This is a genomic window from Nocardioides sp. GY 10127 (assembly GCF_004919085.1).
Taxonomy (GTDB): Bacteria; Actinomycetota; Actinomycetes; order Propionibacteriales; family Nocardioidaceae; genus Nocardioides.
Genome location: NZ_STGL01000003.1, coordinates 171,963 through 402,648, shown reverse-complemented (window position 1 = coordinate 402,648; position 230,686 = coordinate 171,963). Strand labels below are relative to the sequence as shown.

Annotated in this window: 207 protein-coding genes, 2 tRNA genes, 1 pseudogene and 1 riboswitch (2 of these 211 only partly in view); of the genes and pseudogenes, 137 read left to right on the top strand and 73 right to left on the bottom strand. The window is 73.8% G+C overall.

The window, feature by feature from the left end; genetic code table 11:
• Window positions 1–1,326, top strand: partial view of an LCP family protein gene (locus E8D37_RS05515; RefSeq protein ID WP_136568753.1) — the 3' portion only. 120 nt of this gene lie to the left of the window's left edge; the window shows 1,326 of its 1,446 coding nt (coding positions 121–1,446); its start codon lies beyond the left edge, outside the window; the stop codon is at window positions 1,324–1,326.
• Here the strand turns inward: E8D37_RS05515 and E8D37_RS05510 are convergent.
• Window positions 1,312–2,766 (bottom strand): HNH endonuclease signature motif containing protein, encoded by a 1,455-nt coding sequence (locus E8D37_RS05510; RefSeq protein ID WP_136568752.1) that lies wholly within the window; start codon window positions 2,764–2,766, stop codon window positions 1,312–1,314. The genes E8D37_RS05515 and E8D37_RS05510 overlap by 15 nt on opposite strands.
• A 205-nt stretch (window positions 2,767–2,971) precedes the next feature.
• Here E8D37_RS05510 and E8D37_RS05505 point away from each other — a divergent pair, with 205 nt between their 5' ends.
• Together E8D37_RS05505 and E8D37_RS05500 are read left to right on the top strand one after the other, a co-directional pair.
• Window positions 2,972–3,805, top strand: coding sequence for an SDR family oxidoreductase (locus E8D37_RS05505; protein ID WP_136568751.1), 834 nt, complete (start codon window positions 2,972–2,974; stop codon window positions 3,803–3,805).
• 27 nt (window positions 3,806–3,832) lie between these two features.
• Complete coding sequence (locus tag E8D37_RS05500; RefSeq protein ID WP_136568750.1) at window positions 3,833–4,672, top strand: helix-turn-helix transcriptional regulator; 840 nt, start codon at window positions 3,833–3,835, stop codon at window positions 4,670–4,672.
• A gap of 33 nt (window positions 4,673–4,705) precedes the next feature.
• Here E8D37_RS05500 and E8D37_RS05495 read toward each other — a convergent pair whose 3' ends face one another.
• Window positions 4,706–5,005, bottom strand: a complete 300-nt coding sequence (locus E8D37_RS05495; RefSeq protein ID WP_136568749.1) for a hypothetical protein — start codon at window positions 5,003–5,005, stop codon at window positions 4,706–4,708.
• Between the two features lie 149 nt (window positions 5,006–5,154).
• Between E8D37_RS05495 and E8D37_RS05490 the strand changes: the two genes are divergently transcribed.
• The 10 genes from E8D37_RS05490 (at window position 5,155) to E8D37_RS05445 (ending at window position 17,592) form a co-directional block, all read left to right on the top strand.
• Window positions 5,155–5,643, top strand: a complete 489-nt coding sequence (locus E8D37_RS05490; protein ID WP_136568748.1) for a hypothetical protein — start codon at window positions 5,155–5,157, stop codon at window positions 5,641–5,643.
• The gene (locus E8D37_RS05485) at window positions 5,622–6,074 is read left to right on the top strand and encodes a hypothetical protein (RefSeq protein WP_168929630.1); all 453 of its coding nucleotides are present in this window, start codon (window positions 5,622–5,624) and stop codon (window positions 6,072–6,074) included. Before E8D37_RS05490 ends, E8D37_RS05485 begins: the two co-directional genes overlap by 22 nt.
• 70 nt (window positions 6,075–6,144) lie before the next feature.
• Window positions 6,145–7,128: a glycosyltransferase gene (locus tag E8D37_RS05480; protein WP_240770206.1), complete on the top strand. Its 984-nt coding sequence runs from the start codon at window positions 6,145–6,147 to the stop codon at window positions 7,126–7,128.
• Window positions 7,125–8,051, top strand: coding sequence for a glycosyltransferase family 2 protein (locus E8D37_RS05475; protein WP_136568746.1), 927 nt, complete (start codon window positions 7,125–7,127; stop codon window positions 8,049–8,051). The genes E8D37_RS05480 and E8D37_RS05475 overlap by 4 nt, the downstream gene beginning before the upstream one ends.
• 6 nt (window positions 8,052–8,057) lie before the next feature.
• Window positions 8,058–9,242, top strand: coding sequence for a UDP-galactopyranose mutase (gene glf, locus E8D37_RS05470; protein ID WP_136568745.1), 1,185 nt, complete (start codon window positions 8,058–8,060; stop codon window positions 9,240–9,242).
• Window positions 9,239–11,272, top strand: a complete 2,034-nt coding sequence (locus tag E8D37_RS05465; RefSeq protein ID WP_136568744.1) for a glycosyltransferase — start codon at window positions 9,239–9,241, stop codon at window positions 11,270–11,272. Before glf ends, E8D37_RS05465 begins: the two co-directional genes overlap by 4 nt.
• Complete coding sequence (locus E8D37_RS05460; protein WP_136568743.1) at window positions 11,265–12,272, top strand: ABC transporter permease; 1,008 nt, start codon at window positions 11,265–11,267, stop codon at window positions 12,270–12,272. Before E8D37_RS05465 ends, E8D37_RS05460 begins: the two co-directional genes overlap by 8 nt.
• On the top strand, window positions 12,269–13,060 hold the full coding sequence (locus E8D37_RS05455) for an ABC transporter ATP-binding protein (protein WP_206055580.1): 792 nt from the start codon (window positions 12,269–12,271) through the stop codon (window positions 13,058–13,060). Before E8D37_RS05460 ends, E8D37_RS05455 begins: the two co-directional genes overlap by 4 nt.
• Before the next feature lie 308 nt (window positions 13,061–13,368).
• Window positions 13,369–14,250, top strand: a complete 882-nt coding sequence (locus E8D37_RS05450; protein ID WP_136568742.1) for a hypothetical protein — start codon at window positions 13,369–13,371, stop codon at window positions 14,248–14,250.
• 252 nt (window positions 14,251–14,502) lie between these two features.
• Entirely contained in the window at window positions 14,503–17,592 is a 3,090-nt protein-coding gene (locus E8D37_RS05445; protein WP_136568741.1) for an FG-GAP-like repeat-containing protein, read from the top strand.
• Between the two features lie 39 nt (window positions 17,593–17,631).
• On the opposite strand, the gene E8D37_RS05440 is transcribed toward E8D37_RS05445, so the two are convergent.
• Window positions 17,632–18,393 (bottom strand): TIGR03089 family protein, encoded by a 762-nt coding sequence (locus E8D37_RS05440; RefSeq protein ID WP_136568740.1) that lies wholly within the window; start codon window positions 18,391–18,393, stop codon window positions 17,632–17,634.
• A gap of 52 nt (window positions 18,394–18,445) precedes the next feature.
• On the opposite strand from E8D37_RS05440, the gene E8D37_RS05435 reads away from it, so the two are divergent.
• Window positions 18,446–19,549 (top strand): mannose-1-phosphate guanylyltransferase, encoded by a 1,104-nt coding sequence (locus E8D37_RS05435; RefSeq protein WP_136568739.1) that lies wholly within the window; start codon window positions 18,446–18,448, stop codon window positions 19,547–19,549.
• A gap of 95 nt (window positions 19,550–19,644) precedes the next feature.
• Here the strand turns inward: E8D37_RS05435 and cofE are convergent, their stop codons facing one another.
• Window positions 19,645–20,688, bottom strand: coding sequence for a coenzyme F420-0:L-glutamate ligase (cofE, locus tag E8D37_RS05430; RefSeq protein ID WP_240770205.1), 1,044 nt, complete (start codon window positions 20,686–20,688; stop codon window positions 19,645–19,647).
• Window positions 20,685–21,695, bottom strand: coding sequence for a 2-phospho-L-lactate transferase (cofD, locus tag E8D37_RS05425; protein WP_136568738.1), 1,011 nt, complete (start codon window positions 21,693–21,695; stop codon window positions 20,685–20,687). Before cofD ends, cofE begins: the two co-directional genes overlap by 4 nt.
• A gap of 342 nt (window positions 21,696–22,037) precedes the next feature.
• On the opposite strand from cofD, the gene E8D37_RS05420 reads away from it, so the two are divergent.
• The 3 genes from E8D37_RS05420 to E8D37_RS05410 all read left to right on the top strand — a co-directional run bounded on the left by E8D37_RS05420 (window position 22,038) and on the right by E8D37_RS05410 (window position 27,100).
• Window positions 22,038–22,292, top strand: coding sequence for a WhiB family transcriptional regulator (locus E8D37_RS05420; protein ID WP_136568737.1), 255 nt, complete (start codon window positions 22,038–22,040; stop codon window positions 22,290–22,292).
• 108 nt (window positions 22,293–22,400) lie between these two features.
• Complete coding sequence (locus tag E8D37_RS05415) at window positions 22,401–25,463, top strand: glycosyltransferase family 2 protein (RefSeq protein WP_136568736.1); 3,063 nt, start codon at window positions 22,401–22,403, stop codon at window positions 25,461–25,463.
• Entirely contained in the window at window positions 25,460–27,100 is a 1,641-nt protein-coding gene (locus E8D37_RS05410) for a DUF5719 family protein (protein WP_136568735.1), read from the top strand. The genes E8D37_RS05415 and E8D37_RS05410 overlap by 4 nt, the downstream gene beginning before the upstream one ends.
• Before the next feature lie 65 nt (window positions 27,101–27,165).
• On the opposite strand, the gene E8D37_RS05405 is transcribed toward E8D37_RS05410, so the two are convergent.
• Window positions 27,166–27,618: a metallopeptidase family protein gene (locus tag E8D37_RS05405; protein WP_136568734.1), complete on the bottom strand. Its 453-nt coding sequence runs from the start codon at window positions 27,616–27,618 to the stop codon at window positions 27,166–27,168.
• A gap of 85 nt (window positions 27,619–27,703) precedes the next feature.
• Between E8D37_RS05405 and E8D37_RS05400 the strand changes: the two genes are divergently transcribed.
• The 15 genes from E8D37_RS05400 to secA all read left to right on the top strand — a co-directional run bounded on the left by E8D37_RS05400 (window position 27,704) and on the right by secA (window position 46,432).
• Window positions 27,704–28,063, top strand: coding sequence for a DUF3499 domain-containing protein (locus E8D37_RS05400; protein ID WP_136568733.1), 360 nt, complete (start codon window positions 27,704–27,706; stop codon window positions 28,061–28,063).
• A 10-nt stretch (window positions 28,064–28,073) separates the two neighbouring features.
• Window positions 28,074–29,477 carry a phosphomannomutase/phosphoglucomutase gene (locus tag E8D37_RS05395; protein ID WP_136568732.1) on the top strand — a complete coding sequence of 468 codons (1,404 nt, stop codon included), beginning with the start codon at window positions 28,074–28,076 and terminating at the stop codon, window positions 29,475–29,477.
• Window positions 29,474–29,671 (top strand): Trm112 family protein, encoded by a 198-nt coding sequence (locus E8D37_RS05390; protein ID WP_136568731.1) that lies wholly within the window; start codon window positions 29,474–29,476, stop codon window positions 29,669–29,671. The genes E8D37_RS05395 and E8D37_RS05390 overlap by 4 nt, the downstream gene beginning before the upstream one ends.
• Window positions 29,672–29,771: 100 nt before the next feature.
• Complete coding sequence (locus tag E8D37_RS05385; protein WP_136568730.1) at window positions 29,772–30,803, top strand: SIS domain-containing protein; 1,032 nt, start codon at window positions 29,772–29,774, stop codon at window positions 30,801–30,803.
• Between the two features lie 63 nt (window positions 30,804–30,866).
• A complete protein-coding gene (locus E8D37_RS05380) occupies window positions 30,867–31,973 on the top strand; it encodes an acyltransferase family protein (protein WP_136568729.1) in 1,107 nt (368 codons plus the stop codon).
• Window positions 31,974–31,983: 10 nt separating this feature from the next.
• Entirely contained in the window at window positions 31,984–32,979 is a 996-nt protein-coding gene (locus E8D37_RS05375) for a DUF808 domain-containing protein (RefSeq protein WP_136568728.1), read from the top strand.
• Between the two features lie 178 nt (window positions 32,980–33,157).
• Complete coding sequence (ahcY, locus tag E8D37_RS05370; protein WP_136568727.1) at window positions 33,158–34,618, top strand: adenosylhomocysteinase; 1,461 nt, start codon at window positions 33,158–33,160, stop codon at window positions 34,616–34,618.
• Window positions 34,619–34,769: 151 nt separating this feature from the next.
• Complete coding sequence (mtrA, locus tag E8D37_RS05365; RefSeq protein ID WP_136568726.1) at window positions 34,770–35,486, top strand: MtrAB system response regulator MtrA; 717 nt, start codon at window positions 34,770–34,772, stop codon at window positions 35,484–35,486.
• Between the two features lie 3 nt (window positions 35,487–35,489).
• The gene (gene mtrB / locus E8D37_RS05360; protein WP_136568725.1) at window positions 35,490–37,115 is read left to right on the top strand and encodes an MtrAB system histidine kinase MtrB; all 1,626 of its coding nucleotides are present in this window, start codon (window positions 35,490–35,492) and stop codon (window positions 37,113–37,115) included.
• Complete coding sequence (locus E8D37_RS05355; protein WP_136568724.1) at window positions 37,112–38,872, top strand: LpqB family beta-propeller domain-containing protein; 1,761 nt, start codon at window positions 37,112–37,114, stop codon at window positions 38,870–38,872. Before mtrB ends, E8D37_RS05355 begins: the two co-directional genes overlap by 4 nt.
• A gap of 138 nt (window positions 38,873–39,010) precedes the next feature.
• On the top strand, window positions 39,011–39,790 hold the full coding sequence (locus E8D37_RS05350; protein ID WP_240770204.1) for a phosphoribosyltransferase family protein: 780 nt from the start codon (window positions 39,011–39,013) through the stop codon (window positions 39,788–39,790).
• 519 nt (window positions 39,791–40,309) lie between these two features.
• Entirely contained in the window at window positions 40,310–40,948 is a 639-nt protein-coding gene (raiA, locus tag E8D37_RS05345; RefSeq protein ID WP_136568722.1) for a ribosome-associated translation inhibitor RaiA, read from the top strand.
• Between the two features lie 217 nt (window positions 40,949–41,165).
• Window positions 41,166–41,849, top strand: coding sequence for a response regulator transcription factor (locus tag E8D37_RS05340; RefSeq protein WP_168929629.1), 684 nt, complete (start codon window positions 41,166–41,168; stop codon window positions 41,847–41,849).
• 319 nt (window positions 41,850–42,168) lie between these two features.
• Complete coding sequence (locus E8D37_RS05335; RefSeq protein ID WP_240770203.1) at window positions 42,169–43,437, top strand: crosslink repair DNA glycosylase YcaQ family protein; 1,269 nt, start codon at window positions 42,169–42,171, stop codon at window positions 43,435–43,437.
• A gap of 202 nt (window positions 43,438–43,639) precedes the next feature.
• Window positions 43,640–46,432, top strand: coding sequence for a preprotein translocase subunit SecA (gene secA, locus E8D37_RS05330; RefSeq protein WP_136568720.1), 2,793 nt, complete (start codon window positions 43,640–43,642; stop codon window positions 46,430–46,432).
• Here the strand turns inward: secA and E8D37_RS05325 are convergent.
• From E8D37_RS05325 to E8D37_RS05310, 4 genes are all read right to left on the bottom strand, one after another.
• Complete coding sequence (locus tag E8D37_RS05325; protein WP_136568719.1) at window positions 46,410–47,339, bottom strand: lysylphosphatidylglycerol synthase domain-containing protein; 930 nt, start codon at window positions 47,337–47,339, stop codon at window positions 46,410–46,412. The two genes, secA and E8D37_RS05325, sit on opposite strands and share 23 nt — an antisense overlap.
• A complete protein-coding gene (locus E8D37_RS05320; protein WP_168929628.1) occupies window positions 47,336–48,364 on the bottom strand; it encodes a glycosyltransferase family 2 protein in 1,029 nt (342 codons plus the stop codon). The genes E8D37_RS05325 and E8D37_RS05320 overlap by 4 nt, the downstream gene beginning before the upstream one ends.
• A gap of 121 nt (window positions 48,365–48,485) precedes the next feature.
• Entirely contained in the window at window positions 48,486–49,319 is an 834-nt protein-coding gene (locus E8D37_RS05315) for an Rv3235 family protein (RefSeq protein WP_136568717.1), read from the bottom strand.
• A gap of 106 nt (window positions 49,320–49,425) precedes the next feature.
• Window positions 49,426–50,199 carry a LysM domain-containing protein gene (locus E8D37_RS05310; protein WP_136568716.1) on the bottom strand — a complete coding sequence of 258 codons (774 nt, stop codon included), beginning with the start codon at window positions 50,197–50,199 and terminating at the stop codon, window positions 49,426–49,428.
• Window positions 50,200–50,420: 221 nt separating this feature from the next.
• Here E8D37_RS05310 and E8D37_RS05305 point away from each other — a divergent pair, with 221 nt between their 5' ends.
• Entirely contained in the window at window positions 50,421–50,960 is a 540-nt protein-coding gene (locus E8D37_RS05305) for a hypothetical protein (RefSeq protein WP_136568715.1), read from the top strand.
• Between the two features lie 70 nt (window positions 50,961–51,030).
• Here E8D37_RS05305 and E8D37_RS05300 read toward each other — a convergent pair whose 3' ends face one another.
• From E8D37_RS05300 to E8D37_RS05285, 4 genes are all read right to left on the bottom strand, one after another.
• Window positions 51,031–51,387 (bottom strand): sec-independent translocase, encoded by a 357-nt coding sequence (locus E8D37_RS05300; protein ID WP_240770202.1) that lies wholly within the window; start codon window positions 51,385–51,387, stop codon window positions 51,031–51,033.
• A gap of 23 nt (window positions 51,388–51,410) precedes the next feature.
• Window positions 51,411–52,610: a P-loop NTPase gene (locus E8D37_RS05295; protein WP_168929627.1), complete on the bottom strand. Its 1,200-nt coding sequence runs from the start codon at window positions 52,608–52,610 to the stop codon at window positions 51,411–51,413.
• A gap of 44 nt (window positions 52,611–52,654) precedes the next feature.
• Window positions 52,655–53,254, bottom strand: a complete 600-nt coding sequence (locus E8D37_RS05290) for a DUF1003 domain-containing protein (protein ID WP_240770245.1) — start codon at window positions 53,252–53,254, stop codon at window positions 52,655–52,657.
• 85 nt (window positions 53,255–53,339) lie between these two features.
• Window positions 53,340–54,632: a CBS domain-containing protein gene (locus tag E8D37_RS05285; RefSeq protein ID WP_136568713.1), complete on the bottom strand. Its 1,293-nt coding sequence runs from the start codon at window positions 54,630–54,632 to the stop codon at window positions 53,340–53,342.
• A gap of 270 nt (window positions 54,633–54,902) precedes the next feature.
• Here E8D37_RS05285 and E8D37_RS05280 point away from each other — a divergent pair, with 270 nt between their 5' ends.
• Entirely contained in the window at window positions 54,903–56,099 is a 1,197-nt protein-coding gene (locus E8D37_RS05280) for an acyl-CoA dehydrogenase family protein (protein WP_136568712.1), read from the top strand.
• A gap of 103 nt (window positions 56,100–56,202) precedes the next feature.
• On the opposite strand, the gene E8D37_RS05275 is transcribed toward E8D37_RS05280, so the two are convergent.
• From E8D37_RS05275 to E8D37_RS05260, 4 genes are all read right to left on the bottom strand, one after another.
• A complete protein-coding gene (locus E8D37_RS05275; protein ID WP_136568711.1) occupies window positions 56,203–57,381 on the bottom strand; it encodes a hypothetical protein in 1,179 nt (392 codons plus the stop codon).
• Between the two features lie 69 nt (window positions 57,382–57,450).
• Window positions 57,451–58,524: a hypothetical protein gene (locus E8D37_RS05270; RefSeq protein WP_136568710.1), complete on the bottom strand. Its 1,074-nt coding sequence runs from the start codon at window positions 58,522–58,524 to the stop codon at window positions 57,451–57,453.
• A gap of 28 nt (window positions 58,525–58,552) precedes the next feature.
• Entirely contained in the window at window positions 58,553–59,725 is a 1,173-nt protein-coding gene (locus tag E8D37_RS05265) for a hypothetical protein (protein ID WP_136568709.1), read from the bottom strand.
• A 166-nt stretch (window positions 59,726–59,891) separates the two neighbouring features.
• On the bottom strand, window positions 59,892–60,497 hold the full coding sequence (locus tag E8D37_RS05260; protein WP_136568708.1) for a DUF6174 domain-containing protein: 606 nt from the start codon (window positions 60,495–60,497) through the stop codon (window positions 59,892–59,894).
• Between the two features lie 124 nt (window positions 60,498–60,621).
• Here E8D37_RS05260 and E8D37_RS05255 point away from each other — a divergent pair, with 124 nt between their 5' ends.
• From E8D37_RS05255 to E8D37_RS05235, 5 genes are all read left to right on the top strand, one after another.
• A complete protein-coding gene (locus E8D37_RS05255; RefSeq protein ID WP_346763583.1) occupies window positions 60,622–61,281 on the top strand; it encodes a MaoC family dehydratase in 660 nt (219 codons plus the stop codon).
• A 127-nt stretch (window positions 61,282–61,408) separates the two neighbouring features.
• Window positions 61,409–62,368, top strand: a complete 960-nt coding sequence (locus tag E8D37_RS20520) for an ion channel (protein ID WP_206055579.1) — start codon at window positions 61,409–61,411, stop codon at window positions 62,366–62,368.
• The gene (locus tag E8D37_RS05245) at window positions 62,365–62,985 is read left to right on the top strand and encodes a histidine phosphatase family protein (protein WP_346763582.1); all 621 of its coding nucleotides are present in this window, start codon (window positions 62,365–62,367) and stop codon (window positions 62,983–62,985) included. The genes E8D37_RS20520 and E8D37_RS05245 overlap by 4 nt, the downstream gene beginning before the upstream one ends.
• 61 nt (window positions 62,986–63,046) lie before the next feature.
• Window positions 63,047–63,724, top strand: coding sequence for a DUF6758 family protein (locus E8D37_RS05240; RefSeq protein WP_136568706.1), 678 nt, complete (start codon window positions 63,047–63,049; stop codon window positions 63,722–63,724).
• A 51-nt stretch (window positions 63,725–63,775) separates the two neighbouring features.
• Window positions 63,776–64,651, top strand: coding sequence for a PHP domain-containing protein (locus E8D37_RS05235; RefSeq protein ID WP_136568705.1), 876 nt, complete (start codon window positions 63,776–63,778; stop codon window positions 64,649–64,651).
• Window positions 64,652–64,704: 53 nt separating this feature from the next.
• On the opposite strand, the gene E8D37_RS05230 is transcribed toward E8D37_RS05235, so the two are convergent.
• Both E8D37_RS05230 and E8D37_RS05225 read right to left on the bottom strand, forming a co-directional pair.
• Complete coding sequence (locus E8D37_RS05230; RefSeq protein ID WP_136568704.1) at window positions 64,705–65,520, bottom strand: alpha/beta hydrolase; 816 nt, start codon at window positions 65,518–65,520, stop codon at window positions 64,705–64,707.
• A gap of 20 nt (window positions 65,521–65,540) precedes the next feature.
• A complete protein-coding gene (locus E8D37_RS05225) occupies window positions 65,541–66,338 on the bottom strand; it encodes an SDR family oxidoreductase (protein WP_240770201.1) in 798 nt (265 codons plus the stop codon).
• A gap of 97 nt (window positions 66,339–66,435) precedes the next feature.
• On the opposite strand from E8D37_RS05225, the gene E8D37_RS05220 reads away from it, so the two are divergent.
• Together E8D37_RS05220 and E8D37_RS05215 are read left to right on the top strand one after the other, a co-directional pair.
• On the top strand, window positions 66,436–67,230 hold the full coding sequence (locus tag E8D37_RS05220) for a ParA family protein (protein ID WP_136568703.1): 795 nt from the start codon (window positions 66,436–66,438) through the stop codon (window positions 67,228–67,230).
• 5 nt (window positions 67,231–67,235) lie between these two features.
• Entirely contained in the window at window positions 67,236–67,976 is a 741-nt protein-coding gene (locus tag E8D37_RS05215) for a L,D-transpeptidase (RefSeq protein WP_136568702.1), read from the top strand.
• A 114-nt stretch (window positions 67,977–68,090) separates the two neighbouring features.
• Here E8D37_RS05215 and E8D37_RS05210 read toward each other — a convergent pair whose 3' ends face one another.
• Window positions 68,091–69,590 carry a DEAD/DEAH box helicase gene (locus E8D37_RS05210; protein WP_136569045.1) on the bottom strand — a complete coding sequence of 500 codons (1,500 nt, stop codon included), beginning with the start codon at window positions 69,588–69,590 and terminating at the stop codon, window positions 68,091–68,093.
• Between the two features lie 316 nt (window positions 69,591–69,906).
• Here E8D37_RS05210 and E8D37_RS05205 point away from each other — a divergent pair, with 316 nt between their 5' ends.
• Window positions 69,907–70,653: a ferritin-like fold-containing protein gene (locus E8D37_RS05205; protein WP_136568701.1), complete on the top strand. Its 747-nt coding sequence runs from the start codon at window positions 69,907–69,909 to the stop codon at window positions 70,651–70,653.
• Between the two features lie 106 nt (window positions 70,654–70,759).
• Here E8D37_RS05205 and E8D37_RS05200 read toward each other — a convergent pair whose 3' ends face one another.
• The 3 genes from E8D37_RS05200 to E8D37_RS05190 all read right to left on the bottom strand — a co-directional run bounded on the left by E8D37_RS05200 (window position 70,760) and on the right by E8D37_RS05190 (window position 74,183).
• On the bottom strand, window positions 70,760–70,981 hold the full coding sequence (locus E8D37_RS05200; protein WP_136568700.1) for a DUF3107 domain-containing protein: 222 nt from the start codon (window positions 70,979–70,981) through the stop codon (window positions 70,760–70,762).
• 108 nt (window positions 70,982–71,089) lie between these two features.
• Window positions 71,090–71,686, bottom strand: coding sequence for a TetR/AcrR family transcriptional regulator (locus tag E8D37_RS05195; RefSeq protein ID WP_136569044.1), 597 nt, complete (start codon window positions 71,684–71,686; stop codon window positions 71,090–71,092).
• 208 nt (window positions 71,687–71,894) lie between these two features.
• A complete protein-coding gene (locus tag E8D37_RS05190) occupies window positions 71,895–74,183 on the bottom strand; it encodes an immune inhibitor A domain-containing protein (RefSeq protein WP_240770200.1) in 2,289 nt (762 codons plus the stop codon).
• Between the two features lie 364 nt (window positions 74,184–74,547).
• Here E8D37_RS05190 and moeZ point away from each other — a divergent pair, with 364 nt between their 5' ends.
• From moeZ to E8D37_RS05160, 6 genes are all read left to right on the top strand, one after another.
• Complete coding sequence (moeZ, locus tag E8D37_RS05185; RefSeq protein WP_136568698.1) at window positions 74,548–75,756, top strand: adenylyltransferase/sulfurtransferase MoeZ; 1,209 nt, start codon at window positions 74,548–74,550, stop codon at window positions 75,754–75,756.
• Between the two features lie 220 nt (window positions 75,757–75,976).
• Window positions 75,977–76,936, top strand: coding sequence for a hypothetical protein (locus tag E8D37_RS05180; protein ID WP_206055578.1), 960 nt, complete (start codon window positions 75,977–75,979; stop codon window positions 76,934–76,936).
• A 113-nt stretch (window positions 76,937–77,049) separates the two neighbouring features.
• Window positions 77,050–77,964: a hypothetical protein gene (locus tag E8D37_RS05175; protein WP_168929626.1), complete on the top strand. Its 915-nt coding sequence runs from the start codon at window positions 77,050–77,052 to the stop codon at window positions 77,962–77,964.
• A 37-nt stretch (window positions 77,965–78,001) separates the two neighbouring features.
• Window positions 78,002–78,388 carry an MGMT family protein gene (locus tag E8D37_RS05170; RefSeq protein WP_136568696.1) on the top strand — a complete coding sequence of 129 codons (387 nt, stop codon included), beginning with the start codon at window positions 78,002–78,004 and terminating at the stop codon, window positions 78,386–78,388.
• A gap of 50 nt (window positions 78,389–78,438) precedes the next feature.
• Window positions 78,439–80,016 carry a PP2C family protein-serine/threonine phosphatase gene (locus E8D37_RS05165; RefSeq protein ID WP_136568695.1) on the top strand — a complete coding sequence of 526 codons (1,578 nt, stop codon included), beginning with the start codon at window positions 78,439–78,441 and terminating at the stop codon, window positions 80,014–80,016.
• A gap of 140 nt (window positions 80,017–80,156) precedes the next feature.
• Window positions 80,157–80,861: a lysophospholipid acyltransferase family protein gene (locus E8D37_RS05160; RefSeq protein WP_240770199.1), complete on the top strand. Its 705-nt coding sequence runs from the start codon at window positions 80,157–80,159 to the stop codon at window positions 80,859–80,861.
• Window positions 80,862–80,879: 18 nt separating this feature from the next.
• Here E8D37_RS05160 and E8D37_RS05155 read toward each other — a convergent pair whose 3' ends face one another.
• Window positions 80,880–81,557, bottom strand: a complete 678-nt coding sequence (locus E8D37_RS05155; RefSeq protein ID WP_136568694.1) for a TIGR00266 family protein — start codon at window positions 81,555–81,557, stop codon at window positions 80,880–80,882.
• Window positions 81,558–81,574: 17 nt separating this feature from the next.
• On the opposite strand from E8D37_RS05155, the gene E8D37_RS05150 reads away from it, so the two are divergent.
• Window positions 81,575–82,003: a cupin domain-containing protein gene (locus tag E8D37_RS05150; RefSeq protein WP_240770198.1), complete on the top strand. Its 429-nt coding sequence runs from the start codon at window positions 81,575–81,577 to the stop codon at window positions 82,001–82,003.
• Window positions 82,004–82,270: 267 nt separating this feature from the next.
• Here the strand turns inward: E8D37_RS05150 and E8D37_RS05145 are convergent, their stop codons facing one another.
• Window positions 82,271–82,906 (bottom strand): DJ-1/PfpI family protein, encoded by a 636-nt coding sequence (locus E8D37_RS05145; protein WP_136568693.1) that lies wholly within the window; start codon window positions 82,904–82,906, stop codon window positions 82,271–82,273.
• Window positions 82,907–83,053: 147 nt separating this feature from the next.
• Between E8D37_RS05145 and E8D37_RS05140 the strand changes: the two genes are divergently transcribed.
• Together E8D37_RS05140 and E8D37_RS05135 are read left to right on the top strand one after the other, a co-directional pair.
• The gene (locus tag E8D37_RS05140) at window positions 83,054–86,371 is read left to right on the top strand and encodes an ATP-dependent DNA helicase (RefSeq protein WP_136568692.1); all 3,318 of its coding nucleotides are present in this window, start codon (window positions 83,054–83,056) and stop codon (window positions 86,369–86,371) included.
• The gene (locus E8D37_RS05135; RefSeq protein ID WP_240770197.1) at window positions 86,368–89,625 is read left to right on the top strand and encodes an ATP-dependent DNA helicase; all 3,258 of its coding nucleotides are present in this window, start codon (window positions 86,368–86,370) and stop codon (window positions 89,623–89,625) included. The genes E8D37_RS05140 and E8D37_RS05135 overlap by 4 nt, the downstream gene beginning before the upstream one ends.
• Here E8D37_RS05135 and E8D37_RS05130 read toward each other — a convergent pair.
• Window positions 89,547–90,764 (bottom strand): NAD(P)-binding domain-containing protein, encoded by a 1,218-nt coding sequence (locus E8D37_RS05130; RefSeq protein WP_346763581.1) that lies wholly within the window; start codon window positions 90,762–90,764, stop codon window positions 89,547–89,549. The genes E8D37_RS05135 and E8D37_RS05130 overlap by 79 nt on opposite strands.
• Window positions 90,765–90,832: 68 nt before the next feature.
• Here E8D37_RS05130 and nudC point away from each other — a divergent pair, with 68 nt between their 5' ends.
• Window positions 90,833–91,810: an NAD(+) diphosphatase gene (nudC, locus tag E8D37_RS05125; RefSeq protein ID WP_136568691.1), complete on the top strand. Its 978-nt coding sequence runs from the start codon at window positions 90,833–90,835 to the stop codon at window positions 91,808–91,810.
• 96 nt (window positions 91,811–91,906) lie between these two features.
• Here the strand turns inward: nudC and E8D37_RS05120 are convergent, their stop codons facing one another.
• Window positions 91,907–92,155 carry a mycoredoxin gene (locus E8D37_RS05120; protein WP_136568690.1) on the bottom strand — a complete coding sequence of 83 codons (249 nt, stop codon included), beginning with the start codon at window positions 92,153–92,155 and terminating at the stop codon, window positions 91,907–91,909.
• 74 nt (window positions 92,156–92,229) lie between these two features.
• Between E8D37_RS05120 and E8D37_RS05115 the strand changes: the two genes are divergently transcribed.
• The 6 genes from E8D37_RS05115 to E8D37_RS19720 all read left to right on the top strand — a co-directional run bounded on the left by E8D37_RS05115 (window position 92,230) and on the right by E8D37_RS19720 (window position 96,561).
• A complete protein-coding gene (locus E8D37_RS05115; protein ID WP_136568689.1) occupies window positions 92,230–94,320 on the top strand; it encodes an ATP-dependent DNA helicase UvrD2 in 2,091 nt (696 codons plus the stop codon).
• Between the two features lie 420 nt (window positions 94,321–94,740).
• A complete protein-coding gene (locus tag E8D37_RS05110; RefSeq protein WP_136568688.1) occupies window positions 94,741–95,058 on the top strand; it encodes a hypothetical protein in 318 nt (105 codons plus the stop codon).
• 239 nt (window positions 95,059–95,297) lie between these two features.
• Window positions 95,298–95,528, top strand: coding sequence for a WhiB family transcriptional regulator (locus E8D37_RS05105; protein WP_240770243.1), 231 nt, complete (start codon window positions 95,298–95,300; stop codon window positions 95,526–95,528).
• An 89-nt stretch (window positions 95,529–95,617) separates the two neighbouring features.
• Entirely contained in the window at window positions 95,618–95,776 is a 159-nt protein-coding gene (locus tag E8D37_RS19725) for a hypothetical protein (protein WP_168929604.1), read from the top strand.
• Between the two features lie 73 nt (window positions 95,777–95,849).
• Window positions 95,850–96,167: a hypothetical protein gene (locus E8D37_RS05100; RefSeq protein ID WP_136568686.1), complete on the top strand. Its 318-nt coding sequence runs from the start codon at window positions 95,850–95,852 to the stop codon at window positions 96,165–96,167.
• Window positions 96,168–96,399: 232 nt separating this feature from the next.
• A complete protein-coding gene (locus E8D37_RS19720; protein ID WP_168929625.1) occupies window positions 96,400–96,561 on the top strand; it encodes a hypothetical protein in 162 nt (53 codons plus the stop codon).
• Window positions 96,562–96,574: 13 nt separating this feature from the next.
• Here the strand turns inward: E8D37_RS19720 and E8D37_RS05095 are convergent, their stop codons facing one another.
• Entirely contained in the window at window positions 96,575–97,528 is a 954-nt protein-coding gene (locus E8D37_RS05095; protein WP_136568685.1) for a hypothetical protein, read from the bottom strand.
• Between the two features lie 143 nt (window positions 97,529–97,671).
• The gene (locus E8D37_RS19715; protein WP_168929624.1) at window positions 97,672–97,830 is read right to left on the bottom strand and encodes a DUF5679 domain-containing protein; all 159 of its coding nucleotides are present in this window, start codon (window positions 97,828–97,830) and stop codon (window positions 97,672–97,674) included.
• A 373-nt stretch (window positions 97,831–98,203) separates the two neighbouring features.
• On the opposite strand from E8D37_RS19715, the gene E8D37_RS05090 reads away from it, so the two are divergent.
• On the top strand, window positions 98,204–99,280 hold the full coding sequence (locus E8D37_RS05090; protein ID WP_136568684.1) for a PHP domain-containing protein: 1,077 nt from the start codon (window positions 98,204–98,206) through the stop codon (window positions 99,278–99,280).
• A gap of 10 nt (window positions 99,281–99,290) precedes the next feature.
• Window positions 99,291–99,950 (top strand): M48 family metallopeptidase, encoded by a 660-nt coding sequence (locus E8D37_RS05085; protein ID WP_136568683.1) that lies wholly within the window; start codon window positions 99,291–99,293, stop codon window positions 99,948–99,950.
• 37 nt (window positions 99,951–99,987) lie between these two features.
• On the opposite strand, the gene E8D37_RS05080 is transcribed toward E8D37_RS05085, so the two are convergent.
• A complete protein-coding gene (locus E8D37_RS05080) occupies window positions 99,988–100,548 on the bottom strand; it encodes an NUDIX hydrolase (RefSeq protein ID WP_136568682.1) in 561 nt (186 codons plus the stop codon).
• A gap of 35 nt (window positions 100,549–100,583) precedes the next feature.
• Window positions 100,584–102,005 (bottom strand): zinc-dependent metalloprotease, encoded by a 1,422-nt coding sequence (locus tag E8D37_RS05075; protein WP_136568681.1) that lies wholly within the window; start codon window positions 102,003–102,005, stop codon window positions 100,584–100,586.
• Between the two features lie 155 nt (window positions 102,006–102,160).
• Here E8D37_RS05075 and E8D37_RS05070 point away from each other — a divergent pair, with 155 nt between their 5' ends.
• The 6 genes from E8D37_RS05070 to E8D37_RS05045 all read left to right on the top strand — a co-directional run bounded on the left by E8D37_RS05070 (window position 102,161) and on the right by E8D37_RS05045 (window position 108,441).
• On the top strand, window positions 102,161–102,649 hold the full coding sequence (locus E8D37_RS05070; protein ID WP_346763580.1) for a molybdenum cofactor biosynthesis protein MoaE: 489 nt from the start codon (window positions 102,161–102,163) through the stop codon (window positions 102,647–102,649).
• Between the two features lie 80 nt (window positions 102,650–102,729).
• A complete protein-coding gene (locus tag E8D37_RS05065; protein WP_136568680.1) occupies window positions 102,730–102,957 on the top strand; it encodes a hypothetical protein in 228 nt (75 codons plus the stop codon).
• Window positions 102,958–103,017: 60 nt separating this feature from the next.
• On the top strand, window positions 103,018–104,100 hold the full coding sequence (locus E8D37_RS05060; protein WP_136568679.1) for a PDZ domain-containing protein: 1,083 nt from the start codon (window positions 103,018–103,020) through the stop codon (window positions 104,098–104,100).
• Between the two features lie 103 nt (window positions 104,101–104,203).
• Complete coding sequence (locus tag E8D37_RS05055; protein WP_240770196.1) at window positions 104,204–104,830, top strand: PPA1309 family protein; 627 nt, start codon at window positions 104,204–104,206, stop codon at window positions 104,828–104,830.
• A gap of 106 nt (window positions 104,831–104,936) precedes the next feature.
• Window positions 104,937–108,104, top strand: a complete 3,168-nt coding sequence (locus tag E8D37_RS05050; RefSeq protein WP_136568678.1) for a UPF0182 family protein — start codon at window positions 104,937–104,939, stop codon at window positions 108,102–108,104.
• A 263-nt stretch (window positions 108,105–108,367) separates the two neighbouring features.
• Window positions 108,368–108,441, top strand: a tRNA-Met gene (locus tag E8D37_RS05045).
• Window positions 108,442–108,504: 63 nt separating this feature from the next.
• Here E8D37_RS05045 and E8D37_RS05040 read toward each other — a convergent pair.
• The 6 genes from E8D37_RS05040 to E8D37_RS05015 form a co-directional block, all read right to left on the bottom strand.
• On the bottom strand, window positions 108,505–108,747 hold the full coding sequence (locus E8D37_RS05040; RefSeq protein ID WP_136568677.1) for a thioredoxin family protein: 243 nt from the start codon (window positions 108,745–108,747) through the stop codon (window positions 108,505–108,507).
• A gap of 38 nt (window positions 108,748–108,785) precedes the next feature.
• Window positions 108,786–109,841, bottom strand: coding sequence for a permease (locus E8D37_RS05035; protein WP_136568676.1), 1,056 nt, complete (start codon window positions 109,839–109,841; stop codon window positions 108,786–108,788).
• A 67-nt stretch (window positions 109,842–109,908) separates the two neighbouring features.
• Complete coding sequence (locus E8D37_RS05030; RefSeq protein ID WP_136568675.1) at window positions 109,909–111,027, bottom strand: CaiB/BaiF CoA-transferase family protein; 1,119 nt, start codon at window positions 111,025–111,027, stop codon at window positions 109,909–109,911.
• Window positions 111,024–111,602 (bottom strand): TetR/AcrR family transcriptional regulator, encoded by a 579-nt coding sequence (locus E8D37_RS05025; RefSeq protein ID WP_206055577.1) that lies wholly within the window; start codon window positions 111,600–111,602, stop codon window positions 111,024–111,026. The genes E8D37_RS05030 and E8D37_RS05025 overlap by 4 nt, the downstream gene beginning before the upstream one ends.
• A gap of 113 nt (window positions 111,603–111,715) precedes the next feature.
• Window positions 111,716–113,359: a class I adenylate-forming enzyme family protein gene (locus E8D37_RS05020; RefSeq protein WP_136568673.1), complete on the bottom strand. Its 1,644-nt coding sequence runs from the start codon at window positions 113,357–113,359 to the stop codon at window positions 111,716–111,718.
• A gap of 11 nt (window positions 113,360–113,370) precedes the next feature.
• A complete protein-coding gene (locus E8D37_RS05015; RefSeq protein WP_136568672.1) occupies window positions 113,371–114,009 on the bottom strand; it encodes a nitroreductase family protein in 639 nt (212 codons plus the stop codon).
• A gap of 160 nt (window positions 114,010–114,169) precedes the next feature.
• On the opposite strand from E8D37_RS05015, the gene E8D37_RS05010 reads away from it, so the two are divergent.
• The 3 genes from E8D37_RS05010 to E8D37_RS20515 all read left to right on the top strand — a co-directional run bounded on the left by E8D37_RS05010 (window position 114,170) and on the right by E8D37_RS20515 (window position 118,243).
• Window positions 114,170–116,122 (top strand): NAD(P)/FAD-dependent oxidoreductase, encoded by a 1,953-nt coding sequence (locus E8D37_RS05010; RefSeq protein WP_136568671.1) that lies wholly within the window; start codon window positions 114,170–114,172, stop codon window positions 116,120–116,122.
• Window positions 116,123–116,265: 143 nt separating this feature from the next.
• Window positions 116,266–116,838 carry a DUF308 domain-containing protein gene (locus E8D37_RS05005; RefSeq protein WP_136568670.1) on the top strand — a complete coding sequence of 191 codons (573 nt, stop codon included), beginning with the start codon at window positions 116,266–116,268 and terminating at the stop codon, window positions 116,836–116,838.
• A gap of 37 nt (window positions 116,839–116,875) precedes the next feature.
• The gene (locus E8D37_RS20515; RefSeq protein WP_206055576.1) at window positions 116,876–118,243 is read left to right on the top strand and encodes an ATP-binding protein; all 1,368 of its coding nucleotides are present in this window, start codon (window positions 116,876–116,878) and stop codon (window positions 118,241–118,243) included.
• Between the two features lie 166 nt (window positions 118,244–118,409).
• Here E8D37_RS20515 and E8D37_RS04995 read toward each other — a convergent pair whose 3' ends face one another.
• Window positions 118,410–120,044, bottom strand: a complete 1,635-nt coding sequence (locus tag E8D37_RS04995) for a hypothetical protein (protein WP_136568669.1) — start codon at window positions 120,042–120,044, stop codon at window positions 118,410–118,412.
• A gap of 163 nt (window positions 120,045–120,207) precedes the next feature.
• On the opposite strand from E8D37_RS04995, the gene E8D37_RS04990 reads away from it, so the two are divergent.
• The 4 genes from E8D37_RS04990 to E8D37_RS04975 all read left to right on the top strand — a co-directional run bounded on the left by E8D37_RS04990 (window position 120,208) and on the right by E8D37_RS04975 (window position 127,947).
• A complete protein-coding gene (locus tag E8D37_RS04990) occupies window positions 120,208–124,203 on the top strand; it encodes a Pls/PosA family non-ribosomal peptide synthetase (protein WP_240770195.1) in 3,996 nt (1,331 codons plus the stop codon).
• Between the two features lie 16 nt (window positions 124,204–124,219).
• The gene (locus E8D37_RS04985; protein WP_136568667.1) at window positions 124,220–125,620 is read left to right on the top strand and encodes a M1 family metallopeptidase; all 1,401 of its coding nucleotides are present in this window, start codon (window positions 124,220–124,222) and stop codon (window positions 125,618–125,620) included.
• Entirely contained in the window at window positions 125,572–126,186 is a 615-nt protein-coding gene (locus E8D37_RS04980) for a hypothetical protein (protein WP_136568666.1), read from the top strand. The genes E8D37_RS04985 and E8D37_RS04980 overlap by 49 nt, the downstream gene beginning before the upstream one ends.
• A 444-nt stretch (window positions 126,187–126,630) precedes the next feature.
• Complete coding sequence (locus E8D37_RS04975; protein ID WP_206055575.1) at window positions 126,631–127,947, top strand: MFS transporter; 1,317 nt, start codon at window positions 126,631–126,633, stop codon at window positions 127,945–127,947.
• Here the strand turns inward: E8D37_RS04975 and E8D37_RS04970 are convergent.
• Together E8D37_RS04970 and E8D37_RS04965 are read right to left on the bottom strand one after the other, a co-directional pair.
• Window positions 127,928–129,073, bottom strand: coding sequence for a P1 family peptidase (locus E8D37_RS04970; protein ID WP_136568664.1), 1,146 nt, complete (start codon window positions 129,071–129,073; stop codon window positions 127,928–127,930). The two genes, E8D37_RS04975 and E8D37_RS04970, sit on opposite strands and share 20 nt — an antisense overlap.
• 113 nt (window positions 129,074–129,186) lie before the next feature.
• Window positions 129,187–130,335 (bottom strand): NAD(P)-binding domain-containing protein, encoded by a 1,149-nt coding sequence (locus E8D37_RS04965; protein ID WP_240770194.1) that lies wholly within the window; start codon window positions 130,333–130,335, stop codon window positions 129,187–129,189.
• A 61-nt stretch (window positions 130,336–130,396) separates the two neighbouring features.
• On the opposite strand from E8D37_RS04965, the gene E8D37_RS04960 reads away from it, so the two are divergent.
• The 6 genes from E8D37_RS04960 (at window position 130,397) to E8D37_RS04930 (ending at window position 139,515) form a co-directional block, all read left to right on the top strand.
• Window positions 130,397–131,017 carry a hypothetical protein gene (locus E8D37_RS04960; RefSeq protein WP_136568662.1) on the top strand — a complete coding sequence of 207 codons (621 nt, stop codon included), beginning with the start codon at window positions 130,397–130,399 and terminating at the stop codon, window positions 131,015–131,017.
• An 89-nt stretch (window positions 131,018–131,106) separates the two neighbouring features.
• Entirely contained in the window at window positions 131,107–132,675 is a 1,569-nt protein-coding gene (locus E8D37_RS04955) for a multicopper oxidase family protein (protein ID WP_136568661.1), read from the top strand.
• Window positions 132,676–132,730: 55 nt separating this feature from the next.
• A complete protein-coding gene (locus E8D37_RS04950; protein WP_136568660.1) occupies window positions 132,731–133,246 on the top strand; it encodes an ACT domain-containing protein in 516 nt (171 codons plus the stop codon).
• A 59-nt stretch (window positions 133,247–133,305) separates the two neighbouring features.
• Window positions 133,306–133,511: riboswitch (cobalamin riboswitch) on the top strand.
• A gap of 153 nt (window positions 133,512–133,664) precedes the next feature.
• Complete coding sequence (locus tag E8D37_RS04945) at window positions 133,665–136,316, top strand: ribonucleoside-diphosphate reductase subunit alpha (RefSeq protein ID WP_136568659.1); 2,652 nt, start codon at window positions 133,665–133,667, stop codon at window positions 136,314–136,316.
• Between the two features lie 104 nt (window positions 136,317–136,420).
• Complete coding sequence (locus E8D37_RS04935) at window positions 136,421–137,467, top strand: ribonucleotide-diphosphate reductase subunit beta (protein ID WP_240770193.1); 1,047 nt, start codon at window positions 136,421–136,423, stop codon at window positions 137,465–137,467.
• 923 nt (window positions 137,468–138,390) lie between these two features.
• Window positions 138,391–139,515, top strand: coding sequence for a YihY/virulence factor BrkB family protein (locus E8D37_RS04930; RefSeq protein WP_240770192.1), 1,125 nt, complete (start codon window positions 138,391–138,393; stop codon window positions 139,513–139,515).
• A gap of 17 nt (window positions 139,516–139,532) precedes the next feature.
• Here E8D37_RS04930 and E8D37_RS04925 read toward each other — a convergent pair whose 3' ends face one another.
• Window positions 139,533–141,791 carry an MMPL family transporter gene (locus E8D37_RS04925; protein ID WP_136568658.1) on the bottom strand — a complete coding sequence of 753 codons (2,259 nt, stop codon included), beginning with the start codon at window positions 141,789–141,791 and terminating at the stop codon, window positions 139,533–139,535.
• A 144-nt stretch (window positions 141,792–141,935) separates the two neighbouring features.
• Here E8D37_RS04925 and E8D37_RS04920 point away from each other — a divergent pair, with 144 nt between their 5' ends.
• The 5 genes from E8D37_RS04920 (at window position 141,936) to E8D37_RS04900 (ending at window position 145,977) form a co-directional block, all read left to right on the top strand.
• Window positions 141,936–142,559 (top strand): TetR/AcrR family transcriptional regulator, encoded by a 624-nt coding sequence (locus E8D37_RS04920; protein ID WP_136568657.1) that lies wholly within the window; start codon window positions 141,936–141,938, stop codon window positions 142,557–142,559.
• Between the two features lie 151 nt (window positions 142,560–142,710).
• The gene (locus E8D37_RS04915; RefSeq protein ID WP_136568656.1) at window positions 142,711–143,106 is read left to right on the top strand and encodes a DUF302 domain-containing protein; all 396 of its coding nucleotides are present in this window, start codon (window positions 142,711–142,713) and stop codon (window positions 143,104–143,106) included.
• 32 nt (window positions 143,107–143,138) lie between these two features.
• Complete coding sequence (locus E8D37_RS04910; protein WP_206055574.1) at window positions 143,139–143,594, top strand: MerR family transcriptional regulator; 456 nt, start codon at window positions 143,139–143,141, stop codon at window positions 143,592–143,594.
• Between the two features lie 90 nt (window positions 143,595–143,684).
• On the top strand, window positions 143,685–145,202 hold the full coding sequence (locus E8D37_RS04905; RefSeq protein WP_136568655.1) for a SulP family inorganic anion transporter: 1,518 nt from the start codon (window positions 143,685–143,687) through the stop codon (window positions 145,200–145,202).
• 70 nt (window positions 145,203–145,272) lie between these two features.
• Entirely contained in the window at window positions 145,273–145,977 is a 705-nt protein-coding gene (locus E8D37_RS04900; RefSeq protein ID WP_240770191.1) for a YitT family protein, read from the top strand.
• A gap of 30 nt (window positions 145,978–146,007) precedes the next feature.
• On the opposite strand, the gene E8D37_RS04895 is transcribed toward E8D37_RS04900, so the two are convergent.
• From E8D37_RS04895 to E8D37_RS19710, 3 genes are all read right to left on the bottom strand, one after another.
• Window positions 146,008–147,261, bottom strand: a complete 1,254-nt coding sequence (locus E8D37_RS04895; protein WP_136568654.1) for an FAD-dependent oxidoreductase — start codon at window positions 147,259–147,261, stop codon at window positions 146,008–146,010.
• A 13-nt stretch (window positions 147,262–147,274) separates the two neighbouring features.
• Window positions 147,275–148,081 carry an SDR family oxidoreductase gene (locus E8D37_RS04890; protein WP_136568653.1) on the bottom strand — a complete coding sequence of 269 codons (807 nt, stop codon included), beginning with the start codon at window positions 148,079–148,081 and terminating at the stop codon, window positions 147,275–147,277.
• Window positions 148,082–148,232: 151 nt separating this feature from the next.
• Window positions 148,233–149,870 carry an MXAN_6640 family putative metalloprotease gene (locus E8D37_RS19710; RefSeq protein WP_168929622.1) on the bottom strand — a complete coding sequence of 546 codons (1,638 nt, stop codon included), beginning with the start codon at window positions 149,868–149,870 and terminating at the stop codon, window positions 148,233–148,235.
• Window positions 149,871–150,092: 222 nt separating this feature from the next.
• Between E8D37_RS19710 and E8D37_RS04885 the strand changes: the two genes are divergently transcribed.
• Window positions 150,093–151,379 (top strand): DUF445 domain-containing protein, encoded by a 1,287-nt coding sequence (locus E8D37_RS04885; RefSeq protein WP_206055573.1) that lies wholly within the window; start codon window positions 150,093–150,095, stop codon window positions 151,377–151,379.
• A 48-nt stretch (window positions 151,380–151,427) separates the two neighbouring features.
• On the top strand, window positions 151,428–151,673 hold the full coding sequence (locus E8D37_RS04880) for an RNA-binding S4 domain-containing protein (protein WP_136568651.1): 246 nt from the start codon (window positions 151,428–151,430) through the stop codon (window positions 151,671–151,673).
• Window positions 151,674–151,787: 114 nt separating this feature from the next.
• On the opposite strand, the gene E8D37_RS04875 is transcribed toward E8D37_RS04880, so the two are convergent.
• Complete coding sequence (locus E8D37_RS04875) at window positions 151,788–152,156, bottom strand: FKBP-type peptidyl-prolyl cis-trans isomerase (RefSeq protein ID WP_136568650.1); 369 nt, start codon at window positions 152,154–152,156, stop codon at window positions 151,788–151,790.
• Window positions 152,157–152,229: 73 nt separating this feature from the next.
• Window positions 152,230–152,664, bottom strand: a complete 435-nt coding sequence (locus tag E8D37_RS04870; RefSeq protein ID WP_136568649.1) for a CBS domain-containing protein — start codon at window positions 152,662–152,664, stop codon at window positions 152,230–152,232.
• Window positions 152,665–152,864: 200 nt separating this feature from the next.
• On the opposite strand from E8D37_RS04870, the gene lepB reads away from it, so the two are divergent.
• A complete protein-coding gene (gene lepB / locus E8D37_RS04865; protein ID WP_240770190.1) occupies window positions 152,865–153,674 on the top strand; it encodes a signal peptidase I in 810 nt (269 codons plus the stop codon).
• Window positions 153,675–153,692: 18 nt separating this feature from the next.
• Here the strand turns inward: lepB and E8D37_RS04860 are convergent, their stop codons facing one another.
• The 4 genes from E8D37_RS04860 to E8D37_RS04845 form a co-directional block, all read right to left on the bottom strand.
• Window positions 153,693–154,562 (bottom strand): inositol monophosphatase family protein, encoded by an 870-nt coding sequence (locus E8D37_RS04860; protein WP_136568648.1) that lies wholly within the window; start codon window positions 154,560–154,562, stop codon window positions 153,693–153,695.
• A gap of 113 nt (window positions 154,563–154,675) precedes the next feature.
• Window positions 154,676–155,692 (bottom strand): ribosome small subunit-dependent GTPase A, encoded by a 1,017-nt coding sequence (gene rsgA / locus E8D37_RS04855; protein WP_136568647.1) that lies wholly within the window; start codon window positions 155,690–155,692, stop codon window positions 154,676–154,678.
• A gap of 18 nt (window positions 155,693–155,710) precedes the next feature.
• Window positions 155,711–157,036, bottom strand: a complete 1,326-nt coding sequence (aroA, locus tag E8D37_RS04850) for a 3-phosphoshikimate 1-carboxyvinyltransferase (RefSeq protein ID WP_136568646.1) — start codon at window positions 157,034–157,036, stop codon at window positions 155,711–155,713.
• A gap of 165 nt (window positions 157,037–157,201) precedes the next feature.
• The gene (locus E8D37_RS04845) at window positions 157,202–157,810 is read right to left on the bottom strand and encodes a DoxX family protein (RefSeq protein WP_136568645.1); all 609 of its coding nucleotides are present in this window, start codon (window positions 157,808–157,810) and stop codon (window positions 157,202–157,204) included.
• A 217-nt stretch (window positions 157,811–158,027) separates the two neighbouring features.
• Between E8D37_RS04845 and E8D37_RS04840 the strand changes: the two genes are divergently transcribed.
• From E8D37_RS04840 to E8D37_RS04775, 14 genes are all read left to right on the top strand, one after another.
• Complete coding sequence (locus E8D37_RS04840) at window positions 158,028–158,855, top strand: SOS response-associated peptidase (protein ID WP_136568644.1); 828 nt, start codon at window positions 158,028–158,030, stop codon at window positions 158,853–158,855.
• On the top strand, window positions 158,852–159,538 hold the full coding sequence (locus E8D37_RS04835) for an alpha/beta family hydrolase (protein WP_136568643.1): 687 nt from the start codon (window positions 158,852–158,854) through the stop codon (window positions 159,536–159,538). Before E8D37_RS04840 ends, E8D37_RS04835 begins: the two co-directional genes overlap by 4 nt.
• 116 nt (window positions 159,539–159,654) lie before the next feature.
• On the top strand, window positions 159,655–160,371 hold the full coding sequence (locus E8D37_RS04830) for a sigma-70 family RNA polymerase sigma factor (RefSeq protein ID WP_240770189.1): 717 nt from the start codon (window positions 159,655–159,657) through the stop codon (window positions 160,369–160,371).
• A complete protein-coding gene (gene rsrA / locus E8D37_RS04825) occupies window positions 160,371–160,664 on the top strand; it encodes a mycothiol system anti-sigma-R factor (protein WP_136568642.1) in 294 nt (97 codons plus the stop codon). Before E8D37_RS04830 ends, rsrA begins: the two co-directional genes overlap by 1 nt.
• A 365-nt stretch (window positions 160,665–161,029) precedes the next feature.
• On the top strand, window positions 161,030–161,446 hold the full coding sequence (locus tag E8D37_RS04820; RefSeq protein ID WP_168929621.1) for a TadE family protein: 417 nt from the start codon (window positions 161,030–161,032) through the stop codon (window positions 161,444–161,446).
• Between the two features lies 1 nt (window position 161,447).
• The gene (locus E8D37_RS20040) at window positions 161,448–163,112 is read left to right on the top strand and encodes a pilus assembly protein TadG-related protein (protein WP_206055572.1); all 1,665 of its coding nucleotides are present in this window, start codon (window positions 161,448–161,450) and stop codon (window positions 163,110–163,112) included.
• An 84-nt stretch (window positions 163,113–163,196) separates the two neighbouring features.
• Window positions 163,197–163,973 (top strand): Flp pilus assembly protein CpaB, encoded by a 777-nt coding sequence (gene cpaB, locus E8D37_RS04810; RefSeq protein WP_136568640.1) that lies wholly within the window; start codon window positions 163,197–163,199, stop codon window positions 163,971–163,973.
• Complete coding sequence (locus E8D37_RS04805) at window positions 163,970–165,142, top strand: P-loop NTPase (protein ID WP_136568639.1); 1,173 nt, start codon at window positions 163,970–163,972, stop codon at window positions 165,140–165,142. Before cpaB ends, E8D37_RS04805 begins: the two co-directional genes overlap by 4 nt.
• A 1-nt stretch (window position 165,143) precedes the next feature.
• Entirely contained in the window at window positions 165,144–166,679 is a 1,536-nt protein-coding gene (locus E8D37_RS04800; protein ID WP_136568638.1) for a CpaF family protein, read from the top strand.
• Complete coding sequence (locus E8D37_RS04795) at window positions 166,676–168,622, top strand: type II secretion system F family protein (protein ID WP_136568637.1); 1,947 nt, start codon at window positions 166,676–166,678, stop codon at window positions 168,620–168,622. The genes E8D37_RS04800 and E8D37_RS04795 overlap by 4 nt, the downstream gene beginning before the upstream one ends.
• A gap of 1 nt (window position 168,623) precedes the next feature.
• The gene (locus E8D37_RS04790; RefSeq protein WP_136568636.1) at window positions 168,624–169,556 is read left to right on the top strand and encodes a type II secretion system F family protein; all 933 of its coding nucleotides are present in this window, start codon (window positions 168,624–168,626) and stop codon (window positions 169,554–169,556) included.
• Window positions 169,553–171,115, top strand: a complete 1,563-nt coding sequence (locus tag E8D37_RS04785) for an ATP-binding protein (RefSeq protein WP_136568635.1) — start codon at window positions 169,553–169,555, stop codon at window positions 171,113–171,115. Before E8D37_RS04790 ends, E8D37_RS04785 begins: the two co-directional genes overlap by 4 nt.
• Window positions 171,112–171,750: a response regulator transcription factor gene (locus E8D37_RS04780; protein ID WP_136568634.1), complete on the top strand. Its 639-nt coding sequence runs from the start codon at window positions 171,112–171,114 to the stop codon at window positions 171,748–171,750. The genes E8D37_RS04785 and E8D37_RS04780 overlap by 4 nt, the downstream gene beginning before the upstream one ends.
• Before the next feature lie 265 nt (window positions 171,751–172,015).
• Window positions 172,016–172,225 (top strand): Flp family type IVb pilin, encoded by a 210-nt coding sequence (locus E8D37_RS04775; RefSeq protein WP_206055571.1) that lies wholly within the window; start codon window positions 172,016–172,018, stop codon window positions 172,223–172,225.
• 298 nt (window positions 172,226–172,523) lie between these two features.
• Here the strand turns inward: E8D37_RS04775 and E8D37_RS04770 are convergent, their stop codons facing one another.
• The 4 genes from E8D37_RS04770 to E8D37_RS04755 all read right to left on the bottom strand — a co-directional run bounded on the left by E8D37_RS04770 (window position 172,524) and on the right by E8D37_RS04755 (window position 176,276).
• A complete protein-coding gene (locus tag E8D37_RS04770; protein WP_136568633.1) occupies window positions 172,524–172,943 on the bottom strand; it encodes a hotdog domain-containing protein in 420 nt (139 codons plus the stop codon).
• Window positions 172,940–173,452 carry a GNAT family N-acetyltransferase gene (locus E8D37_RS04765; RefSeq protein WP_136568632.1) on the bottom strand — a complete coding sequence of 171 codons (513 nt, stop codon included), beginning with the start codon at window positions 173,450–173,452 and terminating at the stop codon, window positions 172,940–172,942. The genes E8D37_RS04770 and E8D37_RS04765 overlap by 4 nt, the downstream gene beginning before the upstream one ends.
• A 132-nt stretch (window positions 173,453–173,584) precedes the next feature.
• Window positions 173,585–175,288, bottom strand: a complete 1,704-nt coding sequence (locus E8D37_RS04760) for an acetolactate synthase (RefSeq protein WP_136568631.1) — start codon at window positions 175,286–175,288, stop codon at window positions 173,585–173,587.
• Between the two features lie 139 nt (window positions 175,289–175,427).
• Entirely contained in the window at window positions 175,428–176,276 is an 849-nt protein-coding gene (locus tag E8D37_RS04755) for a DUF2785 domain-containing protein (protein ID WP_136568630.1), read from the bottom strand.
• A 238-nt stretch (window positions 176,277–176,514) separates the two neighbouring features.
• On the opposite strand from E8D37_RS04755, the gene E8D37_RS04750 reads away from it, so the two are divergent.
• Window positions 176,515–178,029, top strand: coding sequence for a PAS domain-containing sensor histidine kinase (locus E8D37_RS04750; RefSeq protein WP_206055570.1), 1,515 nt, complete (start codon window positions 176,515–176,517; stop codon window positions 178,027–178,029).
• 15 nt (window positions 178,030–178,044) lie between these two features.
• Here E8D37_RS04750 and E8D37_RS04745 read toward each other — a convergent pair whose 3' ends face one another.
• Window positions 178,045–178,293, bottom strand: a complete 249-nt coding sequence (locus tag E8D37_RS04745) for a WhiB family transcriptional regulator (protein ID WP_136568628.1) — start codon at window positions 178,291–178,293, stop codon at window positions 178,045–178,047.
• 371 nt (window positions 178,294–178,664) lie between these two features.
• On the opposite strand from E8D37_RS04745, the gene E8D37_RS04740 reads away from it, so the two are divergent.
• Window positions 178,665–179,093 carry a hypothetical protein gene (locus E8D37_RS04740; protein WP_136568627.1) on the top strand — a complete coding sequence of 143 codons (429 nt, stop codon included), beginning with the start codon at window positions 178,665–178,667 and terminating at the stop codon, window positions 179,091–179,093.
• Between the two features lie 20 nt (window positions 179,094–179,113).
• Here E8D37_RS04740 and E8D37_RS04735 read toward each other — a convergent pair whose 3' ends face one another.
• Window positions 179,114–179,956, bottom strand: coding sequence for an RNA polymerase sigma factor SigF (locus E8D37_RS04735; protein WP_136568626.1), 843 nt, complete (start codon window positions 179,954–179,956; stop codon window positions 179,114–179,116).
• A 3-nt stretch (window positions 179,957–179,959) separates the two neighbouring features.
• Window positions 179,960–180,370, bottom strand: a complete 411-nt coding sequence (locus tag E8D37_RS04730; protein ID WP_136568625.1) for an anti-sigma factor — start codon at window positions 180,368–180,370, stop codon at window positions 179,960–179,962.
• A 707-nt stretch (window positions 180,371–181,077) separates the two neighbouring features.
• On the opposite strand from E8D37_RS04730, the gene E8D37_RS04725 reads away from it, so the two are divergent.
• From E8D37_RS04725 to E8D37_RS04715, 3 genes are read left to right on the top strand one after another with little or no spacing between them, the layout of a single operon-like run.
• Window positions 181,078–181,407: a hypothetical protein gene (locus tag E8D37_RS04725; protein ID WP_136568624.1), complete on the top strand. Its 330-nt coding sequence runs from the start codon at window positions 181,078–181,080 to the stop codon at window positions 181,405–181,407.
• Complete coding sequence (locus tag E8D37_RS04720; RefSeq protein WP_136568623.1) at window positions 181,404–182,768, top strand: hypothetical protein; 1,365 nt, start codon at window positions 181,404–181,406, stop codon at window positions 182,766–182,768. Before E8D37_RS04725 ends, E8D37_RS04720 begins: the two co-directional genes overlap by 4 nt.
• 26 nt (window positions 182,769–182,794) lie before the next feature.
• Window positions 182,795–183,286: a hypothetical protein gene (locus E8D37_RS04715; protein ID WP_136568622.1), complete on the top strand. Its 492-nt coding sequence runs from the start codon at window positions 182,795–182,797 to the stop codon at window positions 183,284–183,286.
• Window positions 183,287–184,669: 1,383 nt separating this feature from the next.
• Here E8D37_RS04715 and E8D37_RS04710 read toward each other — a convergent pair.
• Window positions 184,670–184,996 carry a DUF2283 domain-containing protein gene (locus tag E8D37_RS04710; RefSeq protein ID WP_136568621.1) on the bottom strand — a complete coding sequence of 109 codons (327 nt, stop codon included), beginning with the start codon at window positions 184,994–184,996 and terminating at the stop codon, window positions 184,670–184,672.
• Between the two features lie 240 nt (window positions 184,997–185,236).
• Window positions 185,237–185,644, bottom strand: coding sequence for a hypothetical protein (locus E8D37_RS04700; protein WP_136568619.1), 408 nt, complete (start codon window positions 185,642–185,644; stop codon window positions 185,237–185,239).
• Between the two features lie 117 nt (window positions 185,645–185,761).
• Between E8D37_RS04700 and E8D37_RS04695 the strand changes: the two genes are divergently transcribed.
• Window positions 185,762–186,238, top strand: a complete 477-nt coding sequence (locus E8D37_RS04695) for a hypothetical protein (protein ID WP_136568618.1) — start codon at window positions 185,762–185,764, stop codon at window positions 186,236–186,238.
• 1,009 nt (window positions 186,239–187,247) lie between these two features.
• Here E8D37_RS04695 and E8D37_RS04690 read toward each other — a convergent pair.
• The 6 genes from E8D37_RS04690 to E8D37_RS04665 all read right to left on the bottom strand — a co-directional run bounded on the left by E8D37_RS04690 (window position 187,248) and on the right by E8D37_RS04665 (window position 191,256).
• The gene (locus tag E8D37_RS04690; RefSeq protein ID WP_136568617.1) at window positions 187,248–187,463 is read right to left on the bottom strand and encodes a hypothetical protein; all 216 of its coding nucleotides are present in this window, start codon (window positions 187,461–187,463) and stop codon (window positions 187,248–187,250) included.
• Entirely contained in the window at window positions 187,460–187,918 is a 459-nt protein-coding gene (locus tag E8D37_RS04685; protein WP_136568616.1) for a hypothetical protein, read from the bottom strand. The genes E8D37_RS04690 and E8D37_RS04685 overlap by 4 nt, the downstream gene beginning before the upstream one ends.
• Before the next feature lie 151 nt (window positions 187,919–188,069).
• Entirely contained in the window at window positions 188,070–189,113 is a 1,044-nt protein-coding gene (locus E8D37_RS04680) for a major capsid protein (RefSeq protein WP_168929619.1), read from the bottom strand.
• 601 nt (window positions 189,114–189,714) lie between these two features.
• A complete protein-coding gene (locus E8D37_RS04675) occupies window positions 189,715–189,939 on the bottom strand; it encodes a hypothetical protein (protein ID WP_136568614.1) in 225 nt (74 codons plus the stop codon).
• A 745-nt stretch (window positions 189,940–190,684) separates the two neighbouring features.
• A complete protein-coding gene (locus E8D37_RS04670; RefSeq protein WP_136568613.1) occupies window positions 190,685–190,897 on the bottom strand; it encodes a hypothetical protein in 213 nt (70 codons plus the stop codon).
• A gap of 137 nt (window positions 190,898–191,034) precedes the next feature.
• Window positions 191,035–191,256, bottom strand: coding sequence for a helix-turn-helix domain-containing protein (locus tag E8D37_RS04665; RefSeq protein ID WP_136568612.1), 222 nt, complete (start codon window positions 191,254–191,256; stop codon window positions 191,035–191,037).
• 74 nt (window positions 191,257–191,330) lie between these two features.
• On the opposite strand from E8D37_RS04665, the gene E8D37_RS04660 reads away from it, so the two are divergent.
• Together E8D37_RS04660 and E8D37_RS04655 are read left to right on the top strand one after the other, a co-directional pair.
• Window positions 191,331–191,720: a helix-turn-helix transcriptional regulator gene (locus E8D37_RS04660; RefSeq protein WP_136568611.1), complete on the top strand. Its 390-nt coding sequence runs from the start codon at window positions 191,331–191,333 to the stop codon at window positions 191,718–191,720.
• Window positions 191,720–192,850 (top strand): site-specific integrase, encoded by a 1,131-nt coding sequence (locus tag E8D37_RS04655; protein WP_136568610.1) that lies wholly within the window; start codon window positions 191,720–191,722, stop codon window positions 192,848–192,850. The genes E8D37_RS04660 and E8D37_RS04655 overlap by 1 nt, the downstream gene beginning before the upstream one ends.
• Before the next feature lie 29 nt (window positions 192,851–192,879).
• On the opposite strand, the gene sodN is transcribed toward E8D37_RS04655, so the two are convergent.
• A complete protein-coding gene (sodN, locus tag E8D37_RS04650) occupies window positions 192,880–193,281 on the bottom strand; it encodes a superoxide dismutase, Ni (RefSeq protein WP_206055606.1) in 402 nt (133 codons plus the stop codon).
• Between the two features lie 186 nt (window positions 193,282–193,467).
• Here sodN and E8D37_RS04645 point away from each other — a divergent pair, with 186 nt between their 5' ends.
• The 4 genes from E8D37_RS04645 to E8D37_RS04630 all read left to right on the top strand — a co-directional run bounded on the left by E8D37_RS04645 (window position 193,468) and on the right by E8D37_RS04630 (window position 197,055).
• Window positions 193,468–193,821 carry a S24/S26 family peptidase gene (locus E8D37_RS04645; protein ID WP_136568608.1) on the top strand — a complete coding sequence of 118 codons (354 nt, stop codon included), beginning with the start codon at window positions 193,468–193,470 and terminating at the stop codon, window positions 193,819–193,821.
• Window positions 193,822–194,198: 377 nt separating this feature from the next.
• Window positions 194,199–195,314, top strand: a complete 1,116-nt coding sequence (locus tag E8D37_RS04640; protein WP_240770241.1) for an NADP-dependent malic enzyme — start codon at window positions 194,199–194,201, stop codon at window positions 195,312–195,314.
• An 89-nt stretch (window positions 195,315–195,403) separates the two neighbouring features.
• The gene (locus E8D37_RS04635; protein WP_136568606.1) at window positions 195,404–196,372 is read left to right on the top strand and encodes a zinc-binding dehydrogenase; all 969 of its coding nucleotides are present in this window, start codon (window positions 195,404–195,406) and stop codon (window positions 196,370–196,372) included.
• On the top strand, window positions 196,369–197,055 hold the full coding sequence (locus E8D37_RS04630) for an SDR family oxidoreductase (protein ID WP_136568605.1): 687 nt from the start codon (window positions 196,369–196,371) through the stop codon (window positions 197,053–197,055). Before E8D37_RS04635 ends, E8D37_RS04630 begins: the two co-directional genes overlap by 4 nt.
• 46 nt (window positions 197,056–197,101) lie before the next feature.
• Here the strand turns inward: E8D37_RS04630 and E8D37_RS04625 are convergent, their stop codons facing one another.
• The 4 genes from E8D37_RS04625 to E8D37_RS04615 form a co-directional block, all read right to left on the bottom strand.
• Window positions 197,102–197,692 (bottom strand): hypothetical protein, encoded by a 591-nt coding sequence (locus E8D37_RS04625; RefSeq protein ID WP_136568604.1) that lies wholly within the window; start codon window positions 197,690–197,692, stop codon window positions 197,102–197,104.
• Between the two features lie 229 nt (window positions 197,693–197,921).
• The gene (locus E8D37_RS04620) at window positions 197,922–198,572 is read right to left on the bottom strand and encodes a TetR family transcriptional regulator (RefSeq protein WP_136568603.1); all 651 of its coding nucleotides are present in this window, start codon (window positions 198,570–198,572) and stop codon (window positions 197,922–197,924) included.
• A gap of 213 nt (window positions 198,573–198,785) precedes the next feature.
• Complete coding sequence (locus E8D37_RS19705) at window positions 198,786–198,962, bottom strand: DUF6104 family protein (RefSeq protein ID WP_168929618.1); 177 nt, start codon at window positions 198,960–198,962, stop codon at window positions 198,786–198,788.
• 158 nt (window positions 198,963–199,120) lie between these two features.
• The gene (locus E8D37_RS04615; RefSeq protein WP_136568602.1) at window positions 199,121–202,903 is read right to left on the bottom strand and encodes a multifunctional oxoglutarate decarboxylase/oxoglutarate dehydrogenase thiamine pyrophosphate-binding subunit/dihydrolipoyllysine-residue succinyltransferase subunit; all 3,783 of its coding nucleotides are present in this window, start codon (window positions 202,901–202,903) and stop codon (window positions 199,121–199,123) included.
• Window positions 202,904–203,366: 463 nt separating this feature from the next.
• Here E8D37_RS04615 and E8D37_RS04610 point away from each other — a divergent pair, with 463 nt between their 5' ends.
• Together E8D37_RS04610 and E8D37_RS04605 are read left to right on the top strand one after the other, a co-directional pair.
• The gene (locus E8D37_RS04610; RefSeq protein WP_136568601.1) at window positions 203,367–204,029 is read left to right on the top strand and encodes a hypothetical protein; all 663 of its coding nucleotides are present in this window, start codon (window positions 203,367–203,369) and stop codon (window positions 204,027–204,029) included.
• A 2-nt stretch (window positions 204,030–204,031) separates the two neighbouring features.
• Window positions 204,032–204,967, top strand: a complete 936-nt coding sequence (locus E8D37_RS04605) for an LCP family protein (protein WP_136568600.1) — start codon at window positions 204,032–204,034, stop codon at window positions 204,965–204,967.
• A 34-nt stretch (window positions 204,968–205,001) separates the two neighbouring features.
• Here the strand turns inward: E8D37_RS04605 and E8D37_RS04600 are convergent, their stop codons facing one another.
• Window positions 205,002–206,861 carry a patatin-like phospholipase family protein gene (locus tag E8D37_RS04600; RefSeq protein ID WP_168929617.1) on the bottom strand — a complete coding sequence of 620 codons (1,860 nt, stop codon included), beginning with the start codon at window positions 206,859–206,861 and terminating at the stop codon, window positions 205,002–205,004.
• Window positions 206,862–207,468: 607 nt separating this feature from the next.
• Window positions 207,469–207,541, bottom strand: a tRNA-Arg gene (locus E8D37_RS04595).
• Window positions 207,542–207,716: 175 nt separating this feature from the next.
• Between E8D37_RS04595 and argS the strand changes: the two genes are divergently transcribed.
• From argS to atpD, 22 genes and pseudogenes are all read left to right on the top strand, one after another.
• The gene (argS, locus tag E8D37_RS04590) at window positions 207,717–209,393 is read left to right on the top strand and encodes an arginine--tRNA ligase (protein ID WP_136568598.1); all 1,677 of its coding nucleotides are present in this window, start codon (window positions 207,717–207,719) and stop codon (window positions 209,391–209,393) included.
• Window positions 209,394–209,403: 10 nt separating this feature from the next.
• On the top strand, window positions 209,404–210,810 hold the full coding sequence (lysA, locus tag E8D37_RS04585; protein WP_136568597.1) for a diaminopimelate decarboxylase: 1,407 nt from the start codon (window positions 209,404–209,406) through the stop codon (window positions 210,808–210,810).
• Window positions 210,810–212,120: a homoserine dehydrogenase gene (locus E8D37_RS04580; RefSeq protein WP_136568596.1), complete on the top strand. Its 1,311-nt coding sequence runs from the start codon at window positions 210,810–210,812 to the stop codon at window positions 212,118–212,120. Before lysA ends, E8D37_RS04580 begins: the two co-directional genes overlap by 1 nt.
• Complete coding sequence (thrC, locus tag E8D37_RS04575) at window positions 212,117–213,220, top strand: threonine synthase (RefSeq protein WP_136568595.1); 1,104 nt, start codon at window positions 212,117–212,119, stop codon at window positions 213,218–213,220. Before E8D37_RS04580 ends, thrC begins: the two co-directional genes overlap by 4 nt.
• An 8-nt stretch (window positions 213,221–213,228) precedes the next feature.
• Window positions 213,229–214,140 (top strand): homoserine kinase, encoded by a 912-nt coding sequence (gene thrB, locus E8D37_RS04570; RefSeq protein ID WP_240770188.1) that lies wholly within the window; start codon window positions 213,229–213,231, stop codon window positions 214,138–214,140.
• Window positions 214,141–214,429: 289 nt separating this feature from the next.
• Window positions 214,430–216,403, top strand: a complete 1,974-nt coding sequence (gene rho / locus E8D37_RS04565) for a transcription termination factor Rho (protein WP_136568593.1) — start codon at window positions 214,430–214,432, stop codon at window positions 216,401–216,403.
• 132 nt (window positions 216,404–216,535) lie between these two features.
• Window positions 216,536–216,907: a response regulator gene (locus tag E8D37_RS04560; protein ID WP_136568592.1), complete on the top strand. Its 372-nt coding sequence runs from the start codon at window positions 216,536–216,538 to the stop codon at window positions 216,905–216,907.
• 126 nt (window positions 216,908–217,033) lie between these two features.
• A complete protein-coding gene (locus E8D37_RS04555; protein ID WP_136568591.1) occupies window positions 217,034–218,821 on the top strand; it encodes a HAMP domain-containing sensor histidine kinase in 1,788 nt (595 codons plus the stop codon).
• 156 nt (window positions 218,822–218,977) lie between these two features.
• Window positions 218,978–219,187, top strand: a complete 210-nt coding sequence (gene rpmE / locus E8D37_RS04550; RefSeq protein ID WP_136568590.1) for a 50S ribosomal protein L31 — start codon at window positions 218,978–218,980, stop codon at window positions 219,185–219,187.
• A 111-nt stretch (window positions 219,188–219,298) separates the two neighbouring features.
• Window positions 219,299–220,372 carry a peptide chain release factor 1 gene (prfA, locus tag E8D37_RS04545; protein WP_136568589.1) on the top strand — a complete coding sequence of 358 codons (1,074 nt, stop codon included), beginning with the start codon at window positions 219,299–219,301 and terminating at the stop codon, window positions 220,370–220,372.
• Window positions 220,373–220,382: 10 nt separating this feature from the next.
• Window positions 220,383–221,231 carry a peptide chain release factor N(5)-glutamine methyltransferase gene (gene prmC / locus E8D37_RS04540; protein WP_168929616.1) on the top strand — a complete coding sequence of 283 codons (849 nt, stop codon included), beginning with the start codon at window positions 220,383–220,385 and terminating at the stop codon, window positions 221,229–221,231.
• A complete protein-coding gene (locus E8D37_RS04535) occupies window positions 221,228–221,899 on the top strand; it encodes an L-threonylcarbamoyladenylate synthase (protein WP_136568587.1) in 672 nt (223 codons plus the stop codon). Before prmC ends, E8D37_RS04535 begins: the two co-directional genes overlap by 4 nt.
• A 3-nt stretch (window positions 221,900–221,902) precedes the next feature.
• Window positions 221,903–223,060: an MraY family glycosyltransferase gene (locus tag E8D37_RS04530; protein WP_136568586.1), complete on the top strand. Its 1,158-nt coding sequence runs from the start codon at window positions 221,903–221,905 to the stop codon at window positions 223,058–223,060.
• 178 nt (window positions 223,061–223,238) lie between these two features.
• Window positions 223,239–223,772 carry a hypothetical protein gene (locus E8D37_RS04525; RefSeq protein ID WP_136568585.1) on the top strand — a complete coding sequence of 178 codons (534 nt, stop codon included), beginning with the start codon at window positions 223,239–223,241 and terminating at the stop codon, window positions 223,770–223,772.
• 120 nt (window positions 223,773–223,892) lie between these two features.
• Entirely contained in the window at window positions 223,893–224,138 is a 246-nt protein-coding gene (locus E8D37_RS04520) for an AtpZ/AtpI family protein (RefSeq protein ID WP_240770187.1), read from the top strand.
• A 16-nt stretch (window positions 224,139–224,154) separates the two neighbouring features.
• Window positions 224,155–224,931 (top strand): F0F1 ATP synthase subunit A, encoded by a 777-nt coding sequence (gene atpB, locus E8D37_RS04515; protein WP_136568583.1) that lies wholly within the window; start codon window positions 224,155–224,157, stop codon window positions 224,929–224,931.
• Window positions 224,932–225,011: 80 nt separating this feature from the next.
• The gene (gene atpE, locus E8D37_RS04510) at window positions 225,012–225,215 is read left to right on the top strand and encodes an ATP synthase F0 subunit C (RefSeq protein WP_276606464.1); all 204 of its coding nucleotides are present in this window, start codon (window positions 225,012–225,014) and stop codon (window positions 225,213–225,215) included.
• Window positions 225,216–225,262: 47 nt separating this feature from the next.
• Complete coding sequence (locus E8D37_RS04505; protein ID WP_136568581.1) at window positions 225,263–225,820, top strand: F0F1 ATP synthase subunit B; 558 nt, start codon at window positions 225,263–225,265, stop codon at window positions 225,818–225,820.
• 1 nt (window position 225,821) lies between these two features.
• Window positions 225,822–226,640, top strand: coding sequence for a F0F1 ATP synthase subunit delta (locus tag E8D37_RS04500; protein ID WP_136568580.1), 819 nt, complete (start codon window positions 225,822–225,824; stop codon window positions 226,638–226,640).
• A gap of 50 nt (window positions 226,641–226,690) precedes the next feature.
• Window positions 226,691–228,232: pseudogene (gene atpA / locus E8D37_RS04495) on the top strand (F0F1 ATP synthase subunit alpha); the annotation flags it as partial.
• Between the two features lie 67 nt (window positions 228,233–228,299).
• A complete protein-coding gene (locus E8D37_RS04490; protein WP_136568578.1) occupies window positions 228,300–229,235 on the top strand; it encodes a F0F1 ATP synthase subunit gamma in 936 nt (311 codons plus the stop codon).
• Between the two features lie 20 nt (window positions 229,236–229,255).
• On the top strand, window positions 229,256–230,686 hold the 5' portion of the coding sequence (gene atpD, locus E8D37_RS04485; RefSeq protein WP_136568577.1) for a F0F1 ATP synthase subunit beta. The gene runs 24 nt beyond the window's last position; 1,431 of the gene's 1,455 nt are visible here — the first part of the coding sequence; the start codon lies at window positions 229,256–229,258; its stop codon lies beyond the right edge, outside the window.

Genomic DNA, 230,686 nt, shown 5'->3' with positions numbered 1-230,686 from the left:
GGCTCCGCCCAGCTGGTCGCGGGCGACCGACGCGTCGGCCGGGTCGCGATCGGCGCCTGGGCAGCCCTGTGGTCGCTGGTGCTGGTGGCGGGGGTCGCGGCGCTCGTCCACCCCGCGTTCGTCCTCGACTGGGTGACCAGCCCGACGGTGCTGCTCCTCGCCCGGGTCGTGCTCCTCGCCGGGGCCATCGGGTGGTTCGGCCTCATGGTCGACGCCTGGCGCCTCGGCCAGCCGCTGACGCTGGGGCTCGCCCACCGCCGCGCGGTGATCGGCGTGAACGGCGTCCTCTGCTTCTCCCTGGCCGGGGCCCTGCTGTTCGGTGCGCACCTCGCGGGGGTCCAGCGGAACCTGATGATCACGATGTTCGGTTCCTCGGACGTCTCGGGGGCCCACGACGGGCGCTTCAACGTCCTGCTGCTGGGTGGCGACTCCGGTGCCGGGCGCTGGGGCATGCGCCCCGACTCCATGACGGTGGCGTCCATCGACGCCGTCACCGGGCGCACCGTGCTCATCTCGCTGCCCCGGAACATGGAGAACTTCCCGTTCGTGGCCGGCTCGGTGATGGCCGAGCAGTTCCCCGACGGCTTCGACGCCGACTACCTCAACGGCGTCTCCACCTGGGCGGAGGACCACGCCGACCTGTTCGGCGACAGCGACACCCCCGGCCTCGACGCCACGATCATGGCCGTCGAGGGGATCACGGGCCTGCAGATCAACTACTGGGCGATGGTGAACCTGCACGGGTTCACCTCGCTCGTGGACGCCGTGGGCGGGATCGACATCGACGTCCGCCAGGCCATCCCGATCGGCGGCCTCGGCTCGGACGTCTACGACTACATCGAGCCCGGCGAGCAGCACCTCGACGGCTTCCAGACGCTCTGGTACGCCCGGGCCCGCGACGACTCCGACGACTACTCGCGGATGGCGCGGCAGAAGTGCGTGATGAACGCGCTGCTCCAGCAGGTCAGCCCGGAGACGATGCTCACCAACTTCACCGAGATCGCCTCGGCTTCCTCGCAGCTGGTCTCCACCGACGTCCCGGCCTCCGAGCTGAGCACCTTCGTGCAGCTCGCGGTGGAGGCGCGCACGCAGAAGGTCTCCACGCTCTCCCTGGTGCCGCCGATGATCAACACCGCCGACCCGGACATCGACCTGGTGCACGAGAAGGTGGCCGCCGCCATCGACAAGGCCGAGGGCACCGCCTCCGCCCCGCGCGGCAGCGCCTCGCGCAAGAACTCCTCGGGCACCGTCACCGGCGGCTCCCTCGGCTCGCTCTCCACCGGCTACGCCGCCAACTCCGCCGGGGACCTGTCAGCCGCCTGCTGACCTCGTGCCCTGCGGGGTGCGCAGGTACGTCCGCCCGTGCGGGCTGGTCCACAGCCAGTCGGGCCGGCCCTGCTCGGCCGGCCCCTCGGGGGCGCGGTGGTAGGCCCAGCCGAGGTGGGTCTTGGCGCGGTGGTGGGTGCGGCACAGCGGCGCTGCGTTGTCCGTCGACGTCGGGCCCCCGCGGGCGTGCGGGACGACGTGGTCGGTGTCGCAGCGCCGGGCCGCGCGCCGGCAGTGGGGGAAGACGCAGGTGGCCTCGCGGAGGCGGACCTGCTCGGCCAGCCGGTCAGGGAACTCGTACGCCTCGGTGTGGCGCTCGACCCGCTGGTCGATCACGGGTCTGACCGTGATCCGGGTGTCGGCCACCGACTCGGTGACCCAGCGGGCCAGCACCTCCAGCGTCGTGAACCCGCCGCCGAGGCTGGTCAGCGTGCCCGGGGTGGACTCCACGCGGACGAGCGGGTTCTCCGTCGGCTCGCCGACGGGGTGGTCCGACACGTCGGTGGTCGGGTCGGTGGTCGGGTCGGCGGCCGCCCGGACGGCGTCCTCGGAGACGTGGACGTACACCGTGAGGTCGCGGCGGGTCCTGGGCTCGCCGGCGCCCTGGAGCTGGCGGCGGGCGATCTCGCCCAGGGCGGCGGCACGCCGGGCGGGCAGGGACTCCCGGGAGCCGAGCGCGGCGAGCTCGGCGGCCACGGTGCTGACCGCCGCCTCGAGGTCGGCCGCGTCGGTCGCGTCGAGCACGGCCTCGACCACGGCGGTGCCGGTGTGGTCGACCATCCGGAGCCCGGCCCCGCTCTGGGCGCCGATGGTGACGTGCCTGTCCTCGGCGGCGGCCAGCGCCTGCTCCTCCGCGGTCTCCGGGTCGAAGCGGACCAGTGCCTCGGCCACGAGCCGGTCCAGCTGCGCGGGGCCGACGCGGCCCCCGACGGCGGCGACCTGCGCGTCCACGAACGCCGCGCCCGCCAGCGGGAGGTGCTTGGTGGCCTGCGCCAGCCGCCGGACCTTCCACCACGGCACCGCGGTGTCACCCTGCTCGGGGTCAGCGGCCTGGGTGAGGGCGGCCCAGGCGCGGGGGAGCCGGTGGTGGGTCTCGAGGACGTCACCGACGAACCGGCGGCCGGCCTCGGTGGTCGTGCCCAGCGCGGCGGCCCACTCGACGACGGCGGCCTCGGTGACGGCGGGGCAGCCCGGCCCACCGAGCTCGAGGGCCCGGTCGCCGTGGAGGTACGCGGGCGAGTCCGCGGCGTAGCCGGCCGAGGGCCCCGACGTGCCGGAGACCGCCGCGTGGCGGGGGTCGCCCAGCGACTCCTCGGGGTGGGCGTGGGCCCACTCGAGCGTGGCGAGGACGATCTCGACCTCGGCCACCGCGGCCGCTCGCCGGGCGTCGTCGAGGCGCGCCAGCAGCCCGGTGGTGGGGTGCCGGCGCGTCGTCTGCATGGGTCGAGGGTATCCGTACGTAGAAGCGAAAAACATCATTCTGACTGGGTAGATGATGCGGCGGATTCCGCTATGCGGAGTGTGGGTGGCGGTGTGTTCGGGGGCCGCTGGCCGACGAGCGGCGGCCCGTCCCCGAACCAGGGACTGCGGGTCCCTGGATGACTGCTGCCTTCCTCGACCCGGCCCGGCCCGCGACGGTGGAGCCATGACCGAGAACACCTCCCCGACCACCACCCCCCAGACCACCACCCCCCAGACCGTCACCACCCAGGCCGTCGGAGCCGCCCGCGTCGCCCTCGTCACCGGCGGCAACCGCGGACTGGGCTGCAGCGAGGCGCTGCACCTGGCGCGCGGCGGGGCGGACGTCGTCCTGACCTACCGCGCCAACGAGGCGGAGGCGCTCGACGTGGTGCGCAGCATCGAGAAGGAGGGGCGCCGCGCGGCGGCGCTGCGGCTCGACGTGACGGCGCCGGAGACCTTCGAGGCCTTCGCCGCCACCCTCCGCGCGACGCTGGCCGACACCTTCGACGCCGACGGGCTGGACGTGCTCGTCAACAACGCCGGCAACGCGGGGTGGACGCCGCTGGGCGAGACCGACGTGGCCGAGGTCCGCCGTCTGCTGGACACGCACGTCACCGGCCCGGTGATGCTGACGCAGGCCCTGGCCCCGTTGCTGCGCGACGGCGGGAGGATCGTGAACACCTCGACCGGCCTGGCCCGCTTCACGGGGGCGGACGGGTACTCCGTCTACGCGGCGGCCAAGGGCGCCGTCGAGGTCTGGACCCGGTACCTCGCCAAGACCCTTGCGCCGCGCGGGATCACGGTGAACACCGTGGCGCCCGGCGCCACCGGCACCGACTTCGGCGGGGGCTCCATGCGCGACGACGAGGACGTCCGCGGTCACCTGTCGTCGGTGATCGCCATGGGACGCGTGGGGGAGCCCGACGACATCGGTGCCACGGTGGCCGCGATCGCCTCGCCGGCCTTTGCATGGGTCACCGGCCAGCGGATCGAGGCGTCCGGCGGGATGAACCTGTGAGCGAGGGCTCCGGGAGAGGATGACGTGGTGGACCGCGCCCAGCTCGCCGACTTCCTCCGCACGCGCCGCGAGGCGCTCCAGCCGGAGGACGTGGGCCTGCCCCGCGGTCCGCGTCGGCGCACGAGCGGGCTGCGTCGCGAGGAGGTCGCCGCGCTCTGTGGCATGTCGACCGACTACTACAGCCGGCTGGAGCAGCAGCGTGGCCCGCAGCCCAGCGAGCCGATGCTCGGGGCGATCGCGCGCGGCCTGCGGCTCTCGCTGGCCGAGCGCGACCACCTCTTCCGGCTCGCCGGGCACGGCACCCCGACGCGCGTGCGCCGCAGCGACCACGTGGACGCGGGCGTCATGCGCGTCCTCGACCGGCTGGTCGACACCCCGGCCCTCGTCCTCGGGCCCACCGGCGAGACCCTCGTGCAGAACGACCTGGCGCTGGCGCTCCTCGGCGACGAGACGTCCCTGCCCGGCGACGCCCGCTTCATGGCGTACCGGTGGTTCACCGACCCCACGAGCCGGGCGGTCTACCCGCCCGAGGACCACGACCTGCGCGGCCGGCAGTTCGCCGCCGATCTCCGGGAGGCCTACGCCCGGGACGGTCGCGGCTCCGTGGCCGAGCGGCTCGTCGAGGCGCTGCTCGGCGCGAGCGCGGAGTTCGCGGCGGTCTGGGCCGAGCACGAGGTCGGTCACGTCCGGACGCAGGTCAAGCGGTTCGCCCACCCCGAGGTGGGCCCCCTGGAGCTGTACTGCCAGAGCCTCCTCGACACCGAGCAGCACCACGTCCTGCTCGTCTTCACCGCCGAGCCAGGAAGTGCCTCGGCCGAGAAGCTCGAGCTGCTCCGCGTCCTCGGGCCGGAGGCCCGCCGGGGCTGAGCGGCCCCGCCCACGGTTCCCTCCTGCGTGCCCTCAGCGGGGGTCGGTGCGCCGCAGCAGCACCCGCGCGAGGCCGAGGAGCGCACCGACCAGGCCGACGACGCTGAGGCCGAGGGCGACGGCGAGGATGCCGAAGACGCCCGGGTTCGGCCAGTCCAGCGCGTAGTAGCAGAACCACAGGAGCAGCAGGACGACGAGCGCGCCCGGCGCCACGAACGCGACCCGGCTCCCGCGGCGCAACGCCGGCACGGCCAGCAGCGTCGGCAGCACGAGCAGCAGCACCAGCACGGGGGCGTGCTGGGCGTCGTAGACCATCGCGTCGATCGGGCTCACGTGCCCACCCTGGCAGAGTCGGCAGCAGCGGGGGCCATCCCTGAAATCGGGTACCCCGCGCCGTCGCCCGGGCGCCGGGGGTCCCGGGGTGTCAACGTTCTCCTGGCGACCGCAGAGGGCGCCTGCGCCGCCGCGTCCCAGGAGGAGCCGTGCCCCGCACCGCGCCCGACGTCCCGCCCACCCGGCGTGGTACGGCCGCCCTGCTCGCCCTGCTCCTCGCCGTGCTCCTGGCGGCGTGGGCGCCCGGGCTCCTCGCCGGTACGGCCGGGGCGGCGTCCACCCCGGCGGCCGCGGCCGCGGGGGGCGCGGCCGCCCCGCTGCGCATCACCTCGGTGGAGCCCGACTGCGACTGCGTGGGCTTCGAGTACCACCAGCTCAGGGGCGCTGTCACCGTGAGCGTCACGGGGCTGCGCCCGGGCCGCCGCTACTGGGCGAGGACGATCGGGGTGCGCGGGGCGGCCGCCAAGGTCGACCGTGCCTCCGGGGAGGCGACCCTCTCCGTCTGGAACAACTTCAGCCCCACGGCACCTTCCAGGTCGTGGTCAAGGAGGTCGACAAGCGGACCGGGAGCGTCGTGCGGCGGTCTCCCGCCGTGGACGTCACGTACGCCCGGGCCGTGCGGCACCCGTCGACCATGACGGTGGACGTCGACACGATCGACGGCGAGCGCGTGCTCGTGGCCGGTCACACCTACCCGGTGACCTTCTCGGGGGCGTGGGGCGGCCACGTCGTGTTCGCGAGCGGCATCGACTGGTACGTCGGCGCGGACGGCTACTACGACGGGATCGGCGTGCACGACGACGACCCGGAGACCTACCCGATGCCGTGGTCGACCGGGACCGCGAGCTGGATGGCCGAGCTCGCGCCCGACCAGGAGCAGGTCGGCCAGACGTGGCACTTCCAGGTCGTCGGGTACCGGCCCGACGAGGACGGCGCGCCGGTCTTCGGCAGCCGGATCGGCTTCGTTCTCCAGCGCCTCCTGCCCGTGGTCTCCGAGGACGAGCTGGCCGCGGCGCAGGACGCCGGCACCGCGGGCACGGAGACCGTGGAGAGCTACCGGTACCGCTGAGGTCAGTGCACCGGAGGCGCGGGCCTCGGCGGTGCCGGGCTGGGCGGCGCGCTCACCTAGGGTGGTCGTCGTGGAGCAGGACGGGCAGCCTCAGGACGTGGAGCACCGTGACGGGGGCGACGCGCCGGCGCGCACGGTCACGGCCGTCGTCGTCACGTTCAACCGGATCGGCCTCCTGACGACCCTGCTGACCCGGCTGGGCGAGGTGGTGGCCTCCGAGCCGGCGCTGCGCGAGGTCGTGGTCGTCGACAACGCCTCCACCGACGGCACGCCCGCGCTGCTGGCCGAGCAGGCCGCCGCCCACCCCTGGCTGCGCGCCGTCACCCTGCCCGACAACCGCGGGGGAGCGGGCGGCTTCCACGAGGGCATGCGGGTCGCCGTGGAGGAGACCGACGCCGACCTGGTCTGGCTCATGGACGACGACGGCCTGCCCGACGCGTCCTGCCTGACCCGCCTGCTCGCCGAGGACGACCTCGACTTCTGGGGCCCGCTCACCGTCGACGAGGCGGACGGCGGCCGCCTCGTCTTCCCGATCCGCCTGCCCGGTGGCACCCGCGTGGTGCACGCGCTGGCCGACGTCGAGCGGGCAGCGGGGGAGCGGCACCGCCTCGCCGACATCGTCATCCCGTTCAACGGGGTGCTCGTCACCCGGGCGCTGGCCGAGGAGATCGGCTACCCGCGCGCGGAGTTCTTCATCTGGGGCGACGACCACGAGTACCGGCTGCGCGCCGAGCGGGCCGGGGCCCGCATCGCCACGGTCACGGACGCGGTGGTCCGCCACCCGTCCGTCGGGCAGCTCGGCACGCCGATGATGGGCGGCCGCACCACGTACAACCACAGCCCCAGCGACCTCAAGGGCTACTGCATGGCCCGCAACAACACCGTCAACCTGCGCACCTACCGGGGGTGGGCCCACGTCGGCGCCTTCTGGGCCAAGACGCTGTGGTTCTACACGCTCACCCACCGCGACCTGGGCCGGCTCGTGCTGAGCGCGCGCGGCGCGCTCGCCGGCCTGCGCGGCGACTTCACCGGCCACGAGAGGTTCCTGCGATGACCAGCCCCGTCGACACGCCCCCCACGCCCGAGACCGTCGGGATCGTGGTCGTCACCTACAACCGCGCCGACCTGCTCGCCCGGATGCTCGAGGGGCTGGAGGGCCTGGAGCACGCTCCCGACCTCGTCCTCGTCGTCGACAACGCCTCCACCGACCACACCGCCGAGGTGCTCGCCCGGCCCTGGCGGCTCGCGCTCGAGGTCGTGACCAGCGAGGAGAACGTCGGCGGCGCCGGCGGCTTCCACTGCGGCGTCCGGGAGGCGCTGGCGCGGGGGGTGGACCGCGTGTGGCTCATGGACGACGACGTCGTCCCGGCCCCCGACTGCCTCTCCGTGCTCATGGGGTTCGACGAGGACGCCCTCTTCTCGGTGCGCGAGGACCTGACCGGCGCGCTGTGCGAGAAGGCGGCGGTCCGCTTCGACCTGACCCACCCCTGGGTGCTCAAGCCCAAGACCGCCTCGGTGGAGACCGCCTACGGCACCCGGCACGCGATGCCCGCCACGGTGGAGCTGGAGAACGTGGCCTTCGAGGGGCTCATGCTCCGCCGCCGCGTCCTGGAGACGATCGGGCTGCCCGACCCGTCCTTCTTCATCTTCTACGACGACGTGGACCTGGCGATCCGCGCCCGGCGCGCGGGCTTCCGCATCCTCGCCGTGCGTGACGCGGTGCTGGTGCGCCAGCTCGTCTTCGACCAGCAGCACGACCTGGCGGGCTGGAAGGGCTTCTACATGTACCGCAACCTCTTCGCGGTGCACTTCCGCTACGGGGAGAATGCCGCCGTGCGGGCCAAGCCCTACCTCCTCGCCCTGCTCGTGGTGCTGCTGAGCCCCCTGCGCGGCGGTCGGGGTGAGGCGCGCAACGTGATCTCCGCGCTCCGCTCCGCGCGCGGGATGCGGGCTCTGCCCGCCGCATCCGTAGACTGACCGACCGTGCAGCAGAACTCGCTTCCTGACCTCGTCGTCGTCGGCTCCGGCTTCTTCGGCCTGACCATCGCCGAGCGGTGCGCCTCGCAGCTGGGCCTCAAGGTCCTCGTGCTCGAGCGGCGCCCGCACCTCGGCGGCAACGCCTACTCCGAGTTCGACGAGGAGACGGGCATCGAGGTGCACAAGTACGGCACCCACCTGTTCCACACCTCGAACGAGCGCGTGTGGGAGTACGTCAACCAGTTCACGGACTTCACGAACTACCAGCACCGGGTGTTCGCGAAGTACCAGGGGCAGGTCTACTCCTTCCCGATGAACCTGGGCCTGATCAACCAGTTCTTCGGCAAGTCCCACACCCCGGACGAGGCCCGCGCGCTCATCGCCGAGCAGGCCAGCGAGATCGCCACCGAGGACGCCACGAACCTCGAGGAGAAGGCGATCTCCCTCATCGGCCGCCCGCTGTACGAGGCGTTCGTCAAGGGCTACACCGCCAAGCAGTGGCAGACCGACCCGAAGGAGCTGCCGGCGGCGACCATCACCCGCCTGCCCGTGCGCTACACCTTCGACAACCGCTACTTCAACGACACCTACGAGGGCCTGCCGGTCGACGGCTACACCGCGTGGCTGGAGCGGATGGCGGAGCACGAGAACATCGAGGTCCGCCTCGAGACCGACTTCTTCTCCGTCGCGGAGGACTTCAAGGGCAAGGTCCCGATCGTCTACACCGGGCCCGTCGACGAGTACTTCGACTACTCCGCCGGCCGCCTGACCTGGCGCACCATCGACCTCGAGCGCGAGACCGTCGACGTCGACGACTACCAGGGCACCGGCGTGGTCAACGCCAACGACCCCGAGCTGCCCTACACCCGCACGCTCGAGTTCAAGCACCTGCACCCCGAGCGCACCTACCTGCCGGGCAAGTCGATCGTCGTGCACGAGTACAGCCGCTTCGCCGAGGAGGGCGACGAGCCGTACTACCCGATCAACACGGCCGAGAACCGCGAGAAGCTGCTCGCGTACCGCGACCTCGCCAAGGCCGAGCCGAACGTCCTGTTCGGCGGTCGCCTGGGTACCTACAAGTACCTCGACATGCACATGGCCATCGGCTCCGCCCTGACCATGTTCGAGAACAAGCTGCGCCCCCACTTCGCCGAGGGCGCCGACCTCACCAGCGGAGGAGTCGACGCATGAGCGCCCCGACCACCACCAGCCCCGAGCAGGCCGCCGCCGAGGAGCCCGTCACCGCCACGCGGCTCCTCCAGCGCCAGGTCCTGCCCAGCGCCGACGACTTCGACGTCATCGCGCTCTACGTCGACAACACGGCGCACTCGCTCGACCTCGGCTCCCAGAGCAGCAAGGACGGCGGCCCGGGCGTCTCGCTCGCCTTCGGCGGCCGCGAGCTCCACCCCGACCAGCTGCTCTCGCGCACCGGCTTCCGGGTCCGCTCGGGCGAGCGGATGAGCTTCGGCACCTACTTCAACGCGTTCCCCGCCAGCTACTGGCGCCGGTGGACCATCGTGAAGGAGGTCGAGCTGACCGTCCGCGTCACCGGCGTGGGCGCGAGCGTCGTGGTCTACAAGTCCATGGCCCGCGGCTCCAGCCAGCGCGTGGCGTCCGCCTCCACGGGCACCGAGGAGCGCGGCTCCTTCTCCTTCGACCTCACCCTCAAGCCGTTCGCGGACGGCGGTTGGTACTGGTACGACGTCATCGCCGGCGAGGCGGACGTCGTGGTCGAGTCGGCCGAGTGGACCACCCAGGTCCCCGAGGACAAGGCCCAGCACGGGACGCTCGACCTGGCCATCACCACGATGAACCGCCCGGAGTTCTGCTCCGAGCTCCTCGCCCAGCTCGGCAACGACGAGGCGCTCCAGCCGTACCTCGACACCGTCTTCGTGATGGAGCAGGGCAAGCAGAAGGTCGTGGACGCCGAGGCGTACCCGGCGGCGAAGGAGGCGCTCGGCGACACGCTGCGCGTCCTCGAGCAGGGCAATCTCGGCGGGTCGGGCGGCTACGCCCGCGGCCAGATGGAGTCCCTCGCCAAGGGCACCGCCGACTACGCGATGATGATGGACGACGACGTCGTCTGCGAGCCCGAGGGCATCATCCGCGCGGTCACGTTCGCCGACCTCGCCCGCCGCCCCACGATCGTGGGCGGCCACATGTTCAACCTCTACGCCCGGGCCCGGATGCACAGCTTCGGCGAGGTCGTCCAGCCGTGGCGCTTCTGGTGGCAGTCCGCCCCCGGCGTCCAGTCCGACTGGGACTTCGCCGCGCACAACCTGCGCGCCTCGAAGTGGCTCCACCAGCGCGTGGACGTCGACTTCAACGGCTGGTTCATGTGCCTGATCCCGCGCGTGGTGATGGAGGACGTGGGCCTCTCGCTGCCCGTCTTCATCAAGTGGGACGACTCCGAGTACGGCCTGCGGGCCAAGGAGGCCGGCTACCCGACCGTCACGTTCCCGGGTGCGGCCGTCTGGCACGTGCCGTGGACGGACAAGAACGACGCCCTCGACTGGCAGGCCTACTTCCACGTGCGCAACCGGTTCATCGCCGCGCTGCTGCACTCGAAGTACGACAAGGGCGGCCGGCTCATCGCCGAGTCCCGCAACCACCAGATCGCGCACCTGGTCTCGATGCAGTACTCGACGGCGGAGCTGCGCCACCAGGCGCTCCTCGACGTCCTCGAGGGGCCGGAGGCGCTGCACGCGCAGCTGGCGACGAAGCTCCCCGAGATCAACGCGATGCGCAAGAAGCACAGCGACGCGCAGCTCGAGTCCGACCCCGACGCCTTCCCGTCGGTCAAGCGGACCAAGATGCCGCGCAAGGGGCGCGAGGACTTCGGCCCGCCGTCGCCCCGGACGGCCTTCGTCGTCGCGGCCACCCAGCCGCTGCGCCAGCTCAAGCCCGTCCGTGAGCTGTCCCGGACGCACCCCGAGACCGAGGTGCGCGCGCAGGACGCGAAGTGGTGGCGCCTGGGCAAGTTCGACTCCGCCGTGGTGTCGATGAACGACGGCTCGTCCGCGGCGCTCTACCGCCGCGACCCGGCCCAGTTCCGCGACATGATGAGCAAGACCATGGCGATCCACGCCCGGCTGCGCCGCGAGTGGCCGCGCCTGGCGCAGCAGTACCAGGACGCGCTCGGCGACATCACCTCGCCCGAGACCTGGGCGGAGACGTTCAAGCCGTGGACCGAGCCCGCAGCCGACGGTGCCGATGACTGAGACCGGTGAGAGCACGGCGGCGGGCACCGAGCCCGCCGCCGGCTCCGGCGGCGGCCGCCGGCGCGGCGGCCGCGGCAACAAGGTGCCGCTGGGACCCGAGGGCACCGCCGGCGCCGGGCGTGAGGCCGCCTACGAGGTGGACGCGCCGCTGGCCCCGCCGTCCCCGGCGCCCGGGATCTTCGAGGTCTTCCGGCACCGCTACCTGCTCAAGCTGCTGGTGCGCCGGGAGATCCAGTCCCGGTACTCGGGCTCGGCCCTGGGCCTGCTGTGGTCCTACATCAACCCGCTGAGCCAGTTCGCGATCTACTACGTCGTCTTCGGCCTCCTCATGGGCCGCGACAGCGTGGAGAACTACGCCGTGCACGTGTTCTGCGGCCTGATCGTCGTCCACTTCTTCATCGAGACCTTCAACGCCGGCACGCGCTCGATCGTCAAGAACAAGTCCCTGGTGCGGAAGATGGCCGTGCCACGGGAGATGTTCCCGGTCTCGAGCATGCTCGTCTCGCTCTACCACGTGGGCCCGCAGGTCGTGATCCTCGTGGTGGTCTGCGGGATCTACGGGTGGACGCCCGACCCGCTGGTGCCCGTCGCGGTGCTGCTGGCGCTGGCCATCATCATGTGCCTGGCCACCGCCCTGGCCATCGTGTTCAGCGCGGCCAACGTGTTCTTCCGGGACTTCTCCTCGGTGGTCAGCATCCTCACCAACCTGGTGCGGTTCAGCGTGCCGATGATCTACCCGTTCCGGCTCGTGGCCGACAAGCTCGGCGACACCATCGCGCACTACTACCTGCTCAACCCGATCGCGGACGCGGTGCTGCTCGTGCAGCGGGCGTTCTGGGTGGGCACCACCAGCGACCCGGCGGCCACCGCGCGCACGGAGCTCCCCTCGGACCTGTGGACCTACGGCGTGGCGATGCTCCTCGTCTCGGTCGTCTGCCTCGTCCTGGCCCAGGTGATCTTCCGCAAGCTGGAGAACAAGATCCCGGAGCGTCTGACGTGAGCTACCCGAAGTCGACGTCCATCGTGGTCGAGAACGTGTCGAAGGAGTTCACGCTCCGCTACCAGCGCACCTTCAAGCAGGTCAGCGTCGCCAAGATGCGCGGCGAGGCCACGAAGAGCACCTTCAAGGCCCTCGACGACGTGTCCTTCACCGTCGAGCAGGGCGAGTCGATCGGCCTCATGGGCCTCAACGGCTCGGGCAAGTCGACCCTGCTCACGCTCATCAACGGCGTCATGCGGCCGGACGAGGGTCGCGTGCTGACCCGCGGCCGGATCGCCGGCCTCATCGCCACCGGCGCGGGCTTCCACCCGCAGCTGACCGGCCGCGAGAACATCTACCTCAACGCGGCCGTCTGCGGCATGACCGAGAAGGAGACCGACGCGAAGTTCGACGAGATCGTCGAGTTCGCCTCGATCGGCAAGCACCTGGACTCGCAGGTGGGCAACTACTCCTCGGGCATGTACGCGCGGCTCGGCTTCGCCGTCGCCGTCAACGTCGACTGCGACATCTTCCTGGCCGACGAGGCCCTCGCGGTCGGCGACAAGCCCTTCAAGCGCAAGTGCCTCGACAAGATGCAGGAGATCCGCGACTCCGGTCGCACGATCTTCTACGTCTCGCACGCGGCCGGCTCGGTGCGCAAGATGTGCGACCGGGTCCTGGTGCTGGAGAACGGTCGCCTGGGCTTCGACGGTCCCGTCGACGAGGGCATCCGTTACGTCAAGTACGACAGCGACGAGGACGGGTTCGACGAGAACGCGGACGACGAGGAGCTCGGCGCCGACATCTGAGTCGGCCTGGCCGTCGCCGGCTCGGCCCGCCGCCGCCCGGGTGCCGCTGCCCCCGGCCGGCGACGGGCCGCCTGTCCCTCGGCGCGCGCCGCCGACCGGGGCGGGGGAGGGCGCGGTGCGCCCTCCCTGTCCGTCATCCTCGGTAGGCGGACCCGCGCGGACCACGGACTCCTTGGTCGCGACAGCGTTGTCGCGACAGGCCTGTCGGGGCCGGTTGCGGCGAGGCGTCGGCCAGGGCTGTCCGGAACCGCGCGTCGGGGCTACCCTGACCCGGCCGGGACCGGGGGGTGCCCGAGCGAGGGGGCACCATGTCGGTCGACCAGCGCGTCCCGGGGCAGGGCCCCGAGGACGAGGACCTCACCGAGGTGGTCCGGCACCTGGGCCAGACGTTCGGCCGCGACGGTCGGCCGCGGCCCCGCTCCGCGAACGAGCCCGAGGTGCGATGGTGCCTCGAGGCCGGGGTGCGCGCGCTGCACGAGGAGTTCTGCCGCTTCGAGCAGGGTGAGCACCAGGCGGTCCTGCCTGCCAACGAGCTCGTGGGGGCGGTCTCGCTGAGGCGGGTGATGGACGCCTACGCCGAGCTCCTGGTCGAGCACGGTCGCGACCCCGGCCATGCCAGCAGGGACCGGGTGCTGCGCCGCTGGGGGAGCACGACGGCCTTCCAGCGGGACGTCCTGCGCTACGTCTTCCGCCCCGGCCGCGAGGAGGCGCGGCTCGCGGCGCGCGCGGCGCAGCTGCCGGCGCTGATGGAGCTGACGCTGGGGGAGCTCGTCGAGCTCCTGGCGGCCGAGGAGTCGGCCATCCAGTCCGCGGACCCGGTCATCCAGCTCCAGGACGCGCTCCAGTCCGCGTTCCCCGCCGACGCGCGCCTCCAGGAGCTGGCGCGACTGAACCTCGAGCGGCGCACCGCGGCGTGGGCGGACCTGTACCGGGTGCTGGGCGAGGCGTACGCGATCCGTCTCCTGCGGCCGGGCTGGGAGTGGACGGACCTGGCGGCCGTGCTCGGCACGCTGGTCGAGGGGGCCCACCGGCGGTCGGTGGCCTTCCGTGAGGTCCCGGTCCTCACCACCGGGGCACCGCTGGCCCGCGAGATGGTCGTGCTCGTCCTGGAGGCGCTGGACGGGCGGCCGTGGGCCGAGCTGGCGGGGTTGCGGGCGGACCCTGCACGGCGTCCTCACGTCACGTCGTGACGGCCCTGGCGCCGCGGTGGCCTGGTCACGGCGTCTTCACGCCCATGGGCCCTTGGACTGCTGCGTTCAACCCCGATATGGGGGAGGTTCGGCGCAGAATATGTCTAGATCGGTCGAAGTTTTTGACCGATGGACGGCGTGGCGACTGGAAATTACAGCCGTGTAGTTGGTGACCCCGACTTCCGTGACTGTTGTGACTCATGTGAAAGTTGCGCCACGTGTGAACCGCCCCCCGCGCACTGAAGGACTCGCATGCCGCTCAGCAGGACCCGTCTCGTCGCCGCCTGTCAGGCGGTGCTCGCCCTGGGAGTCGTCTCCGCCGCGTTGATCCCCGCGACCGGCGTGATCTCCCTGGACCTGGTGCCCACCCCCACCGACGCCGGCACGACGTCCAGCACCTCCACCGGCACCTCCAGCGCCTACACGGGCGCCCTGGCCGCCTACGTCAAGGAGTCCACCCAGACCTCGACGCTCCCCGCCTCGACCACGGACGCGGTGGTCGACGAGGTCCAGCTGACGCCCGCCGGCGGCACCGGCGTCTCCGCCCGCACGACGCTCCGGTCGACCGCGCAGTCGACCACCAGCACGGACACCTCGGACGGCACGGCCACGGTGGTGAGCGACCCGCAGGACGTCGACAGCAGCGGCGGCCTGGTCGGCGTGACGTGGGCCCAGGGGACCGGCGCCACCGACGAGGACCTCTCCTTCGAGATCCGCACCCGCACCGACGGGGAGTGGACGGACTGGACCGAGCTGGCCTACGACGACGACCACGCCCCCGACCCGGGCACGGCGGAGGCGAAGGCGGCCCGGCCCGGCACGGACGCCGTGTGGGTCGGGGAGTCCGACGACGTCCAGGTGCGCGCCACCGACACGGACGGGGCACTGCCCGCCGACATGCAGCTGGCCGTGATCGCGCCGGGCACGCCCGAGGCCACGGTCCAGGAGCGGGCCGCCATCGACACCGCCACCATGGACGGCGGGGACGGCACGGACTCGCTCTACGTCGAGACCGGCACGGAGTCCGCGGCCGAGAGCGCCGCCACCACGGCGGCAGCGACGTCCGCGGCCGAGGCCACCGCCGAGGCGGCCGGCGCGGCGGAGCCCGCCGCGACCAGCACGGCCACCAGCACCGCGACCAGCACGGCGACCAGCACGGCGACCAGCACGGCGACCAGCACCGCCACGGCGACGAGCACCGCGACCGACAGCACCGACACGGACACCGACACCGACGGTGACGCGACGCTCCAGGCCGCCACGCTGAGCACGCCGAAGCCGGTGATCTACTCCCGTGCGCAGTGGGGCGCCGACGAGTCCATGCGCACGAAGAGCTCGCTGAGCTACTACGAGGTGCACGCGGCGTTCGTCCACCACACCGTGAACGCGAACAACTACACGCGGGCCCAGGTGCCGGGCATCATCCGGTCGATCTACGCCTACCACACGCAGTCCCTGGGCTGGTCCGACATCGGCTACAACTTCCTGGTCGACCGCTTCGGCCGCGTGTGGGAGGGCCGCTACGGCGGCGTCGACCGCCCGGTGGTGGGCGCGCACACCTACGGCTACAACGACTACTCCTTCGCGATGTCCGCGATCGGCAACTACGAGACCGGGCAGCCGTCCAAGGCGATGATCCAGGCCTACGGCGCCCTGTTCGCCTGGAAGCTCTCGCTGCACGGCGTGAACGCGGCGTCCACGAAGCAGGTGGTGGGGTCCGGCACCTTCGAGGCCATCAACGGCCACCGCGACGCCGGCCAGACCGCGTGTCCGGGCCAGTACCTCTACAACAAGATCCCACGCATCCGGAAGCTCGCCGCCGCGGCGCAGGCCGGGTGGTCCGGGCGCAACCTGGTCAGCGACCTGGTCGGCTCGTCCTACCCCGACCTCGTGGTCAGGCGCGCCTCCGACGGCCGGGTGTTCATCGTGCCGACCGAGGGCACGAGCCGCATCCGCAAGGAGGTGACGCTCTCCACGGACGTCTCCGCCTACGGACGGCTCGTCCTCACGGCCGACATCACCGGCGACGGCATCGCCGACCTGCTCGGCACCAACGACGACGGCAGCCTGGACGTGATGCCGGGGCTCGCGTCGGGTGGGTTCGGCGCGGTGACGCGGACGATCGGCGCCACGGCGGGCTACGACCTCGTCACCGCCCTGGGCGACTTCAACGGGGACGGGAAGAACGACCTCGTCGCCCGCGACCCGGCCACGGGCAACCTCGTCCTGCTGCTGCGGACCAAGCCCGCGCGGTTCAAGACGCGGGCGCTGCCCGTCGACTACTCGCGGTTCAAGCAGCTCGTCGGTGTCGGGGACGTCGACGAGGACGGTCACGTCGACCTGGTCGCGCGGACCAAGACCAACGCGCTGCTGCTGCTCACCGGCCGCGCCCGCAGCTTCGACGAGCCGGTGACCCTCGGCGAGGACGTGTCCTGGTCCGGGATCGTGGCCGCGGGCGACTGGAACGACGACGGTCACCTCGACCTCCTGGCCCGGCGCTCCTCGGGCGTCGGCACCGTCCTCCTCGGCCATGGCGACGGCACCTTCGGCAGCGGCGTCGGCTCGATCTCCGGTCTCTCCGGCGGCACCGTCGTCGCGGGCGGTCTCGACCTCGGCGGCAGCGCCGCGCCCGACCTGCTGCTGCGGCAGAGCGGCAGCCTCGTCCTCGCGGTGAACAACGGCACCTACGAGACCGGCGCGCGGGTGCGGACCAACCTCAAGCTGGCGAACGCGGACGCGGTCCTCAACGCGGGGGACTGGGACGGCGACGGCTACGGCGACCTCATCGTGCGCTCGGACGGCGTGCTGCGACTGCGGCGGGGCGACGGCACCGGCCAGTTCGGGGCCGGCATCGTCCTGGCCCGGAACATGGGCTCGGTCAAGGAGCTCGCGGTCGTCGGGGACCTGACCGGCGACGGCTGGCCGGATCTCCTGGGCCAGCCGAAGGGCGGCTCCATGCGGATCTACCCGGGCCGGGGGGCGCGGACGCTGCGCAAGAGCTACGTCGCCCACAGCGCCATCACCGGGACCCGGCAGATCGGCATCGGCCGCTGGAACGCCGACGGCTCGCCCGACACCCTCGTGCGGCGCGGCGCCTCCCTCGTGCTCTACCCGGGCAACGGTCCGGGCGGGCTCGAGGACGGTCGGACGCTCGGCATCTCGGTCAAGCGCTACGACCGGCTGGCGGGCATCGCGTCCGCCACCGGGTCGGGGCGCTACGCGGACCTCGTCGCCCGGGCGTCGGCCAGCGGGACCCTCTACCTGGTGCCGGTGACCTCGTCGGGCTTCGGCTCGCGCACGCCGCTGCTCGAGGGAGCGGGGGTGTACGACCTGGTCGGCTAGGGACGGAGCCGACCGTCCTGGTCGGCGCCGCGGGGACCCTCAGGCCCCGCGGACCGACGCGGGGTGCCAGGCGTCGACGCGCTCCTCGCCCGCGAGGGCGGCGAGACGCTCCGCCGTGGCACCGCTGACCAGGACCACCGAGCCGCCGCGTGCGAGCGGCTCGGTGAACGAGCCGAGACCCGGTGGGGAAGCCGGGCTCAGCTCCGCGAGGAGGCGGCCGCCGTCGGTGAGGAGACTCCCGCCGGCGGCCGCCCCCCACAGCTCGCCCTGGGTGAGCGGCGGGTCCACGACGGCGTCGTCCGCGTCCGTCGGCGGCTGCCAGGGCGTGAAGGCGTCGGGCTGGGACCACACCGCCACGCCCAGGTCCACGACGCCGGCCGGCACCTGCTCGCGGAAGCGCACCCCCAGCGGCAGCAGCGCCGAGGCCAGGACGGGGACCCGGTCGGCCAGCGGTGACCACGCCCCGAGGGTGGGCGCCCCGCACACGACGGCGTCCGGCTCCACGTCGGCCGCGGCGTCCGGCCCCTCGCCGCCCGCGAGGACGACGCGCAGGCCGATCGTCCAGGCGGCGCCGAGCACGACCGGGGCCAGCCAGTGCGTCGGCAGGTCGACCACCAGGGTGTCGCCGGCCTCGAGGTCGTGCTCCTCGGCCAGCAGCGAGGCGGTCTTCGCGACCCAGTTGGCGTAAGTCGTCACGGAGAGCTCGGTCCGCTCGCCGCTGTCCTCGTCGTAGAACGTCACCAGCGGGCGGCCCGGGCCACGGCCCAGCTCGCGGGCCAGCAGGTCTGAGAAAGTGGTCACGAGTCCGACCATAGGACCAGCACGGTCCGGCGCCGGACCCTACGCTCGGCGCATGACCCTCGACGACAAGGGCGCCTCCAGCCCCCTCGACAGCTTCTACGCCGTGGTCCCCGCCGGTGGCGCGGGCACCCGGCTGTGGCCGCTCTCGCGTGCACGCTCGCCGAAGTTCCTCCGCGACCTGCGTGGCAGCGGACGATCCCTCCTCCAGGAGACCTTCGACCGGCTCTCGCCCCTGTGCGAGGACCGCTTCCTGGTCGTGACCGGCACGGCGCACGCCGAGGCGGTCGCCGGCCAGCTCGACAAGGTGCCCGCCGACGCCATCCTCACCGAGCCCGCCGCGCGCGACTCGATGGCCGCGATCGGCTTCGCCGCCGCCGTCCTCGAGCGCAAGGACCCGGACGCCGTGATGGGCTCCTTCGCCGCCGACCACGTCATCACCGACGAGGCCGCGTTCGCGCAGGCCGTCTCGACCGCGGTGGCCGTGGCCCGCGAGGGCTGGCTGGTGACGCTCGGCATCGAGCCGACCTTCCCCTCCTCCGCCTTCGGGTACATCCACGCCGGCGCGGCCCTCGAGGGCCACCCGGGCGTGAACGTGGTCGCCGAGTTCGTCGAGAAGCCCTCGACCGAGACGGCCACCGAGTACCTCGCCACCGGTGAGTTCCGCTGGAACGCCGGCATGTTCGTCGCCCGCCCCTCGACCATCCTGGACCTGCTCCACACCTGGCACCCCGAGTTCGCCGACCGCCTGCGCGAGCTCGCCGCTGACCCCTCGCTCGTCGAGGCCGCCTGGGCCGACCTGCCCAAGATCGCCCTCGACCACGCGATCGCGGAGCCCGCCGCCGCGGCGGGCAAGGTCGCCACCGTCCCGGCCGCCTTCGGCTGGGACGACATCGGCGACTTCGACTCCCTGGCCACCCTCCTGGGCGGCGAGGAGTCGACCAGCACGGTCGTGCTCGGCGAGCCCGAGCTCGTCCAGGCGATCGACACCACGGGCCTCGTGGTGCCGCACGAGAAGCTCATCGCGGTCGTCGGCCTCGACGACGTGGTCGTCGTCGACACCCCCGACGCCCTGCTCGTCACCACGCGCGCCCGCGCGCAGGACGTGAAGAAGCTCGTCAACGCCCTCAAGGACGGCGGTCTCGGCGACCTGACCTGACGCCCCTCCCACCACGCACGACGGCCCGTCCCCTGCTGGGGGCGGGCCGTCGCGCCGTGCCGGGGTCAGGCGGGGTCAGGCGGGGTCAGGCGGGGTCAGACGAGGGGGACGAGGTGGCGCAGGCCGTCCCCGTCCGGCGCCAGGGCGCGCCACCCGTGGGCCAGCAGCAGGACGTCGAGCAGCGGCCCGGCCGCCGGGTCGACCGGCGCCACGGCCGGCGGCTCCGCGACCAGGCGCGCCGCCGGGCCCAGCGCCCGTGCGAGGACGTCGAGCAGCTCCTCGACCGGCAGGGGCGAGCCGAACGCGGCCTGGTCGCCCGGGAGGGCGGCGGGGGAGCCGAGCACGCCCGCGACCGCGCGCACGACCGCCTCGCGGGCGCCCCAGCCGAACAGGTCGGCGCCCTCGGCGCGCACCAGCGAGCGGGCGCCGGCGCCCGGCTCGTCGAGGACGAGGTCGGGCCGACCCCGCAGCACGGCGAACGGTCGGGCGCCGAGCTTGCCCTGTGCCAGCTCGGCGGCGCCGGCGAGCTCGTCGGCGACCGCGGGCAGGGTGACGACGAGCGGGTTGCCGTGGCCGTCCACGCGGCCGGCGAAGCTCTCGGCCACCCGCAGCCCGGCGGCGCCGATCGCGACGTCGGTCTGCCCGTCGCGCCAGGCCCGGCCCATCGTGTCGGTGACGAGCACCGCGACCCGCACGCCGGTCCGCTCGCGCAGCGCCCTCCGCAGCCGCTCGGCGGAGGCGTCCGGGTCGACGGGGAGCAGGAGCGCCGTGCCGGGCGCGGTGTTGGAGGCGTCCACGCCGGCGGCGGCCATGGTGAGGCCCAGGCGGTTGCGGACGATGCGGGTGACGCCGCGGCGGGCCACGAGCCGCGCCCCGGGCGCGCGGAGCTCCTCGTCGACGGCCGCGTCGCGGCCCTCGTGCCGCACCTGGCCCTCGGCCTTGCTCACGACCTTGCTCGTGACCGCGACGACGTCGCCGTCGGCGAGCGCCGGGCCCTCCACGGCCAGGGCGTCGAGCAGCAGCGCGGCGAGGTCGTCGCCCTCGGCCACCTCGCCGACGCCGTCCGGGGCCCACACCCGCAGCCCGGGCAGCGGCGTCCACCGGTCGTCGACGCCGTCGGCGTCGTCGGCGCCGGTCACGAGACCAGGTCGATCGCCGCGGCGGCCATGGCGGCGGTGGCCGCGTCGTCGGTCATCATCAGCGGCACGGCGGCGGCCCGCAGCCCGGCGGCGGTGAGCCCGGGCAGCGCGGCGGCGTCCCGGCTGTCCACCAGCCAGCCGTCCAGCACCCCGCCCTCGCTGCGGGCGCCGTAGTGGCGGCCCACGGCCTCGGCGCTCGCCTCGACGCCGATCGCCGCGAGCACCTGCTCGGCCATCCCGCGGACGTGCCGGCCGCCGACGATGGGGGAGAGCCCCACGACCGGGGCCGAGGTCGCCCGGACGGCCTCGCGCAGGCCCGGGACGCCCAGGATGGTGCCGACGGAGACGACCGGGTTCGACGGCGGCACGATCACGAGGTCCGCCTCGGCGAGGGCCTCGAGCACGCCGGGGCCCGGCGTCGCGTCGCCCTGGCCGACCACCACGACCTGCTCCGCGGGGACGGAGGCGTGCAGCCGCACCCAGTACTCCTGGAAGTGCACGGCCCGGCGTCCGCTGGGCTCGGCGTCGTCCGCGATCACCACGTGCGTCTCGACGCGGTCGTCGGTCATGGGCAGGAGCCGGACGGAGGTCCCGTGCCGCGGGGCGAGCCAGCGCTCGCACAGCGCGTCGGTCACGGCCGAGAGCGGGTAGCCGGCCTCGAGCATCTGGGTCCGGACCAGGTGGGTGGCCACGTCCCGGTCCCCGAGCCCGAACCACGTGGGCTCCACGCCGTACGCCTCGAGCTCCGCCTTGACGCTCCAGGTCTCGTCGCGCAGGCCCCAGCCCCGCTCGCGGTCGTTGCCGTCGCCCAGGGTGTACATGACGGTGTCGAGGTCGGGGCAGATCTTGAGGCCGTGCATCCACACGTCGTCGGCGGTGTTCGCCACGACCGTGACGACCGCGTCGGGCTCGACGCCGGGCAGGGTGCCCCCGCGGATGCCGGCCAGCAGGCCCTCGAGGAACCTCGCGCCGCCGGTGCCGCCGGAGAGGACGGTGATCGCCTTCATGGGGGGTACTGTGCCGCAGCCGCGGTGATCGCGAGCCACCCGGCCCCTGGCGCCACCCCTGGCCTTCCCCTGGCCTCCCCCTGGCCCGTCCGCTGGTACGGATGACCCGTACGGGTGGTGGCGCGCAGTGTACGAAATGTGACCGTCACCGCACGGCAACGCGCCGGACGCCACATCCGTCACAGATTCTCGCCCGGTTGGGCGTATACCACCGGACGGCTTGACTCCTGCGGCACGACAGGCTTGTAATTCCATCAGTGTCAGCAGCGGGGGTGGGCGCAGGCCACCAGATGTGGCCCGGCGTTGCGAAGCACGAGACGGACGGGTCGAAAGGGCGGATTCGTGAGAGAACTGTTTCTCCTCGAGACGGACGCCGACGAGGGCGGTTGGCAGGAGCGCGCACTGTGCGCTCAGACCGACCCCGAGGCGTTCTTCCCCGAGAAGGGCGGATCCACCAGGGAGGCCAAGAAGGTCTGCCTCACGTGTGAGGTCCGCTCCGAGTGCCTGGAGTCGGCACTCGAGAACGACGAGCGCTTCGGGATCTGGGGCGGTCTCTCCGAGAGAGAACGTCGCAAGCTGAAGAAGCGAGCAGTCTGAGCCACGCGCCCCGGTCCACCCCTAGCGGACCGGGGCGCGCTGCTTCTCCCCGGCGGGTGCCCGCCGGCGGATGGGTCATGACGGCCCGGACGGTTACTGTTGCCGATCGTGTCAGCAGAGGGGGAGAACACGGACGTGGGCGCGGTCGCAGCCCTGGTGGTCAGCCACGACGGGATGCGGTGGCTGCCCGTGGTGGTCGACGGGCTGCAGGGCCAGTCCCGGCCGCCCGAGCACGTCCTGTGCGTCGACACCGGGAGCCGTGACGGCTCCGCGGAGCTCCTCGAGGAGACGTTCGGGCCCGTGGCCCGGATGCCGCGGGAGACCAGCTACCCCGAGGCCGTGCGCCGTGGGCTGTCGATGCTCGCCGACGACGTGGAGTGGGTCTGGCTCCTCCACGACGACTCCGCACCGGCCCCCGACGCGCTGCTCGCCCTCACGCTGGGCACCCAGGAGTTCCCCGACGCCGACCTGCTCGGCTGCAAGCACCGCGAGTTCCCCTCGCTGCGCCGCCTGCTCGAGGTGGGCGTCACGCTCTCCGGCACCGGCCGGCGCGAGACCGGCCTCGAGCGCGGCGAGTACGACCAGGGCCAGCACGACGACCCCCGCCGCGTCCTCGCCGTCAACACCGCGGGTCTGCTCGTGCGCCGCTCGGCCCTGGAGGAGCTCGGCGGGCTGGACGCGCGGCTGCCCGTCTTCGGCTCCGACCTCGACCTGGGCTGGCGCGCCGCCGCCAACGGGCGCACCACGGTCGTCGTGCCGCAGGCGGTCGTCTTCCACGCCGAGGCCGCCCACCGCGGCCTGCGCCGCACCCCGCTCACCGGCCGGCACACCCACTTCGCCGAGCGCCGGGCCGCGCTGTTCGTCCTGCTCGCCAACTCGCCGGGCGGGTGGCGGCTCCCGCTCCAGCTCGTCCGCCTCACGCTGGGCACCCTGCTGCGGGTCCTCGGGTTCCTCCTCGTGCGCTCGCCCGGCGAGGCCCTGGACGAGCTCGCCGCGCTGCTCGCGACCGTCGCCCAGCCCCGCTCGATGCGGGCCGCGCGCCGCGAGCGCAAGCCGCTGGCCACCGCGCCCGTCGCGGAGGTCCGCGCGCTGCTGCCACCGCCCTGGCTGCCCTACCGCCACGGCCTCGACGTCGTGGGCGACCTGGTCGCCGCGCTGTTCCGCAGCGCCGCGGACGTCGCCGAGCGCCGCCGCGAGGCCGCCGCGCTGGCCGACCCGTCGTCCTTCGCCGCCCGTCGGCTGGCCGCCGAGCGCGCCGAGGAGGACGAGGACGTCGTGGGCGCCGACTCCGGACTCGTCGCCCGGTTCCTCGCCAACCCCGTGGCGGTCCTGCTGGGCCTGCTCGTCCTCGCGCTCGTCGCCGCGGCCCACCAGGCCTTCGGCACGCTCACCGGTGGCGGGCTCGCGCCGGCCCCCGAGACCTGGCACGAGTGGTGGGTGCTGTGGACCCGGGCCGAGCACGACCTCGGCACCGGCACGTCCGTCCCCGCGCCCGCCCTCGTCGGGCCCCTGCTGTGGTTCGCGGCCGTGCTCGGCGGCTCCCCGGCCGTGGCCGTCTCCGTCGTCCTCGTCCTGGCCGCTCCCGTGGGCCTGTGGGGGGCGTGGCGGTTCCTCCGCGTCACCGGCCGCCTCGTGCGGCCCCAGGGCCTGCCCCGGTGGATGCTCCTCGTCGGCTCCTCGGCCTGGGCGCTCGTGCCCGCGGCCTCGGGGGCCTGGTCGGACGGGCGGCTCGGCGCCGTCCTCGCCGGCGCACTCCTGCCGTGGCTCGCCCACGCCGCCCTCGGCTTCGCCGACCCCGAGGCCGACCGCCGCCGCCGGGCCGCCTGGCGCACCGGTCTGCTGCTCGCGGCGGTCACCGCCGCGGCGCCGCTCATCTGGGCCGTCGCCGCCGTCCTGGTCCTCGCGCTGACGCTGGCCGGGCTGCGGCTCGCGCCGAGCCTCGTGCGCACCCGTTCGGTGTGGGGCCCGGTCGCGACCGCGCTCGGCGTGCCGCTCCTCGTCCTGCTGCCCTGGTGGCTGCCGACGCTGGTCTCCCTCGGACCGGCCGCCCTGCTGATGGACCCGGGCGTGCAGCCGTCGCCCGCTCCGACGGGGCTCGACCTGCTGCTGGGGCGCCTCACCGACACGGCGTGGCCGGTCGCGGCCGGCGTCGTGCTGCCCGTGCTCGCGGTCGTGGCCCTGCTGCCCTCGCGCACCCGCGCCGCCGTCGCGGCCTGCTGGGCCGTGGCCGCCGCGGCCGTGCTGGTGGCCCTCGCCGCCTCGCCCGTGAGCATCGCGCTCGCGGGCGGCTCGACCCCGGCCGGACTCTCCGGCCCGCTGCTGGTCGTGCAGGCCTCGCTCGTGGTGGCCGCCTGCCTGGGCGGCCTGGGCGCGCTCCTGCACCAGGAGGACGAGCACGACCACGGCCTGGTCGGCTCCGGCCGGGTCGGCACGATCGGCATCGCGGTGGTCGGCGTCCTCGCCGCCCTCGTGCCCGTCACGGGCCTCGCGTGGTTCCTCACCGGCTCCGACGAGCTCGGCGACGAGAGCTCCTCCGTGGTCCCCGCCTACATGGTGGTGCCGGACGCCGACGGCGAGGTGCCGGCGGTGCTGCTGCTCCAGGGCAGCGTCGCCGAGGGGCTCTCCTACGAGGTGCGACGCGGTGGCACGGCCACCATCGGCACCTCCGAGGTCCTGGCGCTGACCCCCAGCGACCCGGCGACCACCCGGCTCGTGCGCGACCTCGTCTCCCGCCCCACCGAGGCCGACGTCGCCGAGCTGGGCGACCTGGGCATCACCTACGTCGTGCTCTCCGCCGCCGACGAGACCGGCACCCGGGCCGACCGCCGGGTCGCCTCCGTCCTCGACGCCGCGGCCGGGCTCAGCCAGGCCAGCAGCGACGGCCGCACCACCCGCGCGTGGAAGGTGGACGACGTGAGCGGCGACGACGCGGCCGTCGACGCCACCTCCGCCGGACGCTGGACGCTGGTCGTCCTCGGCGTCCTCGGCGTCCTGGCGGCGCTGCTCGGGGCGCTGCCCAGCAGGCCCGGCGGTCCGCGCGGCCGGCGTGGGCCGGTCGACGGCGAGGACCTCGACGGTGCCGCCGGGCGTGCCGCACCGCGACGCAGCCTCAGCAGACGGAGCAGACGACGGGCCCAGGCCACCGACGGCACGCGAGGGAGCGCGGCATGACCTCCGACGACCAGACCCCCGAGCAGACCCCCGACCAGGCCCCCGAGCCGACTCCCGAGCCCACTCCCGAGCAGGTCTCTGACTCGACGCCCGAGCCGGCGCCGGGCGAGACGCCGGACGAGACGGGCAGCGGGCGACGCCGCGCGGCGCCGGTGGCCCACGGCCCCTCCCTGACCGGTCTCGTCGTGGCGGCGGTCCTCGTCGTCGTGACCGTCGTGCTGGCGCTGCTCGTCCACCCCGCCGACGGCGGCGCCGACGCCGGGGCGGCGCCCGACCAGGCCGCCGTCACGAGCACCGACCTCACCTGCCCCGAGGCGACCGACGACGGGGGAGTCACGATCGTCTCCGCGCCGTCCCTCGCGCTCGCCGGAACCTCCGGCACGACGGACGACGCGCAGGACGGCTCCAGTGACGGCTCCGTGACGGCCGGCGGGCGCGACGTCGACCTGGCCACCTCGGCCAAGGCCTCCGCCTCGGTCGGCTCCTCGTCCGGCTCGGCCGAGACCGAGGTCGCCGGGGTCGACGGCCTCGCGCCGGGTCTCTCGGCCACCCGGACCTCGACCGGGAGCGAGGGGCTGGCGGCGACCGTCTGCCCCTCGCCGACCACCGACCAGTGGTTCACCGGCCTGGGCGCGAGCCCGGCCCACTCCTCGGTCATCGTGCTGCACAACCCCGACGCCGGCACGGCCACCGCCGACCTGGTGGTGCACAGCGCCGACGGCGACATCACCGACGACAGCCTCCGCGGCGTCTCCGTGCCCGCGGGCGGCACGGTGCGCCTGCGCCTGGCCAAGCTGGTCGCCGTCACCGGCGACCTGGCCGTCGAGGTCAGCGTCGACCGGGGTCGGCTGGCCGTCAGCGCCGTCGACACCGTGGACCGGCTCGCGGAGCCGACCACCAGCGAGTACCTGTCAGGCCAGTCCTCCTCGTCGACCCGGCTCGTGCTGGCCGGCGTCGCGGGGCTCGGGTCCGACCTGGACTCGGCCACCCTCGTCGTCCACGACGCGGGCACGGACTCCACCCAGGTCAGCGTGCAGCTCGTCTCCGACGACGCGACGTTCGACGCCTCCGGCACGCCGACGCTCCGGCTCTCCCCGGACGAGGTGGGCACCATCGACCTCACCAAGGTCCTCTCGTCGGCCGCCGCGAAGGACGCCGTGGCGGTCGTCGTGACCGCGGACCAGCCGCTGACCGGCACCCTGCGCCTCGTGGAGAGCAACGACCTCGTGGAGGTCACGCCCGCGACCACCTTGAGCTCGAACGGGGGCTCCACCACCACCGGGGCCGCGACGGCCGTCGCGCTGTCGGGGACGTCCTCGACGCTCGTCCTCACCGCGGACGGCTCCGGCGACGACTCGGACGAGGTGTCGGCGCGGGTGACGCTGCTGGCCGACGACGGCTCGGTGCTGTCGCGCCGCACCGTGAAGCTGGCCGCGAGCACGGGGACGTCCGTGGCCGTGCCGGCGAAGGCGGCCGCTGCCCTCGTCGAGCCGCTCGCGGGGACGCTGCGCGGGGCCGTCGTGGTGGGCGGCTCCCAGGGCGACGGGGCCGCGGTGCTGGGCCTCTCGACACTGCCGTCGACCTCGGCGGTGCCCCACGTCCAGCCGGGCGACGTCACGGCGGGCGAGGGCGACTGACCCGCAGCACGGCCACCCGAGGCGGTGGTGCGGGTCAGGCCGTGGGGTCGCAGCCGGGGGACGGCTCAGTCGTCCCCGGGGTCGTAGTCGGGGTCGACGTCCTCGGGCGGGAGCTCGAGGTAGCGCGCGACCTCCTCGACCACCGCGGTGTGCACGAGCGAGGCGAGCTCCTCGCGGTGGGTGGCCCGCAGCTCCAGCGGCCGCCGGAACACGACGAGCCGCGGGGCGGACGCCGGCGCCCGCAGCAGCCGGGCCAGCGGCACCGGGTCGTCCCAGGCGGCCTCGGGCGGCACGACCGGCACGTCCTCGACCGCCCACTCCAGCTCCGCGAGCTTGTCGCCCCACCGCGCCTCGAGCAGGTCCGCCACGTCCAGGACGAGGTCGTCGAACCGCTCCGCCGACGTCCGGTGGGGGCCCCGGCCCAGCGGCAGCGGGGCCGGCAGCGGGCCGGGGGAGACGACGGGGCCGCGGCGGCCACGCCCGTGGCGGTCGCGGCGTCGGGGGGACTGGCTGGGCACGGGGCGAGCCTACGAGCCGCCGGTCGGCGGCTGCCACCGCGCGCCTGACCGCGACCGTCGGCGGGCGCGGGTACCGTCTGTTCCCGTGAGTCCCACCCGCCGCTGCTCCCGCACCGCCTGCGGTCGGGCGGCGGTCATGACGCTCACCTACGTCTACGCCGACCAGATCGCCGTGCTGGGCCCCCTGGCCACCTACGCGGAGCCCCACGCCTACGACCTGTGCGAGGCCCACAGCGAGCGACTCTCCGCCCCGCGGGGCTGGGAGGTGCTGCGTCTCGCGGCGCCCCAGCCCTCCGGGCCGTCGGACGACGACCTCCTGGCACTGGCCGACGCCGTGCGCGAGGCGGGCCGCCCGCGTCCTGTGACGAGAACCACGCCGCCCGACGGGCCGGAGGTGCCGGGCGTTCGTCGAGGTCACCTGCGGGTCCTCGGGCCGGACGCCTAGGCTGACGCCCATGACCGAGAGCGTCCCCGCCACCTTGTCCGCCGAGAACGTCAACGCGATCTTCAAGGCCTACGACGTGCGCGGCACCGTCCCCGACCAGCTCGACGAGACCCTCGCCCACGCCACCGGCCGCGCCTTCGTGCGCGTCGTGGGTGCGAGCACGGTCGTCGTCGGCCACGACATGCGCCCCAGCTCGCCCGGCATGGCCGCGGCGTTCGCCAAGGGTGCCAGCGAGGCGGGGGCCGACGTGGTCCTCATCGGCCTCTGCTCGACCGACGGCCTCTACTTCGCCTCCGGCCACCTGGGCCAGCCGGGCGCCATGTTCACGGCCAGCCACAACCCCGCCCAGTACAACGGCATCAAGATGTGCAGGGCCTTCGCCCAGCCGGTCGGCATGGAGACCGGGCTGCGGGAGATCCGCGACCTGGTGACCTCCGGTGACGTCGCCGACGGCGCCTTCGTGCCGGCCGCGACGCCGGGCACGATCACCGAGCAGGACCTCCTCGAGGCCTACGTCGACCACCTGCTCGGCCTCGCGCCGGTCAGCGGTCGTCGCCTCAAGGTCGTCGCGGACGCCGGCAACGGCATGGCCGGCTTCACCGCCCCCGCGGTCTTCGCCAAGCTCGCCGAGGTCGTCGACCTGGTGCCGATGTACTTCGAGCTCGACGGCACGTTCCCGAACCACGAGGCGAACCCGCTGGACGAGTCCACGCTGACCGACCTCAAGAAGCGCGTCCTCGAGGAGGGCGCCGACGTCGGTCTCGCCTTCGACGGCGACGCCGACCGCTGCTTCCTCGTCGACGAGCTCGGCAACGCCGTGGACCCCTCGGCGATCACCGCCCTCATCGCCTCCCGCGAGCTCGCCAAGGAGCCGGGCTCCTCGATCATCTACAACCTGATCAGCTCGCGCGCCGTCCCCGAGATCGTCACCGAGCTGGGGGGCACCCCGGTCCGCACCCGCGTGGGTCACTCGTTCATCAAGGCCAAGATGGCCGAGACCGAGGCGATCTTCGGCGGCGAGCACTCGGGCCACTTCTACTTCCGGGACTTCTGGCGTGCCGACTCCGGCATGCTGGCCGCCCTGCACGCCCTCGGTGCCCTCGCCGGCACCGAGCAGCCGCTCTCCGAGCTGCTGGGCGCCTTCTCCCGCTACCCGCGCTCCGGCGAGATCAACTCCGAGGTGGCCGACCAGGCCGCCGTCATGGACGCGATCGAGGCCGAGTACGGCGCCCGCGAGGGCGTCACCACCGACCGTCTGGACGGCCTCACGGTCGCCCACGCGGACTGGACGTTCAACGTCCGTCCGTCCAACACCGAGCCGCTGCTGCGCCTCAACGCCGAGGGCAAGGACGAGGCCACCATGGCCACCCTCCGCGACGAGGTGCTCAGCACGATCCGTGGAGGTACCGCGTGACCGCGCTGGACCCCGGCCTGCTGGCCATCGTCGTCTGCCCCGCGTGCCACGGCACGCTCGACCTGGTCGAGGGCGCCCCGGGCGCTCCCGACGGGGTCGAGGTGGAGCTGACCTGCACGGGGGAGTGCGGCCGGGCCTACCCGGTCCGCGACGACATCCCCGTGCTCCTGGTCGACGAGGCCCGACAGCCCTGAGGCGACCCCCGCCGAGCACCACCTGGAGCACCTGCACCACCCCTGCACCACCCGCGGCGCAGCGAGGCGCCCGCGGCGCGAGGAACGAAGGACGAAACGCGTGAGCTGGTTCGACGAGTCGCGACTGGACGACGAGACGGCGCTGGGCGCCGCGGACGCGAGGCTCCGGTTCCTCGCCGAGTCGGGCGCCCGGGTGCGCCGCGAGGTCGGGGAGGCCGCCGAGGCCCTGGCCGAGGCCGTCTCCCGGGCCAAGGACAACGACCGGCCGCGCGCCGTCGTGGCCGCCGGCCCCGACAGCCGCCTGCTGCGCGCGGTGCTCGAGCCGTGGTGCCCCGTCCCGTTCGTCGCCTGGCCCGGGCCCCAGCTGCCCGGCTGGGCCGGCAGCCTCGACCTCGTCGTGGTGCTCGCCCCCGACGGTGCCGACCACGGCACCGCCTCCGCCGTCGCCGAGGCCTGCCGTCGTGGCTGCCAGGTCGTGGTCTCGGCCCCCGCCGGGTCCCTCGTCGCCGACCACGCGACCGGGCGCGACGCCACGGTCCTGCCCTCGGTGACCCGCGACCAGCTCGCCACCGCCGTCACCATGCTGTCGTTCCTGCACGACGTGCAGCTCGGGCCCGACTGCGACCCCGAGGCCGTGGCCACCGCCCTGGACCAGGTGGCCATCGACGCCGGCCCGCGCAAGGACATCGCCGTCAACCCGGCCAAGATGCTGGCGATGGCGCTCGCCGAGGAGACCCCCGTCGTCTGGGGTGGCACCGTGCTGGCCGCCCGCGCGGCGCGCCGTGTCGCCGAGGGCCTGCGCCGCTCCAGCGGCCGCACGGCCCTGGCCGGGGACGTCGAGCAGGTGCTCCCGGTCATCGAGCGCGCCCGTCCCCGCGACGTCTTCGACGACCCGTTCGCCGACGGTGACGAGCGCACCCCGCGCCCGGTCCTCGTCGTCCTGGACGACGGGTCGGAGGAGCCGATCGTCCGCGAGCAGCGCAGCCGCCTGCTCGCCGCGGCCGCCGAGCGCGGCGTCCGCGTGGAGACGGTGACGGCCGAGTCTGGCTCCGAGGTCGCCCGCTACGCCGAGCTCATGCTCTCGGGCACGTACGCGGCGACCTACCTGGGCCTCGCGCTGACCGAGGACTGACCGGGGGACCGCCACCCGGTCGTCAGGTTTGACCGGCCGGGGCCCCGGGGTAGGCACCGGGTCATGGGAGCGCGCGATCCGTGGTTCGACAACGCCAAGATGGTCCTGGTGACGCTGGTGGTCATCGGGCACTCGTGGGTGATGCTGCCCGACTCGGCCCTGCGTGACCACGCGTACGCCTGGCTCTACGCCTGGCACATGCCCGCCTTCGTGCTGGTGACGGGCTACCTGTCGCGGTCCTTCGAGTGGACGCGGCCCCGCACGTGGGCGCTGGTGCGCACGGTCGCCGTGCCGTACGTCCTCTTCGAGGCGGCGCTCGCCCTGTTCCGCACCCGCGTGGGCGGCGAGCAGCTCGACGAGCTGTGGGCGGACCCGCACTGGCCGCTCTGGTTCCTCGTGGCTCTCTTCTGCTGGCGCCTGGCCACGCCGGTGTTCAAGCGCCTGCCGGCACCGGTCGCCGTCGCGGTGGCGGTCGTCGTCTCGCTCAGCGGTGGGCTGTGGGCGGGCTCGCTGCTCGACCTCGCGCGGGTCTGCGGCTTCCTACCCTTCTTCGTGCTGGGGCTGCACCTGCGCTCCGGGGCCTGGGACCGCCTGCGGGTGCCCGGCTCCCGCGCGCTCGGCGTCGTGGCGCTGCTCGCCGTCGGCGCCGTCACCACGCTCACCCACCTGGTCCCGGTCTCCGACTGGTTCTACTACAACGACACCTACTCCTCCCTCGGCGTGAGCCCGCTGCACGGCGTCGCGCTGCGGTCGGCCTGCCTCGTCCTCGGTCTGGTGGGGGCGGCGGGGGTCTTCGCGCTGCTGCCCCGCGGCGCGGGCTGGTGGACCGCGATGGGCTCGGCCTCGCTCGTCGTCTACCTCTTCCACGGCTTCTTCGTGAAGGGCGCCGAGTACGCCGGCTGGGCCGGGGTCGGGTCCCTCGGTGCGGTGCCGGCGTTCGCGCTCACCACCGTCGCCGCGGCCTCGGTCGCGATGCTGCTGGCGTGGCCGCCGGTGGCACGGGTCCTCGGGCGGGTCGCCGACCCGCTGGGCTGGGCCTCGCACGAGGTCGGTGCCGCGCACCAGGTCGCCGTGGCGCACGAGGCGTTCGAGGTCTCCGAGGTGAACCTGGACGGCGGGGTCGGCTCGGGCCAGGGCGTCCTGGTGGGGGCGGAGCAGGTCCGCCGCTAGGCTCACCCGCGTGAGCGCCGGTCTCTTCGCCCTCCTCGACGACGTCGCGACCCTGGCGCGCATGGCTGCCGCGTCCCTGGACGACGTCGGTGCGGCCGCCGGCCGCGCGAGCGCCAAGGCTGCCGGGGTGGTCATCGACGACACCGCGGTGACCCCGCAGTACGTGCACGGCGTGGCTGCCGAGCGCGAGGTCCCGATCATCAAGAAGATCGCGATCGGCTCGCTGCGCAACAAGCTGCTCATCATCCTGCCGGTCGCCCTGGTCCTGGCCCAGTGGCTGCCGTGGCTGCTCACCCCGATCCTCATGGTGGGCGGCACCTACCTCGCCTTCGAGGGGGCGGAGAAGGTCTGGGAGAAGATCGGCCCGGGTCACGGGGCGGGTCACGGGGCGGGCCACGGGGCGGGCCACGGCGAGGCGGACGCCGGGACGGCCGCACCGGCCGAGCCGGTCGACCCCGCGCAGACCGAGGACAAGCTGGTCGCGGGCGCCATCCGTACGGACCTCATCCTCTCGGCCGAGATCATGGTCATCGCGCTCGACACCGTCACCGCGGAGACGTTCCTGACCCGCCTGGTCACGATGGTGATCGTTGCGTTCCTCATCACCGCCCTCGTCTACGGCGTGGTCGCCGCCATCGTGAAGATGGACGACGCGGGGCTCGCCCTCGCGGAGCGGGACTCGCCCCGGGTGCAGGCGTTCGGGCGCGGGCTCGTGCGCGCGATGCCGCGCCTGCTCACCGGCATCGGGGTCGTCGGCACCGTGGCCATGCTGTGGGTCGGTGGCCACATCCTGCTCGTCGGCACCGACGAGCTGGGCTGGCACGGCCCCTACTCGCTCGTCCACCACCTCGAGGAGGGCGTCCACCACGCGCTGGAGGGCGCGGGCGTGCTCGCCCCGGTCGCCGCGTGGCTCGTGGCCACCGCCGGCTCGGCCGTGTTCGGCGCGATCATCGGCGCCGTCGTGGTGGTGGTCGTGACCGTCGTGGGTCGGCTGCGCGCCCGCTGAGACGCCTGCGTTCGTCGCCGGCCCTGCCGATGGGTGAGGGGAAAGAGCCACCGAACGGGGATTGAGGAACCACCCCCTCGTCCGCCTACGCTGGTCAGCGTTCTGCGGGGGAGATCCCCAGGACGCGCAGATGCGCGGCGCAGATCTGGCTCCATCCGTACACGAGGAGACACACCCCATGGACTTCAAGGTCGCCGACCTGTCCCTGGCCGACTTCGGCCGCACCGAGATCCGCCTGGCCGAGCACGAGATGCCGGGCCTCATGGCGATGCGCGAGCGCTTCGGCGACTCCAAGCCCCTCGCCGGAGCTCGGATCGCGGGCTCGCTGCACATGACGATCCAGACCGCCGTCCTCATCGAGACGCTGGTCGCGCTCGGCGCCGAGGTGCGCTGGGCCTCCTGCAACATCTTCTCCACCCAGGACCACGCGGCCGCCGCCATCGCGGTCGGCCCGACCGGCACCCCCGAGGCGCCCGCCGGCGTCCCGGTCTTCGCCTGGAAGGGCGAGACCCTGGAGGAGTACTGGTGGTGCACCCAGCAGATCCTCGACTGGGGCACCGACGCGGAGGGCAACCGCGTCCACGCCAACATGATCCTCGACGACGGCGGCGACGCGACCCTGCTCGTCCACCTCGGCGTCGAGGCGGAGAAGAAGGGCGAGGCGCCGGACCCGGCCACCGCCACCAGCGCCGAGCAGAAGATCATCTTCGGCGTCCTGGTCGACTCGCTCGCCGAGTCCTCCGACCGCTGGACCCAGGTCGCCGCCGAGATCAAGGGCGTCACCGAGGAGACCACCACCGGCGTGCACCGTCTCTACGAGATGATGCGCGACGGCGCGCTGCTCTTCCCGGGCATCAACGTCAACGACTCGGTCACCAAGTCGAAGTTCGACAACAAGTACGGCTGCCGGCACAGCCTCGTCGACGGCATCAACCGCGCCACCGACGTCCTCATCGGCGGCAAGGTCGCCGTGGTCTGCGGCTACGGCGACGTCGGCAAGGGCTGCGCCGAGTCGCTGCGCGGCCAGGGCGCCCGCGTCATCGTCACCGAGATCGACCCCATCTGCGCCCTTCAGGCCGCGATGGACGGCTACCAGGTGACCACGCTGGACGAGGCCCTGCCGATCGCCGACCTGATCATCACCGCCACCGGCAACCGGGACGTCGTCACGGTCGAGCAGATGTCGCGGATGAAGCACCAGGCGATCGTGGGCAACATCGGCCACTTCGACAACGAGATCGACATGGCCGGGCTCGAGTCCTTCCCGGGCGTGGAGCGCACCACCGTCAAGCCGCAGGTCGACGTGTGGACGTTCCCGGCCGACGGCGAGCGGTCCGCACACTCCATCATCGTGCTCTCCGAGGGCCGCCTGATGAACCTGGGCAACGCCACCGGCCACCCCTCGTTCGTCATGAGCAACTCGTTCACCAACCAGGTCCTGGCGCAGATCGAGCTGTTCACCAAGACCGAGCAGTACCCGGTCGGCGTCTACGTGCTGCCCAAGCACCTCGACGAGGAGGTCGCCCGGCTCCACCTGGAGTCCCTGGGCGTCAAGCTCACCACCCTCTCCGCCACCCAGGCGTCCTACCTGGGCGTGCCGGTCGAGGGCCCGTACAAGAGCGAGCAGTACCGCTACTGACGCACCTGGTCCGGTCGGGAGGGGCGACCCTTCCCGACCGGACCAGTCTGTTGTTCGCCCCCGGTGTGGTCCGCACCCACGGGGAGCGGGGGTACGCTGTGGCGCTGTACCCGGGGGTAGGAGTGGGCCTGCCGGGCGGACGAGGGAGATCATGACCGAGGCATTCACCGGCTCGAACGACCTGGCCACCAAGGGCCGGGTCCTCGTCGTCGACGACGACGCCTCGCTGGCGGAGATGCTCACCATCGTCCTGCGCCAGGAGGGCTTCGAGAGCCACATGTGCACGCGCGGGGACGAGGCCCTCGAGGCCTTCCGCGAGCACCGGCCCGACGTCGTCCTGCTCGACCTCATGCTCCCCGGCAAGGACGGCATCGACGTCTGCAAGGAGATCCGGGCCGAGTCCGGCGTCCCCATCGTCATGCTCACCGCCAAGGGCGACACCGTCGACGTGGTGGTCGGCCTGGAGTCCGGTGCCGACGACTACGTCGTCAAGCCCTTCAAGCCCAAGGAGCTCGTGGCCCGCATCCGGGCGCGCGTGCGCCGCTTCGACGCCACCACCCAGGCCGAGAACCTCGTCGTGGGCGACCTCGTCATCGACGTCGCCGGTCACCGGGTCAGCCGGGCGGGGGAGCAGATCAGCCTCACCCCGCTCGAGTTCGACCTGCTCGTCTGCCTCGCGCGCAAGCCGTGGCAGGTCTTCAGCCGCGAGGTCCTGCTCGAGCAGGTCTGGGGCTACCGGCACTCCGCCGACACGCGGCTGGTCAACGTGCACGTCCAGCGACTGCGCTCCAAGGTCGAGCACGACCCGGAGAACCCGGAGATCATCGTGACCGTGCGCGGGGTCGGCTACAAGGCCGGCAACCTCTAGCCCGTGGAGGCCGCCGCCCCCGTCCCGCTCAGGCACCGGCTGCGGCGGGTGCTCACGTTCTGGCGCCGGTCCATCTCGGCGCGCGTGGTCGGCGGGACGGTGGTGCTCACCGTCGTGGTCGTGGGCGTCGTCGGCTGGTTCCTGCTCCAGCAGACGCGCGAGGGCCTGCTCGAGCACCGGATCGACGCGGTGGTCGTCGAGGCCGCCGACGAGGCCGACGACGCCCGCAACCGGCTCGACTCGGCCTCGCTGTCCGAGATCGACGCGGCCCAGCAGCAGCGGGAGCTGGTGGAGCCGATCATCCAGCGGGGCCTCGCCCGCGACTTCTACGTCGTGCTCGCCGCCTCCGACGACGCCAGCGGCTCGGACCCCTCCGGCGGCGCGGCCTACACGCTCGGGCTCGACCGCGACTCCGTCCCCTCCTCGCTCGTGGCGCACTTCGCCCAGTCCGCCGAGCCCGCGTGGACCTACACCACGATCCGCACCGAGGCCGCCGACGGCACCGTGACCAGCGAGCCGGGCATCGTCGTCGGCAACCAGCTCACGCTCCCGGCGGACGGCCGCAGCTACACGCTCTACCTGCTCTTCCCGACCAGCGAGGACGCCGAGACGCTGGCGCTGGTCTCCCGCGCGCTGCTCACGGCCTCGATCCTCCTCGTCGTCCTCGTCGCGGGCGTGACCTGGCTGGTGACGCGGCAGGTGGTGACCCCGGTCCGCCTGGCCCGCCAGGTCGCCGAGCGGCTGGCCGCCGGCCGGCTCCAGGAGCGGCTCGTGGTCTCCGGCGAGGACGACCTGGCCCGCCTGGCGGGGTCGTTCAACCAGATGGCCGCGAGCCTCCAGCGGCAGATCCGCCAGCTGGAGGAGCTGAGCCGGGTGCAGCGCCGGTTCGTCTCGGACGTCTCCCACGAGCTGCGCACCCCGCTCACCACCGTCCGCATGGCCGGCGACGTCCTCCACGACGCCCGGGACTCCTTCGACCCGGTCACCGCCCGCTCCGCGGAGCTGCTGCAGACCGAGCTCGACCGCTTCGAGTCCCTGCTCGCCGACCTGCTGGAGATCAGCCGCTTCGACGCCGGGGCCGCGGTCCTGGACCTCGACGAGGTCGACCTGGCCGACGTGTGCCACCGGGTCGTCGGGTCGACGCGGGCGCTGGCCGAGCAGCGCAGCGTGCAGGTCGTCGTCCGGCCGATGGGCGGATCCGGGCTGGTGGAGGCGGACGTGCGGCGCGTCGAGCGGGTCGTGCGCAACCTCGTCAGCAACGCCATCGACCACGCCGGGCCGCGCTCGGCCGGCGGGCCGGTGGTCGTCGAGCTCCGGGTCGCCGGGGACGAGCACGCCGGCGCCATCGCCGTCCGCGACTACGGCGTCGGGCTGGCCCCGGGGGAGTCCGCCCGGGTCTTCGACCGCTTCTGGCGGGCCGACCCCGCCCGGGCGCGCACGTCCGGCGGCACCGGCCTCGGCCTGGCCATCTCGCTGGAGGACGCCCACCTGCACGGCGGGTGGCTCCAGGCGTGGGGCCGCCCCGGCCAGGGGGCGCAGTTCCGCCTGACGCTGCCCCGACGCACCGGCGAGCCGCTGCGGCGCAGCCCGCTCCCGCTCGTGCCCGACGACGCCCTGGAGCGCGCATGAGTGGCCCGGGGGGAGTCCCGCTGCACCGCCGCACCGCCCTCGCGGCCGTGCTGGGCGGGCTGGGCCTGGCCGCCAGCGGTTGCCTGAGCATGCCCGAGTCGGGTCCGGTGGTGGAGGCGGACGGGGGCTCGACGAGCGAGGCCGACCCCGGCACGGTGGCCGCCATCGACGCCCGCGGCCCGGAGGACGGGCAGAGCCCGTCGGAGGTCGTCCAGGGCTTCCTCGACGCCATGCAGGCCTTCCCGAGCGAGCTGGCGACCGCCAAGCTCTTCCTCGACCCCGACGTCCGCTCCACCTGGAACCCGGAGCGGACGATCGTCTACGCCGAGGCCTCGCCCCCGGCCGGCGGCACCTACCACCAGCGGGTCGTGCTCACCGGGGCCGAGGAGCTCGACGCCCGCGGGGCGTGGCAGGGCCGGCTCACCGGGACGGACGCCGTCCTGGACCTCGACCTGCGGGAGGTCGACGGGCAGTACCGCATCGTCGACCCGCCCGACGCGCTCGTGGTGCCGGAGGAGTGGTTCTCCCAGCGGTACGAGCAGGTCTCGCTGTACTTCCTCGACAGCACCGGCACGGACCTGGTGCCGGAGCCGGTCTACGTGAGCACGGACGAGAAGCTGGCGACCGCGCTCGTCTCCGGCCTCCTGGCGGGGCCCGGCAAGGCCCTGACCGGGGTGGTCCAGTCGATGTTCCCGGAGGGCCTGCGGGTCGACCTGTCGGTGCCGGTCAGCGACGGCGTCGCCGCCGTCTCGCTCGTCGGTGACCCGTTGGCCCTCGGGGACGAGGACGTGCAGCGGCTGCTCTCGCAGCTGTCCTGGACGCTCGGGCAGGGCAGCAGCATCCAGGCGTTCACGCTCACCGTGGGCGGGGTCGCGGTGCGCAGCGTCGGTGGGGCGGAGCAGATCCCGGTCAGCTCCCCGCAGGCCGACGACCCGGGCTACGAGCGCACCGGGAGCACCCTGTTCGGGCTGCGCGACGGCCTCGTGGTGGCCGGCTCGCCCGGTGACCTGGGGGCGGTCGACGGACCTTGGGGGGCGACCCCCGCCGACGTCCGCGAGATCGCGGTCAGCCTGGACGGGCTGACGGTCGCCGGGGTCTCCTCGGGCGGCACGGCGCTGCGCAGCGCCCCGCTCCAGCAGGCCGGCGTCACGCGGACGCTGCTCACGGGCACCGACCTGCACGACCCGCACTGGGACCGGCTGGGTCGCCTGTGGGTCGTCGACTCCACCACCGCGGGCGCCGTCGTGCGGTGGCACCGTTCCGGCGTCACCGGCACCCTCGAGGTGCCAGGCGTGAGCGGGCAGGACGTCGGTGGGCTGCTGGTCTCGCGCGACGGGACGCGGCTGCTGGCCGTCGTCCACGGTTCCCGCCGGGACCGGCTGGTGCTCGCGCGGGTCCGCAGCAGCGCCGGCGGGCGGCCGCGCGCGGCGGTCGCGGTGAGCGACCTCCAGGGCGACCCGGGGGACCTGCCCTCGCGCCTGCGGGACGTGGCCTGGACCTCCGAGACGTCCCTGACCGTCCTCGGGCGTCCCGTCGCCGGCTCGTCGTCCCTGGTCTCGCTCGGGGTGGACGGCTCGCCGGTCTCGGTGTCGGGGGTGACGACCGCGATCTCGGGCTCCCGCTCGTTGCTCGGCTCGTCCGTCGACGGTGCCGGGGTCTACGCGGTGACCCGGACCGGCCTCGCCGACCTGTCGGTGCCGGCCCGCTCGCCGCGCACCAGCCTCGACGGCGCGACCGCCCTCACCTACGCCGGCTGAGCCGGCTGGCGTCCACAGGGGGTTCCTGCGGCGCGGGTCTCCCCAGGCCCGCGTCTCCCGCGCCGGGGCGTCGTCGACCGCGGCCAGGGTGGGCGCATGAGCGTGGGTGCAGGCGTGGGTGCAGGCGTGGGTGCAGGCGTGGGTGCAGGCGGGTGGTTCGCCGAGGCGGGGGCGGACCTGCTGCGCGGGGGGCGCTGCCTCGGCTGCGAGCGGCCGGGGCTCGTGTGGTGCCGGGGTTGCGACGCAGCGCTGCTGGCCTCCGGGCACGGCCCCCCGCTCCTGCCCGGGTGCCGGGTGCCGGCCACGGCCCATCCCGTGGCCGGCCTGCGCGCCGGGGCCGCCTACGCCGCCCCGGTCTCCGCGCTCGTCGTGGGCCACAAGGAGCGGGGCCTCGCGGGCGCGCTGCCGCCGTTGGCGACGCTGCTGGCCGCGGCGGTGCTCGCGGTGCCCGGTGTGGGACACGCCGGCCGGCCGGGGGAGAGGCGGCTGCCGCTGCTGCTGGTGCCGGTGCCCTCGCGTCCGGACGCCGTCCGGGCGCGGGGCCGGGACGCGGGGCGGGCGCTGGCCCGCGCGGCGGCCGCCCTGCTGCGCGCGGCCGGCACCCCGGCGTCCGTGGTGCCCCTGCTGGCGACCCGGCCGGGCCTGCGGGACCAGGGCGGCCTGGACGCGGCGGCGCGGGCCGTGAACCTCGCCGGCGGGCTGCGGTGCCCCAGCCACCGGCTGCGGGCGGCCGCGGTACGCCGTCCCCGGGTGGCGGGCGTGGTGGTGGTCGACGACGTGGTGACGACGGGTGCCACCCTCGTGGAGGCGACGCGCGTGCTCGCGGCGTCCGGACTCCCCGGCCTGGGCTGCGCGACTGCGGCGGCCACGCTCAGGACGGCCGTCCTCCGGGCCTCCACGGACGAGCCTGCCCGGTGAGCCCCGGGCGTTCCTCGGGTCCCGGGCCGTCTCGCCGCTCGGACCAGGGACCTTGTGTCCCTTCCGTGGGCAGGGCTGGGGACCTATCGTCTTGTCATGGAGTCCGCCCGGGTCCGTGGTTGCGCCACCGAGGTGCGCCGGCAAGCCCGGGCACCACGGCAGCAAGCCGATGCCAGTCGCAGGCGAAACGGCCCACGTAACCGCCGAGAGGCGGGATCACGGTGCGGCTTAGACGTAAGCCCTGCCCCGGTCCGGGCGTCAGATGCGCCCTCCGCCGGGAGAAGGTCAGTAGTGGCAGAGAAGCTGCGAGAGCCTCAGCAGGCGACTGTGGGGACGAAGACCAGGTCGGCCGGGCGGACTCCCCTGAGCCCCCGTACCTCCGAGCCGGGGCCCGGTGCCTCGTGCCGGGCGGACGGGTCCGTGGCACAGGGCGCACCACGCGCCCAGGAGGTGCCGCGGGACACCTGAGGAAACCAACGGCGCACCCATCCCCGCGGGTGCGCGCTGAGGAGGTTCACCATGGAAATCGTCGTCACCGGTCGACACTGCGAGGTCAAGGAGGCGTTCCGCACGCACGTGGCCGAGAAGCTGGCCAAGCTCGAGAAGCACGACCATCGCATCATCCGCGTGCACGTCGAGGTCGACTGCGAGCCCAACCCGCGCCAGATCGACCGCGCCGTCCACGTCGAGCTCACCGCGTTCTCCAAGGGGCCGGTCATCCGGGCCGAGGCCGCGGCCGACGACAAGATGGGAGCCCTGGACCTCGCCATCGACAAGATGGCCGCCCAGATGCGCCGCGCCTCCGACCGTCGCCGCGTCCACCGCGGCCGCCGCGCCCCCGTCTCCGTGGGTCAGGCCACCGCCGGCCTGCCGACCGGCCTGCCCGAGGGCCTGCTCGACGGCTCGCTCGCCGTCGACGAGACCGAGGAGACCCGGAACGTGGGTCCGATCGAGGTCACCGGCGACGGTCCGCTCGTCGTCCGCGAGAAGTCGCACCCGGCCAGCCCGATGACGCTGGACCAGGCGCTGTACGAGATGGAGCTCGTCGGGCACGACTTCTTCCTCTTCGTGGACAAGGAGTCCGAGCGGCCCAGCGTGGTCTACCGCCGTAAGGGCTACGACTACGGCGTGATCTCCCTCGACCTCGGCGAGGAGTGAGAGCAGGGCGACCCCGTCGACGAGCCGGGGTCGCCCGTCCCCCCAGGCGCTCTGAGACAGACACCATCAGCACCACCCGTCCCGCCCGTCGCGGGACGCCAGGAGGGGGCTGGCCCGACCGGGCCAGCCCCCTCCGCACGTTCGGACCAGCCATTTCGGGGCGCCACCTCCCCCGGAAGAGGGCCGTGGGAGGGCCCGTTCGTGCCATGATGCGCCCGTGAGCCAGGCACTCGACGCCCCCGAGACCGAACCGGTGCGCGTGCTGGTCGTGGACGACCAGGAGCTGTTCCGGCGCGGCCTCACGATGCTGCTCGGCGTCGAGGACGGCATCGAGGTCGTCGGCGAGGCAGGCGACGGTGTGGAGGGCACCACCCTCGCCGCGTCCACCGCCCCCGACGTCGTGCTGCTCGACATCCGGATGCCGCGACGCACCGGCATCGAGGCCTGCGTCGCCATCAAGGAGGCGGTCCCCACCGCCCGGATCGTCATGCTCACCGTCTCCGACGAGGAGGCCGACCTCTACGAGGCGGTCAAGAGCGGCGCCTCCGGCTACCTGCTCAAGGACTCCTCCATCGAGGAGGTCGCCCAGGCCGTCCGCGTCGTCGCCGACGGCCAGTCCCTCATCAGCCCCTCCATGGCCGTCAAGCTCATCGACGAGTTCAAGCAGATGAGCAAGCCCGAGCGCGAGCACGTGCCCGGCCTCCGGCTCACCGAGCGCGAGCTCGAGGTCCTCCGGCTCGTCGCCACCGGCAAGAACAACCGCGAGATCGCCAAGGACCTGTTCATCTCCGAGAACACCGTCAAGAACCACGTCCGCAACATCCTCGAGAAGCTCCAGCTGCACTCGCGGATGGAGGCCGTGATGTACGCGGTGCGGGAGAAGCTGCTCGACCTGCCGTGACACCGGCGCCCTCCCCTTGATGGCGCCCTCCGGGCGCGTGTTCTCGGGCTCGTACCCCCTGCTCTTCGCTCCTCGGCTCGGCACCGACGCTCGCAGGCTCGCGGTCGGCACCTCGCCTCCTTCGCTGCAGAGCAGGGGCGCCCTCGAACGAGGGACGTGGCCTCAAGACACGCGCTTCCTGGCCGGCACGAGCGTCCGCAGGCTCGCGGTCGGCACCTCGCCTCGTTCGCTGCAGAGCAGGGGCGCGCGCGGACGTCTCGGACCGACTGCCCTGGTGGGCGGGGTGGTGGCTGTCGGCGGGGGTGGGCATGATCCGTCCGTGCCCACCACCCAGTCACTGAGCCGAGCCCAGGCGCGGCGGGTCGCGCTCGCGGCGCAGGGGTTCTGCGACGCCCCGCACGCCACGCCGACGATGAGGACGCTCGTGCGGACCGTCGAGCACACCGGGGTCCTGCAGGTGGACTCGGTCAACGTCCTCCAGCGGGCGCACTACCTGCCGCTCTACTCCCGGATGGGCTCCTACGACCCGGCGCTGCTGGTGCGGGCGTCCTCGCAACGCCCGCGGCGGCTGGTGGAGTACTGGGCGCACGTCCAGGCGCTCATGCCGGTCGAGCTGTGGCCCGTGATGGCCCACCGGATGGCGCAGTACCGCGCCTCCCGGGGCAAGTGGTGGCGCGACGTCCCGGACGAGCTGGTCGACCGGGTGCGGGCCGAGGTCGCGGCGTCCGGCCGACCGGTGACGGCGCGGGCGCTCGAGCCGCGGATGGGCGGGGGAGCCCGCAACCGCGACCACTGGGGCTGGAACTGGTCCGAGGCGCGCAAGGCGCTCGACTACCTCTACATGGGCGGCGAGCTGGCCATCGCCGGCCGCACCGCCCAGTTCGAGGTCCTCTACGACCTGCCCGAGCGCGTCCTGCCCGCCCACGTCCTGGCCCTGCCGGTGCCGACGCCCGCGGAGGCGGCGCGCGAGCTCGTGCTGCGCGCGGCCCGCTCCCACGGGGTCGCGACGGTCTCCGACCTGGCCGACTACTACCGGATGCGCTCCACCCGCGGGGGAGTGGAGGCCGCCGAGGGGCCCGGGGCGATGCCGCCCGCGACGGACGTCGTGGCCGGCCTGGTCGCCGAGGGCGAGCTGGAGGAGGTGACGGTCGAGGGCTGGACGCGCCCCGGCTACCGCTGGGCCGGCGCCCGCCTGCCCCGGCGGGTGCGGGCCGCGACCCTGCTCAGCCCGTTCGACCCGGTCGTGTGGGAGCGGGACCGGGCCCTGCGGCTCTTCGACTTCCACTACCGCATCGAGATCTACACGCCGGCCGACAAGCGCGTGCACGGCTACTACGTGTTGCCGTTCCTCCTCGACGACGAGCTGGTCGCGCGCGTCGACCTCAAGGCCGACCGTCGCGCGGAGGGCGGGCTGCTGCTCGTCCGCTCCGCGTGGGCCGAGGACGGCGCCCCCGCGGCCACCGCCCCGGCACTGGCCGCCGAGCTGCGACGCGTGGCCGACTGGCTCGGCCTCGCCGACGTCCTCGTCGAGCCGCGCGGCGACCTCGCCCCGGCCCTCTCCGCCGTGCTGTCCGCCGGTGCCTGCTGAGGCGGCGGACGCGAGGACCTGAGCGGCCTCCTGAGGCCCCGTCAGGAACTCGTGACGTCGGATCGGGCCCGCCGTCTGGGGCGGGCTCACCCGGCTGGGTAGCATGGCCGACGCCGTCCTGCGCCCCCGCCCGGGGGAGGCGGGTCGCGCCGCCGCCGGGGTGCCCGCCCCGGTCGACACCAGCTGAGGAGTTACGACCGCCGTGCCGATTCTCGACAAGATCCTGCGGATGGGCGAGGGCAAGATCCTGCGCCGCCTCGAGGCCGTGGCGAAGGGCGTCAACGCCATCGAGGACGACTTCGTCGCGATGAGCGACGAGGAGCTCCAGGGCATGACCGAGGAGTTCAAGAAGCGGCTCGCGGACGGCGAGACGCTCGACTCCCTCATGCCCGAGGCCTTCGCGGTGGTCCGCGAGGCGGCCAAGCGCGTCCTGGGCATGCGCCCCTTCGACGTCCAGCTCATGGGCGGCGCCGCCCTGCACCTCGGCAACATCGCCGAGATGAAGACCGGTGAGGGCAAGACGCTCGTCGCGACGCTGCCGGCCTACCTCAACGCGCTCACGGGCAAGGGCGTCCACGTCGTCACGGTCAACGACTACCTGGCCAAGTACCAGTCCGAGCAGATGGGCCGTGTGCACACGTTCCTCGGCCTCACCGTCGGCGTGATCCTCCCGTCGATGACGCCGGCCCAGCGCCGCGAGGCCTACGCCTGCGACATCACCTACGCCACCAACAACGAGCTCGGCTTCGACTACCTGCGCGACAACATGGCCACCACGCTGGCCGACTGCGTCCAGCGCGGCCACTACTTCGCCGTCGTCGACGAGGTCGACTCGATCCTCATCGACGAGGCCCGCACGCCGCTCATCATCTCCGGCCCCACCCAGGACGAGGTGAAGTGGTACGGGGAGTTCGCCAAGATCGTGCGCCGCCTCGTCATCGACGAGGACTACGAGGTCGACGAGAAGAAGCGCACCATCTCCGTCCTCGAGCCGGGCATCACGAAGGTCGAGGACCACCTCGGCATCGAGAACCTCTACGAGGCCGCGAACACCCCCTTGATCTCGTTCCTCAACAACGCGATCAAGGCCAAGGAGCTGTTCCGCAACGACAAGGAGTACGTCGTCATGGACGGCGAGGTGCTCATCGTCGACGAGCACACCGGCCGCATCCTCGCCGGCCGCCGCTACAACGAGGGCCTGCACCAGGCCATCGAGGCCAAGGAGGGCGTGACCGTCCGCGAGGAGTACCAGACCCTCGCGACGGTGACGCTGCAGAACTTCTTCCGCCTCTACGAGAAGCTCTCCGGCATGACCGGCACGGCCATGACCGAGGCCTCCGAGTTCGACAAGATCTACGGCCTCGGCGTCGTCCCGATCCCGACGAACCGGCCCATGCAGCGCATCGACCAGCCCGACCTCGTCTACCGCACGGAGGAGGCGAAGTACGAGGCGGTCGCCGAGGACATCGCCGAGCGCCACGAGCACGGCCAGCCCGTGCTCGTCGGCACCGTGAGCGTCGAGAAGTCGGTGCTCCTGTCCGACCTGCTCAAGCGCAAGGGCGTGAAGCACAACGTCCTCAACGCCAAGATGCACGCCGACGAGGCGAAGATCGTCGCGCTCGCCGGCCACCGGGGCGCCGTCACCGTGGCCACCAACATGGCCGGTCGCGGCACCGACATCATGCTCGGTGGCTCCGTGGACTTCCTCGCGGACGCCGACCTGCGCAAGCGTGGCCTCGAGCCGCTCGGCGAGACCGCGGAGGAGTACCAGGCCGCCTGGCCGGACACGGTCGAGAAGATCAAGAAGCAGGTCGCCGAGGAGCACGACGAGGTCAAGGAGCTCGGCGGCCTCTACGTCGTCGGCACCGAGCGTCACGAGTCGCGCCGCATCGACAACCAGCTGCGCGGTCGTTCCGGCCGCCAGGGCGACCCGGGCGAGTCCCGCTTCTACCTGTCGCTGCAGGACGAGTTGATGCGCCTGTTCAAGTCCGACTGGGTCGACCGCGTCCTGACCGCGCTCAAGATCCCGGACGACGTCCCGATCGAGAACAAGCGCGTCACCAGCGCCATCGCCAACGCGCAGGGACAGGTCGAGGGCCAGAACTTCGAGTCCCGCAAGAACGTCCTCAAGTACGACGACGTGATGGACCGCCAGCGCAAGGTCATCTACGCCGAGCGTCGCGAGGTGCTCGAGGGCGCCGACCTGCGCGAGCAGGTGCGCAACTTCATCGACGACGTCGTCGCCGGCTACGTGAAGGGTCACGGCGGCGAGTTCGCCGAGGAGTGGGACCTGCCGCGGCTCACCGAGGAGCTGCGGGGCGTGTACCCGATCGAGGTCGACCTCGAGGCGCTCGCCGAGGAGAAGGGTGGCCAGGCCAACCTCGACCCCGACGAGGTCATCGAGGTCCTGCGCAAGGACGCCCACATCGCCTACGACGAGCGCGAGGCGGAGATCGGCGAGGACGTCGCGCGCGAGCTCGAGCGCCAGGTGCTGCTCTCCGTGCTCGACCGCAAGTGGCGCGAGCACCTCTACGAGATGGACTACCTGCGCGAGGGCATCTACCTGCGCGCGTACTCGCAGCGCGACCCGCTGGTGGAGTACCAGCGCGAGGGCTTCGACATGTTCGGCGCCATGATGGACGGGATCAAGGAGGAGGCCGTCGGCCTGCTCTTCACCCTCGAGGTAGAGGTCTCCGAGGACGAGGAGGAGGCGGCCGAGGAGGACGTGCTCGTCATCGACCCGAGCCTGCGCTCGCCCGTCAAGCCCCACCTCGACGTCAAGGGCCTGGTCAAGCCGTCCGAGCCCACGAACCTCACCTACTCCGCGCCCGACGAGGCCGGCGAGGCCGAGGTCGTCCGGGAGGCGCAGGCCGAGGACCCCTACGCCGGCACCGGGCGCAACGCCAAGTGCCCCTGCGGCTCGGGCAAGAAGTTCAAGCAGTGCCACGGGTCCGCGGGCGGGCCCACGGGCCTCACGACGCGCGCGGGCGGCTGAGCCGCGAGGCGGCGGCCGGGTAGCCGGCCGCCCACAGCGTGGCCAGCGCGGCGGCGGCGAAGTCGGCCGCCGTCTGGAGGACGCGCGTGACGAGGGCGATCGCGGTCGCGTGCCCGACCCCCACCGCAGGGGCGAGCAGCGCGACGAGCGCGAGCTCGCGCGCGCCCACGCCGGCGGGAGCCACCACCACCAGGACGCCGACCACGTAGGCGGCGGCGAAGGCCGCGGTCGCGAGGCCGAGCAGGGCCCAGCCCGGTTCCGGTGCGAGGACCACCACGGACCCCGCGTAGCAGAGCCACGTCCCGGACATCCGGGCGACGAGGAGCAGGGCCCCGACCCAGGTGAGTCGCAGCGCGTCGTCGCCGTGGGCGAGGCGGGTGCCCAGGGCGCCCACCACCGGCGGGCTGAGCACGAGCAGGCAGCCGACGGCGCCGAGGGCACCCAGCGGGCCCGGCACCGGCAGGTCCGCCGCACCGGTGGCCAGGAGGGCGCCCGCCAGCAGCCCGGCCGTCGCCAGGTTGACGACGAGGAACAGCAGCCCGGTGGCGACGGTCGTGCGCACCGGCACCCGGTGCGGTCGGGTGAGCTCGGCGTGCGCGCCCAGCGACCACACCGAGCCGGGGAGGTACTTCCCGAGCTGGCCGACGAAGAAGATGCGGCTGCCCTCGCGGGTCGTCAACCGGTGCCCGTAGGCAGCCAGGAGGCGCAGCCACGTGCCGGCGGTGAGCCAGAGGCCGCCCGCCACGAGCAGGCCGGCCAGCAGCAGGTCGCCCGTCGAGACGCCGAGCACCGCCGACGCGACCTCGTGCAGGCGTCCGCGCATGCCCACCACGGCGCACACGAGCACGGCGGCGAGGAAGAGGGCTCGGACGGCCCACCGCGCCGTCGGCCCCAGGGAGCGGCTCACGCCTCGCGGTCCGCGACGGCCCCCGCCAGGGGACGCACCGGGGTGCGGAGGCCCGGGTCGCGGGGTGCGGCGGGGCGTGGGGAGGCCCCGCGGCGGCTCGCGCTCGAGGACGACCGGGCGGCCGTGCGTCCTTCCAGGTCGCGCGCGTGCACGACGAGCTCGGCCAGCACCCCGAAGAGCGCCAGCTGCACCCCCACGACCAGGAGCAGCCCCGCGAGCAGGAGCCCGCGGTCCTCGCCGGGGGCGTCCGCCCCCAGCCCCAGGTGCAGGACGCCGAGCAGCCCGACGAGACCGCACCCGGCACCGAGCGCGCCGGCCAGGTGGGCGGGGCGGTGCTCGAGACCCAGCAGGAACCGGGTGGTCACCAGGTCGGGGACCCCGCGCCACGCCCCGGTCCAGGGGTGGCTGTTGCGGCCGTGCAGTCGGGGCCGGTGATCGATGGGGACGCGCGCGACGCGCTGCCCCAGACCGTGCGCGAGCACGCCGAGGTAGCGGTGCCGTTCCCCGGCCAGGAGCGGTGCCAGCGCGGCGGCCGCGCGGTCCGTCATCGCGGTGAACGCCGATCCGGCGTCCGCGTCGGGCACCCCCGAGACGAGGGCGGCCGCGCGCGCCTGCCACCGCACGACCCGGCGTCGCACGGGGCCGTCCGAGGTGCCCCGACGGACGCCCGTGACGACGTCGGCACCGTGCTCGAGGGCAGCCAGGAGCAGCTCGAGGTCGGCCGGGTCGTCCTGGCCGTCGGCGTCCATCGTGACCACCGTCGTGGCGCCGAGCGCCAACGCGTGGGCCAGGCCCTCGCGCAGCGCCACGGCCTTGCCGCTGTGCAGCCCGAGGGTCCGTAGCTCGACGCAGGGGAGGTCCATCATCAGCTCGCCGACCGTCGCTGAGGTGCGGTCGGAGGACCCGTCGTCCACGACCAGCACGCGTCCGTCGGGATCGAGGCTGGTGACCTCGCCGACGAGCGGCGGCAGGAGCTCGCGCAGGTTCTCGGCCTCGTTGAGGGCCGGCACGACGACCCAGAGCACGGCGTCTCCTTCCGGTCGGGACACAGGGGGTCACCGCGGATCGTGGGGCGTGGACCTGAACCCCGCGTGACCTGGCAGTGGCCGGGCAGCGAGGATCTCGCGTCCGGTGGCACGGCGGGCCTCACGCGAAGTCCAGCGCCGTGAGCAGCCACCGGTCCGGCGGGAGGGAGACGCGGCGCTCGAACCGGGCGGCGACGGCCCGGGAGCGGTGGCCGTGCCGGACCCGCACGGCCAGCTCCAGCACGCCGGGCGTCGGGTAGCCGCCACGGGCGCTGAGCACCTGCGGGCGCGGCGTGAGGGCGCGGGCGTGGTCCCGGTCCAGCTGTGCCCCGACCAGCTGGGCGCGACGTACCAGGTCCGCGTGCACCTGGGCGGTGGACCACCGCAGCAGCTGGGCGGCCGGGCGGCTGCCGTGGACGATCTCGACCGCCGCCTGCACCACGCGGCGGCCCCAGTCCTCGCAGCCGGCGACGCCCTCGGGGAACGGCAGCACGGCGGCCTCCCCGGAGACGGTGTCGGTCCGTGCGGTGGCCCGCAGCGGGGGCGGCGGCTCGTGCCGGGCCACCTCGTCGGGCTCGTAGCCGGCTGCCGGCACCGGGGGCCGGGAGCCGAGGTCGAGGGAGAGGACGCCCTGCGCCGCGCCGTCGCTGCCCTGGTCCCCGTAGCCCTGGTCCCCGTAGCCCGCGCGCCAGCGGGCGTGCTCGACGGCGGCCCGGGCCTCGCGACGGACCCTGGCCCGGTGCAGGACCGCCTCCTGGGCCCGCTGCTCGTCGCGGGCCAGCGAGGCCAGCAGGAACGCCTCGAGCGGCCCGGGGACGTAGCCGTCCTCCGGTTCGTGCGCCGCACGGCGGGAGCGGCGACCCGGGGGCGACACCGGTGCGGGGCCGACGTCGGCCTGGTGGCGGTAGGCGTGATCGGGGCGTGCGTGGTCGAGGGCGTGCGGCAGTGCGGTCATGTCGACTCCGAGAAGGTCGTGACGGTCGAGGGCCGGGGAGCAGGGAGCAGGGAGCAGAGAGCGGGGGCGGGGAGGTGCGGCGGGGGAGGACCGTGGAGCCGTCGGCTCAGCGGGGGAGCACCAGCACCTGGCCGGGGAGCACCAGGTCGGGGTCGTCCCCGACCACGGCGCGGTTGGCCGCGTGCAGTCGCCGGACGTAGGCGGCGACGTCGGCGTCGTCGGGGCGGGCCCCGTCCGTGGCCCGCAGGTGGCGCTCGGCCACGTCCCACAGGCACTCGCCGGGCCGGACGCGGTGCACGCCCTGCCGGGCACGGGCTGCCGGCGCCGTGGAGTCCTCGTCGGCGTGCGCTCGCCGCCGGTGCACAGCGCTCGTGGGTCGCTCGGGCAGCGGGAGCCCGGCGAGATCCGCGGCGCGGCCACCCGCGGTGTCGGCCGCGCCCCGCTGCGACCCGTCCACCGTGCCGACACCGTGAGCGGCCCAGACGGCGGTCACCGCGGTCGTGGCCTGCCGGTCCAGCCCCTCGGCCCCCGCGGGGCCACCCAGGACGGTGAGGCCCAGGGCGCCCGCGACCGCGAGGCCACAGGCGCGCAGGACCAGCCTCTGGAGCCCCGCCGGCGCGGTGCGCCGCAGGGGACCCGGGGCTTCCGCGCTCGCGCGGCCCCGGACGGCGTCGAGCACGACCGCGACGGTGACGGCCCAGGCCCACACGGCGCACCCGAGGAGCGCGAGCGTGCAGCCCTGGACGAGGAGACCGGCGAAACCCGGTTCGGGCGGCGTCAGCGCACCCGGGCCGAGCAGCCGGACCAACCCGGTGGTGAGGGCGGTGGCGCCGACGAGCACCGCCAGGCAGCGGGGCAGCGGCGCGCGGTCGTGAGGCATCCCGAGACCCCGATCCTTGCGTTTGCGTGCGTTTGCCTCATGAAACGTCGATGTGCGGACGCATGCAACCGACAATCCACAGGAACGTGGGCTCAGGAACGGATCTGGACCTGAATGAGTGTCAGAACAAGCAAACGAACGCAAACAAGGTCAAACGAAACACCTGAGGCGTGTGGGACGACCGCGAGCGCGCGGTGGGCGGGGTGTGCCACAGTGGCCGCATGTCCTGGGAGGAGCAGCTGTTCTCGCTGCTGGACGACCTGGAGTCCCAGGCCGAGGCCGCCTGGGCGGCCGAGCGGGGCGCCGAGCTCGAGGACCGGGCGCGCGCCGAGTACGCCACCGTCAGCCTCGCCGCGCGGCTCATGGCCAGCGTCGGGCAGGAGGTGTCACTGCGAGTGAGCGGCGTGGGGCGACTGCGTGGCCGCCTCGACCGGGTCGCCGACGGCTGGCTGGTCCTCGCCGGGGCCGCGCAGGACTGGGTCGTCCGCACCGACGCCCTGCTCGGGGTCGACGGCGCGTCCGCCCGGGCCGTGCCCGCGGTGGCGTGGCCGGCCGTGGCCCGGCTGGGCCTGGGATCGGCCCTGCGTCGACTCGCCGACGCGCGAGAGCAGTGCGTGCTGCACCTGGTCGACGGCTCACGTCACGAGGGCGTGGTGCTCCGTGTCGGGGGTGACTTCGTCGAGCTCGCCGAGGGCGAGCCCCCGCGCGGGCTGCTGGTGCCGTGGGCGGCGCTGGCAGCCCTCAGCTCGCGCGAGGTCTGAGCAGGCCCAGAGCACGCCCCGAGCAGGCCTCGAGCAAGCTCCGGGCAGGCCGGTGCGGGCGCCCGCAGGATCAGGTCGCCTCGTCGTCGAACGGCGGGACCTCGCCGTCCTCGAGAACGTCCGGCTCGTCGTCCTCGTCCTCGTCCTCGTCGTCGTCCTCGAGCGCCTCGAGGATGTGCTTGCGGACGATCTGCCGGGGGTCGAGGTCCTTGAGCTCGAGGTCGGCGTACTCCGGCCCGAGCTCGTCGCGGAGCTCGTCGCGGGCCTGGTTGGCGAAGCGGCGGGCGATCTTCACCCACTGCGCCGCCTGGCGCGCCAGCTCGGGGAGCTTGTCGGGGCCGAAGACCAGGATCGCGACGACGGCGATGACCGCCATCTCGGGCAGACCGATGTCGAGGATCATCGGGACGGGGGACCAGCCGGGCACGAGGGCAGCCTAGGGCTCGGTACCTAGAACTTGTTCTGGGGTGTCAGCCCCAGCTGCATGCCCGCGAGACCTCGGCCACGTCCGGCGAGGCGCGCGGCCACGTCGGTGAGCACCCGCGCACCCGGGGCGGACGGGTCCGCCTCGACCACCGGGGTGCCCTCGTCGCCGCCCGTGCGGAGCACGGTGTCGAGCGGGATCTCGCCCAGGACGGGGACGTCGTAGCCGAACCGCTCCGAGAGCGTGGCCGCCACCCGGGTGCCGCCGCCGGTGCCGAAGACGTCCAGGCGGTGGTCCTTGCCCTCCGCGGCGCAGTGCGGGCACGGGAACCAGCTCATGTTCTCCACGACGCCCACGACGCGCTGGTGCATCATCGAGGCCATCGTGCCGGCGCGCTCGGCGACCTCGGCGGCGGCCTCCTGCGGCGTGGTGACGACGACGACCTCGGCACCGGGCAGGTGCTGCCCGAGCGAGATGGCGATGTCGCCGGTGCCGGGCGGGAGGTCGAGCAGCAGCACGTCCAGGTCGCCCCAGTAGACGTCGGCGAGCATCTGCACGAGCGCGCGGTCGAGCATGGGGCCGCGCCAGGCGACCACCTGGTCACGGCGCGGCTTGAGCATGCCGATGGAGATGACCGAGACGCCCGAGGAGGTCGGGACGGGCATGATCAGGTCGTCCACCTGGGTGGGCCGGTGGTCGGCCACGCCCAGCATCGCCGGCACGGAGTGGCCGTAGATGTCGGCGTCCACGAGCCCGACCTTGAGGCCCTGGCGGGCCATGGCGACGGCCAGGTTGACCGTGACCGTGGACTTGCCGACGCCGCCCTTGCCGGAGGCGATCGCGAAGACCTTGGTGAGGTTTCCCGGCTGCGCGAAGGGGATCTCGCGGGCGGCGGTGCCGTCGCTGAGCACCTCCTTGAGGGCCGCGCGGTCCTCGTCGGTCATGACCCCGAGGGTGAGGTCGATGCCGCTCACCCCGGCCACGCCGCTCACGGCAGCCTTGACGTCGCGGTCGATCGTGTCCTTCAGCGGACACCCGGCCACCGTCAGCAGGACGGTCAGCGAGACCGCCCCGTCCTCGGTCACCGTGACGTCGCGCACCATGCCCAGCTCGGTGATGGGGCGCTTGATCTCGGGGTCGTTCACCCGGGCCAGCGCGGCCTGGACCTGCTCCAGCGAGACACTCACGGTCAGTGAGTCTAGGAGCGCCGTCCGCGGACGCCGCATCGGGGCGTGCCCCGCGGACGGTGGCCGCTCGCGGGGGCCCTGGCTCAGGGACGCCGGCGGGGCGCCGGGGCCTTGGGCGGACGGACCGGCCGGGACCGGTCGCCGTCGGCCTCGCCGTCCGGCTCGTCGTCCTCGTCCCGCTCGGCCCACTGCTCCTCGAGCTCGGCGAGCAGCGCGCGCAGCTCGGAGCGGACGAAGTCACGGGTGGCGACCTCGCCCAGACCCATGCGCAGGCTCGCGACCTCGCGGGAGAGGAACTCCATGTCGGCGTGGGCTCGCGCGTCGGCCTGCCGGTCCTGCTCGGCGACCACCCGGTCCCGGGCCTCCTGGCGGTTCTGCGCGAGCAGGATCAGGGGCGCGGCGTAGGAGGCCTGGAGGCTGAGCATGAGGGTGAGGAAGATGAACGGGTAGCCGTCGAAGTGCCAGCCGGTCGGGGTGAGCGCGTTCCACACGACCCAGATGACGACGAAGCCGGTCATCCACAGCAGGAACTGCGCGGTGCCCATGAAACGGGCGAACTGCTCGGCGAACGTCCCGAACGTGTCGGAGTCGTAGGCGGGGCGCCGCACGAGGTGGCGGCGGGTGTCGCGCGGGGTGTCCAGGCGAGGGGAGTCGGCCCGGTCGGGGCGGGTGTCGCGGCGCACCGGGGGCCGCGCGTCGCGCTCGCGGGTCTCCCGGGCCTCGACGCGGCGGGCGAGCCGCTCGCGCATCGTCTCGCGGGGTCGCTCGTCAGCCACGGGCCGCACCTCCCCGCGGGGTGGGCGCCTGCGGCACGACGGAGCGGCGCGGGGCCGCGTCGCGCCAGCCCTCGGGCAGCAGGTGGTCGAGCAGGTCGTCGACGGTGACCGCGCCGAGCAGGTGGCCGCTCTCGTCCACCACGGCGGCGGCCACGAGGTTGTAGGTGGCCAGGTACGCGGCGACCTCGTCCTTGGACGCCTCGGGACGCAGCGGCTCCATGGTGTCGTCCAGGGCGCCCGCCACCAGGGTGGAGGGGGGCTCGCGCAGCAGCCGCTGGATGTGGGCGACGCCCAGGAACCGCCCGGTGGGGGTCTCCAGCGGCTGGCGGCACACGTAGACCTGGGAGGCCAGGGACGGGGTGAGGTCCGGGCGACGCACGTGCGCCAGCGCCTCGGCGATCGTGGCGTCCGGCGGCAGGATGACCGGCTCCGGCGTCATCATCGCGCCGGCGGTGTCCTCCACGTAGGACATCAGCCGCTTGACGTCCTCGGCCTCCTCCGGCTCCATGAGGTCCAGCAGGGCGGCCGCGGTGTCCGGCGGGAGCTCGGCGATGAGGTCGGCGGCGTCGTCCGGGCTCATCTCCTCCAGGACGTCGGCGGCCCGCTCCTCCTCGAGGGCGGAGAGGATCTCGACCTGGTCGTCCTCGGACAGCTCCTCCAGGACGTCGGCGAGCCGCTCGTCGTCCAGGGCGCTCACGACGGCGGTGCGCCGCTCGGCCGGGAGCTCGTGGATCATCGTGGCCGCGTCGGCCGGGCGCATCTCGTTGAGCGCGTGCAGGAGGTGCGTGGCGCCCTGCGCGGCCTCGCGCCGGCTGAGCCCCTCGACGTCGCGCCACTCCACGACGTGCGTCTGCCCCCGGCGGCGCAGGCCCTTGCCCGGCTCCTGGAGGGCGATGCGGGAGACGACCCAGTCGCGGTTGCGGGCCTGCTCCATGCCCACGTCGTAGACGACGCCCGAGATCCCGTTCTCCTTGATGGTGACGGTCCGGTCGAGCATCTGGCCGATGACGAGCGTCTCGGTGGAGCGCTGCTCGAAGCGGCGCATGTTGAGCAGGCCCGTGGTGTACACCTGGCCCGCGTCGATGTTCGTCACCCGGGTCATGGGCACGAAGATCCGGCGCCTCCCGAAGACCTCGAGCACGAGGCCCAGGACGCGGGGCTGGTGGTCCTCCGAGCGCACGGCCGCGACGAGGTCGCGGACCTTGCCGACCTGCTCGCCCTGCGGGTCGAAGACCGGCAGACCCACGAGCCTGGCGACGAAGACTCGGGACGGGGAGGAGCTCACAGGGTCACGCTAGCGCCCGCGTCCCCCACCCGTTCGTCGTGCCCGCCCGTCATGGGCCCCTCGTGTGCGCCGCGTGCGGTGATCGCCTCCCCACCCGCGACCCGCGTGACCTGCGTCACCGCGAGGCCGGTACCCGGCGTAACGCGCCGGTAATACTGTCGGGCTCCGACCGACGTTCCGCCGTCGGCGCACGCGTCCACCCAGGAGCAGGCAGACCACGCCGGGCACCGGGGGGCGACGGACGCCGCCGCACACCGTGGAGGATGAGCCATGCGTCTCTGCTCGACCGAGGGCCTCACCGAGGACCAGACCGAGATCCTGAAGGCCGTGCGGGCCTTCGTGGAGAAGGAGATCATCCCGGTCGCCAACGACCTGGAGCACGCCGACGAGTACCCCGCCGAGATCGTCGAGGGCCTCAAGGAGCTCGGGGTCTTCGGGCTGATGATCCCCGAGGAGTACGGCGGGCTCGGGGAGTCGCTCCTCACCTACGCGCTGTGCGTGGAGGAGATCGCGCGCGGCTGGATGAGCGTCTCCGGCGTCATCAACACCCACTTCATCGTGGCCTACATGCTGATGCAGCACGGCACCGAGGAGCAGAAGCAGAAGTACCTGCCCCGGATGGCCACCGGCGAGGTGCGCGGCGCCTTCTCGATGTCCGAGCCGGGCCTCGGGTCCGACGTCTCGGCCATCTCCACCAAGGCCACGAAGCTGGACGACGGGTCCTACTCGATCACCGGCCAGAAGATGTGGCTCACCAACGGCGGCACGTCCACCCTCATCGCGGTGCTCACCAAGACCGACGAGGGCGCCGACTCGGTGTACCGCAACATGACGACCTTCCTGGTGGAGAAGGAGCCCGGCTTCGGCGAGACCGCCCCCGGCCTCACCATCCCCGGCAAGATCGACAAGATGGGCTACAAGGGCGTCGACACCACCGAGGCGGTCTTCAACGACCACCGCATCGGCGCCGGTCAGATCCTCGGCGGCGAGCCCGGCAAGGGCTTCTACCAGATGATGGACGGCGTGGAGGTGGGCCGCGTCAACGTGGCCGCCCGGGCCTGCGGCATCGCGTGGCGCGCGTTCGAGCTCGCCATCGCCTACGCCCAGCAGCGCGAGACCTTCGGCAAGCCGATCGCCCAGCACCAGGCCATCCAGTTCCGCCTCGCGGAGATGGCGACGAAGGTCGAGGCGGCGCACTCGATGATGGTGCGCGCCGGGCGACTCAAGGACACCGGCAAGCGCATGGACGTCGAGGCCGGCATGGCCAAGATGCTCGCCAGCGAGTACTGCAACGAGGTGGTGGAGGCGTCCTTCCGCATCCACGGCGGCTACGGCTACTCCAAGGAGTACGAGATCGAGCGGCTCTACCGCGAGAGCGCGTTCATGCTGATCGGCGAGGGCACCAGCGACATCCAGAAGATGATCATCGGCCGGGCGCTGCTCAAGGACTACGCGCAGCCGCGCTGACGTCGCCCGACAGCACGCAGGAACGGCACGCAGGAACGACACAGCCCCCGCCCGGTCCCGGGCGGGGGCTGTGGTGCTCGGTGGGGCCTCTCGAGGCGGCCCGTCAGTCGTCGGAGGCGTCCTCGGAGCCCGCCTGGGCGCCCTGGCCGCGGCGGCCCCGGCCACCACCCTGGCCGCCACCCTGACCACCGCCCTGGCCGCGGCCCATGCCGCCACCCTTGCCGACCCGCTTCTTCCCGGGCTCCCATGGGTGGGTGCCGCCGTCGCCGGTGCGTCGCGCCTCCGGCAGGTAGGCGTCCTCGCCCTCGCGCAGCAGGACGTCGAGCGCGTGCACCGCGGCGTCGAGGACGGCGGCGTCGGAGACGGCCGAGGGCTCGATGCCGTCGGTGTCGACCGGGGTCAGCTCGGCCAGGTCGCCGACGACGCGGACGCCCGACTTCCGCACGAGCTCGATCTCCTTCTCGGTGCGGCGGCGCAGCCACGCCGGCACGGCGAAGCCGAGCTTGGCCTCCTCGCGGGCGTGCGCCCCGAGGGTGTGCTTCGAAAGCGCCTTGTACCGGTGGCGGTACTGGTCGCGGGTGAGGTCCTCGGTGCGCTCGTTGAGCAGCCGCATGAGCAGCGTGGAGTGCAGGCCGAGCGAGGTGTTGCTCCGCGCCGGCGGCGCGAAGTCGCCCGGGGCGATGCCGGCGACCTCGCTGAAGCGGTCCCACAGCACGGTCTGCGGGGCGCCCGGCTGGGGGATCGTGATGACGGTGACGTTCGCGGCGCCCAGGCCCTCGGCCCAGCGGGCCACCGCGCGGCCGAAGCCCTGCTGGCGCCAGAACTGCGCGCCGGCCTCCGTCGGCTTCGGGCCCCGGGCGGAGATCGCCTCCAGGTACTCGGTCCAGCCCCAGGAGCGGCGGTTCTTGATGGTCTCCTGCCACATGGCGGGGATGCCGCGGCCCAGGTCGCGGATGGTGATGACGGCCTGGACGTCGCAGCCGGGGAGCTCGTCGCGCAGGCGGCGGATGAGCTCGACCTTGGCCGGGCCGAGGTACTCCATCGAGACGACGCTGGTGCCGTCGTGCTCGAGGATGCGGTCCCGCAGCTTCTCCCAGGCGCCCGGGAAGCGCTGGAGGGGCAGCTCGAGGAACTCCGAGACTCCGCGGGTCTGCACCGCCCACGGGGTGGGGAACAGGACGCCCTGCTCGAGCAGCAGCTCGTGGTTGGCCTCCATCAGCGACTGGAGGTACGTCGTCCCCGACTTCATCAGGCCGACGTGCAGGACCACCCGCTTGCCCATGGACTTCCCTTCGTACGAGGCCGGACCAGGCGCCCGGCTCGGGGCGCATTCTGGCACACGGCCAGGCCGTCAGGGTTGCCGCGGATACAGGTCGTCTCGCAGCTCCGGCCAGGCGTGGACGCCCTCCTCGCCGGTCCGCTCCGAGGGCGGCCGCAGGGCGTCGTCCCCCTCGCGCAGCAGCTGCTCCAGGGCGCGGAGGGCGGCGTCGAAGAGGTCCTCCGTCGGCAGCGTCTCCGGGTCGCTGCCGACGGTGTCGACCGGGGTGAGCTCGTCGAGGTCGCCGACCAGGCGGACGCCGGACCCGGCGAGCGCGGAGACCTCGGCGCGCGAGCGCTCGGCGAGCCAGTCGGGGACGACGAACCCGATCCGGGGCTCGCTGTCGCGGTCCGCGCCCAGCGTGTACTTGGCCAGCGCCTTGAACCGGTGCAGGTACTGCTCGCTGCCGAGGTCGCCGGACCGCTCGTTGAGCAGCCGCATGAGGCGGGCCGAGGCGCCACCGAGGGACTCGTTCGCGCGCGGGGGCCGGCGCCACGGGGCGTCCGCCAGGCCCACGGCCTCGCGGAACCTGGCCCAGAGGAGGTCCGGGTCGGCGCCGGGCGGTGGCACGGTGACGACGGTGACGCGGTCGCCTCCCAGCACCTGGGCCCAGCGCGCCGCGATGGTCGCGAAGGAGCAGCGACGCCAGAAGTGGCGACCCGGGCCCGGCCCGTCGTCACCCCGCCGGACCCCCTCGACGTACTCGGACCACGTCCAGGTGCGCCGGTTCTTGCAGGTCTCCTGCCACAGGGCCGGGACGCTGCGGCCGAGGTCGCGGACCGTGAGGACGGCCTCGGTCCGTGCGCCGCCCAGGTCGGCGACGAGCCGCCGGACGCGGGCCGGCCCCAGGTTGGCGAGGAACTCCATGGACAGCAGCACCGTGCCCGGGTGCGCCCGCACGTCGGCGCAGAGCGCCTCCCAGTCGCCCGGGCGGGAGTGGGGCAGCCCGAGGAAGTCGTTCACCGCCCGCAGCTGCGCGTCCCACGTCGGCCCGGGGAAGAGCACGCCCTGGTCGGCCAGCAGGTCGCTGCTGGCCTCCATCAGCCCCTGGAGGTAGGTCGTGCCGGACTTCATCAGCCCGACGTGGAGCACGATGCGCTCGGCCACGGTCGGCTCGTCTCTCCCGCGGTGGGGCTCAGCCCCGGCGCAGCCGGCGGCCGACGGCGCTGCGCAGCCGACGGTGCAGCGGCCGGCGCTGCGCGGGGGCGGAGGCCTGCGCCAGCTGACGCTCGAGCGCCTCGACGCGGCCGCGCAGCCGCGCCCGCTGCGCGAGCAGGGTCGCGATCTCGTCCCGCTGGTGCCGGTCGTGGACGACCATCCTCGCGAGCCCGCCGACGGCCACGGAGGCCACCTCGTCCTCGGTGACGTCGTCCGCGGTGCGCCCGGCCGGAGGTGTCGGGTCGACGAGGAGGTCGTCCAGGTCGCCGACGACGTCGTAGCCGCGGGACCGGAGCTCCTCGGTCATCTCCGCCGCCCGCCGGACGAGGAAGGCGTGGGCGTCGGGCCCGATGACGAAGGGGGTCCGGCTCCCGGCTGGGCCGAGGACGTCGCGGGTCAGGAAGCCCTTGGTGAGCCGGCGCATCGTCAGCCCGTGCTCATCGGCCGGGATCGCGAGCTGCACCCGGCGCATCACCTCGGCGCCGCCCATGTCGAGGGAGGTGTTCGGGTTGTCCGAGACGTGGTCGAGGCCCTCGCTGCTCACGCCCATGAGGCCCAGGAACTCGCGCCACAGCCAGTCCGAGGGAGCCTTCTTGGGGACGACGACCACGTGCACCCGCTCCGCGGGCAGGCCCTGCGTCCACCGCGCGAGGAGGCGGGGGGCGTCGTGGAAGGTCCAGAACTTCTCGTCCGGGTCGGCCTCGATGGCCGCGGCGTACTCCGCGAGCGTGGCCGTGGTGCCGGACTTCACCACCTCCTGCCAGTGCGAGGGGAGCTGCCGTCCGAGGTCGCGCATGGTGAGCACGACGTGCACCTCGTCGGCGACCTTCTCGAGGTCCGCGAGGGCGCCGGCGGCCTGCTCCGGGGTCGCGGGCGAGAACAGCTCGTGGCCGATGAAGCCGTCGCCGTCGAACTCGCGCACCTGCTCGAGGAGCCGCTCCCACGTGCCGAGCTCGGCCGGGGTGAGCTCGTCGATGACCTCCTGGCGCCCGCAGACCAGCGCCGAGGAGTGGAAGTGGCGCAGGAGCCGCTCGCCGGGCAGCAGCAGGCCACGCTCCAGCAGCGCCGCGCGGTGCTTCCACATGAGGGACTGGAGGAACGTCGTCCCCGACTTCATCGTCCCCACGTGCAGGAACACCCGCTTGGCCACGTCGCCGCCTCCGCCTGGCCCGCCCGGCATCGTCATCAGCGCCCACGCGCGTCGGGCGGACGCCGGCGCGGGCGTCGAGCATTCTTGCACCCGGGTGCGGATGCTCCCGATCCGTGGCGTCCGACCCGAGTGGCGGCGGTGGCCGCCCTAGCCCGGCCCGGGCGGCTCAGCCGGTGACCACGACGTCCCGGACGGTGTAGGCGACCTCCTCGTCGACCGCGCGGGAGTCCGGGTCGACCGCCACCGAGGACGGGTGGTCCTGGCCGTCCGGCCACACCACGTCGACGCGGTCGGCGTCCGTGTCGTTGGCCGCGTCGATGACGTCGTCCAGCGTGAGCCGGCGGTAGTCCGGGGCATCGTCGCCCTTCTGGACGCCGCCGCGACCGCCGCCGCGCAGGTAGACCGCGGAGACGACCTCGCCGTCCTCGACCGTGACGCGGACGGGCACGCCGCCGTCGACGCAGAAGCAGCTCACGACCAGCGTGTACGCGTACGTCTTCGGGCCGAAGGCGGGGTAGGTGCCGACGGTGGGGGACGCGCTGGCCGAGGGGCTGGTCGAGGGGCTGGTCGAGGGGCTGGCTGACGCGCTGGAGGCCTCGAGCGGGAGGTCGGTCGCGGGGTCCGTGGCGGCGGGGTCGGTGGCGGCCGGGTCGGTGGCGGTCGTGGTGCCGCCGGAGCAGCCGGTGAGCGCCGCGCAGGCCACGAGCGCGCCGGCCGCGGCGAGCAGGGGGAGTCGCGGTGCGCGGCCGCGGGTGGGGGTCGTGGTCCTCATGGTCGTGGGACGCCCTCGCCGGCGGATCGGTTCCCTCACCCGGCGTCCGGTACCTCCCCGTGCGTGCGACGGCGCGGAGGACGGGCGCTGAGAGGGGGAGGGGACGGGCGGAAGCGGCGCCCGCGTGAACCACGCCACGCCGGGCGGGGGTGCCCCCACGGCCCGGACTGGCCAGGATGAGACGTCACCCACACACCGGTACCGGACGTCACGCCCCACGCGCGTCGTCCGGGCCCCTCGACGAGGAGGAACCGTGCAGTTCGGACGCAGCTACGAGGAGTTCGAGGTCGGCGCGACCTACAAGCACTGGCCGGGCAAGACGGTCACCGAGTACGACGACCACCTCTTCTGCCTGCTCACGATGAACCACCACCCGCTGCACCTGGACTCCCACTACGCCGAGGAGACCACGCAGTTCGGGAAGAACGTCGTGGTGGGCAACTACGTCTACTCGATCCTGCTCGGCATGTCGGTGCCGGACATCTCCGGCAAGGCGATCGCCAACCTCGAGATCGAGTCGCTGCGCCACGTCGCCCCGACGTTCCACGGCGACACCCTCTACGGCGAGACCACCGTGCTCGACAAGTGGGAGTCGACGAGCAAGGACGACCGGGGCGTCGTCCACGTCGAGACCATCGGCTACAACCAGGACGGCAAGATCGTCTGCGTCTTCCGCCGCAAGGTGATGGTGCCCAAGGAGAGCTACCTCGAGGCGCGGGGCGGCGAGCAGCCCGGGCGGCCCGTGCCGCAGCCGGACAAGAACTGGCCCGGCCCGCAGGCCTGAGGCCCCGCCGGAGGCTGCCGGAACCCGCCGGAACCCGCCGGACGTCGCGGGGCGCGCCGTGCGCGCGCCCCGCAGCCCGGCTTGCCAGGATGGTCGTGTGCACCCGCGGAGACCGACCAGCCCGACGATGCCCACGCTGCCGCGCGACTCCTGGCCGGTGACGGCCTGGGAGCGCTGGTCCCAGTGGCCGCTGGTGGCGTTCTCGCTGCTGTTCCTGGCCGCCTACGCGTGGCCGATCCTCGACCCGAGCCTGCCCGCGAGCACCACCCGCGCCTGCTCGGTGGTCATCGTGGTCACCTGGGTGCTCTTCGCGGTCGACTTCGTCCTGCGGCTCGCCGCGGCCGAGCACCGCGGCCGCTGGCTGCTGCGGCACGTCCTGGACGTGGCGGTGCTGGTGCTGCCGCTGCTGCGTCCCCTCGCGCTCCTGCGGCTCCTCCTGCTGGTGCGGGTGCTCAACCGCACGGCCGCGGGCACGCTGCGCGGCCGCGTCGGCCTGTACGTCGGTCTGGGCTCGCTGCTGCTGGCGATGACGGCGGCCCTCGCCGTGCTCGACGCGGAGCGGGACGCCCCCGGCGCGAACATCACCACGTTCGGCGACGCGCTGTGGTGGGCGCTCACGACGATGACCACGGTGGGCTACGGCGACACCTTCCCGATCACCGACGCCGGGCGCTGGGTCGGCGCCGGCCTCATGGTCATGGGCGTCGCCCTGCTCGGCACCGTGACCGGGTCGATGGCCTCGTGGCTGGTGGAGAAGGTCGCCGAGGGCAAGGAGGCGCGCGCCGCGGAGCGGGCCGCCGCCGCTCACGGGGCCGGTACTCAGGAGGCCGGTCCTCAGGAGAGTGGGGCCCAGGCGGGCGGGCACCCGGTGCCGCGCGCGTCCGGTGCCGCGTCCTCCGAGGACGTCGTGGAGGCGCTCCGGGCCGAGCTGGCGCCCCTGCGCGGGGAGCTGGCGGAGCTGCGGGGGGAGCTCGCGGCCCTGCGCGCCGAGGTCGCCCGCCCGGGTGGTCCCGACGCCGCAGCGGGTGGCGGCGCACGCGCCGACTCGCCCCCGAGCCCCGGGCCGGGTGAGAATCCCGCCTCGTGACCACCTCCCACCACGCCCCGTTCGCCGCCCCGCTGCCGCACCGGGTCGACCCGGAGCTGCCCGAGATGTGGGTGGTGCGCCACGGCGCGACCGAGTGGAGCCGCAACGGCAGGCACACCTCGACCACCGACCTGCCCCTGCTGCCCGAGGGTGAGGAGGGCGCGATCGCCCTGCGCGAGCGGCTGGCGGAGGTCGAGTTCGCCGAGGTGTGGGCGAGCCCGCGGCAGCGCGCCCGCCGCACGGCTGCTCTCGCGGGTTTCGAGTCCCCGGAGATCGTCGAGGACCTGGCCGAGTGGGACTACGGCGACTACGAGGGCATGACGCGCGCGCAGGTGCACGAGGAGAAGGACCCCACCTGGGCGGTCTGGACCCACGGTTGCCCCGGCGGGGAGTCGCCCCGCCAGGTCGCGGCTCGGCTGGACCGGGTCGTGGAGCGGGCGCGCGCCGCGTCCGGCCCCGTCCTGGCGTTCGCGCACGGGCACTCGCTGCGGGTGCTCGCGGTCCGATGGCTCGACCTCCCCGTCGCCGAGGGCCGGCACTTCCACCTCGACACCACCACCATCTCCGTGCTGGGCACCGACCGGGGCCTGCGCGAGGTCCGGCGCTGGAACGCCTGAGCACCGGACCAGCCACCGGCGACTGTTGACGCCGGGGCCCGTGACGCCGCACCGTGTCCCGGTGAGCGACGCGACGTGCCCACGCTGCCCGGCCCCGGTCGGGCTCGTGGACCTGGAAGGGACGCCGGTGCACACGTGCCCGACGCACGGTGAGGTGGCGCCGCTGTGGCGCCCGGACGAGCTGGACTACGCCGCCCTGGTGGGCCAGGTCGAGCGGTCCGGCACGCTGGCCAGCCTGACGCCGTGGCCCCTCGGGCCCGACTGGGCGGTCACGGCCCTCGCCACGGCCGGCAGCCCTGGCACCGAGGCGACCCTCGTCGGGGTCTCGGGCACCACCACGCTGGACGGCCCGGTCGACGTCCTCGTCGTCCACGAGCGGCCGGGCACCGGCCTCGGCCCGCGCTGTGCAGGGCTGGGCGCCGAGCCCGCGCCGACCACCTTCGACGGGCCGCCGCTCGTGCGCCTGCGGGCCGAGCAGCGTCAGGTCAGCCTCTGGCCGGTGTCCTCGGGCCCCGCCGAGGACGACGCGCTCCTCGACCTCCCGGGCGCGGAGGACGACGAGGACGGGCACGACCGCAGCGTCCTCGTGGGCGAGGTCGACGGCCAGTGGCTCTGGCTGGTCGTCCGGCCGGCGTCCGCCGTCCTGCTGCTGCGCGAGGGCTGGCACCTGCGGGACCTCACGACCCTGGGGCCGGCCCTGGTCGAGATCGGCTTCGGGGAGACCGCGCAGCCCTGGTGACCCGGCTCGGCGTCGGTGGGACGGGCGCGGCCCGGCCACTAGGGTGAGGGCGTGCGCATCGACCTCCACACGCATACGCGGGCCAGTGACGGCACGCAGTCGCCGACGGAGCTCGTGCACGCCGCGCGGGCGGCGGGCCTGGACGTCCTCGGCCTGACCGACCACGACACCGCCGACGGGTGGGACGAGGCCGCGAGGGCCGCCGCGCAGGTGGGTCTCACGCTCGTGCGCGGGATGGAGATCAGCACCCGGCTCGACCGCTGGAACGTCCACCTCCTGGCCTACCTCCCGGACCCGACCGAGCCCGCGCTGGCGGGGCACCTGACCCGCATCCTCGAGGGCCGCTCGGGCCGCACGCCGGCGATCGTCGAGCGGCTCGTCGCGCTCGGCATCGACCTCACCGTGGAGGACGTCGCGGCGGTCTCCGGCGACAGCGCCGCCTCCGGCCGCCCCCACGTCGCCGACGCGCTCGTCGCCAAGGGCGTGGTCGCCAGCCGCGACGAGGCCTTCGCGCGCTACCTCAACCCGGGCAGGCCGGGGCACGTCGACCGGTACGCGGCGCCGCTGCGCCAGGTGCTCGCGGAGGTGACCGCCGCCGGCGGCGTGAGCGTGATCGCCCACGTCTGGGGTCGGCGCTCGGTGCAGGAGCCCGGCCCGGAGACCCTCGCGGAGCTGGCCGGGCTGGGGCTCGCCGGCCTCGAGGTGGACCACCAGGACCACCCCCCGGCGGTGCGGGAGACGCTGCGCGGGATCGCGCGCGACCTCGACCTCGTCGTCACCGGGTCCAGCGACCACCACGGCACCGGGAAGATCGACCACGACCTGGGCTGCCACACCACGGCTCCCGAGGAGTACGAGCGGCTGCTCGAGCGGGCGGCGCGGGCTGCGGCGGCCTCCGGGCGGTCGACGCCCGGCGTCCTGGGCTGACGGGACGCAGGCCCTGGCGACGCGGGCTGACCCCGCGACGAGGGCGACGGGCCTCAGCCCAGGCTCTTCTGCGGGTCCCTCAGGAAGTGCGTGAGCAGGTCGACCCACGTGCCCGGCGCGTCCAGGTGGACGTCGTGGCCGGCTCCGGCCACCGTCACCACCTGGGTGTCGGGGCGCAGGGCGCACATGCTCTCGACCTGGCGGCGCGGCACCGAGGAGTGCTGGCCGAGGACCATGAGGGTGGGGGCGGTGACCTCGCCCCACTCCTCGAGGTGCTCCCGGGCGTGGACGCCGGCGAGGGCCCGGGTGAGCGTCGCGGCGTCCCACGTCGGGCGGAGGCCGTCCTCGCGCTCCTCGAGCCCGGCCGCCCAGACGGCGGCCGTGTGCTCCGAGCCCCCGAAGAACCGGACGAACTCGCGGTGGTCGGCGAACGGGACCGGCCACGACGAGAGCCACTCGCCGATGGCGCGGGTGGCGGCGGGGTCGTCCCCGCCGAGCCCGGCCTCGACCAGGACGAGGCTGGAGACGCGCTCCGGCGCGCGGGCCGCCACGAGCATGGCGGTGTGCCCGCCCATGGACTGCCCGACGAGGGCGACGTCGTCGCGCCCGAGGTCGTCGAGCACGGCGAGGACGTCGTCCACGTAGGCGTCGCGGGAGACGTCGGTCGGACACCGGGTGCTGCTGCCGTGGCCGCGCTGCTCGACCGCGACCGCCGACCACTCCGGGCTGAGAGCGTCCATGGTGGCGCTCCACTCGCGGGCGTAGCCGGCGAGGCCGTGGAGGAGGACGACGGGCGGGGCGTCCTCGGCCCGGTCGAGGAACCAGACCTCGGCGTCCGGGCGCTCCACGCGCCCCCAGAGGTCGGGCATGCCCCGAGTCTGTCCCCTCGTCAGCGTCTACCCAAGCCCTGCAGCCGCAGGAGCACCCGGTCCGGGACGACCCGCGAGAGCGCCACGAGGGCGCGGTAGCGGCGGGAGGGGATGGAGAAGGCGCGGCCGTCGGCCAGGTCGTCGAGGGCCTGCGCGACCAGGTCGTCGGCGTCGAGCCACAGCCACGACGGCGCCGACCCGCGGCCGACCCCCATCCGGGCGTGGAACTCGGTGCGCACGAACCCCGGGCACAGCGTCGTGACGGTGACCCCGCGCGGGCGGTACTCGGCCGAGGCCCACGCGCCGAACCGGTTCACCCACGCCTTGGCGGCGGAGTAGGTGCCGCGGGGCAGGAAGGCCGCGACCGAGGAGACGTTGAGGACGGCCCCGTGCCCGCGGGCGGACATGGCCCCCAGCGCCGCGTGCGAGAGCCGGAGCACCGCCACGACGAGGACCTCGAGCATCGCGGTCTCGGCGTCCACGTCGTTGTCGGCGAAGCGCCCCTTGAGACCGAAGCCTGCGTTGTTGACCAGCAGGTCGACCGGGCGCTCGGCGTCGGCCAGGCGCGCCTCGACCGTCGCCAGCTGCGTCCGGTCGGTGAGGTCGGCCGGGAGCACCTCGACGTCGGTGCCGAAGCGGTCGGCCAGCTCGCCGGCCAGCCGCTCGAGCCGGGGCGCGTCACGGGCCACCAGCACCAGGTCGTGCCCGCGGGAGGCGAGCTGGACGGCGAAGGAGCGGCCGATGCCGGCCGTCGCCCCCGTGACGAGGGCCCGGGAGCGGGCGGGGGACGGGGAGGGGGGAGTGGACGCGGGGCTCACCGGATCAGTCAACCACCGGCGTCCTGACCTGCCCATCGGGCCGCCGCACCGTGCGGGTGCGCCGAACGGGACGCCCACTCGGGCATAGTGGCTGCCGATGACCACCACACTCGCCGTCGCGAACCAGAAGGGCGGCGTCGCCAAGACCACCTCGGTCGCCTCCGTGGGAGCCGCGCTCGCCGAGCTGGGTCACCGTGTGCTCCTCGTCGACCTGGACCCGCAGGCGTGCCTCACGTTCTCGCTGGGCATCGACCCGGAGAACGTCGAGACGTCGATCTACCACGTGCTCACGCAGGGTGCGGACGCCGCGGAGACGGTCATCGCCACCGAGGACGGCGTGGACCTGCTGCCCGCTACCATCGAGCTGGCCCGGGCCGAGGCCGACCTCCTCACCCGCACCGGTCGCGAGCACGTCGTCAAGATGGTGGTCGAGGAGCTCGAGGACGACTACGACTGGGTGCTGCTGGACTGCCCGCCCTCGCTGGGGGTGCTCACCGTGGCCGCGCTGACCGCCGCCACCGGCGTCCTCGTGCCGCTGCAGTGCGAGACGCTCTCGCACCGGGGCGTCGGGCAGCTGCTCGACACGGTGCACGACGTGCGGCGGTTCACCAACAGGAAGCTGGAGGTCTGGGGCGTGCTCCCGACCCTGTTCGACGGTCGCACGACCCACGCCCGCACGGTGCTCGAGACGATCTCGGAGACCTACTCGCTCGAGGTGATCGAGCCGCCCATCCCCAAGACGATCAAGTTCGCCGAGGCCCCCGCCGCGGGCCGTTCGATCCTGGCCACCAGCCGCACCAGCAAGGGCGCGCAGGCCTACCGCGAGGTCGCGGCCAACCTCGTCGCCCGCGCCGCTCGGCCCCGCGGCCGCGCCCGCCGGGCGAAGGCGTGAGGCCGGTGGGGGAGAGCGACCGGCGCAGGGCCACCGCCGTCGGTCGGCGGCGCGCCCCGCGTTCCGCGGGCAGCCACGCCGCCGTCCGGCCCCGCTGGGGGCGGATCGCCGCGGCCTCCGGCTCCCTGGTGCTCACGGCGGTCGCCGTGGTCGGTGGCCTCGGCGCCTTCGGGGGGACGACGTCCTCGACCGTCGCGCTCGAGGCGGCCACCTCCACCTCCACGTCCGCCTCCGCCAGCGCCTCCGCCTCAGCCACTGCTTCCGCGAGTGCCTCCGCCTCAGCCAGTGCCTCCGCCACTGCCTCGGCCTCCGCCAGTGCTTCCGCCAGCACCGCCGCGTACCCCGACCCGCCGGCGGACTCCGGCTCGGGGCGCCGCGCCGTCTTCGACCAGTCCTCGCAGCGCGTGTGGATCATCGGCGCGAAGGACCAGGTCCTCGCGAGCTACCTGGTCTCGGGCAGCAGGATCGACAACCTGGACCCCGGCACCTACGAGGTCTACTCGCGCAGCCGGCACGCCTACGGCATCGACGGCTCGACCATGAACCTGTTCGTCCGGTTCACCCAGGGGACGAGCGGCGCCGCGATCGGCTTCCACGACCTGCCGGTGAAGAACGGCGAGCACGAGCAGACGGTCGCCCAGCTCGGGACCCCGCGGTCGCACGGCTGCATCCGGCAGAAGCACTCCGACGCGCTGCTCATGTGGAAGTTCGCGCAGCTCGGCACCACGGTCGTCGTCACGGCCTGAGCGGCCCCGGCCTACGCAGGCGCCCCGGCCTACGCAGGCGCCCCGGACGCAGCACGGCCCGGCACCGCCGAGGCGGTACCGGGCCGGTCGAGCGTGGAGCCCTGCTGCGTGGGCTCAGGCCTCCGAGGCGGCGGGGGCGCTGTCGCCGGACTGGTCACCCGACTGGGCACCGCCGCGGCCACGACCGCCGCGTCCGCGGGAGCGACGACGGCGACGCGGCGCGGACTCGCCGTCCGCCGCGGCGGGGCCGCCCTCGGCGGGGGCGCCGGTGGTGTCGTCGCCCTCGGACGAGGCCGGGGCGGACTCGTCGGAGACGACCTCGCCGCCGCGCGAGCGGGTCCGGGTGCGGTTGCGGTTCCGGCTGCGGGCCGGGCGCTCGCCGCGCTCGCGGTCGCCACCCTCGCGCTTCTCGCGGGGCGCGGCCGGCTCGGGCGCCTTGATCCGGCCCTTGGTGCCGGGCTCGATGTCGAGCTCGGTGTAGAGGTGCTCGGAGGTCGAGTAGGTCTCGGCCGGGGCGTCGAAGGGCAGGTCCAGCGCCTTGTTGATGAGCTTCCAGCGGTGCAGGTCCGCCCAGTCGACGAGCGTGATCGCCGTGCCGGAGGCACCCGCGCGGCCGGTGCGGCCGATGCGGTGGACGTACGTCTTGTCGTCCTCCGGGCAGGAGTAGTTGATGACGTGGCTGACGCCGCGGACGTCGATGCCGCGGGCGGCGACGTCGGTGCAGACGAGCACCTGGAGCTTGTCGTCGCGGAAGCGGGTCAGCGCCTTCTCGCGCGCCACCTGGGCCATGTCGCCGTGCAGCGGGCTGGCCTTGAAGCCACGCTCGACGAGGTCGTCGGCGAGGCGCTGGGCGGCGCGCTTGGTGCGGGTGAAGACGATGACCTTCTCGACGTCCTTGGACTGCAGGACCCGGCCGACGATCTCCGGCTTGTCGAGGTCGTGGGCCTGGAACACGTGCTGGGACGTGGCGGGCACCGTGGCGTTCTCGTAGGACGCCTCGGCGCGGATGTTCATCGGCGAGCGCATGTGCGTGCGGGCCAGGGCCACGATCGCGGAGGGCATGGTCGCGCTGAACAGCATGGTCTGCCGGGTCGAGGGCGTGAGCTTGAGCAGCTTCTCGACGTCGGGCAGGAAGCCGAGGTCCAGCATCTCGTCGGCCTCGTCGAGCACGAGGGCGCGGACGTGGCCGAGGTCGAGGACCTTGCGGTTGGCCAGGTCGATGAGACGACCCGGGGTGCCGACGACGATGTCGACGCCGGTCTCGAGGGCCTCGATCTGGGGCTCGTAGCCCACGCCGCCGTAGACGGTGAGGACGCGCAGGCCGCGGTCGGCGCTGGCGAGGGTGAGGTCGGAGGAGACCTGGAGGGCCAGCTCGCGGGTGGGGGCCACGACGAGCGCCTGCGGCTTGCCCTGGGGGAGGGCCGCGTAGCCCTCGTCGCCCGGCGCGGTGCTCGACTGGATCACGGGGATGCCGAAGGCGAGGGTCTTGCCGGTGCCCGTGCGGGCCTGGCCGATGAGGTCGGTGCCGGCCAGGGCGACCGAGAGGGTCATCTCCTGGATGGCGAACGGGGTGGTGATGCCGGCGCGCTCGAGCGCGTCGCAGATCTCGGGCATGACCCCGAGGTCTCGGAAGGTCGTCAAAGGATGTCTGCTTTCGTGCGGCGGCCCGTCCGGGGAGCAGGACCGCGAGTCTCGGATGCGGCCGACCCGGCGGCTCCGGTGGGAGTCCCCTGCACGTCTGCCGCGCACATACCTGCGGCCCTCCGGCTCGCGGCGGCCGTCCTCGGTGGCGTCCGGTGGACGTCGGGGGATCTTGGTCGGAGTGCCGTCGCGCGGCTCGGGGCCGCCGCGGTGCCGGGGTGGCCGACGACCGCCGTGGGCGTCGGCGCGCGGCACACGCGCACCTTCACCATACCGATACGCTGCGAGCATGACTGAATCCGAGGTCACACCCGGCGCGTCCGCGACCGACCTGGCGGCGGACGCCGTCGTCGACGAGGAGCCGCTGGCCTTCGAGGACCCGGAGTACCGGCAGGCGGTCGTCGACCTGCTCGCCGTGATCGGCTACGGGCTCATCACCGCGTTCAGCCGCCTCGGCGAGGACGCGGCCCTGGCGCCGCGCCTGGAGGACAAGGTGCAGCTCGGGCGGATGGCCGCCGGCGAGCTGAACAAGCTGGGTCGCATCGAGGCCCGGCTGACCGAGCTCGGGAGCGACCCCTACACGGCGATGGAGCCCTTCCGCCGTGCCGTCGACGCGTTCCACGAGAACACCGCGTCCTCCGACTGGTACGAGGGCCTGGTGAAGGCCTACGTCGGGGACGGCCTCGCCAACGACTTCTACCGGGAGATCGCCGCGTTCCTCGACGGGGGCACGCGCGCCCTCGTCGTCGGCACGCTCGAGGACGGCGGGTACGCCGAGTTCGCCGTGACCCAGGTCCGGGCCGCCATCGCCGCCGACCCCCGCCTGGGCGGCCGGCTCGCCCTGTGGGGCCGCCGCCTCATGGGCGAGGCGCTCATTCAGGCCCAGCGGGTCGCGGCCGAGCGGGAGGGCCTGTCCTCGCTGCTGGCCGGCGGCATCGACCGTCCGGGGCTCGACCTGGCCGCGCTCGGCCGGATGTTCACCCGGCTCACCGAGCGGCACACCGACCGGATGAGCGAGCTGGGCCTCGACTCCTGAGCCGCCTCGGCATCCCCCCCCCTGCGCGACCCTGCACGCGCGAGCGCCCCGGACCGAGTGGGTCCGGGGCGCTCGCGGCGTGCGGGGTCGTGCGGGTGGGGCTGCCTCAGCTGCGGAAGCCGACGGTGCCCACCTGGGCCGTGCCGATCTCGACGTAGGCGATCTTCGCGCCGGGCACGGCGATGGTGCGGCCCTTGGTGTCGGTGAGCACGAGCAGGTTGCCGGTGCTCACGGCGTCCGAGACGAGCTGCTGGACGGACTCGGGCGTCCCGTCGACGTCCACCGCCATCTCGCGCGGGGCCTGCTGGATACCGATCTTGACCTCCACGGGTCCTCCTTCGTCGCCGGTCGTACCTTCGTCCGCGAGCCTAGTCCCTGACGCCACCCGGGCGGGTGCGACCCGCGACCGGGGTGGCCGGCGGGGCCGTCGCCCGGGTCAGGCTTCGGGCGCCTCGTCGGTGCGCGGGTAGCCGCCGATGCCGCGCCACGCGAGCCCGGAGACGAGGGCGGTGGCCTGCTCGCGGGTGAGGCCCCCGCCGTCGACGAGCCAGTAGCGGGCGCTCACCTGGGCCATGCCCACCAGCGAGACGGCGAGGAGCATGGAGGCCTCGTCGTCCAGGCCGGTGTCGTCGTGGATGACCTCGGCGATGGCGGTGGCGCAGCCGGTGGTCACGCGGTCGACCTGGGCGCGGACGGCGGGCTCGTTGGTGAGGTCGGACTCGAAGACGAGCCGGAAGGCACCGGAGCGCTCGGCCACGTAGCCGTAGAAGACGTCCATGGCCGCCGCGACGCGGAGCTTGTTGTCCTCGGTGGAGGCGAGGGCGCGGCGACAGTTCTTGATGATCTGGTCGGCCGCGGTCTCCAGCAGCGCCTGGTACAGGTCGAGCTTGCCCGGGAAGTGCTGGTAGAGCACCGGCTTGGAGACGCCGGCGCGGTCGGCGATGTCGTCCATCGCGGCCGCGTGGTAACCCTGGGCGACGAACACCTCGAGCGCGGACTCGAGCAGCTGGGCGCGACGCTCCTTGCGGGGCATGCGGCCCCCGCGCGGGCGGACCCCGGTGGAGGTGCCGGCCGCGGGCTCGGTGGCCTCGTACTGGTCAGCGGACAACGCAGGTGCTCCTCGGGGTGCTCGATCCGGAAGGTCCGGTCGGGCGATGTTACCTGCCCGTCACCTCGCCGGGCCGCGACGGTGATCCGCCGCGGCCCGGTGAGGCTGCCGGTGAGCGTGCCGGCGCCGGGCCTCAGGAGGCCGGGTCGACCACGTGGACGGTGAGCACGTCGCCGTCCTGACCGGTGACGGTGGCCGTGACGCCGAGGCCGGCGACCCGCACGGAGCCCTGCGGGTTGGTGGCGTCGTAGTAGGCGTCGGGATCGCTGTCGTCGAACGTGGCGATGCCGGGACCCGCCGGGGAGCACGCGGCCACGCTCTGGCCGGCGGAGGTCTCCTTGTGCAGGCAGGTCTGCGGCACCGGCGTCAGGCCGAACGCCGCGTCGAGCGGCTGCCGACGGTTCGAGGGCTTCGAGCCGTCCGGGAAGGTGAACGGCGCGGGCCGCGCGTCCACCGGCAGCGCGTAGCCGGAGCCCGGGTGGGCGCTGGTGTTGTTGTCCGCCTGCGACAGGTCGACGTACCAGACCAGCAGGCCCGGCTGGTAGGCGAAGTGCTCGACCCAGTTCGGCCGGGAGTAGAGCTCGCTGAAGTTGTACGGGCCCTGCTCCAGGGTGGCGTCGTAGCCGACGTACTGCCGGTTCTCCATCAGGTAGTACCGCGGGGTCTGCACCGTCTCGCTGCCGGTGCTGATCGTCCAGCCCTTGGCGACCCACTCGCCGGTGCCGTTCTCGGCCCCGTCGCTGACGACGACGGTGCTGCCGGCGGAGATGGTGATGTCGTCGAGGAACGCGCCGGCCTCGTTGACGCCGCCGTCGGTGGCGTAGCGGAAGCGGAAGAGGGACGCCTGGCCCTGGGGGCGGTAGGCCCAGCGCTGGGTGCTCCACCGCGAGGAGTCACCGTCGATCCCGGAGCCGATCCGGGTCCACGTCGCGCCGCCGTCCAGCGAGTACTCGCCGTAGAGGTAGTCGTACCCCGCCTCGATGGCGTGCCACAGGGAGGCCTTCACCGTCACCCTGGAGGCGGCCGGGACCGCATGGGCGAGGGTGTTGCTCAGGTTGTCCCCGCGTCCGGACCACCACTCGTGGGTGCCGGAGGGCGGGGTCACGTACTGCGTGGTGGTGGACTTGTCGGGGAGGTCGACCTTCACGGCCTGGTCGAGGCCGTCGTAGGTGTGCTGGGACGGGCCCAGGTCGACGGTGACGCTCTCGCCGGGCGAGACCTCGGTGTGGTCGAGCCAGCCCAGGAAGTACTTCTCCTGCGGGCCCATCAGGCCGGGGGTCGTGCCGATGCCCTCGTCGGCGCCGCCGTGGCCCAGCCACGAGCCGGAGGACATGAGCGTCCAGAACCCGGTGCTGTTGTCGCCGCCGGCGGTGTCGTAGTAGTCGGGCAGGCCGAGGTCGTGCCCGTACTCGTGGGCGAACACGCCGAGGCCGCCGTTCTCCGGCTCGACGGTGTAGTCACCGATGTAGACCCCGCTGTCGCCGATCTCGGTGCCGCCCAGGAGGTTCGGGGTGCCGTCGACCGTCGGGCCGGTCGTGCCGACGTCCGTGGCGTTGACGTACCAGCGGTGGGACCAGATGGCGTCGGGGTCGGCGCCGGCCTCCTCGCCCTCGCCGGCGTGGACCGCCTGGAAGTGGTCGATGTAGCCGTCGGGCTCGTTGAAGTCGCCGTCGCCGTCGTAGTCGTAGCGGTCCCACTGGTCCAGGGACGCGAGGTGGGCCGCGATGGCGGCGTCCGTGACCCCGTCGGCCTTCTGCTGGGCGTACCAGGCGTCCACGGTGTCGGCGATGAACTGCCAGGCGCCGCCGTCGTCCTCCACGGCGTTGTCGCCGTAGGTGGAGGCGTTGCCGGGCACCTGCACCCAGTCCTCCACGACGCTGTCGGTGCTGTAGCGCCCGCTGGAGAGCTGCTCGTAGTAGTTCTTGAACGACTCCCCGCTGCCGTTGAACAGGTCGTCGTAGTAGGCCAGGTCGAAGTCCGCTCGCCAGGCCGTGGAGTTGTCGGTGCTGCGGTCGGGCTCTGGGATCTCGTTGTGCAGCGGCCCCGGGGTCCGGCCCAGCCTGCCGGACCCGGAGTCGCCGAACTCGGAGAGGATCGTCCACACGGTGTCGGTCTTCTCGACCGGGAACTCGACGTAGTCGCCGGCCGCGAGCTGCACCGTCGCGCCCCCGTCCGACTGCGCGCGCAGGCGGGCGCTGCCGTTGGCGAGCATCTCCAGCGCCTTCGCCCGCTTGCGTTGCTGCTCCTTGGCCAGCGGGCCCGGGCGGTCGTCCGGCCGGTGCGCGGCCCCCGCACCCTCCGAGGGCGGGGCCCCGGTCGCGGTGGGGGCGGCCTGGGCCGGCAGCGAGCCGAGGGTCAAGGGCAGGGTGACGGCGAGCGCGGCGACGCCCGCTCCCAGCACGCTGCGTGGGGTGGTTCTCACGGGTGGTTCCCTCCGGTGGCAGACGGTCCCGGCGGGCCGGGCAGGCCGGGGCCCCGCTCCCGAGGTCCGCCAGCACCATCCGTACCCGTCCGGGTGGCTTCGACTGGGGGAGATCCGACCGTGCGGGAGCCCCTCCGGTCCAGACCTTCCTGTTCTTTGCCTGTGAGCCCGGAGAAAGGCTTGCCTGACGCGCGAGGCGTGGGCCAGACTCTCGCGTTTCCGCCGCCCCACGGGTCCGCATGGCGGGACGTGGCGCGCCGTCGCGCCCGGGCCCGGGACCATGGGACATCACGACAGGGAACATCTCGCACCGCACCCGGTGTTGACCGCCCTGTCAGAAGTGCACCCGATCGAGGAGCGAGCAGTGTCCATCCCAGCACTCGTGGAGCCGGCCGACGAGCTGACCATCGACGAGGTCCGTCGTTACAGCCGTCACCTGATCATCCCGGACGTCGGCATGACCGGGCAGAAGCGGCTGAAGAACGCCAAGGTGCTGGTCATCGGCGCCGGCGGCCTCGGCAGCCCGGCCCTGCTCTACCTGGCCGCGGCCGGCGTCGGCACCCTCGGCATCGCCGAGTTCGACGAGGTCGACGAGTCCAACCTGCAGCGCCAGATCATCCACGGGCAGTCCGACGTGGGGAAGTCGAAGGCGGTCTCGGCCAAGGAGTCGATCCTCGAGGCCAACCCCTACGTGAACGTCGTCCTGCACGACGAGCGGCTCGACAACGACAACGTCTTCCGCGTCTTCGAGGGCTACGACCTCATCGTCGACGGCACCGACAACTTCGCCACCCGCTACATGGTGAACGACGCGGCCTACCTGCTCGGCATCCCGTACGTGTGGGGCTCCATCTACCGCTTCGACGGCCAGGCCTCGGTGTTCGCGCCGAAGCAGGTCGAGGGTGCGCCCTGCTACCGCTGCCTCTACCCCGAGCCCCCGCCGCCGGGCATGGTCCCCTCCTGCGCCGAGGGCGGCGTCCTGGGCGTGCTGTGCGCGTCCATCGGCTCCATCCAGGTCAACGAGGCGATCAAGCTCATCACCGGCATCGGCGACCCCGCCGTCGGCGAGCTCGTCATCTACGACGCCCTCGAGCTGAGCTGGCGCAAGCTCAAGGTCCGCAAGGACCCCAACTGCGCCCTGTGCGGCGAGAACCCCACCGTCGACGCGCTCATCGACTACGAGACCTTCTGCGGTGCGATCTCGGACGAGGCGGCGGACGCCGCCGCCGGCTCGACCATCTCCGTCACGACCCTCGAGCACATGCTCAAGGAGCGCGAGGAGGGCAGCCGGGACTTCGTCCTGGTCGACGTCCGGGAGCCCAACGAGTACGAGATCAACCAGATCCCGGGCTCGGTGCTGATCCCCAAGGGCGAGTTCCTCAACGGCAACGCGCTCTCGCAGCTGCCGTCGGTCGACTCGGGCACCCAGGTCGTCCTGCACTGCAAGTCGGGCGTCCGCTCCGCCGAGGCCCTCGCGGTCATCAAGGGCGCGGGCTACGACGACGCCGTCCACGTCGGTGGCGGCGTGGTCGCGTGGGTGAACCAGATCGACCCCTCGCAGCCGTCCTACTGAGGCATCCCTCGCGCGGTCCCGCCGGCTCCCGCCCGGCGCGACCCCGCGTCCACCGCCCCGCTCGAGCACTGCTCGGGCGGGGCGGTGTCGTCTCGCCGCGGACCGGCTCCTGACCATGGGCCGTCGGGGCGGCCGGCGTGACCTGGACCAGACCACCTCGTTGAGCCCTGGGACGAGGGGCTGCCGACTCGGCGCGGCCCCGCGACCGAGGGAGTCCTCGATGAGCAGCACCACGCGACGCAGCACCGATGAAGGCACCGGAGCGGTGAGGGTCGCCTGCGTGGGTCGGGACCGTCGGACCCCGGTGGCGCTGGGCGCCGTGGCGATCCTGGCGACGGCGGCGGCCGTCATCGGCGGGGTGTCGTCCGCGGCCCGCGCCGACGCGGCACCCGACGCGGCACCCGCCGCGGCACCCACCTGGGCGGACGCCGACTCGGCGACGATCACGCCCGGCGTCCAGATGTACACCGAGGGCGCCCAGTGCACCGCCAACTTCGTCTACACCGACGCCGCCGGCGACGTCTACGTCGGCTACGCCGCGCACTGCGCCGGCACCGGCTCCTCCACGGACACCGACGGGTGCTCGACCGCGTCGCTGCCGCTGGGCACGCCGGTCGAGTTCGTCTCCGGCGGCTCGCTGGTGACCTCCGGCGAGACGCTCGGCACCGGGACGCTCGCCTACTCCTCGTGGCTCGCCATGGCCGACGCGGGGGAGGACGACCCGGAGACCTGCGCCTACAACGACCTCGCGCTCGTGCGGGTGGACCCGGCCTCGGTGGCCGACGTGAACCCGAGCGTGCCGTTCTTCGGCGGCCCCACGGCCCTGGCCTCGGGCGGCGCGGACGCCGGCGAGCAGGTGTCCAGCTACGGCAACAGCTCGCTGCGCGCGGGGGCCTCCGCCCTCTCGCCCAAGGTGGGCACCGTGCTGGCCTCCACCGACGGCGGCTGGTCGCACACCGTCTACACCGTCACCCCCGGCATCCCGGGGGACTCCGGGTCCGGCTTCCTCGACGCCGACGGCGCCGCGCTGGGCACGCTGTCCACGGTGGCGCTCGCGCCCCTGGCCGGCTCCAACGGCATCGGTAACCTCTCCCACGAGCTGGCCTACGCCCGGCAGCACGCGGGGATCGCCGGTCTCGCCCTGGTCCCCGGCACCGAGCCGTTCACACCCGTGCTCTGAGGCATCCCGTTCCGCAGCGGGACCGGGAGCCGTAGCCCGGGGCGCCGCGGGGTCGTTGAGCGGGCATGTCCCCACGCCCGCTCCGCCGCCCCGCGTCCGCCTCGACAGCCCTCGTGGCTCCCGGTGTCCTGCTGCTCGTCGTGGCCCTGCTGGCCCTGGCCGGCAGCCCCGCGCGGGCGTCGGGCTCGGTGGCGCAGCGGACCACCGAGCACCGGCGGGTCACCACCTGGGCACCGGTGGCCGACGCGACCATCACCCCCGGCGTCCAGCTGTACACGCGCGGCGCCCAGTGCACGGCGTCCTTCGTGCTCACGGATGCCGCCGGCCACGTGTACCTCGGCTACGCCGCGCACTGCGCCGCCGGCGGGGAGAGCACCGACACCGACGGCTGCACGGTGCGGACCTACCGCTACGGGACGCGTGTGCGCGTCGCCTCCGGCGGCTCGCTGCTCACCGGGGGGACGACGCTGGCCCGCGGACGCCTGGCGTGGTCGTCCTGGCGGGCGATGCAGGCGTCCGGTGGGGACGACGCGGCCGCCTGCGCCGGCAACGACCTCGCCCTCGTGCGCCTGCCCACCGCCGCGGTGGCCCACGTGAACCCCTCCGTGCCCGTGTGGGGCGGGCCGACCGGCCTGGGCGCGGCCCCGGCCGAGGGCGACGCCGTCTTCTCCTACGGGGCCTCGTCGCTGCGGGCCGGGCAGAACCCGCTCTCCCCGCGCACCGGGCAGGTCCTCGCGCCCGACCCGAGCACCCGGGGCTGGACCCTCGAGGTGATGACCGCGACCCCCGGCGTCCCCGGCGACTCCGGCTCCGGGTTCCTCGACGCCGAGGGCCGGGCCGTCGGCACCCTCTCCACGCTCGCGGTGCTGCCCGTGCCGGGCAGCAACGGGGTCTCCGCCCTGGCCCGGGCGCTCGACTGGGCCGCCGCCCACGGCGCGCCCGCCGGTCTCCGGCTCGTGCCCGGCACCGAGCCCTTCACGGGCGTGGCGCCGGCCGCCGCGGCCGGTCTGCTCGGCGCGACCGGCTAGCGTCGGGAGGGACACGCAGGCAGAGCGGAGGACACCGGTGCAGCACCCCGAGGACTACGTCGAGCAGGTGCTGCTCGCCGCCGAGTCGGTGCCGCCCGGCCACGTGACCACCTACGGCGCGATCGCCGAGGCGGTGGGCCGCTTCGGGCCCCGCCGCGTGGGCGCGGTCATGGCCGAGCACGGTGGCGGTGTGCCGTGGTGGCGGGTGGTGAGGTCGGACGGCAGCCTCCCGCCGAGCCACGGCGAGCGCGCCCGCCGGGCCTACGGCGACGAGGGCACCCCGCTGCGCGCCGGTGGCCGCGTCGACATGGCCGCGGCCTTCGTCGAGCCCGTGCTGCCCGTGCTGCCCGTACTGCCCGTGCTGCCGGTGGGGGCCGTGCTCCCGGCCACGCCCGCCGCGCCGGCACCGGGGGCTGCCGGGTGAGGCTGCCCGAACCCGCCACGCGAGGCGGCGGCACGGGCGAGGATGGTGCGGTGACCAGCGCCCGGACCCGCCTCGAGCGGATCGTCGACCACGCCGGCCCGGTCCTGGGGCCCGCCTACGCGGCCGTCGACTGGGAGTCGACGACCCTGGGCTCCCCGGAGACCTGGCCGCCGGAGCTGGACCACGCCCTGGACCTCGTGCTGGGCACGCGCTTCCCGGCGTCCCTGTGCTGGGGGCCCGACCTCGTCCTGCTCTACAACGAGGCCTACTCGCGGGTGGTGGGCTCGGCCCACCCGGCGGCCCTCGGGCGTCCGTACCCCCTCACCTTCACCGAGGCGTGGGACGACGTGGGCCCGCACATCGAGCACGCCTTCGCGGGCCTGGGCGCCACCTGGGCCGAGGACGCGCTCGTGCCGCTGGAGCGCAGCGGCTACGTGGAGCAGTGCTGGTTCACCTTCTCCTGCTCCCCGGTGCGCGGCCCGGGGGACGCCGTCTCCGGGGTCCTCGTGGTCGCCAGCGAGACCACGGCGACGGTGCTCCGCCGACGCCGGACGCTGGCCCTCACCGCGCTCCAGCGCGACCTGGCCGACGCCACCAGCGAGCGGTCGCTCCTGCGCCGCGCCGTCGCCGGCCTCGCCGCCACGGCGCCGGACGACCTCGCCGAGGTCTCGATCACCGAGGGCGCGGTCGGGGAGATCGGGCTGGTGGTCGAGCCCGCCCCGCCGGGCCGGGGCCGGCGCGCGAGCATCGACGTGCCGACCCAGCACCCTCGCGCGACGCCGCGGCGGCTCGTCGTCCGGCTCGACCCGCGCCTGCCCGTCGACGACGACTACCGGATGTTCGTCAGCTCCGTGGCCACCACCCTGGGCACGGCCTTGGACGCGGTGCTCGTGCGGGACTCCGAGCGGCGCATCTCCGAGGCGCTCCAGCGCAGCCTGCTGACCAAGCCGCAGGTCACCCAGGAGGTGGAGGTCGCCGTGCGCTACGAGCCCGCCAGCGTGGAGTCCGCGGTGGGCGGCGACTGGTACGACGCCTTCGGTCTGCCCGACGGCGCGGTCGCGCTGGTGGTCGGGGACGTGGCCGGCCACGACCAGCACGCGGCGGCGGTGATGGGGCAGCTGCGCAACCTCGTCCGCGGCGTGGCCTACGCGGGCGACGCCTGGCTGCCCTCGCAGGTGCTGGGCGACCTCGACCGGGCCATGGACGGCCTCGGGGTGCCTGTGGTCGCCACGAGCGTGGTCGGGGTCCTGGAGGAGCAGGGCCCGGACGGCTACCTCCTGCACTGGTGCAACGCCGGGCACCCGCCGCCGCTGGTGCTCCGCGCCGACGGGGCGGTGGAGGTGCTGGACGCGCCGGGTGACGTCCTCCTGGGCGTCGAGCCCTCCGCGGTGCGCTCCGACCACCGCGTCGAGCTGGCGCCGGGGGACACGGTGCTGCTCTACAGCGACGGCCTGGTGGAGCGCCGGGACCGGCAGATCGACGCGGGCGTCCAGTGGCTCGCCGGGGCGCTCGCGCGGTACGCGGGCGACGGCCCGGAGGCCGTGTGCACCGCGCTCCTCGAGCAGGTCGCCGGGCACGAGGACGACGTGGTGCTGCTCGCGGTGCGGCCGCGACCCCTCTCCGGCTGACCGGGCGTGTGCACAACCTGTGGAAGAACCTGTGCACGAGCCTGTGTGTAACCGCCTCGGGGTGTGGAGGGACGGGCCCGTCCTGTGCAGGAGGCTGGACCGGTTCTCCACGACCGACGGGTAACCACCAGACTGGCCCCGTGAGCGAGGACCAGGGGACCCAGGGAACGGACTCCGACCGCCTGTACCGGAGCCTGCACGCCGTCGTGCCGCCGCTGGCGCGGGCCGTGTGGCGCCCGACGGTCGAGGGCCTGGAGAACGTGCCGACCAGCGGTCCGGTCGTGCTCGCGAGCAACCACCTCAGCTTCGTCGACTCGGTCGTCATCCCGTGCGTGGTGCCCAGGAAGGTCGTCTTCCTCGCCAAGTCGGACTACTTCACGGGCTCCGGGGTCAAGGGCGCGCTGAGCCGCGCGTGGTTCGCCGGCCTCGGCATGCTGCCGGTCGACCGCGACGACCCGCGCGCCGCGCTGACCAGCCTCGACACCGCGCTGGAGGTGCTGCAGCGGGGCGAGGCGTTCGGGCTGTACCCCGAGGGCACCCGCTCGCGCGACGGCCGCCTGTACCGCGGTCGCACCGGTGTCGCCCACCTGGCGCTGACGGCCGGCGCGCCCGTCGTCCCCGTCGGGCTGATCGGCACGGAGAAGCTCCAGCCCGTCGGCTCGACCCTGCCGCGGCTGGTGCACGTGACCGTCCGGTTCGGCGCGCCGATCGTCCCGGGGGACCGGTTCGAGGGCGTGCCGCTGGGCAAGGCCCGCCGCGTCCTCACCGACGAGGTGATGGACGCGATCGCCGGGCTCTCCGGCCAGGAGCGCGCGGGCGTCTACAACGAGCGTCCGGCGGTCTGAGCGCCCGGCGCCGACCGCTCAGCCGTTGTTCGACGGCTGCGGCAGCTGCGGGATGAGCCAGGACAGGAACGCGTCCTGGCTGCGCGTCTGGAGGTAGAGCCGACCAGGGCCGACGAAGTCGGTCACCAGGCCCTCGCCGCTGAAGAGGGTCGACTTCCAGCCGCCCACCTTGCGCACGCCGTACTGCATCCCCTCGCTCCAGGCGACGAGGTGGCCGGTGTCCACGGTGAAGGTGCGGCCCGGCTCGATGTCGACGGCGTGGATCGCGCCGTAGGAGCTGAGCACCACGTCGCCCGGGCCGGTGATGCGCAGGAGGAAGAAGCCCTCGCGGGAGAAGAAGGTCTTCGCGCCGCCCCACGAGGTGTCGACCTCGACGCCCGCCGAGGAGGCCACGTAGCAGCCGGAGGTGACGAGCAGCGGGTGGTCCACCTGCCACGACACCATGTCGCCGGGAAGCGCCGGGGCGACGTAGAGCTCGGCCCCGTCGTGCTGGGCGGTGAAGGTGTTCATGAAGAAGGACTCTCCGCCCAGGACCGCGCGGCGCAGGCCCTTGAGCAGCCCGCCCTGGGTGGAGGTCTGGATCTCCACGCCGGACATGGCGAGCATGGCGCCGGCCTCCGCGCGGACGGTCTCGCCGGCCGCGAGCTGGAGTCGAGCGGCGGCGTAAGCGGGTCGGTACATGATCTCGGTCTGCACGCTCGCATCATGAACCGGTGGACGCCTCGACGCACCCCCTGGTCCGGACACTTGCCCTCGCCGGGCACCCGGAGGGCGGCTGGTACCGCCAGACGTGGCGCAGCCCGGTGGAGGTGACGCTCCCGGACGGACGCGTGCGCCCCACGGCCACGCTCATCTGGTTCCTCCTCCAGGCAGGGGAGGCCTCCGCCTGGCACCGGGTGAGCAGCGACGAGACCTGGCTCGCGCACACCGGCACGGTCGCTCTCCAGCGGGGCGGCACGGGGGAGCGGCCGGACGAGGCCGGCCCGGTCGTCCTCGTCGGCACCCACGTCGCGGCCGGCGAGGAGGGGCAGGTGCTCGTCCCGGCCGACGAGTGGCAGCGGACGGTGCCGTCGGACGCCGACGCGCTCGTCTCCTGCCTGGTCTCGCCCGGCTTCGACTTCGACGACTTCGAGCTCGCCTGAGCACCCGCCCGCGCGCCGAGACGGACCCGGGGGAGATGGGTGCGGAGCTCGGTCTGGGCGGCCGACTGCCCTCGCGCCGCCGAGGCAGGGCCACCTCCCGCGCACTCGGCAGTGGGGCCCACCCGGGCCCGACTACCGTGTGGGGCCGAGCAGGTTCGCTGCCGTCGGTAGTGGGGCCCGCCCGGGGCCCACTGCCGAGTGCTCAGAGGTGAGTGCCTCGAGGGCGATGTCGGTGCGGTGCCGCCGGGCCCAGGACCGCGAGTCGCCTCAGGAGCCCCAGCCCCACTCCATCTCGTCGACCACGGCGTCGCGCAGGGCCCGACCGCTGAGCTCCTCGACCACGTGCAGGGCCAGGTCGATCCCGGCTGAGATGCCGCCGGAGGTCCACGTCCGCTCGCTCGTGCGGACGAACCGCCGCCCCTCGACGACCTCCACCTCCGGCTCGAGCGCAGCCAGCTCGGCCGAGGCCAGGTGGTGGGTGACCGCGCGGCGGCCGGCGAGGAGCCCCGCGGAGGCGAGCAGGAGCGCGCCGGTGCAGACGCCCAGCAGCCCCTCGACCTGCCCCGCGCGCTCGCGCAGGAAGGCCGCCAGCGTGTCGTCGCCCAGCAGGGCCCGCGTCCCCGCGCCTCCCGGCACCACGAGGAGGTCGACGGCCGGTGCGTCGGCGAGCGTGTGGTCGGGCAGGACGGTGAAGCCACCGCGTCCGGTCACGCGACCCTCGGGGGTGCCGGCGCCGGTGGTGACACCGATCGACACGACCCGGTAGGCGCGCACCCCGCCCGCCTCCTCGGCGAGGTCCCCGGCGACGTTGAAGACCTCGTAGGGGCCTGCGTGGTCGAGGACCTCCATCTCGTCGAAGGCGAGGATGCCGACGGTGCGGGTGGCGGGTGTGGTGGTGGTCATGGGCCGATCCTCGGACGTCGCGCGGCGCCGCGGCCCGCCCCGCGGTGAGCCCGGCAGCATCTCGCCCACATCGGGCGGGATGTCGTTCCCCGCCGGTGCCTCAGGCCTCCTGGAGGGCCTGTCGGTGGCCGGTGGTCGAATACGCGCATGACCACCTCGGGCACCGTCTACCGCCTCGCGCGTCCCAGCGCCCCCGGCGCGCCGCCGACGCTGGACGCCGACCAGCAGCGCGTGGTGGACCACCCGGGCGGTCCGCTGCTCGTCCTCGCCGGCCCCGGCACGGGCAAGACGACGACCCTCGTGGAGGCCATCGCCCGCCGGATCGAGGACGGCGCCCGCCCCGAACAGGTGCTGGCACTGACCTTCTCCCGCAAGGCGGCCGAGCAGCTGCGCGACCGGGTGACCGCGCGCCTCGGGCGGACCATGGCCACGCCGCTGTCGATGACGTTCCACTCGTTCGCCTACGGGCTCATCCGCGAGCTCTCCCCGAGCGACCTGTACGAGGCGCCCCTGCGGCTGCTCTCGGCGCCGGAGTCCGACGTCGTGCTGCGCGAGCTCCTCACCGACGCCCCCGAGTCGGTCAGCTGGCCCGGCCCGCTCGAGCGGGCCCTCGGCACGCGGGGGTTCGCCAAGGAGGTGCACGCCGTGCTCTCCCGGGCGCGCGAGAAGGGTCTGGAGGGGGCGGAGCTCGCGGCGCTCGGGCGGCGGGAGGGGCAGCCCGAGCTGGTGGCGGCGGGACTCTTCCTGGACCAGTACCTCACGATCCTGGACGCCCAGGGCGCCACCGACTACCCGGACCTCATCCGCCGGGCCACGCTGGAGGCCGAGGCGAACCGGGAGCTGCTCCGGGCACGCCTGCGGCACGTCTTCGTGGACGAGTACCAGGACACCGACCCCGGGCAGGTCGCCCTGCTCCGCGCGCTGGCCGGCGACGGCCGCGACCTGGTGGTCGTGGGGGACCCGCACCAGTCGATCTACGCGTTCCGTGGTGCCGAGGTGCGCGGCATCCTCGAGTTCCCCACGGCCTTCCCCCAGCGCGACGGCTCCCCGGCGGACGTGGTGGCGCTGCGCACGACGCGGCGGTTCGGGCCTCGGCTGCTCACCGCCTCGCAGCGCGTGGCCGGGAGGCTGGGGCTGCCCGGCACCATCGACGAGCGTGCCCGGGAGGCCTTCCTGGCGCCGCGTGCCCTCACCGCCGCCGAGGGTGGCGCCCGCTCGGAGGGGCGGGTGGAGGTGCGGACCTTCGACACCGAGCGGGCGGAGGCCGAGCACCTGGCCGACCAGCTACGCCGGGCCCACCTCGAGCACGGGGTCGGCTGGGACGACATGGCCGTGCTCGTCCGCTCGGGCCGCTCGACGATCCCCCCGCTGCGGCGGGCGCTCGCGGCCGCGGGCGTGCCCGTCGAGGTCGGCAGCGACGAGGTGCCGCTGGTGCGCGACCCCGCCGTGCTGCCGCTGCTCGACGCGCTCCGCGCGGTCGTCCACCTCGACGTGCCGGCCGCGCCCCCGGGGGAGCCCGAGGACCTGGACCACGTCGGGCCCGCGCGCGCCGAGGCGCTGCTCACCGGCCCCCTCGGCGGCCTGGACGCCGGGGAGGTCCGCCGGCTCGCCCGCCGGCTGCGGGCCCGGGAGAAGGAGCTCGCCCACGAGGAGGAGCGGACGCCGCGGCCCTCGCGCGACCTGGTCCGCGAGCTGGTGGTGGACGCCGGCTTCGCCGAGCGCCACCTGGGGGTCGTGCCGCCCGCGGGGGAGGCCCCCGAGCTCGCCCGCGCCCTGGCGGTGACGCGCCTGCTCGCCGCCGCCCGGGCCGGCCTCGAGGACGGCGCGGGCGCCGAGGAGCTGCTCTGGCAGCTGTGGTCCGGCACCGCCTGGCCCGCCCGCCTGCGCCGCTCGGTCGAGGCCGGCGGGGCGGCGGCGCGCCGCGCACACCGTGACCTCGACTCCGTGTGCGCGCTGTTCGAGGTCGCCGCCCGGGTGGAGGAGCAGCGCGACCACCTCGGCGTGGCCCCGTTCCTGGCCACCCTGGTGGCCCAGCAGATCCCCGGCGACACGCTCGCGGAGCGCGGCACCCGTGGTGCCGCCGTCCGGCTGCTCACCGCGCACCGCTCGAAGGGCCTGGAGTGGGATCTCGTGGTCGTCGCGCACGTCCAGTCCGAGGGGTGGCCCGACCTGCGCCGCCGCTCCACGCTGCTGCAGGCCGACCGGATCGGCGAGGGCGAGCTGGTGCCCCCGACCTCCCCGCGCGAGCTCCTGGCCGAGGAGCGGCGGCTCTTCTACGTCGCGTGCACCCGGGCCCGGAGCCGGCTGCTCGTCACCGCCGTCGCCAGCCCCGAGGACGAGGGGGAGCAGCCGTCCCGGTTCCTCGACGAGCTGGGCGTCGGCGTGACGCACGTCGTCGGTCGCCCGTCCCGACCGCTGTCCATGGACGGCCTGGTCGCCGAGCTGCGCCGCACGGTGGCGGACCCCGCCGAGCCCGAGCCCCTGCGCCGGGCGGCCGCCCGGCGGCTGGCGCGCCTGGCCGGGGAGCTGCACGCCGTCCCGACCGGCGACGACGAGGGCGCAGCCGCGACGCGGCGCCTCGTCCCCCAGGCGCACCCCTCGTCGTGGTGGGGCACCCGCGCCCCGAGCCGGGCGCCCGAGCCGGTGCGGCCCGCCGACCAGCCGGTCCCGCTGTCGGCCTCCGTGCTCGAGGCGCTGGGGGTCTGCCCGATGCAGTGGTTCCTCGCCCGCGAGGCCGGTGGCGTCGTCCACGCCCACCAGTCCGCCAACCTCGGCCAGATCGTCCACGCCCTGGCGGAGAAGGTCTCCACGGGGGAGATCCAGGCCGGGCCGGACGACGTGGACGTGCTCATGGCCCACGTCGACGAGGTGTGGGGACGGCTGGAGTTCCGCACTCCCTGGTCGGGGCAGCGCGAGCACCGTCGCATCCGGGCGGCCTGCGCCAAGTTCCTGGCCTGGCACCACGGCAACCGCCGTCGGCTCGTCGAGACCGAGGCAGGCTTCACCGCCGAGCTCGACCTGGAGGACGGCGAGCGCGTCCGCCTGCACGGCTACGCCGACCGGGTGGAGCTGGACGAGGAGGGACGCGTGGTCGTGGTCGACCTCAAGACGGGACGCTCCAAGCCGACCGGCCCCGCCGTCGAGCAGCACCTCCAGCTCGGCGTCTACCAGCTGGCCGTGGACCGCGGTGCCGTGGACGAGCTGGTCGGGCAGCGCCCGGCGCGCGCCGGCGGTGCCGAGCTGGTGCAGCTCGGCCTCGAGGACGCCGACACGGCCGTCGTCCAGGCCCAACCGGCGCCCGATCCCGAGGGGCCCTTCCGCGCCGAGCTGGGGGCGCGCATCCGCCGAGCCGCCGTGATGCTGCGGCAGGAGTCGTTCCCCGCGCTCGCCGGCGCCCAGTGCCGGGACTGCCCCTTCGTCCCGCTGTGCCCCCTCAAGTCCGCCGGGGCGGTGATCGCCCAGTGAGCGACGACGTGCTCTTCGACCTGGGCGAGCAGGCGCCGCCGCCGGCGCCGCGCGTCGGGCTGCGGATCGAGACCCCCGAGGACCTGCAACGCCTCATGGGGACGAAGTTCGCGCCCAGCCCCGAGCAGTGGGCCGCCATCTCCGCGCCGCTCGAGCCCGCGGTCGTCATCGCGGGCGCCGGCTCCGGCAAGACCACGCTCATGGCGGCCCGCGTCGTCTACCTCGTGGCGACCGGGCAGGTGCGGCCAGAGCAGGTCCTCGGTCTCACCTTCACCACGAAGGCGGCCAGCGAGCTGCGGCAGCGCGTGCGCACCGCGCTGACCGAGGCGGGGCTCCTCGAGGACGCGCCCCGCGCCGTGGGCGAGGACGCCGAGGAGGTCCTCGAACCGACGGTGCTGACCTACCACGCCTACGCGGCCAACCTGCTCACCGAGCACGGGCTGCGGATCGGCCACGAGCCCGACACCCGGGTGATCACCGACGCGGCGCGCTACCAGCTGGGCGCCCGCGCGGTCGCGGGGTGGACCGGCGAGGTGTCGCGGCTCTCCGACCACCCCCCGACGGTCATCCAGGGCCTGCTCGCTCTGGACGGCGCGATGAGCGAGCACCTCGTCGGCCCCGACGAGGTGCTGGCCGAGGACGAGCGGGCGCGGGCGGGGTTCACCGCCGCGGTGGCCGAGGAGCAGGCGGGCAAGAACCGGAAGACGTACGTGAAGTCGCCGGCCGACTGCCTCGACGTCCTCGACCGGCGCCGTGAGCTCCTCGGCCTGGTCGGCGCCTACCGGCGGCTCAAGCGCGAGCTGGGGCTGATGGACTTCTCCGACCAGATCGAGCTGGCGGCCCGGCTCGCCGACCAGCAGCCGGCCGTGGGCGAGGCCCAGCGGGAGGCCTTCCGCGTCGTCCTGCTCGACGAGTACCAGGACACCTCCGTCGCGCAGGCGCTCTTCCTCGCACGGCTCTTCTCCGGCCCGGACGACGCGCGCGGCCGCGGCCACGCCGTCACCGCCGTCGGCGACCCCAACCAGGCGATCTACGGCTGGCGGGGCGCCTCGGTCTCCAACATCCTCGGGTTCGCCGAGAGCTTCCCGGCCCGGTCCGGTGAGGACGTCGGGCTGTACCACCTCACGGTCAACCGCCGCTCCGACGCCGGCATCCTCGAGGTGGCCAACACGCTGGCCGGCCCGCTGCTGGAGGCCTACGCCGACGTGCAGCCGCTGCGGGCACCCGAGGGCGCCAAGCGGGGTGAGGTGCGGGTGGCGGTCCACGAGACGCACGCCGACGAGCTGACGGCGCTGGTCGCGGACGTCCTGGCCGCGCACGAGGCGGGCACCGGCTGGTCCGGCGTCGGGGTGCTGGTGCGCGACAACGCGCACGCCGCCGACGTGTTCGACGCGCTCACCGGCGCGGGCGTGCCGGTCGAGATCGTCGGTCTCTCCGGCCTGCTCCGGCTGCCGGAGGTCGCCGAGGTGGTCGCCGTCCTGCACCTGCTCGACGACGTGACGGCCAACGACGCCCTCGTCACCCTGCTCTCCGGGGTGCGCTGGGCGGTCGGCCCGCGCGACCTGCGGCTCCTCTTCCAGCGGGCCCAGCAGATCGCGGGCACCCAGCAGCGGGTGGCGCACGCGGACGTGCGGGACGCGCTCGTGGCGATCGCCGACGGGGTCGACCCGGCCGAGGTGCCCAGCCTCGACGACGCCCTGGCCGACCCCGGCGACCTCGACTACTCGCCCGAGGCGCGCGAGCGGTTCGCGCTCCTCGCCGGCGAGCTGCGCTACCTGCGCACGCTGGTGGGGGAGCCGCTGCTCGACGTCGTCCGGCGGATCATCGACCAGACCGGGGCCGACGTGGAGCTGGCCTCGGCGGTCAGCCCGGCGGCCGAGGCACGACGCGACAACCTTGACCTCTTCGTCAAGGCGGTCGCGGACTTCCAGGCGGTCGACGGGGCCGTCACGCTCCCCGCGCTCCTGGCCTACCTGACGGCCGAGGACGACCAGGGCAACGGCCTGGACGTCGCGACGCCGACCGAGGCCGACTCGGTCAAGCTGCTCACGGTCCACCGCTCGAAGGGGCTGGAGTGGGACGCCGTCTTCCTGGTCGGCGTCTGCGACACCCGGTTCCCCACGAACCGCTCCCGCACGCTGTGGACGTCCTCGCCGTCGGTGCTCCCCGCCGCGCTGCGCGGCGACGCCGCCGACCTGCCGCAGCTGGCCGGGTGGGACCGGCCGGCCCTGGAGGCCTACCGGGCCGCCACCCGGGCCCACGACGCCGAGGAGGAGCTGCGGCTGGGCTACGTGGCCCTCACCCGCGCGGCGCACCTGCTGTCGGTGACCTCCTACTGCTGGACCGAGCGCAAGACGCCGTTCGGTCCGTCGTCCTACCAGGAGACGATCCGGGACGTCCTGCGCTCCTGGGGCCAGGAGCCCGCGTGGCGGGACAAGCCGGCGAAGGACGACCCGAACCCGTACGCCGCCGTCGACCCGTCCCGGCCCTGGCCGGCGACCGAGGCGGGGCGCGAGAGCCTCCTGCGCAGGGAGGCGGCCAGGCGGGTCCTCGAGGCCGTCCCCGGCGAGCCCGACGAGGGGCTGGACATGCTCGAGGCGGCCCGGGTGGCGGAGTGGGACGAAGAGCTGGACCGGCTGCTCGCCGAGGCCCGACGCGACCGGTCCGGCGTCGTGGAGGTGCCGCGCCCCTCCAGCCTGTCGGCCACGTCCCTGGCCCGGCTGCGCGACGACCCCGGCGCGTTCGCCCGGGAGCTCGCCCGTCCGATGCCGAGGCCGCCGGCCCCCGCCGCACGGTTCGGCACCCGCTTCCACGCCTGGGTCGAGGCCCGCTTCGGCCAGCAGGGGCTGTTCGACGACGAGGACCTGCCGGGGCAGGGCGACGCCGGGATCGAGAGCGACGCCGACCTGGCGGAGCTCACCGCCGCGTTCGAGGAGGGCCCGTTCGGCAGCCGGGTGCCGTACCGGGTCGAGGCCCCGTTCGCGCTCGTCCTGGAGCACCAGGTGGTGCGCGGTCGGATCGACGCCGTCTACCGCGACCCCGACGGCACCTTCCTGGTCGTGGACTGGAAGACGGGCCGGCGGACGGACTCCGACCCGCTCCAGCTCGCGCTGTACCGGCTCGCCTGGGCAGAGCTCGAGGGGCTCGACCCCGCGGACGTGCGGTGCGCGTTCTTCTACGTGCGCAGCGGGACGCTGGTGGAGCCGGACGGGCTGCCGGACCGGGAGGAGCTGGGGCTGCTGCTGGGCTCTTGACCCGGCTCCTGACCCGCCTCCTGACCCGCGAGCAGCGCCCGCCGGACGCCCAGCGCGGCCGCGCGCCCCGCCCGGCTGGCCCCGACGGTGCTGGCCGACGGCCCGTAGCCCACGAGCTGCACGCGGGGGTCCGCCACCGCGGTCGTGCCGAGCCGGTCGAGCTGGATGCCGCCCGCCGCCGAGCGGAGGTGGAGGGGCGCCAGGTGCGCGACGGCGGGGCGGAAGCCGGTTGCCCACAGCACCGCCTGCGCGGGCTCGAAGGTCCCGTCCGCGAAGCGCACCCCGTCCGGCTCCAGGCGCGTGAAGACCGGCCTGGGGTCGGCGTACGCCCCGAGCGCCTCCGCGGCCCGTTCCTGGGGACGCAGCACCAGCCCGGTCACGCTCACCACGCTGGCGGGCGGCAGCCCGGCGCGGACCCGCTCCTCCACCAGGGCCACCGCCTCGCGGCCGGCCTCCGGGGTGAAGTCGTCGGTGCGCCAGACCGGCGGTCGGCGGGTCACCCACAGCGTGTCCGTCACGAGCGCGAGCTCGCCGAGCAGCTGCACCGCGCTCGCGCCGGCACCCACGACGACGGTCCGCAGGCCGCGGAAGGCCTCGGCGCCCGGGTAGTCGTGGGTGTGCACCTGCAGGCCGCGGAAGTCGCGGGCGCCGGGGTAGTGCGGCACGAACGGTCGGGTCCAGGTGCCGGTGGCGTTCACCAGCGTCCGGCCCCACCACGATCCGCCGGCGTCGTCGGTGACCCGGAACAGCCCGGCCCGCTCGGCGTCCTGCTCCTCCTCGACGCGCACGACCCGCACGGGCCGCACCACGGGCAGGTCGTGGCGGCGCTCGTAGTCGGCGAACCGGGCGGGCACCAGCGTGTTGGCGCGCGCGGTCGGGTCTGGCTCGGGCGCGTGGTCGTCGGGGAGGTCGGCGACGCCGTGGACGTCGGCCATGCTCAGGGAGTCCCATCGGTGCCGCCACGCACCGCCGGGGGCGGCGTCGGCGTCGAGGACGACGTGCTCGACCCCGAGCCGAAGCAGGTGGTAGGACGCGGCCAGCCCGGCCTGGCCCGCGCCGACGACGACGGCGTCCCAGGTCCGACCCGCCTCGGACAGCGGCGTCCCGGGAGGGGGTGCCGACCCGTCCGTGCTGCTCACGCCCGGCACAACCGCCGACCACCCTGCGGTGTTCCGACACCTGTGGCCGGCCGGTAGCGTCGAGAGTCGTGACGCACCCCCACGAGCAGCTGTCCGCCGGCGCCCACGACCGGCTCGCCGAGCACCGCGACGACCAGGCCTGGTTGGACGACCGCTGGGACGACCCCTCGACCGGGGTGATCGTCCTCGCGGGCGCGCGCCTCGACCGGCGTCCCGAGGGCGGCGTCCGCTGGACGACGTCCGCGGCCGCGCCCGAGGGCGAGCGCGTGCTGCTCGGTCAGGCGGCCGGTCGGACCTGGTTCGCGGTGCTCACCGCGACCGACACCGAGGGGCAGCAGGACGCCGACTGGCGCAGCCTGCGCGACCTGCTCTCCGACGTCGTGTCGGGGGCGGCTGACGGGACGGTTGGCGTGGTGGATGACGGGGCGGCCGGCGGGGCGGCCGACGTCGCCGAGCCCGTCCCCACGCCGGTGCTGCTGCACGCGGTCGCGGTCGCCGAGTGGCGGCGGGCCGCCCGCTTCTGCCCGCGCTGCGGGTCGCCGCTGCTGATGCGTCGGGCGGGCCACGAGCTGCGGTGCGAGGCGAACGACCACCCGCAGTTCCCCCGGCTCGACCCCGCGGTGATCATGCTCGTGGCCCACGGCGAGCCCGGCGCAGAGGACGAGCGCTGCCTGCTGGGTCGCCAGCGGGTGTGGCCCGAGGGCCGCTACTCGACCCTGGCCGGCTTCTGCGAGCCCGGCGAGCCGCTGGAGGACGCGGTGCGGCGCGAGGTGCACGAGGAGGCCGGCGTCCGCGTGGGGGAGGTGGCCTACTTCGGCAACCAGCCCTGGCCGCTGCCGCAGAGCCTCATGCTCGGCTTCAGGGCCCGCGCGGTGACCACGGACATCGCCCTCCTGGACGACGAGCTCGTGGACGCGCGCTGGTTCACCCGCGCCGAGCTCGCCGAGCACGCGGCACTGGGCACGATCGTCCTGCCCCGCGGCGTCTCCATCAGCCGCTCGCTCATCGAGGACTGGTACGGCGGGGCGCTCCCCGGCTCCTGGTGACGTGCGCCCCCGGACGCACGACGGCCCGGCCCCCGGGGAGCAGGGGCCGGGCCGGACGGGGGCTCGGGTGGGTCAGGCCAAGGATCTGGCCGGAGATCAGGCCAGCGCGGCCAGCTTCTCCTTGACCTGCGCGAGGGACGGGTTCGTCACCGCGGACCCGTCGGCGAACACGAGGGTCGGCACGGTCTGGTTGCCGCCGTTGTGCTTCTCCACGAGGTCGGCGGCCTCGGGGACCTGCTCGATGTCGACCACGTCGTAGGCGATGCCCTCGCGGTCGAGCTGGCTCTTGAGGCGGTGGCAGTAGCCGCACCACGGGGTCGTGTACATCGTGAAGCCGGCGGTCATCAGCGCTGTCCCCTCCGGGATCTAGGGTGTGGGTCGCTGCTTGAACCGTCGACCACCCGGAGTTGTTCCCGCTGATGTCCACCCGCCCCACCCCCGGCGCCGGAGCCGGCGCGCGCTCCGGTCCGGAAGCCCTGCTCGACGCGCTCGACCCCGAGCAGCGGCAGGTGGCCGAGACGCTGCGCGGGCCGGTCCGGGTGCTGGCCGGCGCGGGCACCGGCAAGACCCGGGCGATCACCCACCGGATCGCCTACGGCGTGGCCACGGGGCTCTACGTGCCCACGGAGGTCCTGGCGGTCACGTTCACCACCCGCGCGGCGGGGGAGATGCGTCAGCGGTTGCGGACGCTAGGCGCCGGCGGCGTCCAGGCCCGCACCTTCCACTCGGCGGCGCTGCGGCAGCTGCGCTACTTCTGGCCGCACGTCCACGGGACCGGCCTGCCCGAGCTCACCGAGTCCAAGATCGGGCTGCTCGCCGGGGCCGCCCGACGACTGCGGCTGCGGCTGGACCAGGCGACGCTGCGCGACCTCGCCGGCGAGATCGAGTGGGCCAAGGTCAGCAACGTCGAGCCCGAGTCCTACCCGCGGCTCGCCGCGGCGCGCGGACGCTCGGTCAACGGCCTCGAGGCCGAGACGGTGGCCCGGGTCCTCGGCGTGTACGAGGAGGTCAAGCGCGCCGAGGGTCGGATGGACATGGAGGACGCGCTGCTCCTCACCGCCGGCCTCCTGGCCGACGAGGAGCGGGTGGCCGCCCAGGTCCGGCGCCAGTACAAGTGGTTCGTCGTCGACGAGTTCCAGGACGTCTCGCCGCTCCAGTCCGCCCTGCTCGACCTCTGGCTCGGCGGGCGCGACGAGCTGTGCGTGGTCGGCGACCCGGCGCAGACCATCTACTCCTTCGCCGGCGCCGACGCGGACTACCTGCGGGACTTCCCCCGCAAGTACCCCGGGACGACCTCGGTCGAGCTGGTGCGCAGCTACCGCTCGACCCCGCAGGTGGTCGGGCTGGCCAACGACCTCCTCGCCGGCAGCCCCAGCCAGGGCGTGTCCCTCCGGGCCCAGCGCGAGGGCGGTCCCGCCGTGGCCTTCCGGCCCTCCTCCGACGAGGTCGCCGAGGCCGAGGAGGTCGCCGCACGCGTCCTCGCGCTGAAGCAGGAGGGGCGCTCGCTGGGGGAGGTCGCGGTGCTGTTCCGGATCAACGCCCAGTCGGAGAAGTTCGAGGAGGCGCTCGCGGCCCGCGCCCTGCCCTACGTGGTGCGTGGCGCCGGACGCTTCTTCGACCGCCCCGAGGTTCGCGAGGCCGTCACCCGCATCCGCGGCGCCGCCCGCTCCCAGCAGGGCGACGACGAGCCGCTGGACGTCGTCCACGCCACCCTGTCCGCGATGGGCTGGACGACGCAGGCGCCCACCTCGCGCGGCCAGACCCGGGACCGCTGGGAGTCCTGGCAGGCCCTGGCCGACCAGGCGGAGGAGTTCCTCGCCGCCGCGGCCGCGGACGGCGTGGAGGACCCGCTGGGCGCCCTCGTCGACGACCTCGACCGGCGTGCGGCCGAGCAGTACGCGCCCGTGGCCGACGGCGTCACGCTCTCGACCTTCCACGCGGCCAAGGGCCTGGAGTGGGACGTCGTGTTCTGCGTCGGCCTCCAGGACGGCACGCTCCCCATCACCTACGCGGAGAGCCCTGCCCAGGTCGAGGAGGAGCGCCGGCTGCTCTACGTCGGCGTGACCCGCGCCCGCGAGCGGCTGGAGCTCTCGTGGTCGGCGTCCCGCAACCCCGGGGGTCGGGCCAGCCGCAAGCCCTCGCGCTTCCTGGACCCGGTGCTGCCCGCGTCCGCCCGCCCTGACCCGGACGCCGGGCGCCGGCGCAGCGGACGAGCGATGACCTGCCGCGAGTGCGGCAAGCCCCTGGGTGGCCCGGCGGAGAAGAAGCGCGGACGCTGCTCCGACTGCCCGGCGTCCTACGACGAGGCGCTGTACGAGCGGCTGCGCGAGTGGCGCAAGGAGCGTGCGGACGCGGACAAGGTGCCGGCCTACGTGGTCTTCACCGACGCGACCCTCCAGCTCGTGGCCGAGCTGCGCCCCACCGACGAGCAGGCGCTGCTGCGCATCGCCGGCATCGGCCGGTCGAAGGTGGAGAAGTACGGCGAGGACGTCCTCGCGCTGCTCGCCTGAGGGCGGTGGCTGAGCAACCTGGTGGGGTGCTGGGTCGGTTGCTGGCGCACCGCTGGTCGGCGGGTGGTGGGGGAGCGGTGGCTGGGCAACCTGGTGGGGTGCTGGGTCGGTTGCTGGCGCACCGCTGGTCGGCGGGTGGTGGGGGAGCGGTGGCTGGGCAACCTGGTGGTGTGCTGGGTCGGTTGCTGGCGCACCGCCACCCATCGGGCCGCGGCGCCGGCGGTGGCTGGGCAACCCACGCGGGGCTCGTCGGGTCGCCCGAACGGGTGGGTCCCCGGCTCGACCAGATGTTTTTTCATCATCAGCAAGAAAATAGTTTGCCCCTTACACAGCGCCGCGGATAACGTGCTGCCCACGTAGTCCCCGCGCACCCGGCCCTGGCACGGCCCGCGCCCGATGACACCGAAGGAGGTGGAGCTCATGTTCACGACGATCACTCTGATCGGCAGCACGGCGGAGAAGTCCGTCCTGCGCGCCTCCGTGTCCGGCTCCGCCCTCCTGTCCGGCGGCGTCCACTGCGGTGGCTCCCGTGTCCGTGGCACCCGTGCGTCCTTCGCCGGCCTGGCCCCGATCGCGGGCATGACCACCGGCGTGCGTGGCACCGAGGCCGTCCCGGCCCAGGGCTGGGCCGCGCAGGCGGATGCCCCGCAGGCCTACGGCACCGCCGTCGCCGCGCACACCGTGAAGCCGATCTTTGCCCGCACCCAGGGTGCCGGAGCCTGGAGTCCGCCTGTCTGAGCCTCGTCTCAGCAGCAGCCTCCAGGCCGCGGAACCCGACAGGGCTCCGCGGCCTTCGTGTTTCTCCGGGGGAGATCCCCCGGGAGGACACGTCGGTCGCCGGGTCCCTCGCACGCCAGCAACCCGACCAGGTCACCGAGAGGAGGTGAGACGAAGACATGACCGCCTACGTTCTGGACCGCGTGGCCGAGCCGACCCTCGGCCAGCTCCACGACGTGGGGACCGACGCAGACGAGGCCATGCCGTGCCGGGTCGAGAACCCCGAGCTCTGGTTCGCCGAGTCGCCCGCCGACGTCGAGGCAGCCAAGGCCCTGTGCCTGAGCTGCCCCGTGCGCGAGCTCTGCCTGGACGGCGCCCTGGAGCGCCGCGAGCCGTGGGGTGTGTGGGGTGGCCAGCTGTTCCTGTCGGGAGTCGTGGTGCCGCGCAAGCGGCCCCGCGGACGTCCCCGCAAGAGCGAGAGCGCCGTCTGACCCGCCCTCCGTCCCGTCCCCGTGACACCCACCGCCCAGATCCTTCCGACCACCAGCAACCGACCACCGCTTCCCTGATGGAGAAACCCATGAACGCCGACTTCCTCGCCCGCCAGCAGATTGCGGCACGCGTGGACGACGCCGCCCGCCGGCGCCGCGCCCACGACCTCGGACGCGCCGGACGCCTCGCCCGCAAGGCCGAGCGCTTCGCCGCCTCCGCCCGTGCCGACCTCTCCCGGGCCCTCTGACCCGGCCGCTCCGCCCGCACACCGCCGGCACCGCAGCCGACCAGAGCAGCACCTCACCGAAGGAGAACCAGACATGAGCACCGTGACGCAGGAGCGCACCCGCGCCGCCGAGACCAGCGCACTGACCAGCCCGCTCCAGGGCGACCACGCCGGGGACTCCCCGGCCCCCCGCTCGCCGCAGTCGGCGAGCACCGACACCCAGCGACACCACACCGGGAGCACCGACATGCACCTCATGCCAGAAGAACTGGCCCGCGCACAGAGAGAGGCACGCCTCTCCGAGACGCTGCAGCGCCGACGGGGTCACCACCTCGCCCGCGCCCAGCGCCTCTCCCGCCGGGCGGAGAGGGCCGCGCTGCGCGCCCGCCTCGCGCTCGCGCGGGCCCTGTGACGGGTCCTGTGACGGGTCCTGTGACGGGCCCAATGACGGGTCCTGTGACGAGCGGGGCGCCCCCGGGCGTACCGCAGCTCACCACCACCCACTGCACCACCGCACCACGGCCCGGCCGGGCCTCGCCCCGGCCGGGCCGCCGTGCGTCCGGGCCCGTCCGTTCGATCAGCCGTCCGTTCGATCAGCCGGCCGTTCGAGCGTCCGGGCGGCGGCACGCGCCTACGCTGGACGCATGGCGACCTGCGACTTCTGCGGGGTGGTCGAGGACGACCCCGCTGGTGCCCTGACCTGGGCGACGTCCGTGGAGAAGGGCGTGCGCCGCTCGTACTGCACCGACTGCTCGCGCGAGCACCTGCGCTCGCTGGAGGCGAAGCTCGACTCCGAGTGGTGGTGACGGGGCGGAAGGTTCAATCGCTCCCGGTGCCTCGCCCACCGAGGACCGTCCGCCCGCCCCAGGTGCAGGGGCACTGGGGGTGTCGGCCCCACTCCTGGGAGGCCGCGGTCCGCGCCACTTCGATGGTCGTCGACCACGTCGTCGGATGGTCGCCGTCGACGTGGGCCAGTGCTTCGTGGGCGGCCCAGCCGGCGGCCAGGGCCAGCAGCACCGGCTCGACCGCGGGGGCGGGGCAGGGCTGGGCGAGCAGCAACGGGTGCCGTGGGTCGAGGTCCGTGCGGTGGGCGTCGACGCACCGCAGGCAGGCCGTCAGCCCCGGCACGGTGAGCGGGCCCAGCCGGACCCTCCCCGCGAGGAGCGCGACGGGCAGGTGAGGCACACCGGCGGCGACCCGGCGGTCGATCGCGTCGCGGTCGGGCTCGCCCTGGCTCACCAGGACCTCGAGGATCGCCCCCGAGTCGACGGCCCCCGCGACGTCCGCGCCCCTGCCGTGCACGCCCGAGGCGTCCATCAGCGAGGCGACGCCGGCCGCCAGGGACGAGGACACGGCAGCCTCGTCGCAGACCACGACCTCCACGCGCGCGGCCGCTCGGCGACCGTGCCGACGGTGCGCCGAGGCGGCATCGGCGTCCAGGAGTCCCGCCGGCAGCTCCGGGCCCGCGGACCCGACCAGTCGCGCGCGGCGCAACCGGGCGAGCGCGCCCGCTTCGCGCGCCGTGAGCGGGGCACCCTCCGGCAGCCCCCGCCGCAGGTCCTCCAGGAGACGTCGGACGTCCGGGTGCTCCGGCAGGAGGCACACCGTCCCGGGCCACCGGCCCACCTGGAGGTGGTCGAGGTCGCGACGGAGCACGCCCGCCCCGGGCGCCAGGCGCAGGCTCGGGACGCTGCCCGGCACAGCTTCACGGGCTGCGTCCCGGGCTGCGGAACCGGACGGCGTGGGACGGGTCGGCGTGGGGCGGGTCGGCATGCCGCCGTCCTTCCCCGCGCGCTGGGGCGGACGCCTCCGTCCACAGGAAAAATGGCACGGCGGCGGCCCCGCGTCGCGGGAGCCACCGCCGTTGCGTCCGGGCCTGCGCCCGAGGGCGCGGCCGGATCAGCAGGGTCTGGTGCTCAGGCCTTGCCGAGGATGCGGTTGAGGTTGGTGCTGCAGACCGGGCACTGGGCCTTGGCCATGCGGGTGCCCTTGTCGTTGACCTTGACCTCGCCGGTCGCCTCGCGCTTCTCCTTGCACTTGACGCAGTAGAACTCGCCGCTCCAGGTCTCCGCCATGACGGCCTCCTTGATGTCTGTGGGGTGTACGTGGTGCTCTGCGGGAGCGCTGGGGCGCCCGCCGCGGCCCGGCGCTGGGCGGCCGGGCTGCGGATGACACTACGGCACGCCGTCCGCGGTGCGACGGCGGCGCACCGCCCGCGTGGCGTCAAGGCCGGGTGGGCGGGGAACCCGGCGGGCGGGGCGATCAAGCGGGCAGGGCCTCTGGAACCGGCCGCCGGGCACCCCCGGGGAGGTTGTCCCAAGGTGTGGAGAAGGGTGTGGAAAACTGTGGAGAACATGGTGACGACGGTGTCGACGTCCGTCGGTTCGTGCATCGTCACCTGCGAAGAGGTCTTTCCACCGTGTGTGGACGAGGGGCGGGGGAGTATCCGTGGATGACGGCTCGGCCGGGGCGCCGCCGCGGGCGGGCGACCCGTGGGACGCGGGGCCCGTGGCCGCGCTGCGGCGGATCGCCTTCCTGCTGGAGCGTGCGCGGGAGGACACCTACAAGGTGAAGGCGTTCCGGCGCGCCGCGGCCACGTTGCTCCCGCTGGGCGCCGACGAGGTCGCCCGCGCGGTGCAGGACGGGACGCTCGCGCAGCTGCCGGGGATCGGGCGCTCCACGGCCGAGGTGGTGGAGGCCGCCGTCCGCGGAGAGGTGTCCGCCCGGCTCGCCCGGGTGGAGGCCGAGCACGGCGGGCCGCTGACCGCCGGTGGGCACGACCTGCGGGCCCGGCTGCGGGGGGACCTGCACTCGCACTCGGACTGGTCCGACGGGGGCTCGCCCCTGGAGGAGATGGCCTTCACCGCGCTCGAGCTCGGCCACGACTACCAGGTCCTCACCGACCACAGCCCGCGGCTGAAGGTGGCTCACGGGCTGTCGGCGGCGAGGCTGGCCAAGCAGCTGGACGTCGTCGACGCCGTCAACGACCACCTCTCCGCCTCGGGGGAGACCTTCCGTCTGCTCAAGGGGATCGAGGTGGACATCCTGGACGACGGGTCGCTCGACCAGACCGAGGAGCTGCTCGCCCGCCTCGACGTGCGCGTGGCGAGCGTGCACTCCAAGCTGGCGATGGACCCCGAGCCGATGACGCGCCGGATGGTGGCCGCCGTCCGGCACCCGCTGGTCGACGTCCTCGGGCACTGCACCGGCCGGTTGGTCACGGGGAGCCGCGGCACGAGGGCGGAGTCCCGGTTCGACGCGCGGGCCGTGTTCGAGGCCTGCGCGGAGGCCGGGACGGCGGTGGAGATCAACGCCCGGCCCGAGCGCCGGGACCCGCCGACCCGGCTGCTGGAGCTGGCCCGCGACGTCGGCTGCCTGTTCTCGATCGACTCCGACGCGCACGCCCCGGGCCAGCTGGACCTGCTCGTCCACGGCTGCGAACGGGCCGAGGAAGCGGGCATCGACCCGGACAGGATCGTCAACACGTGGTCGAAGGAGCGCCTGCTGGCGTGGGCCGGTGGGTAATGTCCTCCCCATGCCCCCCACCCGCGCGGCAGGTCGCGAGCGGGTTCGTGCTGCCCACGACCGGTCGGGGCGGGTCTCCAGCGGCGCCGACGAGGCGCCCGCCGTGCCGTCCACGGAGGAGGACGTCCCGCTCGAGGACGCCACCGCCGTCGAGGTCGAGGTGCGGCGCTCCGCGCGCCGCCGTCAGACCGTCTCCGCGTACCGCGAGGGGGACCGGGTCGTCGTCCTGCTGCCCGACGCGCTGAGCGAGGAGGAGGAGCACGCCTGGGTCGGCACCATGGTGGCCCGCGTGGAGGCGGAGGAGCGCAGCCGACGCAGCGACTCCGCGCTCCTGAGCCGCGCCCAGCAGCTCAGCGACACCTACCTCGGCGGGCTGGCCGATCCGACGTCCGTGCGCTGGGTGGCCAACCAGACCAGCCGCTGGGGCTCGTGCACGCCGGCGGACCGGACGATCCGGCTCTCCGAGCGGCTCCAGCCGATGCCGTCGTGGGTCGTGGACTACGTCCTGGTCCACGAGCTGGCCCACCTGCTGGAGCCGAACCACGACGAGCAGTTCTGGGCCTGGGTCAACGGCTACCCGCACACCGAGCGGGCGAAGGGCTACCTGCTCGGCTGGGCGGACGCCGGCGAGCTCGGTGCCGCGTCCACGGGCGTCGACCAGGACGTCTGAGCCCGGCGGGCCGGCGACGCACTGTCCGCCCGGTCGCTCAGGCCAGCAGCCGGGCCCGTGCCAGGTCGACGAGCTCGACCATGTCGGGCTGCGGGTCCGGGAGGGCGTCCGAGGGCCACCAGCGGACGTCGAGGGACTCCTCGCTCACGACGGCGTCGGCGTCGGCCCGGACGACGGCCAGGAACCGGACGTCCAGGTGGTGCACCTGGCGGTCACCGGGTGCCGTCGGCGCACCGCAGAACGGCACGGCGTGCTCGGAGAGCTGCACGGGCACCGGGTCGAGCTCGAGGTCGACCAGTCCCGACTCCTCCGTGGCCTCGCGCAGGGCGGCTGCGGCGAGCGTCGCGTCCCCCTCCTCGCAGTGGCCGCCGAGCTGGAACCACTGCTGGGCCTTGGCGTGCAGCGTCAGCAGGACGTGCCCGCCGGCGGGGGAGAGCACCAGCGTGCTCGCGGTCAGGTGGTCGGGCCGGCAGGCGCGCTGGCACGCGTCGGGGTGCGCGCGCAGGTGCGCGAGGTAGCGGTCCCTCAGCCGGGCCTGCTCCGGGGTCGGAGCGGTCCAGGCGTCCAGGCGGGCGACGGCGTCGGCGTGCAGGGTCACGGGTCCAGCGAAGCAGGCGTGGAAGCGGGCCCCGTTCAGGGGGTCGCGACCGGGCCCTCGCCGCTGTCGTCGCCCGTGTCGCCGTCCTCGTCCACCACGTCCTCGGGTGCGGAGCCGCTGAGCCCGCCGTCGAGCAGCGCGGCCAGCTCGGCGTCGAACTCGGCGTCCGTGAGCGCCTCGGGCTGCGAGGCCGCCTCGCGGAAGGTCAGCGGGTCGTCCAGGTCCGCGGCGGTGGGGAGCAGGTCGGGGTGCGTCCACACGCCGTCGCGGCCCTCGGTGCCCTGGCGGGTGCGCAGCGAGCCCCACAGGGTGCTGGCGTCGCGCAGTCGTCGGGGACGCAGCTCGAGGCCGACGAGGGTCGCGAAGGTCTCCTCGGCGGGGCCGCCGCTGGCGCGGCGCCGGCGCATCGTCTCGCGGAGCTTCGCGGCGGCGGGCATCCGGCCCTCGGTGGCCTGGCCGACGACCTCGTCGACCCAGCCCTCGACGAGGGCGAGAGCGGTCTCGAGCCGGGCGAGCGCGGCCTCCTGGCCGGGGGAGCGCGGCGGCTCGAACATGCCCTCCTCCATCAGGCGCTGCAGGGCGGCCGGGTCCGACATGTCGGCGCCCCGCATCTGCTCCTCCATCCGCTCCTGGATCGCGGCGGTGTTGATGGAGATCCCGCGGGCGTAGTCGGTGACGGCGGCCAGCACGTGCTCGCGCAGCCACGGCACGTTGGCGAAGAGCCGCTCGTGGGCGGCCTCGCGGAGCGCGACGTAGAGGAGGACGTCGTCGTAGGAGACGTCCAGGCCCTCGGCGAAGGCCTCGACGTTGGCGACCACGATGGCGGCGCGGCCCGGCTCGGTGAGCGGGATGCCGATGTCCGACGCGCTCAGCACCTCGCCGGCCAGGGTGCCCAGGCCGGACCCGGTCTGCTGGGCGAGCATCGCGCCCATCGCCTTGCCGATCATCCCGATGAACGGCCCCGACATGGCGCGGGCCTCCTCGGGCAGGGCGTTGCCGACCGAGCCGACGGAGGACTCGGCGACCGGCAGCACGAGGGTGTGCCACACGTCGGCCGTGCCCACGACCCACTCCGCGCGGCTCCAGGCGGCCGTGGCGGTGATGGCGGACGGCATGTCGGTGGCCGAGTCGAGCCAGTGGTCGGCCAGGCGCAGCGTGTCGGCGACCGCGTCCCGCTGGCGCGAGCCGGGGGAGGGGTCCGGCGACTGCGCGACCGTCTTGCGGGCGGTGTCGACCGCCAGCTCCCAGTTCAGGGGCCCGTCGAACGGCTGCATCATGGACTGGATCTGCCCCAGCACCTGCGACAGGTCGAAGCCCTCGCCGCCGGCGGCGCCGAACATCTGGGACAGGTCGAAGCCCTGGCCGCCCCCGGCGCCGAAACCGGCTCCGAAGAGGTGCTCGAAGGGCGTCCCCTTGAAGGGGTTGGGGGTCTCGTCGTCGCCCGGGCGCTCGCTCATGCCTCCACGGTACCCAGGTGGCTGCCGTGGGCCACGCCCGTTCGCGCCCCGCGAACTGGACAGGCACCGCGCGCCCCGCGAACTGGACCGGCACCGCGGGGCCCGCGCACCGGACCGGCCGGGGTCCGCCCGCGACGTCCACCTAGGCTGGCGCGGTGACCAGCCCCGAGCCGCCCGTGCCCGACGCGACGCCCGGCGACGCGCCGGTGGGATCGGGGGAGCCGGTGGTCCGGCTGGTCGACGTGCGCGACGTCCCGCTGGACGTCGCCGAGGTCGTCGAGGTCTGCGACGACGAGCACGCCGGCGGCCTGACCCTCTTCGTGGGCCGCGTGCGCGACCACGACCACGGCCGCGGCGTGGACGGCCTGGACTACACGGGCCACCCGACGGCCCTGGCCCGCCTCCGCGAGGTCTGCGAGGCGGTGGCGGCGCGGCACCCGGCGGTGCGCGCCCTCGCTGCGGTGCACCGGGTGGGCACGCTCGGGATCGGGGACGTGGCGGTGGTGGTGGGTGCGGCCGCGCCGCACCGCGACGTGGCCTTCGAGGCGTCCCGCGACCTCATCGACTCCCTCAAGCAGCAGGTACCCATCTGGAAGCACCAGCGCTTCTCCGACGGCGGCGAGGAGTGGGTGGGCACGCCCTGAGCCCCGTCCCGCCTCGTCCCGGCCCGGCCCGCCCCGCGCGCCGCGCCCACGACCGGGCGGCACGCGCCTACCGTGACCGCGTGGAGATCCTGCTCTGGCTCGCCCCGGCGGCCGTCGTCACCGTGCTCGCCATGCTCTGGGTGGGCTGGGCCGGGCGGACGCGGCGCGAGCCGGACCGCGACGTCCTGCTCGAGCGCCTCGGCAAGGGCCTGGAGCGACCGACGGCCCTGCGGTACGCGGCACCCCGCCGTGAGCCCGACCGCGGCACCGGCCTCGCCGTCCGGCGCTCCCGGACGCCGGGCAGCTGAGCGGCCGGTCCCGCCACCCGCCCGGCGGCCGGGCTTGGGTCGCATGGGACCATCTCGACCATGACGCAGCGCACCCTGGCCGCCGTCCTGGCCGTGCCGGTCGTCGTGGCGCTGCTCGTCGTGACCATGTTCGTCGGACTCCCGTACGCCACCTACGCGCCGGGGCCCACCATCAACGTGCTGGGGACCTCGGGCGAGGCCGTGGGTGGCAGCGGCGACGCGGAGATCATCACGGTCGACGGCGCGAAGGCGTACCACGACGACGACGGCCAGCTGCGGATGGTGACCGTCAGCGTCTCCGCCAGCGACCGCAAGGTGTCGCTCCCCGAGCTCCTCTACGCGTGGTTCGACCCGAGCCAGGCCGTCTACCCCTACGACTACGTGCACCCCTCCACCACCAGCGCCGAGGAGGAGGAGCAGGAGGGCAGCGTCCAGATGGTCACGTCGCAGGACGTGGCGGTCGCGGTGGCGCTCAAGGAGCTCGGCTACACCGTGCCGTCCGCCCTGCAGGTCGCCTACGTCGAGAAGGGCACCCCGGCCGCGGGGAAGCTCAAGGCGCACGACGTGCTGCTGCGCATCGACGGGGAGAAGATCACCGGCGCCAAGATGCTGGTCAAGCGCATCCGGGCCACCGACGAGGGGGACTCCGTCACCCTGCTCGTCGAGCGTGACGGCGTGCGCAAGTCGGTCACGGTGACGCCCGAGGAGAACGACGGCGTCCAGTACGTCGGCTTCGTCCCGGCCGTCGGCTACGTCTTCCCGGTGCAGGTCTCGATCGACATCGACTCCTCGATCGGCGGCCCGAGCGCCGGGCTCATGTTCTCCCTCGGCGTCTACGACACGCTCACCAAGGAGAGCCTGACCGGCGGCCACACCATCGCCGGCACGGGCACCATCAGCGCGGACGGCACCGTCGGCCAGATCGGCGGCATCCAGCAGAAGATCGCCGGTGCCGAGCGCGACGGCGCCGAGCTGTTCCTGGTGCCGGCCGACAACTGCGCCGAGGCGCTCGAGGTCGACGACGGCTCGCCCGAGCTCGTCCGCGTGGACGACTTCGCCTCCGCGCTGAAGTCGGTGAAGGAGTGGGTCGCCGACCCCGACCGCACCGACCTCCCCTCCTGCTCCGACGCCTCGGCGTCCTAGCCCCGCACCCCGCGACGGCGCCCCCGCACCCCCCGCACGCCCCGCCCCGCAGCACCCGCACTCCCCGCTCACCAGGACCACCAGCAGACCAGGAGCGCCGACCGTGACCGACGAGACGCCCGACGGGCCCGACGAGGCAGCCGCGGGCTCCGCGATGCCTGCCGACCCCTTCCCCGAGACCGCGGACGCCGTGCGCGCCGACCTTGACGCCGACCCCGCCCTGGCGAGCGCCGTGCTCGAGGTCGAGAAGCACGTCGCCGAGCAGGGCTGGGACCAGCCGGCCCGGCTGTTCGCCCTCGTCGACACCGCCGCCCTGGTGGCCCAGGAGCCCGCGCTCGCGGCCGCGATGGGTCTGGACCAGCCGTCCGAGGACGGCTCGTTCACCCCGGTCGAGCAGGACCAGCTCGACCCGGCCACGGCGATCGAGGAGGTCCTGCCCGGCATCGTCTGGCCGGACGCCGTCGCCGGCTGCGCCGCGGTGGTCGAGCGCGTCGTCCTGCCGCCCGACGCGGACGCCGAGATCCCCGAGGACCCCGACGAGGCCGCCGCGTTCGCCGCGACCCACCCGGATCGGCAGGAGATGCGGCTGGTTGCCGGGACGACACGGTCCGGTTCGACGTACTGTGCGATGCGCTTCCGCAGTCACGACGAGGACCACCTCGTCGTGGGGGGAACGGACCTCGTGCCCTCCCTGCTGGAGCTGCTGGCCGCCACGCTGGTCGAGGACTGACCCGCACCGCGGCCGGCACGGCCGTACCGGGCCCCTGACGGGCCCAGGATCCCCCACACGCGGCACCGCAGGGTGGCGCACCTGATCCGAGGAGACCAGGAGAGTCGTGAGCGACACCTTCGAGCAGCCCGCCGGGGCGGCACCGGGGCCGGAGGGCCTCAGCGGTCGCACCCGTGCCCTGATCATCGCCGCCGTCGCCCTGGTGGTGTTCTTCTTCGGCCTCACCACGTTCGCCGGGGTCTACACGGACCGCACCTGGTTCTCCGCGGGCGGGTTCGTCTCGGTCTGGGACCGGATGCTCCTCGTGCGGGCCGGCCTCTTCATCGGGTTCGGGCTGGTCATGGCGGTCGTGGCCGCGGTGAACGTGCTCATCGCCTACCGCCTGCGTCCGCTGTTCGTGGGCATGCCGGACGCCGGCGGGGTCCGCCGCTACCGCGACGCCGTCACGCCCGTGCGGCGCTGGGTGCTGCTCGCCGTCGCCGGGGTCTTCTTCCTCTTCGGCGGGGCCTCGGCGGCCGGCACGTGGCGGGAGTTCCTGCTGTGGCGGAACGGCGTCGACTTCGGGCAGACGGACGACTACTTCGGCCGCGACATCGGCTTCTTCCTCTTCGACCTGCCCTGGTACCACTTCGTCACCGACTTCGTGATGGCCACGCTGGTCGTGACGGCGCTCGTCACCGCGCTCACGCACTACCTGTACGGCGGGATCAACCTCCAGGCGCCGGGGGAGCGGTTCACCGGTGCCGCGCAGGCCCAGCTCTCCCTGCTCGTCGGCCTGCTCGTGCTCACCAAGGCCCTCGACTACTGGCTCGACCGGTTCGACCTGGCCAGCCAGAACGGCTCGCTCATCACCGGCCTCACCTACACCGACGAGAACGCGGTCCTGCCGGCCAAGAACATCCTCCTCGGCATCGCCGTCATCTGCGCGGTGCTCTTCCTGGTCAACGTCTGGCGCCGGACGTGGATGCTGCCCAGCGTCGGCGTGGCGCTGCTCGCGCTCTCGGCTGTCATCCTCGGCCTCATCTGGCCGGGCGTCGTCCAGCAGTTCCAGGTCAAGCCGTCGGAGGCCGACAAGGAGCAGGACTACATCGCCACCAACATCTCGGCGACCCGCGACGCCTACGGCATCGACGACGTCGAGGTGACGGACTTCAACCCGGAGAACACCCTCGGGGTCTCGCTGGCCGCGCTGGACGGGCAGACCAAGTCGATCCCGCTGGTCGACCCGCAGCTCGTCTCCGACGCCTTCGAGCAGGACCAGCAGGTCCGCGACTACTACACCACCGCCGACGTCCTGGACGTCGACCGCTACGACGTCGACGGCACCGAGCGCGCGCTCGTGCTCGGCGTCCGCGAGCTCAACTCCGCCGGCGTGCCCGAGCAGAACTGGTCGAACCTCCACACCGTCTACACCCACGGCAACGGCATCATCGCCGCCTACGCCAACCAGCGCGGTCGCGAGGACGGCGCCGAGCTCGAGGTCGAGAGCGACGACTCGTCCACCTCGACGAGCGGGAGCGACTCCGCCGCCGGCCTGGAGTGGGCGCAGGGCACCGCCTCGAACGAGGACGACCTGCAGGACGTGACCGGCGGCTACCAGGACCAGATCTACTACGGCGAGGACTCCACGGAGTACTCGATCGTGGGCAAGGCCAGCGACGACGCCGCCGACATCGAGCTCGACCTCCAGGGCGACTCCACCTCGACGACGACGTTCACCGGCCCCGGCGACGGCAACGTGGGCAACACGTTCCAGAAGCTCATGTACGCGATCCGCTTCGGCGACCCCAACTTCCTGCTGTCGGGTCGCGTCAACGCGAACTCGAAGGTGCTCTACGACCGCACCCCGCTCGAGCGGGTCACGAAGGTCGCCCCCTGGCTGACGCTGGACAGCGACCCCTACCCGGCGGTCGTCAACGGCAGCATCGTCTGGATCATCGACGGCTACACGACCTCCGACCAGTACCCCGGCTCCCAGAAGGAGTCGTACTCGGAGATGATCGACGACTCGCGGGCCGACGACACGGGTCTCGCCACCGTCCCCACCGACGAGGTCAACTACATGCGGGACGCCGTGAAGGCGACCGTCGACGCCTACACGGGCGAGGTGACCCTCTACGAGTGGGACACCACCGACCCGATGCTGCAGACCTGGATGAAGGCGTTCCCGGGCACGGTGCAGCCGAAGTCGGCCATCTCCGACGAGCTCATGTCCCACCTGCGCTACCCCGAGGACCTGTTCAAGGTGCAGCGCTACCAGCTCGCCAGGTACCACGTCACCGACGCCGACGACTGGTACCAGGGCAACGACCGCTGGGAGGTCCCCGCGGACCCGACCACCAGCGGCACGTCCTACCAGCCGCCCTACCGGCTCTTCGTCGGGGACGACTACGTGGGCACCGCCGCGGACGCGTCGGGCTCGTCGGATTCGTCGGGCTCCTCGGGCTCGTCGGGCAAGAGCTCCTCGGGCTCCTCGTCCGCCTCCGACGGGTCGGGGACGACCTCGGACGGCCAGACCTGGTCGCTCACGTCCGTGTTCGTGCCGATCGGGCGAGCCGTCCTGGCGTCCTACATCTCGGTGGACTCCGACGCCACCAGCGACGACTACGGCACGATCCGCGTGCTGCAGCTGCCGAACGAGAACACCCCCGGCCCGGAGCAGGTGGCGAACACGTTCACCTCCGACGAGGACATCGCGGACGCCCTGGCGCAGTACAACCGCACCGACGGCACCGTCATCCGCGGCAACCTGCTCACGGTGCCGCTCGACGACGGGTTCCTCTACGTCCAGCCGATCTACGTGCGGCGCCAGGCGTCCGAGGCGTCCTACCCGGTGCTGCGGTTCGTCACGACCGCCTACGGCAACAACGTGGGCATCGGCTCGACGCTGCGGGAGTCGCTCAACGACCTGCTCTCGAACGTCGGCTCGGACACCTCCGGCTCGGACACCTCCGGATCGGGATCGGGCTCCGGGTCCGGCTCGGGCGGCTCGAAGCTGACCGGCACGACGCAGGAGAAGATCAACGAGCTGCTCCAGCGCGCCGAGACGGCGTTCAACAAGGCCGACAAGGCCTACGCGGACGGCGACCTCGGCGAGTACCAGGACCAGGTGGAGAAGGCGCAGGGCTACATCAGCCGGGCGCTGACCCTGGCTGACGGGGGCTCCTCGTCGGGGGCGTCGGCCAGCTCGTCGGCCAGTGCCTCGGCCAGCTCGTCGGCCAGTGACTCCGCCTCGGCGAGTGCGTCCGGCTCCAGCACGGCCTCGGGGGAGTAACCCTCACCACATCGGCCCTCCCGCCGAAGCGTTCCGACCCCATCTCGACCGCTCCCGGCCGCTCCCGTGCCCCGGGCCACCCGACGGGTTCGGTCCTCGTCCACACGAGGACCGAACCCGTCGGTGCGTGTGAGGGCAGTGCGCTGACCTGCGGTTTCTCGGTGACGAGCGGGGCAGAGGGCGCGTTCGGTCCTCGTGGGCGACGGTCGGAGCACCCCCGATTTGGCACGTCCCCACCATCCGTGTAACGTTCTATTCACCGACGCGGGGTGGAGCAGCTCGGTAGCTCGCTGGGCTCATAACCCAGAGGTCACAGGTTCAAATCCTGTCCCCGCTACAAGTAAGAGAACCCGCCAGGCACAGCCTGGCGGGTTCTCTGTTTTTCACCGCTCGTCACGCCTCAGCCGCCGGCTCCGGCGAGCAGCTCGGTCAGCTCCCGGGTGGTGGGCACCCGTCCGGAGACGAGCACGCGGCCGTCTACGACGAGTCCGGGGGTGGACATGACCCCGTAGCCCGCGATCGCGGCGTAGTCGGTCACCTCCTCGACGTCCGCGGCGAGGCCGAGGCCGTCGAGAGCGGCCCGGGTGGCCTTCTCGAGGGCGCGGCAGTTGCGGCAGCCGGGCCCGAGGATCTTCACGTCCATGGCAGGACTCCTTCGGTGCGTGGGGACGAGGCACGGGCTCAGGTGAGCACCGCGTTGAACAGGTAGCCGACCCCGACGATGGAGGCGGCGACGACGCCGACGAAGACCGCCAGCAGCGGGGGCTTCAGGACGCGGCGGAGCAGGACGAGCTCGGGCAGCGAGAGGCCCACGACCGCCATCATGAACGCCAGCAGCGTCCCCATCGGCAGCCCTTGGCCGTACAGCGCCTCGACCAGCGGGAGGATGCCGGCCGCGTTGGAGTAGAGCGGCACACCCAGCAGGACGGCCACGAGGACCCCGGTGGCGGACCCGGAGCCGGCGTAGCGGACGAACAGGTCGGCCGGGGCCCAGCCGTGGATGAGCGCCCCGAGCCCGATGCCGACGAGCAGGTAGGGCCAGATCCGTCGCAGGATGCTGCGCACCTCCTGTGCGCCCATCGCGATCCGCTGCTCGATCGTGAGGCCGGCGCCGGGGTCCACCGGCTCGCCGTCCAGCCGCGTCTCCAGCACGAACGGCTCGACCCACCGCTCCAGCCGCAGCCGCCCCAGGACGAACCCCGCGACCACGGCGACGGTCAGCCCCGCGCCGACGTAGAGCAGCGTGACGCGCCAGCCGAACAGGCTCAGCAGCAGGCCGATCGCCACCTCGTTGACCAGCGGGCTGGCGATGAGGAAGCTCAGCGTCACGCCGAGCGGCACCCCGGCCGCCACGAAGCCGATGAACGCGGGCACGGCGCTGCACGAGCAGAACGGTGTGACGACGCCGAGCCCCGCGGCGAGCACGTTGCCGGCGCCCTCCCTCCGGCCGCCGAGCAGCGCGCGGGTGCGCTCCAGGCTCATGAACGAGCGCAGCACCGTGACCACGAAGACGATGAGGGCGAGCAGCAGGACGATCTTCACGGTGTCGTAGCAGAAGAACCGGACCGTCTCGTAGGTCCGGGACGCCGGGTCGAGACCCAGGACGTGGGTGAGCAACGGTTCCCAGACGAGGCCGTTGACCCGGTACGCGGCCACCCAGGCCGCACCCGCCCCGACGCCGGCGGCCACCAGGCCCCACCGGTGCCGTCCAGGGGAGCGGACGAGCGTCTCGGTCACGCCTCCAGACTCCTCCGCAGCGGTCCGGGAGGGCCGTGCCGGAGGACCCCCGGCGGGGATGCGTTCGTCAGGCGGGCGTGGCGCCCGGGTCCGCGGGCCGCGCCCAGGTCGCGAGAGCGTCGGCCGAGGTCACCGGGACGGGACCGGTCGGTCTCCTCGGCCGGCTGCGGGAGAAGCGAGGGGCGGGCGCGGCCTGCGGGTGACCGTCCACCTCGACGAAGGCGCCGCGTGCGACGGCGTGGGGGTGGGTGAGCGCCTCCTGGTGGTCCAGGACGGGTGCGAGGCACGCGTCCGACCCGTCGAAGACCCGCGCCCACTCGTCGCGGGTGCGGGTGACGAAGCGGCCGGCCAGGAGTGCCCGCTGCCGCGGCCAGTCCGCGGCCTCCCACCGTGCCCCGAGCAGGTCGGGGTCCAGCTCCAGCCCGGCGAGCAGGGCGAGCCAGAACGGGTCCTCCAGCGCCGCCACGGCGACGAAGCGTCCGTCGGCGCAGGCGTAGGTGGCGTAGCAGGGGGCGCTGCCGTTGAGCAGGTCGCTCGACCGGTCGCCCGTGCTGCGGCCGGCCGCCAGCCACGAGAGCTGGAGCTGGCCGAGCAGGTTCGCGCCATCCACCATGGCGGCGTCCACGACCTGTCCGCGGCCTGAGGTGACCCGCTCCAGCAGGGCGGCGAGGACGCCCGTGACGAGCAGCATGGAGCCGCCGCCGAAGTCGGCGACCAGGCTCAGCGGTGGCACGGGCGGGCCGTCGGACGGGCCCATGAGCCCGAGCAGCCCGGTGGTCGCCAGGTACGTGAGGTCGTGGCCGGCGGTCCGGGCCAGCGGTCCGGTCTGTCCCCACCCGGTCATCCGGGCGTAGACCAGCCCCGGGTTGCGGGCCAGGCACTCCTCGGGCCCCAGCCCGAGCCGCTCCGCGGTGCCGGGCCGGTACCCCTCGACGAGCACGTCGGCAGCGTCCACGAGGCGTTGCACCACCGCCAGATCGGCTGGTTCCTTGAGGTCGGCCTCCAGCACCCGGCGCCCGCGCCACAGCGCGGCGTCGGCGTCGGGCACCCCGTCGGGAGCGGCCCGCGAGGCGCGCCGGACCTGGAGGACGTCCGCGCCCAGGTCGGCGAGCACCATCCCGGCGTGGGGGACCGGCCCCAGCCCGGCCAGCTCGACCACCCGGACGCCCGCGAGGGGTGCGCTCACGTGGCCGGCTCGGCGGCCGACGCGGGGCCGGGGGCCGAGCGGCGACCGAGCACCCCGTCGACCGCGAAGGTCACGTAGGCGTCCGCGAGGGCCTCGAGGTCGTGGTCGTCGCGCAGCCACCACACGATGCCGTTCAGCATGTCGAGCACGGCGATGGCGGCCCGCGAGGCGTCCTCGACGGTGAACACGCCCGCGCGCACGCCCGCGGCGATGACGTCGCGGACGCGCCGCTGGTAGTAGCGCCGGTAGTCGACGACCTGCGCACGGTGCTCGGGGGTGAGGGCGGAGAGCTCGCGCAGGCTCACCAGGTGCTCCACGCGGTGCTCGGCGAGGCTGAGGACGTGGGCCCGGACGAGGGCGGCCAGCCGCTCGTCGGGCGGCCCACCGGTCTCGAGCACCGGCAGGTGCTGCTCGTCCCAGTCCCGCGTCATCCGCAGGGCGATGGCGTGGAGGATCTCCTCCTTGGAGCCGAAGTGGTTGTACAGGCTCGCCCCGCGGATACCCACCGCCTCCGCGATCTCCCGCATGCCCACCGCGTGGTACCCCTGCTCGGCGAAGCAGGCGGCCGCCGCCACGAGGATCTCCTCCCGCCGGCGCAGGGTCGCGGGTCGGGCGCCGCGACCGGGGGCGGACGTGGCGGGGGCGGACGTGGCGGGGGAGGGGTCCTCGTGGGCCGGTGCGTCCAGGACTACTGCGCCCCTCTCCCGTGCTCGCGCCGCAGCTCCCGCTTGAGCAGCTTGCCCTGCGGGTCCGTCGGCAGGGCGTCCAGCAGGTGCACCGCCTTGGGCACCTTGTAGGAGGCCATCTCACCACGGCAGTGCTCGCGCAGCTCCTCGCCGGTGGCGCTCGCCCCGGCCCGCAGGACGACGAAGGCCGTGACGACCTCGGACCAGTAGTCGTCGGGCAGCCCGACCACGGCGGCCCGCTCGACGTCGGGGTGGGCCTGCAGGGCCCGCTCCACCTCCTGCGAGGAGACGTTGAGGCCGCCGGACTTGATCATGTCCTTGCTGCGGTCGAGGAAGAACAGGTTCCCGTCGGCGTCCTGCCGGACGATGTCGCCGGTGTGCACCCAGCCGTCGGCCAGCACGGCCGCCGTGCGCTCGGGGTCACGGAAGTAGCCGGACATCACCGACGGCGTGCGGCACCAGAGCTCGCCGCTCTCCGCGTCCTGCCCCAGCGGGTCGACGACCCGCACCTCGAGGTGTCCGACGGGCTTGCCGATCCAGGTCGGGTCGTGGTCGGGGATGTCTTCCAGGCGCTTGAACCAGCCGACACAGCCGAGCTGGGTGAGCTCGGACTGCCCCCAGTAGGTGCCCCAGACCGCGGCCGGCGCGGCGGCCGCCCAGGCGTCCAGCGCGTGCGGGGAGACCTGGCCGCCGTAGGTGAGGCAGCGTTCCATCGTCCCCACCGTGTCCGGCCCGAAGTCCGGGTGGTTGGCCAAGGCGATGAAGAAGGTCGGGGTCTGGGCGATGACGGAGATGCCCTCGGTCCGGATGAGGCGCAGCGAGGCCCCGGCCTCGACGCTCGCGGGCAGCACGAGGGTCGCGCCGAGCGTGAGCAACGAGGTGGCCGAGCCGATGCCGGCGATGGTGTGGAAGGGCATCACGTAGAGCCAGACGTCGTCCGGCAGGCAGCGCAGCCCCCACGTGTAGGCGGGTGTGGTCGAGACGAGGTAGTTGCGGTGGGTGATCATCACGCCCTTGGGCGCCGCCTCCGTGCCGCTGGTGTAGATGACCTGGGCGAGGTCGAGCTCGTCGACCTCGCAGTCGGGCTCGGTGTCCGGCGCGTCCGCGCACAGGGCGTCGAACGAGTGCCAACCGGGCGCCTCGGCCCCCATCACCACCCGGGAGACCCCGCTGCCGTCCGCCAGGGCCTCCTCGACCACGCCGACGTGCTCGGCCGCGACGACGACGACGGCCGGCTCGAGGTTGCCGAGCTGCTGCCCCACCTCGCGGGGGCCGAACAGGGCGCTGATCCCGGAGTAGGCGGCCCCGACCTTGAGCGCACCGTAGTAGGCGACCAGGGTCTCGACCCGGTTGCGGGCCATGACCGCGATCCGGTCACCCCTGCCGACACCCAGCCTGAGCAGGGCGTGGGCGAAGCGGTTGGACCACGCGTCCAGCTCCGCGTAGCTCGTGGCGACGCGCGTGCCGTCGGGGTGGTGCGCCACGACGGCGGCCTTGCCGCGCAGGGTGCGCGCCTGTCGTCGCAGCTGGTCGCCGAGGGTCGCACGGCCCAGGGGGCTGCGCTGGAGCGGGGACAGCCCGCGCTCCCCGTCGACGGAGCCGCTCGCGGCGGGGGAGAGGGGAGGAGCGTCGGTCAGCTCGGTCATCGCAGGCGTCCTCAGGCGTACATCGGGGTCGCGAAGTCGTCGCGGAAGACGATCTCCTCGACGGGGCTACGGGTGAGCTTGCGAGGGAAGCCCTTGGCCGGGTAGCCGACGGCGAGCAGCGCCGCGGTGATGAAGCCGTCGGGGATGGACAGCATCTCGCGGACCGCCGGCTCCTCCGCGCACAGCAGCGTGGTGAGCGCGGAGGCCACCCCCTGCTGGCGCAGCGCGAGGGTCAGGTTCTGGACGGTGGGGTAGATCGACGCGCCGCCGACCACGCTCAGCCGACCGAGCTCGTGGTCGGTCGGGTGGATGCCGTCCATCTCCGCGCACACGACGATGAGCGTGGGGACCTCGGCGAGGTGGTGCGCGAAGTGGTTGGCGCTCTCCACGGTCGCGGGCACGGCACCGACGGCCTTGGTGCCCTCCACGACCATCGCGTAGTAGCCCTCCCAGTAGGGCAGGTAGAGCTCCGCGAGACGCTTCTTCTTCTCGGCGTCCTGGACGACGATCCAACGCACCGGCTGGCGGTTGCCACCCTGCGGCCCGAAGCGGGCGTCGTCGAACGCGGCGCGCAGGACGTCGTCCGGCACCTGCTCGTCGGTGTAGTAGCGGCAGGTCCCGGTGGACCGCATCGCCTCGCTCAGCTCCATTGCTCTCTCCCTGACACTGACGGTAGTTAGTGTGACCTACGTCGCAGAGCGTCGGGGATGTGGCCTGAACGCGTCAAGCATCGGAGCGAAATTGTTCCCGTGGTGCCGAGGTCGATCGACCCTGGTTGGCAAGAGGACTGACAGCGGTTAGTTTGCGGCCATGACTCAGGAGCTCGTCGACGCACCTGCGGCCCCCCTCGACGCCTCACGGCTGGACGAGGCCCTGCGCGCCGCCAACGTCCCCACCCTGCTCGCCGTGCTGGTGCAGCTCACGGGGGACCGCTCCTGGCTGGCTCCCCGCTACCGCCCCACCCGCCCGCGTGGCATGGACGACAACCGCACCGGGGGCCTGCCCGAGGTGGTGCAGGACGACGTGCGCGCGGCCGTGGCCGCGGCGCTGCGCGCGCACTGGGCGGGGCGGCCGGTCGCGCTGCCGGACCCGAGCGACGAGCAGGTGATGGAGCTCCTGGACTTCACGGCCGGTGAGGAGGTGCCCGCCGAGTTCGCGCCGATGATGGCGGAGATCGTGCGGGGCACGCCCCGGCCCGCCGTCGACCCGCTGCCGCCCGGGCACGGCCTGCGGGCCATCGTCGTGGGCGCCGGCATCGGTGGGATGCTGGCGTCGGTGCGGCTCGCGGAGGCGGGGGTCGAGCACGTCGTCCTGGAGAAGAACGACGGCGTGGGCGGCTCCTGGTACGAGAACCGCTACCCGGGCGCGGGCGTGGACACCCCCAGCTACCTGTACTCGTACTCGTTCTTCGACCACGACTGGTCGACTCACTTCGGCAAGCGCGACGAGGTGCAGTCCTACCTGGACTCCTTCGCCGACGCCCACGGCCTGCGCGAGAGGGTGCGGTTCGGCGTGGAGGTCGAGGCCGCCGACTGGGACGAGGAGGCTCACGGCTGGCGCGTCACGGCCCGCGCTGCCGACGGCACCCGGGAGGTGCTCGAGGCGCCGGTGCTGATCAGTGCGGTCGGCCTGCTCAACCGGCCCAAGGTGCCGGCGCTGCCCGGGCTGGAGTCGTTCCGTGGGCCGATCTTCCACACGGCGCGGTGGCCGGAGGACCTCTCCGTCGCCGACCTGGCCGGCAAGCGCGTCGCGATCGTGGGCACGGGTGCGAGCGCGATGCAGGTCGGCCCGGCGATCGTGGACACGGTCGGCTCCCTGACGGTGTTCCAGCGCTCGCCGCAGTGGGTGGCGCCCAACGACGTCTACTTCGAGCCGGTGGGGGACGACGTCCACTGGCTCAACACCCACGTCCCCGGTTACCGCCACTGGTACCGCGCGCGTCTGTCCTGGATCTTCAACGACAAGGTGCACCCGACCCTCCAGGTCGACCCCGACTGGCCGGAGGAGCGCGCCTCGATCAACGCCGCCAACCACGGCCACCGCCGGTTCTACGAGCGCTACCTGCGCGACCAGCTGGGCGACCGCGAGGACCTCGTGGCCAAGGCGCTGCCCGACTACCCGCCCTTCGGCAAGCGGATGCTGCTCGACAACGGCTGGTTCGCGATGCTGCGGCGCGAGCACGTCGACCTCGTCACGGAGCGGGTCGAGGCCGTCACTCAGACCGGCCTCGTGGACGGCGCGGGCGTGGAGCGCGAGTTCGACGTCGTCGTCCTGGCCACCGGCTTCCACGCCGACCGCCTCCTGCACCCGATGCAGGTGCGAGGCCGCTCGGGCGCCAGCACCGTGGAGACGTGGGGCGAGCACGACGCGCGCGCCTACCTGGGGATCACCGTTCCCGACTTCCCGAACCTGTTCGTCATGACCGGGCCGAACACGGCGCTGGGTCACGGGGGGAGCTTCATCACGATGCTCGAGTGCCAGGTCCGCTACGTGCTCTCGGCGCTGGCCGCGATGGTGGAGCAGGACGCTGCGGCGCTCGAGTGCCGCCAGGACGTCTGCGACGAGTACAACCGGCGCGTGGACGAGGCCCACGCGCAGATGGTGTGGACCCACCCCGCGATGGACAACTGGTACCGCAACGCCGACGGCCGGGTGGTCTCCGTGCTGCCCTGGCGGATCATCGACTACTGGACGCTGACCCGGCAGATCGACCTGGCCGACTACCTCCTCGACCCCCGTGATCGTGGGGCGGGCCCGGCCTGAGCCGCGCTCAGCCGTCGCGACGTCCCTGGCAGGAGGCACCGTCTCACCCGCTGCGTGTGAGGCGGGCCGGACCTGTGCCTCGCCAGTGTGAACGGGTGAGCCGCTGCTGAGGGGTGGCGGTCCGATGACGAGGAGTGAGTGGCATGGCTGAGGCTGTGAAGAGCCGGACCGGGTGGGACCTGCTGCTCGGCGGACTGATGGTCCTGGGCGGCGTGATCGTGCTGTCCTACGCGACGGTGGCGACGGTGGTCTCCGTGCTGTTCACGGGGTGGACCACGCTGATCCTGGGTGTCGTGGGGCTCGTGATCGCCCTGACCCGCATCGGCAAGGAGGGCTTCTGGACGGGCCTGCTGGGCAGCGGGCTCTTCACCGTCCTGGGCCTGGTCATGGTCCGCAACCCCGCGGTCGCGGCCGTCTCGCTGACCCTGGTGGCGGGCGCCATGTTCCTCACCACCGGCATCGCCCGCCTGGCGGCTGCGGTGCAGATCAAGGAGGCCCGCGTGCCCCTGATCATCAGCGGCGGCATGTCGACCCTGCTGGGCCTGGTCATCCTGTTCAACCTGTTCGCGGCCTCGTTCACGTTGCTCGGCGTCCTGCTCGGGATCGAGATGCTCTTCGAGGGCTTCGCGGTGATGATCGCCGGTCGCTCGAACCTCACCAGCGCGCGGGTGGCCGGGCTGACCACGCCTTCGGACTCCGAGCCGACGCACGCCTGAGGACCGACGGGATCGACGGGATCGACGGGAGCCGGGCGTGGACGGTCGCGTGCAGGTCGCCTCGCCGGACGGTCGCTCGTTCGCGGGCGGCGGGCTGACCCCGGGCGACCTCCTGGTCGCCCCGACCCAGGCCGGCGACGTCCTGCTCCAGGCCCAGCGCCCTGACGGCGGCGCCGTCCTGGGTCTGAGCCGCAAGGGCGCCGCCGGCGGTTCCTCGTGGACGGCGGAGGTCGCCCCGTTCGAGGCCGCGGCCTCGCTGGCGGGGCCCGACGAGGTCGCCGCGCTCCAGGCCGCCGGTGGCGCGGGCCTGCGGATCGGCCGGTGGCAGACCGGTGGGGCCTCCGCGGACGCGCTGCTGCGAGCGTCCGGCTTCAACCGGCACACGTTCCTCTGCGGGCAGTCCGGCTCGGGCAAGACCTACGCCCTGGGGGTGCTGCTCGAGCAGCTGCTCCTCGGCACCGGACTGCCGCTCGTCGTCCTGGACCCCAACGCGGACTTCTCCCAGCTCGGGCGGGCCCGCGCGGAGGTCGCGCCCGACCTGGCCGCCCGGATCGCCGACCTCGGCGTGCGCGTGCTGGGCACCAGGGCACCGACCGAGCCGCTGCGGCTGCGCTTCGCGACGATGCCGCGCGCCGCCCAGGCGGCCGTCCTGCGCCTGGACCCGCTGGCCGACCGCGACGAGTACAACCTGTTCGTCCACTCCTTCGGCGGCAGGAACGAGCCGGGCACCCCGGTGCTGGACCCGCCCCGCACGCTCGACGGATTTCTCGACACCCTCCTGCGCGGGGGCTCGGACGAGCGGGCGCTGGCGCAGCGGGTGCAGAACCTCGGCCTGGACGCCTGGGAGGTCTGGGCAGGGGAGCAGCCGTCGGCGGCCGAGGTCGTCGAGCAGGGCGGTCGGGCGACCGTCCTCGACCTGGCCGGCTTCGCCGACCCCCGGGAGTCGGCGGCGGTGTGCCTCGACCTGGTCGAGCGACTGTGGGCGCGCCGCCACGAGCGCCGCCCCGTGCTCATCGTCATCGACGAGGCCCACCACGTCTGCCCGGCCGAGCCCCAGGGCCAGGTGCAGAAGCTCCTCGTGGAGCGCCTGATCCAGGTGGCCGCGGAGGGGCGCAAGTACGGGCTCTGGCTGCTGCTCTCGACCCAGCGGCCGTCCAAGGTGCACGAGCAGGTCGTCTCCCAGTGCGACAACCTCGTGATGATGCGGATGAACAGCCCCGCCGACGTGGAGGACGTCTCGCGACTCTTCGGCTACCTGCCGCCCGCGATGGCGGCCGCAGCCCCCACCTTCCGGCAGGGCGAGGCGGTGATGGCCGGACGCTTCGCGCCCTGCCCGATGCGGGTGCGGATGGGCGACCGGCTCACGGTGGAGGGCGGCGCGGACGTCGCGGTGCCGATGGCCTGAGGGCCGACGCACCGACACGCCGACGCACGGACACGCCGGCGAGGACCCCACGCGCCCCATGTCCCGCGCCTGGGGCCTCCGCCGTCGGGAGGACCGCTCCGCACGCTGTCCCCGTCCGGAGCGGCCTCCTCGCCCGAGGCCGCGAGCGGCACCGGGTGAGGTGAAATTACGGACCCGTGCGCAGGGTGGCCGTGGTGTTCCAGGAAGCGGCCTCGACGGAACCGGGCCAGGGGGAGGGGGACGACGAGGGTGCCGCGTCGTCGAGCCGGCCACCCTCCGCGAGCCACCAGTCGGCGGCGGACGCGTGGGGGCCGCCGCCGGCGCGCACCGTCTCCAGCGGAGCAATCTGCTCGGCCATGCCCCACGCATTGACCAGGTGGCCGGCGAGCGCCGGGTCGAGGGCGTCGAGCCGGTCGGGCGCCGCCCATCCCTCGGTGGGGACCGCCTCGCCCGCCAGCGCCCGCAGTCGGACGCCGAAGCCCGCCAGGTGCGGGTCGGGGCTGGTCAGCCAGACGTCGAGGCCCGGGACGGGTGCCCCGTGCCGCGCGCCGACGAGCTGCCGGGCCGCGCGCCTGGCCAGGGCGGGCTCCTGCTCCCCCCGGGCCTGCTCGAACAGCGCCGCGTCGGTGAGGGCGGACAGCTCGGGGTGGGCGCCGAGCAGCATGTAGCTGGTGACCGCCCGGTCGTCCTGGACGGCGGTGCCCATGTCGTAGAGCAGGCGGGCGAGGACCGGCTGCTCCTCCAGGTCCAGCGCGTCTGTGACCGAGAGCGCCGCGCGTCGGCACTCCCGCTCCCGCTCGGCCCGCAGCGCCTCACCGGGCTCGAAGTCGATGAGCGGGGCCGGGGCCAGGCGCTTGCGGACGAACGGCCGGGCCTTCTCCGCGAGCCTGCCCGGCAGCGACCGGAGGGCGTGGGAGAGCCAGTCGTGGCGAGGAGTGCCCGGCTCGACGTCCGCGTAGGCCTCGAGGAGCTGCGGGAGGGCCGCCTCCCAGACCCGCTCGGCGTCGCCGATGGCGGCCAGGTTGAAGAGGGCCAGGACGCCGGCCTGGGAGACCCGGTCCCGTCGGTCGAGCAGCAGGTGGGCGCTGAACGCGGTGGCCGCCTCGTCCTCGAGCTCACCGACGGCGCTCATGAGGTCGGCCAGCGCCTGGATGCCCGGGTGGTCCACGCGGTGCCGGGCGACCTCCACGACGAGGTGCCCGTAGGGGCCGCTGCGCATCCGGGAGAGCGCCTCGTAGCGGGTGGTGTAGCCGGGGCCGACGCTGCGGCCGAGCTCGGCGGCCAGCCGGTCCAGCAGCTCCAGGGCCATCGTCTCGGGCAGGCCGACGGCCTCAGGGCGACCGAGGGCAGAGGCCCAGTCGAGCCACAGCCCGGCCGGGGCGAGCGGCGTGCGGCGCGGCTGCTCGAGGCCGGCCAGCAGCTGCTCGGTGAGGGCGGAGACCCGGCGCACGTCGCCGGGCCCGAGGTCCGGCCGCCGGTCGGCGACCACGTCCTGGGGGAAGGTGCGCGCGGTGGCACCGATGGCGCCGCGCAGGGCGCCGGGCTGGAGGGCGAAGAGCTCCTCGTAGCCGCGCAGCAGGCCCGCGTCCCGCAGCTCGCCGATCTCCAGCCGGTGCAGGGTGCTCGTGCCGACGCCGAGGGTGGCGGCCATCCGCCGCAGCTGCGGGGCGCCGTGCAGGAGGCGCGCCATCCGGGTCAGCCAGCCCAGCCGGACGTTGACGTCGATGCGGGGGCCGGCCAGCGGGGTCTCGTCGCGCAGCGTCACGTGCCGGGACGGCGCGCGACGCGGGGCGGGGGTCACCGGTGGGACGTTAGTCCTTTCCGGCATCCGTCGGGAGGGGTTCACCGGGGACGGGCCGTGGTGCGGGCCGGAGGCGGGTCGGAGGCCGGTCACACCCGCTGTTCACCCGGGTGCGCCAGGATGCCTCCGGGCCGCGAGGGGCGCGGCCCAGGAGAGGGGAGACGTGCCGCAGGACGAGCCGCAGCACCGCACCGAGGGGCGCCCCGCGCCCGGGGCGGCGCCCGACCCGTTGCGACGGGGCCACCTCGCGCCCGCGCCGCGGACCCTCGTCGACGTCCTGGAGGCGACGGCCGCGGGTGCGCCGGACGCCGTGGCCCTCGACTCCGGCACCGAGCGGCTCACCTACGCCGAGATGCTCGAGGCCGGCCACGAGCTGGCCGACGAGCTCGCTGCCCTGGGCATCGGGCCCGGCGACAAGGTCGGGGTCCGCGTGCCCAGCGGCACCACGGACCTCTACCTCGCGATCGTCGGCACCCTGCTGGTCGGCGCGGCCTACGTCCCGGTGGACGTCGACGACCCCGACGAGCGGGCGCGGCTGGTGTTCGGGGAGGCCGATGTGGCCGCCGTCATCGGCGCGGACCTGGTGGTGGAGCCCCGCGTCCCGGCCCCAGGCCCCGAGCGCACCGAGCGGACCGAGCAGAGCACCGGTCGTCGCGAGCCCCGGGAGCGCACCGACCCCACCCCGGACGACGACGCCTGGGTCATCTTCACCTCCGGCTCGACGGGCACGCCGAAGGGCGTCGCGGTGCGGCACCGCAACGCCGCCGCGTTCGTGGACGCCGAGGCGGCCCTCTTCCTCCAGGAGCGACCGCTGGGCCCGGGCGACCGGGTGATGGCCGGGCTCTCGGTGGCCTTCGACGCGTCCTGCGAGGAGATGTGGCTCGCCTGGCGGCACGGCGCGACGCTCGTGCCCGCGCCGCGCGCCCTGGTGCGGTCGGGCATGGACGTGGGGCCCTGGCTGGTCGCCAACGACGTCACCGTGGTCTCGACCGTGCCGACTCTCGTGAGCCTGTGGCCCGACGAGTCGCTCGACCGCGTCCGCCTGCTCATCCTGGGCGGCGAGGCGTTCCCCGCCCAGCTCGCGCCGCGCCTGGTGCGCCCGGGCCGCGAGGTGTGGAACACCTACGGGCCGACCGAGGCGACGGTGGTGGCCTGCGGGGCGCTGGTGGACGCCGAGGGGCCGATCCGGATCGGCCTCCCGCTCGACGGCTGGGACCTTGCGGTCGTCGACGGCGAGGGCCGCGAGGTGGCCGAGGGCGAGACCGGCGAGCTGATCATCGGCGGCGCGGGCCTGGCCCGCTACCTCGACCCGGCCAAGGACGCCGAGAAGTACGCGCCCATGCCGACGCTCGGCTGGGAGCGCGCCTACCGCTCGGGGGACCTGGTGGTGCGCGACCCCGCGGGCCTGCTCTTCGGTGGCCGGGCCGACGACCAGGTCAAGCTCGGCGGGCGGCGCATCGAGCTGGGCGAGGTGGACGCGGCGCTGCTGGCCCAGGACGGCGTGCTCGGCGCGGCCGCCGCCGTCCGCCGCTCCCGCGCGGGCAACCAGCTCCTGGTCGGCTACGTGGTGGTCGACGAGCGGTTCGAGCAGGGGCGGGCGCTGGAGCGGCTGCGCGCCGAGCTGCCCGCCGCCCTGGTGCCCCGTCTGGCGCTGGTGGACGACCTGCCCACGCGGACCTCCGGGAAGGTCGACCGGGACGCCCTGCCGTGGCCGCTCACGCCGTCCGCCGGTGGTGGCGCGGGTGGGGCCGAGGGTCCCGGCCGGGCCGCGGGGGACCTGCACGGCACCGCGGCCCGGGTGGCCGAGGTGTTCGCCGACGTCCTGGGTGCCGGGCCGCAGACGGCCGCCGACGACTTCTTCGACCTGGGCGGCGGGAGCCTGGCCGCGGCCCAGGTGATCGGCCTGCTGCGGCGCGAGCACCCCGAGATCACCGTCGGCGACCTCTACGACCACCCGACGGTCGCGGGCCTGGCCGGCTACCTCGACTCCCTGGCCGGGCCCGGCAACCTGGCCGATCGCGACGTCCCGCCGATCCCGCCCAAGACCCAGGCGGGGCAGGTGGCCGCCCTCGTCGGGCTACGGGCCCTGGCGGCGCCGCGCTACCTCACGTGGACGCTGCTGGCCTCCGCGGCCGGGCACCTGCTCGGAGTGACGGCGCTGCCGCTGGCGCCCTGGTGGCTGCTGCTCGCCGCGGCCGTCGTCCTCCTCACCCCGCCGGGCCGGATGCTGCTCGGCGCCGGGCTGGCGCGACTCCTCCTGCGTGGGGTCGAGCCCGGCACCTACCCGCGGGGCGGGCAGGTCCACCTGCGGCTGTGGGTGGCCGAGCGGGCGGTCGACCAGGTCGGTGCCACGTCCCTCACCTCGGCGCCCTTCATGACCTGGTACGCCCGCCTCCTCGGCGCCCGGGTCGGCAAGGACGTCGACCTGCACGCCGTCCCGCCGGTCACCGGGTTCCTCGAGCTCGGTCGGGGTGCCTCGATCGAGCCGGAGGTCGACCTCACCGGCTCCTGGATCGACGGCGACCGCCTGCACCTCGGCCGGGTGCGCGTCGGCAAGCGCGCTCGGGTCGGGACCCGCTCGAGCCTGCTCCCGGGCGCCGACGTGGGGGAGGGCGCCGAGGTCGCCCCCGGCTCCGCGGTCTTCGGGCAGGTGCCCGCCGGCGAGTACTGGTCGGGTGCCCCGGCCGCGAAGGCGCGGGGCCGTGCCCGCGGTCCGTGGGACGAGCGCCCCGCGAGCAGCCGCGCGTGGGTCGGTGCCTACGCGGCGACCGGGCTGGGCGTCGGCCTGCTGCCGGCGCTGGCCGTGGCGGTCGCCGGCCTGGCCGTGCTGCCGCTGAGCGGGGCGGACCGGGCGGCCACGACGGGTGCGGCGCTCGGCCGCCTGCTCGCCTGGCTGGTGCCCGGTGCGGTGCTCGGCTGGGTGCTGCTCGCCGTCCTCGTGCTCGCGCTGGTGCGGGTGTGCGGCGCCGGCCTGACGCCGGGCGCCTACCCCGTGCGCAGCGGCCGGGCGCTGCGGGTGTGGGCCACCGTCCGGGTGCTCGACGAGGCCCGCACGTGGCTGTTCCCGCTCTACTCCAGCCAGCTCACGCCCGTGTGGCTGCGCCTCCTGGGCGCCCGCGTCGGGGAGGACGTGGAGGCCTCGACGGTGCTCATGGTGCCCGCGATGGCCAGCGTCGGCGACGGTGCCTTCCTCGCCGACGACACCCTCATCGGCGGCTACGAGCTCGGCGGCGGGTGGCTGCGCGTCGAGCGGGTCAAGGTCGGCAAGCGCGGGTTCGTCGGCAACTCCGGCATGGCCGCGCCGGGGCGCAAGGTGCCCAAGCACAGCCTCGTGGCGGTGCTCTCGGCCGCGCCGCGGCGCAAGACCGCGAAGAAGGGGGAGTCGTGGGTCGGCAGCCCGCCGGCGCCCCTGCGCCGCGCAGCGGAGGAGGGCGACGACGCCCGCACGTACGCGCCGTCGCGCTCCCTCAAGATCGCCCGCGGCTGCTGGGAGGCCGCGCGGGCCGTGCCGGTGCTCCTCGGGGTGCTGCTGCACGCGCTCGTCGCCTCGGCCGGGCTGCTCGCCTGGCAGGCGGCGGGCCCGGGGACGGGGCCGGCGGCCCTGGCCGGGCTCGGCGCGGTGGTGGCCGGGCTGGTCCTGGCCGGGCTGGTGGCCGCGGCGTCCGCCACCCTCGCGAAGTGGCTGCTGGTCGGGCGGCACCGCGTGGGCACCCACCCGCTGTGGTCCTCGTTCGTGTGGCGCAACGAGCTGGCCGACACGTTCGTGGAGTCGGTGGCCGCGCCGTGGTTCGCGCGGCTGGTCACCGGCAGCCCCTTGCTGACGTGGTGGTTCCGCTCGATGGGCACGCGGGTGGGGCGCGGCGTGTGGTGCGAGACCTACTGGCTGCCGGAGACCGACCTGGTGACCCTGGGCGACGGGGCGGTGGTCAACGCCGGCTCCGTCGTGCAGACGCACCTCTTCCACGACCGGGTGCTGGCGTGCGACACCGTGACCCTCGCGGCGGGCGCCACGCTCGGCCCGAACTCCGTCATCCTGCCCGCGGCCGGTATCGGACGGCACGCTACGGTCGGCCCCGTGTCGTTGGTGATGAGGGGCGAGAGCCTGCCGGACAAGACGGTCTGGATCGGTAACCCGATCGGGCCGTGGACCGTCTCGTGACCGGGGCCGAGCGCTGATGGGGCTGCCCACCGCCGACGACTACCTGCCCGGGCACGGCGACCGCAGCTTCGCCGTCCGGCACTACGACCTGGAGCTCGACTACGCGGTCGAGGGCAACCGGCTCGACGGCCGCGCCGTCCTCGACGTCGAGGTCCTCGAGGCCACCGACCGGCTGGTGCTCGACCTCGCGCACCTCTCGGTGGGCAAGGTTCGGGTGGCCTCGGGCTGGTCCCGCGACCAGGCGGCCCGCAGCACCCGCAAGGCCGCGCGCTCCAAGCCCGCCGCCCGCGACGGCGCGCCCGGGCTGAAGAAGTTCACGACCCGGTCGCACCGCGTCGTCCTCACCCTCGACGGGGAGGCGGAGGCGGGCACCCGCCTCACCGTGACCGTGGGCTACTCCGGCCACCCCAAGCCGCTGGTGACCCGCCACCTCGGCGACGCCGGGTGGGAGGAGCTCACCGACGGCGTCATCGTCGCGGCCCAGCCCCACGGCTCGCCCACGTGGTTCCCGTGCAACGACCGGCCCGACGACAAGGCCACCTACCGCCTCGCGCTCACCGTCACCGCGGGCTACCGCGTCGAGGCCAACGGCACGCTGGTGCGCCACACGCGCCGCGGCTCGGCGGAGGTCTGGGTGTGGGAGCAGGCCCAGCCGATGGCCACCTACCTCGCCACGGTGCAGATCGGCCGGTACCGGGAGTGGCCGCTGCCCGCCCGGCCAGCCTCCGGGCTGCCCGTCGCCGTCGTCGCCGGGGACCTCGACCGCACCGCCTTCGCCGACGCCTTCGGCCGCCAGCACGAGATGGTGGACGTCTTCGAGGAGCACTTCGGGCCGTACCCGTTCGACTCCTACCGCGTCGTGGTCACCGACGACGACCTGGAGATCCCGCTGGAGAGCCAGACCCTCTCCACCTTCGGCCGCAACCTCGTGCGCGGCGACTGGGACGCCACGCGGCTCATCGCCCACGAGCTCGCGCACCAGTGGTTCGGCAACGCCGTGACGCTGCGCGACTGGAAGGACATCTGGCTGCACGAGGGCTTCGCCTGCTACTCGGAGTGGGTCTGGTCGGAGGCCTCCGGCGGCCCGACCGCCGCGCAGCAGGCCGCGCACCACCACGCGGGCCTCGAGGCGAAGGACACCGACCTGCTGCTGGCCGACCCCGGCCCCGACCTCATGTTCGACGACCGCGTCTACAAGCGCGGCGCCCTCACCCTCCACCAGCTGCGCTGCGAGGTCGGCGACGCGGCGTTCTTCTCGCTGCTGCGCTCGTGGGTGGCCGACTTCGCCGGCGGCTCGGTGACCACCGAGGACTTCCTCGCGCACGCCAGCAAGGAGACCGGCGTCAACGTCGCCACCCTGCTGCGGCCGTGGCTGCACGAGACCTCGCTGCCGCCGCTGCCCACCGCCGGGCGGTAGGCGTGGGCCCGGGCGGTGGCGGCGCGTCGGGCGGCGCGTCGGGCGGCTCGTCGGGCGGCTCGTCGGGCATCCAGGGGGCCGAGGTGGGCGTGCGGGTACGGGTCCTCGCGGTGCCGGGCGGCTCACGTGCGGACGCCCGGTCGGCGGCCGCGCGCGCCTGGCCGGACCTGCGCAGGCTCTGCCCGTCCTGCGGGTCGGGCGCCCACGGCCGGCCGCGGCACGCCGACGGGCGCGCCTGCTCGCTCGCCTACGCGCCGGGGGTGGCGCTGCTGGCCACGGCGGACGACGGGCGGGGCGTCGGCGTCGACGTCGAGCGGGACGACGAGCGCGTGCCCGACCTGCCGGGGGTCCTGATCCTCGCGGACTGGGTGCGCCTCGAGGCCGTCGCGAAGGCCACCGGCGCCGGGCTGCGGGGTACCGACCCCTCCCGGTTGCCCCCGCACCGGGCCGTCGCGGTGCCGCTGGCCGGCCTCGTCGCGAGCGTCGCGCTGCTGGGGTCGGACGCGGTGCCGGTGCTGCGGGTCGAGCGCGTCCCCTCGCCGCCGGGTGGGACGTCATACGTCTGAGGGGGTGTGCGTCCGCTCTGTCTGACGTCCCGGTGGGGCTGGGTGGGACGTCATACGTCTGAGGGGGTGTGCGTCCGCTCCGTATGACGTCCCGGAGGAGCCAGGGCCCAGCTCCCAGAGGCCCAGCACAGGGGGCCCGGGACTGAGACCGGACCCCCTGGCTCCCCGTGACGTCGGGCAACACACGAGGTGAGCACGCCCGCGGTGCGCGCCCGGTCCGACGAGCGGACCGCGTCCGAGGCTAGGGCGGTGTCAGGGGTGCCGTGTCGGCTTCGGGGTGAGCCCGTAGGCGCACGGCCCGCGGCTACCCGGATCGGGGTAGGCGGGCAGGCCGGTGAGCGCGCGTACCCCGTACGGCCCCCGTGACGGACCCCGTGTGACGGACCCCGTGTGTGATGGACCCGGTGTGGCGGAGCGCGCCGACCCCGGGGGAGGATCGCCGCCGTGGAGGAGTCCCTGGCGGAGAGCACCGAGGCACTGCGGGCCCGGGTCCAGCGGCGGACGCTGCGGGTGGTGGTCGCCGGGCAGGTGCTGGGCGGCGCCGGGCTGGCGGCCGGCGTCACCGTGGGTGCGCTCCTGGCCCAGCAGCTGCTCGGGAGCGAGGGGCTGGCCGGCGTCCCCACCGCCCTGTTCACGCTCGGCAGCGCGGGAGCGGCCTACGGCATCGGCCGGCTCAGCCAGCGCCACGGCCGCAGGATCGGCCTGGGGCTCGGCTTCGGGCTGGGCGGGCTCGGCGCGGTCGGCGTCGTGGTGGCCGCGGCCACCGGGTGGGTGCCGCTGCTGCTGGTCTCCCTGCTCGTCTACGGCGCGGGCACAGCGACCAACCTCCAGGCCCGCTACGCCGGCACCGACCTGGCCCCCGCGACGGCGCGCGGCCGGGCGATCAGCGTCGCGCTGGTGGCCACGACGCTCGGCGCCGTGGCGGGCCCCAACCTGGTCGAGCCGCTGGGGCGCCTGGCTGTCGGTCTCGGACTGCCCGCGCTGGCCGGTCCGTTCCTGCTCGCCGCCGTCGCCTACTCCGCGGCCGGCCTCGTCCTCGTGACCCTCCTGAGCCCCGACCCGCTGCTGCTGGCGCGCGAGCTGGAGGAGTCCACGAGCGCCGCAGCGGCGGCACCCACCCCGACCGTCCCCACCCCGGCCGCGCGCACCCCGGCCGCGCTCACCCGGGACGACGCCGACCCCGCCCCGTCCCGATCCGCCCCGTCTCGCGCCGGCTCCGGCGCCTGGGTCGGGGCCACGATCATGGTCGTCACCCAGATGGCGATGGTCGCGGTGATGACGATGACGCCGGTCCACATGCGCGCCCACCACCACGACCTCGGCGACATCGGGCTCGTGATCGGCCTGCACATCGCCGCGATGTACCTGCCGTCCCTGCTCACGGGCGCGCTGGTGGACCGGGTCGGGCGGGTGCCGATGGCCGTCGCCGCGGGCCTGGTGCTGCTCGCGGCCGGGCTCACGGCCGCGCTCGCCCCGGGCGACTCGATGCCCCTGCTCGTCCTCGCCCTTGTGCTGCTCGGCCTCGGCTGGAACCTCGGCCTCATCTCCGGCACGGCCCTCGTCGTCGACGCGACCACCCCGGCCGCCCGCCCCCGCGTGCAGGGCAGCGTCGACGTCCTGGTGGCGCTCTCGGGCGCCGGCGGCGGGGTGCTCTCCGGGCTGGTCGTGGGTGCCAGCAGCTACGCGGTGCTCGGCCTCGGTGCCGGGCTGCTCTCGCTCGCGCTGGTGCCGGTGCTGGCGCTCACGGCGCGGCGGGTCTGAACGCCCCCGGGGCGTAGGCGGCCATCACCTCGCGGAGCCGCCGGGCGGGGAGCGCGTGCACGGTGCGGCCGCGGTGGCCCGTGGTCGTCGTCGCCGCGAGCAGGGCGTTGAGGACGGCCTCCTCGGTGGCCTCCGCCGCCGCCTCCAGCAGCGGGTCGAGCCGCTGATGGGGCACGGTGGAGACCTTGACGGTGGTCGCTGCCGTGGCCAGGTAGGTCTCGGGCGGCAGCGTGCGGTTTCCGGTGGCGAAGGCGAGGAAGATGTCGCCGCTGCCGTCCTGCGTGCCCCCGCCCAGCCGGGCCAGGCCGGTGCCGGCGCGGCGCGCGAGCCGCTGGCACTGGTCGGGCAGCAGCGGCGCGTCGGTGGCGAGGACGACGATGATCGAGCCGGACCCGGGCGGCAGCGCGCTCGGCGCGGCCTGGGCGCCGGGTGCGGGCACCTCGTCGAACCCGATCAGCCGCCCGACGGGGACCCCGTCGACGCGCAGCGCGTGCCGCTCGCCGTAGTTGCTCTGCACCAGCGCGCCGACGGTCCAGCCGCCGTCGGCCTCGCCGAGTCGGCGCGAGGCCGTGCCGATGCCGCCCTTGAAGCCGTGGCAGACCATCCCGGTGCCGCCGCCCACGCAGCCCTCGGCGACCGGCCCGCCGGAGGCGTCCGCGAGCGCGTCGCGGACGTGCTGGGCGGTCACGTGCTGGCCGTGCAGGTCGTTGAGCAGCCCGTCCCAGGTCTCGGCGACGACGGGCATCGACCAGAACTCCTCCGAGAGGGCGGTCGCGCTGTCGTCGGCGACGAGCGCGTCGCGCACGACCCCCACGCTGTGGGTGTTGGTGATCGCGACGGCGGTGGTGAGCAGCCCGCTCTCGCGGACCCACTCCAGGCCGGTCATCTCGCCGTTGCCGTTGAGCGTGGCCGAGCCGGCGTAGCAGGGCTGGGACCGGGCCGGGCCGGGCCGGGGCTGCACCACCGTCACGCCGGTGCGCACCGCGACCGGGCGTCCCGCGGCGTCCGTGCGGTCCTCGACCACCGTGCGGTGCCCGACCCGGACGCCCTCGACGTCCGTGATCGCGTTGAGCGGGCCGGGGGTGAGCCGACCGACGGAGAGGCCGAGGTGGCGGAGGCGGGGCATGGGCTCACGCTGCCACGCCGGCTCGGCGCCGCGCAGCCGGGCGCGCGCGTGGGGTGCGCCACGCGGCGGTGGGCCCGAGCCGATCAGCCCGAGTGCGATCAGTCCGGGGGCGATCAGCCCGGCGCCGACCCGTCGAGCCGGGCCACGAGGGCGGCCGCGAGGTCACGGGCGGGTCGGCCGACCCCCACGAGGGTCGCGGACGCCGGCCCGCACCAGTCGCCGAGGCCGAGGAACCACAGGCGTGCGTCGTCGGCGGAGGCGACGGCGAACGGGGAGCCCGGGGGAGCGGTGGTGGCGGGGTGGGAGCCGGACCAGGTCAGCGGCATCCCCCGCAGGTGGTGCAGGGCCGGGCGGAAGCCGGTCGCGAGGACGACGGCGTCCAGCTGTTCCTCGCGGCCGTCCGCCCACCGGGCGCCGGCCGGGGTGAAGGTGGCCGGCAGCGGTGCGGCGACCAGCCCGCCTGCGTCCCGCGCCGCCCGCACCGGCGGGGTGACGACGACGTCCCCGAGCGAGCCGACCGTGGTGGTGGGCGTGCGCCCGGCCGCCCGGTCGGCGACGGCCTGCGAGGCGACCTCGAAGAGCACGCGCCCGTCCACGTCGTCCGGCAGGAACCGGACGGGCTCGCGGGTGACCCAGTGGACCCTGGCCGCGGTGCCGAGCAGGTCCGCGGCGATCTGCGCGCCAGAGTTGCCGCCCCCGACGACGAGCACCGCCCGCCCCGCGAACGGCTCGGGGCCGCGGTATTCGTGCGTGTGCAGGCGTGTGCCGCCGAACGAGCCCAGCCCGGGCAGGGCCGGGACGAACGGCTGGTCCCAGGTGCCCGTGGCGCTCACGACCGAGCGGGCGGTGAGGTCGCCGGCGTCCGTGCGCAGGCGCAGCCTGCCTGCGTCCCCCTCCTCCACGCGCAAGACCGTGACCGGGCGGCGCACCGCGAGCCCGTAGCGGCGCTCGTAGTCGGCGAGGTAGTCGGCCACGTGGGCGGCGTCGGGCGAGGCCTCGCCGGGCTGGGCGGGCATGAGCCGCCCGGGCAGCGAGCTGTGGTCCGCCGGGGAGAACAGGCGCAGGTGCGGCCACGCGTCGAGCCAGGCGCCACCGGGGGCCTCCCGTCGGTCGAGCAGGACGACGCGCAGCGGCCTGAGCCCTGCGCGCGACCGGTCCCGCTCCAGGCGCCGCAGGTGGTAGCCGAGGGCGAGGGCCGACTGGCCACCGCCCACGACGGCCACGTCGACCTCCTCGGGGAGCTCGTCAGGGCGCGGGTGCACCGGGCCACCGTAGGCGTGCCCGGTCGCGGTGGTGTCGGCGGGACGGGCTAGGTTGCCGCGCATGACGGCCCGCCGCGTCCTGCGCCCGCACCGGCCCGCGCGGCCTTCGGCCCGTGGGGCGGCGGCAGTGCTGGGCCTCGGCCTCCTGGTGACGCTCCTGTCCGGCTGCGCCGGCGACCAGCCCGGCGCCGACGCCGACCTCGTCACCGACGGGGACGCGGCCGTCGCGGTCACGGTGTCCGACGGCGAGGTGCTGGTGCAGCGGCGCGACGACGGGGACTGGGACGAGCCGTCCTCGGTGCTCGACCTGCCGGACGGTGAGGAGTTCACCTCGGCCACGCTGAGCGCGGCCGGTGGCACCTACGCGGTCGTGGTGGTCACGCAGGCCTCGGACACGACCGCCGCCCTGGCGGACGGCACGGACGCCGACGACCTCGAGTCGGGCCTCCTGGCGATCTCGACCGGCCCCGGGGAGGCCTGGCAGACCCATGCAGCGGACCCGTCCACCGAGGCGTTCGTGAGCAGCGACGGCTCGGCGGCGTTCCAGGGCTACTCCGAGAGCGGCGACAGCGGTGCGGGTTCCGGGACCGGGCGCAGGGTGCTCGTGTGGCGCGACGGGGACTTCTCCGTGGAGGCCTACGCGAAGGTGCGCGCCGAGGTCGAGGCCCTGCTCGCGGGCTGAGCCCCGCTGCCCCGGCGGGCGACGAACGGCTCCCGGGCGAGGGGCGTGCGGCACGGCCGTCCGGTGCCGGGCGGGCCTAGCGTCGAGGGGTGGGCACCACGCCTGATCCACGCCCGTCCCCGACGCAGCCCCTCGTGCGGCGTCGGTCGCTGCTCGTGGGCGGTGCGGTCGGGGTCGGGGTGGCTGCGGCCGTGGGCGGCGGCTGGTGGTGGCTCGCTCGCGAGGACGCGCCCGGCGCCTCCGGGCTCGCGCTGAGCGAGCCGGCGGTGCACCGGTCGGTGGACGGCGTCCTGGACGTCGAGCTCGTGGCCTCCGAGCGCACGCGCACCCTGGCCGGTGCGCTGGTGACCTGCTTCGGCTACGGCGACGGCGTGCCGGGGCCGACCCTGGTGGTCTCCCCGGGCGACACGCTCCGGGTGCTCCTGGTCAACGACCTGGACGAGCCGACGAACCTGCACGTCCACGGCCTGCACGTCTCGCCGACCGGACGCGGGGACGACGTGTTCGTCAGCGTCGCGCCGGGGGCGAGCCACCAGTACGTGTACGAGATCGGTACCGAGCACCCCACGGGCACGTACTGGTACCACGCGCACCACCACGGGCGGGTGGCGGACCAGGTCTGGCGCGGCCTGTTCGGCGGCCTGCTCGTCGTGCCCGCCGACGGTACGGGCACGTCGAGCTCGCCCGAGGTCGCGCGCGAGCGGCTGCTCGTCGTGAGTGACGTGACCCTGTCCGCCGACGGCACGGCGGTGGCCGGCGTCGGCCGGATGGCGCAGATGAACGGACGAGAGGGGGAGCTGGTGCTGGTGGACGGCCAGTCGGCCCCGCGGTTGGTCGGCACGTCCGGCACGCGGGAGCGGTGGCGTGTCGTCAACGCCTGCACGTCGCGGTACCTCTCGCTCGCGCTCGACGGGCACGCCGCCGTCGTCGTCGCCCGGGACGGTGCGGACCTCGCGTCCCCGTCGGACCTCGCGGACGTCGTGCTGGCGCCGGGCAACCGCGCCGACCTCGTCGTCTCGCTGACCTCGGGGGAGGGGAGCCTGCGGGCCCTGCCCGTGGACCGCGGCGCCATGACCGGCTCGGGCGGGATGATGGGCTCGGGCGGGATGATGGGCTCGGGTGGGACGGGCCCGGGCGTAACGGGCTCGGGCGCTGCCGGCACGAGCGAGGACGTCGTCCTCCTGACCGCGCTCGGCCGCGGCAGCGCCGCGGCGCCGGCGGTGGTGACGGCGGGCGCCGACGTGGTCGACCTCGGCGCCCTCACCCCCACCCGCACCCGGACGCTCACCCTGGCGGGCGGGATGTCCGCCGGCATGGCCGGCATGGGCATGGCCTTCACCATCGACGGGCACGAGTTCTCGATGGACCGCGTCGACCAGCGCGTCCGGCTCGGCGAGGTGGAGGACTGGGTGCTCGTCAACGACACGACGATGCACCACCCGTTCCACCTGCACGTCTGGCCGATGCAGGTGCTGGAGACGGACGGGGTCGCCCCGTCCCGGGTGACCCGGCTCGACGTGGTGGACGTGCCCGCCGGGGCGCGGGTGCGCGTGCGGGTGTCGTTCACCGACTTCCCCGGCCGGACCGTCTACCACTGCCACGTCCTCGACCACGAGGACCTGGGGATGATGGGGACGGTGCAGGTCACGACCTCCTGACCAGGGCGTCCATCGGCCCGTGCACCGGCCATGATCCTGTCCTAGCCTGCGTCCCATGGCCTCCCTCGTGCTCACCGTGCTCGGCGACGACCGCGCCGGTCTCGTCTCCGCCGTCTCGACCGCCGTGTCCGACCACGGCGGCTCCTGGCAGCGATCCGAGATGGCCCGCCTCGCGGGGAAGTTCGCCGGCATCGTCCTCGTGGACGTGCCGGACGACCGGGTCGCCGCCCTCGAGGCGTCCCTGTCGGCGCTGGCGGAGGCCGGTCTCACCGTGTCGGCCAGCCCCGCCGAGGCCGAGCCGGAGCGCGCCGTCGCCCACTGGGGGCTGCACCTCGTCGGCCAGGACCGGCCGGGCATCCTGGCCGAGGTCTCGGCCGCGCTGGCGGGCCACGGCGTCGGCATCGAGGAGCTCACCACGAGCGTCACCGAGGCGCCGATGGCCGGCGGCCTGCTGTTCGAGGTCGAGGCCCGGATCGCGGTGCCCGCGGACCTCGCGGCGGCCGACGTCTCGGGCCCGCTGGAGGCCCTCGCCGACGAGCTCATGGTGGACCTCACGCTCACGGAGGGCTGAGACCCGCCCCTCGCCCCACCCCCAAGATGTGCCTACTTGCAGCGATGTGATTCCCAGATATAGTCACGACCGCAGCTGGTTCGGCGGCCCAACCCAGGGTCGTCGTCGCAAGAGGGAACCCGGTGAGACTCCGGGACTGCCCCGCAGCGGTGAGTGGGAACGAAACCCGTCAGGAGCACTGGGCGCGAGCCTGGGAAGCGACGGGAAGTAGGAGCGAGCAGGACGCCCACGAGTCCGAAGACCTGCCAGTGCCCCACCGCCACCGGTGGGGGTCCGCGACCGCGAGGGACGGTCAGGGGACCGGCAGAGGACTCGTGATCGCGGCGCCCGGCGTCGTCCACCTGGACCCGGCAGGCACCCACCCCACCCCCTCGACCCGCGGGCAGCGCCCACGACGAGTCCACGAGGGGTGGATGAGATGGCCCAGCGCACGCACGGCGCCAGCAGCACCGAGACCGACCACGAGACCAGCTCCCGGGCGGGTCACGAGCCCGGCACGATCACCGTCGTCAAGCGCGACGGCAGCCGGGCGCCCTACGACGGGCACGAGGTGGCCCGCTCGATCGAGGAGGCCGCGGCCGGCCTCGAGGACGAGGTCACCCGCGCCACCCAGCTCCGCGCGGAGCTGGAGATCACGCTGTTCGACGGCATCACCAGCGAGCAGCTCGACGAGGCGGTCGTCCAGGTCGCCCTCCAGAACGTCAAGGACGACCCGGCCTTCGACACCATCGCCTCCCGGCTGCTGGTGAAGAGCCTCTACAAGGCCATCCTCGGCGAGGGCGTGACGCTCGACGAGGTGCGCTCCTTCCAGGCCGGCGCGTTCGTCGACTTCGTCGTCCGCGGCGTCGAGCTCGGTGTGCTCGACCCCCGCCTGGGCGAGCTCTTCGACCTGGAGCGGCTGGGCGCGGCGCTCGACCCGACGCGGGACGACCTGCTGCGCTACACCGGCCTGCAGACCATGCGCACGCGCTACATGCTCACCGGACCCGACGCCCGGCCGCTGGAGCTGCCGCAGTTCTTCTGGATGCGGGTGGCCATGGGGCTCTCGCTGAACGAGGAGCGGCCGGACGAGGCGGCGCTGGCCTTCTACGACAAGATGTCGCGGCTGGAGTACCTGGCCGCGGGCTCCACCCTCGTCAACGCCGGGACCGCCTACCCGCAGCTCTCCAACTGCTTCGTCATGCAGATGGAGGACGAGATCGAGCACATCGCGGGCTCGGTGCGCGACGTCATGTGGCTGACGAAGGGGACCGGCGGCATCGGCCTGTCCGTGACCAAGCTCCGCGCGGAGGGCTCCCCGATCCGCTCCAACCACACGGTCTCCACGGGCCCGATCCCGTTCATGCACACGATCGACTCGACGCTGCGCGCGGTCAGCCGCGGCGGCAAGAAGTTCGGTGCCCTCTGCTTCTACATGGAGAACTGGCACCTGGACTTCCCGGCGTTCCTCGACCTGCGCCAGAACTCCGGCGACCCCTACCGGCGCACCCGCACCGCCAACACCGCGGTGTGGATCAGCGACGAGTTCATGAAGCGCGTCGAGGCCGACGACGAGTGGTACCTCTTCGACCCCGCCGAGGTGCCCGACCTCGTCGAGCTCACCGGCGCGGCGTTCTCCGCCCGCTACGCCCACTACGTCGAGCAGGCCCGCGCGGGCGCGCTGCGGCACCGCCGGATCGGCGCGCGCGAGCAGATGCGGGCCATCCTCACCACCCTGCAGTCCACGTCGCACCCGTGGCTGACCTGGAAGGACACCATCAACACCCGGGCCCTCAACGACAACACCGGGACGATCCACCTCTCCAACCTGTGCACCGAGATCACGCTGCCGCAGGACCGCGGGAACACCGCCGTGTGCAACCTCGCCTCGGTCAACCTCTCGCGCCACCTCACGGGTCGCCGGCAGCACGCCCGCGTGGACTGGGACCGGCTGGCCGCTTCCGTCCGCCTGGCCGTGCGCCAGCTCGACAACCTCATCGACATCACCGTCTCCTCGGTGCCGGAGGCGGAGAACAGCTCCCGCCTCAACCGTGCCCTCGGGCTCGGCCTGATGGGTTTCACGGACGTGGTGGAGCGCTGCGGCCTGCGCTACGACTCGCCCGAGGCGCTGGACCTGATCGACCGGGTCGTCGAGTTCATCAGCTGGCACGCCATCGACGCCTCGGCCGACCTCGCCCGCGAGCGGGGCTCCTACCCGACCTTCCCTGGCTCCGGCTGGAGCCGCGGCCTGGTGCCGATCGACACCCTCGACCGCCTCGCCGCCGACCGCGGCACGCCGGTGGAGGTCGACCGCACCGTGCGTCTGGACTGGGACGCCCTGCGGCTGAAGGTGGCCGGCGGCATCCGCAACTCCACCCTGCTGGCCATCGCCCCGACCGCGTCCATCGGCCTCGTGGCCGGCACGACCCCGGGCCTGGACCCGCAGTTCAGCCAGATCTTCAGCCGCGCCACCAGCTCCGGGAAGTTCCTCGAGGTCAACCGCAACCTGGTGGAGGACCTGCGCGAGCTCGGGCTGTGGGAGACGGTGCGCGAGGACCTGCTGCGCCACCAGGGGGACCTCGCCGCGGTCGCGGAGACCCACCCGGTGCCGGCCGAGCTGGTCGAGACCTACGCGACCTCGTTCCAGCTGCCCGGCCGCGCCTACCTCGAGGTCGCCGCCCGGGCCCAGAAGTGGATCGACCAGGCCATCAGCCGCAACATCTACCTCGCTGACCGGGACGTCTCCTCGATGGTCGAGCTCTACACCGCCGCGTGGCGGATGGGGGTGAAGACCACCTACTACCTGCACATGCGGCCGCGGCACACCGCCGAGCAGTCGACCGTCGCCGTGAACAAGGCGGCCGCGCTCGGCTCCGCGACCGGTGGCGCGCGGCGGGGGTTCGGGGCGCGCGGTGCCGCGCCCGGCGTCCCTGCTCCCGCTGGTGCGCCCGTCGTCGTCGCTGCGCCCGCTGGTGCGCCCGCTGGGGTGGCGGCGCCCGCCGAGGCGAGCGTGCTGCCGGTGGTGGAGGCGGAGGTCGACGCGTGCCCGGTGGACCCGATGGAACGACTCCAGTGCGAGTCCTGCCAGTGAGCCCCGGCCTGCCCTGCTCGGCCGGCCTGGCGCGCGGTCCGTTCCGCAGCCCGACCGGCCCCACCCCGTCCACCCGATCCCCCCAGCCCGCCCAGGAGACCCGCATGACCACCGACCAGCGACCCACCGCCGACCCCGCCACCGACCCCGCCACCCGCCCCTCGACGCGCACGGGCATCCTCGGCACCGGCATCGAGGAGGGCCTTCTGCTCAAGCCCGTGACCTACCCGTGGGCGATGGACCTGTACGACCAGGCCGTCGCCAACACCTGGTTCCCGAACGAGGTGCAGCTGGGGGAGGACCTCGCCGACTTCGAGCGGATGAGCGAGGACGAGCGGGCCGCACTCACGTTCCTGATGAGCTACTTCAACCCCAACGAGCTGCTGGTGAACAAGGCGCTGGCCTTCGGCGTCTACCCCTACGTCAACGCGGCGGAGTGCCACCTCTACCTCGCCAAGCAGATGTGGGAGGAGGCCAACCACTGCATGAGCTTCGAGTACGTGCTGGAGACGTTCCCGATCGACCGGGAGTCGGCGTACGCCAGCCACGTGAGCGTGCCGTCGATGGCGGCGAAGGAGGAGTTCGAGGTCCGCTACATCAAGCGGATGACGGAGCAGACGCTCGACATCACCACGACGGCCGGCAAGCAGGACTTCGTCCGCAACCTGGTGGCCTACAACGTCATCCTCGAGGGGATCTGGTTCTACTCCGGCTTCATGGTGGCGCTGAGCTTCCGCCAGCGGAACCTGCTGCGGAACTTCGGCTCGCTCATCGACTGGATCGTGCGCGACGAGTCGCTGCACCTGAAGTTCGGGATCAACCTGGTGCTGACGGTGCTGGAGGAGAACCCCGAGATCGCCACCGACGAGTTCGCCGCGGAGATCCGGCAGATGATCCTCGACGCGGTCGCGATGGAGGAGGCCTACAACCGGGACCTGCTGCCCCGCGGCATCCTCGGGCTCAACGCGGACTACATCAACACCTACGTCCGCTACCTGGCCGACCGGCGTCTCGAGGAGCTGGGCTTCGAGCCGGAGTACCGCGTCGCCAACCCCGCCAAGTGGATGGCCACCGCCAACGACACGCTCCAGCTGGTGAACTTCTTCGAGTCCATCAACACGTCCTACGAGGTGAACGCGAAGCAGTCCTGACTGCGTCCGTCCCTGCTGCCCTGCCTTTCGCCGGCTGTCCCGGGCCGGCTGGGGGCGTTCGGTCCTCGTGTCGACGAGGACCGAACGCGGCACGGTGGGTGGGGCCGCCTGTGGGCGGGGCGCTGACCTGCGGTGATGTGGCGGGGCGCAGTGGGGCTGCGGCGGGGAGTGTGTTCGGTCCTCGTGGGTGACGGGGTGGCCGGCGAGTGAGTTCGATCGGCGGTCCCGGCTGACCGTGGTGCTGCCCCGGGCCGGCTGCGGGCGTTCGGTCCTCGTGTCGACGAGGACCGAACGCGGCACGGTGGGTGGGGCCGCCTGTGGGCGGGGCGCTGACCTGCGGTGATGTGGCGGGGCGCAGTGGGGCTGCGGCGGGGAGTGTGTTCGGTCCTCGTGGGTGACGGGGTGGCCGGCGAGTGAGTTCGATCGGCGGTCCCGGCTGACCGTGGTGCTGCCCCGGGCCGGCTGCTGGCGTTCGGTCCTCGTGTCGACGAGGACCGAACGCGGCACGGTGGGTGGGGCCGCCTGTGGGCGGGGCGCTGACCTGCGGTGATGTGGCGGGGGCGCAGTGGGGCTGCGGCGGGGAGTGTGTTCGATCCTCGTGGGTGACGGGGCGGCCGGCGAGTGAGTTCGATCCGCGGTCCCGGCTGCCCGTGGCGCCGCCAGGGCCGGCTGGGGGCGTTCGGTCCTCGCCCCCACGAGGACCAAACACGTCGGTCCTCGCCCCCACGAGGACCGAACGCCACACAGCCGGCGGGGGCAGCCGGCGGACACACCGCTGACCTGCGGCGATGCAGTGGAGGAAGGTGCGGGGTCGGGGTGGGGGACCAGTTCGGTCCTCCCAGACGCCGCGAAGGCCGACGAGCGAGTCGGAGCGCCGTTGCCGACTGCCCACGCGCACGGCCCGGCGTTCCTAGGATGGCGGCGTGAGCGACGACGTGCGGGGGCGTGCTGCCGTCCGGCGCGCCCGCGACGCGAGCGACCGGGCGCGAGGTGAGGCCCGCACCCGCTGGAACACCCTGGAGACCTGGGGCCTCGGCCTCGTGGACGGGCTGCGCGCGGGGCTGCCCCCGCGGGTGCGGACACTCTGGGACCTGGTGGACGACACGGTCCGGGAGACCTTCGACGACCGGGTCCCCGGCCTGGCGGCGGAGACCGCGCTGTTCGCCCTGATGTCGCTGCCCGCGCTGGTCCTCATGCTGCTGGGCTCGCTCGGCTACGTGGCCGACTCGCTCGGCTCCGACGGCACCGCCCAGCTCCACCACCTCGTCTACGAGGTGCCGCAGCCGCTGCTCTCGCAGAGCACGTACGACGTGTACGTCGGGGTCGCCGACGCCGTCCTCGCACAGGGGCGGGCGGACGTGGCGGGCATCGGCCTCGTGCTGGCGCTGTGGACCGGCTCGCGGGCGGTCAACCGCTCGCTGGAGACGATCGTCATCGCCTACGACTCCGAGCGCCGGGCCCGCCGGGGCTGGCGCCGACGGGTCGTCGCGCTGCTGCTCACCGTCGCGGGGCTCGTGGCCGCCGCCGCGCTCATCCCGCTGCTGGTCATCGGGCCGCGGCTCGTGCACCTGCTGGCCCCCGAGGGGGTCGCCACGACCGTCCTGCAGGCGCTCGGCTGGGTCTACTACCCGGTCCTGGGGGCGCTCGTCGTGGCCTCGGTGACCACGCTCTACCACGTCGGGGTCCCGTGGCGGACGCCCTGGCGGCGCGACCTGCCCGGCGCCCTGCTGGCCATGGGCCTGTGGATGGTCTGCGCCGCCGGCCTGCGCGCCTACCTCTTCGTCGCCTCCACCGGGGACGTCAGCTACCGCCACATGGGCACGCCGATCGCGGTCGTGCTGTGGCTGTGGATCTCCTGCATCTCGCTGCTGCTGGGCGCCGAGCTCAACGCGGAGATCGAGCGGACGTGGCCCACCACCGACGAGGGGCGCCGCCGCGCCGCCGCGCGCCCGCCCCGGCAGCCGTACACCGTCTACACCACCGCGGCCCGCCGCGCCCGCCGCGAGGCGGACGCCCGGGAGGACGCAGCGGCGGGCAGCCCGCCCTAGCCGGCCCTGGCGAGAGGTCAGCCCTGGCCCGGGGCCCCAGTCCGCGCGGGCGCGTGCCCGACCCGCTCGACGAGCGCCTCGCCCTCGATGTCCAGGTTCGGCAGGACGCGGGCCAGCGGCCGCGGCAGCCACCAGATCCGCTCGCCGACGATCGCCATGACGGCGGGGACGATCATCATCCGGACCAGGAACGCGTCCGCGGCCACGCCCACGGCCAGCGCGAAGCCGATGGACTTGATGATGACGTCCTGCGACAGCGCGAACCCCGCGAAGACGCCGATCATGATGAGCGCGGCGGCCACGACGACCTTGGAGCTGTGCCCGAAGCCGTCCACGACGGCGGTGCGGGCCTCCGCCCCGTGCACCCAGGCCTCGCGCATCCGGGTCACGAGGAAGACCTCGTAGTCCATCGCGAGGCCGAACAGGATGCCGGTGAGCAGGATCGGCAGGAGGAACATCACCGGCGCGGTGCCGTCGAGGCCGATGAGCCCGCCGAGCCAGCCCCACTGGAAGACGGCCACGGTCGCGCCGAGCGAGATGCCCACCGAGAGCAGGAACCCGAGAGCCGCCTTCAGCGGCACGAGCAGCGAGCGGAAGACGAGCACCAGGAGCAGGAACGCGAGGCCGACCACGATGACGAGGTAGAGCGGGAAGACGGCGGCGATCTCGTCGGAGATGTCGACGCCCACGGCGGTCTGCCCCGTCACGAGCGCCCGCGCCCCGGTCTGGGCGGGGAGGTCGGAGACGGCCGCGCGCAGGGCCGCGACCAGGTCCTTGGTCGCCTCGTCCGAGGGCCCGGAGGACGGGATGACCGTGATGGTGCCGAACTGGACGGCCTGGAGCTGTGCGGCGAAGGCCGCCTGGGCCTGGGCGCTGTCGCTGGTGACGGCCGGGACCACGGCGGCCACGTCGTCGGTCACCGAGGAGACCTCGGCGACCGCCTGCTGGTAGGCGGCGGCGGGGTCGTCGGCGCCGGCGGTGTCGACGACCACGACGAGGGGGCCGTTGAAGCCCGGTCCGAAGGAGTCGCTGATGAGGTCGTAGGCGACGCGGGCGTCGCTGCCAGCGGCGGCCGAGCCGTTGTCGGGCAGGGCCAGCTCCATGGACGCCACGGGCACGGAGACCACGGCGGCCAGCGCCACGCCGGCGACGAGGGCGGGCCAGCGGAAGCGGCTCACCAGCCGGGCCCAGCGGTGGCCGCTGTGCTCCAGCACGGGGGTGCCGGCGGCCTCGAGCCGCTCCTCCGCGGCCAGGCGCCGGGCGGCGCGGCCGATGACCCGGCGTCCGCCGAACCCGAGGATCGCGGGGAGCAGGGTGAGCGAGAGGAGCACCGCCACGGCGACCATGCCGGCCGCGGCCAGGCCCATCTGCGTCAGGAAGCCCATCCCGCAGACGGTCAGCCCGACCAGCGCGATGATGACGGTGAGGCCGGCGAAGATGACCGCCGAGCCCGCCGTCCCCACCGCGACGCCGGCGGCCTCGTCGGGCTCCCGCCCCTGCGCCACCTCGTGCTGGTAGCGGGACATGATGAACAGCGCGTAGTCGATGCCAACGGCCAGGCCGAGCATCGAGCCGAGGGCCGGCGTGGTGGAGGAGAGGTCGACGAAGCCGGTGAGCACGGTGATGCCCAGGTAGCCGATGCCGACGCCGATGAGGGCGGTGAGCAGGGGCATGCCGGCGGCGACGAGGCTGCCGAACGTGAGGGTGAGGACGACGAGCGCCACGACCACGCCGATGGCCTCACCGATCGGGGCCTCGGTCTCGGCGGAGAGCGCGTCGCCGCCGATGGCGACCACGAGCCCGGCGTCCTCGCCGTCCGCCTTGACGGTGGCGAGCGCGTCCTTGTCGGCCTCGTCCAGCTCGACCGCCTGCACCGAGTAGGAGACGGTCGCGTAGGCGACGGTGCCGTCGGGGGAGACCGTGCCGGTGGTGAACGGGTCGGCGACCGAGACGACGTGCGTGCTGTCCTTCGTGAGGCCGGCCAGCGCGTCCTCCACGGCCTGGGTGTTCGCCGCGTCCGTGAGCGTCTCGCCGTCGGGGGCGGAGAAGACGACCTGGGCCGTGGCTCCGTCGATGCCCGAGTCCGGGGAGCGCTCGTCGATGAGGGCGAAGGCCTCGGTCGACTCGATGCCGTCGAGGGTGAAGTCGTCGGAGGTCTCGCCGCCCAGGGTGGAGGCGCCGACGCCGACGGCCACGAGGATCACCACCCAGGCCGCGGCCACGAGCCGGCGGTGCCGGAAGGCCCCGCGTCCGAGCCGGAACAGGTGCCATGCCATCGGGCGTCCTCCAGGGGGTCGGGGGTGCCGCCGTGGGGCGGCCGGGCACGCTCGTCGTCCGATCTCACCATCGGACGGCGTGCGGGTCGAGTGTAGAGAAACTGGGAGTGACTCCCAACATGGGGGTTGTTGTACGTTTCGCCCGTGGGACTGCGTGAGGAGAACGCCGCGCGGACGCGCCGGGCCATCACCGAGGCGGCGCTCGACCTGTTCGTCGGGCGCGGCTACGACGCCACGACGATGGAGGAGGTCGCCACCGCGGCCGGCGTCGGCACCTCCACCCTCTACCGGTACTTCCCGAGCAAGGACCTGCTCCTGCTCGGGCCGCTCAAGGTGGCCGGCCACCTGGCCGACGCGCTGCGCTCCCGCCCCGCCGACGAGCCGCACGACGTCGCGCTGGGCGAGGCGCTCCTCGACGTCCTCGCGGCCCCGCGCGAGCACGCGCAGGTGACCCGCGTGCACCAGGTGCTGGCGGCCACCCCCGGCGTGCGCGCGGCGGCGCTGGAGGTGCTGCTCGAGGAGCGGCGCGACCTCGAGTCCGCGCTGCTGGAGCGCATGGGACGGGAGCCGGGCGACCTGCACGGGCTCATGTCGGCAAGGGTGGCCGTGCTCGTCCTCGAGTGGTACCAGGACCTCGCGGAGCGGCTGGACGCCGAGGGCACCTGGAGCGCGGAGACGGCCGTGAACCGGGAGGACGTCGAGGCGCACCTGCGCGAGACGCTCGCCGCGCTGGCCGCCGAGCCGCCGCTGCTGCCGCGCCTGCGGTGAGCCTCTCCCCATGAGCGCCGCCCCGTGAGCGTCTCCCCGTGAGCGTCGCCAGGGCGGGCGGGCCGGTCACCGGCGGGGGAGCGGGCCCACCAGTAGGGTCGGGGGTGCCCGGGGACGCCGGGCGCCGACCGCCGAGATCCCTGGAGGGGCCGTGGCCTCGTTCACCCTGACCCGCACGCTCGACCGCCCGTGGGCCGAGACCGTCGAGGCCGCCCGCGCGGCGCTGGCCGAGCAGGGCTTCGGCGTCCTCACCGAGATCGACCTGCAGGCGACGCTCAAGGCCAAGATCGACGTCGACATCGAGCCGCAGATCATCCTCGGCGCGTGCCGGCCGCCGCTGGCCTACGCCGCGATCACCGCGGAGCCCTCGATCGCCGCGGTGCTGCCGTGCAACGTCGTGGTGCGCGCCACCGACGCCGGCACCGTCGTGGAGGTCTTCGACCCCCTGGCCATGGTGGGCCTGGCCGGTGTCGACTCCGACGCCCCGCTGTGTGGCGTCGCCGACGACGCGCGCACCCGCCTCGAGGCCGCGCTCGCGGCCCTCTGACCCCACCGCCCGGGACGAGGAGCGGGGGAGGCGTGCGCGAGAGCACGCAGCAGGACGCGCGGCAGGGGCAGGACGCCCCGGCGAGGCCGGGCCCGCACCTGCTCCAGATCGGTGAGGTCGCCCGCCGCGTCGGCCTGAGCCTGCGCAGCATCCGCTACTACGAGGAGCGCGACCTGCTCGTGCCGGCGGCGCGCACCCAGGGCGGCTTCCGGCTCTACGCCGACGCGGACGTCGACCGGCTCCTGCTGATCAAGCGGATGAAGCCGCTGGGCTTCCCGCTCGAGGCCATGCGCGAGGTCCTGGACGTCGTGGACCGCCTGGACGCCGGAGCGAGCGGGGCCGAGCGCGAGCAGCTGGTGGCGCGCCTGAGCGGAGCCCACGCGCAGGCGCAGGAGCGCGCGGAGACGGCGCGGCGCGAGCTCGACATGGCCGAGGAGTTCGCGGCCGGGCTGGGGGCGAGGCTCCGCGAGCTGGGCGGAGGCGCCTGAGGCGCTCGTCTCACCGACGCCAACTCTCACGTTGCGTCACAGTAGGGTGGGCGCTCGCCCGACCCCGACCCGACCGCGCCAGGAGCATCCGTGTCGCTCGCCGTGAGCCCGCCCGAGACCCACGACCCCGACGGCCACCTCGTCCGCACCGTCCTGCGCCGCCCGCGGCTGCTGCGCCGCGAGCTGGTGGCGGGCCTCGTCGTCGCCCTCGCGCTCATCCCCGAGGCGATCTCGTTCTCGATCATCGCCGGCGTCGACCCCCGGCTGGGCCTGTTCGCCTCCTTCACCATGGCGGTGACCATCTCGATCGTGGGCGGGCGGCCCGCCATGATCTCGGCGGCGACCGGCGCGGTCGCGCTGGTGGTCGCACCGCTGGCCCGCACCTACGGCGTCGACTACCTCATCGCCACCGTGCTGCTCGCGGGCGTCCTCCAGATCGTCCTCGGCCTGCTGGGCGTCGCCCGCCTCATGCGGTTCGTGCCCCGCTCGGTGATGGTCGGCTTCGTCAACGCGCTGGCCATCCTCATCTTCGTCGCGCAGCTCCCGCACCTCACGGGCGTCCCGTGGACCGTCTACCCGATGGTGCTGCTCGGGATCGCGATCATCGTCGGCGTGCCGCGGCTCACCCAGGCCGTGCCCGGCCCCCTGGTCGCCATCGTCGTCATCACCGCCGTCGTGCTCGCCGGCGGGCTCGACCTGCCGAACGTCGGTGACGAGGGCGCGCTGCCGCACTCGCTGCCCAGCCTCGTCGTGCCCGACGTCCCCTACACCTGGGAGACGCTGCGGCTGCTGGCGCCCTACGCCCTCGGCATGGCCCTGGTCGGGCTCATGGAGTCGCTCATGACGGCCAAGCTGGTCGACGACCTCACCGACACCCGCTCCTCGAAGACCCGCGAGGCCTGGGGCCAGGGCGTCGCCAACATCGTCACCGGCGCGTTCGGCGGCATGGGCGGCTGCGCGATGATCGGGCAGACGATGATCAACGTCCGGATCTCCGGCGCCCGCACCCGGCTCTCCACGTTCACCGCGGGCGTCATGCTGCTGGTGCTCGTCGTCGGGTTCGGCGACGCCGTCGCCCGCATCCCGATGGCCGCGCTGGTCGCCGTCATGGTGATGGTCTCCGTCGGCACCTTCGACTGGCACAGCCTGCGGACGCTGCACTCGATGCCGCGCAGCGAGACCGTCGTGATGCTCGCCACCGTCGCGGTCACCGTGGCCACCAGCAACCTCGCCATCGGCGTGGTGGTCGGCGTCGTCGTGGCCTCGGTGCTCTTCGCCCGTCGGGTGGCCCACCTCGTCGGGGTGGACCGCGAGGTCGTCGAGGACGCCGAGGGGCGGCCCGCGCAGGTCCGCTACCGCGTCTACGGCGAGCTGTTCTTCGCCTCCAGCAACGACCTCTACACGCAGTTCCGCTACGCCGAGGACCCGGGCCACGTCGTCATCGACCTCTCCGACTCCCACGTGTGGGACGCCTCGTCGGTGGCCGCGCTCGACGCGATCACCACGAAGTACGGACGCCGGGGCGCGACCGTGGAGATCCACGGGCTGAACGAGGACTCCGGCGCCCGCCACGAGCGGCTCTCGGGCAACCTGGGGGCTGCCGGCTGACACGAGCACGGCCGCGGTCGCGCCGGTGAAGGGATTTGCCCCGCGACCCGGGCCCCGCCACCCTGTGCGCGTGCCCGAGACCGAGCCCGCAGCCCCGACGCCCAGCCCGGCCCACGACCCCGCCCGCAACGCGACCAGTCCCGTGGCCGGTGCCGCGACCAGTCCCGTGGCCGCTCCGGCGGTGGTGCCGCACTCGCGCCTCGAGGACGTGCTCGGCGTGCTCACCGGCACCTGGACGGTCTCCTTCGGGGTCTCGCTGCTCACCCACGTCGGCGCCGTCACGGGCGGGACGGCCGGCCTCGCGCTGGTGGTGGCCTACGCGTTCGGGCTGCCGTTCGGCGTCACGTTCGTCTGCGTGAACCTGCCGTTCTTCGCCGTGGCCGCCTTCACCAAGGGGTGGCGCTTCACGCTGCGCAGCCTGGCGTCGGTGCTCCTGGTGTCGGTGTTCTCGGCGCTGCACGCCCAGTTCGCCTCGCTGGGCACCCTGGCCCTGCCGTACGCGGTGCTCACCGGCAACCTGCTGGTCGGCATCGGCCTGCTCATCGTGTTCCGGCACGGCTCCAGCCTGGGCGGCTTCAACATCGTCGCCCTGCTCGCCCAGGAGCGCCTGGGCTGGCGGGCCGGCTACGTCCAGATGGTGCTCGACGTGCTCGTCGTGCTCGCCGGCCTCCTGGTCGCGGCGCCGCTGCTCGTGCTCGTCTCCGCGCTGGGCGCGGCCCTGCTCAACTTCGTCCTGGCGCTCAACCACCGCCCCGGCCGCTACCTGGGGGCCTGAGCCCCGCAGGCAGCGGCCGGGTGCGCGGGGTCAGGAGCCCTTGGGCGACCCGATCAGCGCGGTGGGGTCGGCCGGTCGCGCGTGCCGGGCCAGGAGGTCCACCGCCGCGTCGGTGAGCCCGAACTCGTTCCAGCACAGGACGCCGACCACCTCGTCGTCGTCGAGGTAGTAGACGATCCGGCCGTCCTCGGTGGTCTCCGTGACGGTCTCGAGGGAGGCGTCGAGCGTGCCGACGGCCTCGTAGCCGACGTCGAAGAGGTCGGAGTAGAACATCGGCGTGTGCCGGTACTCCTCCCCGGCGCCGGCCAGGTTGCGTCCGGCCACCGCGCCCATCGAGGTGGCGTTGTCGACGTGCTCGACCCGGCGCTCGCCCAGGACTGCGTCGGGGTAGGTCACCACGTCGCCGCAGGCCCACACGTCGGGCGCGGAGGTGCGCAGCTGCGCGTCCACGAGGATGCTCCCGTCGTCCGCGAGCTTCACGGACCCCGAGAGGAAGGACGTGGCGGGCTCGATGCCCAGGCCCACGACGGCGGCGTCGGCCTCGAGCACGGCGCCGTCGGAGAGGGTGAGCCGGACGCCGTCCGCCTCGGCGTCGCCGGAGGTCACCCTGGCACCGGCGTGGACGTCGACACCGTGCTCGCGGAACATCGCGTCGTAGGCGGCGGCGAGGTCGGCGGGGTACTTCTTCTCGCCGAGCACGTCGTCGGGGTGCACCAGGGTGACCCGGCAGCCCTCACCGACCAGCGCGGCGGCGATCTCGCTGCCGATGTACCCGCCGCCGACCACCGCGACGTGCGGACGGACGCCGGCGTCATCGCCGTCGACCAGCGCCCGCAGCCGCCGGTAGTCGGCGAGGGAGCGGTAGTAGAGCACCCGGTCGCCCTCGGGCAGTCCCTCGACGGTCCGCGGGTGCCCGCCGGTGGCGACCAGGAGGCGGCCGTAGGAGAAGGTCTGCCCGTCCGCGCAGACCACGGTGCGGGCGTCGGTGTCGACCCCGACCACGCGGTGGGAGAGCAGCACGTCGGCCCGGGCCGCGTCGGCGGTGCCGAGCCACGCCCCGTCCTCGGTGAAGTCGGGGTCGGTCCAGAGCTTCTTGCTCAGCGCCGGGCGGGGGAACGGCTCGGTGGCCTCCTCGGAGAGGAGCCCGATCGTGCCGTCGGGGTCCTGCTCGCGCAGGGCCTGGGCGGCCGCGTCCGCGGCCATGCCCCCGCCGAGCACGAGGTAGTCGTAGCGGGTCCTGCTGTCGTGGCTGCGGTCGCCGTGGGGCGTGCTGTCCAGCGTCATCGCTCGGGCCTCCTCAGATGGTGGCGACGGAGCCGGCGTCGACGCGGTAGTTGGAGCCGTTGACGAAGCTGGCGGCCTCGGAGCAGAGGAAGACGATCACGTTGGCGACCTCCTCCGGCTCGCCGCGGCGGCCGAGCTCCATGTGCGGTCGCTCGTCGGAGAGGAAGGTCTCGACGGCCTCGTCGAAGGCCATGTCCTCCTCCTCCGAGCGCTTCTCCATCATCGCGTCGGTCATCGGCGTGTGGATGAAGGCGGGGGAGACGCAGTTGACCAGCAGTCCCTCGCGCGCGTAGGTCTGCGACAGGCCCTTGGCGAAGGCCAGGACGCCGGCCTTGGCCGCGCAGTACGGGATCTCGTCGCCGTAGGGCTGCACGGCGTCCTCCGAGGCGAGGAAGACGGCGCGGCCCCAGCCGCCCCTGCGCAGCGCGGGCAGGACGGCGCGGGTGACCCGGACGGGCGCGAGCAGGTCGGTGGTGAGGGTGGTGACCCAGCCCTCGTCGTCGATCTCGTGGAAGGCACCCTGCGCTCCGGTGATCCCCGCCGCGTGCACGAGGACGTCGAGCGGGCGGCCCTCCAGGATCTCCTCCACCCGACGGCTCAGCGACTCGGCCGCGGCGTCGGTGGAGAGGTCGGCGGTGACCGTGGTCAACCGCCCCTCCGGGGCGTCGAGCTTCGCGGCGGCCTCCGCGAGGGACTGCTCGTCGAGGTCGGAGAGGATGACGCTCGCGCCCTCCTCGAGCAGCAGACGGGCGGTGTGCCAGCCGATGCCGGAGTCCCCGCCGGTGACGAGAGCGGTGCGGCCGGTGAGTCCGAGATCCATGGGCGGTGCCTTCTTCCGGGTCGGGCCCGCGCGGCGGGCCGGTGTCGAGGTCTCCCCTCCTCGATAGCCCGTGGGTCCGCCGCCACACTCACCCGGCCGGGCACCACCCGGCCGGGTGCGGCGTCCCGCGGCCGGCGTCCGGCGTCCGGCGTCAGGTCACCGCGGGCGTCGCGGTGAGCACCACCTGCTGGGTGAGGCCGTCGTCGCGCGGCGAGCCGTCGCAGGAGTAGCTCGCGCCGGTCTCGCAGCGGTACCGGGTCGAGCCGTTGACGAGCGTGACGGACACCTTGCTCACCTCGGCGGAGTCGAAGGGCACCGTGAGGGTGGCCAGGCCGTCGGCGTCCGCCGTGACGACGTGCGAGGCCATCGTGCCGTCGGTGCGCCGCACGACCACCACGTAGGCGGCCTTGGCGGCGCGGGCGCGCTGGGCGGTGACCTGCACGGTCAGCCGGTAGCCCTCGCCGACGGCCGCGGAGGGCCGCACGACGAGCGAACGGCTGGTGAGGTGGTCGAGGGTCCGCGACGTCCGCCAGGTCGGGTCGGCCACCGTGAGGGTGCGGTTCGACGAGGGGGCGGTGGGCCAGTGACCGCCCTCGGCGTAGGAGCGTCCGGGGGTCAGGTTGGCGGCCGAGAACCGGGCGTAGGCCTTGACCAGCCCGCCGCGCGAGGCCAGCACCCGTGCGAGCGCCTTCGTCGAGTAGGTCTGCCCGGCCCCGCTGTAGGCGCCGGCCTGCCGCCAGGCCTTGAGGACGATGCCGCGCCCCTTCTCCTGCGTCAGGTGCTGCCAGAACGCCCAGTTGCCGTAGACGCCGAGCCAGCTGCTGCTGGACAGGTCGAGGGCGACGCTCGGCCGGCGGACCTGGCCGAAGCGGAGGTACTGGCGGTTGTCGTCGACGGCGTCCGCGACGACCTCCTCCATCCACGTCGCCGTGGACTCCATGAACCAGGTGTCCTCGGTGTAGTCGTAGGCGAACTGGATGGCGTGGAAGAACTCGTGCGCGGCGGTCACCCGCAGCGTGGGACCGGAGGCGCTTCCGTAGTCGCTCACGGCGTAGTCGTTGTCCAGGACGCAGTAGCCGCCGCCCACCTTCGGGTGCGAGACCAGGTGGAAGTCGGGGGCGCAGTAGCCGTAGACGCCCTCGTCGCCCAGGTCGGTGAGGTAGACGTCGAACTTGCCGTTGCCGCCGTTGTAGGCGGAGCCGAGGCTGCCGTCGCTCAGCGGTCGCCGGTACCCGAGGTCGTCCACCTCCTTCGTCCAGGTCGCCTCCATCACCCGCAGCGTCTTCATGACCCACGCGTGGGTGGCCGCGTCGGCGCCGCTGCTCACCCAGTGCACGCAGACGTGGGTGCCGCAGGTCATCTGCGAGGCGCGGTCGTAGGCGTCGGCGTCGGAGGAGTCGGTGGGACGCGCCAGGAGGCTGTCGGCGGTCTCCTGGTCGGTCGGGGAGAGCTCGGAGCGCAGGACGTACAGGTCGCGCAGGGCGAGGGTGACGTCGGTGCCCGTGCCGGAGGACGCCGCCGACGAGCCGGTCGTGGCGCGGGCGGACGCGCCGCTCGAGGACGCCGTGCCCGCGAGCGCGGCCGCCGCGCGGGCCAGCGCCCGGGCGGCCGCGGGGGTGCTCGTGTCCTGCTCGGTGGCCTGGGCCGGGGTCAGCGCCGAGGCGCCCAGCACGAGCGCGAGCGCGGCGGCTCCGCAGACGGCCAGGGACGTCGCCAGGGAGGCACCCCGGGACGTGCGGGCGGGGCGCCCGGCGGACGGGCCGGCGGAAGGACGGGCGGGGCGGGCCAAGAGGGACCTCCGAGGTGGGGACGGGCGTACCCGGACGTGCAGGTCTCACGCGGCTGGGGGCGTGGAGGGCGGTCGCGGGGACGCGGTGCCACGACGGTACCTGCCGACGCGCGCGGGACGGAGCCGACGCAAGGCGCACGAGGGGCCGCGGGTGGCTCACGAGGGGTCCACGGGGACGGGTGCGGCGGACGCCGTGAGGGTCGCTCGGGCATGATCGGGGCGATGACGCGACCACCGACCGTCCCCGAGGCCGTGGGCCTGCTGGCCGGGGACCCCGCCGCCGACGCCCGCCGCGCCGCCGACCTGCGCCGCATGCGGCTGGTGGCCCTGGGACTGCTGCTCCTCGCGGCCGTCGTCTACGTGGCCACGCTCGGCCGCGACGGGGTCTGGGGGTTCGTCAACGCCGGCGCCGAGGCGTCCATGGTGGGCGCGATCGCCGACTGGTTCGCCGTCACCGCCCTGTTCCGGCACCCGCTCGGCCTGCCCGTGCCGCACACGGCGCTCATCCCGCGCCGCAAGGACGAGCTGGGGCGCGGGCTGTCGGACTTCGTGGCCGAGAACTTCCTCGCCGAGCCCGTCGTGCGCGAGCGGCTGGCCGCGGCCCGGGTGAGCGAGCGGGTGGCCGCCTGGCTCGCCCGCCCGGCGGCCCGGCAGCGGCTGGTCGACGAGGGCTCGGAGCTCGTCGCCGCCGCCCTGGGGCGGGTGACCGACGAGCACGTGCGGCTGCTCGTGGCCGACGGGCTCCTCCCGCGGCTCTCGCAGGAGCGGCTGGCGCCGCTGCTGGGCTCGCTGCTCACCGAGGCGATGCGCGACGACCTGCACCACGGGGTCGTCGACCTCGTCCTGGACGAGCTGCGCGAGTGGCTGGTCGACAACGCCGAGACCGTCACCGAGGTGCTGGGGGAGCGGGCTCCCTGGTGGACGCCGCAGGTGCTCAACGAGCGGGTCACGGGCCGGCTGCACCTCGAGCTCGTGCGCTTCGTGACCGACATCCGCGACACCCCCGACCACCGGGCGCGCCTGGCCTTCGACGCGTGGCTGACCACGCTGGCGACGGACCTGGGCGCCGACACCGAGACCGCGGCCGCCACGGAGCGGCTCAAGGAGCGGCTGCTCGACCAGCCGCAGGTCGTCGCCACCGCCGTCTCCGTGTGGGACGCCCTGCGCCGGGCGCTGGTCGGCTCGCTCCAGGACCCCCAGGGCCTGGTGCGGGCACGCGTGCTCGAGGAGGTCCGCGTCCTCGCCGAGCGCCTCGGCTCGGACGCCGAGCTGCGGGCCCACCTGGACCGGCTGGCCGCGGACGCGGCCGTCTTCGTCGTGCAGCGGTACGGCACGGAGGCGGTCGGCGTCATCAGCGCCACGATCGAGCGCTGGGACGGGCAGGAGGCCGCGTCCCGGATCGAGCTCCACGTCGGCCGCGACCTGCAGTTCATCCGGGTCAACGGCACCGTCGTGGGCGGTCTGGTGGGCGTCCTCATCCACGCCGCGACGCTGCTCGTCGGCGGCTGAGCGCGCCCGGGGACGGCCGAGGCCGGGCGGGTGCGCGAGGATGGGCCCGTGGTCCAGCCCTTCGACGTCCCCATCCGTGACGAGGCGATCCGCCTCGGCCAGTTCCTCAAGCTCGCCTCGCTCATCGAGTCCGGCTCAGAGGCCAAGCAGGTGATCGCCGCCGGGATGGTGCGCGTCAACGGCGAGGTGGAGGAGCGGCGCGGGCGCCAGCTCGTCGTGGGGGACGTCGTCCAGGTGGGCGGCCAGGCGGCGCGGGTGTCCGACGAGACCGCCGAGGACGACCTGCCCTGGTGAGGCGCCCGTCCCGCTGGGACGAGGTCCCGCTGAGACGAGCGAAGGGCCGCCCCGGAGCAGGTGCTCCGGGGCGGCCCTTCGCGGGTCGTGCGGTGGTGCGGGTGGCGCCTCGGGTCAGGAGACGGCCAGCAGGTCCACGACGAAGATGAGCGTCTCGCCCGGCTTGATGACGCCGCCGGCGCCACGGTCGCCGTAGCCCAGGTGCGGCGGGATGACGAGCTTGCGGCGGCCGCCGACCTTCATCCCCTGCACGCCGGTGTCCCAGCCGGAGATGACCTGGCCGATGCCGAGGCGGAAGTTGAGCGGCTGGCCGCGGTTCCAGGAGGCGTCGAACTCCTCGCCGGTGGAGAGGGCCACGCCGACGTAGTGCACGGAGACGGTCTGGCCGGCGGTGGCCTCGGCGCCGTCGCCCTCGGTGAGGTCCTCGATCACCAGGTCGGCGGGCGCGTCGAAGTCGGGAAAGTCGATCTCGGGCTTGTCCATGGGCGCGAGCCTACGGGGCCCGGGGCCCCGAACGCCCGTCGAGACCGCGCCCCGGCCCCCGGGTCAGCCCGGGTCAGCCCTGGCTGACGTAGGAGTCGAGCTGGTCGCGCTCGAACTGGAGGGCGTCGATCTTGTGCTTGACGAGGTCCCCGATCGAGACGATCCCCACGAGCGTCCCGTCGCCGAGGACGGGCAGGTGCCGCACCCGGAGCTCGGTCATCCGGCTCATCACCTCGTCCAGGTCGTCGTCGGGCGCGCAGGTGTGGACGTCGCCGCCCGTCATGATCGCGCCGACGTTGTTGTGGACGACGGTCCCGTCGTGGTGGAGGTGGCGCACGACGTCCCGCTCGCTCACGATGCCGAGGAGGGTCTGCCCGTCCACGCTCACGACGAGGGCGCCCACGTTGTGCTCCGCGAGGGCGGCGAGCAGCTCGCGGACGCCGGCCTCCGGACCGATGGTGACGACGCCCGCCTGCGGCTTGGACGCCAGGATCTCTCCGATGCGCATGACGGGACGCTAGCGAGCGGTCGTCCCGGTGACCAGGGTCACACCGGCGGCCGTCCGGGTGCTGGTGACGGCCTTGCGCGGCAGCGCCGTCGACACCTCGGATCGGGGCCGGAGGAAGGTAAGGTCTGCGACGCCGCGGCGACGCGGCTGTCCTGGGTTGACCCGATGCGAAGCGAGGCGATGTGGCCGACGAGAACGGCGTGCCCCCGACGGGTGGCGAGGCCGTCGCCGAGAAGAAGCGGATGCCGATCTGGCAGGAGTCGATCCTCCTGCTGGTCCTGGCGGTCATCCTGGCGGTGCTGGTCAAGACGTTCCTGGTGCAGGCCTTCTACATCCCGTCGAAGTCGATGGAGCCCGGCCTCGAGGTCAACGACCGCATCCTGGTCGAGAAGATGTCCTACTGGGGGTCCGGCACGCCCCAGCGCGGTGACGTCATCGTCTTCGCGGACCCGGGCGGCTGGCTCGACGCCAACGAGTCGGTGACCGCGACCAACCCGGTCACCGAGGCCCTGAGCCGGATCGGTCTGTACCCCACCGGCGGGCACCTGGTGAAGCGCGTCATCGGCGTCGCCGGCGACACCATCACCTGCTGCGACACCCGGGGCAGGCTGCACGTCGACGGGGTGCCGCTGGAGTCGTCCGACACCTGGATCCTCAACAACAGCAGCTGTGACGGCCCGATGGTGGCCGACTGCTCCTGGTCCGTGGGCCCGATCCCGGAGGGCGAGCTGTTCGTGATGGGCGACCATCGCGACAACTCGGCCGACTCCAGCTACCACCTCCGATGTACGAGCAGGGACGGACCCTGCGACGCGTCCGACGCCTACGTCGACACCGACCTGGTGGTCGGCAAGGTCTTCGCGCGCGTGTGGCCCGCCGACCGGATCGCCCTCGTGAAGCGGCCGGAGGCCTTCGCCACCCTCGACGAGAAGATCGCGGCGCGCGAGGAGGACGGCTCCTACGACCCGTCGGCCTCCGCGTCGGCGACCGCCACGTCCTCGGCGTCCTGACCGCGCCTGCCGGCTCGGTCAGCGCCCGCGCAGCGGGCTGACCGAGCCGGGGCCGGTGCGCGGCCAGTCGGGGTCGTCGTCGTCGGAGTCGGGCAGCGAGCCCAGGTAGGCGAGCGCGGCCTCGTGCAGGTGGCCGTTCGTGGCCACGGCGTTGCCGCCCCAGGGGCCGGGGCTGCCGTCGAGGCTGGAGAACCGGCCGCCGGCCTCGCGGACGATGACGTCGAGCGCGGCCATGTCGTAGAGGCCCAGCTCGGGCTCGGCAGCGATCTCCACCGCGCCCTCGGCGACGAGCATGTAGGACCAGAAGTCCCCGTACGCCCGGGTGCGCCACACGCGGCGCATCAGCGCGAGCACCTCGTCGAGCCGGTCGCGCTCCTCCCAGCCGGAGAGGGAGGAGTAGGAGAACGAGGCGTCCTCGAGGCGCCGGACGTCGGAGACGTGGATCTGGCTGGCCTTCATCAGCGACTTGCCGGTCCAGGCGCCGCCGCCCGCGTGCGCCCACCAGCGCCGCTGGAGCTGGGGCGCGGAGACGACGCTGCACACGACCTCGTCGTCGACCGCGAGCGCGATGAGCGTGGCCCACACGGGGACGCCGCGCACGAAGTTCTTGGTGCCGTCGATCGGGTCGACGATCCAGCGGCGGTTCGAGGAACCGGTCGTGCCCATCTCCTCGCCGGTGACCGCGTCGCGCGAGCGCACCCGCGAGAGGGTGCGGCGGATCGCCTCCTCGACGCCGCGGTCGGCGTCGGTGACGGGCGTGAGGTCCGGCTTGCTCACCACGTGCAGGTCGAGCGCCTTGAACCTGGACGTCGTCAGGGAGTCGGCGTCGTCGGCCAGCAGGTGGGCCAGCCGCAGGTCGTCGGTGTAGTCGGTCCTCGGCTCAGCCACTCCCGAAGGCTACCGCCCGGCGCGGCGGGCACCCCGAGGGGTCGGCCCGGTGGTCGGCCCGGTGGTCGTCGCGGTGTCGAGCCCGGTGTTCAGCCCGGTGGTCGGCCGGCCGCTCAGTAGGCCGGGAGCGACCGGGCGGCGAGCAGGCGCCGGAAGGACTCCACGCGGTCGGGGTCGACGGTCCCGTCCTCGACCGCCTCGTCGAGCCCGCACTCGGGCTCCTCCCCGCCGTGGGTGCAGCCGCGCGGGCAGTCCTCGGTGGCCTCGTCGAGGTCCGGGAAGGCCTCGATGAGGTGCTCGGGCTCCACATGCGCGAGGCCGAAGGAGCGGATGCCGGGGGTGTCGATGATCCAGCCCTCGCCGCCGTCGGGGCCGGTGCCCCACTCCTGCGGGAGCGCGAGGAGGTACGCGGACGTCGAGGTGTGCCGGCCGCGCCCGGTCACGGCGTTCACGTGGCCGGTCTCCCGGCCGGCGTCCGGCACGAGGGCGTTGACGAGCGTGGACTTGCCGACGCCGGAGTGGCCCACGAGCACCGAGGTGCGCCCCGACAGCAGCCGCCGGACCTCCTCCAGGTCGCCGCCGCGCTGGGTGACGACCCACGGGACGCCGAGCGAGCGGTAGGTGGCGAGGAAGTCCTCGGGATCGGCCAGGTCGGCCTTGGTGAGGCAGAGGACGGGCTTCATGCCGGAGACGAACGCGGCGACGAGCGCGCGGTCCACCAGGCCGGTGCGCGGCTCGGGGTCGGCCAGGGCGGTGACGATGACGAGCTGCTCGGCGTTGGCGACGATCACCCGCTCCACCGGGTCGTCGTCGTCGGCCGTGCGGCGCAGCGTGGTCGTGCGCTTCTCCACCTCGACGATGCGCGCCAGCGTCCCGTCGTCACCGGAGACGTCCCCGACGACCTTCACCCGGTCGCCGACCACCACGCCCTTGCGGCCGAGGGGGCGGGCCTTCATGGCCATCACCGTGCGGCCCTCGAGCAGCAGGGTGAAGCGCCCGCGGTCCACGGTCACGACCCGGCCGAGGACGGCGTCGTCGTAGGTCGGACGGTCCTTGGTGCGGGGGCGGGTCCGGCGCCGGGGTCGGTCGTAGTGCTCGACGTCCTCGCGCCCGTACCGGCTCCGCGCCATGCGACCCCTCCCTCGGCCTCAGGCCCGGCCGGAGGGGGCCGGGAGGAGACCGGACCAGAAGCCCGCGAAGTCGGGGAAGGTCTTGGACGTGGTGCCCACGTTCTCCACCTGGACGCCGGGCACGGCCGCCCCGGCGATGACCGCCGCGTGGGCCATCCGGTGGTCGGCGTAGGTGTGGAAGACGCCGCCGCGCAGCGGGGCGGGGGAGAAGGAGAGCCCGTCGGGGTGCTCGGTGACGTCGGCGCCCAGGCCGCGCAGCTCGGTGGCCAGCGCGGCCAGCCGGTCGGTCTCGTGGAACCGGATGTGCTCGACGCCCCGCAGGTGGCTCGGCCCGTCGGCCAGGGCCGCCAGCGCGGCGACGGCGGGGGTGAGCTCGCCGACGTCGTGCAGGTCGACGTCGAGGCCGGTGAGCCGCTCGGGCCCGACGACCTGGAGGCCCGTGCCGGTGCTCGCGCCGGCCACGCCGTCGACGAAGGACACCTCGCAGCCCATCTGGGCCAGCAGGTCGCGCAGGACGTCGCCGGGCTGGGTGGTCTCGCGGGGCCAGTCGCGCACCACGACGCGGCCGCCGGAGACCGCGGCCAGCGCCAGGAACGGCGCCGCGTTCGACAGGTCGGGCTCGATGACGTGGTCGACGGCCTTCACCGGGCCGGGTGCCACGGCCCAGCGGTTGGCGTCCTCGGCGTCCACCTCGACGCCGTGCGCGCGCAGGATCTGCACCGTCATCTCGATGTGCGGCAGCGAGGGCACGGGCTTGCCGACGTGCCGGATGTCGACGCCCTGCTCGTAGCGGGCGCCGGCCAGCAGGAGGGCGGAGATGAACTGCGAGGACGAGGAGGCGTCCAGCGTCACGACGCCGCCGCGCACCGAGCCGGAGCCGCGGACGGTGAAGGGCAGGCCGCCCCGCCCGCCGTCCTCGATCTCGACACCGAGGCCGCGCAGGGCGGTGAGCACCTCGCCCACGGGGCGGTTGCGCATGTGGGGGTCGCCGTCGAAGGAGATCGAGCCGGCCGAGAGCGCGGCGACGGGCGGGACGAAGCGCATGACGGTGCCGGCCAGGCCGCAGTCGACCTCGGCGTCGGCGGTGAACGCGCCGGGGGTGACCAGCCAGTCGTCGCCCGAGGTGTCCACGCTCGAGCCCAGCGCGGTGAGGGCGGCGGCCATGAGGGAGGTGTCGCGACTGCGCAGCGCGCGCTTGACGACGGACGGGCCGTCGGCGACCGCGGCGAGCAGCAGCGCGCGGTTGGTGAGCGACTTGCTGCCCGGCAGCGACACCACGAGGTCGACGGGCTCGTCGGCGACGGGGGCGGCGTAGAGGTCGGTGCTGCTCGCTGTGCTGCTCACCGGCCGAAGAGTAGTCGCTGGACGCGACGACGCCGGCCTCCGCGGCCCCGGCCGAGACCCAGCGGCGCCCGGTCGGGGCTGCTGGTCGGGGTGGGGCTGCGGAGGCCGGCGTCGGCTGCTGCGTCCTGGGCGCGGGGGCCCGGAGGGTCAGGCGGGCCCGGCGGGTCAGGCGCCGGGGAGGCTCTTGGCGGCGAGCTTGGCCTCGCGCTTCGCGGAGCGCTGGGCACGGGCGACCTCGCGCTTGGCCTTCTTCTTCGCCTTGCGGGCGGCCTTCTTCAGGTCCTTCTTCGCGTCCTTGGCGGCGGCCTTGGCGCTCTGGGTGGTGTCCGAGGCGGCCTTCTTGGTGCGCCACGCGACGCCGGGGGCACCGTCGGTGTCGCCCGCGGCGATGATGAGGCCGCCGGTCACGGCGACGTTCTTGACGAAGCCGAGCTGGTCGGCCTTCTTCTGGGCCGGGGTCTCGGCCTTCCAGAACGGGTAGCCGGCCCACGTGGTCGGCACCATCGTCGCGGCCAGCACGGCGGCGGAGGTGCGGGGGGCCTTGCCGGTGGCCAGCGTCAGCGCGGCCGCGAGCTGCACGCCGGCGTTGACGCGCACGAGCGTGGTGGGGTCGGACGGGAACTGCGGGACGGCCTTCTGCACGACCGGGACGAGCCGACCGGTGACCGGCGCGGCCTTCTCGGCGAGCGCGGCGCCGTTCTTGAGGGCGTTGGCGGCGCCGACGACGAAGACCGAGGCGAGCATCGGGCGGGCGATGAGGCGGCTGAGCGACATGCGTCCTTCCTACTACACGCGGCCGCGTGCACGGACCGCCTTGCCGGGTGGCGCGGCGGCCGGGGGAGCGAGGTCCCCCGCTCCGACGACCCAGGAGGGCGAGATCGGGGTGGATGCGGTGCACCCGAGGCACCGCATCCACCCCGTTCGTGCTCCGGCCCCGCCGGTCGCGTCGGATGCGCCGACGGCGGGGGTGCGCCGCACTAGGCTGACCGGCATGTGCGGCAGGTACGCCTCCAGCCGGGACGCGGCCGACCTCGTCGAGGAGTTCGAGGTCGACACCCCGATGATCGCCGCGCCCCTGGCCGCCGACTTCAACGTGGCGCCCACCAAGGAGGTCTACGCCGTCCTCGAGCGCCCGCCCAAGGGCGAGGAGAGGCCCGAGGCCGAGCGGCAGCTGCGGGTGCTCACGTGGGGCCTGGTGCCCTCCTGGGCGAAGGACCCGGCGATCGGCAACCGGATGATCAACGCGCGGGTCGAGACCGTCGCGGAGAAGCCGGCCTACCGCCGCGCGTTCGCCGCCCGCCGCTGCCTCCTGCCCGCCGACGGCTACTTCGAGTGGTACGCGACGAGCGAGCTGACCAAGGCCGGGAAGCCGCGCAAGCAGCCGTTCTTCATCCGCCCGGCCGACGGCGGGACGCTCGCGATGGCCGGCCTCTACGAGATCTGGCGCGACCCGACCCGCGAGGAGGACGACCCCGCCCGGTTCCGCTGGACCTGCACGGTGATCACCACCCAGGCCGAGGACTCGCTGGGCCGCATCCACGACCGGATGCCGATGATGCTCGACCGCGAGCGCTGGTCGGCCTGGCTCGACCCCACCGTCGCCCGCGGCGACGTCCTCGACCTGCTCGTCCCCGCCGCGCCCGGCCGCCTCGAGGCCTTCCCGGTCTCGGCGGCCGTCTCGAACGTCCGCAACAACGGCCCGGAGCTGGTGGCGCCGCTGCCGCTCGAGGGCCTGCCCGACGACGTCACCGAGCAGGTGGCGCACCCCCAGCACCAGGACCAGCACCCGGACCAGCCCCACGACCAGGAGCAGCCATGACCGACGAGACCGGCCTCCCGGGCGTGCCCGGCGTCGAGGTGAGCACGCCGCACGGCCCCGGGCTGGTGCAGGTGGTGGAGGCGGACGAGCCCCAGGCCGTCGTCCTGCTCTCCCACGGCGCGGGTGCGGGGGTCGACACGCGCGACCTGGCCGCCCTGGCCGAGATGCTCCCGCCGCAGGGCTTCTCGGTCGCGCTGCTCACCCAGCCGTGGCGGGTGGCCGGGCGCAAGGTCGCCACACCCCCGGCCACGCTGGACGACGGCCTGCGCGCCGCGGCCGCGGTGGTGGGCGAGCGGTACCCGGGTGTGCCGTTGGTCGTGGGCGGTCGGTCGGCAGGGGCCCGGTCGGCGTGCCGCACGGCGGCCGAGCTCGGGGCGGTGGGGGCGCTGGCCCTCTCGTTCCCGCTGCACCCGCCGGGCAAGCCGGAGCGCAGTCGCCTGGCGGAGCTGTCGGAGGTCGGCGTCCCCACCCTCGTCGTGCAGGGGGAGCGGGACTCGATGGGCCGACCCGACGAGTACCCGGACCCGCTGCCCGACGACGTCGAGATGGGCGTGCTGCCCGGCGCGGACCACGGGCTGAAGGTGGGCAAGCGGGCGGAGCCGGGGCAGGACGACGTGCTGGCGATGCTCGTGGAGACGGTGCTGGAGTGGCTCGTGCGTGAGGTCGTCGGCGGCAGCGTCTGAGCCGCCGGAAGGGAAGACCGGACAGGACGTCGGGAATGTCCGGTCGCCGTGACGGTGTTGCACCACCCGTGATGGCACTGCTGGAACCGACCGAGCCGCGGCTAGGCTCTGCAGGGATGACTGAGCTCTCCCCCCGCGCCGCCCGCGACGGCGGCCCCGCCGAGCCGAGCACGGACGCGTTCGACGACGTCGACGCCACCGACCCGGCCGCGACCGCCGACCCGTCCGACATCGACCCGGCCACCGAGTCCGAGGCCGACCGCAACGCGCGCTTCGAGCGCGACGCGCTGCCGTTCCTGGACCAGCTCTACTCGGCCGCGATGCGGATGACCCGCAACCCGGCCGACGCCGAGGACCTCGTGCAGGAGACGTTCGCCAAGGCGTACAGCTCCTTCCACCAGTTCCGTCCGGGGACCAACCTCAAGGCGTGGCTGTACCGCATCCTCACCAACACCTTCATCAACTCCTACCGCAAGAAGCAGCGCCAGCCGCAGCAGTCGATGTCCGAGGACGTCGAGGACTGGCAGCTCGCGCGGGAGGCCTCGCACTCCTCCAGCGGGCTGAAGTCCGCGGAGAACGAGGCGCTGGAGCACCTGCCCGACAGCCAGGTGAAGGACGCGCTCCAGCGGCTGCCCGAGGAGTTCCGCCTCGCGGTCTACCTCGCGGACGTCGAGGGGTTCGCCTACAAGGAGATCGCCGAGATCATGGGCACGCCCATCGGCACGGTGATGTCGCGGCTGCACCGCGGCCGCCGCCAGCTGCGCGACATGCTGACCGACTACGTGCGGGACAACTCTCTGCTGCCCGCCTCCAGCCTGCCGGGGGAGAAGTGATGAGCGACCACGAGCACGCGCACGGTGAGGCCGGCGCCCCCGCCTCCGAGGCGGAGTGTGCCGACTTCCTCGAGCGGATCGTCTACTTCCTCGACAACGAGCTCGACGAGGCCGACTGCGCCGACGTGCGCGTCCACCTCGACACCTGCAACCCCTGCCTGGAGAAGTACGACCTCCAGCGCACCGTGAAGCAGGTCGTCGCCCGCTCCTGCGCCGAGGCGGCCCCGGCCGACCTCCGGGCCCGCGTGCTCATGCGGGTGCGCGAGGTGCAGGTGCGCATCTCGGAGGGCTGAGCCCCCCGCGCTTCCACCCGCTCTGGGTGAACCAGTGTCGACCCGGCAGGTGCTCCTGCCGGGTCGACTCGCGCTCGGGGTCGGGCGTCCGTGGGGAAGTCCCTCACCTGGGGCTGGCCGCTCCGGACCGCTTGCGCTACTGGTCCCACTAGATCCGTGTCGTCACCGCGAGATCCCATTACCTTCCCTGTTCGCAAAGCCCTGCTGGTCTAGACTCGTTGGATCAGGCGTTCACTCAATTTGAGGTAAGCCTTCCGGGGGATTCCTCCGCGTTCCTGTGGATCGTCCGACTCTCGGCGACAGGAGGTTCCCGACGTCTCGGGGCCTCCGTCATGGGACTGGACGGGACGACAGGGAGGCCTGGCATGGCCATGCGCTGGAACGGGTCGGCACGCGGGGAGCGGGGTGCCTCGGCGGTCGAATTCGCCCTGGTGGTGCTGCCGCTGCTGGTGCTGGTCTTCGGCATCCTCCAGTTCAGCTTCTACTTCTGGGCCTGGCAGTCGGCCGGCAACGCCGCCCGCTCCGCCGCCCGGGTCGGGGCGGTGGACCCGTGCGACACCGCGGCCATCCGCACCGCCGCCACCCACGCCCTCGACGGCACGCCGACGGACAGCACGCCCACCGTGGCGGTCACGACCGCGAGCCCGGTGGAGGTCGGTGACGACCTCACCGTGAGCATCTCCTTCGAGACCGTCGACCTGGGCTTCTTCCCCTTCTTCGACCCGACCATCGACACCTCCGTGAGCTCGCGGATCGAGAACCTGCCGGCCGGGGGCTGCTGACGTGGGCCGGGCACCGATCGCCGAGCGCGACAGGGGCGAGCGCGGGGCGACCGCGATCCTCGTGGCGCTGCTCGCGGTCGTCCTCCTGGGGGCGGGCGCGTTCGCCGTCGACCTCGGCCAGGCGTACGCGAAGAAGTCGCTGCTGCAGAAGGACGTGGACGTCGCGGTGATGGCGGCCGCGGCCGAGCTCACGCAGGAGGACGGCTGCAATCCCGCGGTCGTCTCGACCGCGACCGACTACCTCACCCGCGCCGGCAACGCCGTGCCCGGCCAGTACGCGATCGACCTCGACGGCACCCCGGGCGACGCCGACGGCTACATCTCGTGCTCGGACTGGACGGTGCACCTGTGGGCGCCGCGCTCGAAGGTCGAGCTCGGCCTCGGGTCCGTGCTCACCGACGAGGACTCCTTCGACGTCGCCTCCTACGCCGCCGCGGCCGTCCGGTCGCCCGGCGGCACCGGCACCCTGCCGTTCTACGGCGTGCAGGGCTGCGACACCGGCGCCCAGACGATCCGCGACGACTCGGGCTCCTCCACGACCACGACCGCCACCCCGCCGTCCACGTTCAACCCGACGTCGGCGACCACGGGCAAGGCGACCATCAGCGCGATCACGCCGACCAGCACGCCCGAGGACACGCTCTCGCTGACGATCACCGTCACCGGCAACCAGCTGACGAACCTCAAGGGCGTGGGCTTCACCAGCGCCGCCGGCAGCCCCGAGCACTACGTGGTGACGGTGACCCCGCCGACCAGCAACAGCACCAAGACGATCACGGTCCTCGTGCCGAGCCAGGTGCTCGACGCGGTGGGCACCTGGTGGGTACGCCTGGAGGACACGTCGGGCAACTGGTCCTCCGCCGCTTCCGCGCAGGCACTCCAGGTCGGCGAGGACCGGCTCTACTGCGACGACTCCAACGAGGGCAACTTCGGGACCATCGACATCCCTCGCACCGACGGCAACGCCTCGACGTGGCTGCCGCTCAACATGATCTACGGAGTCCAGCCGACGCTCGCCATCCACCCGGCACCGAACGGCGAGTGCGGCGGCGACCCGAGCCCCACGGTGGAGTCGACGAAGGCGCCGCCGGTCGACGGCACCAACTGCCTGGCCAGCGAGCCCGGCCTCAAGATCGACGCCACCAACTCGGGCATGGTGACCGGCGTCGGCAGCGCCAAGGGGCGGCTCGACGCCGACTCCACGGCCGACTACAGCCGCAACGGCTCCAGCAGCCGCACGCCCGGCACGGTCAAGGACACGAACCTCAACGACGACCTGCTCACCTGCTTCATCACCAACGGCGCGAGCATCAACGACCTGGTGTCGGGCACCGGGACGGGGGCCCACGCCCTCTCTGCGGACATCTTCGCCTCGCCGCGGTTCTTCTGGATCCCGATCGTCGAGAGCGACCCGTCCAACGGCAAGAAGTCGTGGCCGATCATCGCCTTCCGACCCGGCTTCCTCACCGACCAGTCGCTCAGCGCCACCAACGCCGCTCCCGGCACGATCTCCCCGCTCGACGGGATCGACGCCGACTCCTCGGGGATCAGGGCGCTGCACGTCGTCCTCTTCTCCGAGGACGCCCTGCCGGAGACGGCCGCGGCCACCGGCGACGAGATCGACTACCGCGGCTCCGGCACCCGGGTCATCGCCCTCGTCGGCTGACCGGCCGCCCGCACCCACCTCCCCGATCGCCCCGATCACCCCCTGACCGCCCCGGCCCCGGCCGGACCGAGAGAAGGACTTCCCATGGCACGACGCAGCATCCTCCTGGGCGTGGCGTTCCTCATCGCCGCGTTCGGCACGACCCTCGTCGTGCTCTACGTGCAGGGCATCGAGGCCCGCGCCACCGCCGGCCAGGACCTCGTGGAGGTCCTCGTCGCCACCGACACGATCGACGTGGGCGAGAGCGTCTCGGACGCGCAGGACGCCGGCAAGCTCGAGAAGACGCAGGTGCTGCGCGACGACCTCGTCGACGGCGCCCTGGTCTCCACGGCCAGCATCGAGGGCGAGGTGGCGCTCGGCACCGTCTACCCGGGCCAGCAGATCCTCGCGGCGCAGTTCGGCGACGTCGCGGACGCCTCCACGCTGGAGATCCCCGAGGGCACGATGGCGATCTCGGTGGAGCTGAGCGACCCGGCCCGCGTGGCGGGCTTCGTCGAGCCGGGCTCCGACGTCGTCATCTTCGCCTCGGCCGACCCCGAGATCTACAAGCGGGACGGCACCACCCGGAAGCTCTCGCCCTACACCGGCCTGCTCCTGCCGAAGGTCGAGGTGATCGGCGTCGGCACGACGTCGGTGACCTCCCGGACGACCACCGACGAGGACGGCCAGCAGACCACCGAGGAGGTGCCGCGGACCATCCTCACCATCGCGGTCACCCAGGAGCAGGCGGAGAAGGTCATCTACGCGGCCCGCAACGGGGACCTCTCCTTCGCGCTGCGCACCGACGACACCGACGCCACCGAGGACGACGGCGTCACCGCCACCGACGTCCTCCCGGGCGCGTTCGGGGCGCGGTCATGACGCTGCTGGTGGAGGACGACGAGGCGCTGGCCGCGCGGCTGGCCTCGACGCTGGCCGGCTGCTCGGTGGTGGCGGACGTCGACCAGGTGCCCGCCCACCTCGCCGCGCACGGCTGGGAGACGGTGGTCGTGATCGGCCCGTCGGTGGCGCTGCTCGAGGCGACCGCCCTGGCGGAGGCGCAGCGCGTCGAGCGGCCGTGGGTCGGGGCGGTGCTGCTCCGGGAGTCGGTCGACACCCACGTCCTGGCGCGGGCGCTCGACGCCGGCGTCCGCTCCGTCGTGGACGTCGCGGACGAGCCCGCGCTGGTCACCGCTGTCGAGCGGGCCCGCACCCTGGGCACGGCCCTCGCCCCGCCGGTGGAGAAGGCCGGCCGCGGCGGCCACGTCGTCACGGTCTTCTCGCTCAAGGGCGGGGTCGGCAAGAGCCTGGTCGCCACCAACGTGGCCAGCGCGCTCGCCGACCGCGGGCGCCGCGTGTGCCTCGTCGACCTCGACGTGACCTGCGGGGACGTCGCGCTCATGCTGCGCCTGACCCCGACGGCGACGCTGGCCGACCTGCCGCGGCTCGGCGTGATCGACCTGCCGGGCGTGCAGTCGCTGCTCACCCGCTGCGAGGAGCGGCTCAGCGTGCTGGCCGCCCCGCTGCGGCCCGGCGAGACCGTGCCGGCCGACCAGCTGGGCGAGGTGCTCGACCTGCTCACCTCGGAGTTCGACGTCGTGGTGGTCGACACCGCGGGCACGTTCGACGACCACACGCTGGCCGCCCTCGACCACGCCGACCAGCTGCTGCTCGTCGGCACCGCCGACATCCCGTCGCTGAAGTCGCTCAAGGTCGCGCTGAGCACGCTCGACCTGCTCGACCTGACCCGGCAGCGCCGCAGCCTCGTGCTCAACCGCATCGAGCCGCGGGTGGCCCTGGGCACCTCCGAGATCGAGGAGACGCTCGGGATGCCCGTGACGGTCTCGCTGCCCGCCGACCGCGAGGTCGTGGCGACGCTGAACCGCACCGAGACGCTGGTCCGCACCCGCCCGGGCAACCCGGTGACCAAGGGGCTGACCCGCCTGGCCGCGCTCGTGGACGACGCGCTGGCCGCCGCCGGGGGCGCCACCCCGGCCAGCAGGACCGAGCACCGCGGTGGGCGGCGCCGGATGCGCAGGAAGGTGAGCTGACATGTCCCTGGCAGACCGACTCCAGGCGGCCCGCGGTGCCCGCGAGGCCCAGACGTCCGCCGGCACGCCCGGCACGCCCGGCCTCACGACCCCGGGCCACTCCGCTCCCGGCTCCTCCGACGCCTCGGCGGGCGACCTGCACGCCGCCGCCGCGCCCGGCCACCCCTCGAGCCACTCCTCCGCGCCCACCGCCACCGGCCGCGCCGGTGCGGTGGCCGGCACGGCGACGAGTCCGCGCACCGCGCGGCTCGCGGCCGGGCCCGACCCGGTGGCCGAGCTCAAGCGCCAGGTCCACTCCCAGCTCGTGGCCTCGCTCGGCCCGAAGCTCTACGACGCGGCGCTGAGCGCCGAGGACCTCGAGGCCCAGGTGCGCTCGGCCCTCTCGGCGGCCGTCGACGCCGCGGACCGGCCCATGTCGGGCCGCGAGCGCAGCCGCATCACCCAGGAGATCGCGGACGACATCCTCGGCTACGGCCCGCTCCAGCCGCTGCTCGACGACCCCGACCTCACCGAGGTCATGGTCAACTCCGCCCAGGACATCTGGGTCGAGCGCGACGGCCGGCTCCAGCGGGTCGACGCGACCTTCACCGACGAGGCGCACCTGCGCCGCACGATCGACAAGATCGTGGCGCGCGTGGGCCGCCGCGTCGACGAGTCCAGCCCGATGGTCGACGCCCGCCTGCCCGACGGCAGCCGCGTCAACGCCGTCATCCCGCCGCTGGTGCTCGACGGCTCGACGCTCACCATCCGCAAGTTCGCCCCGGACCCGTACACCGCCGACGACCTGGTCGGCTTCGGCACCCTCACGACCGAGGGCGCCGAGCTGCTCGGCGCCTGCGTCCGGGGGCGGCTGAACATCCTCGTCTCCGGCGGCACGGGCGCGGGCAAGACGACCACCCTCAACGTCCTCTCCTCCTACCTGCCGGACGACGAGCGGATCGTCACGATCGAGGACGCCGCCGAGCTCCGGCTCATGCAGGAGCACGTCATCCGGATGGAGGCCCGCCCGGCCAACATCGAGGGCCGGGGCGCGGTGACGATCCGCGACCTGGTCCGCAACGCCCTGCGCATGCGGCCCGACCGCATCGTCGTCGGCGAGATCCGCGACGCCGCCGCGCTCGACATGCTCCAGGCGATGAACACCGGCCACGACGGCTCGCTCTCGACCGTCCACGCCAACAGCCCGCGCGACGCGCTCGCCCGCGTCGAGACGATGGTGATGATGGCGGGCCTGGACCTGCCGGTCCGCGCCATCCGCGAGCAGGTGGCCAGCGCCATCGACGTCATCGTCCAGCAGCGCCGGCTCAAGGACGGCAGCCGCCGGATCACCTCCATCACCGAGGTGGTCGGCATGGAGGGCGACGTCGTCACGCTCCAGGAGGTCTTCGCCTTCGACCACTCCGCCGGCTTCGACGAGCACGGTCGCTCGCGCGGCCGGCTGCGCGCCACCGGCCTGCGGCCGCGGTTCCTCGAGACGCTGTCGGACTCCGGCGTCCGCGTGGACCCGGCGCTGTTCCTCACCCGGGGTGGGGCGTGAGCGGCCACCCGTCGCGCCGCTCCGCGCGCGCCGGCGTCGCCCTCGGTGCCGTCGCGCTCGGGCTCGTGGCGCTCGCCGTCGTGGTGGGGCCGCTGGCCTCCGCCGCGCAGGGCGACGACGCCACGGACGGTGCGGGCACCGCGCTCGACATCTCCTACGTGCAGACCGCGGCCGACGGCCGTGTCTCGGTGCTGCTCGACCTCGGCGCCGAGCAGGCGGGTCCGCTGGACGACGTGGAGGTGACGGTCGACGGCGAGCCCGTCGACGCCGACGTCAGCCAGGTGAGCGGCGGGGTGGACCGGACGATCGTCCTGGCCCTCGACACGAGCCGCAGCATGGCCGGCGCCCGGATCGCCGCGGCCCGCGAGGCCGTCGGCGCGTTCCTCGACACCGTCCCGGACGACGTGGCGGTCGGCCTGGTCTCGTTCGCCGGCAGCGTGGAGGAGACGGTGGCCCCGACGACGGACCGCGACGTCGTGCGCGACGCCGTCGACGGCCTCACGCTCTCGACCGGCACCCGCCTCTACGACGGGGTCGTGGCCGCCGCGGACGCGGCCGGCACCGACGGCGCCCGCTCGGTGCTCCTGCTCTCCGACGGCCGGGACACCGGCGCGCGGACGGGCGGCGAGCACGACCTCACCGGGGCCGTCGCCGCGGTGCAGGACGCCGGCGTCGGGCTCGACGCGGTGGCGCTCGACCAGTCCCCGGCCGACCTCGCGAAGGTATCGGCCCTCGTGGACGCCGCCTCCGGCACCCTCGTCGACGCGGACGGCACCCAGGCGCTCGCCGACGCCTTCGAGGCGCGGGCCGACGCGCTGGGCCGCCAGCTGCTCGTCACGTTCGCCCGCCCGGACGACCTGAGCGACCTCTCGCAGGTGCAGCTCACCGTGAGCGCGACCGCCGGCGACCTCGCGGTCGGCGACGGAGCCCTCGTGGACCTGCGCGCCGCGGACGACGGCCTGGCCGGCGCCGTGCTTCCCGCCGGCCGCTCGTTGGTCACGGGGGTGGGCTTCGCGCTCGGCGCGGGCGCCCTCCTGCTCGGCCTGTTCCTCCTGCTGGTCCTCGTGCTCGGCCGCAGCCGCGGCCCGAGCGCGGCGCAGCGCACGGTCGCCCGGTACCTGGGCGAGACGCCGCTGACCGCGGAGCGCCCGGACCTGCGGGGCTCGGCAGTGGCGGTCGCCGACCGCTTCGTCCAGAAGGACGCCGGGGTCCGGCTCGGTCAGCGGCTCTCGGGCGCGGGCATCGCGATGACGCCGGGGGAGTGGCTGCTGCTGTATGCCGGCATCGCCGTCGGCGCCGGCTTCCTGGGTCTCGTCCTCGGCGGGCTGCCGATGATGCTCCTCCTGCTCCTGCTCGGCGCCGCCGCGCCCTACCTCTTCCTGCGGCTCCGGCACGGACGCCGGCTGGCGGCGTTCGGGGCGCAGCTGCCCGAGACGCTCACCATGATCGCGGGCGGCCTCTCCGCCGGGCTCTCGGTGCCGCAGGCGATCGACACGGTGGTCCGCGAGGGCGCCGATCCCATGGCCGGCGAGCTGCGCCGGGCCCTGGCCGAGCACCGGCTCGGCATCCCGGTCGAGGACGCCCTCGAGGACGTCGGCGAGCGGATGGCGAGCGAGGACTTCGCCTGGGTCGTCATGGCGATCCGCATCCAGCGGGAGGTCGGCGGCAACCTCGCCGAGCTGCTCGACACCGTCGCCGGCACCCTGCGCGAGCGGGAGTACCTGCGCCGCCAGGTGCGGACGCTCAGCGCCGAGGGCCGGCTCTCCGCATGGATCCTCAGTGTCTTGCCGGTGCTGATGCTCGCCTACCTGATGATCACCAATCGCGAGTACGCGTCGTTCTTCTACACGTCGATGTGGGGTGTCGCGACGTTGGCGCTCTCCGCAGCCCTGCTGGCGCTGGGCGTCCTCGTCATGTCCCGACTGGTCAAGGTGGAGGTCTGAGATGGACGGCTCCCTGCTCCTGCTCCTCGGTGCCGGAGCTCTGCTCCTCGCCGGCACCCTCGCGCTCGGCGTGCTGGCGGTCGCCGGCCAGCAGCGCGCGGCCCTCGGCCGCTCGCTCGCCGCGGTCCGCGCCTTCGACGCGGCCCCCGCGGCCGTCCGGGCCGAGGTCGAGCAGCCGTTCTCCGAGCGGGTGCTGGCCCCGCTCGCCGGGCGGCTGGTCGGCATCGGCCGACGGCTCGTGCGCGCGGACGCCGCCGAGCGCCTCCAGCGGCGTCTCGACATCGCCGGCAACCCCGAGGGCTGGGACGTGCCCCGGGTCCTCGGCTCCAAGGTCCTGGCGATGGGCGTGCTCGGCGCGCTCACGCTCGTCTGGTGCCTGGCCGCGGGCCAGTCGCCGCTCGTGCTCCTCGGTGCCACGGCCGCGCTCGCCGGCTTCGGCTGGGTGCTGCCCGACCTCCTGCTCTACAACGCCGGCCTCAAGCGCGAGGAGACCATGCAGCGGGCGCTGCCGGACGCGGTCGACCTCCTCACCATCTCTGTGGAGGCGGGCCTCGGCTTCGACGCGGCGATGCAGCGGGTGGCGGAGAAGACGCGCGGGCCGCTCGCGGGCGAGCTCACCCGGTTCCTCCAGGAGAGCCAGCTCGGCCTCGGCCGCACCGAGGCGATCCGGGCGATGGCGGAGCGCACGACGCTCGCCGACCTGCGCTCGTTCTGCCTCGCGATGGTGCAGGCCGACGAGCTCGGCGTGCCGCTCGGCAAGGTCCTGCGGGTCCAGAGCACCGAGATGCGGACGCGGCGGCGGCAGCGGGCGGAGGAGAAGGCGCAGAAGGTGCCGGTGAAGATCATGATCCCGCTGGTGCTCATGATCCTCCCGAGCCTCTTCGTCATCGTGATGGGCCCCGCCGTCTTCCGGATCGTCGGGATCTTCTCGTGAGGCGGCCGCTGTCGGCCCCGGTCGACGCCGAGACCCGGGCGTGGCGCACGACCACCGCCGTCCGGGTGTTCGTCCTGGCGCTGGCCACTGGGCAGGTGCTCGCGTCCGCCCGGCCGGCGGGCGACGCCCTGGGGCTGCTGTCGATGGCGCTGCTCGTGGGGGCGGCCTGCGTGGCGGACCTTCCGTCGGCCCGGCTCAAGGCCCCCTGGCCGGCCCCGCTCGAGGGGCTGGCCGTCGCCCTCACCGTGGGGCTGGCCGCCGCAGCGCCGCTCGCGGTTCTGTTGGCGCTGCCCGGCACGGTGGCCGGAGTGAGGCGCGGTTCGCGTGCCGCTGTGTTGGCCTCGGCGGGCGCCGTCCTCGGTGCGTTGTTGGGCGGCTTGGCAACGGGCACGCCGGCGTGGGACGCCGGCGCGGTCTGGCTCGTCGTGGGTCTCGGGGCCGGGCTCCTCGGGGCGGCGCTGGCCGCGGGGCAGCGGACGGCGGCCGAGGACGCGCAGCCGCACCTCGCGGCCCGGCACCTGCTCGGCCAGCTCCGCGAGCTCGTGGAGCACGACCGGGTCGACCTCGACGTCGAGCGCCGGGCCGAGGCGATCCTGGCACTGGCCTCGTCGCTCCTGGGCGTCGACCGCGGCGCCGTGCTCGTTGCCCGCGATGGCGCGCTTCAGACGCGCGCCGAGCGGGGGGCGCCCCTGCGCGGCGCCGCGGCCCTGGCGGGCGCTGCGGTGGCCGGTGCCGCGGCCGTCGCCGCACCGGACGCCGTGGCGCTGCCGCTGCTCGCGGGGGACGGCGCGTACGGCGCGGTCGTCCTGCCCGTGTCGCGGGCGGTCCCCGCACGGGACCTCGCGGCGCTCACGGAGGCGCTGGCCCTGCCGGCACTCCGGCTGGACACCGCGCTGCTCGTCGACCGGGCCCGCAGCGGCGCGAGCGGCGCCGAACGGCGCCGGCTGGCGCGCGACCTGCACGACGGGCTGGCCCAGCGCGTGGTGGCTCTGGGCTACCTCGCCGACGAGCTCGTGGAGGACGGCGAGGGGCCCGCTCGGGAGACCGCGGTGCTGCTGCGCGACGAGGTCGACGGGCTCGTGCTCGAGCTGCGGCGGGCGGTGCACGACCTGCGGGGCGAGGAGACGGGTGGGCTGGGGCCGGCGCTCGAGTCCCGGCTGGCGGAGACCCTGGCCGGGCCCGGCTCGCCCCGGCTCGACCTGCGGCTGACGGAGTCGGGCCCGCGGCTCGACCCGGCGGAGGAGGACGACGTGCTCAGGGTGGCCGTCGAGGCGGTGGGCAACGCCCGTCGGCACGCCCGCGCCGGCGTCGTGCGGGTGCGGTTGGAGCGCACCGGGCGCGACCTCCTGGTGGAGATCGCCGACGACGGGGACGGCGGCGCCCGGCCGCGCGGCGGTCACTACGGGCTGCACACGATGCGCGAGCGGGCCGAGCGGTTGGGAGGGAGTCTGACCGTCGACAGCCCGGCGGGCGGCGGCACGCGGGTGATGCTGACACGCCGTGCCGCCGACCCGGACCGGGCCGTCCCGGGGAACGCCAGGGAGGTGGCGGCGCGATGAGCCTGCGCGTCCTGCTCGTGGACGACCACGAGCTCATCCGGTCCGGCCTCACCCGCGCCTTCGAGCGCGCCGGCGGCTGGGAGGTGGTGGGTGAGGCGTCCTCGGTCGCCGAGGGGCTCCACGCCGCGGCGGCGCTGCGGCCCGACGTGGTGGTCACCGACCTCCAGCTGCCCGACGGCACCGGGATCGACGTGGTGCGTGCGCTGCGGGCCGGGAGCGAGGAGGTGGGGCTCGTCGTGCTCACGATGCACGTCGCGGACGCCCAGGTGCTCGCGGCGATGGAGGCCGGGGCCTCGGCCTTCCTGGGCAAGGAGACCCGCGGCGGCGACGTCGTGGCCGCCGCGGCCCAGGCCGCGCGTGACCCCGAGGGGTTCGTCTCGCCGCGCCTGGCGGGCGCGGTGCGGCGGCGGGCGGCCACGGGCGCCACGCGGCTCACCGACCGCGAGACCGACGTGCTGCGCTGCGTCGCGGAGGGGCTCGGCACCGCGGACATCGCGGCGCGGCTCTACCTGGGGGAGTCGACGGTGAAGACGCACCTCAACCGGATCTTCCGCAAGCTCGAGGTCCGCAACCGCACGCAGGCGCTGGCCGCCGCCCACCGGGCCGGCCTGCTGCTCGACGGGGTGGCGCCCTAGGGGCTGTCTCGTGCGCCACCACTGGCGATCCCTACGACGGGGCCGTCCTCCACCGGAGGGCGGCCCCGTCGTCGTTCTTGACTGTCGGTGGGCTCGCGGTCACGTGGGACTAGTCCGTTCGGGCTACACCGCGGGGTGGACCCGGACGTGCCCCCGAGGTGGACGCCGGAGGGGTGCTGCGGGCAGGAGGCTTGTCCTACAACGACGGGCCCACGGGGGGCTCGGGGCCGGCGCCCGGCGCGGCCCGCAGACGAAAGGGACCACCATGATCGAGAAGCTCCAGTTCATGTTCTTCATGCTCACCGGCGACCTGCGCGACGCCGCCGAGCGCCGCTCCGACCGCGGCGCCACCGCTGTCGAGTACGGCCTGCTCGTGGCCTTCATCGCGCTCATCGTCGTTGGTGGCGTGACGCTCTTCGGCCAGGCCCTCAGCGGGTTCTTCTCGGACCTCGCGACGGCTATCGGCGGTTGGTGAAAGCCCCCGGTGACAGGACGAACCCCCCGGGCCGCTGGCTCGGGGGGTTCGTCGCGTCTGAGACGTCGTCGCTCAGGAGTTGGGGCGCTTGCCGTGGTTCGCGCCCTTCTTCCGGCGAGCGCGGCGCTTGCGGCCGGTCTTGCCCATGGTTACCTCCGGGGTGTGCTTCGGTGCGGCCCCTCCCGGGGACCAACGAACACGTGAGTTTCCCATCCCCGCCCCGCCCGGGGCAAAACGACCCCCGGCAGCGCCGATCAGCCAGGCCGTGAACGAGCCGACGAGAGCCGACCAAGGCAGGTCAGAGCCGACCGAGGAACCGCTCGGCGTCGACGACGACCCGGGTCACCTCGCCGGTCGCGAGCACGGCACCGGGCTTGCCGACGGGGGAGTCGGCGGCGTGCCGCGCCTGGACGGCGAACCGCAGCAGCCGCCCGTCGCGGTGGGTCAGCGTCGCGGTCACCTCGACGGCCGCCCCCACCGGGCTGGCGGCCCGGTGCTCGAGCTCGACGCGGGTGCCGACCGTCGTCCGCCCCTCCTCCAGCAGGGGCGCCGCGGCGGCGCACGTCGCGGCCTCGCACCACGCGAGCACCACGGGCGTCCCGAGCACGGGAAGCGAGCCCGACCCGACGGCGGCCGCGGTGTCGGCCTCGGTCACGCTCCGCACGAGCGTCGCGGAGGGAGGCGAGGAGGAGGGGGTGGAGGTCGGACCGGTGCTCACAGAGCCCTCCTGAAGACGACGAGCGGGACGGCGGGCAGGGGAGCCCAGTCCCGCTCCGGGACCCGGACGAAGCCGTGCCGGGCGTAGAGCCGGTGGGCGGTGTGCATGCTCGGCAGGGAGGACAGCACGACGGCCTCGTCGCCCGCCTCGCGGCTGCGCTCGAGGACCTTCTCCACCAGCGCCGAGCCCACGCCCTGCCCCTGGACGCCCGGCGCGACGGCCAGCATCCGGAACTCGCCCTCGCCGTCTCGGGCGATCTCGCGCCAGGGCGAGCCGGGCGGGCACACCGTGACGCTCCCGACGACCTCGCCGGTGCCGTCCCCCTGGCCCTCGGTCGCAGCCACGTCCAGCGTCGCCACCCACAGCTCCGCGTCGCGGGCCCGGGCGGCGGTGTCCCGCAGCTTCGCCACGTAGGGGTCGGCCGGGCCGAGCGTGAAGGGCCGGTAGGCGGCCTCGGTCACGTCGGCGACGTCGACCAGGTCGTCGTCGCCCGCCAGCCTGACCTGCACGTGCTCCTCCTCGTGTCGCGTGGGCGGCCGCACCGCTCTCGCACCGCAGCCGCACCGGGTGGCGCACGGTCGCGGCACGCCACGCGGCGATCCTGGCAGACCGGTCAACCCGCGCCGGGCCACCCGGCCCCGTCATACCCCGTACGTGGCCCGCGGGTAGGCGGCGTTCACGTCGGTGACGACGTTGACCAGGTACGGCACCCCGGAGGCGAACGCCCGGTCCAGCGCCGCGCCGATCTCGCCCGGCTGTGTCACCGTCTCCCCGCCGCCGCCCAGCGCCCGCACGACGCCGTCGTAGGAGGTGTGCGGCGAGAGGTCCGCGACCACGTCGTAGCCGTAGATCATCTGCATCGGCCCCTTCTCCAGGCCCCACGCGGCGTTGTTGCCCATCACCATCACCACCGGCAGCCCGTGGCGCACCATCGTGTCGACGTCCATGAGCGAGAAGCCGGCCGCGCCGTCGCCCAGCAGCAGCACGACCTGAGACGACGGCCGCGCGATCCGCGCCGCGATGGCGGCACCCGGCCCCGCGCCCAGGCACCCGTACGGGCCCGGGTCGAGCCAGCAGCCGGGCCGCTTCGGCTCCACGAGCTTGCCGGCGAACGAGACGAAGTCGCCGCCGTCGCCGATCACCACCGCGTCGTCGTCGAGCCGGCGGTTGAGCTCGCCGTAGATGCGACCAGGGTGCACCGGAGCCGCGTCCGAGTCGAGGATGGTCCGGTCGGACTCCACCACGGCCGCCACCCCGGCGGCGAGCTCGGCGGCCCAGTCGGCCCACCGGCGTCCCTCGCCCACCAGCGGCTGCGCGGAGGCCAGGACGCCGTCCAGGCACGCCGTGAGGTCGCCGGCCAGCGAGGCCGCGAGCTCCGCGTGCCCGGCGACCTGCCCGGGCGAGTCGGCCACGTGCACGACGCGGGCGGGCGTCGTGGGGTTGCCCTCGGCGTCCGGCTTGCCGCCGAACGTGCCGTAGCCGAGCCGGAAGTCGAGCGGGGTGCCCACCACGACGACGAGGTCGGCCCGGGCCAGCGCCCGGCTGCGGGCCTTGGTGACCAGGAGCGGGTGCCCGCCGGGCACCACCCCGCGGGCCATGCCGTTGGTGATGGTCGGCAGCCCCATCGAGGTGACCAGCCGCAGCGCGGCCTCCTCGGCGCGGTCGGCCCACACGTCCGTGCCGAGCACGAGCACGGGCCGCTCCGCCCCGGCCAGGAGCCGCGCGACCCGCCCCACGGCCTCGGGGTCCGGGTCCTCCCCGCGCGGGCGCACGGGCGTGGGCACGGGGCCGGCGGCCGGGGCGTAGAGCTCGTCCATGGGGACGTCGACGAAGACCGGCCCGCGGTGCGGCGAGGCGGCGGTGGTGAAGGCGGCGTCCACGCCGCCGAGCACGTCGTCGCGGCCGTGCAGCGTGCGGGCGTCCTTCGTGACCGAGGCGAGCACGGGCGGGTGGTCGAGCTCCTGGAGCGAGCCGGTGCCCCACCGGGAGGCCGGCGCGCGGCCGCCGAGGACGACCATGGGGGAGCCGGCGAAGTGCGCCTGCGCCAGCGTCGAGACGGCGTTGGTGACGCCGGGCCCGGCGGTGAGCACCGCGAAGCCGGGGGTGCGGGTGAGCTTGCCGGTGGCCTCGGCGGCGAACGCGGCCGTCTGCTCGTGCCGGACGTCGAGGAGCCGCATCGGCGGGTCCGCGGTGACCGCGGCGTCGTAGAGCGGGAACACGTGCGCCCCCGACAGCGTGAACAGCGTCTCCACCCCGTGGGCCCGGGCCGCGGCCAGGGCGGCGGTGCCCGCGTGGCCGTCGACGGTCCCGGACGGGGCGGCGGCTGTGTCCTGCGTCTCAGTCATGCCGGGCACCCTACTCACGAGTAGCCAGCAGGGCGAGGGTCTGCGACGCCCGGTCGTGCGCCGGTCGCAGGCTCACCCGCGCCGGGCGAGGGCGGGGCGCTGCTGGGCCAGGGCCCGGGTGGGGGAAGGCGCCGGTGGCTCAGTGGTGGCCGGCGGGCGCGAGCGAGAAGTTGGTGCGGCGCAGGGCGTCGACGAGGACCAGCAGGAGGTCCGAGCGGGTCTGCGGCGGCCGGGGGCCGACGGCGAGCAGCAGGTACAGCGACCGGAGGAACGCCTGGGCGTTGCCGGTGACGAGGTAGGGGTCGTCGGCGGTCGAGCGCTCGGAGTCGGCGTGCGCGGCGAGCCGGTTCACCCAGGGCTCGAGGACGCCGACGGGCACGAGCTCGCGGCGCAGCACCGAGACGACGGACATCGCGAGGCGGTCGGTCTCGCCGTGCACCCAGAGGTGGTCGACGGGCGCGAGGACGCGGTCGGCGACGACGTCCAGGAGCACCGTGAGCTCCGGCGCGCTCAGGTGCGGCGAGCGGGCGAGGGTGCCGATGGCGTCCGCGCCGTGGGCCACCGCGTGCGCCCAGCCCTTGCCCGGTACGAGACCCCGGGTGTCGCGCTCGCGCAGGAGCCAGGTGGCGATCCGGTCGCCCCACTCCAGCACCTTGCCGCCGAGCACGAGCGGGCGCCGGTTGTCGCGGGCGATGCACGCGCCCAGCACGAGCGCGGAGAAAGAGCGGCGGAAGACGGTGTCGGTGCCGTTCTCGCCGAGGCCGATCGTCAGGCCGGCGGCCATGCCGTCGCCGAGGCCGGGGAGGAGGTCGTCGTAGACGCCCCGCTGCACCCAGGTGCCGAGCGTGGGCAGGGCGAGTCCGTCGCGTCGAGCGGGGTCGGCGTCCCCCAGCATGCGTGTGAGCTCTGCGGTGAGATCGGCGAGCGGACGGTCCGTGGGGACCGCCAGGTCGTCGGCCAGCACCTGCTCCCAGTAGGACCCCGACATGGGCGCCATCCTGACAGACGCGGGCCTCCCGATCACCCCGTGGGGTGGGTACGTCGGGGGCCTCCAGCCGCGTCCGCGGAGAACCCACAGGCCAGGGCCGGGGTGGGTCGCGCAACCGGCGCGCAAACGGCCCGCAACGGGTGCAGAACGGGCACGCGACCGGCCCGCGACCGGCGCCCCCGGGCCGGGATGCCGGGCCGACGGCCAGGGCGGCCACGGCCGGGCCTACGCTGCCTCCGTGCCCTCCCTGAGCGAGCTGGTCCGCAGCCACACCGACCTGACCGCGGACGACCAGGCCTGGCTCCAGCTGCTCATGGCGGACTGGCAGATCATCGCCGACCTCTCCTTCGCCGACCTCGTGCTGTGGCTGCCCGACCGCGAGGGGCGCGGCTTCTGGGCGGCCGGGCAGATGCGCCCGACGACCGCCCCCACCGCCTACGTGGACGACATCGTGGGGACGTTCGTGCCCGCCGGTCGGCGTCCGCTGCTCGACGCCGCCTGGCACCAGCAGCGGCTCGTCCGCGAGGGCGACCCCGAGTGGCGCGACGACGTGCCGGTCCGGGTCGAGACCATCCCGGTGCGCCACGACGGCCGCGTCATCGCCGTCGTCGCTCGCAGCACCAACCTGCTCGGCGTCCGCACGCCCTCACGGCTGGAGCTCTCCTACCTCCAGAGCGCCGCCGACCTCACGCAGATGATCGCGTTGGGCCACTTCCCGGCGCCGGGCCAGCGCAGCGACCACGCCGACACCCCACGGGTGGGGGACGGGTTCGTGCGCGTCGACCGCGAGGGTCACGTCGTCTACGCCAGCCCCAACGCGCAGTCGGTCTTCACCCGGCTCGGCTTCTCCGCGGACCTGTCGGACACGCGCCTGGTCGACGTGACCCGGGAGCTGGTGCCGCCGCGCCGGCGCCCCGACGAGGAGACGTTCTCCGCCGTCCTCGGTGGGCGCGTCCACCGCGACCTGGAGTTCGCCACCGAGGGGGTGGCGATCATCGCCCGCTGCATCCCCCTGCGTCCCTCGGGGGAGCGCATCGGGGCCCTCGTGCTGGTCCGCGACGTCACCGACCTGCGCCGCCGCGACCGCGAGCTCATCACCAAGGACGCCACCATCCGGGAGATCCACCACCGGGTGAAGAACAACCTCCAGACCGTGGCCGCGCTGCTGCGGCTCCAGGCCCGCCGCATCGACAACGCCGAGGCGAAGGGCGCGCTGGAGGAGGCCGTCCGTCGGGTCGGCTCGATCGCGATCGTCCACGAGACGCTCAGCCAGGCCGTCGAGGAGGACGTCGAGTTCGACGAGATCGCCGACCGGCTCTGCCAGATGGTCACCGAGGTGTCCGCGACGGCCGGCCCGGTGCGCGTGCGCCGCACGGGGTCCTTCGGTCGGCTCCCGTCCGAGACCGCCACCGCCCTGGCGATGGTGATCACCGAGATCCTGCAGAACGCCGTGGAGCACGGCTACCCGCAGGTGGAGGCCGACGGCGGGGCCACGGAGGACTCGCCGGCACCCGTCGTGGACGGGCACATCTCCCTCACGGTGCGCCCGCTGGGCGGGCGACTGCGCGTCACGATCGACGACGACGGACGCGGCCTGCCGGAAGGGTTCGACCTCGACGGCTCGACGAACCTCGGCCTGTCGATCGTGCGGACGCTGGTGGAGTCGGAGCTGGGCGGCGCGCTCGAGATGGGGCGCCGCCCCGACGGGGACGGCCCGGGGACCCGGGTCGTCGTGGACGTGCCGGTCGACTGAGCGCCCGGCCCCGCGTCAGGCGGTGCGGCGGCCCCGGGCGTTGCGCCGCTTCAGCGCGCGGCGCTCGTCCTCGGAGAGGCCACCCCAGACACCGTGGTCCTGGCCGGCGTCGAGCGCCCACTGGAGGCACTGCTCGCGGACGTCGCACCGGCGGCAGACCTGCTTGGCCTCCTCGACCTGGAGGACGGCCGGACCGGTGTTGCCGATGGGGAAGAAGAGCTCGGGGTCCTCGTCCAGGCATGCGGAGCGACTGCGCCAGTCCATGGCAGGGCTTTCCCTCTTTCTGATGATCGTGCAGGCCAGGGGCGACAGGGCCTGCGAGGCTCGAGCGGTGGGCACAGCAACGTGTGCGCGTCGGCAGCGAGCGCAGCGTTTAGATTGACAATGATCCGGCCGTGACACAAGTCCCTTGCCGTCCAAGGTTTCGTCGGTTGCGTCACAGCGATGTCACGCGGGTGTCACACGCAGGCCACGACGGCCGGTGTTCCCTGACGGTCCGGATGAGGCCCGTTCGGGCAGGTCAGCAACCCCGTAGGGGGTGTTCCGGGCAGGAGGGCCGTGACCTTGCGGTGACCTTTCGCCGGTGCGGCGCGGGTCACGTCGGGCGGGCGGGACGGGGAGCCTAGGGTGAGCACGTGAACGACCGTCCCACGCCCGACCCCGCCCGGTCCGCCACCCGCAGGGGTGGCTGGCTCTACCTGGCCGCCCTCGCCGGCGCCGTCGAAGGGGTGGTGCTCCTGGTCCTCGGTGTGCTGGAGGCGCTCAGCACCAGCGGGGACCGGTTGGAGCTCGGCGTGAGCACCACGGTCTTCTTCGTGGGCGCGGGCCTCGTCGTGCTCGCCTGCACGGCCGCGCTGCTGCGGGGCCGCGCGTGGGGGCGCAACCCGCTCGTCTTCGTCCAGGCGCTGACGCTGCTGATGGCCTGGAGCCTGCGCGACGTGGAGGCGGTCGCCGCCGCGCTCGTGGTGCTCGGCGCCGCCGGGCTCGCCGGCCTGTTGCACCCCTCGACGCGTGCCTACCTGGGCGTGCGCTCGAGCGGCGCGGGGGAGGCCGGGGAGGGCTGAGGCGCCCTCCCGGCCGCCGGTCAGACCGCGTCGTCGGCCAGCGACTCCCGCAGGTGCGTGAGCGTGCGGTTGAGCAGGCGCGAGACGTGCATCTGGGAGACGCCGATCTCGGCGGCGATCTGCGACTGCGTCATGTTCCGGAAGAACCGCAGGAGCAGGATCTTCTTCTCCCGCGGGTCCAGCTGGTCCAGGAGCGGCTTCAGGGACTCGCGCACCTCGACCTGGGCGATGTTGACGTCCTCCTCGCCCAGGGCGTCCAGCATGCTGGGGGCGCCGTCCTCGGTGTCGTCCCCGGCGTCCAGCGAGAGCGTGGAGTAGGCGTTCGAGGACTCGATGCCCTCGACGATCTCCTCGACCGAGCAGTCGAGGTGGGTGGCGAGCTCCGAGGCCGTGGGGGAGCGGCCGAGGTCCTGCGTGAGCTCGGCGGTCGCCGTCCCGATCTGCATGCGCAGCTCCTGGAGCCGGCGCGGGACGCGGATGGCCCAGCCCTTGTCGCGGAAGTAGCGCTTGATCTCGCCGATGATGGTCGGCGTCGCGTACGTGGAGAACTCCACGCCGCGGTCGGTGTCGAAGCGGTCCACCGACTTGATGAGGCCGATGGTGCCGACCTGCACGAGGTCCTCGAACGGCTCGCCGCGGTTGCGGAAGCGTCGGGCGCAGTGCTCGACGAGGGGCAGGTGCAGCTGCACGAGCTCGTCGCGGACGGTGTCGCGCTCGGCCTGCGAGGCGTCGGGGTCGAGCAGGCGGGCGAAGAGCGCGGCGCTGCGCCGACGTGTGGCCTCGATGCCCGCGCGGCGCTCGTCCGTCTCCCCGGTGGCGTCGACGGCGTCACCGAGGCTGTCGTGCCCGGCCGTGGCCACCACGGCTCAGCTCCCGCCCAGCGGCGTCGAGGTCGACACCAGGGTGACGACGAAGCGTCCGTCCTGCGTGGCGACCGTCGCGTCCGCCAGGGTGGTGAGGACCTGCCAGGCGAAGGAGTCGTAGTCGGGGGGAGCCGGCTGGGTCGCGTCCACGCCGATCTGGACGACCAGGCGGCCGGGGGCCAGCCGGAAGCTGCCGGTCATGTCGGAGACCTCGTCGGCCTCCGGGAGCACCATCGCGCAGGCCTCGCCGACGGCGATCCGCAGGTCCTCGATGTCCTCGATGGTGAAGTCCAGCCGCGCGGCCAGGCCGGCCGTCAGCGTGCGGAGGACGGCGACGTACGCCCCGTCGGCGGGGACGCGGATGTCCACGTCCGCCGGGTTCTCCTGGCCGGTGGGGTGACCGGGCAGCGACATGGGCATCGTCCTTCTCTCTGCGGCGCTCCGGGGGGAGGGCCGTCTCGTGGCGTCGACCCTAGATCGGTCAGGGGTCATCGGTCGTGCTCGGGGCCCTGGTCGGGGCGGCCCCGCAGGCCGGGTCGGCGTCGCGTGGGTGCCGGTACCCCGTCGGCGGTCGACTCAAACAGCGGGCCGGGACCGGTCCGGACCGGTGCGGCGTCCCTCCGGCAGGAACGACGACGCCGCCCGCGGGGCGAGCCCCGGGGCGGCGTGCGGTGCCCGTCCGGCGTCCACCGGGCGGGCGAGGTGCGGGAGGAGGCCTCAGGCCTTCTTGGTCTCCATGTAATCCCGCCTTGTCAGGTCTTGTCAGTGGATGCCACTGCAGACGCCTGAACTGGGTCTTTTCCGCGCTGGGCGACCGGATGTTGTCAGTAAGCGCCGGTAGTTCTGCGGACTCTGTGCGGACTCGAGGACCCCCGCCCGCCCCGCTTTGCGACCTCACCCAGCTCCTGCGACAAGACCAGAAGGAGGTGTCCGCCTAGACGCCGCGCAACAGGTACCAGGGCCGGCCTGCCGAAGCCGGTCCCGTTCGACCCCGACGTCCGCCTCAGACGGGCTGACGCCGGCGACGCAGCAGAGTGCAACTGTCGCGTCCTCGTTCGAAACGAATCGGCCCCGCAGGAGCTGCAACTCCCCGGGGCCCCGTTCCCTCGAAAGGGAAAGCAATGTCTGAGTCAGAACGTACTACCCCTGCGCCCAAGAGCGCCAGCACCATCCCGCAGATCCTTTGCCCGTCGTGGTGCGAGCGCACCCAACTCGAGCACGCTGTCGAGCTCCTGCGCGGCGACTGGGACGGCCGCGTCATCCACCAGAGCCGCACCGTCGGCGACGGCTGGATGCTGTCTTCGGTGACGTGGCCCGACGGCACTCCGGACCCGGACGACGACCTCGACGACGTGGTGGTCATGTGCCCCGACTCGTCGACCGTCCCGGTCGTCGAGCTCGCCGAGATCGCCTGGTCGCTGCTCGCTCTCACGATGGAGGCGGGCGCATGAGCCGGCTGCTGAACCGTGAGGACGCCGCGGGCTACGTGGACCTCACCACCGTCGAGTTCGACCACCTCGTCTCCGCCGGCCTGCTGCGCCCGATCCCGATCACGGACGGACACTGCCTCTTCGACCTCCGGGACCTGAACGCTGTTGACCGCGAGCAGGCGCAGCGGCTCGCCCGAGCGGCCGTCGCCGGTGGGCAGGTCGATGCCGGCGACCTGGACGCGCTCGACGGGAAGGGCATGCAGATCCTGCAGACCCCTGACCCCGAGGGTGTTCGTCCGACGGACACCCTCGTGGCTGCGGTGGCGTCGGCCGAGGAGCAGGCGCGGCAGGCGCACGAGTCAGGTCGCTGCTCGGAGGGCGAGTGGTCCTGCTCGCACTGCGAGGCCGCGGCGAGCAGGTCGGATGATGGTCCCGGCATGGCCGGGCCGTCGTCGGAGGTCACGGCAGCGAGTACGGACGCCGCAGGACCGACGCGCGGGGGTACGCAGATTGTGAGTACCCCCGACGAGCCGCGGGGTCCCCAGACTGTGGGGGCCCCTGGCGAAGGGAGTGTCCACAGTGTCGAGGTGCAGGGCCACACCAGCGAAGCCGACGGCCCGGCCGGGACGTACCGGAGAGAGGTGGTGACGTGGTCGACCGGCCTGGACGGGGAGAGCACGCCGTCGGCCGCGGCCGAGGTCGCCCGGGCCCTCGAGGCGGCCGTCGAGTACGCCGCAGCGCACAAGAGGTTCGACGGGCCCACCGGCGCCCGAGGTGTTACCCGGGGTAACACCTCGGGCGAGGACCTGTCGACCAGCTCAGGTGTCAAGAGCTTTACAACTGCGCCCGACGCGGGACATGCACCCGAGGACCGCTTCCTCAGCGTCATGGACGCAGCCGACTGGGTCGGCCTCGACACCGCGAGACTTCGCCAGATGATCTCCACCGGCGCCGTGCAGACGAGGAAGGTCGGTGACCGGTTGCTGGTCGACCTCGGGACCATGCCGCAGCACCTGCACGGGACGGTGCCGGCCGGCTTCGCCTGCCCGTCGTGGTGTTCGCAGGGCGTGCAGGGGCACCAGCAGGCCCTGGACGAAGGAAACCCGTGGGAGGACGCGCGCGAGCACTCCTCCACCGACTACGGCGCTCTGATCGACGACGGCAGCGGATCGGGTGAGGGTGGCTTGTACCGGCTGCAGGTCCACGGCACCCCGGTCGCCGACCACGGCGGAGTCCGCGACCCCCGCATCGAGGTCGAGGTCGGCACCCTGATCGGGCAGGGGCTGGGCACGCGGAGCATGGACCTGTGGCTCACGACCGGGCAGGCGCGGGTGCTGGCTGCTCAGCTGCTGCGGCTGGCTGACAGCGTGGACCTGGGGTGACCCCGCAGCCGAGGCAGACTGAGCGCGTGGAGTCCAAAATGACCGTCGCGGTCCATGAGATCGGCCACGCATGGGCCTACACGAGTGCTGGCCTGCGCCTGAGGTACGCGACCATTCGGCCGCGCGATGCGCGACTGACCGGGGTCTGCCGCCCGTGGAAGCCGAGGGAGGTTGCCTGGGACACTTACGCATGGATCGGGGCTGCTGGGCCGATTGCGGAGGCGGTGTACACCTTCAACAGTGAGCCCGACGAGTTCGACTTCGAGGATCATCTGACCGCGGCCGTACTCACTGGGGGGTGCGACGATTACGAGGTAGCGGGTCACATGTTGGACGCTGCAGACGTGATCGAGGCGCTGCGGGATCAGCTGACGCAATCCTGGTCGGCGATTCTCTCGACAGCCGAGCGGCTCCTGGAGGTTGGCACCCTGACGGGGGTCGAGCTGTGGACCGGCCTCACGCCGGCCGCCGGCCGGGGCAACGTTGCTTACGTTAAGGGGCGACGGCCGGCCCAGTAGGCCGCGCTACGCGATGTCTGGCCTGGCATGCCTGACGGTGGTTCCCCACCGCGGGCGTGCCGGGCCAGGATCACTTCGACGTCATGCTCGGTGTATCGGACGACGCGTCCGAACGCGCGGTGAGGCCAGTCGTAGCGGCGGCGCCACAGCGTCACCTGCTCGACGGTCACGCTGAGGACGCTCGCTAGGTCATCGTCGGTCAGCAGCGGCTCCATGGACTCTGAGTCTCCGGGGTGGGGTACGCGAGGCGTACCCCACCCTTCCGATCGTCGTCGACGACGGGGTGCGCCAGGCGCACCCCATGTCGTGCTCGCTCAACGTCGAGGGGTGTCCACAGTGTGGAGACCCCTAAGCGGTGCTGACCGCATCTGTGGGGTGCGTCTGGCTGAGCGGCGCAGACCCAGGTAGAGCCCCTTGGGACCGCGCCCGGGCCCGAGTGCACGGGGGATGAGAGCACTCGGGCGGCCGGGGCGGCCTCTCGAGAACATGGGGTACCCGAGGGCAGGGATCCTAGCGGCTGGCACCACTCCGCCGCAGGAGGTGCGGTTGATCCTTGGGCGATCCTCAGAAACTGGGTGCCCGGTCGCCGGCGTTGGGGGGCGTCGACGGCCGGGCCGTGCTTCGCGGGTACAGGGGGACGCCCGCGAAACTTCGGTGACGCTAGACCTAGCCGTGGCTCTGGCGGCCGAGATCGGCTGACCCTTCACAACTCCCACACGCCGGGGGCTGGAAGGGGCGGCCCTGTGAGCCTGGGCAAGGTGCCAGACCCACAGGACGCCCCCCTTAGATGCGGCTCGCGCTGCGTCAAGGTCTCGGGTCCTGCCGCAGCGCGAGCCGCAGAACACGACTGTACGGGCTTGTCAGGTCGGGAGGGGCAGAAATTGATCATCATCCGTGGTGGGTGGGGCGGTTGGTGACGGCTGTCCACTGATGGGCAGGATGGGGTGCGTCCGCGGTCCGACCGTCTCCGTCACCGGCGGCGACAGATGTTCACGGCAGCGGGGTGCAGCGTCGACGGCAGCGGGGGGCAGCGTCGACCGAGTGTCGGTAGCACGTGATCGAGCGGCGGCTGGACTGGTCCTGGACCGCCCCCCGGACGTTGCCCGCCGGTACACCTCCGAGGACGTCTACCAGCGGCCGCGGGCATCATGGTCTGGACGGCCCCCGGTCGAGCCATGGAGGCGTGCTGGCACACAACATCGGCCGCGACGAAGACGAGCCCGTCGTCGACACCGACAGGTTCACCGTCTCCCCGGCCGGCGGCGACACGGCTCAGGTCGAGAGGCGTCCGCGGGCCCAGTAGATCCCGCTGGCCCACAGCCTCCAGCCCAGTGCTCCCCTAGCAGTGGTGGGGTGTCCCAATCGGGACACCCCACCACTCCCTCACACGAGAGCGAATGGACGGGAACCGCTGGTCACGCGGTTACTCGTCCCGTCCGTACCGGTCGTCAGGCTCAGGAACCGGGTGGGCGACGGGCGGACCAGGCGCAGAAAGTCGATGACCTTGCTGTGGACGTGGAACCTGTCGACAAGCTCGGTGAAGGGGATCTCGACTGCGCCGTCCAGGACCTCAATGCCGACGGCCACGCCGTACTCATCGAGGTCAACCAGGATGTTGACGTTCACCTCGACGGTCCGAGAAACAGGCTCGTCGGAGAGGTGGATGTAGCCAGCGTCGACAGCAGTGTCCCACTCGATCTTGATGCTCATGTGATCAGTCCTTCCAAGCTGCTGACTTGATGATGACCCTACCGGAGGGGTCTTCGACGCCCGGAGGAACGGTCCAAACCTTGAGGTCCTGACCGTTCAGCCCGGGGCCGATGTAGGTAACGCTGGGCTTGCTCGGATCAGTCCACGTAGTGTGGCTGTTCGCCAATGCGTTCTCGATATCGGCGCGAGTGATGCCGCGTTGAGCCATCCTCTGAAGAGGATGCCCGCGAAGCACTAGGTTCATGCGGGAGGGAGGCGCGCCTCGAAGGCCAGGCGTCGGTGCTCGTCGTGCTCGGGCAGGTCAACAAAGATCTCGTAGAGCCCTTCCTCGAGGAGCGGCACGGTGAGCTCCAGGGCGAACAAGTACCCCACGGCGTTGTCAGGTCCGTAGGGCGCAGCCGCATCCGTCGACACGAGGGTTGCCCCACCTTCGATCCTGAAGCTGTCGTTCGGGCCCTGGACGGCTATGAGCAACTCCACCGCCCCCTCCGAGAGGGCAGCTCGCACTCGGCCCGCTACTGCCATCCGATGCGCGCTGGGGAACTCGGTTGCGGTGACGAACGTCCACGACGCGCCGACAACCGTCAGGGTTCCCGATGGCTCGACCTTGGCGAAGTCCGCGACGAAGGCGTAGTCGATTCGAGCCATGCGGGACAACGTAGCTGCATCTGGCTGAGGAACGGGTCAAATCGATGTCCTGAGTCGCGGCGAGGGTCACCAGGAACGGAGCGTCCCACTGTCGGTCCTGCTAGCTACGTTGTCGCCATGGACCTGACGACTGATGACTGGGCTGCAATCCACCTCGCCGACGACGCAACCTCGGAACAGCCTTCCGAAGAGCTGTACGCGGCAGTGCTGTGGTTCCTGGGCCGCGAGCGGGCCGTCTGCTCGACAACCACACGTACGGACGGCGATGACGGGGTCCAGTGGACCAGCTGGGTCCTGACCGACACCCGCCTGCTGCGAGCAGCGATGACGGTCGTCGACGACTTCGGCCGTGACGTGATCGGTGAAGTGTCCGTCATGGCGTGGCCGCTGCGAGACGTCGTGCTCACTCTGGACGCGGTCCTCAACGCCACGAGGAGACACCAGGAAGGGACAACCTTCTACTTCGACTTCACGGTCCGCGCTGGCGAGCACGAGCTGGTTCTCCGTGGACGACAGGCCGGGCGTTCGGCGCGCGAGGTGCGGGAGAACTTCGCGCGCGAACTCCGGGACCGGCTGCACCCTTCTCTGCAGTGAGGTCCGGCTCAAGCACGCCCACCGGTCAGTCCAGTGGCCTCTGCCGCGCACCGGAGGCGCGACCCCGGCCCTTCGGGACGTGAACAGCCGGGTCGCGCCGGCACGCCCGGGTGTGGGGACAGGTCGGGCGCGCAAACAGCCCGTGGGGTGACGGGTCTCGGGTCCTGTCACCCCACGGACTGTGGGTCCAGTCTAGACGCCCTCGGCCGCTTCTGCTGGCCTTCCGGCTCCATGGTGGCGACGGCGGCGGTACGCGCGCATCCGGCATGCCTCGCTGCACCACCTGCGAGGCATCCCCTGGTACTTCTGGTCGGGTAGCGGGCCGTCGCAGTGCCGGCACGTGCGACGCAGGTCGAGACGGGGCGCCGGTGCGGTCGCCGGGGGGTTCGGCGCGACTCGGGAGGCCGCTGCCGCCCGGTTGAGCCGCTCGACGAGCAGCCGGCGGGCCTCACGCTGCTCCGGTGTCATCACGCGGTTCAGGACCTTCACGACGAGCTCCAACGACGTCGACGGGATGAGGCAGTGGGGGCCGCTGAGGCGGCCGTGGGGCCCGTGGGCCCGTGCGGGTCTGAAAGTGGGGGAAACGTAGGGACCCCGGTTTGCAGTGCGTATCGGCAGCCAGGGGGTCGCCCCCCGGGGGAGGGGGTGGACCTGGGGGTCAGCGGCGGCCGGCATCCGGCTGGGCCGGTGTTCAGGGGGTGGGCATCGCGAGCATCCGGGGTCCGTTGGTCCGGCAGGTGCGGTTGGTGCAGACCCGGATGGTGAGGGTGTCGGCGGTCGCTTCTCCGAGGGCTCGCGGCAAGGTACTGGTCCGCAGTACCACTCGGGACCCGCAGTGCTGGCAGGGTGCCGTGTCGGTGGTGTGGTCGGTGTTCTTCTGAGGTGTCGCCATGTCGTTGACGCTCCCAGAAGTGGTGGGGGCGTGCGGGGGACACGCCGTGTTGGTACGGAGCCGATCTTGACGGGGCCGGTTGGCACCGGGTCGCGTGGAGCTCCGCCGGGCGCCGCATCAGCCGCCGACGCGGGCAACGTGGTCGGCCTGGGCGGCGACCGCGTTCTCCGCGGCGTCGACCGCGATGCCCTCGATCTCCACCAGGCCCTTCTCCCGGTCGATGACCTTGCGCCGACCGTTGAGCTCGAGCGGTTTCCCGGGTGTCTTGGCGGTGACGCGTCGCAGGGCCTGCATCCCGCCCTCAGGCGTCGCGTGTGACGTGCCTTCGCTCATCGACTCCACCTGCGCCGTAGGTTCGCCGTGACGTCCCGGGCTGCTGCCTCGAAGTCGGCTTCGGTCTGCTCGTCGCCTTCGGTGGTTCGGCAGGGCGGGCAGGTCTGGTACCAGACGATGACGGGGCCGATGAGGCTGATCGTGTGGCCACAGGTCTCGGGAAGGTCGAGGCCGCAGCCGGCGCAGGTCGTGGGGCTGTCGGCTCGGTGGGTGAGGTTGCAGGTGGCGCATCCGATGTCGGGTTGGCCCGGTGTCCAGGACAGCACGGTCGGTCCGCTGCTGGTGTGGGTGCACAGGTCCGGGTTCGCGGCGGCGAGCTGCCGGGCGACCTGGACTTCGGTGGGGTCGGGGTGTGGCTCGAGGGTGCCGTCGAGTGCGGCGGTGGTGTTGGCGACCGTCAACAGTGCTTCCTGGGCTGCGGCGGTGCACTGGTCGTCGAGGGCGGTGGAGTTCATCGGTCGGTCCTTCGGGTCGGGTGCCGCTGGAGCGGGTGTGGTCGGAGGGTGGTGGGGCCGGGTGACCCATGCCGGAAGTCCCGGCCCCACCGGCTGGTGCCCTGCTGCCCGGCCCGACCTCATCCACCGGGCAGCAGGGGGCTTGGGCGGCTCAGCCGACGGTGAGGACGGCGAGCTTGCGCGCGTTGTGGAGGACGGGCTGGGCCACGGCGTCGACGAAGACGTGCTGGCGGAACGGCGGTCCCTGCTTGAGGACCACGCCGACGATGCCCGCGGCGTCCTCGAAGCCCATGTCGACGGCTCCGGACTGCAGGAGCTCCAGGGCGGTGGCCGAGACGCCGTAGACGGTGGCGCCGAGCTCTCCGAGGTCGGTGGGGAGGAACACCACGGTGTGCTCGGGGATGGTCCGCACGTCGGTGCCGTCGACGTTGACCTTGGTGTCGTAGGTCGGGTCGATGGCGGGCAGGCCCTCGCCGTCGAGGAGTTCGCTGAGCTCGGTGAGGGTGACGCGCGTGTGGCCGGCGGTGGAGCCGTGCACGGCGTCGATGACTTCCTTGGACCGCAGCAGGGAGCGCCGGTCGGTCAGGGACATCTTCATCCGGCCGGGCGGGGTCCCGTTGGTAGCAGTCCAGACGTCGACCATGGCCTGGATACCCGTCAGGGGCGTCCCGTTGGTGCTGTCGGACCAGGCGGTGGCGGCGATGACCTTGTGCTCGGCAGGCATGCCGAAGTCGGCTTGCGTGTTGAGCTCGGGCACGTCCATGACGCCGTCGGTGAGCGCGTCGCCCCACGCGACCTCGAGTCGGCTCTGGACCTCGCGGGTCAGCTGCTCGGCGTCGTTGTAGGTCGCGGTGATGAGCATGTCGGGGTTGCCGCCGCGGTTGCGGTGGAACTCCAGCTGGAGCCGCTCGAGCTCACCGGTGGGCAGGCTGGTGGACAGCGGGAGCAGCGGCACGCTGGAGCTGGCGCCGGAGTCTCGCTCGGAGACGTGGATGCGGCCGTCGAAGCTGCGGTACTTCGCGGCGCGGTTGACGCGGGTGATCTCGGACCAGTCGAACCGGTTGGTGTCGCTGGTGTCCGTGGGGAAGTCGCTGAGCAGCTGGAGGGTGTCGTTGCTCGGGACTCGACGGATGAAGGTGGTGACGTCAGCGGGGCTGGGGTAGCGGGAGTCGTCGTAGATGATCTCGGTGGTCACAGCAGGTGGTCCTCTCAGGACGGGGAGTGGGCGAAGGTGCGGTCTCTCCCTCGGCCGTGGTTGCACCGCAGCAGGGCAGCTGCTCGGATGCTGTGCGCGGACGCGGACCCGTGACGGGTGCTGGTCAAGACGCGCTGTTCGGCTGAGGGTTCTGTGCCCGTGACGGGCTCGTGTGCCCGTGTCGGGCGAGGCCGTTCCCCTTCGCGTTCCCCGTCGGGCCGCTGGCATGTCGCTCTGGGGCCGTTTGGGTTCTGCTGTTGGAACTGACCTGACTGTATCGGTTGTGCCGGGTCCGCGGACGCGACACGCGCACGGCGGGGTCAGGTGCGCCTGGGGTGGTGGTCGCAGCCGTGGCAGCAGGGCCCGCGGCTGATGTCGTCCAGGGCTAGGCAAGACCGCCATGGCGCCTGGCAGGTCCAGCAGGGGACGTGGAACAGGTGCGGTCGGCAGCGGGGACAGGGACGAGGCCGGCCCTCGTCGTCTTCTCCCAGCCACCCGCCGCGGCAGGTGTTGGTGTGCACCAGGTCGTTCGCCTGTTCCTCTGCCAGGCGCTCGGCTTCGGCTTCGCGTTGCTCGCGTGCGTCGGTGGAGTCGGTGGGGATCAAGGCTCGATGCCTGCCTCTCGTGCGGTCTGGATGCAGGCAGCGATGAGCTCGCGGCTGCGGCGCAGCGTGAAGTCGAGCTGGTCCGCGGGGACCAGGAGTTGGCCGGCTCCGATGGCGGCCAAGTCGTCGAGCACCCGGATCGCGTCGGTGAGGGCGGCGGTGAACGAGGGGTAGTCGAGGCGTGTGAAGTGGCTCCGGTCGATCTGGTCGTGGTGGTTCATCGGGCTTGTCCTCGGTGCTCGGTGTGGCGGGAGGGGGCGGCTGAGAGCGAGACGCGGACACCGGGGCGGGCGTCGTGTCGGACGAGCGCAGAGGGTTTGGACCCCGGATCGAATCCTTTTCGCATCGCATCCGGGGACCTCGCGGCAGGAGGGTCGAGAGCTTCGCGCGCACGTCCTGTAGTTGAGGCAGTCGGGATGCATGCGCCTGGAAGACCGACAGACGGAGTACCGACAGACGTAAGAACCGTGCCAACTTCGCGCTCAGCGATGTCACACGATTCGTCCAAAACTGTCACACGATTCGACCCAAAACTGTCACACGATTCCGGGGCTGCCACGGGATCGTGTGACAAGTCCTCGGCGGCCGCTGTCACACGACTTTCCGTCGCATCGTGTGACAGATCCAGGCGGGGGAGTGTCAGGCGATAGCGAGCCCGTCGGCCCGAGTCCTGCGCCGTTCCGCGGGTCGGCTTCTCGGTCTGCTCGAACCAGCCCTGGTCCCGCAGGGCACTGAAGTGCCGCCAGACCTGACGCTCACTGATGTCGAGCTCGACCGCGAGGCGAGCAGTGTCGACGACCGCGCGCGTGCCCGTGGTGCCGCTGCTCGTCAGCGCCACGAACAGCGCCACCGCGCCCTGCTGACGCGTCACCTTGTTCCGCGCCAGGGCAAGCGCGAGCACCTGCTGCCACTCGAACAGGAAGTGGGGTGCGGGCGGGGGCGTGACGTCCCATGGATCGGCCTGGCTCATCGAGGTCCCACCGCCTCGTGCATGAGACGCGCGATGGCAGTCCTGGCCGTCGGGTCGAACCCTCGGTAGGCGCCGCTCGGCAGCTCGCGGCCCGCGGCTTGCTCGGCGAGCAGGGTCTGGGCGCGGAACCAGATGTCGAACGGCATCCCGGTGTGCGTGACGGTCCGCTGATAGCGGCGGACGAGCTTCGACACCCTGCTCGGGGCCATGTGGCTTCCGACCAGGTCCAACTGGTGGTGAGCGGCTCGGATGAGCTGCTCGGTGGAGCGGTTCTTGTGGTTCAACCGCAACTGGGGAGAGGACTGGCTAGTCATCCTGCTCCGGGGTGAGGCAGACGCCTCAGCCCTCAGCCGGCCTGCTCGAACTGGGCATCGATCCAGGCCCGGACATCGGACTCGCGGTAGACCACTCGCCTGCCGAGCTTTGCCGAGCGCGGTCCGAGCCCGTTGAGGCGCCAGTGGCGCCATGTCCGCTCCGGGATGCCGGTGGCGTCGGCCACCTGCTTGATGGTTAGAAGGTTCTCCGTAATGGCCACTTCGTCCGTCTCCCAACGCTTCGGTTGCAGCATGTAACTGCCGAATATGCAGAACTGTGGCAGTTGCGTCTTGCTGCGGCAAGTGCAGACGCAGTAGTCTGCGGAATATGCAGCCGGACTTTGAGAAACTGATGGGCGAGTACGTGCAGTTTCATCGTCGGGAACTGGGGCTGACCCAAGAGCAGTTGGCGGCTCGGCTCGCCGAGTTGGGCGAGCCGATGCACGCGACCGCTGTCACGCGCTTGGAGCGAGGGGGGCGATCCCTTCGGTTCAACGAGTGGGTGGCGCTCATGCAGGCTCTGGATCGGCCGCTCCCGGACTTCTTCGCCTACGTCTCGACGGTCGCGGACTTCGGGGAGCGTCTGAGCCTTGAAATGCAAGAGAGTGAGCCACTCTCGCTCATCGAAACCGCGGAGCAGGTCAACACCATCGTGGCGCTTGCCTCGACGCTGATGAGTGACGCCTTGGACCGGGTGCGAGATCGCGAGAACCCCTGATGGCTAGCATTGCTCGATACACGCCGACGCGGACTGACGGAACCAAGGGCAGACCGATCTGGCGCGCGCGTTACCGCGATGCTGACGGCAAGGAGCATGCCCGCCACTTCGCGACGAAAAGGGCCGGGCAGGAGTGGCTGAACGAGGTCACGACTGCAGTGACGTCCGGGACCTACGTCGATCCTCGGCTGGGGAAGACGCCGTTCCGCGCCTTCGCAGAGGAGTGGGAGCGTGTCCAAGTGTCGAGCGAGGGAACGGCCCGCATCGTCGACAATGCGCTGAGGCTGCACTTGGTGCCGGCGCTGGGGGAGACGCCGATTGTGGCCGTGCGTCGAACACGCGTCCAGGGCCTCGTGAAGGAGCTCGAGCAGAAGGGGCTCGCGCCCGGAACGGTGCGCAATGTCTACGAGGTGCTGGCGAAGGTGTTCGCCGCGGCCGTCGACGATCGGCTCATCCCCTCGAGCCCGTGCGCCCGCATCCGTCTGCCTCGCGACGACCGGCCGGAGGTGCAGCCCCCGACGGTCGAGGAGGTCGAGCGAGTCGCCGGCGCGATCGGCGATCGGTGGCGTGCCCTGGTCATCCTGCTCGCCGGCAGCGGACTGCGCATCGGCGAGGCCCGCGGACTGATGGTCGGCGACGTCGACTTCCTGCGACGAACCATCAGGGTCGAGCGGCAGCGGATGCAGAGCGGGCAACTGCAGCCACTGAAGTCTAAGGCGTCCCGGCGAACCCTGCCGGCTGGGACTGTGCTGCTCGACGAGCTCGCGGCGCACCTCGCGACGTTCGGGCCCGCAGACCTCGCGGCGCCGCTGTTCGTCGACGAGTTCGGAGACCCGCTCAGCTACACGCGCTGGAAGCGACTCCTTGCCAGCGCCTGCCGAGAGGCGGACGTCGACGTCACGGCCCATGGCTTCCGCCACTTCTACGCCTCGGCGCTCATCGCCGGCGGGGCATCGGTGAAGCAGGTCCAGGTCGCGCTCGGGCACGCGTCCGCGACGATCACGCTGCGGACCTATGCCCACCTGTTTCCGGGCGACGAGGACCGGACCCGCAACGTCATGGACGCCGCGCTCGGCCCGCTGGCCCGTGCTGCGGACCGTGTGCGGACTGAGGCGGCGTCCAGTGACTAACGCTGCAGGTCAGAGACCTACGAGAGGCGTCACGCCTTCTTGGTCTCCCAGAAGATCTCGGCGATCTCGTCGATCTTCGCGAGCAGCTTGTCGGCGGCCTCGGCGTCCATGGTGCCCTTGGTGCCGGTGGCGCCGGCCAGCTTGGTGGCCTCGTTGAAGAGGGTGTGCAGCTGGGGGTACTTCTCGAAGTGCGGGGCCTTGAAGTAGTCGGTCCACAGCACCCAGAGGTGGTGCTTGACGAGCTCCGAGCGCTGCTCCTTGATGAGGACGGCGCGCGTGCGGAAGTCGGGGTCGGAGGAGTCGTTCGCCTTGGCGATGACGGCCTTGACCGACTCGGCCTCGATGCGGGCCTGGGCCGGGTCGTACACGCCGCACGGCAGGTCGCAGTGGGCGGAGACGGTGATCGTGCGGGCCGACACGGCGGCCAGCAGGGAGCGCAGCATGGTGTGCCTCTCGGGAGGGAACAGGACGTGGTGGACACTACCCTCGTGCCCTCGCCGCGACGACGCCTCCCACCTGTGGGCGAGACGGATCCGGACGTGGCGTTCCCGACACCTGTCGATGGAATACCGGCGGGCGCTCGCGGCGGGCGCGCGCGGAGCGGCCCCCGGTGGGGGATGGCGCTCGTGCGCGGCGAGTCGATGACGCCGACGCTGCGCCCCGGGGACCGACTGCTCGTCGGCTACCGCCGGCGCCCCGTCGTCGGCGACGTCGTGGTCGCCCGGCTCGCCGACGGCACCGTCGCGGTCAAGCGGGCGGTGGAGCGGAGGACGACGGTCGGCGGCCGCCCCGGGTGGTGGCTGCTGAGCGACGCCCCCGCGCTGGGCGTGGACAGCCGGCACCGCGGGCCCGTCCCCGACGAGGACGTCCTCGCCGTCGTCCTGGCCCGGCTGTGGCCGCGCCCGACCCGTCGGCTCCCCGCGCCACTCGGCCCGACCGCCGCCTCCTCGCCCTCCGCCGACGGTTCCTGAGGGCCGCTCGCAGGCGGCCGATCTGTCGCGGTGAACGGACGGGTGCGTTCGTTCACCGGTGCAGTCGTGTGACCCAGGGCACCTTCCACGCGGGGCCCCTGTGCCAGACTGCGGGTCCGGCCACCGCCGACCGCGTACTGCGACCTCACCCGTGTCGCTCTCGCCCGCACGACCATCGCACCGCGGTCCTGTCGCGTCCCGCCGCGGTCGCACCCCGAGGAGAAGGCACTTCCATGACCGACGCCATCGTCGAGACCGACCCCCGACCCGCCGAGCCCGCTGCCGCGGCCCCCGGTGCGGTGGGCCCCGTCCTGCCCGGACCCGGCGAGCACCCCCGCTCCGGCGAGCCCGCCTTCGACCTGCACGTGGGCGGCAAGATGCAGATCGCGGCGACCGCGCCGCTGCGCGACGCCGGCGACCTCTCCCTCGCCTACACCCCCGGGGTGGCGCTGGTGTGCGAGGCGATCGCGGAGGACCCCGAGCTGGTGCGGACCTACACCTGGGTGCCCAACACGGTCGCGGTCGTCACCGACGGCACCGCCGTGCTCGGCCTCGGCGACATCGGGCCCTCGGCCGCGATGCCGGTCATGGAGGGCAAGGCCGTCCTCTTCAAGCAGTTCGGCGGGGTCGACGCGATCCCGATCTGCCTGGACACCACGGACACCGAAGAGATCATCGAGACGGTCGCCCGGCTCGCGCCCAGCTTCGGCGGGGTCAACCTCGAGGACATCTCGGCGCCCCGCTGCTTCGAGATCGAGGACCGGCTCAAGGAGATGCTCGACATCCCGGTCTTCCACGACGACCAGCACGGCACCGCCGTGGTCGCCCTCGCGGCGCTCACCAACGCGCTGCGGCTCACCGGCCGGGCGCCCGGCGAGGCCCGCGTGGTCATCTCGGGCGCGGGCGCCGCGGGCGTCGCGGTCGCGAAGATCCTCCTCGCCGCCGGCATCACCGACCTCGCCGTTACCGACCGCAAGGGCGTCCTGCACTCCTCGCGCGGCGACCTGACGCCGGTCAAGCGGGCCCTCGCCGAGGTCACCGCCGACGTCACCGGGCGCACCGGCAGCCTCGCGGAGGCGCTCGACGGCGCCGACGTCTACATCGGCGTCTCCGGCGGCACCGTGCCCGAGGAGGACGTGGCGCGGATGGCCGACGACGCGATCGTGTTCGCGCTGGCGAACCCGACGCCCGAGGTGCACCCGGAGGTGGCGCACCGGCACGCCCGCGTCGTGGCCACCGGTCGCTCCGACTTCCCCAACCAGATCAACAACGTCCTGGCGTTCCCCGGCATCTTCCGCGGCGCCATCGACGTCCAGGCCCGCTCCATCACCGAGCCGATGAAGGTGGCCGCGGCCACCGCCCTGGCCGACCTGGTCGGCGACGACCTGAGCGAGGACTACGTGATCCCGCACCCGTTCGACGCGCGGGTGCCGGGCGCGGTCTCCCGCGCCGTCGCCGAGGCCGCCCGGCGCGACGGGGTCGCCCGCCGCTGAGCCGCCCCACGAGCCCCTGGACGGGTGGGGCGCGCGTCGTGTGACGCGGGCCCCACCCGGGTGGCGGTCGGATGGGTAACGTCACCGTCATGTTCGCCGTCTACACCGACACCAGCGCCCCCGACGACCCGCTCTCCGCGCTGCGGCTGGGGGAGCGACCCGACCCCGAGGTCCCGGACGGCTGGACGACCGTCACCGTCAAGGCGGCCTCCCTCAACCACCACGACGTGTGGTCTCTGCGGGGCGTGGGGCTCAAGGCCGACGCGCTGCCGATGATCCTCGGCTGCGACGCCGCCGGGCTCGACGAGGACGGCAACGAGGTCGTCGTCCACGCCGTGGTCAACGACCCGGGCTGGGTCGGCGACGACACCATCGACCCGCGTCGCTCGCTGCTCTCCGAGCGCTTCCAGGGCACGTTCGCCGAGAAGGTCGCGGTGCCGCGTCGCAACGTGGTGCCCAAGCCCGCCTCCCTCTCCTTCGAGGAGGCAGCCTGCCTGCCGACCGCGTGGCTCACCGCCTACCGGATGCTCTTCACCCGCGGCGGCCTGCGCCCCGGCGACACCGTGCTCGTGCAGGGCGCCGGCGGCGGCGTCGCCACGGCCTGCATCATCCTCGCCCGCGCGGCCGGCCTGCGGGTCCTGGTGACCAGCCGCGACGAGGCCAAGCGGGCCCGGGCCCTCGAGATCGGGGCGCACGAGGCCTTCGGGTCCGGCGAGCGCCTGCCGGTCAAGGTGGACGCCGTGATGGAGACCGTCGGGCGGGCCACGTGGTCGCACTCCATCCGCTCGCTGCGTCCGGGCGGCACGCTCGTCGTCTCGGGCACCACCTCGGGGCCGAAGCTGGACGACGCCGAGCTCACCCGGATCTTCTTCCTGCAGCTCTCGGTCGTCGGCTCCACCATGGGCACCTCGGCCGAGCTCGCCAGCCTGGTGGGCTTCCTGGACGCCACGGGCACCCGCCCGCTCGTCGACCGCACCGTCCCGATGACCGAGGCGACCTCGGCGTTCGAGGCCATGGTCGCGGGCGACGTCTTCGGCAAGATCGTCCTCACCCGGTGACGCGGACGCACCTGGTCACCGGGGCCGGCTCCGGCATCGGCGAGGCGCTGGCCGAGCGGCTGCACGCCCGCGGCGACGACCTGCTGCTCGTGGCCCGCTCGCAGGAGCGGGCGCAGGAGCTCGCGCGGCGCTGGCCGGGCAGCCGGACGCTGGTGGCCGACCTGGCCGCGCCCGGCGACCTGGCTGGGGTGGCGGGCGACCTCCCGGACCGGCTGGACTCCGTCGTCCACTCCGCCGGCGTCGTGGCCCTCGGCACGGTCGCGGAGAGCGACCAGGCCGACTGGGAGCGGCAGTTGACGGTCAACCTCCTCGCCCCGGTGGCGCTCACCCGGCTGTGCCTGCCGGCGCTGCGGGCCGCGCGGGGCACGGTGGTCCTCGTGAGCTCCGGTCAGGGGCTGGCCGCGAGCGCCTCGTGGGGCGGCTACGCAGCCTCCAAGCACGCGCTGCGGGCCTTCGCCGACAGCCTGCGGGCCGAGGAGGCCCCCGCGGGGGTGCGGGTGACCTCCGTGTACCCCGGTCGCACCGCGACCCCCATGCAGGAGGCCGTGCACGCCCACGAGGGACGCGACTACGACGCCGACCGGTGGATCCGGCCGGGCACGGTGGCCGACGCCGTCCTGCACGTGCTGGACCTGCCCGGGGACGCCACCGTCCCCGACCTGCCGGTGCGCCCCCGCGGCTGAGGACGCACCGGCGGCCGGGCCGGTGCCCGACCCGCTCGCGCGGGGCTCAGGCCCGCGTGTCGACCTGGAGGCCGGTCGTGGCCCCCGACCACGAGCTCTGCAGGGCGCTGGTGACGTCGTCCATCGTCACGCCCTTGGCGCTGAGCAGGTCGGCCAGGCTGGTGCCGCTGGTCAGCTGGGAGAGCAGGCTGTCGCTGTCCTCCTCCAGCAGCGCGGCCAGCGTCTCCAGGGTCGAGGACGTCGAGTCGTCTGTGTCCGAGGAGGGCGGCGGGCCCGGGGGCGGCCCGTCGGGGCGCGGGCCGCGGGGTCCGTGCGGCCCCTGCGGCCCCCGCACGGCGTCCGCGCCGGTGGCCGAGGCGATCTGCTGCACGGCGTCCTCGAGGCCGTCCGAGCCCTTGAGCCCGGCGGGTGCCCCGTCCCGGAGGGCCTGGAGCAGGTCGTCGGAGGAGACGCCCTTCTCGGAGGCGATGTCGAGCAGGCTCGTCCCGTCGGCGACGCGCTGGCGGAGCTCGTCGGCGGAGGTGCCCAGGAGGCTGGAGACGGACTCGAAGGGGTCGGGCGGACGCTGGCGCGCCGTCGACGTGGCGGTGAGGCTGCTGAGGCTCGCGGAGGAGCCGAGGGCGGAGAGTGTGGTCATGCCCGTCCCAGCGGCCGTCGCGGGGCCCGGCTGAGCCGACCCTCCTCGATCCACAGGTGGCGCCCGTCAATCACAGGTTCCTGCCAGCCCGGCGCCAGGAGCGCACAGGTGGCCCGCGCGCGTCCGTGGCCGCGTCGACGGGGCCCCCGAGACGGCACGAGGCCCCACGGCGGCTGCCGTGGGGCCTCGTGACCTGCGAAGAGGTGGGGTGCCGTGTCGCGGGGCAGGCTCAGACCCGCTCGGAGTCCCAGTGGAAGGCGCCGACGAGGATCATCCGCAGCTGGGCGCGGGCGGTCTGCACCACCGCGGCCCGGGCCTGGGGGCGACCCTCGGCGCGCAGCAGGGTCTCGGCGGTGTCGACCATGACGGTGACGAAGAGGTCGGCGAGGATGCGCAGGTCCTCGCCGGACCACTGCGAGGTGCCGGTGACGCGGGCGAGGTCGGTGGCGAGCTCCCGGGCGCAGAGGTCGAGCTCGTGGCGGATGGCCTCGCGCACGGCCGGCGGGCCGGCGGCGCGCTCGCGCGCGATGAACGCGAAGTGCGGCTGGTGGGCCTCCACGTGGGTCACCAGGATGTCGACGGACGCGTCGACGAGGTCCCCGGTGCGTGGACGCACGGCACTGCGCTCGGCGTCCGCCTCGACCTGCCGGACGTCGCGGAGCAGCGCCCGCAGCGAGGTGAACGACTCGTCCACCAGGGCCAGCCCCAGCTCCTCGACCGAGGAGAAGTGCCGGTAGAAGCCGGTGGGGACGATGCCCACCTGCTTGGCGACCTGCCGCAGCGAGACCGACCCGAGACTGCTATCTCCCGAGAGGTCCAGTGCGGCGGACAGCAGCGCTCTGCGCGTCTGCTCCTTGCGTTCCGCTCTCACCTGTCCCATGCAGGCAGGGTAAAGCACCCCAGGTCATACCCGTAGGGTATGTCGCCACCGGATCTGACCTGGAAAAACACCCCAGGTGGAGGAAACGTTGCGGCCACGTTCTGACACGGTACGCGCGTTCGCTGAAACGCGCTGGTCAGCACGGTCGTCCACCGCCCGGAACCCGTACCCAGGATGCGGTACGGCCGCCGGATCGGGTGCCCGGACGGGCACTCAGTCCTCCGGGTCGTCCAGACGGGCCAGCCAGGTGGCGAGCCGCTCGACGGCCGCCTCGTGCTCCGGATGCACGTCCGTGAACGTGCGGAGCTGGTCCGCCAGCCAGGCCAGCGAGACCTCCTCCTCGCCCCGCCTGCGCTCGAGCTCCTCGATGCCACGGTCGGTGAAGTACATGCGTTCTCCTCACGGTGTCGGGGACGGCCGCGGGCCGGGTCGACCAGGTCGACCCGGCCCGCGGAACCGGTCTTGACGCTGCGGCGGCTGCTGGGTGTGCCAGAGCGTGTGGCCGCGCCGGCAGCGGTGGCGCCGCCGGCGCCGGGGTGGTGCGTGGGTCAGGCGAACGCCCGGCCGAGGAGCTCCTTCTGCTCGGCCTGGTGCCGCTTGATCGTGCCGACCGACGGCGAGGACGACTCCGGCCGCGTGACGGGCACGACCGTGGCGTCGACGTTCGGCCAGACGTTGAGCGCGTAGTGCGGCCACGGGCCGTTGTTGAGCGGCTCGTCCTGCACCCAGCGGACCTCCTTGAGGTTCGGGTACTTCGCGATCTCGGCCTGGATGTCGGCGAGCGGGCGCGGGTAGAGCTGCTCCACGCGGCCGATGGCGAAGCGCGAGGCGTTCTCCCGCTTGGCGCGCTCGACCATGAGGTCCCACGTGACCCGGCCCGAGCAGAGCAGCAGCGTGTCGACCGTGCTCGGGTCGGCGTCCGCGTCCCCGATGAACGGGCGGAAGGTGCCCTGCGTGAAGTCGGTCGGCACGGAGGCCGCCTCCTTGCGCTTGAGCATCGACTTGGGCGTGAACACCACCAGCGGGCGGTGGACCTCGCCGAGCGCGTGCTTGCGCAGCAGGTGGAAGTAGGACGCCGGGGTCGAGGGCTGCGCCACCACGATCGCCTCGTCGGCGGCCATGGTGAGGAACCGCTCGATGCGGGCCGAGGAGTGGTCCGGGCCCTGGCCCTCGTAGCCGTGGGGGAGGAGCAGGACGACGCCGGAGCGCTGGCCCCACTTGGTCTCGCCCGCGCTGATGTACTCGTCGATGACGGACTGGGCGCCGTTGACGAAGTCGCCGAACTGGGCCTCCCACAGGACGAGCGCCTCGGGGCGGGCCACGGAGTAGCCGTACTCGAAGCCGAGGGCGGCGTACTCGCTGAGCAGCGAGTCGTAGATGTAGAAGCGCGCCTGGTCCTCGGTGAGGTGGGCCAGCGGCGTCCACTCGTCGGCGTTGGTCCGGTCGATGATCGTGCCGAAGCGCGAGACGAACGTGCCGCGGCGGGAGTCCTGGCCGGCCAGGCGCACGGGGCGCCCGTCCATGAGCAGCGCACCGAACGCGAGGATCTCGCCGGTGCCCCAGTCGATCGGGCCCTCGAGGATGCCCTTGGCGCGGCGCTGCAGCTGCGGCATCACCTTCGGGTGGACGGTGAAGCCGTCGGGCGGCGTCGTGTAGGCCTCGGCGATGCGCGCCATGGTGGCGTCGTCGATCGCGGTGACCGTGTCGCCGGCGGGCTTGTCCGGGTAGTCCGGCACCGTCGTCCAGTCGGTCGGCGGCTCGGTGCTGGCCTCGCGGACCTCGGTGAAGACGCGCTCCAGCTGCTGCTGGTAGTCGCGCAGCACCTGCTCCGCCTCCTCGATCGTGATGTCGCCACGGCCGATGAGGGACTCGGTGTAGAGCTTGCGCACCGAGCGCTTCTGCTCGATGAGGTCGTACATGAGCGGCTGGGTGTAGCTCGGGTCGTCGCCCTCGTTGTGACCGCGGCGGCGGTAGCAGACGAGGTCGATGACGACGTCCTTGTGGAACGCCTGGCGGTACTCGAACGCGAGCCGGGCCGCGTGGATGCACGCCTCCGGGTCGTCGCCGTTCACGTGCAGGATCGGCGCCTGGACCATCCGCGCGACGTCGGTGCAGTACAGCGACGAGCGCGAGGAGCCGGGGGAGGTGGTGAAGCCGACCTGGTTGTTGATGATCAGGTGGATCGTGCCGCCGGTGCGGTAGCCGCGCAGCTGGGAGAGGTTGAGCGTCTCCGCCACCACACCCTGGCCGGCGAAGGCCGCGTCGCCGTGGACGAGCAGCGGCATGACCGGGAACTCCTCGCCCCGGTCCAGCACGTCCTGCTTGGCCCGGGCGATGCCCTCGAGCACCGGGTCGACCGTCTCGAGGTGCGAGGGGTTCGCGGCGACGGAGACCTTGATGGTCTCGCCGCCCTCGGCGGAGAACTCGCCCTCGGCGCCCAGGTGGTACTTCACGTCGCCGGAGCCCTGGACCGTGCGCGGGTCGATGTTGCCCTCGAACTCGCGGAAGATCTGGGAGTACTTCTTGCCGACGATGTTCGCCAGGACGTTGAGGCGACCGCGGTGGGCCATGCCGATCGCGACCTCGTCGAGGCCGGCCTCGGCGGCCGCCTCGCAGATCTCGTCGACGACCGGGATCGCGGTCTCGCCGCCCTCGAGGCTGAAGCGCTTCTGCCCGACGAACTTCGTCTGGAGGAAGGTCTCGAACGCCTCGGCCTGGTTGAGCTTGAGCAGGATGCGCAGCTGCTCCTCGCGCGGCGGCTTGGTGTGGGGCACCTCGACGCGCTCCTGGAGCCAGCGGCGCTGGGCCGGGTCCATGATGTGCATGTACTCGATGCCCGTGGTGCGGCAGTAGGAGTCGCGCAGGATGCCGAGGATGTCGCGCAGCTTCATGAACGGCCGGCCCGAGGGGCCGAACGAGCCGGTGGCGAACTCCCGGTCCAGGTCCCACAGCGTCAGGCCGTGGCTCTCCACCTCGAGGTCGGGGTGCGTGCGCTGGCGGTACTCCAGCGGGTCCGTGTCGGCCATGAGGTGGCCGCGGACGCGGTAGGCGTGGATCAGCTCGAGGATGCGCGCCTGCTTGGAGATCTCGTCGTCGTGCGACGTCGCGATGTCCCCGGCCCAGCGGATCGGCTGGTAGGGGATGCGCAGCGAGCGGAAGATCTCGTCGTAGAAGCCGTCGCCGCCCAGGAGCAGCGAGTGCACGCGCTTGAGGAACTCGCCCGACTGCGCGCCCTGGATGACGCGGTGGTCGTAGGTCGAGGTGATCGTCATGACCTTGCTGATCGCGTTGCGCGCGATCGCGTCGGCCGAGGCGCCCTGCCACTCCGGCGGGTAGTCCATGGCGCCGACGCCGATGATGGCGGCCTGGCCGCCCATGAGGCGCGGCACCGAGTGGTTGGTGCCGAGACCGCCCACGTTGGTGAGGCTCAGGGTGGTGCCCTGGAAGTCGGCGACGGTCAGCTTGCCCTCGCGGGCCTTGACCACGACGTCCTCGTAGGCCGTCCAGAAGCCCGCGAAGTCCATCGTCTCGCAGCCCTTGATCGACGGCACGAGGAGCTGGCGGGTGGCGCCCTTCTTGATGTCGATCGCCAGGCCCAGGTTGATGTGGGCCGGCGTGACCAGGTTGGGCTTGCCGTCGACCTCGGCGTAGGCGTTGTTCATCTCCGGCATCGACTTCAGCGCCTTGACCAGGGCGTAGCCGATGAGGTGGGTGAACGACACCTTGCCGCCGCGGGCGCGGGCGAGGTGGTTGTTGATGACGGTGCGGTTGTCCCACAGGAGCTTGACCGGCACCGAGCGGACGGACGTCGCGGTCGGGACCGTGAGCGAGGCGTCCATGTTCTGCGCGGTCCGCGCGGGGGCGCCGCGGAGCACCGTGTAGGTGGGCTCGTCGCTGGCGCTGTTCTTGGCGGCCGGAGCCGACTCCTTCGGCATGGGCGAGCTGGTGCCGCGGCCGGGCTCGGCGGCCTTGCCCGACTGGCGCGGGGTTGCGACCGGGGCGGGGCGCGCGGCGGCGGGCTTGGCGGGCGCCGGGGCGGCGGCAGGAGCCGCGGCGGGGGCCGGGGCCTGCGCGGGGGCCTTGGCGGGGGCCTTGGCGGGCGCGCTCCCGTTGCTGGTGCTGCTCGTGCCGTTCGACGTGGCCTTCGCGGTGCCGTTGGCCCCGTTCTGCGGGGTGTGGTTCGCGAAGTACGCCGCCCACGTCGGGTCGACGCTCGCGGGGTCCTTGCTGAACTGCTCGTACATCTCCTCGACGAGCCACTCGTTGGCACCGAAGTCGTCGGAGACCTCGGTCGTCGTGGCGGAGGTGGAGCTGCCTGTGGACTGCGGCACGGCTTGGTTCGCCTCTTCCGGTTTTTCGCTGCGCTGTGCTGGGTGCGGGCGGGGGTGTGGTGCGGGGGGTGAGGGCGTGACGCACAGGGCGTCGGCCCCCAAGGCTAGACCCCGGCGCACACCCGGACCCAGGACGGGTCGCGGGACGTGGGACCGGCCTTGCGACCGGGCGCCGGGACGGGCTCGTGGGAGCGTCCTGTGAGCCCATTCTGACCCCTCGGGGGTCGTCGTGGGGTGAGAGGGCGCACGTCGTGCAGGTCGGCCGGGGCCGGGCATTCCTGCGCGGACCTCTCTGGATCGCTCCAATGCGCTCACCATCGGTCTGGACCGATCTCCCTGACGCGCGAGTGTGACCCTGGTCGCACCGTCTCACGTCGGCGCGTACCGTGTGCGGCTGTCATGGACGCCACGGCGGCCGGGGCACCGCTCGCGGGGCCGACGCCGCCGCTCTCGGGAGGCACTCGTGCACGACGACAGGACCGTTCACGCCACCGGCGGGAGCCGGCTCGGCCGGGGCGCGCCCGGAGCGGGCGCCCTGCTGCTCGCGGTCGCGCTGACCCTCGGCCTCGGCGGCTGCACCGACTCCGACGGCGGGCAGCCGACCTCGGACGGGGCCACCGCCTCGGTGGCGCCCGGGCGGCTGCTCGAGCGCCGACCTGCCCCGACCGTCGTCCTCGTCGGGGAGGTGGCGGGTGCGCTGCCGCGGGAGCGCACCCGCCAGGTCGCCGCGGCGGTCGCCGACGTGGCCGACACCTGGATGGACGGCGGCTTCACCTCCGGCGACTACCCGCGGCCCGGCACCCGTCGCGCCTTCTCCCGGGCGTTCTCCGGCTTCACCGGCTCCACGGCGCACCAGGCGGCGGCCGACCGCAGGCGCACCACGGCGGCCGCGATCAGCAGCCGGATCGAGGGGCTGGTGGCGGTGCGCCGGGTGGTCCACGTCGACGTCCTGGCCGTGGGGGCCCACGCCCGGGCGGCCACCGCCCGCGTCCGCCTCGTCTACGACACCGAGGGACGCCTGACGGGACGCTTCGCGGTCGCCGCGCGGCTCGCCATGACCCGGGTCGGGCGGCACTGGCGGGTCCTGGCCTACGACGTGACCCAGACCCGCGTGCGGGGGGTGTGAGCATGCGTGCCCTCCTTCCCGCCCGGCTGCCCACCCGGCTGCCCGCCCTGGCGCGCCTCCTCGCGCTGGGGCTCCTGCTGGCCGTGGTCACCGTCGTCGTCCCCGACAGCGCCACCCCGCCCGACGACGTCACCGTCGTCGCCATGCCCCACGCCCGGGGCCTCGACGGCAGCGACCGGACCGTCTGGATCCTCGCGGTCGGCTCGGACGCCCGTCCCGGGCAGGACATGACCCGCTCGCGCGGCGACGCCCTCCAGCTGGTCGGGCTCGACACCCGGACGGGCGCCGCCGCGTCCATCGGCATCCCGCGGGACATGTGGGTGCCCATCCCGGGGCACGGCAGCAACCGCGTCAACGCCGCCCTCTACTTCGGGGGGCCACGGCTGCTCGGTCGTACCGTCGCGGCGTACGTGGGCATCCGGCCCGACTACGTGATGGTCACCCGCTTCACCTACTTCGAGCAGATGATCCGCGACATCGGTGGGATCACCGTCCACAACCCGCGCGCCTTCGCAGACGAGTTCCTCAAGCCGAAGGGCTTCCCGGCCGGGACGATCCGCCTCGGCGGCTACGACGCGATGGCCTTCTCGCGCATCCGCCACTCGCTGCCGGGCGGGGACTACGACCGCTCCGCCAACCAGCAGCGCGTGCTGCGGGGCATCGCCGCCCGGGTCCGGCAGCGCGCGGACCAGCCGGGGTTCCTCGAGCGGGGTGCCCTCAGCGTCCTGCGCCACACGCACGCCGACGCCAGCCCGGCGGAGCTGTTCACGCTGGCCCAGGCCGTCGCGCAGGTGCAGCCCTCGCGCATCACCACCTGCGTGCTGCGCGGCTCGTTCGCCACCATCGGGGGCGCCAGCGTCATCCGTCCGGACGTCGCCTACGCCCGCCGCCTCGCGCGCGCCGCCCGACGCGACGCGACGCTGCCGCGGCACTGCTGAGCCCCGTGCTTCGGGTCGGGGCTCGGGTCGGGGCTCAGCCCTCGGGCTCGTCGTGCAGCCGCGGGCCCAGCCGCGGCGGGCGCGGCGGAGGGGTGAGCATGGCGGTGAGGGCCTCCTCGGAGATCGCCTCCACCCCGCCGAGCGCCGACTTCGAGGCGGCGGGGGTCCAGCCGTCGGTGTAGGGCAGCCACGGACGCTCCTGCGCGCCGTCGGAGAGGTCGGGGTAGCCGGGGGAGAGGTCGGCGGCGAGCCCGTCGCGCCCCTCGACGACGAAGCGGCCCAGGCCCGCGCAGAAGGTCCGGAGCCGGACGAAGCGGTGCTGCTCCCAGTCGCGGCCGCCGGGCACGGCCCCGGGCTCGCCCCCGGGAGCGGCGCCGGTGTCGCGCCGGATCGAGGCGAGCTCGCGGCCCGCGGCCCGGCCGACCTCGGCCAGCCGCAGGATGGTCGCGGGCGGCATGTCGAGGTGCAGCCCGCCCTGGCGCTCGCTGAGCCGCACCCGGCAGATGCGCTCGCGGTAGCCGGTCGTCCTGGCCAGGGCGTTGTCGGTCCAGGACTGCATCGTCGCGAGCACCGCCCCGAGCAGGCCGCCGAGGCCGGCCACCTCCCGGTGCGGGGTGGGCGCCGCCTCGGCCGTGGCGGTCGGCCGCCAGACGTTGGCCTCGGCCGGCAGGTCGTCGCGCCCGCCGTCCGCGAGGTTGATGGCGTAGGTGGGCCGGCCGGGCACGGGCCGGTCGAAGAGGTGCACGGGCAGGTTGGAGGTGATGCCGCCGTCGGAGCACCAGGCGCTGAGGTACCGGCCGGTCGCGGGGTCGAGGCGGTGCAGCGGGACGGCCGAGACCAGCCCCGGGAACGAGAGGCTGATGCGGGCGCCCAGCAGGATCGGCAGGTCGGCGGGGGCGGGCAGCGACACCAGCCCGGCGGGAAGGGGCGCTCCCCTCGCGACCAGGTGGTCCAGGACGTCGCGGGGGAGGAGCCTGGCGAGCTGCGCCGGCTCGAACGCCCACCCGTCCCCGACGAACGGGAAGACCCGGTCGGTGCCGGCCGAGAGGTCGGTGGTCGTGGTGACCAGGCGGACGCCGGCCTCGGCGAGGTCCCCGTAGGTCACCGGCGCCGCGCCCGGCCCGCGGCCCGCGAGCTCCTGGAGCCGGGCGTGCAACCAGGTCGTGAGCGCCACCCCGTCCTCCTGCGCCGGGAGCCCCGACACCAGGCCGAGCAGGTTCTCCTCGAGCCGGTCCGGGGCCTCGCGCAGCACGGCTCGACCGCGGGCGATCAGCACGCCGGCCGGCGCCAGGACCGCGACGAGCACCAGGAGGAGGCCCGCGGCCAGGACGCCGGCGGGCCCGGACGGCCCGGCCAGCGTGGCGACGAGCACGGCCAGGGCCCCGACGACGGCCAGCGCGCCCACCGCGCTGGCCACGGGCGTCCGGGCCGCGTTCCACAGCGTGGCCACGAGGTGGCGGACGTGCGGGCCGCGCGGGCCGGGCGCACTGGCGAGCTGGAGCCCCGTCCACGCCAGCTCGAACAGCGTGGCTGTCCCGGGGTCGGGGGTGAAGAGGCGCTGCAGGACGGTGCGGCCACCGGGTGAGGAGCCGACGGCGTCCGTGACCGCCAGGTCCTCCGGCAGCCGCGCCAGCCGCTCGAACCCGCCACCCGGCCGGCCCCGCCCGAGCTCGGCGGCGGCCGCGGCGGCCGCGGCGATGGCCCCGGCCGAGGAGCCCCCGACCGAGCGCAGCCGGTGGTCCCGGGCGATCTCGGCGATCGCGGCCGGGTAGACGACCCCGCTCGTGAGCCCGCCCTTGAGCACGAGGTCGCACTGGAACGGCAGGGCTTCCCGGTCGGGCCCGGGCGTTCGGGCCTCGTCGACGGCCTCGCTGGTGACGCCGGCACTGGTCACGAGGGACCTCCCCCCACGGTGGTCGACGGGCGGTCCCGGGGACCGTCCTCGTCGCAGGCTGCGCCGCCCGGGGGCGTTGCCGCCAGACCTGTGCCAGGTGGGGGACTTCCTGGGGCCCCGGGTGGCTGGTGGGCGGTGGCTGAGCAACGTGTCTGCGGGGTGGATCGGTTGCTGGGGCACCGCTGCCCCGGGGGTGGCTGGTGCGCGGTCGACTGGCGGTGGCTGAGCAACGTGTCTGTGGGGCAGATCGGTTGCTGACGCACCGCTGCCCCGGGGACGGCTGGTGCGCGGACGACTGGCGGTGGCTGGGCAACGTGTCGCCGGGGCAAATCGGTTGCTGACGCACCGCTGCCCTGCGGGGCAGTCGACTGGCGGTGGCTGAGCAACCGTTCGGGTCGGCGGTGGGGTTGCTGGGACACCGCTGCCCCCGGGGGCAGCTGACTGGCGGTGGCTGAGCAACGTGTCGGCGGGGGCAGTCGGTTGCTGGCGCACCGCCCACCCGCACACCCGCCCACCAGGCCCGGCCCACGAGACGTCCGCGGAAAACGAACGAACCCGGCGGACCAGTCGGTCCGCCGGGTTCCCGATCTCCTCAGAGATCACCGTGCGCCTCCGGCAGGATTCGAACCTGCGACACCCGGTACCGGAAACCGGTGCTCTATCCCCTGAGCTACGGAGGCACGTCGTCGGCGCTGCCGAGCGACGGCGACAACATACAGGTCGGGCCGGTGCGGGGGTGAATCGCCTCCCCCGACTGGCCGGGGCCGGAGCGCGGGGGAGCACGGTCGGGCGCACGGGTGTCCGCGGGGCGCTTATCGGTTCGGCCCTGGGGTGGGCCGCCGATAGGCTTGCCGGGTGACTCCCGAGCAGCTCTCCACCGCGATCGTCGACGTGCTGACGACCCTGACCTCGAGCGGTGACCTCACCGTCGAGGGCGGCGTCCCGACCTCCGTGACGGTGGAGCGACCCCGGCAGAAGGGTCACGGCGACTACGCCACCAACGTGGCCTTGCAGCTGGCGAAGAAGGCCGGGACCAACCCGCGCGCCCTGGCGGAGCAGCTCAAGGCCGGCCTCGAGGCGATCGACGGCGTGGCCGAGGTCGAGATCGCCGGCCCGGGCTTCCTCAACATCACGGTGTCCGCCGGTGCACAGGGCGAGGTCGCCGCGCAGGTGGTCGCCGCCGGCGCCGCCTACGGACGCAGCGAGGTGCTGGCCGGCCACCGGATCAACGTCGAGTTCATCTCCGCCAACCCGACCGGGCCGCTGCACCTGGGCCACACCCGGTGGGCGGTCCTGGGCGACGCCATCGGCCGCGTCCTGGCGGCCGCGGGCGCCGACGTGACCCGCGAGTTCTACATCAACGACCGCGGCGTCCAGATGAACCACTTCGCCGACTCGATCACCGCGGCCGCCACCGGGCAGCCGACGCCGGAGGACGGCTACGCCGGCGCCTACATCGCCGACCTGGCGAAGGCCGTCGAGGCCGAGCAGCCGGGCATCTTCGAGCTGCCCGAGCCCGAGCGCCGCGCCGCCGTGCGGGCCGTGGGCTACCGCCTCCAGCTGCGCGAGCAGCAGGAGCAGCTCGAGCACTTCCAGACCCACTTCGACGTGTGGTCCTCCGAGCTCGCGCTCCACGAGTCCGGCTCGGTGCCCGACACCCTGGCCCGGCTCAAGGAGCTCGGCCACGTCTACGAGGAGGACGGCGCGCTCTGGATGCGCACCACCGACTTCGGCGACGACAAGGACCGCGTCCTCATCAAGTCCGACGGCGAGCTCACCTACTTCGCCTCCGACACCGCCTACTACCTGGACAAGCGCGAGCGCGGCTTCGACCGCTGCCTCTACCTGCTGGGTGCCGACCACCACGGCTACGTCGGGCGCCTCAAGGCGATGGCGGCCTGCGTGGGCGACGACCCGGCGCAGACGCTGGACGTGATGATCGGCCAGCTGGTGAAGATCCTCCGGGACGGCCAGGAGCTGCGCCTGTCCAAGCGCGCCGGCACGATCGTCACGCTCCAGGAGCTCACGGACGAGATCGGCGTGGACGCCCTGCGGTACTCGCTGGCGCGCTACCCGGCCGACTCGCCGCTGACCCTCGACGTCGCCGAGATCACCAAGGCCTCGAACGACAACCCGGTGCACTACGTCCAGTACGTCCACGCCCGGACGTGCCGGATGATCGCCAACGCCGAGGCGCTGGGGATGGGGCTCGACGCCGCGCTGGCCGACTTCGACCCCGCCCTGCTCGACCACGAGCGCGACGGCGAGCTCCTGCGCGCGCTGGCCGCATTCCCGGGCGTGGTGGCCTCGGCCGCCGACCTGCGCGAGCCGCACCGCGTGGCGCGCTACCTGGAGGACACCGCGTCGGTGTTCAACAAGTGGTACGACACCAAGGAGTGCCGCATGCTGCCGCAGGGCGACGAGCCGGTGTCCCCGGCGAACCTCGCTCGCCTCGTGCTCGCCCACGCGTCCCGCACCGTGGTGGCCAACGGCCTCGACCTGCTCGGCGTCTCCGCGCCCGAGCGGATGTGAGGGCCCGACCATGAGCCACACCCACGAGGCCGGCTGGGCGCACGCCCCCGGCGCCCTGCGCGGACCGTCCTGGCTGCGCGAGCCCACCGACGTCGACGCCCTCGTCCCGCAGCTGTGGTCCGCCACGGCGGCCAAGGACGCCGACGGCGTGCTCAGCGTCGGCGGCGTCTCCCTGCCCGACCTGGTGGCCGAGCACGGCTCGCCCGCCTACGTCCTGGACGAGGCGGACTTCCGGGCCCGGGCCGGCGCCTTCCGGGACGCCTTCGCCGACTACGCCGTCTACTACGCGGGCAAGGCTTTCCTCTGCACCGCGGTCGCCCGCTGGATCGACCAGGAGGGGCTCTGCCTCGACGTCTGCTCCGGCGGTGAGCTCGCGGTCGCCGAGCGCGCCGGGTTCCCGATGGAGCGCGTCGGCTTCCACGGCAACAACAAGTCGCGCGCCGAGCTCGAGGCCGCCCTGCGGCTCGGGGTGGGGCGGATCATCGTCGACTCCCTCGACGAGGTCGAGCGCCTCTCCGCGCTGGCCACGGCGGCGGGGACGACGGCCCGCGTGATGATCCGCGTGACGGCCGGCGTCGAGGCGCACACCCACGAGTACATCGCCACCGCGCACGAGGACCAGAAGTTCGGGCTCTCCATCTCCTCGGGCGCCGCGCTCGAGGCCGTCCGCCGCGTGCTCGCCGCTCCCGGCCTGGAGCTGCGGGGTCTGCACAGCCACATCGGCAGCCAGATCTTCGCCTCCGCCGGCTTCGAGGTGGCCGCCCGCCGGGTGCTCCGCCTGCACGCCCAGGTCGCCGACGAGCTCGGCACCGTCATGCCCGAGATGGACCTCGGCGGCGGCTTCGGCATCGCCTACACCACGCAGGACGACCCGGCGACGCCGGCGACGCTGGCGGCCGAGCTGACCGCGATCGTGGACGGCGAGTGCGCCGCCCTCGGCGTGGCTCGCCCGCACCTGTCGATCGAGCCCGGCCGCGCCATCGTCGGGCCGTCCATGTGCACCGTCTACGAGGTGGGCACCGTGAAGCCGGTGGCCCTCGACGGCGGCGCCGTGCGCACCTACGTGTCCGTGGACGGCGGGATGAGCGACAACGTGCGCACCGCCCTCTACGACGCCGACTACTCCTGCACCCTCGCCGGGCGCAGCTCGCAGGCCGCCCCGGTGCTCGCCCGCGTGGTCGGCAAGCACTGCGAGGCCGGCGACATCGTGGTGAAGGACGAGTTCCTGCCGGGCGACGTCGTCGCGGGCGATCTCCTCGCGGTGCCGGCCACGGGCGCCTACTGTCGCTCCCTGGCCTCGAACTACAACCACGCGCTGCGGCCCCCCGTGGTCGCGGTGCGGGACGGGGTCGCGCGTACGCTCCTGCGGCGCGAGACTTATGCAGATCTTCTGTCGACCGACGTGGGTGATCAGTGATGGACGGCGTGAAGCCGCTCAAGGTGGCCGTGCTCGGCTGTGGCTCGGTGGGCTCCCAGGTGGTGCGCCTGCTCGGGGAGCAGGCCGGTGACCTGGCCGCCCGCGTGGGCGCGCCCGTGGAGCTCGTGGGGGTGGCCGTGCGCCGCCTGGACGCGAGCCGGGACGTCGAGGTCCCCGAGCACCTGCTCACCACGGACGCGCTGGGCCTGGTGACCCGCGACGACGTCGACCTGGTGGTCGAGGTCATCGGCGGCATCGAGCCGGCGCGTGGGCTCATCCTGGCCGCGCTGGAGAACGGCGCCTCCGTCGTCACCGCCAACAAGGCGCTGCTGGCCGAGGACGGTCCGACGCTCTTCGAGGCCGCCGAGAAGGCGGGCCGCGACCTCTACTACGAGGCCGCCGTCGCCGGCGCGATCCCGATCCTGCGGCCGCTGCGCGAGTCGCTGGCCGGCGACAAGGTCACCCGCGTCCTCGGCATCGTCAACGGCACCACGAACTTCATCCTCGACAAGATGGACACCTCGGGCGCCGGGTTCTCCGAGGCCCTCACCGAGGCCCAGGACCTGGGCTACGCCGAGGCGGACCCGACCGCGGACGTCGAGGGCTTCGACGCGGCGGCCAAGGCCGCGATCCTCGCGTCGCTGGCCTTCCACACCCGGGTCACCGCCGCGGACGTCCACCGCGAGGGCATCACCGAGGTCTCCGCCGCGGACGTCGCCTCGGCCGCCGACATGGGTTGCGTCGTCAAGCTGCTGGCGATCTGCGAGCTGCGGACCCTGCCCGGTGGCGAGGAGGCGGTCTCCGCCCGCGTCCACCCGGCGATGATCCCGGCCAGCCACCCCCTGGCGAGCGTCCGCGAGGCCTACAACGCGGTCTTCGTGGAGTCCGAGGCCGCCGGCCAGCTGATGTTCTACGGCCCCGGTGCGGGCGGGTCGCCCACGGCGTCCGCCGTGCTCGGTGACCTCGTCACCGTGGCCCGCCACCGCCTCGCCGGCACCCGCGGCGCGGGGGAGTCCGCCTACACCCAGCGCGCGGTGCTGCCGATGGGGGAGACCCTCACCCGCTACCACGTGGCCGCCGCGGTCGACGACCGCGCGGGCGTGCTCGCCGCGGTGGCGCTCGCCTTCGCCGAGCACGGCGTCTCGATCCAGACGGTGCGACAGGAGGGGCGCGGCGACGACGCCACCCTGGTGGTCGTCTCCCACGAGGCCAGCGACGCCCAGCTGGCCGCCACGGTCGCCCACCTGCAGGGCATGGACATCGTCCGCGAGGTCACCTCGGTGATGCGCGTCGAAGGAGGACACGAGTGAGCACCCAGGCGCCGGCAGCCCCCCGCACCCGCCAGTGGCGAGGGGTCATCGAGGAGTACCGGGAGCTGCTGGAGATCCCCGAGGGGACGCCGGCGGTCACCCTGCGCGAGGGCGGCACGCCGCTCGTGCACTCCGAGTGGCTCTCCGGCCTCACCGGTGCCGAGGTGTTCATCAAGGTCGAGGGCTCGAACCCGACCGGCTCCTTCAAGGACCGCGGCATGACCGCGGCCATGTCCGTGGCCAAGTTCCAGGGCGCCCAGGCCTGTGTGTGCGCCTCCACCGGCAACACCTCCGCCTCCATGGCGGCCTATGCCGCCAAGGCCGGGATGAAGCCGCTGGTGCTCGTGCCCGAGGGCAAGATTGCCGCCGGCAAGATGGCCCAGGCCATCGTCCACGGCGCCCAGGTCATCATGGTCCGCGGCAACTTCGACGACTGCCTGACCATGGCGCGGGGGCTCTCCGAGAAGTACCCGGTGGCCCTGGTCAACTCGGTCAACCCGGTGCGCCTGGAGGGGCAGAAGACCGCCGCCTTCGAGATCGCCGACTTCCTCGGCGACGCCCCCGACCACCACGTCCTGCCCGTCGGCAACGCCGGCAACATCTCCGCCTACTGGCTGGGCTACCGGCAGTACCGCGACCTCGGCCAGACCACGCGCCTGCCCGTCATGCACGGCTTCCAGGCCGCCGGCGCGGCCCCGCTGGTCCTCGGCGAGCCCGTCCCCAACCCGGAGACCAAGGCCACCGCCATCCGCATCGGCAACCCGGCGTCGTGGAACCTCGCCATCGCGGCCCGCGACGAGTCCGGCGGCAGCATCGCCTCGGTCACCGACGAGCAGATCCTCGCCGCGCAGCAGGACCTCGCGCAGCGTGACGGCGTGTTCGTGGAGCCCGGCTCCGCGGCCAGCGTCGCCGGCCTGCTCCAGGAGGTCGCGGCCGGCGTCGAGTACCGGGGCAGCACCGTCGTCGTGACGGTCACGGGCCACGGCCTCAAGGACACTGCCACCGCGCTCGAGGGCTTCTCCGCGGGCGGGCGCAGCGTCGTCGACACGGTCGTGGACGCCGACGTGGACGCCGCCGCCGCGGCGGCCGGTCTCGCCTGAGCCGCCCGGTGGTCAGCTTCGCCGCCGGCGTCGTCCGGGTGACGGTCCCCGCCACGTCCGCCAACCTGGGCCCGGGCTTCGACTCCCTCGGCCTGGCCCTGGGTCTGCGCGACACCCTCGAGGCCGAGGTGCTCGACTCCGGCCTCGTCGTCGAGGTGAGCGGTGCGGGGTCGCAGGACGTGCCCCGCGACGAGTCCCACCTGGTCGTCCGCGCCATGCGGGCGCTCTTCGACCTGGTCGGCGAGCAGCCCCCGGGGCTGCGGCTGGCCTGCGAGAACGTCATCCCGCACGCGCGCGGGCTCGGGTCCTCCTCGGCCGCCATCGTGGCCGGCCTGGTGCTGGCCCGCGGCCTCGTCGCCGGGGGAGCGCTGCTCGTCGACGACGACGCGGTGCTCGACCTCGCGGCGCGCATCGAGGGGCACCCCGACAACGTGGCCCCCGCCTTCCTGGGCGGTTTCGTGGTGTCGGGCCAGGACGAGGACGGCGCCTTCTACGCCGTCCCCGCGCCCGTCGACCCCCGGGTCGGTGCGGTCGTGCTCGTGCCGCCGACCCCGGTCTCCACCGAGGCCGCTCGCGGTCTCCTGCCGGCGAGCGTCCCGCACGCCGACGCGGCCGCGGACGCCGGCCGGGCCGCCCTGCTCGTCGCCGCCCTGGGTGGGCGCCCCGAGCACCTGCTGCGCGCGACGCGCGACTACCTGCACCAGTCGTACCGACGTCCAGCGATGCCCGAGTCCCTCGACCTCGTCGACGCCCTGCGCGCCGACGGCGTCCCGGCCGTCGTCTCCGGTGCGGGCCCGACGGTCCTGGCGTTCACCGACGGCCCGGAGGGCCCGCTGACCGAGGCCGTGCTGGCCCGCTGCCCCGAGGGCTGGTGGGCCTCGTACCTGCCCGTGGAGACCTCGGGCGCCGTGCTCGTCTGACCGCCCTGCGGCCCTGTCTCGTCCGGTGCACGGGCCGTTCCCGGGTCCGCGGGTCGGGGCCGGCGCGGACTGGTAGCCTCACGGATGTCGCCGGCGGGGGGCCGGTTCTCTCCTCTCGCGTGCGACGCCGCGCCCCGCGTGGCACCGCCGCCGCCGCTCGTCGGCCGGGTGGCCCTGTCGCCGGGCGCCGGCGCTCGATCGAGCTCCCCTGAGAACGTCTTCGATCAACCTCACCGATCAGCCGCGCGGCGTCGTCCGGCGGCACCCCCGTCGTGGGAAAGGACCGTTAGTGACCGAGAGCCCCGAGACCGCTGCCGAGGTCAAGGCGCGGAAGAAGCCGACCAGCCTGAACGGCATGCTGGTGGCCGACCTCAAGGCCATGGCCGGCGCGCTGGGCATCGCCGGCGCCGAGCAGATGCGCAAGCCCGCCCTCGTGGAGGCCATCAAGTCGCTCCAGGACGGAGCGGCTGCCGACAAGGCGTCCTCCGCCCGGGCGAGCAAGCCTGCCCAGAAGCCCGCCCAGAAGCCCGCCCAGAAGCCCGCCCAGGAGCCGGCCGAGAAGCCGGCCCAGGAGCCCGCGGCCGAGTCCGCCGCCCCGGCGGCCGCCGGCGAGCAGGCTGCGGGTGAGGACGCACCGGAGCGCCCCAGCCGGCGCTCGCGCCGCTCCCGCGGGGGCGACAAGCAGGTCGAGCAGCCCGACCAGGCCGGGCAGGACAAGCAGGACAACCAGCCCAAGCAGGCCTCGCAGGGCGGGGACCAGTCCGGCAAGCAGCAGCCCGCGAACCAGCAGGGCAAGCAGGGCGGCCAGCAGGACAAGCAGGCGCGCCAGGCCAACCAGTCCAAGCAGGGCAACCAGCAGGGCAACCAGCAGGGCAACCAGCAGGGCAACCAGCAGGGCAAGGGTCAGCAGGGCGGCCAGCAGAACAACCAGGGCAAGGGCAACCAGCAGGCCAATCAGCCCGGGAACCAGCAGGGCAACCAGCAGGGCAACCAGCAGGGGACCCAGCCGGGGGGCCAGCAGGGCGCGCTCGACCCCTACGACGACGAGGACGACGAGCTCGGCGGGCGCCGCAACCGTCGTCGCCGCGCCCGCGAGCGCGAGCGTGGCCGCACCCGCGGCGAGATCGACACGACGATCCTCGAGGACGACGTCCTGGTGCCGGCCGCCGGCATCCTCGACGTCCTGGAGAACTACGCGTTCGTGCGCACGAGCGGCTACCTGCCCGGCCCCGACGACGTGTACGTCTCGCTGTCGATGGTCCGCAAGCACCACCTGCGCCGCGGTGACGCCATCACCGGTCAGGTGCGCCACCCGCGCGACGGGGAGCGCAAGGAGAAGTTCAACCCGCTGGTGCGGATCGACACGGTCAACGGCCTGGACCCGGAGGAGGCCCGCACGCGGCCCGACTTCGCCGACCTCGTGCCGCTGTTCCCGACGGAGCGGCTCACGCTGGAGACCGGGCCGGACGAGCTGGTCGGCCGCGTCCTCGACCTCGCCGCGCCGCTCGGCAAGGGCCAGCGCGCGCTCCTGGTCTCGCCGCCGCAGGCGGGCAAGACGATGGTGCTCCAGGCCGTCGCCGAGGCGGTCACCCGCAACGACCCCGACACCCACGTGATGGTCCTGCTCGTGGACGAGCGGCCCGAGGAGGTCACCGACTTCACCCGCACCGTGCGGGGCGAGGTCATCGCCTCCACGTTCGACCGACAGCCGGTCGACCACACGGTGGTCGCGGAGCTCGCCGTCGAGCGGGCCAAGCGGCTCGTCGAGCTCGGCATGGACGTCGTCCTGCTGGTGGACGGGCTCACGCGGCTGGCGCGGGCGTACAACCTCTCCGCCACCGGAGGCGGGCGCCTGCTCGCGGGCGGGGTCGACTCCTCGGCCCTGCACCCGACCAAGCGGTTCTTCGGTGCCGCTCGCAACATCGAGGACGGCGGTTCGCTGACCATCCTGGCGACGGCGCTGGCCGACACCGGCTCGGCCACCGACGAGGTCATCCTCGAGGAGCTGGAGGGCACCGCGAACGCCGAGATCCGGCTGCGGCGCGAGCTCGCCGAGAAGCGGGTCTTCCCGGCGGTCGAGCTGCCCGCCTCGGGCACCCGGCGGGCCGAGCAGCTCGTCGGTGCCACCGAGCACGCGGCGTCCCTGGCGCTCAAGGACGCCCTCGCCGCCCGCGACCTCGTCGAGGGCGGGCAGCGGCTGGTCGAGCGGCTGCGGGCCACCGCGTCGAACGCCGACCTCGGGGGCAAGGACCCGCTCGGCTGACCGGTCCCGACCGCTCGCCGACCCCGCCACTCCGGTCCGGCCGACCGTCCGACACCTCCGTGTCGGCGGTCGGCCGCCGTCGTTCCGGGTGGGTCGCCTGTCGACGGCGCACGGCTGTGGCAGTCTGACCCCGTGGCACGCATCCTGGTCGCGGACGACGACGTGGACATCCGAGAGCTCGTCGAGTTCAAGCTCTCGACGCTGGGGCACGAGATCACGACGGTCTCGGACGGCGCACAGGCCGTGGCGGCCGCGAAGGCAGACCGGCCGGACCTCGCCGTCCTCGACGTGATGATGCCCGTGACCTCGGGCCTCGAGGCGATCCGCCAGATGCGGGCCGACCCCGACCTCGCCGACCTCCCGGTCATCCTGCTCACCGCCCGGGCCCAGGAGTCCGACGTGGAGAGCGGCTTCGACTCGGGCGCCGACGACTACATCACCAAGCCCTTCAGCCCGCGCGAGCTCGCCGCCCGCGTCGAGGCGCTGCTCGAGCGCTCGCGCTGACCTCCGCACCGCCGCACGCCTGACCGGTCTCGTCGAGCGACGACCTGCGGGCCGACCTGCAGGTACCCTCGTCGGACACGCGCCGGGACGGGGCTCGTGGGGACCGACGCATCGGGGGAGACCACGGTGGAGCAGACGAACGGCAACCGCACGGTCGCGGGCACGGTCAACCCTGCCCTCAACCGGATGCTGGCGCTCGTCGTCGTCCTGGTCGTCATCGGCGTGACGACGGTCGTCCTCTCGGCCCGCGACCTCGACGACCTGAGCGGCCGGTTCCAGCCGGGGGTCGCGGCGAACGACGCGGTCCTCGCGGACGTGCGCGCGATGGACGGCGCGGTGAGCGCGTGGCTGACCACGGGCCGTGAGTCGGCGCGCACCGAGTTCGAGCAGCTCGAGACCAGCCTCGGCGGGCACCTGCGCGAGGTCCGGGCGCTCGTCGCGGACGACCCCGACCTGGCGGTCCTCGTGCAGGCGCAGCAGGAGGCGGCGTCCGCCTGGCTCACGCAGTACGCCCGGCCGCGGCTGGCCGCCGACGGCGGGCCCGGCACCTACCGCCCGGCCCGGTTCGCCCGCGGCCAGGAGCTGCTGGCCGCCTTCGAGCGCAGCCACGAGGCCGCCACCAGCGCGCTGGGCACGAGCCTCCAGGAGGCCGAGGCGGCCGCCACGTGGCGCCTGCGGCTGGCCGTCGGCGGCGTCCTGCTCGTCGCCGTGCTCGCGGTCGTGGTGGTCGTGGCCGCTCGTCGCTCGCTCCTCACGCGCCTCTCCGCGCCGCTGCTGGAGCTCGAGTCGACCCTGCAGACGATGGCGACCGAGCCCACCGTGCGCGCCAGGCTCGCGGGCCCGCGCGAGGTCCGCAGCATCGCCCGCGCGGTGAACGAGCTGGCCGAGGCGCAGACCCGGGCCCGGGCCGTGGAGTCGAAGATCCAGTCCTCGCTGCACACGCTCGACTCGGCCCGCGACGACTTCGTCTCCAACGTCTCCCACGAGCTGCGCACGCCGCTCACCACCATCTCGGGGTACCTCGAGATGGTGGAGGAGGAGTTCGAGGGGCGCATGGCGCCGCGGCACGAGCGGATGCTGGACGCCACCCACCGCAACGTCAACCGCCTCAAGCAGCTCATCGACGACCTGCTCACGCTCTCCAAGGCCGAGACGGTCCGCTCCGAGCGTGAGCCCAGCGACCTGGCCGCCCTGGTGCGCGACGCCGTCACCGACGTCCGGATCACGGCCGCGGGACGCGACATCCGGATCAGCCTGGACGAGCCGGGGCACCCCGTCCCCGTCCTGGCCGACCGCGCGCTGCTGGGCCGGGCCCTGCTCAACCTCGTCACCAACGCCGTGAAGTTCTCCCACCCCGCGTCCTCCGTCGAGGTCGCGGTCGCCGCGGTCGTGGACGACGGGTGGGCTGCCGTGACCGTGGTCGACCGGGGCATCGGCATCCCCGAGGACGAGATCGAGCGCCTGGGCACCCGGTTCTTCCGTGCCCGCAACGCGGTCGAGAACGAGATCGCCGGCACGGGCCTCGGCCTGCGCATCGTCCAGACGATCATCGACCGCCACGACGGCGACCTGCGTCTCTCGAGCGTCGAGGGCGAGGGGACGACGGTCGTGCTGCGCGTCCCGCTGCTGCCCGGCGCCGTGCTGCCGGACTCCGCCCAGCCCGCCGCGGTCGACGAGGCGCCGCCGAGCGAGGAGACCGCCGAGGCCGAGATCGAGACCGCCGGGATCGAGGCCGCCGAGGCCACGGAGATCGAGGCCGCCGAGATCCAGGACGTCTCTCACGAGGTCGAGGACGCCGAGGGCGAGCCGGACGTCGAGCCGGTGCTGCCCGGGACGCTGGACCTCGGTCCGGGCGGGCTGCTGCACGCGTCCAGCCTGGTCCCGGCCGACGACCCCGCCCACCCGCGGACCTGAGCCCGCGCCGGCAACCTCCCGGCCGGCGCCGACGGGAATTTTCGCCGTCGGCACCCCGTCGGTCACAATGGCTGCTCCGGTCCCGGTTCACGTCCCCCGCTCCGTCCTGAGCGAGCGCGACGACCCGGGGCGCACCGCCGAGAAGGGAACACTCCCATGAAGAAGGACATCCACCCGGAGTACGTGGAGACCGAGGTCATCTGCACCTGCGGCTCGACGTTCACCACCCGCAGCACCGTGACCAGCGGCCAGATCCGCTCGGACGTGTGCTCCCAGTGCCACCCGTTCTACACGGGCAAGCAGAAGATCCTCGACACCGGCGGTCGCGTCGCCCGCTTCGAGGCCCGCTACGGCAAGAAGAAGTAGCTCCCTCCACCGAGCGCCGGTCACCGTCCCACCGCGGACGGGGCCGGCGCTCGTGGTGTGTTCGAAGGACGGACGAGACCGGCGTCGGGCCGGGTGAGGGGACGAGGCGGCGTGTTCGAGGCCGTGGAGCACATGCTCGAGGAGCACAGCGAGCTCGAGGGGCGGCTGGCGCTGCCGGAGACGCACGCCGACGCCCGCCTGGCCAAGCAGCTGAACCGGCGCTACGCCGAGCTGTCGTCGATCATCACCGCCTGGCGCACCTGGCAGGGCCTCGGCGACGACGTCGAGGCGGCGCGCGAGCTGGCGGGGGAGGACCCGACGTTCGCGGAGGAGGCCGACCGCCTCGAGGTCGCGCGCGCCGAGAGCGAGGAGCGGCTGCGCCGGCTCCTCGTGCCCCGCGACCCGGGCGAGGACAAGGACGCCATCCTCGAGATCAAGTCCGGCGAGGGCGGTGAGGAGTCCGCCCTGTTCGCCGGCGACCTGCTGCGGATGTACTCGCGGTTCGCCGAGCGCGCGGGGTGGGCCGTCGAGGTGATCGACTCCGCGGACTCCGACCTGGGCGGCTACAAGTCCGTCACCGTGGCCGTGAAGGCCCGGGGCAACCCCGAGCCGGGCCAGGCGCCGTTCGCGCGGCTGCGCTTCGAGGGCGGCGTGCACCGCGTGCAGCGGGTGCCGGTCACCGAGTCCCAGGGCCGGGTCCACACGAGCGCCGCGGGCGTCCTCGTGCTGGCCGAGGCCGAGCAGGTCGACGTGACGGTGGACGAGAACGACCTGCGCATCGACGTCTTCCGCTCCTCCGGCCCCGGTGGGCAGAGCGTCAACACCACCGACTCCGCGGTGCGCATCACCCACCTGCCCTCGGGGATCGTGGTCTCCTGCCAGAACGAGAAGTCGCAGCTGCAGAACAAGGAGCAGGCGCTCCGCATCCTGCGCTCGCGCCTGCTGGCGGCAGCCCAGGAGGAGGCGGACGCCGCCGCCGGCGAGGCCCGGCGCAGCCAGGTGCGGACGGTCGACCGCTCGGAGCGCATCCGGACCTACAACTACCCGGAGAACCGCATCTCCGACCACCGCACCGGCTACAAGGCCTACAACCTCGACCAGGTGCTCGACGGCGACCTCGGTCCGGTCCTGGACTCCTGCGCGGAGACGGACATGGCGGCCCGGCTCGCCGCGCTGGAGGCCTGAGGTGGCCTCCGTGCGCGAGGCGCTGGCCGCGGCGAGCGGTCGGCTCGCCGAGGCGGGCGTCGCCAGCCCCGGGCACGACGCGGCCGTCCTGCTCGCCCACGTGCTCGACGTCCCGCGCTCGCGGCTGCCGCTCGTCGAGGGCCCGGACGCCGACCAGGAGGTCGCGTTCGCCGCGCTCGTGGCGCGGCGCTCCGCCCGCGAGCCGCTGCAGCACCTCACCGGCACGGCGGCGTTCCGGCACGTCGAGCTGGCCGTGGGCCCCGGCGTCTTCGTCCCGCGGCCGGAGACCGAGCTGCTCGCCGGCTGGGCGGTTGAGGCGGCCCTCGCCGCCCAGGCCGGCGGCGTGGCCGAGCCGGTCGTCGTCGACCTGTGCACCGGGTCGGGGGCCATCGCCGCCAGCATCGCCCACGAGGTGCCCGGTGCCCGCGTGCACGCCGTCGAGCTCTCGCCCGACGCGCTGGCGTGGGCCGCCCGCAACCTCTCCGGCACGGGCGTGGACCTGCGCGAGGGTGACCTGGCGGAGGCGTTCGACGACCTGGCCGGCACCGTCGACGTGGTGGTCTGCAACCCGCCGTACGTGCCGCTGGAGGCCTGGGAGTCGGTGGCCGTCGAGGCCCGCGACCACGACCCGCACCTGGCGCTCTTCAGCGGCCAGGACGGCCTCGACGCGGTGCGCGTCCTGGCCCGCCGCGCGCAGGTCCTGCTGCGCCCCGGCGGGGTGCTCGGCTTCGAGCACGCGGACGTCCAGGGGGCCGCTGCGCCCGACGTCCTGCTGGCCGTCGGGGGGTGGGCCGACGTGAGGGACCACACGGACCTGGCCGGGCGACCGCGCTACTGCACCGCACGGCTGGCACGATGAGCACCATGGAGCGCTTTGCCACCGGTACCGAGGAGGAGCGCGAGAGCGCCATCGCGGCTGCGAGCCGGGCCCTGCAGCGCGGCGGCCTCGCCGTCCTGCCCACGGACACGGTCTACGGGATCGCCGCGGACGCCTTCGACGCGGACGCCGTCGCCGACCTGCTCGCGGCCAAGGGCCGCGGCCGGGACATGCCGCCGCCCGTCCTCGTCTCCGCCCGCACGACCCTCGACGCCCTCGCCACCCGCGTGCCCGAGTACGCGCGTGCGCTCGTGGAGGAGTTCTGGCCCGGTCCGCTCACCATCGTGTGCCACCAGCAGACCTCCCTGCGCTGGGACCTGGGGGAGACCCGGGGCACGGTGGCGGTGCGCATGCCCGACCACGAGCTCATGCGCGAGGTGCTCGAGCGCACCGGCCCGCTCGCGGTCTCCTCGGCCAACCTCTCCGGTCGCCCCGCCGCGCTCGACGCGGACGCCGCCGAGGAGATGCTCGGTGACGCCGTGGACGTGATCGTCGACGACGGGACGTCGCCGGGCGGCGAGGCCTCGACCATCGTCGACGCGACGGGGGAGAACGGCCGCATCCTGCGGCTCGGTGCCCTCAGCCTCGAGCAGCTCAACGCGGTGCTGGAGCCGCTGGGCGCGACGCTGACCCACGACACCGAGAGCTAGCCGGTGCGCGAGTACCTCCTCGTCCTGCTGGTCGCCGCGTCCGTCACCTACCTGCTCACGGTGATCGCGCGGGAGATCGCGCTGCGCACCGGTGCCGTGGCCCGCGTGCGCGACCGGGACGTCCACGACGAGCCGACGCCCTACATGGGTGGCCTGGCCATGCTGGGGGGCCTCGTCGCCGCCTACCTCGTGGCCCGGCAGCTGCCGTTCCTCTCGCAGCAGTCGCCCTCGTTCGTGTGGCACGACGCCGGGGTGGTGCTCGTGGCCGGCGCGCTGGTCTGCCTCCTCGGCGTATTGGACGACATCTTCGAGCTGGACGCGCTCACGAAGCTCGGCGGGCAGCTCCTGGCCGTGGGCGTGCTCATCGGCTTCGGCGTGCAGTTCTGGTTCGTGACCCTGCTCGACGGCACGGTGTTCTCCCTCGACGTCCGCCAGGGCGCTCTGCTCACGGGCTTCCTGGTGGTCGCCACCATCAACGCCGTGAACTTCGTGGACGGGCTCGACGGACTGGCCACGGGAGTGGTCGGCATCGGGGCGCTCGCGTTCTTCGTGTTCTGCTACCAGCTCACGAGCATCAACAACACCTCGCGCGCCTCCACCGCGGCGCTGCTCAGCATCGCGCTCGCGGGGGTCTGCCTGGGCTTCCTGCCGCACAACTTCAACCCCGCGCGGCTGTTCATGGGGGACTCCGGCTCGATGCTGATCGGCCTCGTGCTCTCCGCGAGCGCCGTGACGCTCAGCGGGCAGTTCTCGGCCGCTGAGCTGAGCGTCGACGGCTCCGGCTCGCCCGCCAGCCTCGCGCCCACGCTGCTGCCGATCGTCCTGCCCATCTCGATCCTGCTGGTGCCCCTGCTCGACCTGGTGCTGGCCGTCGTGCGGCGCACGTGGGCCGGACGCTCCCCGTTCGCGCCCGACAAGCAGCACCTCCACCACCGGCTGCTGGAGATCGGGCACTCCCAGCGCCGTGCCGTCTTCATCATGTGGCTGTGGGCCGCGTTGGTGGCCTTCGGGACGGTCGTGGCCAGCCTCTACTCCGGGCCCCTCGTGGTGGGGGCCCTGGGCCTGGGGGTGCTGGTCACCATCGGCCTGACCTTCCTGCTGCCCAAGCTCGGACCGAACCGTCTCGCGGCCGCCCAGGCAGGTGCCGGCGACCCGGAGTGACGGGGTGCGGGATCAGGGGGAACGGGGGCGCGACTGAGGGGACCCTGAGCGCTTGTGATAACTTTCACGAGCGTTGCGGCTACCGTGTCGTGACCATCGCAGCACAGACCTCGCGCCAGCTCCGCCGCTCTCGGCGGGCCGCCGGCACGGGGCCTGACCCGGGGGAGGAGTGGGGCCGTTGAGTCGTCGTCCCGACCCGCGTGGTCCCCGCTCCGGCGGCCGTCGACCGCACCCGCTCGTGCTCGCGCCCGCGGCCGGCCTGGTGACGACCGGAGCGGCCACGCTGCTCGCGGCCGTGGTCCCTGGTGCCGCTGACGGTGCCGTGCCCGGCGCCGTCGTGGGCGGCCTGGTGGGCGTGGGCGTCCTGGCCCTCGGGGCCGGTGCCGTCGCCGCCGTCTCGCGGGTCCTGCCCGCGGCCTCGCTCATCGTCGCGCTGCTGACCTACTCGCTGCAGCTGGTGCTGCTGGTGGCCGTCCTCTCCGCTCTCGGTGACACCGCCCTGGCGGCGGATCCCGGCGCCCGGCGCTGGCTGGCGGGGACGCTGGTCGCGGTCGTCCTGACGTGGTCGCTGGCCCACCTCGTGGCCGCGACGCGGCAGCGCATCCCCACGTTCGACCTCTCCGGTCCGGAAAGTGCCCCGGGGTCCGCGACCCCGGGTGGCCCCGCCGGTTCCGGCGGGAGTCCCACGGAGTCGGAGGCGGCTGCGCGATGAACGCCACAGCCTGCTATCGTCCGTGGCGCAATGGCTCCGGAACGCACCCCTGCGCGACGACCCGACTCCCCTGGGGGGAGCGGCTCGGGTGGGGACCCGTGGTCGGCGTTCGGGTACCTCGTGGCCGGCGTGCTGCTCTACGGCGGCATCGGCTGGGGGCTCGACCACTGGCTGGGCACCCGCTGGCTGGTGGCGGTGGGAGTGATCGCCGGCGCAGCGCTGGGCACCTACCAGACCTGGGCTCGCTTCCGACTACCGGAGGAGACGCCCACGCAGCAGGACCCGGGGAGCACCGCCCCGGAGCAGAGCACCACCGGGGACGCGCAGGCGAGCAGCCCGCACCCCACCGACGACCAGACGCAGTGATCACACAGGAGTCACGTTGAGCAGCCTGATCATCCTCGCCGAGGAGTTCGTCCCGCCGGGTCCGCAGGACTTCGAGCTGCCGGCGATCGCCCTCGGCGTCACGAAGCCGATGGTCCAGCTGGTGCTGGCCGCGATCATCGTGTTCGCCGTCTTCTACCTCGCGGCGCGCAAGCGTGCGGTCGTCCCCGGCCGCCTCCAGTTCGCCGGCGAGCAGGGCTACAACTTCGTCCGGAACTCGATGAGCCGCGACATCATCGGCGCGCACGACTTCATGAAGTTCACGCCGTACCTGTTCGCGCTCTTCTTCTTCATCCTCGTGAACAACGTCTTCGCGACGATCCCGTTCTTCGAGTTCCCCACCTTCAGCCGCGCCGGCATGGTCTACGGCCTCGCCGCGATGAGCTGGGTCATCTACAACGCGGTCGGCATCAAGAAGCACGGCTTCCTGGGCTACCTCAAGCTCCAGTCCGTGCCGTCCGGCGTCAAGGGCCCGATCCTCGCGCTGCTGATCCCGCTGGAGTTCCTCTCCAACATCCTCGTGCGGCCGGTCACGCTGGCCCTGCGACTCTTCGCGAACATGCTGGCGGGCCACCTCCTGCTGATCCTGTTCGCGCTGGGTGGCGAGTACCTGATCGTCGAGATGGGCGGGGCCTACGCCGCCGTCGGCATCCTCTCGTGGGTCATGTTCATCGCCATCGCCTTCCTGGAGCTGCTGGTCCAGTTCCTCCAGGCCTACGTCTTCGTCCTCCTCAACGCCATGTACATCCAGGGCGCCCTGGCGGACGAGCACTGAGCTCCACCCCCGCAGGCCCCCGGGCCTGACGCAGCACCACCCGCAGTACTTCCTGTAGTTCCAACCGAAAGGAAATCGCCGTGGACGGCAACCTCAACATGATCGGTTACGGCCTGGCTGCCATCGGCCCCGGTGTCGGTATCGGTCTGATCTTCGCCGCCTACATCGCCGGCGTCGCCCGTCAGCCGGAGGCCCAGGGCCGCCTGCAGTCGATCGCCATCCTGGGCTTCGCGCTCGCCGAGGCGCTCGCCATCATCGGCATCGCGCTCGCCTTCGTCCTCTGACCGGGCCCCGGCCCACCCACTGACGTAGCAGCCCGGAAGGACCTGCCATGCACACGTTGACGACGGCACTCGTCGTTCAGGCCGAGGAGGAGACGCTGAATCCCCTCGTCCCGCACACGGTGGAGATCGTTCTCTCCCTGATCGTCTTCGGCATCCTCTTCTTCGCCGTGAGGAAGTTCGTCGTTCCTGCCTTCGAGCAGGCCTACGCCGAGCGCACCGCGGCGATCGAGGGCGGCATCGCCGCCGCCGAGTCGAAGCAGGCCGAGGCCGACGCCCGCCTCGCCGAGCTCGAGGCCCAGCTGGCCGACGCCCGGCACGAGGCTGCTCGCATCCGCGAGGAGGCTCGCGAGCAGGGTGCCGCGATCATCGCGGAGATGCGGGAGCAGGCCCAGACCGAGGCCACGCGCATCGTCGAGAACGGCAAGACGCAGATCGAGGCGGAGCGCCAGCAGGCCGTCACCTCGCTGCGTGCCGAGGTCGGCGCGCTCGCGACCGGCCTCGCCGGCCGCATCGTGGGCGAGAGCCTGGAGGACGAGGCTCGCCAGAGCCGCGTCGTCGAGCGCTTCCTCGCCGACCTCGAGACCGGGACCCCGGGGGTCAACTGAGATGACCTCGGACTTCCGCGGCGCGTCCGCCGACGCCGTCGCCGTCCTCCTCGGTGAGCTGGAGAGCGCGCTCTCCAGCTCGCCGGAGGCGGCTGCGACCGTGGCGGAGAACCTGTTCGGCGTCGCCCAGACGCTGCGCGGGGAGGCCGCCCTGCGCCGGTTCGCCACCGACGTGTCCGTCCCCGTCGAGGCCCGCTCGGGCCTCGTCGCGGAGGTGCTCGGCGGCAAGGTGGACGAGACCAGCCTCGCGCTGTCCCGCTCCGCCGTGAGCCGTCGCTGGACCGGTACCCGGGACCTGGCCGACGCCCTCGAGCACCTCTCGGTGGTGGCGCGGGTGCACTCCGCCCGCTCCGACGCCGGTCGTCTCGCGGACGAGCTCTTCTCCTTCTCCCAGGTGGTGAAGGAGAACCCCGCCCTGCGGGACGCCCTGTCCGACCCGGCTCGTTCGGTCGCGGACAAGAGCCGGCTGGTCGACTCGCTCCTGGAGGGCAAGGCGCTGCCTGCCACCCGGGCGCTGGCCGCCCAGGCGCTCGCCGGCACCTACCGCACCGTCGGTGTCGCCCTGAACGAGTACCAGAAGGTCGCCGCCGCCGTGCACGGCCAGGACGTCGCCACGGTTCGCGTGGCGCAGCCCCTGTCCGCTGCCGACAGCGAGCGTCTCGCCCAGGCCCTGACCCGTCAGTACGGGCGGCCGGTCCACCTCAACCTGGTCGTCGACCCCGCCCTCCTGGGCGGCATGCGCGTCGAGATCGGTGACGACGTCATCGACGGGACGGTCTCCGGCCGCCTCGAGGACGCTCGCCGCTCGCTCGCCGGCTGACCGGCCCCCACCACCCTGACTCCCGCACGACACAGAGAGAAGGAACGACGATGACGGAGCTCTCGATCCGTCCGGACGAGATCCGCGACGCGCTGCAGAAGTACGTGGCCGAGTACCACCCCGAGGCCGCCAGCCGCGAGGAGGTCGGCACGGTCGCCCAGGCCGCCGACGGCATCGCGCGCGTCTCGGGCCTCCCGTCCGCGATGGCCAACGAGCTCCTCGAGTTCGAGGACGGCACGCTGGGCATCGCCCTGAACCTCGACACCCGCGAGATCGGTGTCGTCGTCCTGGGTGACTTCGACAAGATCGAGGAGGGCCAGACGGTCCGCCGGACCGGCGAGATCCTCTCGGTCCCGGTCGGCGACGGCTTCATGGGCCGTGTCGTGGACCCGCTGGGCAACCCGATCGACGGCCTCGGCGAGATCGAGTCGGTCGGCCGCCGCGCCCTCGAGCTCCAGGCTCCCACCGTCGTGCAGCGCAAGTCGGTGCACGAGCCCCTCGCCACCGGCATCAAGGCCATCGACGCCATGACGCCGATCGGCCGTGGCCAGCGCCAGCTCATCATCGGTGACCGTGCGACCGGCAAGACGACGATCGCCATCGACACGATCATCAACCAGAAGCAGAACTGGGAGACCGGCGACCCGACGAAGCAGGTCCGCTGCATCTACGTCGCCATCGGCCAGAAGGGCTCGACCATCGCCTCCGTGCGTGGCGCCCTCGAGGAGGCCGGCGCGCTGGAGTACACCACCATCGTCGCCGCCCCGGCGTCCGACTCCGCCGGCTTCAAGTACCTCGCGCCGTACACCGGCTCGGCCATCGGCCAGCACTGGATGTACGACGGCAAGCACGTCCTCATCGTGTTCGACGACCTGACCAAGCAGGCCGAGGCCTACCGCGCCGTGTCGCTGCTGCTGCGTCGTCCGCCGGGCCGCGAGGCCTACCCGGGTGACGTCTTCTACCTGCACAGCCGTCTCCTCGAGCGCTGCGCGAAGCTGTCCGACGACCTGGGCGCCGGCTCGATGACGGGTCTGCCGATCATCGAGACCAAGGCCAACGACGTCTCGGCGTTCATCCCGACCAACGTCATCTCGATCACCGACGGCCAGATCTTCCTGCAGTCGGACCTGTTCGCCGCGAACCAGCGTCCGGCCATCGACGTCGGTGTGTCCGTCTCCCGCGTGGGTGGCGCCGCGATGACCAAGGCGATGAAGGCCGTCACCGGCTCGCTCAAGGTCGACCTGGCCCAGTACCGCGCCATGGAGGCGTTCGCGATGTTCGCGAGCGACCTGGACGCCGCGTCGCGCCAGCAGCTGGACCGCGGTCAGCGCCTCATGGCCCTGCTCAAGCAGCCGGCCTACTCGCCGTACCCGGTCGAGGAGATGACGGTCTCGCTGTGGCTGGGCACCACCGGTCGCCTGGACCGCATCCCCACCGTGGACGTCATCCGCTTCGAGCAGGAGTTCCTCGACTACCTGCGCCTCTCGCACGACGGCATCCTGTCCTCGATCCGCGAGAGCCTGAAGTTCGAGGTCGAGGAGGGCCTGAGCGCCGCCTACGACTCGTTCCTCACGCAGTTCGAGAGCTCGGACGACGCCGGCGCGGAGCGGGGCTGACCCGTGACCGACCCGACGAAGACGAGCAAGGAGGTGAGTGCACATGGCGGTCTCGCTGCGTGAGTACCGAGCGCGCATCAAGTCGACCCAGTCGATGAAGAAGATCACCCGTGCCATGGAGCTCATCGCTGCCTCGCGCATCATCAAGGCGCAGCAGCGGGCCCAGGCGGCCGCTCCCTACGCCCGTGAGCTGACCCGCGCGGTGTCGGCCGTGGCGACGTACTCGAACGTCGACCACGTGCTGACCACCGAGCCGGAGAGCCCGCAGCGCGCGGCCGTCCTGGTCGTGACCAGCGACCGTGGCCTCGCCGGTGCCTACTCCTCGAGCGTGATCAAGGAGGCCGAGCGCCTCGTCGAGAAGCTCAAGGGCGAGGGCAAGGAGGTCGACCTCTACCTGGCCGGCCGCAAGGGCGAGGCGTACTACCGCTTCCGCGGTCGTGCGGTCGCCCAGGCGTGGACCGGCTTCTCCGACAGCCCGTCCTACGACGTGGCCGCGGAGATCGGCGCGACGCTGATCGAGGCGTTCCTCAACGGCGCCGGCGGCGCCGAGCCCGCCGAGGGCAGCACGGTGGCCGGCGTGGACGAGGTGCACGTGGTCTTCACGCGCTTCGTGTCCATGCTGACCCAGGAGCCCAACGCCATCCGGCTGCTCCCGCTGGAGCTGGCCGAGGGCGCCGAGCCCGGGTCGACGGACCTGCTGCCGCTGTACGAGTTCGAGCCCTCCCCGGAGGAGGTCCTCGACGCGCTGCTGCCGCAGTACGTCGTGAGCCGGATCTTCTACTGCCTCCTGCAGGCCGCCGCTTCCGAGCTGGCCGCCCGTCAGAAGGCGATGAAGTCCGCGACCGACAACGCGGAGGAGCTCATCAAGAAGTACACCCGCATCGCCAACCAGGCCCGCCAGGCCGGCATTACCCAGGAGATCAGCGAGATCGTCGGTGGCGTCAACGCCCTCGCCGACGCGAACGCTGGGTCCGACTGACCACGGAGTGAGTGAGAGACATGACTGCAACTCTTGAAGAGACCAGCCAGGCGGGCGGCGCGAGCGTCGGTCGGATCGCCCGTGTGATCGGTCCGGTCGTCGACGTGGAGTTCCCCGTCGACGCGATGCCGGACATCTACAACAAGCTCGAGGTCCAGGTGACCCTGGGCGGCGAGACCGCGACGCTGCCCCTCGAGGTGGCCCAGCACATCGGTGACGGCATGGTCCGCGCCATCTCGCTGAAGCCGACCGACGGCCTCGTCCGCGGCGGCCAGGTGACCGACACCGGCAACCCGATCATGGTGCCCGTCGGCGACGCCACCCTCGGCAAGGTCTTCAACGCCACCGGTGACGTGCTGAACCTGCCCGAGGGCGAGACCTTCGAGGTCAACGAGCGCTGGGGCATCCACCGCAAGGCCCCGGCCTTCGACCAGCTCGAGTCCAAGACCCAGATGTTCGAGACCGGCATCAAGGTCATCGACCTGCTGACCCCGTACGTCCAGGGCGGCAAGATCGGCCTGTTCGGCGGCGCCGGCGTGGGCAAGACGGTGCTCATCCAGGAGATGATCGCCCGTGTGGCCCGCGACCACGGTGGTGTGTCGGTGTTCGCCGGTGTCGGCGAGCGCACCCGTGAGGGCAACGACCTCATGGTCGAGATGGAGGAGGCGGGCGTCCTCGGTCAGACCGCGCTCGTCTTCGGCCAGATGGACGAGCCGCCGGGCACGCGCCTGCGCGTCGCGCTCTCCGCGCTGACGATGGCGGAGTACTTCCGTGACGTCCAGAACCAGGACGTGCTGCTCTTCATCGACAACATCTTCCGGTTCACCCAGGCCGGTTCCGAGGTCTCCACGCTGCTCGGCCGCATGCCGTCCGCCGTGGGCTACCAGCCGAACCTGGCCGACGAGATGGGCGTCCTGCAGGAGCGCATCACCTCGACCCGCGGTCACTCGATCACCTCGATGCAGGCGATCTACGTGCCGGCGGACGACTACACCGACCCGGCCCCGGCGACCACGTTCGCCCACCTGGACGCCACGACCGAGCTCTCCCGTGAGATCGCGTCGCTCGGCATCTACCCGGCCGTGGACCCGCTGACGTCGACGTCGCGCATCCTCGACCCGCAGTACATCGGTCGTGAGCACTACGACTGCGCGATCCGCGTGAAGCAGATCCTCCAGCGCAACAAGGAGCTGCAGGACATCATCGCGATCCTGGGTGTCGACGAGCTGTCCGAGGAGGACAAGATCATCGTCTCCCGCGCCCGTCGTATCCAGCGCTTCCTGTCGCAGAACACCTACGTGGCGAAGCAGTTCACGGGCATCGAGGGCTCGACCGTCCCGGTCAAGGACACCATCGAGGCGTTCAACAAGATCGCTGACGGCGAGTACGACCACGTGGCCGAGCAGGCCTTCTTCATGTGCGGCGGTCTGGACGACGTCGAGCAGAAGTGG

Excerpts from the sequence above, each read along its gene's own strand:
- E8D37_RS05510 (WP_136568752.1), bottom strand. The coding sequence starts at position 2,766 with ATGCAGACGACGCGCCGGCACCCCACCACCGGGCTGCTGGCGCGCCTC.
- E8D37_RS05505 (WP_136568751.1), top strand. The coding sequence starts at position 2,972 with ATGACCGAGAACACCTCCCCGACCACCACCCCCCAGACCACCACCCCC.
- E8D37_RS05475 (WP_136568746.1), top strand. The coding sequence starts at position 7,125 with ATGACCAGCCCCGTCGACACGCCCCCCACGCCCGAGACCGTCGGGATC.
- E8D37_RS05465 (WP_136568744.1), top strand. The coding sequence starts at position 9,239 with ATGAGCGCCCCGACCACCACCAGCCCCGAGCAGGCCGCCGCCGAGGAG.
- E8D37_RS05460 (WP_136568743.1), top strand. The coding sequence starts at position 11,265 with ATGACTGAGACCGGTGAGAGCACGGCGGCGGGCACCGAGCCCGCCGCC.
- E8D37_RS05450 (WP_136568742.1), top strand. The coding sequence starts at position 13,369 with ATGTCGGTCGACCAGCGCGTCCCGGGGCAGGGCCCCGAGGACGAGGAC.
- E8D37_RS05445 (WP_136568741.1), top strand. The coding sequence starts at position 14,503 with ATGCCGCTCAGCAGGACCCGTCTCGTCGCCGCCTGTCAGGCGGTGCTC.
- E8D37_RS05435 (WP_136568739.1), top strand. The coding sequence starts at position 18,446 with ATGACCCTCGACGACAAGGGCGCCTCCAGCCCCCTCGACAGCTTCTAC.
- cofD (WP_136568738.1), bottom strand. The coding sequence starts at position 21,695 with ATGAAGGCGATCACCGTCCTCTCCGGCGGCACCGGCGGCGCGAGGTTC.
- E8D37_RS05410 (WP_136568735.1), top strand. The coding sequence starts at position 25,460 with ATGACCTCCGACGACCAGACCCCCGAGCAGACCCCCGACCAGGCCCCC.
- E8D37_RS05395 (WP_136568732.1), top strand. The coding sequence starts at position 28,074 with ATGACCGAGAGCGTCCCCGCCACCTTGTCCGCCGAGAACGTCAACGCG.
- E8D37_RS05380 (WP_136568729.1), top strand. The coding sequence starts at position 30,867 with ATGGGAGCGCGCGATCCGTGGTTCGACAACGCCAAGATGGTCCTGGTG.
- ahcY (WP_136568727.1), top strand. The coding sequence starts at position 33,158 with ATGGACTTCAAGGTCGCCGACCTGTCCCTGGCCGACTTCGGCCGCACC.
- mtrA (WP_136568726.1), top strand. The coding sequence starts at position 34,770 with ATGACCGAGGCATTCACCGGCTCGAACGACCTGGCCACCAAGGGCCGG.
- E8D37_RS05355 (WP_136568724.1), top strand. The coding sequence starts at position 37,112 with ATGAGTGGCCCGGGGGGAGTCCCGCTGCACCGCCGCACCGCCCTCGCG.
- raiA (WP_136568722.1), top strand. The coding sequence starts at position 40,310 with ATGGAAATCGTCGTCACCGGTCGACACTGCGAGGTCAAGGAGGCGTTC.
- E8D37_RS05315 (WP_136568717.1), bottom strand. The coding sequence starts at position 49,319 with ATGACCGCACTGCCGCACGCCCTCGACCACGCACGCCCCGATCACGCC.
- E8D37_RS05310 (WP_136568716.1), bottom strand. The coding sequence starts at position 50,199 with ATGCCTCACGACCGCGCGCCGCTGCCCCGCTGCCTGGCGGTGCTCGTC.
- E8D37_RS05305 (WP_136568715.1), top strand. The coding sequence starts at position 50,421 with ATGTCCTGGGAGGAGCAGCTGTTCTCGCTGCTGGACGACCTGGAGTCC.
- E8D37_RS05295 (WP_168929627.1), bottom strand. The coding sequence starts at position 52,610 with ATGCGGCGTCCGCGGACGGCGCTCCTAGACTCACTGACCGTGAGTGTC.
- E8D37_RS05280 (WP_136568712.1), top strand. The coding sequence starts at position 54,903 with ATGCGTCTCTGCTCGACCGAGGGCCTCACCGAGGACCAGACCGAGATC.
- E8D37_RS05275 (WP_136568711.1), bottom strand. The coding sequence starts at position 57,381 with ATGGGCAAGCGGGTGGTCCTGCACGTCGGCCTGATGAAGTCGGGGACG.
- E8D37_RS05260 (WP_136568708.1), bottom strand. The coding sequence starts at position 60,497 with ATGAGGACCACGACCCCCACCCGCGGCCGCGCACCGCGACTCCCCCTG.
- E8D37_RS20520 (WP_206055579.1), top strand. The coding sequence starts at position 61,409 with ATGCCCACGCTGCCGCGCGACTCCTGGCCGGTGACGGCCTGGGAGCGC.
- E8D37_RS05230 (WP_136568704.1), bottom strand. The coding sequence starts at position 65,520 with ATGCCCGACCTCTGGGGGCGCGTGGAGCGCCCGGACGCCGAGGTCTGG.
- E8D37_RS05220 (WP_136568703.1), top strand. The coding sequence starts at position 66,436 with ATGACCACCACACTCGCCGTCGCGAACCAGAAGGGCGGCGTCGCCAAG.
- E8D37_RS05210 (WP_136569045.1), bottom strand. The coding sequence starts at position 69,590 with ATGCCCGAGATCTGCGACGCGCTCGAGCGCGCCGGCATCACCACCCCG.
- E8D37_RS05205 (WP_136568701.1), top strand. The coding sequence starts at position 69,907 with ATGACTGAATCCGAGGTCACACCCGGCGCGTCCGCGACCGACCTGGCG.
- E8D37_RS05195 (WP_136569044.1), bottom strand. The coding sequence starts at position 71,686 with ATGCCCCGCAAGGAGCGTCGCGCCCAGCTGCTCGAGTCCGCGCTCGAG.
- E8D37_RS05180 (WP_206055578.1), top strand. The coding sequence starts at position 75,977 with ATGAGCAGCACCACGCGACGCAGCACCGATGAAGGCACCGGAGCGGTG.
- E8D37_RS05145 (WP_136568693.1), bottom strand. The coding sequence starts at position 82,906 with ATGACCACCACCACACCCGCCACCCGCACCGTCGGCATCCTCGCCTTC.
- E8D37_RS05140 (WP_136568692.1), top strand. The coding sequence starts at position 83,054 with ATGACCACCTCGGGCACCGTCTACCGCCTCGCGCGTCCCAGCGCCCCC.
- E8D37_RS05120 (WP_136568690.1), bottom strand. The coding sequence starts at position 92,155 with ATGACCGCCGGCTTCACGATGTACACGACCCCGTGGTGCGGCTACTGC.
- E8D37_RS05115 (WP_136568689.1), top strand. The coding sequence starts at position 92,230 with ATGTCCACCCGCCCCACCCCCGGCGCCGGAGCCGGCGCGCGCTCCGGT.
- E8D37_RS05110 (WP_136568688.1), top strand. The coding sequence starts at position 94,741 with ATGTTCACGACGATCACTCTGATCGGCAGCACGGCGGAGAAGTCCGTC.
- E8D37_RS05105 (WP_240770243.1), top strand. The coding sequence starts at position 95,298 with ATGCCGTGCCGGGTCGAGAACCCCGAGCTCTGGTTCGCCGAGTCGCCC.
- E8D37_RS19725 (WP_168929604.1), top strand. The coding sequence starts at position 95,618 with ATGAACGCCGACTTCCTCGCCCGCCAGCAGATTGCGGCACGCGTGGAC.
- E8D37_RS05100 (WP_136568686.1), top strand. The coding sequence starts at position 95,850 with ATGAGCACCGTGACGCAGGAGCGCACCCGCGCCGCCGAGACCAGCGCA.
- E8D37_RS19720 (WP_168929625.1), top strand. The coding sequence starts at position 96,400 with ATGGCGACCTGCGACTTCTGCGGGGTGGTCGAGGACGACCCCGCTGGT.
- E8D37_RS05095 (WP_136568685.1), bottom strand. The coding sequence starts at position 97,528 with ATGCCGACCCGCCCCACGCCGACCCGTCCCACGCCGTCCGGTTCCGCA.
- E8D37_RS19715 (WP_168929624.1), bottom strand. The coding sequence starts at position 97,830 with ATGGCGGAGACCTGGAGCGGCGAGTTCTACTGCGTCAAGTGCAAGGAG.
- E8D37_RS05085 (WP_136568683.1), top strand. The coding sequence starts at position 99,291 with ATGCCCCCCACCCGCGCGGCAGGTCGCGAGCGGGTTCGTGCTGCCCAC.
- E8D37_RS05075 (WP_136568681.1), bottom strand. The coding sequence starts at position 102,005 with ATGAGCGAGCGCCCGGGCGACGACGAGACCCCCAACCCCTTCAAGGGG.
- E8D37_RS05060 (WP_136568679.1), top strand. The coding sequence starts at position 103,018 with ATGACGCAGCGCACCCTGGCCGCCGTCCTGGCCGTGCCGGTCGTCGTG.
- E8D37_RS05040 (WP_136568677.1), bottom strand. The coding sequence starts at position 108,747 with ATGGACGTGAAGATCCTCGGGCCCGGCTGCCGCAACTGCCGCGCCCTC.
- E8D37_RS05020 (WP_136568673.1), bottom strand. The coding sequence starts at position 113,359 with ATGACCGAGCTGACCGACGCTCCTCCCCTCTCCCCCGCCGCGAGCGGC.
- E8D37_RS05015 (WP_136568672.1), bottom strand. The coding sequence starts at position 114,009 with ATGGAGCTGAGCGAGGCGATGCGGTCCACCGGGACCTGCCGCTACTAC.
- E8D37_RS05010 (WP_136568671.1), top strand. The coding sequence starts at position 114,170 with ATGACTCAGGAGCTCGTCGACGCACCTGCGGCCCCCCTCGACGCCTCA.
- E8D37_RS05005 (WP_136568670.1), top strand. The coding sequence starts at position 116,266 with ATGGCTGAGGCTGTGAAGAGCCGGACCGGGTGGGACCTGCTGCTCGGC.
- E8D37_RS04985 (WP_136568667.1), top strand. The coding sequence starts at position 124,220 with ATGGGGCTGCCCACCGCCGACGACTACCTGCCCGGGCACGGCGACCGC.
- E8D37_RS04970 (WP_136568664.1), bottom strand. The coding sequence starts at position 129,073 with ATGCCCCGCCTCCGCCACCTCGGCCTCTCCGTCGGTCGGCTCACCCCC.
- E8D37_RS04960 (WP_136568662.1), top strand. The coding sequence starts at position 130,397 with ATGACGGCCCGCCGCGTCCTGCGCCCGCACCGGCCCGCGCGGCCTTCG.
- E8D37_RS04950 (WP_136568660.1), top strand. The coding sequence starts at position 132,731 with ATGGCCTCCCTCGTGCTCACCGTGCTCGGCGACGACCGCGCCGGTCTC.
- E8D37_RS04945 (WP_136568659.1), top strand. The coding sequence starts at position 133,665 with ATGGCCCAGCGCACGCACGGCGCCAGCAGCACCGAGACCGACCACGAG.
- E8D37_RS04935 (WP_240770193.1), top strand. The coding sequence starts at position 136,421 with ATGACCACCGACCAGCGACCCACCGCCGACCCCGCCACCGACCCCGCC.
- E8D37_RS04925 (WP_136568658.1), bottom strand. The coding sequence starts at position 141,791 with ATGGCATGGCACCTGTTCCGGCTCGGACGCGGGGCCTTCCGGCACCGC.
- E8D37_RS04895 (WP_136568654.1), bottom strand. The coding sequence starts at position 147,261 with ATGACGCTGGACAGCACGCCCCACGGCGACCGCAGCCACGACAGCAGG.
- E8D37_RS04890 (WP_136568653.1), bottom strand. The coding sequence starts at position 148,081 with ATGGATCTCGGACTCACCGGCCGCACCGCTCTCGTCACCGGCGGGGAC.
- E8D37_RS04885 (WP_206055573.1), top strand. The coding sequence starts at position 150,093 with ATGACGCGACCACCGACCGTCCCCGAGGCCGTGGGCCTGCTGGCCGGG.
- E8D37_RS04875 (WP_136568650.1), bottom strand. The coding sequence starts at position 152,156 with ATGGACAAGCCCGAGATCGACTTTCCCGACTTCGACGCGCCCGCCGAC.
- E8D37_RS04870 (WP_136568649.1), bottom strand. The coding sequence starts at position 152,664 with ATGCGCATCGGAGAGATCCTGGCGTCCAAGCCGCAGGCGGGCGTCGTC.
- rsgA (WP_136568647.1), bottom strand. The coding sequence starts at position 155,692 with ATGGCGCGGAGCCGGTACGGGCGCGAGGACGTCGAGCACTACGACCGA.
- E8D37_RS04845 (WP_136568645.1), bottom strand. The coding sequence starts at position 157,810 with ATGTCGCTCAGCCGCCTCATCGCCCGCCCGATGCTCGCCTCGGTCTTC.
- E8D37_RS04840 (WP_136568644.1), top strand. The coding sequence starts at position 158,028 with ATGTGCGGCAGGTACGCCTCCAGCCGGGACGCGGCCGACCTCGTCGAG.
- E8D37_RS04835 (WP_136568643.1), top strand. The coding sequence starts at position 158,852 with ATGACCGACGAGACCGGCCTCCCGGGCGTGCCCGGCGTCGAGGTGAGC.
- E8D37_RS04830 (WP_240770189.1), top strand. The coding sequence starts at position 159,655 with ATGACTGAGCTCTCCCCCCGCGCCGCCCGCGACGGCGGCCCCGCCGAG.
- rsrA (WP_136568642.1), top strand. The coding sequence starts at position 160,371 with ATGAGCGACCACGAGCACGCGCACGGTGAGGCCGGCGCCCCCGCCTCC.
- E8D37_RS04820 (WP_168929621.1), top strand. The coding sequence starts at position 161,030 with ATGGCCATGCGCTGGAACGGGTCGGCACGCGGGGAGCGGGGTGCCTCG.
- cpaB (WP_136568640.1), top strand. The coding sequence starts at position 163,197 with ATGGCACGACGCAGCATCCTCCTGGGCGTGGCGTTCCTCATCGCCGCG.
- E8D37_RS04805 (WP_136568639.1), top strand. The coding sequence starts at position 163,970 with ATGACGCTGCTGGTGGAGGACGACGAGGCGCTGGCCGCGCGGCTGGCC.
- E8D37_RS04800 (WP_136568638.1), top strand. The coding sequence starts at position 165,144 with ATGTCCCTGGCAGACCGACTCCAGGCGGCCCGCGGTGCCCGCGAGGCC.
- E8D37_RS04790 (WP_136568636.1), top strand. The coding sequence starts at position 168,624 with ATGGACGGCTCCCTGCTCCTGCTCCTCGGTGCCGGAGCTCTGCTCCTC.
- E8D37_RS04780 (WP_136568634.1), top strand. The coding sequence starts at position 171,112 with ATGAGCCTGCGCGTCCTGCTCGTGGACGACCACGAGCTCATCCGGTCC.
- E8D37_RS04775 (WP_206055571.1), top strand. The coding sequence starts at position 172,016 with ATGATCGAGAAGCTCCAGTTCATGTTCTTCATGCTCACCGGCGACCTG.
- E8D37_RS04760 (WP_136568631.1), bottom strand. The coding sequence starts at position 175,288 with ATGACTGAGACGCAGGACACAGCCGCCGCCCCGTCCGGGACCGTCGAC.
- E8D37_RS04755 (WP_136568630.1), bottom strand. The coding sequence starts at position 176,276 with ATGTCGGGGTCCTACTGGGAGCAGGTGCTGGCCGACGACCTGGCGGTC.
- E8D37_RS04745 (WP_136568628.1), bottom strand. The coding sequence starts at position 178,293 with ATGGACTGGCGCAGTCGCTCCGCATGCCTGGACGAGGACCCCGAGCTC.
- E8D37_RS04730 (WP_136568625.1), bottom strand. The coding sequence starts at position 180,370 with ATGTCGCTGCCCGGTCACCCCACCGGCCAGGAGAACCCGGCGGACGTG.
- E8D37_RS04725 (WP_136568624.1), top strand. The coding sequence starts at position 181,078 with ATGTCTGAGTCAGAACGTACTACCCCTGCGCCCAAGAGCGCCAGCACC.
- E8D37_RS04720 (WP_136568623.1), top strand. The coding sequence starts at position 181,404 with ATGAGCCGGCTGCTGAACCGTGAGGACGCCGCGGGCTACGTGGACCTC.
- E8D37_RS04710 (WP_136568621.1), bottom strand. The coding sequence starts at position 184,996 with ATGAGCATCAAGATCGAGTGGGACACTGCTGTCGACGCTGGCTACATC.
- E8D37_RS04700 (WP_136568619.1), bottom strand. The coding sequence starts at position 185,644 with ATGGCTCGAATCGACTACGCCTTCGTCGCGGACTTCGCCAAGGTCGAG.
- E8D37_RS04695 (WP_136568618.1), top strand. The coding sequence starts at position 185,762 with ATGGACCTGACGACTGATGACTGGGCTGCAATCCACCTCGCCGACGAC.
- E8D37_RS04690 (WP_136568617.1), bottom strand. The coding sequence starts at position 187,463 with ATGAGCGAAGGCACGTCACACGCGACGCCTGAGGGCGGGATGCAGGCC.
- E8D37_RS04685 (WP_136568616.1), bottom strand. The coding sequence starts at position 187,918 with ATGAACTCCACCGCCCTCGACGACCAGTGCACCGCCGCAGCCCAGGAA.
- E8D37_RS04675 (WP_136568614.1), bottom strand. The coding sequence starts at position 189,939 with ATGAACCACCACGACCAGATCGACCGGAGCCACTTCACACGCCTCGAC.
- E8D37_RS04670 (WP_136568613.1), bottom strand. The coding sequence starts at position 190,897 with ATGGCCCCGAGCAGGGTGTCGAAGCTCGTCCGCCGCTATCAGCGGACC.
- E8D37_RS04665 (WP_136568612.1), bottom strand. The coding sequence starts at position 191,256 with ATGCTGCAACCGAAGCGTTGGGAGACGGACGAAGTGGCCATTACGGAG.
- E8D37_RS04660 (WP_136568611.1), top strand. The coding sequence starts at position 191,331 with ATGCAGCCGGACTTTGAGAAACTGATGGGCGAGTACGTGCAGTTTCAT.
- E8D37_RS04655 (WP_136568610.1), top strand. The coding sequence starts at position 191,720 with ATGGCTAGCATTGCTCGATACACGCCGACGCGGACTGACGGAACCAAG.
- E8D37_RS04645 (WP_136568608.1), top strand. The coding sequence starts at position 193,468 with ATGGCGCTCGTGCGCGGCGAGTCGATGACGCCGACGCTGCGCCCCGGG.
- E8D37_RS04640 (WP_240770241.1), top strand. The coding sequence starts at position 194,199 with ATGCAGATCGCGGCGACCGCGCCGCTGCGCGACGCCGGCGACCTCTCC.
- E8D37_RS04635 (WP_136568606.1), top strand. The coding sequence starts at position 195,404 with ATGTTCGCCGTCTACACCGACACCAGCGCCCCCGACGACCCGCTCTCC.
- E8D37_RS04625 (WP_136568604.1), bottom strand. The coding sequence starts at position 197,692 with ATGACCACACTCTCCGCCCTCGGCTCCTCCGCGAGCCTCAGCAGCCTC.
- E8D37_RS04620 (WP_136568603.1), bottom strand. The coding sequence starts at position 198,572 with ATGGGACAGGTGAGAGCGGAACGCAAGGAGCAGACGCGCAGAGCGCTG.
- E8D37_RS19705 (WP_168929618.1), bottom strand. The coding sequence starts at position 198,962 with ATGTACTTCACCGACCGTGGCATCGAGGAGCTCGAGCGCAGGCGGGGC.
- E8D37_RS04605 (WP_136568600.1), top strand. The coding sequence starts at position 204,032 with ATGCGTGCCCTCCTTCCCGCCCGGCTGCCCACCCGGCTGCCCGCCCTG.
- lysA (WP_136568597.1), top strand. The coding sequence starts at position 209,404 with ATGAGCCACACCCACGAGGCCGGCTGGGCGCACGCCCCCGGCGCCCTG.
- E8D37_RS04580 (WP_136568596.1), top strand. The coding sequence starts at position 210,810 with ATGGACGGCGTGAAGCCGCTCAAGGTGGCCGTGCTCGGCTGTGGCTCG.
- rpmE (WP_136568590.1), top strand. The coding sequence starts at position 218,978 with ATGAAGAAGGACATCCACCCGGAGTACGTGGAGACCGAGGTCATCTGC.
- E8D37_RS04535 (WP_136568587.1), top strand. The coding sequence starts at position 221,228 with ATGAGCACCATGGAGCGCTTTGCCACCGGTACCGAGGAGGAGCGCGAG.
- E8D37_RS04505 (WP_136568581.1), top strand. The coding sequence starts at position 225,263 with ATGCACACGTTGACGACGGCACTCGTCGTTCAGGCCGAGGAGGAGACG.
- E8D37_RS04500 (WP_136568580.1), top strand. The coding sequence starts at position 225,822 with ATGACCTCGGACTTCCGCGGCGCGTCCGCCGACGCCGTCGCCGTCCTC.
- E8D37_RS04490 (WP_136568578.1), top strand. The coding sequence starts at position 228,300 with ATGGCGGTCTCGCTGCGTGAGTACCGAGCGCGCATCAAGTCGACCCAG.